Source organism: Actinoplanes sp. NPDC019969 (assembly GCF_055562375.1).
On sequence record NZ_JBVHFK010000003.1, the window covers coordinates 393,341 to 618,518 of the forward strand.

Annotated in this window: 204 protein-coding genes, 2 tRNA genes and 8 pseudogenes (2 of these 214 cut by a window edge); 96 read left to right on the forward strand and 118 right to left on the reverse strand. The window is 72.0% G+C overall.

From position 1 onward, the window contains the following. Together ACZ3II_RS11975 and ACZ3II_RS11980 are read right to left on the reverse strand one after the other, a co-directional pair. Positions 1 to 619: the 5' portion of an FUSC family protein gene (locus tag ACZ3II_RS11975; RefSeq protein ID WP_465517618.1), read on the reverse strand. Its footprint begins 485 nt before the window's first position; the window shows 619 of its 1,104 coding nt (coding positions 1–619); its start codon is at positions 617 to 619; its stop codon lies beyond the left edge, outside the window. 83 nt (positions 620 to 702) lie between these two features. After that, positions 703 to 1,779, reverse strand: coding sequence for a xanthine dehydrogenase family protein molybdopterin-binding subunit (locus ACZ3II_RS11980; RefSeq protein ID WP_465517619.1), 1,077 nt, complete (start codon positions 1,777 to 1,779; stop codon positions 703 to 705). 36 nt (positions 1,780 to 1,815) lie between these two features. Here ACZ3II_RS11980 and ACZ3II_RS11985 point away from each other — a divergent pair, with 36 nt between their 5' ends. Then, positions 1,816 to 2,301 (forward strand): MFS transporter, encoded by a 486-nt coding sequence (locus ACZ3II_RS11985; RefSeq protein WP_465517910.1) that lies wholly within the window; start codon positions 1,816 to 1,818, stop codon positions 2,299 to 2,301. Here the strand turns inward: ACZ3II_RS11985 and ACZ3II_RS11990 are convergent. From ACZ3II_RS11990 to ACZ3II_RS12025, 8 genes are all read right to left on the reverse strand, one after another. Next, positions 2,298 to 3,029, reverse strand: a complete 732-nt coding sequence (locus ACZ3II_RS11990; protein WP_465517620.1) for a hypothetical protein — start codon at positions 3,027 to 3,029, stop codon at positions 2,298 to 2,300. The two genes, ACZ3II_RS11985 and ACZ3II_RS11990, sit on opposite strands and share 4 nt — an antisense overlap. 83 nt (positions 3,030 to 3,112) lie before the next feature. Next, entirely contained in the window at positions 3,113 to 3,235 is a 123-nt protein-coding gene (locus ACZ3II_RS11995) for a hypothetical protein (protein WP_465517621.1), read from the reverse strand. Positions 3,236 to 3,609: 374 nt separating this feature from the next. After that, positions 3,610 to 4,467, reverse strand: coding sequence for a sulfotransferase domain-containing protein (locus tag ACZ3II_RS12000; protein ID WP_465517911.1), 858 nt, complete (start codon positions 4,465 to 4,467; stop codon positions 3,610 to 3,612). 274 nt (positions 4,468 to 4,741) lie between these two features. After that, the gene (locus tag ACZ3II_RS12005; RefSeq protein WP_465517622.1) at positions 4,742 to 6,013 is read right to left on the reverse strand and encodes an outer membrane protein assembly factor BamB family protein; all 1,272 of its coding nucleotides are present in this window, start codon (positions 6,011 to 6,013) and stop codon (positions 4,742 to 4,744) included. A gap of 75 nt (positions 6,014 to 6,088) precedes the next feature. Continuing rightward, positions 6,089 to 6,244, reverse strand: a complete 156-nt coding sequence (locus tag ACZ3II_RS12010; protein ID WP_465517623.1) for an LPXTG cell wall anchor domain-containing protein — start codon at positions 6,242 to 6,244, stop codon at positions 6,089 to 6,091. Between the two features lie 17 nt (positions 6,245 to 6,261). Beyond that, the gene (locus ACZ3II_RS12015; protein WP_465517624.1) at positions 6,262 to 6,723 is read right to left on the reverse strand and encodes a MarR family winged helix-turn-helix transcriptional regulator; all 462 of its coding nucleotides are present in this window, start codon (positions 6,721 to 6,723) and stop codon (positions 6,262 to 6,264) included. A gap of 4 nt (positions 6,724 to 6,727) precedes the next feature. Then, positions 6,728 to 8,773 (reverse strand): xanthine dehydrogenase family protein molybdopterin-binding subunit, encoded by a 2,046-nt coding sequence (locus ACZ3II_RS12020; RefSeq protein ID WP_465517625.1) that lies wholly within the window; start codon positions 8,771 to 8,773, stop codon positions 6,728 to 6,730. Next, a complete protein-coding gene (locus ACZ3II_RS12025) occupies positions 8,770 to 9,240 on the reverse strand; it encodes a (2Fe-2S)-binding protein (protein WP_465517626.1) in 471 nt (156 codons plus the stop codon). Before ACZ3II_RS12025 ends, ACZ3II_RS12020 begins: the two co-directional genes overlap by 4 nt. A 65-nt stretch (positions 9,241 to 9,305) precedes the next feature. Between ACZ3II_RS12025 and ACZ3II_RS12030 the strand changes: the two genes are divergently transcribed. After that, entirely contained in the window at positions 9,306 to 10,346 is a 1,041-nt protein-coding gene (locus ACZ3II_RS12030; RefSeq protein WP_465517627.1) for a hypothetical protein, read from the forward strand. Between the two features lie 38 nt (positions 10,347 to 10,384). Further along, positions 10,385 to 13,393, forward strand: coding sequence for a caspase, EACC1-associated type (locus tag ACZ3II_RS12035; protein WP_465517628.1), 3,009 nt, complete (start codon positions 10,385 to 10,387; stop codon positions 13,391 to 13,393). A gap of 36 nt (positions 13,394 to 13,429) precedes the next feature. Here the strand turns inward: ACZ3II_RS12035 and ACZ3II_RS12040 are convergent. Then, a pseudogene (locus tag ACZ3II_RS12040) lies at positions 13,430 to 13,648 on the reverse strand (FAD-dependent oxidoreductase); the annotation flags it as partial. Between the two features lie 148 nt (positions 13,649 to 13,796). Here ACZ3II_RS12040 and ACZ3II_RS12045 point away from each other — a divergent pair. Next, positions 13,797 to 14,417 carry a phosphatase PAP2 family protein gene (locus ACZ3II_RS12045; protein ID WP_465517629.1) on the forward strand — a complete coding sequence of 207 codons (621 nt, stop codon included), beginning with the start codon at positions 13,797 to 13,799 and terminating at the stop codon, positions 14,415 to 14,417. Here ACZ3II_RS12045 and ACZ3II_RS12050 read toward each other — a convergent pair. Next, on the reverse strand, positions 14,396 to 15,043 hold the full coding sequence (locus tag ACZ3II_RS12050; protein WP_465517630.1) for a response regulator: 648 nt from the start codon (positions 15,041 to 15,043) through the stop codon (positions 14,396 to 14,398). The two genes, ACZ3II_RS12045 and ACZ3II_RS12050, sit on opposite strands and share 22 nt — an antisense overlap. A 15-nt stretch (positions 15,044 to 15,058) precedes the next feature. Further along, complete coding sequence (locus ACZ3II_RS12055) at positions 15,059 to 16,666, reverse strand: sensor histidine kinase (protein WP_465517631.1); 1,608 nt, start codon at positions 16,664 to 16,666, stop codon at positions 15,059 to 15,061. Positions 16,667 to 16,710: 44 nt separating this feature from the next. Between ACZ3II_RS12055 and ACZ3II_RS12060 the strand changes: the two genes are divergently transcribed. After that, positions 16,711 to 17,154 carry a hypothetical protein gene (locus ACZ3II_RS12060; protein WP_465517632.1) on the forward strand — a complete coding sequence of 148 codons (444 nt, stop codon included), beginning with the start codon at positions 16,711 to 16,713 and terminating at the stop codon, positions 17,152 to 17,154. Here the strand turns inward: ACZ3II_RS12060 and ACZ3II_RS12065 are convergent. Then, on the reverse strand, positions 17,141 to 17,968 hold the full coding sequence (locus ACZ3II_RS12065) for a lysostaphin resistance A-like protein (RefSeq protein WP_465517912.1): 828 nt from the start codon (positions 17,966 to 17,968) through the stop codon (positions 17,141 to 17,143). The two genes, ACZ3II_RS12060 and ACZ3II_RS12065, sit on opposite strands and share 14 nt — an antisense overlap. A 153-nt stretch (positions 17,969 to 18,121) precedes the next feature. On the opposite strand from ACZ3II_RS12065, the gene ileS reads away from it, so the two are divergent. After that, positions 18,122 to 21,259, forward strand: coding sequence for an isoleucine--tRNA ligase (gene ileS / locus ACZ3II_RS12070; protein ID WP_465517633.1), 3,138 nt, complete (start codon positions 18,122 to 18,124; stop codon positions 21,257 to 21,259). 43 nt (positions 21,260 to 21,302) lie between these two features. Here the strand turns inward: ileS and ACZ3II_RS12075 are convergent, their stop codons facing one another. Beyond that, a complete protein-coding gene (locus ACZ3II_RS12075) occupies positions 21,303 to 21,491 on the reverse strand; it encodes a hypothetical protein (protein WP_465517634.1) in 189 nt (62 codons plus the stop codon). 268 nt (positions 21,492 to 21,759) lie between these two features. On the opposite strand from ACZ3II_RS12075, the gene fxsT (ACZ3II_RS12080) reads away from it, so the two are divergent. From fxsT (ACZ3II_RS12080) to ACZ3II_RS12095, 4 genes are all read left to right on the forward strand, one after another. Next, positions 21,760 to 24,612, forward strand: a complete 2,853-nt coding sequence (fxsT, locus tag ACZ3II_RS12080; RefSeq protein ID WP_465517635.1) for an FxSxx-COOH system tetratricopeptide repeat protein — start codon at positions 21,760 to 21,762, stop codon at positions 24,610 to 24,612. A gap of 173 nt (positions 24,613 to 24,785) precedes the next feature. Further along, the gene (locus ACZ3II_RS12085) at positions 24,786 to 24,980 is read left to right on the forward strand and encodes a hypothetical protein (protein WP_465517636.1); all 195 of its coding nucleotides are present in this window, start codon (positions 24,786 to 24,788) and stop codon (positions 24,978 to 24,980) included. A 7-nt stretch (positions 24,981 to 24,987) separates the two neighbouring features. Further along, positions 24,988 to 26,223 carry an FxsB family cyclophane-forming radical SAM/SPASM peptide maturase gene (locus tag ACZ3II_RS12090; RefSeq protein WP_465517637.1) on the forward strand — a complete coding sequence of 412 codons (1,236 nt, stop codon included), beginning with the start codon at positions 24,988 to 24,990 and terminating at the stop codon, positions 26,221 to 26,223. After that, positions 26,220 to 27,479, forward strand: coding sequence for an aKG-HExxH-type peptide beta-hydroxylase (locus ACZ3II_RS12095; RefSeq protein ID WP_465517638.1), 1,260 nt, complete (start codon positions 26,220 to 26,222; stop codon positions 27,477 to 27,479). Before ACZ3II_RS12090 ends, ACZ3II_RS12095 begins: the two co-directional genes overlap by 4 nt. On the opposite strand, the gene fxsT (ACZ3II_RS12100) is transcribed toward ACZ3II_RS12095, so the two are convergent. From fxsT (ACZ3II_RS12100) to ACZ3II_RS12150, 11 genes are all read right to left on the reverse strand, one after another. After that, complete coding sequence (fxsT, locus tag ACZ3II_RS12100) at positions 27,476 to 30,385, reverse strand: FxSxx-COOH system tetratricopeptide repeat protein (protein ID WP_465517639.1); 2,910 nt, start codon at positions 30,383 to 30,385, stop codon at positions 27,476 to 27,478. The two genes, ACZ3II_RS12095 and fxsT (ACZ3II_RS12100), sit on opposite strands and share 4 nt — an antisense overlap. An 892-nt stretch (positions 30,386 to 31,277) precedes the next feature. After that, positions 31,278 to 32,489, reverse strand: coding sequence for an O-antigen ligase family protein (locus tag ACZ3II_RS12105; RefSeq protein WP_465517640.1), 1,212 nt, complete (start codon positions 32,487 to 32,489; stop codon positions 31,278 to 31,280). Beyond that, complete coding sequence (locus ACZ3II_RS12110) at positions 32,486 to 33,751, reverse strand: lipopolysaccharide biosynthesis protein (protein WP_465517641.1); 1,266 nt, start codon at positions 33,749 to 33,751, stop codon at positions 32,486 to 32,488. The genes ACZ3II_RS12105 and ACZ3II_RS12110 overlap by 4 nt, the downstream gene beginning before the upstream one ends. Further along, positions 33,738 to 35,045 (reverse strand): GNAT family N-acetyltransferase, encoded by a 1,308-nt coding sequence (locus ACZ3II_RS12115; RefSeq protein ID WP_465517642.1) that lies wholly within the window; start codon positions 35,043 to 35,045, stop codon positions 33,738 to 33,740. Before ACZ3II_RS12115 ends, ACZ3II_RS12110 begins: the two co-directional genes overlap by 14 nt. Continuing rightward, positions 35,038 to 36,084 (reverse strand): DegT/DnrJ/EryC1/StrS family aminotransferase, encoded by a 1,047-nt coding sequence (locus tag ACZ3II_RS12120; protein ID WP_465517643.1) that lies wholly within the window; start codon positions 36,082 to 36,084, stop codon positions 35,038 to 35,040. The genes ACZ3II_RS12115 and ACZ3II_RS12120 overlap by 8 nt, the downstream gene beginning before the upstream one ends. After that, positions 36,081 to 37,088: a glycosyltransferase family 2 protein gene (locus ACZ3II_RS12125; RefSeq protein WP_465517644.1), complete on the reverse strand. Its 1,008-nt coding sequence runs from the start codon at positions 37,086 to 37,088 to the stop codon at positions 36,081 to 36,083. Before ACZ3II_RS12125 ends, ACZ3II_RS12120 begins: the two co-directional genes overlap by 4 nt. A 9-nt stretch (positions 37,089 to 37,097) precedes the next feature. Further along, a complete protein-coding gene (locus ACZ3II_RS12130) occupies positions 37,098 to 38,210 on the reverse strand; it encodes a DegT/DnrJ/EryC1/StrS family aminotransferase (RefSeq protein WP_465517645.1) in 1,113 nt (370 codons plus the stop codon). Beyond that, a complete protein-coding gene (locus ACZ3II_RS12135) occupies positions 38,185 to 39,132 on the reverse strand; it encodes a transketolase family protein (RefSeq protein ID WP_465517646.1) in 948 nt (315 codons plus the stop codon). Before ACZ3II_RS12135 ends, ACZ3II_RS12130 begins: the two co-directional genes overlap by 26 nt. Next, positions 39,129 to 39,941 carry a transketolase gene (locus tag ACZ3II_RS12140; protein ID WP_465517647.1) on the reverse strand — a complete coding sequence of 271 codons (813 nt, stop codon included), beginning with the start codon at positions 39,939 to 39,941 and terminating at the stop codon, positions 39,129 to 39,131. Before ACZ3II_RS12140 ends, ACZ3II_RS12135 begins: the two co-directional genes overlap by 4 nt. Before the next feature lies 1 nt (position 39,942). Continuing rightward, the gene (locus ACZ3II_RS12145) at positions 39,943 to 40,683 is read right to left on the reverse strand and encodes a TylF/MycF/NovP-related O-methyltransferase (protein WP_465517648.1); all 741 of its coding nucleotides are present in this window, start codon (positions 40,681 to 40,683) and stop codon (positions 39,943 to 39,945) included. After that, positions 40,680 to 42,074 (reverse strand): tyrosine-protein kinase domain-containing protein, encoded by a 1,395-nt coding sequence (locus ACZ3II_RS12150; protein ID WP_465517649.1) that lies wholly within the window; start codon positions 42,072 to 42,074, stop codon positions 40,680 to 40,682. The genes ACZ3II_RS12145 and ACZ3II_RS12150 overlap by 4 nt, the downstream gene beginning before the upstream one ends. 133 nt (positions 42,075 to 42,207) lie before the next feature. Here ACZ3II_RS12150 and ACZ3II_RS12155 point away from each other — a divergent pair, with 133 nt between their 5' ends. Beyond that, positions 42,208 to 44,034, forward strand: coding sequence for a polysaccharide biosynthesis protein (locus ACZ3II_RS12155; protein WP_465517650.1), 1,827 nt, complete (start codon positions 42,208 to 42,210; stop codon positions 44,032 to 44,034). A gap of 172 nt (positions 44,035 to 44,206) precedes the next feature. On the opposite strand, the gene ACZ3II_RS12160 is transcribed toward ACZ3II_RS12155, so the two are convergent. Together ACZ3II_RS12160 and ACZ3II_RS12165 are read right to left on the reverse strand one after the other, a co-directional pair. Beyond that, a complete protein-coding gene (locus ACZ3II_RS12160) occupies positions 44,207 to 49,015 on the reverse strand; it encodes a DUF4011 domain-containing protein (RefSeq protein ID WP_465517651.1) in 4,809 nt (1,602 codons plus the stop codon). A 173-nt stretch (positions 49,016 to 49,188) separates the two neighbouring features. Then, a complete protein-coding gene (locus tag ACZ3II_RS12165) occupies positions 49,189 to 49,812 on the reverse strand; it encodes a LysE family translocator (protein WP_465517652.1) in 624 nt (207 codons plus the stop codon). Between the two features lie 70 nt (positions 49,813 to 49,882). Here ACZ3II_RS12165 and ACZ3II_RS12170 point away from each other — a divergent pair, with 70 nt between their 5' ends. After that, entirely contained in the window at positions 49,883 to 50,776 is an 894-nt protein-coding gene (locus ACZ3II_RS12170; RefSeq protein WP_465517653.1) for a LysR substrate-binding domain-containing protein, read from the forward strand. A gap of 247 nt (positions 50,777 to 51,023) precedes the next feature. Here the strand turns inward: ACZ3II_RS12170 and ACZ3II_RS12175 are convergent, their stop codons facing one another. Further along, a complete protein-coding gene (locus ACZ3II_RS12175) occupies positions 51,024 to 51,434 on the reverse strand; it encodes an STAS domain-containing protein (RefSeq protein WP_465517654.1) in 411 nt (136 codons plus the stop codon). A gap of 318 nt (positions 51,435 to 51,752) precedes the next feature. On the opposite strand from ACZ3II_RS12175, the gene mptB reads away from it, so the two are divergent. Further along, on the forward strand, positions 51,753 to 53,165 hold the full coding sequence (mptB, locus tag ACZ3II_RS12180) for a polyprenol phosphomannose-dependent alpha 1,6 mannosyltransferase MptB (protein ID WP_465517655.1): 1,413 nt from the start codon (positions 51,753 to 51,755) through the stop codon (positions 53,163 to 53,165). Positions 53,166 to 53,239: 74 nt separating this feature from the next. Here mptB and ACZ3II_RS12185 read toward each other — a convergent pair whose 3' ends face one another. Both ACZ3II_RS12185 and ACZ3II_RS12190 read right to left on the reverse strand, forming a co-directional pair. Continuing rightward, complete coding sequence (locus tag ACZ3II_RS12185) at positions 53,240 to 53,647, reverse strand: hypothetical protein (RefSeq protein ID WP_465517656.1); 408 nt, start codon at positions 53,645 to 53,647, stop codon at positions 53,240 to 53,242. Positions 53,648 to 53,679: 32 nt separating this feature from the next. Next, entirely contained in the window at positions 53,680 to 54,156 is a 477-nt protein-coding gene (locus ACZ3II_RS12190; RefSeq protein WP_465517657.1) for a hypothetical protein, read from the reverse strand. 325 nt (positions 54,157 to 54,481) lie between these two features. Here ACZ3II_RS12190 and ACZ3II_RS12195 point away from each other — a divergent pair. After that, positions 54,482 to 55,339 (forward strand): annotated as a pseudogene (locus tag ACZ3II_RS12195) (NAD(P)-dependent oxidoreductase); the annotation flags it as partial. 412 nt (positions 55,340 to 55,751) lie between these two features. Here ACZ3II_RS12195 and ACZ3II_RS12200 read toward each other — a convergent pair. Next, complete coding sequence (locus tag ACZ3II_RS12200; protein ID WP_465517658.1) at positions 55,752 to 56,780, reverse strand: DMT family transporter; 1,029 nt, start codon at positions 56,778 to 56,780, stop codon at positions 55,752 to 55,754. A 73-nt stretch (positions 56,781 to 56,853) separates the two neighbouring features. Here ACZ3II_RS12200 and ACZ3II_RS12205 point away from each other — a divergent pair, with 73 nt between their 5' ends. Next, on the forward strand, positions 56,854 to 57,753 hold the full coding sequence (locus tag ACZ3II_RS12205) for a LysR family transcriptional regulator (RefSeq protein WP_465517659.1): 900 nt from the start codon (positions 56,854 to 56,856) through the stop codon (positions 57,751 to 57,753). Here the strand turns inward: ACZ3II_RS12205 and ACZ3II_RS12210 are convergent. After that, entirely contained in the window at positions 57,733 to 58,203 is a 471-nt protein-coding gene (locus ACZ3II_RS12210; RefSeq protein WP_465517660.1) for a tail fiber domain-containing protein, read from the reverse strand. The two genes, ACZ3II_RS12205 and ACZ3II_RS12210, sit on opposite strands and share 21 nt — an antisense overlap. Positions 58,204 to 58,398: 195 nt before the next feature. Here ACZ3II_RS12210 and ACZ3II_RS12215 point away from each other — a divergent pair, with 195 nt between their 5' ends. Further along, a complete protein-coding gene (locus tag ACZ3II_RS12215; RefSeq protein ID WP_465517661.1) occupies positions 58,399 to 61,245 on the forward strand; it encodes a BTAD domain-containing putative transcriptional regulator in 2,847 nt (948 codons plus the stop codon). A 9-nt stretch (positions 61,246 to 61,254) separates the two neighbouring features. Here the strand turns inward: ACZ3II_RS12215 and ACZ3II_RS12220 are convergent, their stop codons facing one another. After that, the gene (locus tag ACZ3II_RS12220; protein ID WP_465517662.1) at positions 61,255 to 61,749 is read right to left on the reverse strand and encodes a MarR family winged helix-turn-helix transcriptional regulator; all 495 of its coding nucleotides are present in this window, start codon (positions 61,747 to 61,749) and stop codon (positions 61,255 to 61,257) included. Positions 61,750 to 61,862: 113 nt separating this feature from the next. Between ACZ3II_RS12220 and ACZ3II_RS12225 the strand changes: the two genes are divergently transcribed. Beyond that, positions 61,863 to 62,486 carry an FMN-dependent NADH-azoreductase gene (locus ACZ3II_RS12225; protein ID WP_465517663.1) on the forward strand — a complete coding sequence of 208 codons (624 nt, stop codon included), beginning with the start codon at positions 61,863 to 61,865 and terminating at the stop codon, positions 62,484 to 62,486. A 174-nt stretch (positions 62,487 to 62,660) separates the two neighbouring features. Here ACZ3II_RS12225 and ACZ3II_RS12230 read toward each other — a convergent pair whose 3' ends face one another. Next, positions 62,661 to 63,524 carry a LysR family transcriptional regulator gene (locus tag ACZ3II_RS12230; protein ID WP_465517664.1) on the reverse strand — a complete coding sequence of 288 codons (864 nt, stop codon included), beginning with the start codon at positions 63,522 to 63,524 and terminating at the stop codon, positions 62,661 to 62,663. 71 nt (positions 63,525 to 63,595) lie between these two features. Here ACZ3II_RS12230 and ACZ3II_RS12235 point away from each other — a divergent pair, with 71 nt between their 5' ends. Next, on the forward strand, positions 63,596 to 64,504 hold the full coding sequence (locus ACZ3II_RS12235) for a dihydrodipicolinate synthase family protein (protein WP_465517665.1): 909 nt from the start codon (positions 63,596 to 63,598) through the stop codon (positions 64,502 to 64,504). Positions 64,505 to 65,637: 1,133 nt separating this feature from the next. Here the strand turns inward: ACZ3II_RS12235 and ACZ3II_RS12240 are convergent. Next, the gene (locus ACZ3II_RS12240) at positions 65,638 to 66,555 is read right to left on the reverse strand and encodes a hypothetical protein (RefSeq protein ID WP_465517666.1); all 918 of its coding nucleotides are present in this window, start codon (positions 66,553 to 66,555) and stop codon (positions 65,638 to 65,640) included. A gap of 56 nt (positions 66,556 to 66,611) precedes the next feature. Then, the gene (locus ACZ3II_RS12245) at positions 66,612 to 67,640 is read right to left on the reverse strand and encodes a LysR family transcriptional regulator (protein ID WP_465517667.1); all 1,029 of its coding nucleotides are present in this window, start codon (positions 67,638 to 67,640) and stop codon (positions 66,612 to 66,614) included. A 72-nt stretch (positions 67,641 to 67,712) separates the two neighbouring features. Here ACZ3II_RS12245 and ACZ3II_RS12250 point away from each other — a divergent pair, with 72 nt between their 5' ends. After that, a complete protein-coding gene (locus ACZ3II_RS12250; RefSeq protein ID WP_465517668.1) occupies positions 67,713 to 68,669 on the forward strand; it encodes an EamA family transporter in 957 nt (318 codons plus the stop codon). 212 nt (positions 68,670 to 68,881) lie between these two features. Continuing rightward, the gene (locus tag ACZ3II_RS12255) at positions 68,882 to 69,097 is read left to right on the forward strand and encodes a hypothetical protein (protein WP_465517669.1); all 216 of its coding nucleotides are present in this window, start codon (positions 68,882 to 68,884) and stop codon (positions 69,095 to 69,097) included. Position 69,098: 1 nt separating this feature from the next. Here the strand turns inward: ACZ3II_RS12255 and ACZ3II_RS12260 are convergent, their stop codons facing one another. Together ACZ3II_RS12260 and ACZ3II_RS12265 are read right to left on the reverse strand one after the other, a co-directional pair. Then, positions 69,099 to 69,893: a phosphotransferase gene (locus tag ACZ3II_RS12260; RefSeq protein ID WP_465517670.1), complete on the reverse strand. Its 795-nt coding sequence runs from the start codon at positions 69,891 to 69,893 to the stop codon at positions 69,099 to 69,101. A gap of 6 nt (positions 69,894 to 69,899) precedes the next feature. Next, positions 69,900 to 70,742 carry a TetR/AcrR family transcriptional regulator gene (locus ACZ3II_RS12265; RefSeq protein ID WP_465517671.1) on the reverse strand — a complete coding sequence of 281 codons (843 nt, stop codon included), beginning with the start codon at positions 70,740 to 70,742 and terminating at the stop codon, positions 69,900 to 69,902. A 52-nt stretch (positions 70,743 to 70,794) separates the two neighbouring features. Here ACZ3II_RS12265 and ACZ3II_RS12270 point away from each other — a divergent pair, with 52 nt between their 5' ends. Next, a complete protein-coding gene (locus ACZ3II_RS12270; protein WP_465517672.1) occupies positions 70,795 to 71,022 on the forward strand; it encodes a hypothetical protein in 228 nt (75 codons plus the stop codon). A gap of 30 nt (positions 71,023 to 71,052) precedes the next feature. On the opposite strand, the gene ACZ3II_RS12275 is transcribed toward ACZ3II_RS12270, so the two are convergent. Both ACZ3II_RS12275 and ACZ3II_RS12280 read right to left on the reverse strand, forming a co-directional pair. Next, complete coding sequence (locus ACZ3II_RS12275) at positions 71,053 to 71,724, reverse strand: response regulator transcription factor (protein ID WP_465517673.1); 672 nt, start codon at positions 71,722 to 71,724, stop codon at positions 71,053 to 71,055. After that, positions 71,721 to 72,926, reverse strand: a complete 1,206-nt coding sequence (locus ACZ3II_RS12280) for a sensor histidine kinase (RefSeq protein ID WP_465517674.1) — start codon at positions 72,924 to 72,926, stop codon at positions 71,721 to 71,723. The genes ACZ3II_RS12275 and ACZ3II_RS12280 overlap by 4 nt, the downstream gene beginning before the upstream one ends. Before the next feature lie 124 nt (positions 72,927 to 73,050). Here ACZ3II_RS12280 and ACZ3II_RS12285 point away from each other — a divergent pair, with 124 nt between their 5' ends. The 5 genes from ACZ3II_RS12285 to ACZ3II_RS12305 all read left to right on the forward strand — a co-directional run bounded on the left by ACZ3II_RS12285 (position 73,051) and on the right by ACZ3II_RS12305 (position 78,031). Then, on the forward strand, positions 73,051 to 73,776 hold the full coding sequence (locus tag ACZ3II_RS12285) for an ABC transporter ATP-binding protein (RefSeq protein ID WP_465517675.1): 726 nt from the start codon (positions 73,051 to 73,053) through the stop codon (positions 73,774 to 73,776). Positions 73,777 to 73,856: 80 nt separating this feature from the next. Beyond that, positions 73,857 to 74,546, forward strand: a complete 690-nt coding sequence (locus ACZ3II_RS12290; RefSeq protein ID WP_465517676.1) for a hypothetical protein — start codon at positions 73,857 to 73,859, stop codon at positions 74,544 to 74,546. A 229-nt stretch (positions 74,547 to 74,775) separates the two neighbouring features. Further along, positions 74,776 to 75,690: a nitrilase-related carbon-nitrogen hydrolase gene (locus ACZ3II_RS12295; RefSeq protein WP_465517677.1), complete on the forward strand. Its 915-nt coding sequence runs from the start codon at positions 74,776 to 74,778 to the stop codon at positions 75,688 to 75,690. 8 nt (positions 75,691 to 75,698) lie between these two features. After that, entirely contained in the window at positions 75,699 to 76,679 is a 981-nt protein-coding gene (locus ACZ3II_RS12300) for an agmatine deiminase family protein (protein WP_465517678.1), read from the forward strand. Beyond that, positions 76,676 to 78,031, forward strand: a complete 1,356-nt coding sequence (locus ACZ3II_RS12305) for a flavin monoamine oxidase family protein (RefSeq protein ID WP_465517679.1) — start codon at positions 76,676 to 76,678, stop codon at positions 78,029 to 78,031. Before ACZ3II_RS12300 ends, ACZ3II_RS12305 begins: the two co-directional genes overlap by 4 nt. Positions 78,032 to 78,094: 63 nt before the next feature. On the opposite strand, the gene ACZ3II_RS12310 is transcribed toward ACZ3II_RS12305, so the two are convergent. Both ACZ3II_RS12310 and ACZ3II_RS12315 read right to left on the reverse strand, forming a co-directional pair. Next, positions 78,095 to 80,083 (reverse strand): hypothetical protein, encoded by a 1,989-nt coding sequence (locus ACZ3II_RS12310; RefSeq protein ID WP_465517680.1) that lies wholly within the window; start codon positions 80,081 to 80,083, stop codon positions 78,095 to 78,097. Continuing rightward, positions 80,080 to 80,967: a 5'-methylthioadenosine/S-adenosylhomocysteine nucleosidase family protein gene (locus tag ACZ3II_RS12315; protein ID WP_465517681.1), complete on the reverse strand. Its 888-nt coding sequence runs from the start codon at positions 80,965 to 80,967 to the stop codon at positions 80,080 to 80,082. Before ACZ3II_RS12315 ends, ACZ3II_RS12310 begins: the two co-directional genes overlap by 4 nt. A gap of 121 nt (positions 80,968 to 81,088) precedes the next feature. On the opposite strand from ACZ3II_RS12315, the gene ACZ3II_RS12320 reads away from it, so the two are divergent. Continuing rightward, entirely contained in the window at positions 81,089 to 81,787 is a 699-nt protein-coding gene (locus ACZ3II_RS12320; RefSeq protein WP_465517682.1) for an NUDIX hydrolase, read from the forward strand. Positions 81,788 to 81,794: 7 nt separating this feature from the next. Here ACZ3II_RS12320 and ACZ3II_RS12325 read toward each other — a convergent pair whose 3' ends face one another. The 3 genes from ACZ3II_RS12325 to ACZ3II_RS12335 are packed head-to-tail and all read right to left on the reverse strand — an operon-like array spanning position 81,795 to position 85,123. Further along, positions 81,795 to 83,237, reverse strand: a complete 1,443-nt coding sequence (locus ACZ3II_RS12325; RefSeq protein WP_465517683.1) for a multicopper oxidase family protein — start codon at positions 83,235 to 83,237, stop codon at positions 81,795 to 81,797. A 30-nt stretch (positions 83,238 to 83,267) separates the two neighbouring features. Continuing rightward, positions 83,268 to 84,002: a response regulator gene (locus ACZ3II_RS12330; protein ID WP_465517684.1), complete on the reverse strand. Its 735-nt coding sequence runs from the start codon at positions 84,000 to 84,002 to the stop codon at positions 83,268 to 83,270. Continuing rightward, positions 83,999 to 85,123 (reverse strand): sensor histidine kinase, encoded by a 1,125-nt coding sequence (locus ACZ3II_RS12335; protein WP_465517685.1) that lies wholly within the window; start codon positions 85,121 to 85,123, stop codon positions 83,999 to 84,001. The genes ACZ3II_RS12330 and ACZ3II_RS12335 overlap by 4 nt, the downstream gene beginning before the upstream one ends. A gap of 122 nt (positions 85,124 to 85,245) precedes the next feature. On the opposite strand from ACZ3II_RS12335, the pseudogene ACZ3II_RS12340 reads away from it, so the two are divergent. From ACZ3II_RS12340 to ACZ3II_RS12350, 3 genes and pseudogenes are all read left to right on the forward strand, one after another. Continuing rightward, positions 85,246 to 85,473: pseudogene (locus ACZ3II_RS12340) on the forward strand (hypothetical protein); the annotation flags it as partial. 174 nt (positions 85,474 to 85,647) lie between these two features. Further along, the gene (locus ACZ3II_RS12345; protein ID WP_465517686.1) at positions 85,648 to 86,298 is read left to right on the forward strand and encodes a TetR/AcrR family transcriptional regulator; all 651 of its coding nucleotides are present in this window, start codon (positions 85,648 to 85,650) and stop codon (positions 86,296 to 86,298) included. 54 nt (positions 86,299 to 86,352) lie between these two features. Then, the gene (locus tag ACZ3II_RS12350; protein ID WP_465517687.1) at positions 86,353 to 86,637 is read left to right on the forward strand and encodes a hypothetical protein; all 285 of its coding nucleotides are present in this window, start codon (positions 86,353 to 86,355) and stop codon (positions 86,635 to 86,637) included. Here the strand turns inward: ACZ3II_RS12350 and ACZ3II_RS12355 are convergent. Both ACZ3II_RS12355 and ACZ3II_RS12360 read right to left on the reverse strand, forming a co-directional pair. Continuing rightward, positions 86,620 to 87,699: a hemolysin family protein gene (locus ACZ3II_RS12355; RefSeq protein ID WP_465517688.1), complete on the reverse strand. Its 1,080-nt coding sequence runs from the start codon at positions 87,697 to 87,699 to the stop codon at positions 86,620 to 86,622. The genes ACZ3II_RS12350 and ACZ3II_RS12355 overlap by 18 nt on opposite strands. Continuing rightward, on the reverse strand, positions 87,696 to 89,051 hold the full coding sequence (locus ACZ3II_RS12360; RefSeq protein WP_465517689.1) for a hemolysin family protein: 1,356 nt from the start codon (positions 89,049 to 89,051) through the stop codon (positions 87,696 to 87,698). Before ACZ3II_RS12360 ends, ACZ3II_RS12355 begins: the two co-directional genes overlap by 4 nt. A gap of 223 nt (positions 89,052 to 89,274) precedes the next feature. Between ACZ3II_RS12360 and ACZ3II_RS12365 the strand changes: the two genes are divergently transcribed. Continuing rightward, the gene (locus tag ACZ3II_RS12365) at positions 89,275 to 89,775 is read left to right on the forward strand and encodes a hypothetical protein (RefSeq protein WP_465517690.1); all 501 of its coding nucleotides are present in this window, start codon (positions 89,275 to 89,277) and stop codon (positions 89,773 to 89,775) included. 35 nt (positions 89,776 to 89,810) lie between these two features. Continuing rightward, positions 89,811 to 92,705, forward strand: coding sequence for an AfsR/SARP family transcriptional regulator (locus ACZ3II_RS12370; RefSeq protein ID WP_465517691.1), 2,895 nt, complete (start codon positions 89,811 to 89,813; stop codon positions 92,703 to 92,705). Between the two features lie 178 nt (positions 92,706 to 92,883). Here the strand turns inward: ACZ3II_RS12370 and ACZ3II_RS12375 are convergent, their stop codons facing one another. From ACZ3II_RS12375 to ACZ3II_RS12385, 3 genes are all read right to left on the reverse strand, one after another. Continuing rightward, positions 92,884 to 93,426, reverse strand: coding sequence for a hypothetical protein (locus ACZ3II_RS12375; protein ID WP_465517692.1), 543 nt, complete (start codon positions 93,424 to 93,426; stop codon positions 92,884 to 92,886). Further along, positions 93,426 to 94,859, reverse strand: a complete 1,434-nt coding sequence (locus ACZ3II_RS12380; RefSeq protein ID WP_465517693.1) for a DUF1349 domain-containing protein — start codon at positions 94,857 to 94,859, stop codon at positions 93,426 to 93,428. The genes ACZ3II_RS12375 and ACZ3II_RS12380 overlap by 1 nt, the downstream gene beginning before the upstream one ends. A gap of 175 nt (positions 94,860 to 95,034) precedes the next feature. Beyond that, positions 95,035 to 95,952, reverse strand: a complete 918-nt coding sequence (locus ACZ3II_RS12385; RefSeq protein WP_465517694.1) for an ABC transporter ATP-binding protein — start codon at positions 95,950 to 95,952, stop codon at positions 95,035 to 95,037. A 92-nt stretch (positions 95,953 to 96,044) separates the two neighbouring features. Between ACZ3II_RS12385 and ACZ3II_RS12390 the strand changes: the two genes are divergently transcribed. Together ACZ3II_RS12390 and ACZ3II_RS12395 are read left to right on the forward strand one after the other, a co-directional pair. Next, positions 96,045 to 97,112: a sensor histidine kinase gene (locus tag ACZ3II_RS12390; RefSeq protein ID WP_465517695.1), complete on the forward strand. Its 1,068-nt coding sequence runs from the start codon at positions 96,045 to 96,047 to the stop codon at positions 97,110 to 97,112. Next, on the forward strand, positions 97,109 to 97,780 hold the full coding sequence (locus ACZ3II_RS12395) for a response regulator (RefSeq protein WP_465517696.1): 672 nt from the start codon (positions 97,109 to 97,111) through the stop codon (positions 97,778 to 97,780). Before ACZ3II_RS12390 ends, ACZ3II_RS12395 begins: the two co-directional genes overlap by 4 nt. A gap of 194 nt (positions 97,781 to 97,974) precedes the next feature. On the opposite strand, the gene ACZ3II_RS12400 is transcribed toward ACZ3II_RS12395, so the two are convergent. The 3 genes from ACZ3II_RS12400 to ACZ3II_RS12410 form a co-directional block, all read right to left on the reverse strand. After that, positions 97,975 to 98,433, reverse strand: a complete 459-nt coding sequence (locus tag ACZ3II_RS12400; protein ID WP_465517697.1) for a helix-turn-helix transcriptional regulator — start codon at positions 98,431 to 98,433, stop codon at positions 97,975 to 97,977. Positions 98,434 to 98,512: 79 nt separating this feature from the next. Further along, on the reverse strand, positions 98,513 to 99,067 hold the full coding sequence (locus ACZ3II_RS12405) for a hypothetical protein (RefSeq protein ID WP_465517698.1): 555 nt from the start codon (positions 99,065 to 99,067) through the stop codon (positions 98,513 to 98,515). 251 nt (positions 99,068 to 99,318) lie between these two features. After that, entirely contained in the window at positions 99,319 to 99,921 is a 603-nt protein-coding gene (locus ACZ3II_RS12410; RefSeq protein ID WP_465517699.1) for a dihydrofolate reductase family protein, read from the reverse strand. 190 nt (positions 99,922 to 100,111) lie between these two features. Between ACZ3II_RS12410 and ACZ3II_RS12415 the strand changes: the two genes are divergently transcribed. The 6 genes and pseudogenes from ACZ3II_RS12415 (at position 100,112) to ACZ3II_RS12440 (ending at position 103,884) form a co-directional block, all read left to right on the forward strand. Beyond that, complete coding sequence (locus tag ACZ3II_RS12415) at positions 100,112 to 100,297, forward strand: hypothetical protein (RefSeq protein ID WP_465517700.1); 186 nt, start codon at positions 100,112 to 100,114, stop codon at positions 100,295 to 100,297. A gap of 28 nt (positions 100,298 to 100,325) precedes the next feature. Beyond that, the gene (locus ACZ3II_RS12420; RefSeq protein WP_465517701.1) at positions 100,326 to 101,189 is read left to right on the forward strand and encodes a Vgb family protein; all 864 of its coding nucleotides are present in this window, start codon (positions 100,326 to 100,328) and stop codon (positions 101,187 to 101,189) included. A 44-nt stretch (positions 101,190 to 101,233) separates the two neighbouring features. Continuing rightward, positions 101,234 to 101,554, forward strand: a pseudogene (locus ACZ3II_RS12425) (serine hydrolase domain-containing protein); the annotation flags it as partial. A gap of 90 nt (positions 101,555 to 101,644) precedes the next feature. Then, positions 101,645 to 101,825 (forward strand): annotated as a pseudogene (locus ACZ3II_RS12430) (MerR family DNA-binding transcriptional regulator); the annotation flags it as partial. Between the two features lie 307 nt (positions 101,826 to 102,132). Further along, entirely contained in the window at positions 102,133 to 103,266 is a 1,134-nt protein-coding gene (locus tag ACZ3II_RS12435) for an SMI1/KNR4 family protein (protein WP_465517702.1), read from the forward strand. Positions 103,267 to 103,374: 108 nt separating this feature from the next. Next, complete coding sequence (locus ACZ3II_RS12440; RefSeq protein ID WP_465517703.1) at positions 103,375 to 103,884, forward strand: DUF309 domain-containing protein; 510 nt, start codon at positions 103,375 to 103,377, stop codon at positions 103,882 to 103,884. Here the strand turns inward: ACZ3II_RS12440 and ACZ3II_RS12445 are convergent. The 4 genes from ACZ3II_RS12445 to ACZ3II_RS12460 form a co-directional block, all read right to left on the reverse strand. After that, on the reverse strand, positions 103,869 to 104,828 hold the full coding sequence (locus ACZ3II_RS12445; protein ID WP_465517704.1) for an NAD-dependent epimerase/dehydratase family protein: 960 nt from the start codon (positions 104,826 to 104,828) through the stop codon (positions 103,869 to 103,871). The two genes, ACZ3II_RS12440 and ACZ3II_RS12445, sit on opposite strands and share 16 nt — an antisense overlap. A gap of 167 nt (positions 104,829 to 104,995) precedes the next feature. Then, the gene (locus ACZ3II_RS12450; protein ID WP_465517705.1) at positions 104,996 to 106,498 is read right to left on the reverse strand and encodes a cellulase family glycosylhydrolase; all 1,503 of its coding nucleotides are present in this window, start codon (positions 106,496 to 106,498) and stop codon (positions 104,996 to 104,998) included. Positions 106,499 to 106,627: 129 nt separating this feature from the next. Further along, positions 106,628 to 107,455 carry a patatin-like phospholipase family protein gene (locus ACZ3II_RS12455; RefSeq protein WP_465517706.1) on the reverse strand — a complete coding sequence of 276 codons (828 nt, stop codon included), beginning with the start codon at positions 107,453 to 107,455 and terminating at the stop codon, positions 106,628 to 106,630. Positions 107,456 to 107,497: 42 nt separating this feature from the next. Beyond that, the gene (locus ACZ3II_RS12460) at positions 107,498 to 107,803 is read right to left on the reverse strand and encodes a hypothetical protein (protein ID WP_465517707.1); all 306 of its coding nucleotides are present in this window, start codon (positions 107,801 to 107,803) and stop codon (positions 107,498 to 107,500) included. Positions 107,804 to 107,974: 171 nt separating this feature from the next. On the opposite strand from ACZ3II_RS12460, the gene ACZ3II_RS12465 reads away from it, so the two are divergent. Together ACZ3II_RS12465 and ACZ3II_RS12470 are read left to right on the forward strand one after the other, a co-directional pair. Then, positions 107,975 to 108,049 (forward strand) — tRNA-Glu (locus ACZ3II_RS12465). Positions 108,050 to 108,097: 48 nt separating this feature from the next. Then, positions 108,098 to 109,603, forward strand: a complete 1,506-nt coding sequence (locus tag ACZ3II_RS12470) for a hypothetical protein (RefSeq protein ID WP_465517708.1) — start codon at positions 108,098 to 108,100, stop codon at positions 109,601 to 109,603. A 52-nt stretch (positions 109,604 to 109,655) separates the two neighbouring features. Here ACZ3II_RS12470 and ACZ3II_RS12475 read toward each other — a convergent pair whose 3' ends face one another. The 8 genes from ACZ3II_RS12475 to ACZ3II_RS12510 all read right to left on the reverse strand — a co-directional run bounded on the left by ACZ3II_RS12475 (position 109,656) and on the right by ACZ3II_RS12510 (position 118,957). Then, positions 109,656 to 110,135 (reverse strand): SRPBCC family protein, encoded by a 480-nt coding sequence (locus tag ACZ3II_RS12475; RefSeq protein ID WP_465517709.1) that lies wholly within the window; start codon positions 110,133 to 110,135, stop codon positions 109,656 to 109,658. Further along, positions 110,132 to 110,479, reverse strand: coding sequence for a metalloregulator ArsR/SmtB family transcription factor (locus tag ACZ3II_RS12480; protein ID WP_465517710.1), 348 nt, complete (start codon positions 110,477 to 110,479; stop codon positions 110,132 to 110,134). The genes ACZ3II_RS12475 and ACZ3II_RS12480 overlap by 4 nt, the downstream gene beginning before the upstream one ends. A gap of 15 nt (positions 110,480 to 110,494) precedes the next feature. Then, complete coding sequence (locus ACZ3II_RS12485; protein WP_465517711.1) at positions 110,495 to 111,781, reverse strand: alpha/beta fold hydrolase; 1,287 nt, start codon at positions 111,779 to 111,781, stop codon at positions 110,495 to 110,497. A gap of 271 nt (positions 111,782 to 112,052) precedes the next feature. Next, entirely contained in the window at positions 112,053 to 112,286 is a 234-nt protein-coding gene (locus tag ACZ3II_RS12490; RefSeq protein WP_465517712.1) for a hypothetical protein, read from the reverse strand. 22 nt (positions 112,287 to 112,308) lie between these two features. Further along, positions 112,309 to 113,232, reverse strand: coding sequence for an AEC family transporter (locus ACZ3II_RS12495; protein WP_465517713.1), 924 nt, complete (start codon positions 113,230 to 113,232; stop codon positions 112,309 to 112,311). An 18-nt stretch (positions 113,233 to 113,250) separates the two neighbouring features. Further along, entirely contained in the window at positions 113,251 to 114,561 is a 1,311-nt protein-coding gene (locus ACZ3II_RS12500; protein ID WP_465517714.1) for an FUSC family protein, read from the reverse strand. Positions 114,562 to 115,464: 903 nt separating this feature from the next. Beyond that, a complete protein-coding gene (locus ACZ3II_RS12505) occupies positions 115,465 to 116,760 on the reverse strand; it encodes a hypothetical protein (RefSeq protein WP_465517715.1) in 1,296 nt (431 codons plus the stop codon). A 157-nt stretch (positions 116,761 to 116,917) separates the two neighbouring features. Further along, positions 116,918 to 118,957 carry a sensor histidine kinase gene (locus ACZ3II_RS12510; protein ID WP_465517716.1) on the reverse strand — a complete coding sequence of 680 codons (2,040 nt, stop codon included), beginning with the start codon at positions 118,955 to 118,957 and terminating at the stop codon, positions 116,918 to 116,920. A 220-nt stretch (positions 118,958 to 119,177) separates the two neighbouring features. Between ACZ3II_RS12510 and ACZ3II_RS12515 the strand changes: the two genes are divergently transcribed. Continuing rightward, the gene (locus ACZ3II_RS12515; protein ID WP_465517717.1) at positions 119,178 to 121,214 is read left to right on the forward strand and encodes an ATP-binding protein; all 2,037 of its coding nucleotides are present in this window, start codon (positions 119,178 to 119,180) and stop codon (positions 121,212 to 121,214) included. Between the two features lie 68 nt (positions 121,215 to 121,282). Here ACZ3II_RS12515 and ACZ3II_RS12520 read toward each other — a convergent pair whose 3' ends face one another. Continuing rightward, positions 121,283 to 122,068 (reverse strand): SDR family NAD(P)-dependent oxidoreductase, encoded by a 786-nt coding sequence (locus ACZ3II_RS12520; RefSeq protein WP_465517718.1) that lies wholly within the window; start codon positions 122,066 to 122,068, stop codon positions 121,283 to 121,285. Between the two features lie 89 nt (positions 122,069 to 122,157). Here ACZ3II_RS12520 and ACZ3II_RS12525 point away from each other — a divergent pair, with 89 nt between their 5' ends. Both ACZ3II_RS12525 and ACZ3II_RS12530 read left to right on the forward strand, forming a co-directional pair. Then, positions 122,158 to 122,829 carry a TetR/AcrR family transcriptional regulator gene (locus ACZ3II_RS12525; RefSeq protein ID WP_465517719.1) on the forward strand — a complete coding sequence of 224 codons (672 nt, stop codon included), beginning with the start codon at positions 122,158 to 122,160 and terminating at the stop codon, positions 122,827 to 122,829. A 28-nt stretch (positions 122,830 to 122,857) separates the two neighbouring features. Next, positions 122,858 to 123,868 (forward strand): iron-containing redox enzyme family protein, encoded by a 1,011-nt coding sequence (locus ACZ3II_RS12530; protein WP_465517720.1) that lies wholly within the window; start codon positions 122,858 to 122,860, stop codon positions 123,866 to 123,868. Here the strand turns inward: ACZ3II_RS12530 and ACZ3II_RS12535 are convergent. From ACZ3II_RS12535 to ACZ3II_RS12545, 3 genes are all read right to left on the reverse strand, one after another. Beyond that, positions 123,851 to 124,102, reverse strand: a complete 252-nt coding sequence (locus ACZ3II_RS12535) for a CDGSH iron-sulfur domain-containing protein (RefSeq protein WP_465517721.1) — start codon at positions 124,100 to 124,102, stop codon at positions 123,851 to 123,853. The two genes, ACZ3II_RS12530 and ACZ3II_RS12535, sit on opposite strands and share 18 nt — an antisense overlap. A gap of 130 nt (positions 124,103 to 124,232) precedes the next feature. Then, a complete protein-coding gene (locus ACZ3II_RS12540) occupies positions 124,233 to 125,474 on the reverse strand; it encodes a carboxylate-amine ligase (protein WP_465517722.1) in 1,242 nt (413 codons plus the stop codon). Then, a complete protein-coding gene (locus ACZ3II_RS12545) occupies positions 125,471 to 126,421 on the reverse strand; it encodes a methyltransferase (RefSeq protein WP_465517723.1) in 951 nt (316 codons plus the stop codon). Before ACZ3II_RS12545 ends, ACZ3II_RS12540 begins: the two co-directional genes overlap by 4 nt. 121 nt (positions 126,422 to 126,542) lie before the next feature. Here ACZ3II_RS12545 and ACZ3II_RS12550 point away from each other — a divergent pair, with 121 nt between their 5' ends. Both ACZ3II_RS12550 and ACZ3II_RS12555 read left to right on the forward strand, forming a co-directional pair. After that, entirely contained in the window at positions 126,543 to 128,345 is a 1,803-nt protein-coding gene (locus ACZ3II_RS12550; protein WP_465517724.1) for a SpoIIE family protein phosphatase, read from the forward strand. A 104-nt stretch (positions 128,346 to 128,449) separates the two neighbouring features. Continuing rightward, entirely contained in the window at positions 128,450 to 132,928 is a 4,479-nt protein-coding gene (locus tag ACZ3II_RS12555) for a HAMP domain-containing protein (RefSeq protein WP_465517913.1), read from the forward strand. Positions 132,929 to 133,639: 711 nt separating this feature from the next. On the opposite strand, the gene ACZ3II_RS12560 is transcribed toward ACZ3II_RS12555, so the two are convergent. Next, on the reverse strand, positions 133,640 to 134,278 hold the full coding sequence (locus tag ACZ3II_RS12560) for a DUF2382 domain-containing protein (protein WP_465517725.1): 639 nt from the start codon (positions 134,276 to 134,278) through the stop codon (positions 133,640 to 133,642). Positions 134,279 to 134,437: 159 nt separating this feature from the next. On the opposite strand from ACZ3II_RS12560, the gene ACZ3II_RS12565 reads away from it, so the two are divergent. Further along, on the forward strand, positions 134,438 to 135,226 hold the full coding sequence (locus tag ACZ3II_RS12565; protein WP_465517726.1) for a DUF2382 domain-containing protein: 789 nt from the start codon (positions 134,438 to 134,440) through the stop codon (positions 135,224 to 135,226). Positions 135,227 to 135,280: 54 nt separating this feature from the next. Here the strand turns inward: ACZ3II_RS12565 and ACZ3II_RS12570 are convergent, their stop codons facing one another. Further along, positions 135,281 to 135,610, reverse strand: a complete 330-nt coding sequence (locus tag ACZ3II_RS12570) for a DUF6401 family natural product biosynthesis protein (RefSeq protein WP_465517727.1) — start codon at positions 135,608 to 135,610, stop codon at positions 135,281 to 135,283. Positions 135,611 to 135,743: 133 nt separating this feature from the next. On the opposite strand from ACZ3II_RS12570, the gene ACZ3II_RS12575 reads away from it, so the two are divergent. Then, positions 135,744 to 136,499 carry an endonuclease/exonuclease/phosphatase family protein gene (locus tag ACZ3II_RS12575; RefSeq protein ID WP_465517728.1) on the forward strand — a complete coding sequence of 252 codons (756 nt, stop codon included), beginning with the start codon at positions 135,744 to 135,746 and terminating at the stop codon, positions 136,497 to 136,499. Between the two features lie 35 nt (positions 136,500 to 136,534). On the opposite strand, the gene ACZ3II_RS12580 is transcribed toward ACZ3II_RS12575, so the two are convergent. The 7 genes from ACZ3II_RS12580 to ACZ3II_RS12610 form a co-directional block, all read right to left on the reverse strand. Further along, a complete protein-coding gene (locus ACZ3II_RS12580; RefSeq protein WP_465517729.1) occupies positions 136,535 to 136,684 on the reverse strand; it encodes a hypothetical protein in 150 nt (49 codons plus the stop codon). Next, positions 136,681 to 137,193 (reverse strand): Chromate resistance protein ChrB, encoded by a 513-nt coding sequence (locus tag ACZ3II_RS12585; RefSeq protein ID WP_465517730.1) that lies wholly within the window; start codon positions 137,191 to 137,193, stop codon positions 136,681 to 136,683. Before ACZ3II_RS12585 ends, ACZ3II_RS12580 begins: the two co-directional genes overlap by 4 nt. Positions 137,194 to 137,220: 27 nt before the next feature. Further along, positions 137,221 to 137,784: a hemerythrin domain-containing protein gene (locus tag ACZ3II_RS12590; protein WP_465517731.1), complete on the reverse strand. Its 564-nt coding sequence runs from the start codon at positions 137,782 to 137,784 to the stop codon at positions 137,221 to 137,223. A 51-nt stretch (positions 137,785 to 137,835) separates the two neighbouring features. Next, positions 137,836 to 138,207 (reverse strand): hypothetical protein, encoded by a 372-nt coding sequence (locus ACZ3II_RS12595; RefSeq protein WP_465517732.1) that lies wholly within the window; start codon positions 138,205 to 138,207, stop codon positions 137,836 to 137,838. A gap of 1 nt (position 138,208) precedes the next feature. Then, on the reverse strand, positions 138,209 to 138,685 hold the full coding sequence (locus ACZ3II_RS12600; protein WP_465517733.1) for a hypothetical protein: 477 nt from the start codon (positions 138,683 to 138,685) through the stop codon (positions 138,209 to 138,211). 400 nt (positions 138,686 to 139,085) lie between these two features. Next, positions 139,086 to 140,756, reverse strand: a complete 1,671-nt coding sequence (locus ACZ3II_RS12605; protein ID WP_465517734.1) for a DEAD/DEAH box helicase — start codon at positions 140,754 to 140,756, stop codon at positions 139,086 to 139,088. A 36-nt stretch (positions 140,757 to 140,792) separates the two neighbouring features. After that, positions 140,793 to 141,290, reverse strand: coding sequence for a GNAT family N-acetyltransferase (locus tag ACZ3II_RS12610; RefSeq protein ID WP_465517735.1), 498 nt, complete (start codon positions 141,288 to 141,290; stop codon positions 140,793 to 140,795). A gap of 67 nt (positions 141,291 to 141,357) precedes the next feature. On the opposite strand from ACZ3II_RS12610, the gene ACZ3II_RS12615 reads away from it, so the two are divergent. Beyond that, the gene (locus tag ACZ3II_RS12615; RefSeq protein WP_465517736.1) at positions 141,358 to 142,674 is read left to right on the forward strand and encodes a hypothetical protein; all 1,317 of its coding nucleotides are present in this window, start codon (positions 141,358 to 141,360) and stop codon (positions 142,672 to 142,674) included. Position 142,675: 1 nt separating this feature from the next. Here the strand turns inward: ACZ3II_RS12615 and ACZ3II_RS12620 are convergent, their stop codons facing one another. Continuing rightward, on the reverse strand, positions 142,676 to 143,869 hold the full coding sequence (locus tag ACZ3II_RS12620) for a right-handed parallel beta-helix repeat-containing protein (protein ID WP_465517737.1): 1,194 nt from the start codon (positions 143,867 to 143,869) through the stop codon (positions 142,676 to 142,678). A gap of 208 nt (positions 143,870 to 144,077) precedes the next feature. Here ACZ3II_RS12620 and ACZ3II_RS12625 point away from each other — a divergent pair, with 208 nt between their 5' ends. The 5 genes and pseudogenes from ACZ3II_RS12625 to ACZ3II_RS12645 all read left to right on the forward strand — a co-directional run. Next, the gene (locus ACZ3II_RS12625) at positions 144,078 to 145,640 is read left to right on the forward strand and encodes a pectate lyase family protein (RefSeq protein WP_465517738.1); all 1,563 of its coding nucleotides are present in this window, start codon (positions 144,078 to 144,080) and stop codon (positions 145,638 to 145,640) included. A 1-nt stretch (position 145,641) separates the two neighbouring features. Continuing rightward, positions 145,642 to 146,640, forward strand: coding sequence for a pectate lyase family protein (locus tag ACZ3II_RS12630; RefSeq protein WP_465517739.1), 999 nt, complete (start codon positions 145,642 to 145,644; stop codon positions 146,638 to 146,640). Positions 146,641 to 146,645: 5 nt separating this feature from the next. After that, positions 146,646 to 147,593 (forward strand): pectate lyase family protein, encoded by a 948-nt coding sequence (locus tag ACZ3II_RS12635; protein WP_465517740.1) that lies wholly within the window; start codon positions 146,646 to 146,648, stop codon positions 147,591 to 147,593. Beyond that, complete coding sequence (locus tag ACZ3II_RS12640; RefSeq protein WP_465517741.1) at positions 147,590 to 148,537, forward strand: pectate lyase family protein; 948 nt, start codon at positions 147,590 to 147,592, stop codon at positions 148,535 to 148,537. Before ACZ3II_RS12635 ends, ACZ3II_RS12640 begins: the two co-directional genes overlap by 4 nt. A 223-nt stretch (positions 148,538 to 148,760) precedes the next feature. Next, a pseudogene (locus ACZ3II_RS12645) lies at positions 148,761 to 149,089 on the forward strand (helix-turn-helix domain-containing protein); the annotation flags it as partial. On the opposite strand, the pseudogene ACZ3II_RS12650 reads toward ACZ3II_RS12645, so the two are convergent. From ACZ3II_RS12650 to ACZ3II_RS12660, 3 genes and pseudogenes are all read right to left on the reverse strand, one after another. Next, a pseudogene (locus ACZ3II_RS12650) lies at positions 149,071 to 149,256 on the reverse strand (dihydrofolate reductase family protein); the annotation flags it as partial. The pseudogenes ACZ3II_RS12645 and ACZ3II_RS12650 overlap by 19 nt on opposite strands. 133 nt (positions 149,257 to 149,389) lie before the next feature. Continuing rightward, entirely contained in the window at positions 149,390 to 149,779 is a 390-nt protein-coding gene (locus ACZ3II_RS12655; protein ID WP_465517742.1) for a TY-Chap domain-containing protein, read from the reverse strand. Further along, on the reverse strand, positions 149,776 to 150,267 hold the full coding sequence (locus tag ACZ3II_RS12660; protein ID WP_465517743.1) for a DUF6301 family protein: 492 nt from the start codon (positions 150,265 to 150,267) through the stop codon (positions 149,776 to 149,778). The genes ACZ3II_RS12655 and ACZ3II_RS12660 overlap by 4 nt, the downstream gene beginning before the upstream one ends. A gap of 60 nt (positions 150,268 to 150,327) precedes the next feature. Here ACZ3II_RS12660 and ACZ3II_RS12665 point away from each other — a divergent pair, with 60 nt between their 5' ends. Continuing rightward, entirely contained in the window at positions 150,328 to 150,465 is a 138-nt protein-coding gene (locus tag ACZ3II_RS12665; protein WP_465517744.1) for a hypothetical protein, read from the forward strand. On the opposite strand, the gene ACZ3II_RS12670 is transcribed toward ACZ3II_RS12665, so the two are convergent. Further along, the gene (locus ACZ3II_RS12670; protein ID WP_465517914.1) at positions 150,438 to 150,755 is read right to left on the reverse strand and encodes a winged helix-turn-helix transcriptional regulator; all 318 of its coding nucleotides are present in this window, start codon (positions 150,753 to 150,755) and stop codon (positions 150,438 to 150,440) included. The two genes, ACZ3II_RS12665 and ACZ3II_RS12670, sit on opposite strands and share 28 nt — an antisense overlap. A 114-nt stretch (positions 150,756 to 150,869) precedes the next feature. On the opposite strand from ACZ3II_RS12670, the gene ACZ3II_RS12675 reads away from it, so the two are divergent. Together ACZ3II_RS12675 and ACZ3II_RS12680 are read left to right on the forward strand one after the other, a co-directional pair. After that, positions 150,870 to 151,262 carry a YybH family protein gene (locus ACZ3II_RS12675; protein ID WP_465517745.1) on the forward strand — a complete coding sequence of 131 codons (393 nt, stop codon included), beginning with the start codon at positions 150,870 to 150,872 and terminating at the stop codon, positions 151,260 to 151,262. Between the two features lie 99 nt (positions 151,263 to 151,361). Next, positions 151,362 to 151,580 (forward strand): hypothetical protein, encoded by a 219-nt coding sequence (locus ACZ3II_RS12680; protein ID WP_465517746.1) that lies wholly within the window; start codon positions 151,362 to 151,364, stop codon positions 151,578 to 151,580. A gap of 128 nt (positions 151,581 to 151,708) precedes the next feature. Here ACZ3II_RS12680 and ACZ3II_RS12685 read toward each other — a convergent pair whose 3' ends face one another. Beyond that, positions 151,709 to 152,374, reverse strand: a complete 666-nt coding sequence (locus tag ACZ3II_RS12685; protein ID WP_465517747.1) for an HD domain-containing protein — start codon at positions 152,372 to 152,374, stop codon at positions 151,709 to 151,711. A 61-nt stretch (positions 152,375 to 152,435) separates the two neighbouring features. Here ACZ3II_RS12685 and ACZ3II_RS12690 point away from each other — a divergent pair, with 61 nt between their 5' ends. From ACZ3II_RS12690 to ACZ3II_RS12710, 5 genes are all read left to right on the forward strand, one after another. Then, positions 152,436 to 153,419, forward strand: coding sequence for a GNAT family N-acetyltransferase (locus ACZ3II_RS12690; protein WP_465517748.1), 984 nt, complete (start codon positions 152,436 to 152,438; stop codon positions 153,417 to 153,419). A gap of 292 nt (positions 153,420 to 153,711) precedes the next feature. Then, positions 153,712 to 156,585, forward strand: coding sequence for a helix-turn-helix transcriptional regulator (locus tag ACZ3II_RS12695; RefSeq protein WP_465517749.1), 2,874 nt, complete (start codon positions 153,712 to 153,714; stop codon positions 156,583 to 156,585). A gap of 362 nt (positions 156,586 to 156,947) precedes the next feature. Continuing rightward, positions 156,948 to 158,210, forward strand: coding sequence for an IniB N-terminal domain-containing protein (locus ACZ3II_RS12700; RefSeq protein WP_465517750.1), 1,263 nt, complete (start codon positions 156,948 to 156,950; stop codon positions 158,208 to 158,210). 77 nt (positions 158,211 to 158,287) lie between these two features. After that, on the forward strand, positions 158,288 to 160,063 hold the full coding sequence (locus ACZ3II_RS12705) for a dynamin family protein (RefSeq protein WP_465517751.1): 1,776 nt from the start codon (positions 158,288 to 158,290) through the stop codon (positions 160,061 to 160,063). Continuing rightward, complete coding sequence (locus tag ACZ3II_RS12710) at positions 160,060 to 161,526, forward strand: dynamin family protein (RefSeq protein ID WP_465517752.1); 1,467 nt, start codon at positions 160,060 to 160,062, stop codon at positions 161,524 to 161,526. Before ACZ3II_RS12705 ends, ACZ3II_RS12710 begins: the two co-directional genes overlap by 4 nt. 5 nt (positions 161,527 to 161,531) lie before the next feature. Here ACZ3II_RS12710 and ACZ3II_RS12715 read toward each other — a convergent pair whose 3' ends face one another. After that, positions 161,532 to 162,011, reverse strand: a complete 480-nt coding sequence (locus ACZ3II_RS12715; RefSeq protein ID WP_465517753.1) for a hypothetical protein — start codon at positions 162,009 to 162,011, stop codon at positions 161,532 to 161,534. 120 nt (positions 162,012 to 162,131) lie between these two features. On the opposite strand from ACZ3II_RS12715, the gene ACZ3II_RS12720 reads away from it, so the two are divergent. From ACZ3II_RS12720 to ACZ3II_RS12735, 4 genes are all read left to right on the forward strand, one after another. Continuing rightward, on the forward strand, positions 162,132 to 164,291 hold the full coding sequence (locus ACZ3II_RS12720) for an Hsp70 family protein (protein ID WP_465517915.1): 2,160 nt from the start codon (positions 162,132 to 162,134) through the stop codon (positions 164,289 to 164,291). A 330-nt stretch (positions 164,292 to 164,621) separates the two neighbouring features. Beyond that, positions 164,622 to 166,712, forward strand: coding sequence for a serine/threonine-protein kinase (locus ACZ3II_RS12725; RefSeq protein ID WP_465517754.1), 2,091 nt, complete (start codon positions 164,622 to 164,624; stop codon positions 166,710 to 166,712). A 45-nt stretch (positions 166,713 to 166,757) separates the two neighbouring features. Then, positions 166,758 to 167,498: a class I SAM-dependent methyltransferase gene (locus tag ACZ3II_RS12730; RefSeq protein ID WP_465517755.1), complete on the forward strand. Its 741-nt coding sequence runs from the start codon at positions 166,758 to 166,760 to the stop codon at positions 167,496 to 167,498. An 82-nt stretch (positions 167,499 to 167,580) separates the two neighbouring features. After that, a complete protein-coding gene (locus tag ACZ3II_RS12735) occupies positions 167,581 to 167,715 on the forward strand; it encodes a hypothetical protein (RefSeq protein WP_465517756.1) in 135 nt (44 codons plus the stop codon). 121 nt (positions 167,716 to 167,836) lie between these two features. Here ACZ3II_RS12735 and ACZ3II_RS12740 read toward each other — a convergent pair whose 3' ends face one another. Continuing rightward, entirely contained in the window at positions 167,837 to 169,921 is a 2,085-nt protein-coding gene (locus ACZ3II_RS12740) for a HelD family protein (RefSeq protein ID WP_465517757.1), read from the reverse strand. Between the two features lie 340 nt (positions 169,922 to 170,261). On the opposite strand from ACZ3II_RS12740, the gene ACZ3II_RS12745 reads away from it, so the two are divergent. Beyond that, positions 170,262 to 170,936: a hypothetical protein gene (locus ACZ3II_RS12745; RefSeq protein ID WP_465517758.1), complete on the forward strand. Its 675-nt coding sequence runs from the start codon at positions 170,262 to 170,264 to the stop codon at positions 170,934 to 170,936. Here ACZ3II_RS12745 and ACZ3II_RS12750 read toward each other — a convergent pair. Genes ACZ3II_RS12750 through ACZ3II_RS12760 form a run of 3 tightly spaced genes read right to left on the reverse strand, consistent with a single transcriptional unit; the run spans position 170,933 to position 173,035 of the window. Beyond that, a complete protein-coding gene (locus tag ACZ3II_RS12750; protein ID WP_465517759.1) occupies positions 170,933 to 171,727 on the reverse strand; it encodes a DUF7674 family protein in 795 nt (264 codons plus the stop codon). The two genes, ACZ3II_RS12745 and ACZ3II_RS12750, sit on opposite strands and share 4 nt — an antisense overlap. Beyond that, a complete protein-coding gene (locus ACZ3II_RS12755) occupies positions 171,724 to 172,659 on the reverse strand; it encodes an NAD(P)/FAD-dependent oxidoreductase (RefSeq protein ID WP_465517760.1) in 936 nt (311 codons plus the stop codon). Before ACZ3II_RS12755 ends, ACZ3II_RS12750 begins: the two co-directional genes overlap by 4 nt. A 4-nt stretch (positions 172,660 to 172,663) precedes the next feature. Further along, positions 172,664 to 173,035: a hypothetical protein gene (locus ACZ3II_RS12760; protein ID WP_465517761.1), complete on the reverse strand. Its 372-nt coding sequence runs from the start codon at positions 173,033 to 173,035 to the stop codon at positions 172,664 to 172,666. On the opposite strand from ACZ3II_RS12760, the gene ACZ3II_RS12765 reads away from it, so the two are divergent. Together ACZ3II_RS12765 and ACZ3II_RS12770 are read left to right on the forward strand one after the other, a co-directional pair. Continuing rightward, positions 173,034 to 174,002 (forward strand): inositol-3-phosphate synthase, encoded by a 969-nt coding sequence (locus ACZ3II_RS12765; RefSeq protein ID WP_465517762.1) that lies wholly within the window; start codon positions 173,034 to 173,036, stop codon positions 174,000 to 174,002. The two genes, ACZ3II_RS12760 and ACZ3II_RS12765, sit on opposite strands and share 2 nt — an antisense overlap. A gap of 31 nt (positions 174,003 to 174,033) precedes the next feature. After that, positions 174,034 to 174,471 carry a hypothetical protein gene (locus ACZ3II_RS12770; RefSeq protein ID WP_465517763.1) on the forward strand — a complete coding sequence of 146 codons (438 nt, stop codon included), beginning with the start codon at positions 174,034 to 174,036 and terminating at the stop codon, positions 174,469 to 174,471. On the opposite strand, the gene ACZ3II_RS12775 is transcribed toward ACZ3II_RS12770, so the two are convergent. From ACZ3II_RS12775 to ACZ3II_RS12795, 5 genes are all read right to left on the reverse strand, one after another. Then, a complete protein-coding gene (locus ACZ3II_RS12775; RefSeq protein WP_465517764.1) occupies positions 174,458 to 174,775 on the reverse strand; it encodes a hypothetical protein in 318 nt (105 codons plus the stop codon). The genes ACZ3II_RS12770 and ACZ3II_RS12775 overlap by 14 nt on opposite strands. Beyond that, on the reverse strand, positions 174,775 to 176,334 hold the full coding sequence (locus tag ACZ3II_RS12780; protein WP_465517765.1) for a hypothetical protein: 1,560 nt from the start codon (positions 176,332 to 176,334) through the stop codon (positions 174,775 to 174,777). Before ACZ3II_RS12780 ends, ACZ3II_RS12775 begins: the two co-directional genes overlap by 1 nt. Beyond that, complete coding sequence (locus tag ACZ3II_RS12785; RefSeq protein ID WP_465517766.1) at positions 176,331 to 176,651, reverse strand: hypothetical protein; 321 nt, start codon at positions 176,649 to 176,651, stop codon at positions 176,331 to 176,333. The genes ACZ3II_RS12780 and ACZ3II_RS12785 overlap by 4 nt, the downstream gene beginning before the upstream one ends. Before the next feature lie 187 nt (positions 176,652 to 176,838). Further along, positions 176,839 to 178,440 (reverse strand): xylulokinase, encoded by a 1,602-nt coding sequence (locus ACZ3II_RS12790; protein ID WP_465517767.1) that lies wholly within the window; start codon positions 178,438 to 178,440, stop codon positions 176,839 to 176,841. A gap of 369 nt (positions 178,441 to 178,809) precedes the next feature. Next, a complete protein-coding gene (locus ACZ3II_RS12795; RefSeq protein ID WP_465517768.1) occupies positions 178,810 to 179,829 on the reverse strand; it encodes an NADPH:quinone reductase in 1,020 nt (339 codons plus the stop codon). A gap of 70 nt (positions 179,830 to 179,899) precedes the next feature. On the opposite strand from ACZ3II_RS12795, the gene ACZ3II_RS12800 reads away from it, so the two are divergent. The 4 genes from ACZ3II_RS12800 (at position 179,900) to ACZ3II_RS12815 (ending at position 181,708) form a co-directional block, all read left to right on the forward strand. After that, positions 179,900 to 180,046, forward strand: a complete 147-nt coding sequence (locus tag ACZ3II_RS12800; protein ID WP_465517769.1) for a DUF6882 domain-containing protein — start codon at positions 179,900 to 179,902, stop codon at positions 180,044 to 180,046. Positions 180,047 to 180,165: 119 nt separating this feature from the next. Further along, positions 180,166 to 180,870 (forward strand): HEAT repeat domain-containing protein, encoded by a 705-nt coding sequence (locus ACZ3II_RS12805; RefSeq protein ID WP_465517770.1) that lies wholly within the window; start codon positions 180,166 to 180,168, stop codon positions 180,868 to 180,870. Positions 180,871 to 180,942: 72 nt separating this feature from the next. After that, on the forward strand, positions 180,943 to 181,089 hold the full coding sequence (locus ACZ3II_RS12810) for a hypothetical protein (RefSeq protein ID WP_465517771.1): 147 nt from the start codon (positions 180,943 to 180,945) through the stop codon (positions 181,087 to 181,089). A gap of 19 nt (positions 181,090 to 181,108) precedes the next feature. Next, positions 181,109 to 181,708 (forward strand): AAA family ATPase, encoded by a 600-nt coding sequence (locus ACZ3II_RS12815; protein ID WP_465517772.1) that lies wholly within the window; start codon positions 181,109 to 181,111, stop codon positions 181,706 to 181,708. On the opposite strand, the gene ACZ3II_RS12820 is transcribed toward ACZ3II_RS12815, so the two are convergent. Together ACZ3II_RS12820 and ACZ3II_RS12825 are read right to left on the reverse strand one after the other, a co-directional pair. Beyond that, positions 181,692 to 182,141 (reverse strand): hypothetical protein, encoded by a 450-nt coding sequence (locus ACZ3II_RS12820; protein WP_465517773.1) that lies wholly within the window; start codon positions 182,139 to 182,141, stop codon positions 181,692 to 181,694. The genes ACZ3II_RS12815 and ACZ3II_RS12820 overlap by 17 nt on opposite strands. Before the next feature lie 29 nt (positions 182,142 to 182,170). Then, the gene (locus ACZ3II_RS12825) at positions 182,171 to 183,067 is read right to left on the reverse strand and encodes an aminoglycoside phosphotransferase family protein (RefSeq protein WP_465517774.1); all 897 of its coding nucleotides are present in this window, start codon (positions 183,065 to 183,067) and stop codon (positions 182,171 to 182,173) included. Positions 183,068 to 184,007: 940 nt separating this feature from the next. Between ACZ3II_RS12825 and ACZ3II_RS12830 the strand changes: the two genes are divergently transcribed. The 5 genes from ACZ3II_RS12830 to nadE all read left to right on the forward strand — a co-directional run bounded on the left by ACZ3II_RS12830 (position 184,008) and on the right by nadE (position 190,895). After that, complete coding sequence (locus ACZ3II_RS12830; protein WP_465517775.1) at positions 184,008 to 186,023, forward strand: HEAT repeat domain-containing protein; 2,016 nt, start codon at positions 184,008 to 184,010, stop codon at positions 186,021 to 186,023. A gap of 8 nt (positions 186,024 to 186,031) precedes the next feature. Beyond that, positions 186,032 to 186,161: transfer RNA gene (locus tag ACZ3II_RS12835), tRNA-OTHER, on the forward strand. Positions 186,162 to 186,192: 31 nt separating this feature from the next. Beyond that, a complete protein-coding gene (locus ACZ3II_RS12840) occupies positions 186,193 to 188,325 on the forward strand; it encodes a TerD family protein (RefSeq protein ID WP_465517776.1) in 2,133 nt (710 codons plus the stop codon). A 102-nt stretch (positions 188,326 to 188,427) separates the two neighbouring features. Further along, positions 188,428 to 190,041 (forward strand): methyl-accepting chemotaxis protein, encoded by a 1,614-nt coding sequence (locus ACZ3II_RS12845; protein WP_465517777.1) that lies wholly within the window; start codon positions 188,428 to 188,430, stop codon positions 190,039 to 190,041. Positions 190,042 to 190,070: 29 nt separating this feature from the next. Then, positions 190,071 to 190,895, forward strand: coding sequence for an ammonia-dependent NAD(+) synthetase (gene nadE, locus ACZ3II_RS12850; RefSeq protein WP_465517778.1), 825 nt, complete (start codon positions 190,071 to 190,073; stop codon positions 190,893 to 190,895). Here the strand turns inward: nadE and ACZ3II_RS12855 are convergent, their stop codons facing one another. Then, positions 190,896 to 191,603: a hypothetical protein gene (locus tag ACZ3II_RS12855; RefSeq protein ID WP_465517779.1), complete on the reverse strand. Its 708-nt coding sequence runs from the start codon at positions 191,601 to 191,603 to the stop codon at positions 190,896 to 190,898. It lies immediately after the preceding gene. Between the two features lie 143 nt (positions 191,604 to 191,746). Here ACZ3II_RS12855 and ACZ3II_RS12860 point away from each other — a divergent pair, with 143 nt between their 5' ends. Then, positions 191,747 to 192,517 carry an RNA polymerase sigma factor SigF gene (locus ACZ3II_RS12860; RefSeq protein WP_465517780.1) on the forward strand — a complete coding sequence of 257 codons (771 nt, stop codon included), beginning with the start codon at positions 191,747 to 191,749 and terminating at the stop codon, positions 192,515 to 192,517. Here ACZ3II_RS12860 and ACZ3II_RS12865 read toward each other — a convergent pair. Continuing rightward, positions 192,514 to 193,044 (reverse strand): SMI1/KNR4 family protein, encoded by a 531-nt coding sequence (locus ACZ3II_RS12865; protein WP_465517781.1) that lies wholly within the window; start codon positions 193,042 to 193,044, stop codon positions 192,514 to 192,516. The genes ACZ3II_RS12860 and ACZ3II_RS12865 overlap by 4 nt on opposite strands. A gap of 70 nt (positions 193,045 to 193,114) precedes the next feature. Between ACZ3II_RS12865 and ACZ3II_RS12870 the strand changes: the two genes are divergently transcribed. The 3 genes and pseudogenes from ACZ3II_RS12870 (at position 193,115) to ACZ3II_RS12880 (ending at position 195,931) form a co-directional block, all read left to right on the forward strand. Continuing rightward, positions 193,115 to 193,504, forward strand: a complete 390-nt coding sequence (locus ACZ3II_RS12870; protein ID WP_465517782.1) for a GntR family transcriptional regulator — start codon at positions 193,115 to 193,117, stop codon at positions 193,502 to 193,504. Beyond that, positions 193,501 to 194,163 (forward strand): annotated as a pseudogene (locus ACZ3II_RS12875) (ABC transporter ATP-binding protein); the annotation flags it as partial. The gene ACZ3II_RS12870 and the pseudogene ACZ3II_RS12875, both read left to right, overlap by 4 nt. 952 nt (positions 194,164 to 195,115) lie before the next feature. After that, positions 195,116 to 195,931, forward strand: a complete 816-nt coding sequence (locus ACZ3II_RS12880) for an SAM-dependent methyltransferase (protein WP_465517783.1) — start codon at positions 195,116 to 195,118, stop codon at positions 195,929 to 195,931. A gap of 60 nt (positions 195,932 to 195,991) precedes the next feature. Here ACZ3II_RS12880 and ACZ3II_RS12885 read toward each other — a convergent pair whose 3' ends face one another. Together ACZ3II_RS12885 and ACZ3II_RS12890 are read right to left on the reverse strand one after the other, a co-directional pair. Further along, a complete protein-coding gene (locus tag ACZ3II_RS12885; RefSeq protein WP_465517784.1) occupies positions 195,992 to 197,308 on the reverse strand; it encodes an extracellular solute-binding protein in 1,317 nt (438 codons plus the stop codon). After that, positions 197,305 to 199,191, reverse strand: coding sequence for a vWA domain-containing protein (locus ACZ3II_RS12890; protein WP_465517785.1), 1,887 nt, complete (start codon positions 199,189 to 199,191; stop codon positions 197,305 to 197,307). The genes ACZ3II_RS12885 and ACZ3II_RS12890 overlap by 4 nt, the downstream gene beginning before the upstream one ends. 142 nt (positions 199,192 to 199,333) lie before the next feature. On the opposite strand from ACZ3II_RS12890, the gene ACZ3II_RS12895 reads away from it, so the two are divergent. The 3 genes from ACZ3II_RS12895 to ACZ3II_RS12905 are packed head-to-tail and all read left to right on the forward strand — an operon-like array spanning position 199,334 to position 203,082. Then, on the forward strand, positions 199,334 to 201,550 hold the full coding sequence (locus tag ACZ3II_RS12895) for a DUF6055 domain-containing protein (protein ID WP_465517786.1): 2,217 nt from the start codon (positions 199,334 to 199,336) through the stop codon (positions 201,548 to 201,550). Between the two features lie 52 nt (positions 201,551 to 201,602). Continuing rightward, the gene (locus tag ACZ3II_RS12900; protein WP_465517787.1) at positions 201,603 to 202,436 is read left to right on the forward strand and encodes a patatin-like phospholipase family protein; all 834 of its coding nucleotides are present in this window, start codon (positions 201,603 to 201,605) and stop codon (positions 202,434 to 202,436) included. Between the two features lie 37 nt (positions 202,437 to 202,473). Beyond that, the gene (locus tag ACZ3II_RS12905) at positions 202,474 to 203,082 is read left to right on the forward strand and encodes a flavodoxin family protein (RefSeq protein ID WP_465517788.1); all 609 of its coding nucleotides are present in this window, start codon (positions 202,474 to 202,476) and stop codon (positions 203,080 to 203,082) included. Between the two features lie 433 nt (positions 203,083 to 203,515). Here ACZ3II_RS12905 and ACZ3II_RS12910 read toward each other — a convergent pair whose 3' ends face one another. Then, positions 203,516 to 204,715: an MFS transporter gene (locus ACZ3II_RS12910; RefSeq protein ID WP_465517789.1), complete on the reverse strand. Its 1,200-nt coding sequence runs from the start codon at positions 204,713 to 204,715 to the stop codon at positions 203,516 to 203,518. Between the two features lie 52 nt (positions 204,716 to 204,767). Between ACZ3II_RS12910 and ACZ3II_RS12915 the strand changes: the two genes are divergently transcribed. Further along, on the forward strand, positions 204,768 to 205,844 hold the full coding sequence (locus ACZ3II_RS12915) for an ROK family transcriptional regulator (protein ID WP_465517790.1): 1,077 nt from the start codon (positions 204,768 to 204,770) through the stop codon (positions 205,842 to 205,844). Between the two features lie 139 nt (positions 205,845 to 205,983). Here ACZ3II_RS12915 and ACZ3II_RS12920 read toward each other — a convergent pair whose 3' ends face one another. Both ACZ3II_RS12920 and ACZ3II_RS12925 read right to left on the reverse strand, forming a co-directional pair. Next, the gene (locus ACZ3II_RS12920; protein ID WP_465517791.1) at positions 205,984 to 206,502 is read right to left on the reverse strand and encodes a hypothetical protein; all 519 of its coding nucleotides are present in this window, start codon (positions 206,500 to 206,502) and stop codon (positions 205,984 to 205,986) included. 484 nt (positions 206,503 to 206,986) lie between these two features. Beyond that, complete coding sequence (locus tag ACZ3II_RS12925) at positions 206,987 to 207,577, reverse strand: TetR/AcrR family transcriptional regulator (protein WP_465517792.1); 591 nt, start codon at positions 207,575 to 207,577, stop codon at positions 206,987 to 206,989. Positions 207,578 to 207,664: 87 nt separating this feature from the next. On the opposite strand from ACZ3II_RS12925, the gene ACZ3II_RS12930 reads away from it, so the two are divergent. Both ACZ3II_RS12930 and ACZ3II_RS12935 read left to right on the forward strand, forming a co-directional pair. Beyond that, positions 207,665 to 209,089, forward strand: coding sequence for an MFS transporter (locus ACZ3II_RS12930; protein WP_465517793.1), 1,425 nt, complete (start codon positions 207,665 to 207,667; stop codon positions 209,087 to 209,089). Between the two features lie 29 nt (positions 209,090 to 209,118). Continuing rightward, on the forward strand, positions 209,119 to 209,820 hold the full coding sequence (locus tag ACZ3II_RS12935; protein ID WP_465517794.1) for an HAD family hydrolase: 702 nt from the start codon (positions 209,119 to 209,121) through the stop codon (positions 209,818 to 209,820). Positions 209,821 to 210,015: 195 nt separating this feature from the next. On the opposite strand, the gene ACZ3II_RS12940 is transcribed toward ACZ3II_RS12935, so the two are convergent. Further along, on the reverse strand, positions 210,016 to 210,612 hold the full coding sequence (locus ACZ3II_RS12940; RefSeq protein ID WP_465517795.1) for a TetR/AcrR family transcriptional regulator: 597 nt from the start codon (positions 210,610 to 210,612) through the stop codon (positions 210,016 to 210,018). 89 nt (positions 210,613 to 210,701) lie between these two features. Between ACZ3II_RS12940 and ACZ3II_RS12945 the strand changes: the two genes are divergently transcribed. Then, positions 210,702 to 211,769 carry an alkene reductase gene (locus ACZ3II_RS12945; protein WP_465517796.1) on the forward strand — a complete coding sequence of 356 codons (1,068 nt, stop codon included), beginning with the start codon at positions 210,702 to 210,704 and terminating at the stop codon, positions 211,767 to 211,769. Positions 211,770 to 211,967: 198 nt separating this feature from the next. Here the strand turns inward: ACZ3II_RS12945 and ACZ3II_RS12950 are convergent, their stop codons facing one another. Then, positions 211,968 to 212,378, reverse strand: a complete 411-nt coding sequence (locus ACZ3II_RS12950; RefSeq protein WP_465517797.1) for a MarR family winged helix-turn-helix transcriptional regulator — start codon at positions 212,376 to 212,378, stop codon at positions 211,968 to 211,970. A 63-nt stretch (positions 212,379 to 212,441) separates the two neighbouring features. Here ACZ3II_RS12950 and ACZ3II_RS12955 point away from each other — a divergent pair, with 63 nt between their 5' ends. Next, positions 212,442 to 213,029, forward strand: a complete 588-nt coding sequence (locus ACZ3II_RS12955; protein WP_465517798.1) for a TIGR03086 family metal-binding protein — start codon at positions 212,442 to 212,444, stop codon at positions 213,027 to 213,029. Between the two features lie 63 nt (positions 213,030 to 213,092). Here ACZ3II_RS12955 and ACZ3II_RS12960 read toward each other — a convergent pair whose 3' ends face one another. Beyond that, entirely contained in the window at positions 213,093 to 213,956 is an 864-nt protein-coding gene (locus ACZ3II_RS12960) for an EamA family transporter (protein ID WP_465517799.1), read from the reverse strand. Between the two features lie 70 nt (positions 213,957 to 214,026). Here ACZ3II_RS12960 and ACZ3II_RS12965 point away from each other — a divergent pair, with 70 nt between their 5' ends. After that, positions 214,027 to 214,926 (forward strand): LysR family transcriptional regulator, encoded by a 900-nt coding sequence (locus ACZ3II_RS12965; RefSeq protein ID WP_465517800.1) that lies wholly within the window; start codon positions 214,027 to 214,029, stop codon positions 214,924 to 214,926. Positions 214,927 to 215,226: 300 nt separating this feature from the next. Here the strand turns inward: ACZ3II_RS12965 and ACZ3II_RS12970 are convergent, their stop codons facing one another. From ACZ3II_RS12970 to ACZ3II_RS12995, 6 genes are all read right to left on the reverse strand, one after another. Continuing rightward, positions 215,227 to 215,730, reverse strand: a complete 504-nt coding sequence (locus ACZ3II_RS12970) for a CAP family protein (RefSeq protein ID WP_465517801.1) — start codon at positions 215,728 to 215,730, stop codon at positions 215,227 to 215,229. Between the two features lie 137 nt (positions 215,731 to 215,867). After that, complete coding sequence (locus ACZ3II_RS12975) at positions 215,868 to 216,263, reverse strand: hypothetical protein (protein ID WP_465517802.1); 396 nt, start codon at positions 216,261 to 216,263, stop codon at positions 215,868 to 215,870. Between the two features lie 11 nt (positions 216,264 to 216,274). After that, entirely contained in the window at positions 216,275 to 216,793 is a 519-nt protein-coding gene (locus tag ACZ3II_RS12980) for a hypothetical protein (protein WP_465517803.1), read from the reverse strand. 33 nt (positions 216,794 to 216,826) lie between these two features. Further along, positions 216,827 to 217,348, reverse strand: coding sequence for a glyoxalase superfamily protein (locus ACZ3II_RS12985; protein ID WP_465517804.1), 522 nt, complete (start codon positions 217,346 to 217,348; stop codon positions 216,827 to 216,829). A 162-nt stretch (positions 217,349 to 217,510) separates the two neighbouring features. Next, entirely contained in the window at positions 217,511 to 218,389 is an 879-nt protein-coding gene (locus tag ACZ3II_RS12990) for a hypothetical protein (RefSeq protein ID WP_465517805.1), read from the reverse strand. Further along, positions 218,386 to 219,390: a zinc ribbon domain-containing protein gene (locus ACZ3II_RS12995; protein ID WP_465517806.1), complete on the reverse strand. Its 1,005-nt coding sequence runs from the start codon at positions 219,388 to 219,390 to the stop codon at positions 218,386 to 218,388. Before ACZ3II_RS12995 ends, ACZ3II_RS12990 begins: the two co-directional genes overlap by 4 nt. 15 nt (positions 219,391 to 219,405) lie before the next feature. On the opposite strand from ACZ3II_RS12995, the gene tnpA reads away from it, so the two are divergent. The 3 genes from tnpA to ACZ3II_RS13010 all read left to right on the forward strand — a co-directional run bounded on the left by tnpA (position 219,406) and on the right by ACZ3II_RS13010 (position 221,050). Beyond that, positions 219,406 to 219,750 carry an IS200/IS605 family transposase gene (tnpA, locus tag ACZ3II_RS13000; RefSeq protein ID WP_465517807.1) on the forward strand — a complete coding sequence of 115 codons (345 nt, stop codon included), beginning with the start codon at positions 219,406 to 219,408 and terminating at the stop codon, positions 219,748 to 219,750. Between the two features lie 126 nt (positions 219,751 to 219,876). After that, positions 219,877 to 220,836, forward strand: a complete 960-nt coding sequence (locus ACZ3II_RS13005) for an ABC transporter substrate-binding protein (protein ID WP_465517808.1) — start codon at positions 219,877 to 219,879, stop codon at positions 220,834 to 220,836. 10 nt (positions 220,837 to 220,846) lie between these two features. Further along, positions 220,847 to 221,050 (forward strand): hypothetical protein, encoded by a 204-nt coding sequence (locus tag ACZ3II_RS13010; protein ID WP_465517809.1) that lies wholly within the window; start codon positions 220,847 to 220,849, stop codon positions 221,048 to 221,050. On the opposite strand, the gene ACZ3II_RS13015 is transcribed toward ACZ3II_RS13010, so the two are convergent. Beyond that, positions 221,034 to 222,257, reverse strand: coding sequence for a flavin monoamine oxidase family protein (locus ACZ3II_RS13015; RefSeq protein ID WP_465517810.1), 1,224 nt, complete (start codon positions 222,255 to 222,257; stop codon positions 221,034 to 221,036). The two genes, ACZ3II_RS13010 and ACZ3II_RS13015, sit on opposite strands and share 17 nt — an antisense overlap. 41 nt (positions 222,258 to 222,298) lie before the next feature. Continuing rightward, positions 222,299 to 222,889, reverse strand: a complete 591-nt coding sequence (locus ACZ3II_RS13020) for a dihydrofolate reductase family protein (protein WP_465517811.1) — start codon at positions 222,887 to 222,889, stop codon at positions 222,299 to 222,301. A gap of 84 nt (positions 222,890 to 222,973) precedes the next feature. Here ACZ3II_RS13020 and ACZ3II_RS13025 point away from each other — a divergent pair, with 84 nt between their 5' ends. Beyond that, entirely contained in the window at positions 222,974 to 223,555 is a 582-nt protein-coding gene (locus ACZ3II_RS13025; RefSeq protein WP_465517812.1) for a TetR/AcrR family transcriptional regulator, read from the forward strand. Between the two features lie 11 nt (positions 223,556 to 223,566). On the opposite strand, the gene ACZ3II_RS13030 is transcribed toward ACZ3II_RS13025, so the two are convergent. The 3 genes in view from ACZ3II_RS13030 to ACZ3II_RS13040 are tightly spaced (at most 2 nt apart) and all read right to left on the reverse strand, a layout consistent with a single transcriptional unit that may run on beyond the window. Then, positions 223,567 to 224,301, reverse strand: a complete 735-nt coding sequence (locus ACZ3II_RS13030; protein WP_465517813.1) for a hypothetical protein — start codon at positions 224,299 to 224,301, stop codon at positions 223,567 to 223,569. Positions 224,302 to 224,303: 2 nt separating this feature from the next. Next, entirely contained in the window at positions 224,304 to 224,765 is a 462-nt protein-coding gene (locus ACZ3II_RS13035) for a hypothetical protein (RefSeq protein ID WP_465517814.1), read from the reverse strand. Then, a protein-coding gene (locus ACZ3II_RS13040) for an anthrone oxygenase family protein (RefSeq protein WP_465517815.1) crosses the window boundary here: on the reverse strand, positions 224,762 to 225,178 show its 3' portion. Its footprint extends 141 nt past the window's final position; 417 of the gene's 558 nt are visible here — the last part of the coding sequence; the start codon falls outside the window, past its right edge — the gene reads right to left on this strand; it ends in the stop codon at positions 224,762 to 224,764. Before ACZ3II_RS13040 ends, ACZ3II_RS13035 begins: the two co-directional genes overlap by 4 nt.

Below are 225,178 nucleotides of genomic sequence, written 5' to 3' on the forward strand. Positions count from 1 at the left end.
CGAGGCGGTGCGCGCGGTCCAGCACCGCGTGAGCGGCGCTCTCGTCGCAGTCGCGCAGCGCGACGTGGAGGTCGTCGAGGAGGTCGGCGAGGTCGGCGTACGTCTGCCGGGCCTCGGCGACCAGCGGGGCCAGGGGTTTGCGGGCGGCGGCGAGCTGGCTGGCCACGATCGCGACGGCGCCGCCGATGAGGGCGTCGGCGAACCGGTACGGGATCAGGTTGCCCTGCGGCGCCGCGACCACGACCAGGTACAGCGCGGACACCGCGGCCTGGGTGATCAGGGTGCTGCTGGCCCCGGCCGCCAGCATCGGCGCGATCGTCAGCAGCAGCACGGTGAACAGGCTGATCGCGCCGGTGCCGAGGGCCTGCACCACGAGTTCGGCGACGAGCACCCCGGCGGCCACCCCGAACACCAGTTCGGTGGTCTGCCGCAGCCGCCGTCCCCGGGACTCGCCGAGCACGATCAGCGCCGCCGACGGGGCGAACACCGGGTCCGGGTGGCCGATGAGGTCCGCCGCGATCAGCCACGCCCCGGTGGCCGCCGTCGCCGCTCCGAGCGCCGGCAGCGCCGCCCGCCGCAGCCGGTGTCCCGCTTCCCGAAAGTGCTTGATCGTCAGCATCGGGCGTGGCCCTACCCGCGGCCGCGGGTAGGGCAAACCGCGGCGTCACGGACGTCACCGTCCGGTGTGGTGGAACGTCCGCGTCAGCGGGGCAGGTGCGGGAGGAGCTTGTCGAGGCGGGCGGGCAGGTCGCGGACCCGGACGCCGGTGGCGTGCCAGACGGCGTTGAGGATGGCGGCGGGGGAGCCGACGATGCCGATCTCGCCGATGCCCTTGCTGCCCATCGGGTTGAGCTGGTCGTCGTGTTCGTCGAGCCAGGCCGCGTCGATCGACTCCACGTCGGCGTGCGCGGGGATGTGGTACTCGGCCAGGTCGTGGTTGATCCAGTCGCCCATGGCCGGGTCGAGGACACCCTCCTCGTGCAGGGCCATGCCCATGCCCATGATCATGCCGCCGAGGAACTGGCTGCGGGCGGTGCGGGCGTTCAGGATGCGGCCGGCGGCGTACATCCCGAACAGCCGTGACACCCGGATCTCGCCGGTGACGGCGTCCACCCGTACCTCCGCGAAGTGGGCGCCGAAGGCGTGCCGCCCCTCCTTCTCCTGCTTCTCGATGAGTTCGGTGGTGTCGAAGACGGCCTCGGCGCCGCCGGTGCGCCGCAGCTCCCGGCAGGCCTCGGTGACCGCCCAGCCCCAGGAGGCGCTGCCCGACGAGCCGCCGGCCACCGACGCCTGCGGCAGGGTGCTGTCGCCGATCCGGATCCGGATCCGTTCGGGCGGCACGCCGAGGGCGTCGGCGGCGATCTGGACGAGGATCGTACGGGCGCCGGTGCCCAGGTCGGTGGCGCCGATCGCCACCTCGAACCCGTCGCCGCCGAGGTCCCGGACCCGGGCGGTGGACGGCTGCGCCATCGCCGGATAGGTGGCCCCGGCCATCCCGGTGCCGACCCACCAGTCGCCGTCGCGGCGCACGCCCGGCCGGGGATCGCGGTCCCACCAGCCGAACCGGTCCGCGCCCTCGCGCAGGCACTCCACGTAGTGGCGGCTGGTGAACGGTGTCCCGGTCTCCGGTTCGGCCCGCGGCTCGTTGCGGATGCGCAGCTCGACCGGGTCCACCCCGGCCTTCTCGGCGAGTTCGTCGAGGGCGCATTCCAGGGCGGCCATGCCGGGCGCCTCCCCGGGCGCGCGCATCCACCGCGGGGTCGGCCCCTCGCCGTCCACCAGGTCGTCTTCGCCGGCAGTCAGGCGGTCGGCGCGCTGTTCTGGGGCCAGATCGCCGCGGCCTTCGGCCTGGCCACCGCGTTCCTGGCCGCGGCGTCGCTGATGGTCGCCGGCCTGGCGACGGTACGGGTGTGGCCCGTGCGCCCCCGCGAGGACCGCGACAACGACCCGGCCGTGTTCTGGCCCGAACCGGACCTGACGCTGCGGCCCGGACTCGACCAGGGGCCGGTGCTGGTGCAGGCGACCTACCGGGTGCCGGCCGCCAACACCGAGGCGTTCACCGCGGCGATGTACGAGCTGCGCGACTCCCGGCTGCGGACCGGCGCCAGCCGCTGGGGCCTGTTCCGCGACGCCGCCGACCCGGACGTGTTCGTCGAGACCTACCTCGTGCCGACCTGGGAGGAACACCTGCGCCAGCACGAGGGCCGGCTCACCGGCGACGACGAGGCCACCGAACAGCGCGCGCACGCCCTGGCCGCCGGCCCGCCCGCCGTCACCCACCTGGTCGGCGCCGGAACCTAGACCGTTGGAGGGCGGCGGCTGTCGATCCAGGTGGAGATCGACGGCATGGCCAGCACGTGCAGGGCGATCAGCTGGACGAGCATCGCGGCGCCGTACAGCGTGAAGGTCACCGCGTACAGCTCCTCGACCGCGTCCTGCACCAGCTCGAAGTCGAGATCGTCGAACAGGTTGGCGAGCACGGCGAGGGCCACGAACAGCAGGAGCAACGTCAGGTACGCGCTGCCGAACGCGACCGCCCGCGCGCCCCGGCGGCCGGCCACCCGGGTCAGCACCGTGAGCCCGAGCACGACGATCTGCAGCACCGTGCTGATTCCGGCGACCACCGTCCCGGACGTCAGGGCGGTGTTGACGTTGGCCAGCTCACCGAAGGAATCCAGCCGACGGGGGAAACCGGCCAGATGGACGGCGACGGCCAGGGTCAGCGCCGCCGGCACGGCCAGCAGCACCACGGCCACGGCCAGCGTCCGGCGGCCCCGGGCGGCGCCGGTGGCCGCCCGCGACGCCCCGGCGGCGGCCGGCAGCGTCAGGAGCAGACCGATCGTCAACATGATCAGGAACGGCGGGAAGTCCTCGCCGCTGTCCTGGTCGACGATCGTGAGCATCGCCATGGCGCCGGTCAGGAACAGCCACTGCGCCGGCGCCGCGACCAGCGAGACCCGGGCGGCCCGGCGCGCGAACCGCACCTCACCGGGCACGGCAGGCGGAGGATGGTCGGGGGGCATGGACATGCCACCGTCCTACCGGATCGCCGTCAGACGGTGGAGGGCGGCCCGAAACCGGGCGACGGGGAACACCCGGCGCCCGGCGCGCGCTACTTCTTCTTCTTTTTGTCCTTTTTCTTCTTCTTGGCCTTCTTCTCGGCCTTGGCCTTGTCGCCCTTCTTGACCTTGTCGCTCTTCTTCGAACCCTTGTCCTTCTTGGACTTCTTGCCCACGCTCGGCTCCTCCCGGATCGCCGTCTCCGGACCTCGATCCTAGGGCGGTGACCAGGCCGAAGGGCCGCCTTGGCCACTTGGCGTGACGGATGGGCTCACTGTGCGTGCGTGGCAGTCACGGTTACTGTCGGTGGCCCGTACCGGAGAGAGGAGCGTGACCGATGCGCCCGACCGCACGCTGGCGGCGGCAGTGCCGGCCGGGGCGAGCCGTGGCCGCTGTCCGACATCGATCTGCTCCCGGTGTACGCCGGCTCGACCGCCGCCGCGCCGAACTCGTCGACTGGTGGGCGGCGTCGGGAAGGGCGCAGACACGTCAGTGCCGGACCCGCGGCTCACCCGCCGTCCGGGCCGAACTGCGGGCGATCGCCGACGCGCTACAACGAGGCGCGGTAGCCGAGCCGGTCGAGCAGGTCGCCGGTGGCCCGGGTGAACGCCTCGGCGATGTCGTCGTCGAAATGGTTCTGCCAGTCGCCGGACTTGCCCTTGCGGTAGTGCGACACCGTGCCGGCGCGTTTGCGATCGTTCATCCTCGCGAAGCTGTACCGGTCGAGCAGGGTGCTCAGCTCGTCCGGCGACAGGGCGATGCCGCAGTGCCGCAGCAGCGCGTCCATCTCGCGCACCTGGTTCTCGCCGAACAGGTCCTCGTAACGCACCAGGCGCACCTGCTCCGACGGCGGCGCCTGCACCCAGGACCGGACCGCGGTGAACATGCCCTTGCGGTTCAGGTCGTCGATGAGGAACAGCATCCCCTCCTTCGGCGACTTGTCGCGCAGCACCGCGCGGACCTCCAGGACGTCGCCCATCGGGGTGTGCGAGTCACGGGTCGAGAAATAGCTGGAGACCAGCAGGTCACGCGGATCGCGGTAGATGAAGAAGGTGCGGTGAGCCGCGGGCTTGGGCATCTTCAGATAGCGGGCGTACGGGAAATACAGCGACAGCCCGATCCGGTTCTCCGGCACCACCCGCGGATCGCGCCAGCCGTAGTAGCGCGGGTCGTAGGTGACCAGCCCGGTGTGCCGGTAGACGATCGGGTCGCTGAACACCGACTTGATCCACTGGCTGGCCGTCTTGCGGACCGCGCAGTGGTAGATGTTGGTGAACTCGCTGCGCTCGGCGACCGTGACGGTCGCCCGCAGCCGCGCGTTGTGTGTCTCGAGCAGGGCACGGCGGGCGACCACGCGCACGGAATCGGGGGAGTGCTGCTTGGCGTACATCATCGCGCGATTGAACATCGTCAAAGCCCCAATTCCTTACCTGGCGTGACGGCGCGCAGGTCGGCGCACACGCCGTCGTGCGTTGACGCACTTTACAAGACCATTGACACCGTTACGACTATGTCGCGTCTTGTGGAGTGGTTCCAGGCTGTGAAAAGGCTTGGATTCGGCCCTCTCCCCGGAACCCGTACAACGGTCCTACCAGCGAGAACGATTATGGGGCCGATGCGTGACGGGCGTGCGGAAGCTGAAAGAATTCACAGCTTCCCCGCCCGTCACAGGTGTTGCGGCATCATCGCAGGACTGTCAACGACGGCAATTCGTCGTCGCCCTCCCACTGGCGCGGAGTGACGATGAGAGAGCCTCGGTACTCCAGAAAGCGGCACTGGCCGGGTTCCTTCCAACCGGCGGTCAGCGCGCCGCTGCGGCGCACCTCGGCACGGCCGGACTTCGCGTCCACGAGAACCAGATGCCCGGCCCCGTCGCTGTTCTCGATCGCCCATACGCCGCCCGCGTCGGCGCGGAGGATCACCGCGCCGCCCTCGCCGCCGGTCTCCTTCCACCGCAGCTGCCCGGTGGCGAGGTCGATCGCCACCAGCCGACGCCGGCGCTCGGACTTGTCCACGGCGTAGAGCACGCCGTCGTGCACCGTCATCCCGGCGCCGCCGATCCCCGCCGTCCACTCCGCGGCGGAGATCCCGTGCAGGTCCAGGTGCCAGGCCGCGGTCCGCCACGGGATCTCGCTGCGCAGGCGGCGCTTCTCGTCCCAGGTGAGGACGTAGGGGTCGCCCGGGCCGTAGACCACGGCGGTCAGCGGTTCCGCCGACGGCAGGCTCTGCACGTCGGCGTGCGGGTGCAACGCCACCTCGAACAGTCTCCTGCCGGACGCCGGCTGCAAGGCCACCAGCGACTGCGTGTTGCCGTAATCGCAGCGGCGGTGCAGCACGACCCGGGTCCCGGTCATCGCGAACACCTTGTCGGCACAGTCGTCGTCGGCCAGCCGCCACCGCACCCGCCCGTCGGCGGCGCCGACCGCCGTCACGTAGCCCTCGTGTGTGATCACCGCCACCCCGCCGGCCGCGACGAGGCGGGTGCTGCGCGAGACCCCGTCGTGGTGGCGCGGCAGCGTCAGCTTCACCGTGCGCACCAGCGTGCCGGACCGCAGATCGACGACACCGAGCCGGTCACACAGTCTCGTCCCGAACGCGACCACCCCGAACTCGCCCGCCGCCGCCGACGCCGCCGTGCACACCGCCGTGCCGGACGGCACCGGGGCGGCCCACACCCGCGACCCGTCGCCGAGCCGGTAGGCCGCGACCCCGCCGGTGGTGGCCCGGACGATCAGATCACCGTACGGCCAGGTCGCGTGCGCGAGCGCCGGCCCGAAACTGACGTCCGGCAGCAGCTCCTGCCCGGTCGACTTGCTCCAGCCGACCGTCAGGCCGTCGTCGGTCCTGGCCCGGACCAGCCAGAACCCGGTCCCCGCCCCGGCCAGCACCACGACGGTCACCACCGCCGCGACCACCCAGCCGATCCTGCTCGCCGCGCCCGGCCGCCCCTGCATCGAATCCCCCGAACATCCTCACGGAGGACCGATTCTCACGCCTCACCCTTCGACAGCCGCACCGAGGGTCGCCGGTCAGCGGCGGTTGCGGCGGCGGATGGTGATGACGCCTGCGACGACCAGGAGCACCGGAAGGATGAGACCCCACAGCAGCCAGCCGTTCATGACCTCTCCCGTCACGAGACAATCGATGCGGTCATGCTCGCGGCACGGCCCCACGATGCGGCTCATCCCGGCCGGATGAGCGGTCAGCCGCCGGCGTGCGTGATCAGGGTGATCAACTGGTGGCGGAAATGGTGGTAGTCGTCGACCGCGCCGAGCAGGTGCTCCGAGCGCTGCTCCTCGGCACGGGCGGCGGCCAGCGCGGCGGCGCCCGCGGCGGTGGCGGTGACCACCACGCGGCGGCGGTCGTGCGGATCCTCGGTGCGCCCGGCGTGACCGGTGCGGGTGAGACGGTCGAGGGTACGGCTCATCGTCTGATCGGTGACCCGGCACAACCGGGCCAGTTCCCGCTGCGACAACGGGCCGGCGGCCAGGTGGTGCAGCGCGATCAGGCCGGCGTGGGTGAGCCCGAGACCGGCCAGGAACCCCTCGAACCGGCCCTCCACCACCCGGGCGGCCATCGCCAGCAGCCGGCCGGTCGGCCAGGAGTCCACGTCGGCGCGGACCCGGTCCGGTTCCGCCGTGATCGCCCGTTCGTCACCGCGCACCCGATCACCCTACCGGCACCCCGTACGGCATCCCGGTGACCGGATCGGACACCGCCAGCGCCGAGGCGATCGCGGCGGCCGCGGGCGGGTACGCGAGTTCGCCGAGCCCGCCGATCGGCGCCTGTGAATCCACGATGATCACCTCGATGTCGGGGCAGTCGCCGATCCGCGCCCACGCGTAGTCCCGGAACGACGACTGCACCACCGCGCCGTCCCGCACGGTGATCTGCGCGCCGAGCACTGTCGACACCGCGTCCAGGATCGCCCCTTCCACCTGCGCGATCACCCCGGACGGGTGGACCGGGACGCCGACGTCCACGGCGGCGGTCACCCGCCGTACCCGCCGGGTCGCCGGGTCCGCGTCGGCGATCACCGCGATCGCCGAGCCGTAGTCCAGGTGGCACGCCACGCCGGCCGGCGCCGGACCGGCCTTCGCCGCGGCCGCGTCCAGGACGGTCCGCAGCCGGGAGTCCGCCGGCAGCAGCCGCCGCCGGAACTCCACCTGGCCGTGGCCGCCGCGCCGGGCGATCTCGCTGAGGAAGCATTCCTCGGCGTACCCGAACTGCCCGGCGTACACGGCCCGCCAGAACCCGGTCCGCAGCGGCGCCGGGCGCAGCGTCACCGACACGCTGCCGGGCACGCTGTACGGGAAGTGATCGCCGCTCGCGCGGACCACGGCCGGATTGCCGAACGGCGGCAGGACGGTCAACGGCCAGGTCACCACCTCGTGGGTACGGGACACCGGCAGCCCCGACGCGTCCAGGGCGGCGGTGAGCCGGTGCACCGACATCGGCCGGTACGAGTCGTGCCGGGTGTCGTCGTCGCGGGTCCACCGGACACTCACCGGCTTCCCGGTCGCCCGCGAGCAGGCGACCGCCTCGAGGACGGCGTCCGGCTCGATGCGCCGCCCGAACCCGCCGCCGGCCAGCGTCGCCGTCACCGCGACCTGCGCCTCCGGCAGCGCCAGGCTCCGCGCCAGCTGGGTGCGCAGCCCACCCGGGTCCTGCACCGGCGCCCACACCTTCACCCCGGCGGCGGTGACGTGCGCTGTCGCGTTCATCGGTTCCATCGGCGCGTGCGCCAGCAGCGGCAGGCGGTAGACCCGCTGCACGCCGGGCGTCCCGTCGACCGGGGGAAGCGCCGCTTCCAGTTCGGCGAGCCAGACCCGGCTGTCCGCGGCCGGGGTGCCGCCGGTCCAGGTGACCGTCAGCGCCTCCCGCCCGCGCAGCGCCGCCGCCGTCGACGAGGCGACCACCGCCACCCCGCCCTGCCCGGCGCCCGGAGCGGCCAGCCGCACCACCGCGACCACCCCGTCCACGGCGAGAGCGGTGCTCTCGTCCACGGTCGCCGGCTGCGCGCCGATCCACGGCGGCCGGGCGACCACGGCGATCAGGCTGCCCGGGGGCGCGGACTCCGCGCCGTACCGGGCCCGCCCGGTCACGATGTCGCGTGCGTCGGAGCGGCCCGCCCGGGTCCGCCCGATCAGCCGCCACCGCTCCGGCGGGGTGAGCGTCACCGGCACGGTGGCCGGATCGAGCGCGGCGGCGTCGGCGACCAGGTCACGGTAGGCCAGCGGCCGGCGCCGCGGGTGCACGACCCGGCCGCTGCGGGCCGCGCATTCGGCGGCCGGCACGTTCCAGCGGGCGGCGGCCGCGGCGATCAGCAGGCAGCGGGCGGTGGCGGCGGCCGTGCGCAGGGGAGTGGCCAGTTGCCGGCTGGACGTCGAGTTCGCCACCGCCTGCGACCCGTAGGCGGCAGTGTCACCGGGCGCCTGCTCGAGGGCGACGTCCTCGACCTCGACGGCGAGTTCCTCGGCGACCAGGACGGCGGCCATCGTGCGTACCCCCTGGCCGGTGTCCGGACGCGGCACCGTCGCCACCACGCGCCCCCGCCGGTCGACCCGGACGAAGACGTTCGGGGCCAGGTCCGCGCCGCCGCCACCGCTCGGCGTGGCGGCGGTGGTCCTGCCCGGGTCCACGACGGCCCGCACCGGAACGGCCACGACCAGCGCCGCCCCCAGCAGCGCCCGGCGCGAGAGGTGCGTGGTCACCGGTCACCCCGTACCAGAGAAGCCGCCCTGCGCACCGCCGACCGGATGCGCGGGTATGTCCCGCAGCGGCAGACGTTGTCGCGCAGGGCCTCGTCGATCTGGGCGTCGCTGGGATCCGGCACCCGCGCGAGCAGCGCCACCACCGTCATGATCTGGCCCGGCTGGCAGTACCCGCACTGCGCCACATCGAGGTCCAGCCACGCCCGCTGCACCGGATGGTCACCGCGTTCGGACAGCCCCTCGATCGTGGTGACCCGTGCCCCGTCGGTGTCGGCGACCGTCCGCACACAGGGCCGCCCGGCCGCCCCGTCGATCAGGGACACGCACGCCCCGCAGGCGCCGACGCCGCACCCGTACCGCGGCCCGGTCAGCCCCAGCTCCTCCCGCAGCACCCACAGCAGCGGGGTGTCACCGGGCACGTCGACGACCTGCCGCCGTCCGTTGACCCGCAAACGGTACCGGCCCACGCTGACCTCCAGCCATCGACGTACACCCATTGTTCAGTCTGCTGAATATCCGCCATACTGCCCCCGTGGTCAATGACACGAAGGGCAGTAGCGAGCGGATCCTGCTCTGGTCGGTGCCGGCCGTCGCGCTGCTCACCGGCCTGGTGTGGCTGGCCGGGCAGTCGCTGAGCGACGTCGATCTGCTGCCCGACCAGGGCGCCGCCTGGTACGAGTGGAAGCTCCCGGAACCCACCGCCTGGACCCGGCTGTCGGCGTGGTTCGGCTACGCCGCCCACCAGATCGTGTCCTGGGGCCTGATCTACTACGCGCAGACCCGGGCGCACCGCTGGAGCCGCGGCCTGAAACGCGGCAACGTGGTCGCCATCGCCGCCAACCTCGGCTTCGTCGCCCTGCACGCGCTCCAGTCGCAGCTGTTCTACGACGGTCTCGCCCAGGACGTGTCGATCTTCAGTTCGCAGGGCTCCGTCGTGCTGCTGCTGGTCGTCGTCCTCATCATGGAGAACCGCAGGCGGGGTCTGGTCGCCGGCAGGCCCGCCCCGATCCCGTCGGTCGTGATCGACTTCGCCCGGCGTTACCACGGCTACCTGTTCTCCTGGGCGATCATCTACACCTTCTGGTACCACCCGATGGTCACCACCAGCGGCCATCTGATCGGCTTCTTCTACATGTTCCTGCTGCTCCTGCAGAGCTGCCTGATCTTCACCACCGCGCACACCAACCGCTGGTGGACCGTCGGCCTGGAACTCATGGTCGCCGTCCACGGCACCCTCGTCGCCGTGATGAACTCCGGCCCCGACGGCGCCTGGCCACGGTTCCTGTTCGGCTTCCTCGCCGTCTTCGTGATCACCCAGATGCACGGGCTGGGCCTGTCCACCCGGACCCGCTGGCTGATGTTCGCCGCCTGGCTGGCCGGCGCCGCCGCCGTCTACACCAGCCGCGGCCTGGCCAACCTGCACGAGATCCTGCGCGTCCCGATGGCCGAATACCTGGTCCTGGCCGTCCTCACCCTGCTGCTCTGGCCCGTCGCCCTGCTGGCCCGCCATCTCCAGGCCAGGAAGACCACGCTTGCGGCGGTACGGGAGGACGCGCTGGATCACCGACAGTGAGCTGACTCGTGAACCCGCGAGGCGTATAGGTCTTCGGTATGGGCACCCACCGGCGGCTGGCTCTCATCGTGGCGAGCTACGACTACGAGGATCCGGCGCTGAGCCGGCTCCAGGCGCCGGCCCACGACGCGGAGGACCTCGCCGACGTGCTCAGCGACCCGGCGATCGCCGGTTTCACCGTCCAGTCGCTGATCAACGAGCCGCACTACCGGGTCGGTGCGGCGATCGGCGAGTTCTACCGCGACCGGCGGCGCGACGACCTGACCCTGCTGTACTTCACCGGCCACGGGCTCAAGGACGACGGCGGCCGCCTGTACCTGGCGATGAGCGACACCCGCCGGGACCAGCCGCTGTTCACCGCCGTGCCCGCGGAACACATCGACCAGGCGATGGAGGCGTGCCCGTCCCGGCGCAAGATCCTCATCCTGGACTGCTGCTACAGCGGGGCGTACCCGGCCGGGCGGATCGCGAAGGGCGACACCGAGGTGCACACGCTGGAACGTTTCCAGGGCCGGGGGCGTACGGTGCTCACCGCGTCGGACGCCACCCAGTACTCGTTCGAGGGCGCCACCGTCACCGGCCAGGGCGTCCGGTCGGTCTTCACCCGGCACCTGGTCGCCGGGCTGCGTGACGGCAGCGCCGACCTGGACGGCGACGGGGACATCACGATCGACGAGCTCTACTCGTACGCCCACGACCGGGTGGTGGCGGAGGTGCCGCAGCAGCGGCCCAAACGGCAGGACGACGTCGAGGGGCGTACGGTCATCGCCCGCAACATCAACTGGGCGCTGCCCGGATACCTGGCCAACGCCGTCCTCAGCCCGATCGCCGCCGACCGGCTCGCCGCCCTGGACGGCCTGGCCCACCTGCACCGGGTCGGCAACGATCACGTCCGGGACACCGTCCTCGGCCAGGTGGAACGCCTCATCGACGACGACAGCCGGACCGTCTCCGCCGCTGCCGCCCGCCTGCTCGCCACCCTCCACCCGGCCGTCCCGTCAAGCCCGCCGCCGGCCGCCGAACCCCGGCTCCCACCCGCCGCCGAGCCCGCGCCGGTGCCGGCCGCCGAAGTCCGGCCGCCGGTCGTGGAACCGCCACCCGCCGCCGAGCCCGCCCCGCCGCCCGGAACCACCGTCCGGCTGCCCGCGCCGCCCGCCGCCCCGCGGCGCCCGGAACCCGCGACATACCGTTCGGGCCGGGCCCGGAACATCAGGGCCGCCGGCCTCACCGCGATCGCCGGGGCCGTCCTGATCGGCGCCGGAGCGGTGGCCCGCGCGACCCTCGCCGCACCGGTGCCCACGTCGGGGCCGGCCACCGCTCATTCGTGGTACGCGGCCGGCATCGCCACCGCCGCCCTGATCTTCGGCATCGTGACCCTGACCTCACGCACCCGCGCGCTGCTCGGGCCGGGCCTGCTGCTGGGCCTGGTCGCCGCGTCCCTGTTCGGACTGGTGTTCCTCACCCGGGAGCTGTTCTCGTCGCCGTCGCCGTTCCCCTCCGAGCTGCCCGGCCACGTCGTGCTCCTGGCGGCGGGCGCGTGCGCGTGGCGGGCGGCGTACCAGGAGGGCGCCCGGTTCGGCTGGCCGTGGCCCCTCGACCGCTCCCGGTGGGCGCTGGCGGCAGCCGCCGGCGCGGCCATCGTCGCCGGCGGCTATGCGCTCGGCGGGGAGGTGACCTCGCTCGGCACGGCGCGACTGCACTTCGCGGGCTGGAAGGACTGGTACGACGTACAGGCCCCCGGCTATCTCCTGCTCCACCCCCTGGCCGTCGTCGTGCCGTACCTGGCGGCGCAGACCCGCCCGCCCGGCCTGCGCCTCGCCGTTCTCGGCGGATGGGCGGCCGGTGGCGTCGCCGTCTGCCTGGGCACCCGAAGCTGGGTGCCCGGCGCCCGGGAGGCCGACCCGGTCGGGATACCGCTCTTCGCCGCGTCGCTCGTGGTGCTGGCCGGGGTGGCCGGCCTCGCGATGTTGCGCCGCGGCACGCCGGGCCCGGCACAGCCGATCGGCTGGGCGGCGCTGCTGGTCTGGACGACGGTGATGGCGCTGGTGGCGAGCGGTTCGGCGGGCTTCGTCTACTGGCGCGCCACGACCGGACCCGACGACTACGTGCCGCGCTGGGTCAGTGGCCTCGCGCTGACCCCGAACGGCGACCGGCTGTACATGTCGATGATGCTGTACCGGGCGGTCGGGTCGGTGCGGGTGCCCGACGGCGCCGACGCCGGCAGGCTGTACGGGACCGGCGAATGGTCGGCCGCGGTGGCGGTCAGCCGGGACGGGCGGCAGTTGTACGTCGCCGACTCCGGAACCGGCGCGGTGACGGCGTTCGACACCGCGACCGGGGCGGTGGCCGGCGGACCGGTCAAGGTGGGCGGCCATCCGGCGTACCTGCACCCGTGTCCCGGCGACCGGCTCGTCACCGTCAACGTCGGGGACGGCACGGTCTCCGTGATCGACACCGCCGCTCACAAGGTCACCCGGACCATCGACGCCGACGTGTCGATCACGGGCAGCGCGATGAACGACGACTGCGGGCGGCTGCATCTGGCCTACCGCAGCGGCAACGACGTGTCGTCCGGCCTGATCGAGTACGACACCAGGACCGGTGAGCACGTCGGCCGGATCACCGGGGTCGACGGCCGGGTCACCGCGCTCGCCGTGACCCCGGACAACCGGCGTCTCTTCGCCGCGACCGCGGCGACCACCGTCGGCTGCGACTGCGTGCACGCCGTCGACACCGCCCAGGACCGGGAGACGACCGCGCCGCTGACCCTGCCCGGCGACCCGGTCGGGCTGGCGGCGAGCCCGGACGGCAAGCGGGCGTACGTGAGCGTCGGCGCCACCGAGCCCAGCCGCCTGTGGGTGATCGACGCGGCGCGCAACACCGCGGACGGCGACCCGATCGACATCGGAACGACAGTGACGCAGCTGGTGGCCGGCCGGGACGGACGGCACGTCTACGCCGCCGACGAGCACAACGACGGCACCGCCTCGGTGATCGACCTGGCCGACCGCGGCCACGTCTTCACCGTCCGCGCCGTCACCGATTGAACGTCACCACCGGCGGTGTCGTCGCGGTGGGCGATCTCAGGTCAGGCCCGCCGACCGGACCTCGGCCGCCGCCCGCTCGCCGGAGCGGACGGCTCCGTCCCTGTAGCCGTACCAGCGGGTCGCCGTCTCGCTGCCGGCCCGGTGGATCCGGCCGATCGGGGTGCGCAGCGCGTGCCCGTACCCCGTCCAGGCGCCCGGCGGGAACAGGGCCGCGTACGCGCCGCGAATGTGCTCCTCGGCGTTCCAGCCCCGTTGGTGGTAGTGGACAGTTGCCGTTCAGCCTAACCCTTACTTTGGTGGGGGCCGGGTCCTGACGAAGGCCCGATGTCTCCCCGCGGTGGTGCGCCTACGGTTTCCGCATACGTCCTGAACAGGGCGGACACTGCGGAACAGGGGTGCTGAGATGGAGATCGTGAACGTGCCGGACGTCGCCGGTGAGTGGTACCGGGCAGTCGTCGGCTGGGCGGCCACCACCCCGGCGGTGGTGCAAACCTTCATGGGGCACTTCACCGAACTGTCGCTGATCCTGCTGTCGGGGATGTGGGCGTGGCTGCTGTGGCGCGCGCGCCGTGGACCCGCCCGGCGGATCGCGACACTGCTGGCCGGGGCCGCGGGGGTGGTCGTCGCGTACGGGCTCAGCGAATGGGCGAAGACCTACCTGGACGCGGAGCGGCCCTGCCGTACCTTCCCCGATCTGCGGATCATCGCCGGTGAGTGCCCGCCGGCCGGCGACTGGTCGTTCCCCAGCAACCACAGCACTATCGCCGCCGGCCTGTTCGTGGCGATCCTGCCGGCGTCCCGGCGGTGGGGGCTGGTGGCGCTGCCGATCGCGGTGCTGGCCGCGTTCTCCCGGGTGTTCGTCGGCGTCCACTACCCGCACGACGTGGCGGCCGGCTTCTCGATCGGCCTGACGGCCACGGCGCTCGGGACCGCCCTGCTGATCCGGCCGGCGACGACGATGACCGCCCGGCTGCTGTCCCGCCGCGTCGAAGAAGAGCCGGTTCAGCCGCTGAGCCCCGCCTGATGGGCCAGCAGGGCCGCCTGCACCCGGTTGCGCAGGCCGAGCCGGGCCAGGATCGCGCTGACGTGGGCCTTCACGGTGCCCTCGACCAGGTGCAGCTCCTTGGCGATCTCCGCGTTGGACAGCCCCGACCCGACCAGCCGCAGCACGTCCCGCTCCCGGCCGGTGAGCGCGGCCAGCTGTTCCCGGGCGGTGTGCCGGCCCGCCGCCGTACCGCTGAACTGACTGATGACCCGCCGCGCCACCTGCGGTGACAGGTAGGCCCCGCCGTCGGCCACCGCCTGCACCCCGGCGATCAGCTCCCGCGGATCGCCGGTCTTCAGCACGAACCCGCTGGCGCCCCCGTCGAGGGCCCGCGCGATGTACTCGTCCTCGGAGAACGTCGTCAACATGATCACCGCGACCGACGGCACGGCCCGCCGGATCTCCGCGACCGCCTGCAGACCGTCCATGACCGGCATCCGGATGTCCAGCAGCGCCACGTCCGGCCGGTGCAGCCGCGCCTGCTCGACCGCGGCCCGCCCGTCCGCCGCCTCCGCCACCACCTCGATCGACGGATCGCCGGCGAGGATCGCGGCCACCCCGGCCCGGATCATCGTCTCGTCGTCGGCCAGCATCACCCTGATCATGATCGAATCTCCTCCTCAGCCGGCCGGCGGCAGCGCGTCCTTGGCGACCAGCACACCGTCCCGGAAACACAGCCGGTACACGTCGAACGGCCTCGGCACGAACCCCGCCGCCGACCGGTAGTACTCACAGTCACTCCCCGGCGGCCGTACCGGACCGGCCTCGTCCCGGCGTTCCGGCACCTGACGCCGCGGCAACGACCCGGCCACCTCCGCCCGGCTCGCCCCGACCCGCAGCCCGGCGTACCGCTCCGGCGACAGCCGCGACGTGTGACTGTCCCGCGCGTACACCGCCATCAACGTCCCCACCAGCGCCACCACCAGCACCGGCGGCACGATCATCGCCGTCGCCAGCCCACGCCGGACCCGCCCGCGAGCCCGCCGGAACCCGGTGGCCGCGCCCGGCGCGTCCCCCGACAACCCCTGCGGCGGTACGGCGTAACGGCCCACCCCACCCAGCCGGCCGGATCGGACCGTGACCGGATCGGGCCGGTCGCCGGCGGCCGAACGTCCGGGGCCGGCGGACGGTGGGCGGGGCGGGGTGACGGGGTGGGTGGGCAGGTGAGCCGTGACCTCGAAACCGCCGTCCGGCAGCGGGCCGGCCGACAGCACCCCACCGGCCGGTCCGGCCCGTTCCCGCAATCCGGTGAGGCCCCGGCCGCCGCTCACCGACACGGCACGGACCGCCGGGGGCTCGTTGCGGACGGTCACGGTCAGCTCGTCGGTGGTGCGGTGCAGGCGGACCCGTACCGCAGCGCCCGCGGCATGTTTCGTCGCGTTCGTCAGGGCCTCCTGGACCACGCGGTAGGCGGTGCGGTACTGCATGACCGCCACCTCCGCCACCGCACCCGAAACGTCCAGCGTCACCGGCACGCCGGAAGCCGCCGCCCGCGCCACCAGGTCCTCGATGTGCTCGCCGGCCGGTCGCAGGGGCGCCTCGTCGGCGTCGTCGCGCAAGACGCCGACGATCTCGCTGAGCCGATCGGCCGCCGTCGTCACCCCGGCCCGCAGTTCCGACGCGGCGGCCTGATGGCGGGGCGCCAGATCGGAGCTGAGTTCCAGGGCGCCGGCCCGCAACGCGATCAGGCTCAGTTCGTGCCCCAGCGAGTCGTGCATGTCCCGGGCGATCCGGGCACGTTCGCGCAGCCGGGCCTGGTCGGCGACGATCCGCTGTTCGCGTTCCAGGTGGGCGGCCTGGTCCCAGCCGGCGCGCACGAGTTCGGCCTGCAACCGGCGGAACGCTCCGACCAGTGCCGGGAACAGCCCGAACGCGATGGCGCCGCCGGCCCAGACGAGGGACGCGTACACCTCGGAGGTCTGCAGAACACCCACCGCGAGCACGCCGGAGAACCCGCACCACGTCGCCGTGCCGAGCGGCCGCCGCCGCCCGGCCAGGTAGGACAGCGTCAGCACGGCCACGAACAGCCGCCAGTCGACGGCGCTGAACGCCAGCGCCCCGAGCGCCGTGGCCACCGGCCACGCCCGGTTCAGCCACGCCGCCACCACGACCACCACCAGGCTCAACCCGGTGATCCACTCCGGCCGGCTCCCGTCGGCGGGCGCGAGGGCCAGCGGTGTCGCCATCATCGCCGGCAGCAGCACCGCCCGGATCACGGTGGAGATCATCCGCCGGCTCGCCCCCTGCCCACGCTCTACACTGGCCGACGATTATGAATGATCCGCTGCTGCACGCGTCCGGCTGCCCATACGGACGTCCCGAGGACCGGCGCCGGCTCGACGTCGCGCCGGACTACGGCGCGTTCCCGGTCTGGGGCTGGTTCACGCTGCCGGCCCGCGCCGGCCGGCCGGCGCGCGAGGTGCACGGCAATCTGCCGGCGGCATCGCTCGGCCTGAGCCCGGACCTCGGCAACGCGTTGCAGGACTGGGCCGACTGGCACGATCGGCATCAGCGCGGCCCCGACTACGCCTCGTTGCACGACGACCGTCCCGACCCGGCCGAGGCCGAGCGGTGGGCGTGGTTCGAACAGGGCCGCATTCTGGCGGACCGGCTGGCCGCCGCGTCCGGGATGCCGGTCGTCTACCTGTGGCCGTCGGCGGGCCGTGACCCGTCCTGCCCGGTCTGCGGGGACCGCCGCCCGGTCACGCCGGCCTGACGCCCCACGCGCGGCGGGTCATCACGACGATCGCCAGGAGCGCCACGGTCATCGTCACCAGGTAGCCGATCCGGAACGCGGCCGGGCTGCCCGCATGCTGCGCGGTGACCAGCGGGGTCCACAAGCCGACCGGGTTGTCGTCGCCGGGCAGGGTGAAGAAGTGCCACTGCGTCCAGTTCCAGCCCAGGTGCAGCCCCAGCGGCAGGGCGATGCTCCCGGTGCGCAGCGCGGCGACCCCGAAGACGATCGCGCCGATCAGCGGCCCGGCCGCCGTCCACACCAGCTCCGCGCCACCGTCCTTGACGGCCGGACTCGCACCGAGGCTGAGAAGGTGATATCCGCCGAAGACGGCGGCGAGGACGAGCACCGCCGCGGTCCCGCCGATGCCCTCGGCGAGACGGCGGAGAGCGTACCCCCGGAAGACCAGCTCCTCGACCAGCACCGCGCCCACGAAGTAGGCCGTGCCGGACAGCATCAGCGCGGCCGTGAAGGACGTGCTGGGCTCCCAGCGCAGGACGCCGGCCAGCATCAGCAGCCATGCCAGGCCGCCGACGAGCGCGACTCCACCGGCGAAGCCCGCGCCGAGCTGACGCAGCCGCCGCAGGTCCGGCTGCAGGCCCTCGCCGGCCCAGCGGCGGCCCTCCAGCCGCAGGAACACCGCCTGGACACCGAGGATCAGCAGCGCGGCGAGCGCCACCACCGGCCACGGCTGCCCGTCCGGCACGACGGCGAACATCCCGGTGAGCACCGCCGCGACCGTCACCGCCGCCGCGGACATCGCCAGGAACGCCGCGGCCTTGCACCCGGATCGCATCACCGGTCCAGGCAAGCACCCCCCGTCAACTCTTCGATGCGGGCCGCGACCCAGCGCTGGGGAGACGGGGGATCGGGGCGTGGCTGCTGGCGTACCGGCGGGATCGGGGAACCCGCCCGTCCTGACCGCGGTGGCTTCGCCGACAATGGGCCGATGCACGCCACACCGTCCCGGTCGTACCGAACCGTGCCCGCGCAGGTCGACCTGCCGGCCCTCGATCATGAGGTGCTGCGTTTCTGGCAGGACGAGAACGTCTTCGCCCGCAGCCTCGAACGGACCGCCGGCCGGCCCGACTGGATCTTCTACGAGGGCCCGCCGACCGCCAACGGCATGCCCGGCACCCACCACATCGAGGCCCGGGTCTTCAAGGACGTCTTCCCGCGCTACCGGACGATGAAGGGCTACCACGTCCCCCGCAAGGCCGGCTGGGACTGCCACGGCCTGCCGGTGGAGCTGGCCGTGGAGAAGGAGCTCGGCTTCGCCGGCAAGCAGGACATCGAGGCGTACGGCATCGCCGCGTTCAACGAGCGCTGCCGCGCCTCGGTGACCCGGCACACCGACGCGTTCGCGCAGCTCACCGAGCGGATGGGCTACTGGGTCGACATGGCCGGCGCCTACCGCACGATGGACGCCGAGTACGTCGAGTCGGTGTGGTGGTCACTGAAGCAGATCTTCGACAAGGGCCTGCTGGTCGAGGACTTCCGGGTCGCGCCGTGGTGCCCGCGGGACCAGACCGCGCTGTCCGATCACGAGCTCGCGCAGGGGTACGAGGACGTCGCCGACCCGTCGGTGTACGTGCGCCTGCCGCTGACCTCGGGCCCGCTCGCCGGCCAGGCGTCGCTGCTGGTGTGGACGACCACCCCGTGGACGCTGGTGTCGAACACGGCGGTGGCGGTGCATCCCGAGGTCACCTATGTGGTGGCCACCGACGGTTCCGAGCAGCTGGTGGTCGCGGAGGCGCTGGTGGAGCAGGCGCTCGGGGAGGGCTGGGCGCCCACCGGGGTGAGCTTCACCGGCAAGGAACTGGAGCGGTGGGCGTACCGCAGGCCTTTTGATCTGGTCGAGGTCCCGGATGCGCACATCGTCATCCTGGCGACCTATGTCACCACCGACAGCGGCACCGGTCTGGTGCACCAGGCGCCCGCGTTCGGCGCCGACGACCTGGCCAGCTGCCGGGCGTACGGGCTGCCGATGGTCAACCCGGTCCGCCCGGACGGCACGTTCGCGCCCGAGGTGGGCCTGGTCGGCGGGACGTTCTTCAAGGACGCCGACGCCGCCCTCGTCGAGGACCTGCGGGAACGCGGCCTGCTGTTCAAGGCCCGGCAGTACGAGCACAGCTACCCGCACTGCTGGCGCTGCCACACCCCGCTGATCTACTACGCGCAGCCGTCCTGGTACGTGCGGACCACCGAGATCCGCGACGAGCTGCTGCGCGAGAACGAGAACACCAACTGGCAGCCCGCCACGATCAAACACGGCCGGTACGGCGACTGGCTGACCAACAACGTCGACTGGGCGCTGTCGCGGTCGCGGTACTGGGGCACCCCGCTGCCGATCTGGCGCTGCCCGGAGGGTCACCTGACCTGCGTCGGGTCCCTGGCGGAGCTGGGGGAGCTGGCCGGGCGGGACCTGTCCGCGCTGGACCCGCACCGCCCGTTCGTCGACGACGTCACCATCACGTGTGAGTGCGGGGCGACGGCGAACCGGGTGCCGGAGGTGATCGACGCCTGGTACGACTCCGGGGCGATGCCGTTCGCCCAGTTCGGGTACCCGCACCGCAACAGGGAGCTGTTCGAGCGCAGCTACCCCGCCCAGTTCATCTGCGAGGCGATCGACCAGACCCGCGGCTGGTTCTACACCCTGATGACCGTCGGCACGCTGGTGTTCGGGAGGTCGGCGTACGAGAACGTGGTCTGCCTGGGGCACATCCTGGCCGAGGACGGCCGCAAGATGTCCAAGCACCTCGGCAACATCCTGGAGCCGATCCCGCTGCTGGAGCAGCACGGCGCCGACGCGGTCCGCTGGTACATGGCGGCGGCCGGGTCGCCCTGGTCGGCGCGTCGGGTCGGGCATGCCACCCTGCAGGAGGTCGTCCGCAAGACCCTGCTGACGTACTGGAACACCGTGGCGTTCCAGGCGCTGTACGGGCGTACCGCCGGATGGGCGCCGTCGGAGGCCGACCCGCAGCCGGCGGACCGCCCGATCCTGGACCGCTGGGTGCTGTCCGAGGCCAACATCCTGATCGGCCGGGTCGACGCGGCGATGGCGGCGTTCGACACCCAGGAGGCCGGCAAGCTCCTCGCCGCGTTCGTCGACGACCTCTCCAACTGGTACGTGCGCCGTAGCCGCCGCCGGTTCTGGCGCGGCGACCCGGCCGCCCTGGCCACCCTGCACGAGGCGTTGCGCACGGTGACCCTGCTGCTCGCCCCGATCGTCCCGTTCATCACCGAGAAGGTGTGGCAGGACCTGGTCGTCGCCGTGGACCCGCAGGCCGCCCCGTCGGTGCACCTCACCGACTACCCGGTCCCGGACGAGAACCTGATCGACGCCCGCCTCGGCGGACAGGTCGAGCTGACCCGCCGGCTGGTGGAGCTGGGCCGGACCGCCCGCGCCGAGTCCGGTGTCAAGATCCGTCAGCCGTTGTCGCGGTCGCTGGCGTCGGCGCCCGGTTTCGCGTCGCTGGACCCGGAGCTGATCGCCGAGATCGCCGCCGAGCTGAACGTGGCGGCGGTGCTGCCGGTCAGCGCGTCGGAGGAGTCGCTGGTCGACACCACGGCGAAGGCGAATTTCCGTACGCTCGGCAAGCGCTTCGGCAAGCAGGTGCAGGCCGTGGCGAAGGCGATCGCCGCCGCGGACGCCGCCGCCCTGAAACGGGACCTGGCCGCCGGCACGGCCATGGTGACCGTCGACGGCGAGCCGGTGAGCCTGACCGACGACGAGGTGATCATCACGGAGACGCCGCGGGAGGGCTGGGCGGTCGCCTCCGAGGCGGGCGCGAGCCTGGCGCTGGACCTGCACCTGACGCCGGAGCTGGTCCGGGCCGGCCTGGCCCGGGAGGCGATCCGGCTGATCCAGGAGGCCCGCAAGTCCAGCGGGCTGGAGGTCTCGGACCGGATCGAGTTGCGCTACCGGGCGTCCGGCGATCTCGCCGCCGCCCTGGCCGACCACGGTGACCTGGTCGCCGACGAGGTCCTGGCGACCGCGTTCGGGCCAGGCGAGCCGGAGTGGGCCGCCGAGGCGCACCACGACGCCGGCCTGGACCTGACGTTCTGGCTGCGCCGGGCGGCATAGCTGACGGCACCGGGGCGGTGTGCCGCCGCCCCGGTGCCGGTAGTCAACCGTTGGGCCCGTCCTGATCCTGGCCGGGCTGAATGAGCCGCATGATCCGCTCCGCGGTCTTCTTTCGCTCCTCCCGGCGTGACCACAGGGTCATCACCGCGGCGGCGAGGAAGACGATTGATTTGGTGGCGGTCCACAGCAGGAATGCGACGGCGAACAGGGCGGGGTGGAATTGCTCGATCATCTTTCTCCTCGGTTTCATGGTCCCCGTCCGGGACTGATCCCAGAGTCCCCGGGAGAAGCGGCCCGTCGCATCTGATCTGACCGCCCGCCGGTACGCGCTGACGACAGTTTCCAGCGCGCAACACCGGCTGACAGAATCTGCCGTGCGGGGCGCGTTCAGTTGTTCGGTTTCTGACGGCGTGCCATCCTTGGTGACCTGACATCTCCATCGACGTGCGACGCGGCTCGGAGCGTGCGAAGTGCCCATCGCGATGCCAGGGTCCCAGCGGGTGCCGGAGGGCAGTCACCGCGAGCTTCTCGTCCGGGTGCACGCGCTCTACGACGCGGCGGGGCATCCCTCGACCAGGACGATCAGCCGCCTGGTCGACAGGCGGTCGCCGCCGGGCGGGGAGACGGTCTCGCACGAGACCGTGAGCGCCCTGCTGCGCGGCCGGCCGCTGCCGGCCTGGTCGAAGGTCCGGTTGATCATCATCGTGCTCTGCGAGCTGTCCGATCACGACGTCAACCTCCACGACGAACTGCGGATCTGTGTCGACCTGTGCAGCGCCTCGCAGCGGGCCGCCGGCAGGCCCGCCGTGGCGCCCGCCCCGGCGCCGCCGGCGCTCCCTGCCGTGCCGCCCCCGCCGGCCCCGGCCGCGGTGCTGCCGGAGCCGGTCCCGGCCGCCGGGCAGGTGCTCGCACCGGCGGTCCTGCACGGTCCGTTGCCCGATCGTGATCGGTATTTCAGCGGCCGTGAAACGCTTCTCGACGAGCTCGGGAAACGGCTCGCCCGGGACCCGCACGCCCCCCTGGTGGTGTACGGGCCGATCGGCGCCGGCAAATCCCAGTTGGTCCGGGAATACGCCGCCGCGCACGCCGCGGAATACGCGATCATCTGGTGGGTCGACGCCCGCGACACCGAACGCGCCACCGCGTCCCTGCTGACCCTGGCGAAACGATTGTTGATCGATTCCTTTCCGGACCGGCGGCAGACCCTCGACCGGCTGTTCAGCGTTCTCGGCGGATCCCGCCGATTCCTGCTCGTCTTCGACGGGGTCCGGGACGGCGACATCCGGGCCCTGATCCGGACCGTCGGCGGCAGCGTGATCGTGACGACCCGCAACGCCGGGTGGGCCCGCGACAGCACCCACACCGACATCGAGGTCCCCGACCTCGACCTCAGCGAGGCGACGCAGTACCTGCGCAAACGCGACCCGCACCTGACCCCGCTGCAGACCCGGCGGCTGATCGAGGTGGTCGGCCGGTCGCCGCTGGCGCTGGCCGAGGCCTGCGACGTCTACCGGCAACGGCCGGTCTCCTGGGACGACCTGCCCACCCGGCTGTCCGATCCGGCGGCCGCGACCCTGACCGGCGGGAACCGCCCGAGCCGCGCCGCGACCGAGGTGGCCGCCGCGGTCCGGCAGGTGAGCGCGGACCCGGCGGCCGGGCAGTTGCTGACGCTGCTCGCCGGGTTCGGGCCGAACCCGGTCTGGGTGCCGATGCTCGCCGAGGGCGCCGGCGGTGAGGTCTCGGCCGGCCCGCGGGCCCTGCTCGGCGACCAGGTGAGCCTGCGCCTGCGGATCCCGGTGCTGGTCCGGGCGGGCCTGGCCCGGCTCGTCCCGGACGACAGCATCGAGGTGCCGCCCCTGCTGCGGCTGGTGCTGCGCGAGCTGGTGCCGGCGGTGACCGCGGAGACCAACCGCGACGACGTACGGGAGATCCTGGTCGCCGCCGACCCCGGGCATCCCGACGACCCGCGGACCTGGCGGATGCACCGGGCCATCGCGCCGCACGTGCACGCCGCGGACCTGCTGCGCCGGGACCGGCCGGCCGGCTACCGCACGGTGCACCACCAGCTCCGCTTCCTGTTCCGCAGCGGCGACCTGGCCGGCGCGCACCGCCTGGGTGAGCAGGCCGAGGCGGAGCTGGACGGGCATCCGGTGCTGTCCCGGACCGACGCCCTGGTCCTGCAGATCCGGCGGGACCACGCCAACGTGCTGCGGGCCGCCGGCCACTACCGGGAGGCGGAGGCGCTGACCGCGGAGGCGATGCGCCGGCTGGACGGTGACCCGTCGTACCCCGCCGATCATCCGCTGGCGCTCGACATCGCCCGCAGCCGCGCCCACGACCTGCGGCTCGCCGGCGACTACCAGGGCGCCTTCGAGCTGGACGACGACACGTTCCGCCGGCATCGCCGGGTCTTCCCGGAGGACGACTACCGGCGGGCCGCGAGCCGCTATCACCGGTCGGTGAGCCTGCGCCTGCTCGGCCGCTACCCGGAGGCGTTCGCCGACGACGAGGCCGAGCACACCCGGCTCAGCAACGCGTTCGGCGACGACAGCCGCGCCCTGCACCGGCTGCTCAACGCGATCGCCGAGGATCTCGACGGTCTCGGCCGTTATCACGAGATCGTCGAGCGGCTGCAGCCCGTGCTGCACCACGGCAGCGGCCGTGACCTGCTCCGGGCCCGGCGGATGGCCGGGGTCGCGCTGCGCCGGCGGGGGGAGCCCGGCGCGGCCGCCGAGCATCTGGGCGCCTGCCACCAGGCCTGCGTCGCGCAGGTCGGCGCGGCCCGGGAACTCACCCTCGCGACCGCCCTGAGCTTCGGCAACGCCTTGCGGGACAGCGGGCAGCTGCCGGCCGCGCTGTGGGCCGGCGAACAGGCGGTGCTGCACTACCAGCAGGCGCTGGGGCAGGCGAACCCGCTGTTCCACGCGGCCCGGGTGAACCTGGCCGCGACCCTGGTCGCGATGCGGCGGGGCCCCCGGGCCGAGGAGGTGGCGCGGGCGGGGTACGACGGGCTCCGGGACCGGCTCGGGGCCGCGCACCCGTTCAGCGTCGCCGCCGCCGCGACCTACGCGTCCGCGCTGGCGCTGACCGATCCGGGGTCCGCGCGGGGCGTCTCCGAGCAGGCCCACCGGGCGGCCTGTGAGCGGTACGGCCCGGAGCACCCGGAGACCCTGCTGGTCGCGGCCGACTTCGCCGCCGACCGGGACTGGCGGCGCGAGCCGGACGGCGGCCACCCGTCGCGGGACGCCGTCCTGGCCGGGTTGCGGTGGGCGCTGGGCGCCCGGCACCCCGCCGTCCTGCGGATCGCCGAGGGAGCCCGGGCGCCGGTCTGCATTGAACCTCCGAGCGCCTGATCCCGCATGGCAGCGGCTGTCAAGTGTTGTCAGAGGCCGTCCGAGAGCAGTGCTCTGACGAACCTGGCACGTAGCCTGAATTCCTCTGAGCTCGTTTCCGGGACAGAACACCAAATTTCGTAAAATAGCAACAGCGCTTTGTGTAAAACGTACAAAGTGCTCAAGGAGGCATCATGACGGCGGTATCGGTGGAGGCACCCAGCGAGGATCATTGGATCCCGATGCCCGACATGTCGGACCTCCCGATCACGGCGCTCTCCGACACGGCGCCCGGCGTCCTCGGCCGGTCGCTGCGCCAGGTGCTCGGCGCCCTCGCCGACCGCGACGGCGTGATCAGCGCGTTCGGCTCCTTCGTCTCCGAGGACTGAGCAGGACATGACCTCGACGGTCACGCTCGGCGTGCCGGCGCTGCGGCATCCCGCGCCGTGGCCGTACACCGAACTCGATGTTCCCGCGCTGCGGGCGGCCGGCCACCGGCCCGTTCCGTTCCGCGAGCTGATCCTCAAGATCCATCAGCGATGCAATCTGGCCTGCGACTACTGCTACATGTACGAGATGGCCGACCAGAGCTGGCGCGAGCGGCCCCGCACCATGTCCGACGAGGTGCGGGACGCCGCGCTGGCCGGGTTCGCCGATCACGCCCGGCGGCACGGCCTCGACCGGGTCCGGATCGTCCTGCACGGCGGCGAGCCGTTGCTCTACGGCAGGGACCGGATCGCCGAGCTGGCCACCACGGCCCGTGAGCGGTTCCCGTCCGGATGCCGGGTCGACATCGGCATGCAGACCAACGGGGTGCTGCTCGACGAACGTACCGCCGCCGTGCTCGTCGAACACCGGGTCCAGGTCGGCGTCAGCGTCGACGGGGTGGCCGCCGACCACGACCGGCACCGCCGCACCCCGGGCGGGAAAGGCAGCTTCGCCGCCGTCGAACGGGCCCTGGAGCTGCTGCGCCGCCCGGAGAACCGGACCGCGTACGCCGGGCTGCTCTGCACCGTCGCCGCCGGCACCGATCCGATCGCCTGCTACGAGCAGCTGCGCGCGTTCGAACCGCCGGCCATCGACCTGCTGCTGCCGCACGCCAACTGGGAGACCCGCCCGCCGGTGCGGGACGGCGCGACGCCGTACGCGGACTGGCTGATCGCCGTCTTCGACCGCTGGTACGCCGAACCCGACCCACCCCACGTGCGGATCTTCGAGGACGCGCTGAACCTGGTCCTCGGCGGGGCGAGCCGCGGCGAACAGCTCGGCCTCAGCCCGTCCGGCATGCTGGTGGTCGAGTCCGACGGCTCGATCGAGCAGGTGGACGCGCTGAAGAGCGCCTACCCGGGCGCCTGCGCCACCGGCCTGGACGTGTTCCGCAACGACTTCGACCAGGCCCTCGACCATCCCGGCATCGTGGCCCGGCAGATCGGCCGCGCCGCCCTGTCCGCCGAGTGCCAGGCCTGCCCGGCCGTCGCCTACTGCGGCGGCGGCCACTACGCGCACCGCTACCGCCGCGACGTCGGCTTCCGCGCCCCCTCGGTGTACTGCGCCGACCTGCGGGCCCTCATCCGTCACATCTACGACCGCGTCGCCGCCGACCTGCGGCCGTACACCGGGAGGCCGGCATGACCGTCGTCCACGAACTCTCCGCCGACCTGTTCGGCCGGCTCGGCACCGGGCTCGGCGGCGCCGCCGCGATCGACGGGCTGCGCCGCGCCCAGCAGAGCAAGCACCTGCTGCTCCTCGGCTACCTGCTGGAACAGGCCGGCCCGTCCGGCACGGCCGCCGGTGAGCTGCTGGAACAGGCCCGGGCCGCGGACCCGGACGGGTTCCGGGAGGTGATCGGGGCGCCGCTGGTCGGCGGCTGGACCGCGATCGCCGGCCGGGCCGCGCAGCAGGGCGAGGTGGCCCCGGCCGACCTGGCGCACCTGTCGGCGCTGGCACTGGTCGCCGCGGCCCGGGCCGGCATCGACGGCGCGGCGGCGGTGCCGGTGCACCACGGGCTGGCGGTGCTGCCCGGCATCGGCGCGTTCGAGGCCGGCCCGGACCCCACGACGCGGGTGCACACCACCGGCGGGCGGCTGTACGCGCTCGCCGCCGACGGTGTCCTCGAAGCCGGGGCCGGCCGCGGCTGGCACCCGGTGTGGCGGCTCACCGGCGACGCCGCCGGCCAGCGGATCGACGTGGGGCTCGACGACCTGCACCCGTACCGGCACGGGCACCACGTGCCGCCGGCCAACCGGCTGACGGCGGCCGAGGCGGACCGGTGGCGCGAGCCGTTCGCGCAGGCGTGGACCATGCTGGCCGGCTGCCTGCCGGAACGCGCCGAGGAACTGCGGGCCGGGCTGGAGACCCTGGTGCCGCTGGTGCAGACCGACCCGCGGTCGGCGCGCAGCGCCACCATCCGGCACGCGTTCGGTGTCTTCGGCCTGACCCTGCCGCCCGGCCCCGCCGACTTCGCGGTCACCCTGGTGCACGAGTTCCAGCACTCCAAGCTCAGCGCGGTGCTGGACCTGGCCCGGCTCACCGAACCCGCCGGCGACCGGCGCTTCTTCGCGCCGTGGCGCACCGACCCGCGGCCGCTGCCGGGGCTGCTGCAGGGCGTCTACGCGTTCGCCGGCGTCGCCGACACGTGGCGGGCGCTGCGCGACACGGTGCCGGTGGCCACCGCCCGGTTCGCCGAGACCCGCCTGCAGGTCGACCGCGGCCTCACCGCGATCGAGGAGTCCGGGGCGCTGACCGCCGACGGCACGGCGTTCGTCGCGGCGCTGCGGCGCACCGCCGACCGGCTCCTGGCCGAACCGGTGCCGGCGGCCGCCGCCCGCGCCGCGGAGGACACCCTGGCCCGCATCCACGCCGCCTGGCGGGAACGCAACAGCGCCTAGGTCGGCGGCGGCTCGATGTCGCCGTCCAGGCGGTGTCCGGCGGCGGCCGCCACCACCTCGGGATGTTCGGGGCCGAGCACCTTCGTCAGGCGCTCCACCGACTTGTCCAGCAGGGACCGGCCCCGCTCCGCCTGGCCCGCGGCGATCAGGTCGTGCGCCAGGTTGACGCCCCGCATCAGGTGGTACGGGTGCTCGCGGCCGCCGCGCGCCTCGGCGCCGGTCACGTCCACCGAGCGGCTCAGCTCGTACATCCGCAAGGAGAGCTGCAGCGCCTGCTGGGTGCGGCCGGCCAGGGCGTGATCGGTGGCGAGCGACACCCCGGCACAGATGGTGTACGGGTGCTCGTCGCCGAGTTTCTCCCGCAGCCGCCCGAACGCGTGCTCGCCGAGCACGAACGCCCGGTCCAGCTCGCCGGTGGCGCGCAGCAGGATGGCCCGGTTCACCTCGGCGGCCAGGGTCAGCGGGTGGTCGTCGTTGTCGTTGAAGTTCTCCCGGTAACGGGACAGGGCGTCGTCGGCCATCGCGGACGCCTCCTCCAGCGCGCCGGCCTGGCGCAGCACGTTGGCCAGGCTGACGGTCGCCGCGACCGAGTACTCGTGGCTGCGGTTGAACTGCTGGTTGAACCGGGCCTCGGTGCGTTCGTGGTTGACCCGCATCACCTCGAGGGACTCGGTGACCCGGCCGAGTTTGCGCAGCGTGATGGCGTGGGTCCGCTCGGACAGCAGCACGAACCCGTGCCGGGCGCCGAGCCGGCGCTCCTGCTCGGGCAGCCAGGTGCGCAGCCGTTCCAGCGCGGCGTGGTAGTTGCCGACGCCGTAGTAGTCGCGGGCGATGTTGATCCAGCAGCGGATCACGTTGGAGTCGACGGTGCCCTGATCGTCGTAGTAGGAGACGATCTCCTCGTCCAGCCGCAGCGCCTGGGCGAAGTCACCGATCAGCCGGTAGTCGACGGCGAGATTGCTCTTCACCCGCAGCGTGTAGGTGTCGTCGTCGCCGAAGACCTCCCGGTGCAGGCGCAGGCTCTCCTCGTCGAAGCGCAGCGCCTCCCGGTACTGGCCCTGGATGCGCATGTCGTGGCCCCGCTGATTGCCGGTGATCAGCGTGTACTCGTTGGACGGGCCCAGATGCGGGCTCTCCCGGAAACGCCGGTACGTGTCCTCCAGCAGCTCGGCCGCGCCGTTGCTGTCACCCAGCGCCCGCATCGCGTTGGCGACCTGCCCCCAGGCCAGCAGGGTGGACTGCCCGTCCGGCCCGAGCAGCACCGGATCGGACTCGTCCTTGGCCCACTCGGTGGCGGCCTGGTCGGCGAGGATCCGGCTGTTCTCGTAGTCGCCGACGATGTAGAGGTAGCGGGCGTGGTCGAGCACCGTCTGCCGGCCGTCGGCGGTGCCCGAGTGCACCATGTCGGCGGGCTTGAGGTGCGGGCCCATCTCGCTCTGCAGCTCCAGCTCGCCCTCGTCGTCCGGGTCGCCGGGTTTCGCCACCGCGAGCAGCCGCTGCACGTTGCGCCGGGTCTCGTCGCGCTGCGCCGGCTCCAGGGTGTCGCGCAGCACCCGCTGGACCAGACGGTGCACCTGCAGCCGCGGGGTCCGGTCGCCGGTGCCGCCGCCGGGCGCGGACGACGAGGGCCGCCCGACGGTCTTGGCCAGGCCGTACCGCCGGAGCTCGCGGACGATCCGGCCGGTGCGGATCTGGTCGCCGAGCGCCTCCCGCAGCGGGTTGGTGATGTCCGCGTTGGCGCCCTTGCGCAGCAGCGACTGCCGGATCGGCTCGCCACCGAGGAACGCGAAGAGCGCGAAGAACTGGGCGGTCGCCTGATCGACGGCGCGCAGCTTCTCCACCGCGACCGCCACGAACGCGGCCACGGTGAGCGGGTAGTCGGCGGGTTTGCCCTCGTTGAGCAGCTCGATCCGCTCGTCGAGCAGGTCGACGTACTCCCGGACGGGCATGCCGGTCGCCAGGTACCACGCGGCGGCCTGCTCCAGGGCCAGCGGCAGGTCACCGAGCTTGTCGGCCAGCTCGTCCGCCTCGTCCACGGCGATCGGCGACACGGTGACCGCGTCACTGGTGCGGTTGGTGAGCATCTGCACGCTCTCGTCGCGGCGGAACACGTCCACCTCGATCGGCACGCCGATGGTGCTCCAGTCCTCGATCCGGGTGGTGACGATGACGTGCCCGCCGGTGGACGGCAGCAGCGGCCGCAGCGCGTCCGGTTCGTCGGCGTTGTCGTAGACCAGCAGCCAGTCCCGGTCGTCGCCACCGGAACGCAGCCAGCGCAGCACGGTCCGGGCGGTCTCCTGCTGGTCGTCGGCGATCGGCAGGTCCACCCGCTGCGCCAGCTGCGTCAGCGCGGCCAGCACGGTGGTGGTCTGCTCCGCCGGGATCCACCAGATCAGGTCGTACCTGTCCAGGTTGCGGTGCACGTACTCGATGACGAGCTGCGTCTTGCCGACCCCGCCGAGACCCTTCAGCGTCGGCGGCAGCACCGACGTGCTGGTCTCCTTCGACAGGGTCGCGCCCAGCCGTTCCAGCAGCTCGACCCGGCCGGTGAAGTTGCGGTTACGGATCGGGATGTCACCGACGATCCGCTCCTCCGGCCGGTACGTCCTCGGCCGGTGCGGCCGCGTGCCGGCGGCCAGCGCCGCGAACCGCGTCGACGCCTCGCCGGGATGCCACCGGATGACGGTCTCGGCGAACAGCCGCAGCCCACCCGGAACGGCGGTGACCGCGTCCAGAATGGCGGCGAGATCCTCGACGGTGTCGTCGGACCGGGTGACAGGGACCGGGGTCGGGAGGGTGCCGTTGACCTCCTCGAGCCGCGCGTCCCGCGCTGGTCGCTCGGTGAGGCCCTGCACCAGCAGCAACGCCTCCAGGAGTCTCTCCCGGGAAAAGGCCAAGTCCGACACGGCTACTCATCTCCGAGCGCAGGAGGAACTCTGACCTCGAAGGATATCGGAAACGCTCAGCGGGTGGGTATCAGCGCAAAACCTCACATTCAAACCATGCTTGGGTACGGGCCACGCGAAGTCCCGTGACTCGCGGCGGCCAGGGTAGGCGTCTCCTTCCGGCCGTCCCGCGGGTGCGGGTCATGCGTGCCCGGCGCGGTTTCGAGCCTGCCGGTTGACGGCTGGACCGAGCGATTCCATGTGCTGCGGTGCCATGGGCTGGCAAGGCGGTGTTGAGGTTCGTGGCATCTGATGCGGCCGTTGGGGTGCTGTGGGCTGGCCAGGCGGTGTGGGCGGCGATTGAGGTTGGTGGCGCCTGATGCGGTGGGGCGGGGGTGCTGTGGGCTGTCCGGGCGGTGTGGGCGGCACTCCAGGTCCGTAGCGCCTGAGGCGGGCCGGTGGCGCTTCTGTCGCGCCGTGATCGAGTGTCCGTGGCCAGTCCGGCTGCTCAAGACCTGGTCGAGCGGCCCCGAATGCCCAAGATCTGCGGTCACCTTCGTCCGGATCGCCGGTGCGCGCCGCACAAGATCGGATTCCCCGGGTGATCTTGAGCAGAAGGCCGCCGAGGTCGGCCGCCGCCCGCGATCCTGTGCGGTGTGCGCCGGCCTTTCCGACCCAAGATCGGCAAGTGCGGCGATCTTGGTTTCGGAGCACCGGGTTTCCGGATCCGGGCGCACGAAAACGGGCGCGATGCCGATCTTGTGCGCCTCGAGCCGATGCCGCATCCATAAGATCGCGAGCGGGCTCCGCTCCGAACTGCATGGCCGGCGCATTTCGCCCCATGGCGCGGACGAGGCTGATCCGCGCTGGCCGGTAGCGGCATTGCGGCCTGTCGCCGGATGGGGGCGCGGTGCTAACCGGGCGGGAGAGGGCCGGCCCGCTGTCGGGGTGTGGAGCGGATCGCGGCCAGCACCAGGAGGATCCACATGAGGCGGGCGTCGAAGTAGTCGCCGGAGAACAGGCACGTCGCGCCGATGAAGATGCCGCAGTAGGCGGCGGTGCGGGCCTCCGGCCGGGGCTTCCGGCGGTGTGCCCGCAGGTAGGCGTGCCACAGGGTGAACCAGGCCAGCCCGAGGAAGAACAGGCCGACGAAGCCGCCCTCGGCGGCGACCGACAGCGGCAGGTTGTGGACGTAACGTTCTCCCTCGCCCAGGTCGGCGATGGCGTGGAAGCCGTTGATGCCGGTGCCGAGCAGGGGGTGCTGCCAGAATAGCCGCAGCGCCCAGGCGAACAATACGTCCCGGTCGGAGGTGTAGCCCTGGCCGACGGTGGCCTCGACGAACCGGGACTGCACGAACCCGGCGATGGTCCGGCCGGCGGTCACGATCACCATCAGTGACAGCAGGATCAGGAGGCCGGCGGGTTTGGCGAGCCGGTCCCAGCGGGGGCGTGGCCGGATGGCGATCAGGGCGATGGCGCCGGTGATGGCCAGCGCCGCCATGCCGCCGCGGGAGCCGGACGCGATCGCGCCGAACATGAACGCCGGGATGCCGACCAGCCAGCGCAGTTGGTCGCCGCTGCGCACGTACAGGTACAGCGAGGTGATGACGCCGAGGATCATGACGCGGACGAAGACGTTGGGGCCGCCGCCGAGGGCCGCCCACCGGCCGCCGGGGGCGTGGCCGCGGCCGGTCGAGGCGGCCAGGAAGTACACCCAGGCGGCGATGTAGCAGCACTGCAGGGTCACCCGGGTGACGTGTTCGCTGTCCCAGCGGGCCAGCACGTAGAAGACGAAGACGAGGAACGCGACGGCGAGGATGTCGGCGGACATCGGGCCGGTCACCGCGTGTGACGGGGCCCAGACCGCGGACAGCAGCTGGTATCCGAACAGGCCCATGATCGGCAGCAGGCAGTAGCCGCCGGACGCGGCGCCGGGACCGAGCCGGTGTGACTCCAGCAGGATGCACAGCACCAGGCCGAGGTAGAGCGGGACGCGGACGTCGTTGAGGATCGGCACCTGCAGGCCCACCCGGGTCAGCACGAACCGGCCCGCCAGCGCGGCGACGAACGCCAGGTAGATGACGACGCCCGGGCGGCGGGCCGCGTCCAGGGCCGGCACTGTCATGCGGGGCCCAGGGAGCGCTTGACCAGGCGTGTCGTGGCCAGGCCCAGCACTGTCGCGGCGGCGGTCAGCGCGGCGAGCGAGGCCTGCGCGGCCGGCATGATCGTTGTCGCGGCGGTGCCGAGCACCACCTCCAGGGCGAGGCAGCCCAGCAGCAGCCGGTTGATGCGCGGGGGCCGGGGGAGCGCGTCCAGGGTGGGCCGGGCGGCGTAGAACATGGCCAGGGGGACGGCGGCGAAGATGCCCGAGGCCAGCACGGCGGCGGCCTCGTGGAACTGCGGGCCCAGGTAGACGCGGACCAGGAGCGGGCCGAGCGCGGTGATCAGGCCGGCGGCGAGGGCCGCCACGGCGCCGGCGGCGACCGGCAGCCAGGTGAGCACCCGGCGGGCCGTCCCCGGCTCGGTCTGCCAGTGGAACATGCGGCTCAGGCGGGGGAGCAGGACCGGTGACAGGGTGCCGAACAGCGAACACACCATGATCACCGCGGAGGTGACGAAACCGACGTAGCCGGCCTCCGGGGCGCCGGGCAGCGCGGCCGCCACGAGCAGGGTGGGGTAGGTGAACAGCAGCGGCAGGGCCAGGTCGGTGGGGAGCCTGCTCAACCCGTACCGCAGAAGGCTCCTGATCGGTGGCTCCTCGCGCCCCCGTGGCGCGGGGGCCGCGGAGCGGCGACGGCGGACCGTGAGCAGGCCGCAAGCCGCGACCACCGCCGCGCCCGCGCCCTGCAGCACCAGGAAGCCGCCGGTGTCGCCGGAGAGGGCGAAGGCGGCCAGCGGGACCAGGCCGAGCGCGGTCCCGGACACCACGTTGGCGTGGACGACCTGGTGGGCGCCGCGCAGTGCGGCCACCGCGACCGTGCACAGGCACACCCCGGCCAGCATGATCAGCGTCGCGGTCACGCCCTCGACCCCGGGCAGGCCCAGCACCCGGCCGGTCCACGGGGCCGAGACGATCCCGGCGGTCACCACGAACGCCGCCAGCAGCACCTGAACGGCGAACGCGCGGCGGGCCAGGCTCACCGTCGTCTCCCAGGTGCGTGGCAGGTACCGGTGCAGCGCCTGGGCGAGCCCGGCGGTCACCACCGGCTGCAGGGTGCTGACCACCCCACGGGCGATCTGGTAGTAGGCGAACGCGGCCGGTCCGCCCCGGGCGGCGACCAGGTGGAACAGGTACAGGCCGGCGGCCAGGACGAACCACTGCACCGCGACGGTGGCCAGATAGTCCCGGACCAGCGACCGGAACAGGCTCCGGTCACCGCCGGACATGCGCCAGATCGAGCGGCACCGACTTCTGCAGCAGCGCGCCGGTACGCCGGTAGCCGGCCACGGTCAGCGCGGTGATCAGCAGGATCCGCAGATCGACGCCGAACCCGCGGTGGTCGACGTAGGCCAGCCCGAGCGCGATCTTGCCGGGCCGGATCAGCTCGTCGTACGCCGCGTCCACGTCCTCGTGCCCGGCCAGGATCCGCCCCTCGTCGTGGAACACGATCGACGCCCAGTCGGTCACCCCCGGCCGCACGTCCAGCAGCCGCATCTCCGGCTCGGTGTAGCGCCGCACGTCCGAGGCGACCTGCGGGCGCGGCCCGACCAGGCTCATGTCGCCGGTCAGCACGTTCACCAGCTGCGGCAGCTCGTCGAGTTTCCACCGGCGCAGGAACGCCCCGGTCCGGGTCAGCCGCGGGTCGTCGTCGGCGGTGGACGGGCCGCCGAGCCGGGCCGCGTCCACCACCATGCTGCGGAACTTCAGCATGCCGAACGGGCGCCCGTACCGGCCGATCCGGGTGCCGCGGTACAGCACCGGGCCACCGTCCTCCCGTTTCACCGCGTAGGCGGCGGCCGCCGCGATCGGGGCGGTGGCCAGCAGCGCGGCGGCGGCGACCCCGATGTCGAGGGCCCGTTTCGCCGCCTCGTAGCCGGGCCGGCTCACCCGGACCACGTTCTCGCCCTCATGGATCCGGTGGACGTACACCCGCGAGGTGGCGCCCCGGTGCACCTCGGTGGTGCCCTGCAGGACGGCGCCGGCCTTCTCGTAGAAGCCGTGCGCGCGGCCCTGGTTCTCCCCGGTCACCACCTTCACGCAGGCCTGGCCCTGCTGCTCGAACCAGGCGGTCAGATGCTCGAACAGCCGGGTGGCGACACCCTGCCCGCGCCGCGACGGCACCACCACGAAGTTGATCACCTCGGCGCGGGGGAGCGCGATCTCCGCCGCCCCGGCGTAGGCGAACGTCTCCAGCAGCCGGCGCACCCGCTGCGGGCGCAGCAGCCGGGACGCGACCAGGGGCACCGCGACCGGCCAGCGGCGCAGCACGAAGTCCTGGAACAGCGCCGAGGTGTCCAGGGCGCCGCAGATGTAGCCGAGCGGCTCCCCGGTGGCCACCGACTCGGCCAGGAACAGCGCGGCGTGCGGGCTGGACGCCAGATGCCGGTAGAGCAGCCGCAGCACCGGTTCGCCCAGCGACGACAGGAAGCCGCCGGGCACCTCGGTGACGTGCAGCCGGGCGACCGCGGCGAGCTGCGCCGGGGTGAACGGGCCACCGGTGATCCGGAACTGTTCAGGCATGGGAGACCGCCGGTTCGAGACGGGCCAGGACGGCGGCGGCGCGGGCCACCGCCTCCGGGCGGGTGGAGGCACGGACGGGCAGCGTGACCACGTGCGCGGCCGCCCACTCGGCCCGCGGGCAGGAGCCGGCGCGGTAGCCGGCGGCGGCCAGATCGGCGCCGGACAGCGGGTGGACCGGGGTGGCGAACCAGTCGCCCAGCTCCAGCCCGGCCACCGCGGCGTCGTGCAGGGCGCGGGGCTTGTCGGCGACGGCGACGGGGAAGCGGTGCGGGACGCCGGGAAGATCAAGATCGAGAGCTTGCCGGTACGCGTCCGCGACCCGCCGCCGCTGCCCCAGCGCGTTCCGCCCACCGGCGATCACCGACGGCAGCCGCAGCCGGGTGCCACGGCTCATCCGCCAGCCGTACTCGGGGCTGCCCCACGGGTCCGGCGCGTAGCTGCCGACGACCACGCCCATCCCGGCCAGCCGCCGGTACAGCGACCGCAGCCGCCACAGCACCCCGGCGCCGGACGCCACCCGGAACGCCGCGTACTCGGCCTCGGCCATCAGCTCCCGCCGCGCCGGGGGAGCGGTGTAGCCGCCGTAGCCGTCGCTCATCGCCGCGGCCAGCCCCGGATCGTGCACCACCGCGGTCCCGCCGAGCCCGGCCACCACCGGCTTGCCCCACTCGAACGAGTAGAACGCGGCGGCGCTGCCGGAACTGTCGATCATGCCGGGGACGGTGTGCGCGCAGTCCTCGATCACCGGCACGTCCACGCCGAGCGCGGCGGCCGGCGCCGGGATGCCGAAGGTGTGCTGCACGATGACGGCCCGGGTGCGCGGGCCGATCGCGGCCCGGACGGCGGCCGGGTCCGGGCCGAACGTGGCCGGGTCGATGTCGGCGTACACCGGCCGCAGTCCCCTCCGCAGCAGCGGCTCGACCACCGCCGCGCAGGTGTACGCCTGGACCACGACCTCGTCACCCGGCCGGGCGTGCAGCCCGTCCAGGATCGCGTGCAGCGCGACCCGGCCCCGGTAGTAGTGCAGGACGGTGCTCATCGGCGTCCTCCGCCGGGTTCCAGGACGGCCTTGATCGACGCCGTGCCGTAGATGACATGGGTGGCCAGGAAGACCGCGGGCAGGGCGGCGGCCAGCCCCGGGTCCCGGTGCTCGCGGGCCAGCCGGGCAGCGAACCCGCACGCCGCGGCGGCGTACACGCCGAGAACCGTGCCGGTGACCCGGCGGGCGGAACGGCTGACCGGCGACAGCGCGGCCCCGGTGGCCACGGTCAGCACGAACCCCATCGGCACCAGGTTGCGCCACGACCCGATCCACCGGCCGACCAGGCGGCTCGCCTTGACCGGCCAGTACCCGGCCTCGAACGTCCACGAGCAGAACTCCCGCAGGTCGCTGCGCGCGTAGTAGACGCAGGTGATGTCCGGCAGCAGCAGGATCGACCCGCCGGCGGCCCGCAGCCGCTGGTTGAACTCGCGGTCCTGGGCGCGGGTGAGCTTCTCGTCGAACAGCCCGATCCGGTCGAACACACTGCGCCGGTAGCAGCCGCCGAACACGGTGTCGACCCACTGCGGCCGGTCGGCGCCGGTCCGGTACTTCGAGTTCCCGGCCCCGAACACGCTGGTCGTGGACGCGGCGATGGCCCGCCCCAGCAGGGTGTCGTCGCGGGCCCGGGAGATCCGGATCCCGCCGACGTTGTCGGCCTCCGGATGGTCGAGGAGCCCGCGCACGCAGCGTTCCAGATAGTCCGGCGGATAGTCGGCGTGCACGTCCAGGCGCAGCACGATCTCGCCGCGGGCCTGCCGCACGGCCCGGTTCAGCCCGGCCGGTTTGCTGCGGCCCGGGTTGTCGATCAGCTGCACCCGCGGGTCGCGCCGGGCGTACCGGCGCAGCACGTCCCGGGTCCCGTCGTCGCTCATCCCGTCGGCGACCAGCACTTCCATCCGGTCCCGCGGGTAGGTCCCGGCCAGCACCGCGTCCAGGAACCCGGCGATGAACCGGGCCTCGTTCCAGCACGGCACCACCACACTGAGGAAGGGCAGCTGCATCGTCGTCTCCTAGCCGGCGCCGAAGAACCGGCGGACGCTGTCCGCCACGTGGTCGATCTGCCGGTCCTCCAGCTCCGGGTGCAGCGGCAGCGACAGCACCCGCCGGCACAGCTCCTCGGTGTGCGGCAGGCTCCAGTGCTCCAGGCCGAGCCCTTTCTGCTGATGCATCGGGATGGGCCAGGAGATCAGCGTCTCCACGCCGTCGGCGCGCAGGTGCTCGGCCAGGCGGTCCCGGGCGTCGGTGGTGACCGGATAGTTCTGGAACACGTCGCGGCGGCGGCTGTCGGCGTCCGGCCCGACCGGGATGCCGAGGTCCGGCAGGTCCCGCAGCCGCTCGTCGTAGAGCCGGGCCAGTTCCCGGCGGCGCTCGATCCAGCCGGGCAGCTTCGCCAGCCGGTAGTCCAGGATCGCCGCCTGCAGGTTGTCCAGGCGGCAGTTGTAGCCCCAGCCGTCGATCTCCGCCTTCGCCACCCGCCCGTGGTCGCGCAGCCGCAGCAGGTGCCCGGCCAGCTCCTCGTCGTCGGTGAGCACCGCGCCGCCGTCGCCGAGCGCGCCGAGCAGCTTCGCCGGATAGAAGGAGTACGTGCTGGCCAGCCCGAACGTCCCGGCGGTCCGCCCGTCCAGGGTGGCGCCGAGCGCCTGCGCCGCGTCCTCCAGGACCGTCGCGCCCACCGTCGCGGCGATCCGCATGACCTCGGCCATGTCGGCGGTCCTGCCGTTCAGGTGCACTCCGATGATCACCTTGGTCCGGTCGGTGACCTTGCGGGCCAGGTCGGCGGTGTCCATCAGATGGTCCGGGCCGATGTCCACGAACACCGGGGTGGCGCCGCGCAGCACGAACGGCGAGATCGTCGCGATGAAGGTGTGCGCCACCGTCACCACCTCGTCGCCCGGCCCGACGTCCAGGGCGTGCGCGAGCAGCCGCAGTCCATCGGTGCAGTTGCTCACCCCGACCGCCCGGCGCGAGGAGTTGAACGCGGCCAGATGGTCCTCGAAGTCGTGCAACTGCTGCCGCAGCATGAGGTCACCGGCGGCGATGGTGCCCTCGATGATCGGCAGCAGCTCGTCGCGCTGCCGCCGCCACTGCTCGGGGTAGTCAACGAACCTGACTCGCCAGTCCACGGTGCGCCTCCAGATGGTCACGGACCCGCCGCCGGATCGACTCCGGGTCCAGCTCGTACGCGGTACGCAGGTACTCCTGGTCGCCGACGACCGACAGCGACCGGGCCGGCAGCGCGATCCGGATCAGCGGCGCCGGGCTCGCCGACTCGGCCAGCACCTCGGCGACCGCGCTGCCCAGCCCGCCGACGACGGAGTGCTCCTCGACCGTGACGACGGCCGCGTAGGAACGGGCCGCCTCCTTGATCGCGGCGGTGTCGAACGGGGCCAGCCACGGGAACGAGGTCACGTCCGCGCGGATCCCGTCGCCGTCCAGCAGCTCGGCGGCCCGGCAGGTCACCTCGAGGATCGCGCCGGTGCTGCACAACAGCACCTCACCGCCGCGGGACAACGCGATCGACGCGCCACGCGGGGCCTCGATCGGGCGGGTGTGGACCGTACCCTCGCCGGTCTTGCCCAAGCGCAGGTAAGCCGGTCCGCCGCCGGCCAGCAGGTCGGTCAGCACCGCCCCGACCTCGGCCTCGTCGCCGGGCGCGGCCACCGCCATCCCCGGCAGCGCCCGCATGATCGCCAGGTCCTCGGTGGCGTGGTGGGACATGCCGAGGGCGCCGTACGCCATCCCACCGCCCACCGCCACCACGGTGACGTCGGCGTGGTGGTAGCAGATGTCGTTGCGGATCTGCTCCAGGCACCGCAGCGTCGGGAAGTTCGCGATCGAGTACGTGAACACCCGCCCGCCGCCCAGCGCGATCCCGGCCGCCAGCCCGGCCATGTTCTGCTCGGCCACCCCGGCGTTGATGAACTGGCCGGGCCGGGCCGCGGCGAACTCGTCCACCGCCCCGTAGCCGAGGTCGGCGGTGATCAGCACCAGGTCGGGATCGATCAGCGCGGCGGCGAGCAGCCCGGCGAAGAAGTTGTTCCTCATCCGGCCCCCACCTCGGCGAGCGCCAGCTCCAGCTCCTCCGGCGACGGCGGCCGGTAGTGCCAGAGCACCTGGTTCTCCATGAACGACACGCCCTTGCCCTTCACGGTGTGCGCGAGCACGCACCGCGGCCGGGCCGGCGCCGGGTCCCGCGGCACCCGCATCGCCTGCGCCAGTCCGGAGTGGTCGTGGCCGTCGGCCTCGACCACCTCCCAGCCGAACGACTCCCACTTGGCGGCGAACGGCTCCAGCCGCAGCGTCTCCTCGGTGGTGCCCAGCGACTGCAGGCCGTTGTAGTCCACCACCGCGACCAGGGTCCCCAGCTCGTGGTGGCCGGCGAACATGGCCGCCTCCCAGACGCTGCCCTCGTCGCATTCGCCGTCGCCGAGCAGCACGTACGTGCGCCACGGCCGGCCCGTCTGCCGGGCCCGCCAGGCCAGCCCGGCGCCGACCGGCAGGCCGTGCCCGAGCGAGCCGGTGGAGAGCTCGACACCCGGGATGCCGACGTGGCTGACGTGCCCGGACAGGTAGGAGCCGTTCTGGTAGTGCCGGTGCAGCACCGCCTCGTCGAAGAAGCCGGTTTCCGCGAGGACCGCGTAGAGCGCCGCCCCGGCGTGGCCCTTGCTCATGATGAAACGGTCCCGGTCCGGCCATTCCGGGTGCGCCGGGTCCACCCGCAGCACGTCGGTGTAGAGCACGGCCAGCAGGTCCGCGCAGGACAGCGCGGACCCGACGTGCGAGCTGCGGCCGGTGCTGGTCATCCGCAGCACGTGCGCGCGCACGGCCCGGGCCACCTCGGGGGAGCCGGTCATCTCAGAGGACCGCATAGCCGATGTACGGGTCGAACTCGAACCGCCGCAGCTCGAGCGTGTTGATCCCGACCTCGTCCAGCACCGCCGCCGTCTCCCCGGGCCACAGCGGGTTGTCCAGCTCGTCGAAGGCCAGCACGGCCCCCTTCGGCATCCTCGGCAGCAGGTGCCGCAGCGCGACGGCGGTCGGCTCGTACAGGTCCATGTCCAGGAAGAGCAGGCTGATCACCAGGTGCGGGTGCTCGGCCACGAACGCCGGGACCGTCTCGGTGACATCGCCGCGGATCAGCCGCGCCTTCGGCAGGTGGCCGAGGAACCGGTCGGTGTCGTAGATCTCCAGCAGCCGGTTCAGCTCGTCGAAGCTGTCCGCGGCCAGGTCACCGGCGCGGACCCCGGTGCTCTCCGGCCGGTCCTGCCCGGACACCGCCGGGAACCCGCCGAACGAGTCGAACCCGTACAGCCGCCGGGTCAGATTGGTCGGCTCCAGGGCCGCGCTGAGCTGCGCGAACGTCATGAAGCTGGAACCGCGGAAGACACCGCACTCGACGATCGAGCCCTTCACCGGCAGGACCAGCTTGAACAGCTCGTACAGGGCCGCGAACCGGGTGACCTGGGCCCGCCGGGCGTACCGGGCCATGTTCGCCAGCCGGGTCGGCAGGTCGTCGCCGCTGTTGCTGAACACCTCGGCGATCGCGCCCGGCACCTGCTGCTCGGCCGGGGTCTGCAGGCCACCGGGCCGGGTCATGAGGCCACCTCCAGCGACATCCGTCCCCACCAGCGCCGTCGTTCCTGGCGCGGTGCGGTGTACTCGTCGAAACTCGGCGACGCGTCCGGGTCGCGGCGCGGCACCATGTTCAGCACGCAGCCGAGCAGTGTGGCGTTCACCGCGTGCAGCGCCCGCACCGCGCCCTCCACCTGGGCGTTCGTGGTCCGCCGGGAGCGCACCACCAGCAGCGTGCCGTCGGCGCGGGCCGCCACCACCTCACCGTCGGTGACCGGCAGCAGCGGCGGGCAGTCGAAGATCACCACGTCGAAGCGGCGGCGCACCTCGTCCACCACCTCGGTCATCCGCGGCGAGCTGAGCAGCTCGCTCGGGTTGTGCGGCGGGTGCCCGCCGGCCAGCAGCCACAGCCCGACACCCCACGGCTGCACCGCCTGATCCAGGGCGGCCGAACCGCCGAGCACGGCGCTCAGCCCGGCCTCGCCGTCCAGGCCGAGGAACCGGGCCAGCCGGGGCCTGCGCAGCTCCGCCTCGACGACCAGCACCCGCTGGCCGGTCTCGGCGAACAGCAGGGCCAGGCTGCACACCGTCGCCGACCGGCCCTCCCGCGGCACCGCGCTGGTCACCGCCAGGGTCTTCAGCGAGGTCCCGGCCGCGACGGTCTGCAGCAGGGTGCGGACCTGGCGCAGCGCCTCGGTCCGCGCCGACGCGCTGGCCGACACGAACGGACCGGCCGACGTCGGCGCGGTGTCGTCCTCCGGCACCCGTGCCAGCACCTGGGTGGCGGTCAGCGTCCGCAGCGACTCCGCGGACCGGACCGTGGTGTCGGAGACCTCGCGGAGCACCGCCGAGCCGCCGCCGACGATCAGCCCGGCCATCACGGCGAGGGCGTAGTTGTCCAGCTGGCGCGGGGCGACCGGATCCACCTCCAGGCGCGGCCCGTCGACGATCTCCACCCGGACCGCGGAGCCCTTGCCGGGTTCCGCCTCCAGCTGCTCGACGGTGGTCTTGAACAGCACGGCGAGACGCTGCGCGAGCAGCAGCGCCCGGGGCCGGTCGGTGTCCTCCACGGTGACCTCCATCAGTACCGTGTCGGCGATGGTCTCGGCGGTGAGCCGTTCGCCGATCTCCTCGGGGGTCAGGGCGATCCCGGCGCCCGCCGCGAGCGGCGCCGCGATCTCGTCGCTGGCCAGCAGTTCGGCGTACGTGGCGAGCCGTCCCGAGGAGAACATGCTGGCCGGGTAGAGCTCGGCGGCCTCGGCCATCGGCGCGGTGAAGAAGAACGTGACCCGGGCGGCGTACACCGGAGTGGTCCGGACGTTCACCACCAGGGCGACGCCCAGCGCGATCAGGATCGAACCCACCAGCAGCCACCAATGTCTCTTGGCAACACGGAGGTAATCGCGTAGGCCCATGCAGACCTCCCCGTTCCGTGGCTACCAGCCAGATTAGGGGCATACACGACGTCTCTGGGCAGTATCGAGCAATACCTCTTTAAGGTGGAAAAGGCTGATAATCTTGCGGCGAACCGAACCCGCGGGAGGACAGTTGCGCTCGCGAGACGACCTGTTCGCACCACTCCTCGACGGCGCGGCCTGGGCGATCGGCCTGGCGGCGGCGGTGCTCATCCGGCCCGGCGCCGATCCGGGACGGCTGGCCGGCACGGCGGTCGCCGTCCTGCTCGCCGTCGCGTTGCAGGGCGCGATCGGGCACGCCGTGCATCTGTATCGCGGGCGGTACCCGTACGCCAGCCTGGAAGAGGTCCGCGCGCTCGCCGTGACCGTCGCGCTGACCGCGACCGCCGTCCTGGCCGCCGGAACGACCCTGTCCCGGCATCCGGTGCCGTTCAGCGCCCCGCTCGAGGGAGGCGCGTTCGCGCTGATGCTGATGCTGAGCCTCCGGTACGCGCACACCCTGCGTCACCAGCGCCGGCGGCGGCCGGACGAGCGGGTCGCCGCCCCGGTCGTGCTGTTCGGCGCCGGACGCACCACCGACCTGCTGCTCAGGTCGATGCTCGACGACCCGGACGGGCGCTACCTGCCGGTCGGGCTGCTCGACGACGATCCACGCAAGCGCCGGCTGCGGCTGTCCGGGGTGCCGGTGCTGGGCAACCGGAGCGACATCGCGCCCGTGCTCGCCCGGACCGGCGCCACCATGGTCGTCTTCGCCGTCGCGAACGCCGAGGCGGACCTGCTGCGCGACGTGCGGGACCGGACCGTGGCGGCCGGGGCGACGTTCCAGGTGGTGCCGTCGGTGACCGAGCTGATGGACCATCCGGTCGAGGTCGGCGACATCCGCGACGTCTCGGTCGCCGACCTGCTCGGCCGGCACCAGATCGAGACCGACCTGGACGCCATCGCCGGTTACCTGGCCGGCAAGCGGGTGCTGGTCACCGGCGCGGGCGGCTCGATCGGCTCCGAGCTGTGCCGGCAGATCCACCGCTTCCACCCGGCCGAGCTGATGATGCTCGACCGCGACGAGTCGGCGCTGCAGGCCACCCAGTTGTCCATCGACGCCCGGGCCGGCATCGACGACCCGTCGGTGATCCTCGCCGACCTGCGCGACGCCGCGCACCTGCGGCAGATCTTCCGGACCCGGCGGCCGGACGTGGTGTTCCACGCCGCCGCCCTCAAGCATCTGGCGCTGCTGCAGCGGTTTCCCGGGGAGGCTGTCAAGACCAACGTCCTGGGTACGCTCAACGTGCTGGACGCCGCCGCCGGGGTGGAACGGTTCGTCAACATCTCCACCGACAAGGCCGCCGACCCGAGCAGCGTCCTCGGCTACAGCAAGCGGGTCACCGAACGGCTCACCGCCTGGACCGCCTCGGTCAATCCCGGGACCTTCCTCAGCGTCCGGTTCGGCAACGTGCTCGGCAGCCGCGGCTCGGTGTTCACCACGTTCACCGCGCAGATCGCCGACGGCGGCCCGGTCACCGTCACCCACCCTGACGTCACCCGCTATTTCATGACCGTCCAGGAGGCGGTGCACCTGGTGATCCAGGCCGCCGCGATCGGCCGGGACGGTGAGGCCCTCGTGCTGGAGATGGGCGAGCCGGTGCGGATCGCCGAGGTGGCCCGGCAGATGGTGGCATTGCGGCCGTCCCCGGTGGAGATCCGGTACACCGGGTTGCGCCCGGGGGAGAAGCTGGCCGAGGCGCTGTTCGGCGCCGGTGAGGTGGACCGGCGCCCGTTCCATCCGCTGATCTCGCACGTCGCGGTGCCCCCGCTGAGCGCCGCCGACCTGGCGGGACTCGATCCCGACGCCGCTCCGGACGACGTGATCGCCGCTCTGTCCTACCTCTGCACCCCACCCCTGGAGTGTGTTGAGTTCGGCCGTCCCGCGCGCCCCAACTCAACACCCAGAACGGTGTGTTGAGTTCGGCCGTCATGCGCGCCCCAACTCAACACGCGGAACGGTGTGTTGAGTTCGGCCGTCATGTGCGCCCCAACTCAACACGCGGAACGGTGTGTTGAGTTCGGCCGTCATGTGCGCCCCAACTCAACACGCGGAACGGTGTGTTGAGTTGGGGCGTCATGGGCGGCCGAAATCAACACGCGGGGTTGGCGGCGGGTTCCAGGGCGCGGACCGGGCGGTCGGACAGCGTCAGGCGGGGTGATCCGATCGCCGATTCGAGGGCCGCCCGCAGCCGGGCCTCCTCGAGATCCCGGTCGCGGTACCAGGCGACCGCCCAGATCCGGTGCAGCTTCCAGCCCAGGTTCGTCAGCACCTGCTCGCTGAGCCGGTCCCGGTCGCGGGCCGCGGAGCAGCCGGCGTACGCGGTCCCGTCACAGCGGATGCCGAGCGCGTACCCGCCGTCGGCCCGTCCCGGCACCTGCACGCCGATGTCCACCCGCCCGCCCGACGACCCCAGCGACGCGACTGCCGGATAGCCCCAGGACCGTACGGTGGCCAGCACCGACTCCGGGAAGACACTGCCGTTCGCGGTGTCCCGTTCGGTGATCTCCAGGGCGGCCGGCCCGCGTTCGGCGTAGTCGAGGTAAGCGGCGAGCAGCCGTACCCCCTCGTTGTCGGTGTCCGGCACGTCGCGGGCGCTGATCGAGGTGACGATCTCCACCCGGTAGCGGGCGCGGGTGATCGCCACGTTGAGCCGGCGCCAGCCGTTGGGCCGGTTCAGCGCCCCGAAGTTCGCGCTGATCTTGCCGGACTCGTCGTACCCGTACCCGATCGAGAAGATCATCACGTCGCGTTCGTCGCCCTGCACGGTCTCCAGGCTCTTGATGAAGAACCCGTGCAGCCGGTCGTCGTCGAGGATCCGCTCCAGGCCGGGCCGGCCGGCCGCGAGCGCGCCGACCGCCCGTTCGATCGCCTCGGCCTGCGCCACCGAGAACGTCACCACCCCCAGCGACAGCCCGGGCCGGGTGGTGAAGTGGTGCAGGATCCGCTCGGCCACCCGCTCGGCCTCCCGGGGGTTGTCCCGGCCGGTGCTGCGCCGGTACACGCCGCCCGCCGCGATCAGCGCCACCCCGGTGTCCGGGCCGGCCGCCGCCGCGCTCGGGAAGACACTGAGCCGGTTCTGGTAGAACTCGTGGTTGGAGAAGGCGATCAGCGCCTCGTGCCGGCTGCGGTAATGCCAGTTCAGGCCCAGGCTGGGGAACGCGCCGCAGCCCTTCGCCAGCTCCAGCACCGACTCGAAGTCGAGCACCGGCAGCTCCGCCTCGGACTCCTCGGCCGACCCCAGCGACCGCTCGAAGAACGACGTCGGCGGCAACTGCCGGTCGTCTCCGGCGGTGATCAGCGCGGCGCCCCGGTAGATGCAGTTGATCGCGTCGGCCGGGGTGACCTGCGACGCCTCGTCGAAGATCACCACGTCGAACCGGATGTCCGCGGGCAGCGAGTGACTGACGGTCAGCGGCGACATCAGGAAGCACGGCCGCAGCCCGAGGATCAGTTCGCGGGCCTGCCCGATCAGGTCACGGACCGGCAGGTGCCGGCTGGCCTTCATCGCCTCCCGGCGGATCAGGTCGGCGGACGGGCCCTCGGTGGTGGGGCGGCGGGTCGCCACCGCCTCGGCGATGTCCCGGGCGGCGGTGGTGCCGAGCCGGGCGTCCAGGGCCTGGAAGTCGGCGACCAGGCGGTCCCGGTCGGCGGCTCGCCACGGCCGCAGCCGCTGGTCGGCCCGGATCACCGCGTCCGCCCAGGACCGGAACACCGCCCGTTCCACGGCGGGGCGCACCTCGTCGGTGGCAGCCCGCCGGTCGGCGCAGAACTCGATCACGCCGTCCAGGCCGTACCCGCTGAGCACCGCCCGGGCGTCCTGCGCGGCGAACCACTCCTCCTGCCCGCCGGCGTCGGCCCGGATCTCCTGCAGGAACCGCTGGGCCCGCTCGTGGTCGGCGAGCCGGGCGGTCAGGTCGGGGTGCCGGGCCGGCGCGAACGCCTCCAGCATCTCCTGCCGGGCCTCGGCCCACTGCTCGGCGAGCCGGGACAGCCCGGCCACCGGCCGCAGGTTGCGCAGCGCGTCGGCCTGCGCGGCCGACATCGGCTGCTCCTGCCCGGTGAGCAGGGTACGGGCGGTCGCCGTCCACTCGATCGCCGCGGACAGGGCGGCGTCGTCGGTGTCGGCGCCCCGGTAGGAGTCGCCGAGCACCGCCGCGTAGTCACCGGCCCGTTCGGCGAGCGCGGCCTCGGCGGCGGCCACCTCCTGCCGCAGCCGTCCCAGGTGCGACACCTCGGCGAAGTTGAGGGTGCGGCCGGTCGCCACGTCGTACGCGTGCACCACCGCCGCCGCCGCGGCCAGCGCCACCCCGTGCGCCCGCAGCCAGCCGAGCGCCGCGTCGATCGGGCCGGCCACCAGCTCCGGCCGGTCCGCGGTGAACGGGCCGGGCTTCTGCCCGAGGATCGCCTCCCGGGCGGCGGTCGCCTGGCGGATCAGCTCCGGGTCCGGCTTGGCGGTGCAGATGTACGCGGCCACGGTCCCCATTGCCGTCGACGGCGCCGACCGTACCGCCGCCTCGACCACCTCCAGGGCCTCCTCGACCGCGGCGAAGTCCGTGCCCGCGCCCTGCCAGTAGTGGCCCAGCACCGGCCCGTACGCCTGCTCGGCCGCCGCCAGGTCCTGCCGGGCCCGCTGCCAGGCGACGGCGGTGTCCAGCCGGGGCAGCGCGTCCCGGACCGCGACGCCGGGCAGCACGAACGCCGCCACGATCTGCCGGTCCTTGCGGTACGGCCCGAACATCCGCCGCCAGCCCCGGTGCACCCGCGCGAACCGGTCGGCCAGCTCGTCGAGCGGCTGGGTGAGGATGCCCTCGGCGAAGAACGGCCGGGCCCGTACCTCGGCGGCGACCAGATTCTCCATCGCCCGGCGCAGCACCTGGGCGCCGCTCTTGACGGTCGCCGCGGTGCCCGGGCCGAACCAGAACGGCTCCGGCCGGTGCGGTTTCGCGCCGAGTTCGGCGATGTCGGCGACCCGGCCGATGTCGGCGACCCGGACCGCGTTCGGCAGCCCCAGCTTCGCGGTGATCCGGTCGACGGCGGCGCGGTGCCGTTCCAGGGTGTCGGCGGCCTCGGTGCACGCCTGCGCCTGCCGGTCCGCCTCGGCCGCGGTCAGCGGGTCCAGGTCGACCGGTTCCGGGGTGAGCCCGGCGAGGCTCGGCACCGGCGGCAGCTCGGCCGGCAGCGGCAGCGCCGACCAGGTGGTCCCGGCGCGCTGGGTGGCGGCGTCCCGGGCGGCCCGGACCGTGGTCAGGTCCCGGCTCAGCGCTTCGGCGGCGGCGCGGATCGGCCCGAGGTCGGGAGTGCTCACCCACGCGTCGGGCACGTGCGGCGGCCGTTTCCCGGCGTGCCCGGCCAGCCGGGCCAGCACGCCCGCGTCGTCCGGGCCGTCCAGCCCGAACGGGGACGTGTCGCCGTGCCGGGACCGGGCCAGCCCGGCCAGCGCCCGTTCGGCACGCGACAGCAGCTCGTCGAGGGGTTCCCGGCGCAGCACGTCCCGCCACGGCAGGGTGTCCCGGTCGACGACGGTGCGCCAGGCGGCGGCCAGCCGGTCGGCGGCGTCGCGGATCCGGCGCAGCGAGTCGGAGGTGACCGTCTCGATCGGGATCACCGGCACCGGGGCGGCCGGGGCGTCGACCAGCCCGGCGCAGATCCCGAGCACGTCGTGCAGGCTGCGGCCGAGCGGTTTGCGGACCTCGTTCATGGCGTACGCGTACGCGCTGAGCTGTTCCCGCAACTCCCGCGGCGCGCGCCGGTCGAGCGCGGCGGCCCGCCCGGCCGGCGCCGGGTCCTCGTCGAGCGCGGCGGCCAGCGCGGTCGCCACCTCCTTGCGCCCGGCCTTGTTGCCGTGCAGTTCCAGGACGTGCCGGTTGAGCCCGGCCTCGACCAGCCGGTGATGGACGACGTCGAGCGCGGCCGCCTTCTCCGAGACGAACAGCACCCGCTTCCCGGCGTGCAGCAGGCAGCCGATCATGTTGGCGATGGTCTGCGACTTGCCGGTGCCGGGCGGGCCGTCCATCACGAAGCTGTGCCCGGCCACCGCGGCGGCGACGCAGGCCCGCTGCGAGGCGTCGGCGTCCAGGACCAGCGGGATGTGCTCGGGCGGGGCGAGCCGGTCGATGTCACCGGCGTGGATCGGCGCGAACCGGAACTCCGACTTCTGCCCGTCGGTGCCGGCCAGCGCCCGTACCACCGGGTGGGCGACGATCCGGTCCTCGTTGACCAGCAGGTCCCGGTAGATCGCCTCCTTGTGGAAGGTCAGGTTGCACAGCAGCATGGTGCGCTCGACGTACCAGCCGCGGCGGCGCGCGACCAGCCCCTGCAGCGCCGACCAGACGGCGGCCACGTCCAGGCCGCTGTCCGCGTGCACGGCGGGCGGTTCGATGCCCAGGCGGCGCAGCCGGATCGCGAGCGCCGGGTTGAACACCGGGTCGTCGTCGCGCAGCCGCAGCCGCGGCGGGTCACCGGGGCCGGGCGTCACCAGCTCCACCGGCAGCAGCAGCACCGGCGCGGTGAACGGCTCGTCCTCCTCGTCGCGCCAGTGCAGCATGCCGAGCACCAGGTGCAGCACCGAGACGCCCCGGTCCAGGTACTCCTGGCGGGCCTTCTTCGCCAGCCGCCGCAGCACCGCGTCCAGGGCGGTGTCCGGCATCTCGCTGCGGAACACCTCACCGCAGGCCGACCCGGTGGTGGCGAGCCGTTCCGGGTCGGCGCCGGTCCCGGCCATGCCGCAGTCGTCGTCCCGTTGCAGCGCGGCCACCACCGCCTCCGGCTCCGGCCCGACGATCTCCACCAGGTCCGGGTGGTCGACCGGAAAGTTGATCAGCCGGTTGGTGTCACCCAGGTCGACGAGGCTGTCTCGCCAGGCGTGCAGCGCCGCCCGCACTTCCGCACGGTCTCTCATGCCCCAATTGCAACAAAAATTCAGATTCCCCGTACGCGTTCCGCTCATTTCCGGCCACCGCGGGGCGTGTGGAGTTCGGGCGCGCATACCGGCCGAACTCCACACGCGCGGCGGTCGCTGTCCGGTGTGTTGACTTCGGGCGCGTATGGCGGCCGAACTCCACACGCCTGGGGTCAGTGGTCGACGGCGAGGCGCAGTCCCAGCACGATCAGAACCCCGCCGGTGACGGTGTCGAGGCGGCGGCTCAGCGTGCGGCGCGGGCGCAGCCAGGCGCCGATCCGGCCGGCGAACACCCCGACCGCCCCGTCGATCAGGAACTCCAGAACGATCAGGATCACCCCGAGCACCGCGAACTGCGCCCACACCGCCCCCGCCGCGGGATCGACGAACTGCGGCAGGAACGCCACCGAGAAGGCGATCATCTTCGGGTTCGACAGGTTGGTGAGGAACCCGGTGAGGTACGCCCGGCGCCCGGACATCACCGGCCCGGACGGCTCCAGCGACGAGCCGCGCTGCCGGATCATCTGCACGCCCAGGCAGCCCAGGTAGACGGCGCCGGCCACCCGCAACGCCGTGAACGTCTCCGGCACCGCCGTGAACAGCGCGGTCAGCCCGGCCGCCGCGACGGCCACGTGCACCGCCTCGCTGGTGGCCAGCCCGGCCGTGGCGAGCAGACCGGCCCGCGGGCCGCTGCGCATCCCGCAGCCGAGCACGAACAGCATGTCCGGCCCCGGCGCGATCATGGCGACCACGGTGGCGGCGGTGAACGCGGCGAGCAGATGCGGATCCCACGGCATGCGGTCAGCCTGCCGCCGGACGAGCATAAGATCCATACCGTACGCCGCCACCTGAGCATAAGATCCGCTGATGCTCGATCCCCGGAGGCTCGCCCTGCTGCGCGACGTCGCGGAGGCCGGCACCATCGCGGCCGCCGCCGAGCGGGCCGGATGCACCGCCGCGGCCGCGTCCCAGCAGTTGTCCGCCCTGGAACGCGACGTCGGCGCCGCCCTGCTGGAACGCTCGGCCCGCAGTGTGCGGCTCACCGAGGCCGGCCGGGTCCTCGCCGAGCACGCGGGACGGCTCCTCACCGCGCTCGACGAGGCGGAACGCGCCGCCCGCGACGTGGCCGGGCTGCGTGGCGGCACGATCCGGGTCGCGGCGTTCGCCACCGCCGGGACCAGCTTCGTGATCCCGGCGCTGACCGTGTTCCGGCGGCGGCATCCGGAGATCGAGCTGCGATTCAGCGAACTGGAATCGGATCAGGCGCTCCCCGGGGTCCGCTCCGGGGCGATCGATCTGGCGGTCACCCACGAGTACGCTCCGCTGTCCCGCCCCGACCTGCACGGCCTCGACCAGCGCCCGTTGTACCGCGAGCCGATGCTCCTCGCCGTGCCGGACACCTCCGCGACCCGGCCGGTGAACCTCGCCGCCTTCGCCGCCACCCCCTGGGTCGCCGCCCTGACCAGCACCGGTTTCCAGGCCGCCACCGAGATGGCGTGCCGGGCCGCCGGTTTCGTACCCCGCGTCGACATCCGGGTCCACAGCTACCCGATGGTGCTCGCGATGGTCGCCGCCGGTTTCGGCGTGTCCCTGGTGCCACAGCTCGCCGCCGTCCCCGAGCCCGGCGTCACCTACCTGCCGATCGCCCGCCCCGCCGGCCTGGCCCGTCAGATCTACGCCACCAGCCGCAACACCGACCGTTCTCCCGCGGTCCTCGCCCTCTCCAGCTACCTGCACGACGCCCTCACCGCCCCCGCGTGAGGCTTCCGGCGCACGGTCCGCGGGCCTTCTCCCACCCCTTGCTCTGGTACGGGCCACCTCAGTCCCGTGTCTCGCGGCGGCCACGGTAGGCGTGCCCTCCCGGCCGTCCGGCGGGTGCGGGTCATGCATGCACGTCCCGGTCACCCCCCGGCTGGTTGTCAGGGCTGCCTCAGCGCAGCTGAGGCAGCCCTGACAACCAGCCGGGCAAAAGCCGATCCACGGCATGGCCCGGCACGGGCGCCGCCGGTCAGCCCCGCGCCTCCTCGTGCACCGGCTCGACCGGCCGGCGGATCCGGTAGGCCGCGGGCTCGTCGTTGCGGGCGCGGAGGTCGGAGCCGGTGTCGAGCGACAGGAAGCCGGCCACCCCGGCGGCCCGCAGCACGTCACCGACCAGCCACTGGGCCTTGGCGACGCGGTACCCGCAGTGGCGCCGCAGCGCCTCCTGCCGCCCGGTCATCAGGCTGCGGATGCCGGCTGCCGCGAGGCTGGGAACCCGGCCGAGGTCCACCACGAGCATCCGGACCCCGGGCTGTTCGACGGCGTTGAGCAGGATGTGCGTCAGCGCCTCGCTGACGTCCTGGTCGATGTCACCGGTCACCACGATCCGGACGACGCCGTCGCCCTCGTCATGCTTGCTCACCGCGAACGGGCCGGTCATCAGAGTCCTTCCCTTCGGCGGCCGGGCGCTACCGATTCTGGACCATCAGGCGGTGCCCGCGGGCCGGGATCACCCCTGCGCCGGTGGAGTTCCCCAGGTCGGGCACCACCGTTCGGCCGGGTTCCATGGCCCTGACGGGTCAGCTCACGGTCGTCACCCGCGGTGTTCACGGCGTCGCCGCACGGGCCGCCTGGCCGTGCGGTTCGTCACAAACCGCCACTATCGACCGCCTTCGCCGGTCGTCCCGGGTTGCTACCTTGGGTTATCGTTCGCCGGTCAGAAGTTGGTGGAGACCGGATGGACCAAATATTGTTGCCCGTGTCATTGACGTTCATCCGATGGTTCGGCCTGTCCGGCTCGGTCATGCTCGCCGTGGCCGGCTGGCTCGGCGGCGCGCATCCCGACGCCGACCTCAGGTCCACCCCGGTCAGCATCGCGCAGGGTCCTTACGGTCCGGCCATCCTCGGTCTGTGGCTGTTCGGCACGGCGATCCAGGCCTATGCGTGGTGGTCCGCCCGGGACCGGGTGCCCTCGGTCCGCTGGGGCCTGATCACGGCGCTGCTCTGGTCGCTGCCGTTCCTGCTGACCCCGCCGGTCGGCAGCCGCGACTTCTACTCGTACTGGTGCCAGGGTGAGATGTTCCTCAACGGCATCGACCCGTACAAGTTCGGTGTCGACGCCCTGCCCTGCACCTACCTGGAGACCGTGTCGCCGATCTGGCGGGAGAGCGTCACGCCGTACGGGCCGATGTTCATCCTGGTCGCCGCGTTCGCGGTGTGGCTGGGCAGCAACCTGACCACCGCGCTCGTGCTGTTCCGCCTGGTCACCCTGGCCGGCATGGCCGCGATCGCGGCCGGTCTGCCGGCGCTGGCCCGCCGCTGCGGCGTCGACCCGCAGCGTGCCGTCTGGGTCGCGCTGGCGGGGCCCCTGATCGGGGCGCATCTGCTGGGCGCGCCGCACAACGATGCGGTCATGCTCGGGTTCGCGGTGCTCGGCTTCTTCGTGATCGTACGAGCCCCGTCGCACCCGGTCGCCCTGCTCGCCGGGGGCGCGCTGCTCGGCCTGGCGTTCTCGGTGAAGGCGACCACCGTCGTGCTGATCCCGTTCGCCGTGCTGGTCGCCGCCCGCTCGTTCGTCGCCTCCACGGCGCTGGTCGGCGGCGGCGCGCTCGCCTCGTTCGGCGTCGTGACGGTCACCAGCGGCCTCGGTTTCGGCTGGGTGCCGGCCATGCAGGGCAGCGTCTCGCTGATCCAGTTCTCGTCGCCGCCGACCGCCGTCGGCATGACGATCACCTACCTGGGCCGGCCGTTCAGCGCCGACTTCAACGCCGTTCCGTTCGTCCGCAACGTGGCGCTGGTGCTGCTCGCCGTCACGCTGGTGTGGCTGTGGGTGCGCGCCCTCCGTACCCCGCAGCAGTATCGCCCTCGGGCCGCCCTGAAGGGCGCGGCTCTCGCGCTGACCGCGTTCGTGGTGCTGTCGCCGGTCTTCCACCCGTGGTACGCGCTGTGGCCGCTGACGTTCCTCGCCGCCACCACCGTGCGCAACCAGGCCATGATGGTGGTCGCCATCGTGTCGGCGTTCATCGTGCTGCCCGACGGCAGCGGCCTGACCCGTTTCGTGAAGTTCCCCGGCGCCCCGATCATGACCGTCATCCTGATCGTCCTGGCGGTCCGCTACTTCCGCCGGCGCCAGGCCGCCTCCCGCACCCCGTACCCGGTCACCACCGCCTGACGGCCCACCCCCCGGCTGGTGCTCCTGGCTGTCTCCCGCGACCCGAGGCAGCCATGAGAGCCGGCCGGGGGTGTTCAGTCGATGATCCAGTTCACGACGGATTCGCCTGGGCCCGAGAAGCCCAGCAGCACCGTCACGCCGACCAGCAGCGTCCCGGCCAGCAGCCACCGCCAGGCCCGCCGGTCCGCGCGCACCACCGGACTTGTCAGCCGCGCGATGCCGGCGACGAGCAGGCATACCGCGATCAGGCGCCCGAAGATCGCCGTGTACAAAACCGCCAGCCCGACCCATCCCAGCGCGCCGGGCCAGATCTCGACCGAGCCCGGGGACTCGTCGCGGAACGACGGGATGTACGGCTCACCGTGCAGGTAGGCGGCCCGCCCCAGCGCCGCCGCCGCGACAACCGTGAACCACCCGGCGTACACGAACAGCCATCGGGTGAGTCGCGGCGGGGGCGCGGGCCTGGTCAACGTGTCCGTCATGGGCGCATGTTATCGATGAATGCCAACCGGGGCTACGGGGTGCGGAACAGCGCCATTCCGCCCGGCACCCGGATGTTGTAGGCCTTCACCCCGGTGCGGCTCAGTTGGAAGGTCACGTGGAACGTGTACGAGCGGTAGCAGGGCCAGCCGACCCGGGCCAGGCAGGAACTCGCGCTGATCACGCCCTGCATGTAACGATACGAACCGTTGCTGCTCGTGGTTCGTATCGTGGTCCCGTCCAGGAAGAATCCCAGATTCTTGCCGGTCGAATTGGTGCGGTTCTTCGAGACCGAGGCGCCCCAGGACATCGGTGCGGTATTGCTGCACACGTCGAAGGAGAAATTGACCTCGGCGTATCGCAATTTACTGGTCGGCGAGCCCGGGAAGAACTTGAAGGTGGGGTGCTTGCAGGTGGCGGCCTGGGCCGGGCTGGGCGCGACGAAGGCCAGGGCGAAGACGGCCAGGAGGGCGGCGATGCAGGTGGTGACCAACTTACGCGTCGATGACATGGTTCTCCTTCCGTTTATCGGGCTATTGATGAAAGGCTATTGTTCGGCGGCTCCGGAGTCGTCCGCCGAGGGTTTGTCCCGCCGTAAACTTCGGCGGTACGGAATTCCTCGGTCCACGGTTTACCGGCGACGCGCGGGTCGACCACGTGCGTTTCCGGAGCGGGCGGGTTCTTCCGGCGTTCCAGGAACTCGTCACGAACACCGCCGGGCCGCAGCAGCATCCTGGTCCCGCGAGGCCGGGAAGATCAACGGCTGCTTCGCTCGAGGACGAGGCCAGCGGCCCCGAATTGGCTCCTGAAAGCCGGGCCCCAGCCGCCGTAACGTCGCAGGAATGACAGTCGGATTCGTCGGGCTCGGTGTGATGGGGCAGCCGATGGCTCTCAACCTGGCGCGAGCCGGGACCGAACTGATCGTCTGGAACCGCACGCCGGAGCGTGCCGAGCCGTTACGGGCCGCCGGCGCGCGGGTGGCGGCCGGCCCGGCGGACGTGTTCGCCGAGGCGGAGACGGTGATCCTGATGCTGGCGAACGACCGGGTGATCGACGAGGTGCTGGGGCGGGGGACCGGCCGGTTCGCCGGCCTGGTCGGTGGCCGGACCGTCGTCCACATGGGGACGACGGCGCCCGCGTACTCGGCCGGTCTCGGCGCTGACGTGCGGGCCGCCGGTGGTGCGTACGCCGAAGCTCCGGTCTCGGGATCGCGCGGACCGGCGGAGGCCGGGGACCTGGTGGTGATGATCGCCGGAGGCGATGCCGGGGTCGAGGACGTGCTGCGGCCGATGTGCCGGGAGATCGTGCGGTGCGGGGACGTGCCGGGCGCGCTGCTGATGAAACTGGCCGTCAACACGTTCCTGATCAGCATGGTGACCGGGCTGGCCGAGGCGTTCCACTTCGCCGGGCGGCACGGGCTCGACCAGCGGACCCTGCTCGCCGCCCTGGACGCCGGGCCGATGGCCAGCGCGGTCTCCCGGGTCAAGGGCCGCAAGTTGGCCGACGAGGATTTCACCGTGCAGGCCGCGCTCCGTGACGTGCTCTACAACAACGAGCTGATCGTGGACGCCGCCCGGCAGGCAGGTTTCCCGGCGCCGCTGCTGGAGGCGTGCCGGGACCTGTACGCGCGGGCCGACGCGGACGGCCACGGAGGCGCCGACATGGCGGCCGTGATCAGGGCCTTCACGGATTGATCGCGATGGCTACCCTGTGCCGATGCCGCCACGCGCCAGGACCCGGACCGCGCTGATTCTCCTGGTGCCCGCGGTGTTCCTGCTGGCGCTGTTCTGGTTCGGCTCGATCCCGCAGACCGGCTATCTCGTGCTCGCCTTCACCGAGGGCAAGGTCTTCCCGATCGTGGCGCCGATCCTCGCCGGCATCGCGCTGATCGCCGCCGTCTGGATCGGCCTCCGGGCGATCGCCGCCCGGGTGATCCTGACCGTCCTGGTCCTGGTGGTGGCCGGGATCAGTGGCGTGGCGGGCTTCCTCTACTCCGGTTTCGCGCCGAGGGTGCTGGCCAGTGAGGTCGTCGCGGTGTCGGTGGACGGTGGGCACGACGTCGTCCGAGTCACCACCGAGGACTGGATACATACGGTTCGGAGCGAGTTACGGGTGCGGACCCGGGCCGGCCTGCTCAGCCGGCAGTCCCGATGGGTGCTGGTGGAGACGGTCTGCGGCGATCGGCCGGATACCCGCGTGGAGTTCACCGGCCCTCGCGAGGTGCGCATCGAGGGTGTCGCCGAGCCGGTCCGGTTCGACCGCACCGGGCGCCCGGACCGGTATGTCGACTTCTGCCCGTGACCGGTGGGCGCGTTCGATCCGCTGGCCCCACCAGGTGCCGGCCAGGACCAGCAGGATGCCGATGCCGGCCGGGACGGTCAGGTGCTCGCCGCCGAGACCGACCCCGATCAGGACGGCCCACACCGGCTCGGTGCCGAGGAGCAGGCTGGCCCGGGCGGCAGAGGTGCGGCGTACGGCCCACAACTGCACCACGAACGCGAAGACACTGCAGCCCAGCGCCAGATAGAGCACCCCCAGCCACTCGCCGGTCCCGAACGCGGTGGCGGCCGGCAGCAGCGCCGGCCCGGCCGCGACGGTGAACACCAGCGCCCCGACCACGGTCTGCAAGGTGGTGAGGGTGATCGTGTCGTACGCGGGCCGGCTGAGCCGGGCGGACAGGTTCACGTGCACGGCCCGGATCACGGCGGCCGCCAGCATCAGCGCGTCACCGGCCGACGGCGTACGCAGGCCGGGTCCGGCGACCAGGAGCACCACCCCACCGGTGGCGGCTGCGGCGGCCAGGAAGAACCGTGGCGGCAGCCCGCCCTGCATCAGCGGGGTGAGCAGGATCGTCAGGCTGATCAGCACGCCGGCGTTGGTGGCGCTGGTCAGCGACACCCCGTACGTCTCCAGCACCAGCACCGACGCCTGTGTGCACCCGAGCAGCAACCCCACGCGCAGCTCGCCGCGCCCGGGCCGCCGCCTGATCATCAAGGGCAGCATCGCCGCCATCGACACCAGGTAGCGCAGCGCCAGCACCACCAGTACGCCCCCGGCCACCACCAGGGTCTTCGCCGCCAGATAGCTGCTGCCCCAGATCACGGCCACGGTCAGCAGCAGAAGGTCTCCCGTCACAGGGTGAAGCCTGCGGCCCGCCGATACGGTAGACAAGACGGCAACCTGTGAAACGACGATGTAGTGAGCGCTAATGGATCCGCACCACCTGAGACTGCTGCGTGAACTCGGCGAGCGGGGCAGCGTCGCCGCCGTCGCGCGGGCCCTGCACATCACCCCGTCCGCGGTGTCCCAGCAGCTCGGCGTGCTGCAGCGGTCGGCGCGGGTGCCGCTGACCGAGCGCAGCGGGCGGCGGCTGGTGCTGACCGAGGCGGGCCGGGCCCTGGCGGCGGCCGCGGTCGAGGTGATGACCGCGCTGGACCGGGCGTCCCGGGCGGTCGGCGACTACCTGGACGAGCCGGGCACGCCGGTGAGCGTGGCCGCGTTCCACAGTGCCGGGGTGACCTGGTTCGGGCCGCTGACCCGGCGGCTGGCGGAGATCGGCGGGCCGCCGGTGCGCTGCGCGGACCGGGACGTGGCGCACGCCGAGTTCCCCGCCCTGGTCGGTGACTACGACCTGGTGGTGGCGCACCGGCTGGCGTACAGCCCGGCCTGGCCCGCCGACCGGCTCGCGGTGATCCCGCTGATCCGGGAGCCGCTGAACGTGGCGATGTCGGCGGACCATCCGCTCGCCGCCCAGGACCGGCTGACCGCTGCCGACGTGGGCGCCTGGCCGTGGATCAGCGTGCACGAGGGCTTCCCGCTGACCGGGGTGCTCACGGCGATCGCGGCGGCCGCCGGACGCCCGCTGGAGATCCGGCACCGGATCAACGAGTTCACCGTCGCGGCCTCGGTGGTGGCAGCCGGTGAGGTGCTCGCCCTGCTCCCGGGCCTGACCACCGGGCCGGACCGGCGGCTGGCGCTGCGACCGCTCGACGACCTGCCGGCGGTGCGGCACATCGACGTGCTGGCCCGGCCCGAGACGCTGCATCGCGCCTCGGCCCGGACCGTGCTGGAGACGTTGCGCTCGGTCTCAGGAGCGCTGACCCCGTAGTTCCGCGACCTGGGCCGCCAGCTCCTTCACGGCTCCGACGAGGACCGGCACCAGGCCCACGTAGTCCAGGTACTTGCTCTCCTCGGACTCGACGACGAGCTGCGGCAGGACCGGCTCGACGTCCTGGGCGATCAGGCCCAGCGACTTGGGCGGCTGGTCCGACACGTCCTGGCTGGTGTAGTAGTACTCGACCGGCTCCAGCGCGAGAACCTTGTCCAGCAGCCCGGAGACGGCCTCGATATCCCGCTTCAGCCGCCGGTCACTGGCCTTGGTCCAGTTGCCGCCGCTGTCCAGCCGGGCCTCCGTCCCACCGTCGATCCTGTTGGTGATCATGAAGAACCCGTCGTCGGTGATTCTCATCCCCGTCTGGTGGGTCTGGTTGAACAGGTTCCGCAACCGGATGTGCCGGACGAAGCCGTTCGGCGTGTCCAGGAAGATCGGCGCTGCCACTTGTCTTTCCCCTTCGGTGATGTCCCGGCACGGCGCCGGGGCGATGACATCAGGCTGCGCCGGGGGTGCGGGGTGCCACGCGGGGTGGCGCGGGGTGCGGTGCGGGGTGGGGCAGGTAGTCGACACACGCCTTGACCGGCGCGGCGCGCGGTTCGACGCTGAAGCTTTCCCGTCCCCGGCACCGGAGCGTCCACCATGCTCGCCGTCCCGACGGCGCACACAGCAGTTCCCGCATCGCTGAGCGGGCTCGTCGGCCGCGACGCCGACATCACCGAGCTGCTCCGGGCGATCGGTCACACCCGCCTGATCAGCCTGGTCGGCCCGGGAGGCAGCGGAAAGACCCGGTTGGCGTACGCCGTCCGCGACCGTCTCGCCGCCCGCGGCGAACAGACGTGGTGGGTGTCGCTCGCCCCGCTCGACCGGCCGTCGCTGGTGGACACCGCCGTGGCCGAGGCGCTGGGCGTGGCCGAGGCGCCCGGCCGGTCCGCGCGGGAGGCGGTGACCGCGCGGCTCGGCGGGACCGCGGGCCTGCTGGTGCTGGACAACTGCGAGCACCTGGTGGACGGCTGCGCCGGTCTCGTCGCCGACCTGCTGCGCGCCTGCCCCGGACTGCGGGTGATCACCACGACCCGGGAGCCGCTCGGGCTCGGCGGGGAGACCACCTGGTGGGTGGGCGGCCTGTCGCTGCCCGCCGACCTGCCCGCGCCGTCCGCCGCCGACCTGGCGGACAGCCCGGCGGTACGGCTGTTCACCGACCGGGCGCGGCAGGCCCTCGCCGGGTTCGCCGTCACCGACGCCAACGCCGCCGACGTGGCCCGGCTCTGCCGCCGCCTCGACGGCCTGCCGCTCGCCCTGGAGCTGGCCGCGGCCCGGCTGCGGGTGCTGCCGCTGCCGCGGATCGTCGAATGGCTCGACGACGCGGTGTCCCTGCTGGCGACGACGAACCGGGACGTCCCGGCCCGGCAGGCCACACTGCGCGCCACCCTGGACTGGAGCCACGACCTGCTGTCCGGGCCGGAACGGGCGATGTTCGCGCGGCTGTCGGTGTTCCGGGGCGGGTTCACCCTGGCCGCCGCCTCCGCGGTGGCCGGCGACGGGGACGCCGACCTGGACACGCTGCGGCTGCTCGCCCGCCTGGTCGACAAGTCGCTGGTCCAGGCCCGTACCGACGGCGCCGAGGAACGCTACCGGCTGCTCGAGGTGGTCCGGCAGTACGCCGCGGGACGCCTCGGTGACGGGAGCGGCCCCACCGCGGCCCGGCACGCGGCGTACATGCTGGCGCTGGCCGGGCGCGCCGAACGGGGTCTCGACGGCGGCGAGCAGCCCCGCTGGCTGGCCCGGCTGCACAGCGACCGGAGCAACCTGCGCGCGGCCCTGGGCTGGTCCCGGCGCCACGATCCGCTGCTGTTCGTCCGGCTCGCCGGGATGCTCGGCCGCTACTGGCGGCTCAGCGGCCAGTACGCCGAAGGCCGGCAGTGGCTGGAAGGCGCCGTGGCAGCGGGTCATGACGGCATCGCGCCGGAGGTCCGCGCCAAGGCCCTCACCGCGCTCGGCATGCTGGAGTTCCTGCAGTGCGAGTACACCGCGGCCGCCGGCCGGCTGGCCCGGGCCCGCGACCTGTACGCGGACGCCGGCGACGAGCGGGGCCGGGCCGTCCCGCTGCAGATCCTCGGCAGCATCGACCGCGAGCAGGGCCGCTATCCGGAGGCCCGGCGTCATCACGCCGAGGTGCTGGAGATCTGGCGGCGGGCCGGCGACCCGGCCGGGGTGGCGCGGGCGGTGCGGTCGCTGGGGCTGACCGCCTGGCTGGAGGACGATCAGGCCCGCGCCGAGGAGCTGTCCGGGGAGGCCCTGCGGCGTTTCCGCGAACTCGGCGACGACGAGGGGATCGCCACGTCGATGGTCTACCTGGCCTGCGCCCGCCACGCCCGGGGCGATCCGGGTACGGCCCGGTCACTGCTGCGCGACAGCCTGGACCTGGCCCAGCGGCTCGGGCTGCGGGAGGTGACCGCGTGGGCCGAGGAACGCCTCGGGATGATCGCCGCGGACGCCGGCGACCGGGCGGAAGCCGTGACACTGCTGCGCCGGAGCCTGGCCGTCCATCACGAACTCGGCGACCGGTGGCGTACCGCCGCGGTCCTCGCCGCCCTCGGTGACCTCGGTGCCGACGACGGTCTGCTGGCCGCGGCCGCCCGGCTGCGGGAGACGCTCGGCACCCCGGTGCCGCCGGTCGACCGGGCCGCCCACGAGCGGCGGGCCCGGCCGGACGCCGAGCCGCTCCCGGTGGACGACGCGGTACGGGAGGCGCTCACCGACGTCGCGCCGTCAGCCCCCGAGGTGGTCGTCCGCGGGTTCGGCCGCGGCGCCGTCGTCCTGTCCGGGCGGCTGCTCGGCCCGGAGGACTGGACCTACGCCAAACCGCGGGAGCTGCTGTACCTCCTGCTGACCCGGCCGGGCGCGACGAAGGCGGAGATCGGGCTGGCGCTGTGGCCGGACGCCTCCCGTACCGAGCTGCGCAACAGTTTCCACACCTGCCTGAAGTTCCTGCGCCGGGCCGTCGATGGCGCGCTGACCGTGCGGTACTCCGGCGGCGCCTACCACGTGACGGCCGCGCTGCCGCTGCGCTACGACGTCGCGGAGTTCCGGGACGCGGCCGCGGCCGCCCGGGACATTCCCGCCTTGCGCGCGGCGGCCGACCGCTACACCGGCGACTTCCTGGCCGACCCACCGGTGGGGGAGTGGGCGGAGGAACATCGCGAGGACTTGCGCCGGGAGTACGAGCGGGTGCTGCGGACCCTCGGCGGCCTGCTCGCCCGGGAGCGCCGTTTCACCGAGGCCGCCGCCGTCTTCACCCGCCTGATCGCGCACGACCCGCTGATCGAGGCCGGTCACCGCGGCCTGATGCGCTGCTACGCCGCCCTCGGCGAACGTGGCCGCGCCCTGCACCAGTACGAGGAACTGACCCGCCTGCTCGACGACCGTCTCGGCGCCACCCCCGCCCCGGAGACGGCCCAGTTGCACGCCCGCCTCCGCGCCGGCTGACGGCCGGGGTCAGGGCTCGCCGAGGCAGGAGGTCAGGTGCGGGGCGGCGGCGGTCAGCAGCAACCGGCCGATCTGCGCCAGCTGGGCCACCTGCTCCGGGGTGAGCGCGTCGAAGACCAGGCGGCGGGCCTCCCGCACATGATCCGGCGCGGCGGCCACCACCACCGCCAGGCCCGCCTCGGTGAGGACCGCCTCGACGCAGCGGGACTCGGCGGAGTCCGTGGAGCGGCGGGTCACCCAGCCGTGCTTCTCCAGGCGGGACACGGCATGCGACAGCCGGGACGGGGAGCCGGCGGCGAGGTGGGCGAGATTTCCCATGCGTACGGCGTGACCGGGCGCCTGCGACAGCGAGGACAGGATCGTGTACTCGAAGAAGTTGAGCCCGGCGTCCCGTTTGAGCTGGGCGTCGATCGCCGGGGGCAGGGCGGTCAGCACCGCGGTGAGGGCCATCCAGGCGCGCGTCTCGTCGTCGGAGAGCCAGGGGACGGCTGTGGGATCGCTCACGACTGGAAGAATACGCGACCTCCCACTTGAATGTTCAATACTTGCGGTGTCATGCTTCTCCTTGAACATTCAAGTCGCCCTCAAACGTGATATTTCCTGATGGGGAGAACCTCATGACGATCCTGCGTATCGACGCCAGCATCCTCGGCCCGAACTCCGCGAGCAGCGAGCTCGCCGACCTGGTCGAGAAGGAGCTGTCCGGCGCCTCGATCGTCCGCCGTCACCTCGGCCAGAACCCGCTGCCCGCCGACGCCTGGGCCACCGCCGTCTCCGCCGGTTACGTGCCCGCCGACCAGCGCAGCGACGCCCAGAACAGCGCGGTCGCCCTGGCCGGCGAGCTGGCCGCCGAGCTGCGCGCCGCCGACGCGGTGATCCTGGCGCTGCCGTTCTACAACTACGGCGTCTCGCAGCACGTCAAGACCTGGTTCGACCTGGCCATCGCCGGTGGCGAGCAGGGCGAGAAGCTGCTCGACGGCAAGCCCGCCGTCGTCCTCACCACCCGTGGCGGGGCGTACGGCGCCGGCACCCCGCGTGAGGGCTGGGACTACAACACCGCGTACATCAGCCGCGTCGTCGGCGAGATCTGGGGCGCCGACCTGACCCTGATCGAGCGGGAGTTCACCCTGGTCGGCGTCAACCCGGCGCTGGACGCGTTCAAGGACACCGCCGAGGCGATGCGGCAGGCAGCGTACGTCGCCGCCGCCGAGGCCGGCCGCACCCTGGCCGCCCACATCTGACCGGCCCCACCCGGTCCAGTTCCGCAGCGTGTTGAGTTCGGGCGTCCCGCACGGCTGAACTCAACACGCTTGGGAACCGCTCAGCGTGCTGAGTTGGGGCGTCCCGCACGGCCGAACTCAACACGCTCGGGAACCGCTCAGTGTGCTGAGTTGAGGCGTCATACGCGGCTGAACTCAACACGCTTGGGGGAGGGCGGACAGGAAGGCGGCGACGGCCGGATGCGCCGCGGCGCCGTGCCGGAAGGCGACCCGGGTGCGCCGCCGGGTGGGCAGCGGGAGCAGCCGGACCCCCGCCGGCAGCCGGCCGGTGGCCAGGTGCGGGACCACGGCGACGCCCTGGCCCGCGGAGACCAGGGCCAGTACGGTCCCGAAGTCGTCGATCCGGTGCCGGGCCCGCGGGGTGAACCCGGCGGCCCGGCAGATCTGCATCGTCGCGGTGTGACAGAGCGTGCCGGGGGTGGCGAGGATCCAGCCGGCTTCGGCGAAGTCCCCGAGTCCGTCGCCGGGAGTGGCCACCGCGAGGTGCACGGCCTCGTCGAGCAGCGGGACGCTGTCCAGGCCGGTGTCGACCTGCTGCGGGATCACGTCGTAGTCCTGGATCAGGCCCACGTCCAGCCGCCGGTCCAGCAGGGCGGCCGGAACCTCGGCCGGATCGACCTCGGACATCATCAACTCCAGCGCGGCATGCCGTTCACTGAGGGTGACCAGCGCGGGGGTGAGCAGGGTGCGGATCGCGGTGGGGAAGGCGCCGATCCGCAGCTCCCCGGTCAATCCGGAGGAGGCGGCGGCGAGGGCGGACTCGGCACGTTCGAGCGCGGCCAGGACGGTCGCGGCGTGCCGGACCAGGATCCGGCCGGCGGGCGTGAGGGCGACGCGGCGGCCGGTGCGTTCCAGCAGGGGAGTGCCGGCCTCACGTTCCAGGGCGGACAGTTGCTGCGAGACGGCGGACGGAGTGTAGGCCCGCACGTCGGCGACGGCGGCGATCGTGCCGAGCCGGGCCAGGTCGCAGAGCAGGCGGAGGCGGCGCACGTCGAGCATCAGTTCAGCTTACGGATCACCGTACGAATGTGAACTGGACCTGATGCTCGTCACGGCCGAGGCTGGTCGGCATGACTCTGCACGGGATCTTCGTACCCCTCGTCACGCCCTTCGAGGTGTCCGGTGACGTGGCCCTGGACGCTCTGGAACGGCTCGCGCACGACGCCCTCGACGCCGGAGCGGCGGGCCTGGTGGCACTCGGGACCACCGCGGAACCGGCGTCGCTGACCGCCGCCGAGCAGGACGCCGTCGTCGGAGTCATCTTCCGCGTGGCCGTGTCGAGGCAGGCGAAACTGCTGGTCGGCACCCGGATGGACCTGGCGGCCCGGCCGGGGGTGACAGCCGCGCTCGCGGTGGTGCCGCCGTTCGTGCGGCCGGGCGAGGCCGGGGTGATCGCCCACGTCGCGGCGCTGGCCGCGACCATGCCGGTGGTCGTCTACCACGTGCCGTACCGGACCGGCCAGGACCTCTCCGCCGCGGCGATCCTGCGGCTGGCGGCGATCCCCGGCGTGATCGGCATGAAGTACGCAACCGGGCTCATCGACGCCACCGCCGTCGAGGTCGCCGCCGCGCTGCCGGACGGGTTCGCGCTGCTCGGCGGCGACGACGCGCTGATCTCCCCGCTGCTCGCGATCGGCGCCCATGGCGGCATCCTGACCTCGGCGAACGTCGACACGCGAGCCTTCGTGGACCTGGTCACGGCCTGGCACAGCGGTGACCGGGCGACGGCACGGCGGCTCGGCGACCGGCTCGCCGGGCTGTCCCGGGCGCTGTTCGCCGAACCCAACCCCGCGGTGGTCAAGGGGGTGCTGCACGCGCAGGGCCGGATCCCTTCGGCGGCGGTACGGCTACCGCTGCTCCCCGCTACCCAGGTCGCTGTAGACAGTGCGCAGCTTGCCGCCGGGCGTACGCTGCGGCGGCAGCGGGTCGAGGTCGACACGGACACCGGTCAGCCCGTGCCCGTCGAGCAGGCCGCGTAGCTCCCGGTGCACCCGCGGCCAGGCGTCGTCGCCGGCGACCAGGCGGACCGCGAGACGATCGGCATCGGTCTGCACGATCTGGAACATCCGGACGCCGGGCGTGCGGTCGACCAGGGTGCCGAGCGCGAGCGGCGGCAGGCTCACGGCGCGTCCCTCCGGGCCGGGGAGGGACAACACCTCGGAGGTACGGCCACCCGCGCGGATCGCGGGACGCCTGCTGCCGCACGGGCACGGGTCCGGACGTACCGTGATGCTGTCGCCCAGGTCGTAGCGGATGATCGGCTGCACCCGGTTGGCGAGGTTCGTCAGCAGCACGCTGTGTGACGGGTGTCCCGGCGGGACCGGCGCCAGGTTCTCGTCGACCGGCTCCAGGATCGCCCAGTCGTCGTTGACGTGCAGCCAGTCCTGGTCGCAGCCGTGCGCCAGGCCCATGAACTCCGAGCAGGCGTACTGGTCACGCACCGTGGTCCGGAACACCCTCCGGATCCGGGCGCGTTCGCCCGGCGGCAGGCCCTCGGCCGACGTGATCACCAGCAGCGGGCGGATGCGCAGGCGGCCGGCCTGCTGCTCCCTGGCCAGCAACGCGATGACACTGGCGTACCCGTTGAGGATCGTGGGATCGAAGGCGTTGAGCTGGTCGACGAGATCGTCCAGGGGCTCGTGCACGGAGAGCAGCCGGATGCTGCGCTGCCGGATCGGGCGGGCCAGGATCAGCCGGCGGGCGGTCGCATAGCCGGCGAAGTGGCCGCCGGTCGCCCAGATCGCGGCCACCCGGTTGCCGCGCCGCAGCATCCGCAGATAGTCACCGGCGGTGAGCCACGAGCCGCTCGCCCGCGTGACGGTGATCCTCGAGAGCACCCGGTTCATGCGCTTGTCCTGGACGAAGACACCCCGCAGACCACTGGTGCCCGACGTCGTGACGATCTGGTACTTCCCCTGGTAGAGCGTGCCGGCCCGGTCCTGGTCGGCGATGAACTCGGACACGCCCGCCCAGGTCACCGCACGATCGGTGACCCAGTCGTCGAACCGGTCCATCAGCTCCGCCTTGGTGATCACCGACAGTGGCGGGCGGTCGCGGTAGAACGGGGAGCGGGCCCGCGCGTACGCCACCAGATCGTCCAGCCGGTCGCGCCTCATCGACGTGTCGCCATGACGTACCCGGCGGTCGTCACACCCACGGCCAGGCCCCAGGCGGCGAAGACCGGCAGGGTGGCGATCGTCGCCCAGTCGTCCCCGGCATCAGCCCAGCCCTCCTCCTTGAGGAAAACGCCGAAACTCAGCACACCGTAGGCGAACAGGGTGAGCGCCACCGTCCCCGCCGGAACGACCGCCAGCATCCGCGGAACCGGGCGGCCGCCGAGCAGCGGAACCCAGCGCGGGAACTGCTGGCCCCAGCGCTGCACCAGACCCAGCACCAGCAAGCCGGCGAGCGGCGGCACCACGGTGATCGCCACCCCGCCGAGAGTCGCCAGGTCGTCGCCCGCCTCGGCCAGGAATTCCGCGGACACGCCGAACGGGACACCGAGCACCCACAGGGCGTGCGGCACCGCCCAGCCGAAAACCGAGAGAGCGACCGCGGCGTACGCCCACCGCCGCGCCCACCCCGGCACCGGCTGATAGGCGTGCGCCGCCGGGCCGCGCTGTGGGGTGCGGGCGTTCGCGAGACCGGCGAAGGCGATCCCACCCGCCGTCAGCGCCAGCCGGGCGCCGATGTCCCGCCAGTCCGTCGGGCGGCCGGTGAGGGCTGCCGGGATCTCGAACAGCAGGTGCAGTGGGAACGCGGCGACCAGCAGGAACGCGGCGGATATCCAGGCGGCGATCGGGGTGCCGCGGGCGATGACGAGGCCCAGGATCACGGCGGCGAGGAGGGCGCCCCACCCGGTCCAGAACGGCAGATCGGCGACCTGCGCACCGCCGCACCCACTGATCGGATCGGTGGGGTCGGCCCTGTCGCAGGCGGTGTAGCCCCATCTGCCACCGGCGATCCAGTACAGGCGAAGAACCACCTCGCCGACGACGAACACCCCACATGCCCAGGTCCATCGAGTCATGCCCGAATTCTGTTCATCGGTGGCTGTGGATGCCCTGAGGGGCGCTCAGCGCTTCATCAGTTCGCTCGGCTTTCGCTCGCTGCGCCCCTTGGCAGCCGTTCCCCGTTCCCGGTCGCCCGCCTCTTCGTCGGCTGGTTCTCTTGGTGGCCGTTCGCTTTTTCGTCAGCCGGCCCCTTTTGTGGCCGCTGGCTGTCGGCTTGGCCGGTCACGGCGGCCAGATACGCCGTCAGGGCCGGAGATGACGGGCCGTCGCGGGTGACCGTGAACAGGCGGCGGCCCAGCCTTGCCTCGGCGACGTCGCGGTAGGCGAGAGCGGGCTCCGGCGACGGCAACGTCAGCGGCGGCAGCAGCGCGACGGCGCCCGCGACCCGGACCAGCTCCAGCTGCACATCCACGTCGTTGGAGTGATGCCGCAGGTCGGGCTCGTAACCACCGAGCGCCCGGCACGTCCCGACGATCATCGCGTGATGGCCGGTGCCCTCGTGCGACGACACCCACACCGCGTCCCGCAGCCGGGCCAGCTCGACCGGGCCACCCGGCACGGCCAGCGGATGCCCCGCCGGCAGCACCAGCCGCAGCGGCTCGGCCAGCAGCGGCGCGAACCGCAGCCCGGCGGGCCGGGGCCGGGGATGTCCGTCGTACTCGTCACCGATGATCACGTCGACCGCCCCGAGCCGCAGGCCCGGCAGCGCCTGCTCCAGCTCCAGCTCGGAGATCTCCACCCGGACCAGCGGGTGCTGGGCCATCAGCCGCCCGACCGCCGGCACCAGCAGCCTGCGGGCGGCCGATTGCAGACCACCGGCCCGGACCGTGCCCCGGACCTCGCCGCTCAGCGCCGCCAGATCCGCCTGCGCGGCTTCGGCGGCGGCCAGCAGAACCCGGGCGTGCTGGGCCAGCAGGCGCCCCGCGTCGGTGAGCCGCACACCCCGGCCGGCCTTCTCCAGCAGGATCGCGCCGGCCTCTTTCTCCAGAACGGTCAGCTGCTGCGACACCGCCGACGGACTGTAACCGAGTGCCGCCGCGACCGCCCCGAGCGTGCCCCGCTCCTCGAACTCCCGCAGGAATCGCAACCGCCGCAGGTCCATGCACAAATCCTAACGATTCATCTCCAGGAATCATCACTGGACCTTCATCGTCCGGCCGCCGATGCTCGATTCATGGGTCCGCTGCTCTGTCTCCTCTCCGCCACCTGCTTCGGCGCGATGGCGATCTTCGGCAAGTTCGCGTACGAGGCCGGCGTCACCCCCTCCACCCTCCTCCTGATCCGATTCGGTCTGTCCGCCGTCGTTCTCGCCGCTTTCCTCCACCGCCCCCGCTTGTCATGGCCCGTCCTCGTGGCCTTCCTTCAGCGGCGCCGGTTCTCCAGGCCCGCGCTGGTGGCCTTGGGGCTCGGCGCTCTCGGCTATGCCACGCAGGCCACCCTCTACTTCGAGGCGCTCCGGGTGATGGACGCGTCGCTGCTCGCGCTGATCTTCTACACGTACCCGCTGATGGTCACCGTCGCCGCCGTCCTCCTCGGCCGTGACCGCCTCACCCCGGCCCGGGCAGCGGCCCTGGCCACCGCCTCCACCGGCACCCTGCTGATCTTGCTCGGCAGCGGCGGCGCCCCGTTCAACCTGCTCGGCGCGCTCCTGGCCGCCGGTTCGGCGCTCACTTACACCGCCTACATCCTGGTGTCCGACCGTGTCGTACACCGCCTCCCACCACTCCGGCTGTCCACTCTGGTGATGACCGGCGCCGCCGTCGCCCTCGCCGGCCGGTCCCTGGCCACCGGCGGCCCCGACCTGGACTTCGCTGCGTCCGGCTGGCTGTGGCTGACCTGCATCGTCGCCGTCTCGACGATCCTGGCGATCCTCACGTTCTTCGCCGGCCTGCGCCGCACCGGTCCATCCACCGCCGCGATCCTGTCCACCTTCGAGCCCGTCGTCACCACGGCCCTCGCCACCCTGCTGCTCGGCGAATCCCTGACGGCGCCCCAGCTCACCGGCGCTGCACTGATCCTCACGGCCGTCGCCGTCAGCCGCCCGTCCGGCGCCACCCTTCCGCGCGCCGGCAAGAACAAAGCGGAACCCTCCGGTGGAGTCGCTGCCTCTGCCGATCACCACCGCCCGTGAGGTCGCTGCCTGCCGGGCCTCCCACTCTTGATCGCCACCTCCCGCTCCCTGATGGTCCCCTCTCGCGAGGGGCTACCGTTCCCTGATCGCTTCCGTTCCCTGATCGCCATCGTTCGCCGGGCCGAGGCCTGCCTAGCCACCTTCTTCTTGGCCGCCCCGCTCGTGCCGGTTCGCGGCCTGGTGAGCAGCCGCTCGAATGGCAGGATGGCCGGATGGTGGAAGTCTGGGGCCTGACTCTGACGGTCGAGATGGCGCGCCAGATCAGACACTGGCGGGTCGACGAGGAGTCGTCATGGCGGGTTGTCGCCACGTCTGCCGACGAGCTGTGGGGTACGGGAACCGGCGGCAACCAGCTCTTCGGCGAGGACCTGTGCCGGGAGAGCGCGCTGCTGCTCGGCGAGGACCCGCGCGCCGAGGCGTGGAACTGACTCAGCCGAACAGCCGGGCGATGCTGCGCTGTGCCGTTTCGGCGTACGACCTCAGCCCGTACGCCTGCCCGTAAGCAAGATCCTCGAGCGCCGCACACCGGGCGAAGAACAGCATCCGCTCGCCGAATCCGTTGTCCGGCGGCCCGCCGTACGCTTCCAGCGCCCGGTCCACGAATCCCGCGCCGAAGTCCCGGAGCAGCCGCGCGAAGTCGAGCGCCGGATCGGTGACCGCCGCATCGGTCCAGTCGATGATCCCGGTGATCGTGCCGCCGTCCGTCAGAATGTGCTCGGCCCCGAGGTCCGCGTGTGCGAGCACCCGCCGGGTCCCGGCGTCCGGCACTGCCGCGCGCAGTAGGCGCAGCGCTCCGGCCGGTCCACGAAGATCTTCCAGCCAGTCGGCGGGATCTGCCGGATCGTACGGCGCCAGGCCCGCCACCTCGGCAACGCCGATGCCGTGCAGTTCCCGCAGAAACCGTCCGATCGGCTCCGCCAGCCCGTGGTCCGCCTCCCGCCCGAGCAACGGCTCGCCGGGCAGCCGGCGGTACCCCATCACCCCCGACTCGCCATCCACGAACCGAACCGCCGGCACCGGCAGCGACACCCGCCCCGCCACCACAGCGAGCAGGCGCGTCTCCCGCTCGACGTCGTGCCCGTCAGCGACCCGCAGCACCAGATCCCCGACCACGAAGGCGGTGTTGTCGAGCCCTCTGCCGAGCGGCTCGATCGGAGACCCGGCAAGTCCCGGTTCATGCCTGAACAGGGCCGCCGCAGCACGCTCACTCGCGGTTCCACCCATCCGTCGCTACTCCCTCTCCCCGCGTCCGGAAGCTTCGCGCCCGGATGCCTCACGTCCGGAACTCTCACGCTCGGAATCCCCGGAGCCGGAGTCCCCGCGTCCGAAGCTCTCCTGCTCAAGATCGTCAGGCTCGGAATCGCCGCGATCGGAACTGCCGCGCTCGAAGTGCGGGTCCCGCAACAGAACTCCGGCGATCGAGGTCAGCAGCGCGTCGAGCCCTCGCTCGAACAGGATGTCGTCGGGCCAGCGAGCGTCGTCGAGATGGCCCGATCCGGCAAGCGTCGGATACGCCTCCGTTGCGGCGGTGATGTGCCGCCGCGCCGTAGCCCGGTCCGGCGAGTCGCCACTACGTCGCCACGCGGCCTCGGTGACCGCCGCGCCGATCACATAGTTCGCCAGCAGCCGGGTCGCAACCGCCAGACTCTCGTCGCCGAGCCCACCTCGAACCAGCGCCGCCTGCAGGAACTCGGTGCGCGCAAGCACCTGAGGTCCCAGCATCGGCCGGCCGATCAAACCCGCCGCCCACGGATGAGCCAGCATCGCCGCTCGCCACCCCATGATCAGTTCACGTACGTCAGCCGCCCAGTCCGGCCCCGGCTCGGGTACCTGCACCTCCCCGAAGACCTCGTCCACGGCAAGATCAAGAACATCTTCCTTGGTGCGTACGTGCCAATACAGCGCCGTCGACGTAACCCCGAGTGCCTGCGCGATCCGCCGCATGGTGAGCGCCTCGGACCCTTCGTCGTCGAGCACCGTCACGGCCGCCCCGACGATGAGCTGCCGGGTGAGCTGAGGCGTACGCCGCGCCCGATTCTCCTCTTCACGAAGCCATATCGAATCCACCTCCACATCCTAAGGTTAACGTCGGTAAGTTGACTTACCGACGTTCAAGGAGGCCGCGATGCCCCTCATGCGCATCCAACTGGAGAGTGATCGCAAGACCGCCCGCCGAGTCACCGAACTTCACCTGTCCGGCCATCCCCACCGCGAGTCGGTGGACGCCGCCCGCGAGGCCGTCTGGCGCCGAGGCCGCACCCCCGCCGGCGAGCCCGTCTTCATAGGCGTCACCAATGGCGACCCGGTCCGCCTGCTCTACGACGTGGCCATCTACCTCGACACCACCTCCTGAACACTCAGATCCGCCCGCAGCATGGGGCTGTTACTTCTCATGGGTGAGAACCGGTGGAAGGACCAGGCCGGTGCGGTAGGCGACGATCACCAGCTGGACGCGGTCGCGCGCGGCCAGTTTGGTCATCAGCCGGCCGATGTAGCTCTTCACCGTCGGCATGGTGATGTGCATCCGGTCGGAGATCTCGGTGTTGGTCGCGCCGAGCCCGACCATGGTCAGCACCTCCCGCTCCCGCTCGGTGAGGCCGTCCAGGTCGGGGGAGGGGCCGGACGGCTCCGGCCGGTTCACGACCATCCGGATCAGTCGGGCGGTGACGCTGGGTGCGATGAGCGCGTCCCCGGCGGCGACGACCCGGATCCCGGCCACGATGTCGTCCAGGGACATGTCCTTGACGAGGAACCCGGAAGCACCGGCCTGCAGAGCGCCGTAGACATACTCGTCCTCGGGGAACGTCGTCAGCACGATGATCCGGGGCGCTCCGCTCCGGGCGGTGATGAGCCGGGTCGCCTCGATGCCGTCCATCTCGGGCATCCGGATGTCCATCAGGACGACATCCGGCTGGAGTTCCCGGGTGAGTCGCACGGCCTCCGAACCGGTCGTGGCCTCGCCCGCCACCACGATGTCGTCGGTCACGGTGAGCACGGTCTGCAGGGCGGTGCGGACCAGCGCATGATCGTCGGCGAGCAGGACACGGATCGTCATCCGCTCGCCTCGCCGGGCTCGACGGGCAGCCGGGCGAACACCCGGAAGCCTCCTTCGTCGCGGCTGCCGGCCTGCATCGTCCCTTGCAGGAGCGAGACGCGCTCGTGGAGACCGAGCAGACCGTATCCGCTGCCGCCCGCATCGGCGTGGTGTGGCCAGCGGCCGCCGTGGCCGTCGTCGACGATCTCGATCCGCATGCTGTCCGGAAGGTAGGAGAAGGTGATGTCACAGGTGCGCGCGCCGGCATGACGAACCACGTTGGTGAGGGACTCCTGAACGATGCGGAAGGCGGACAACTCGACATCGGCGGGAAGGGGGCGGCGATCGCCCTCCCACCGGACGTCGATCTGGAGACCGGAGTCCTCGGCTGTCGTGACCAGATCGCCGATGTCGGCGAGCGTGGGGGATGGCCGCAGGGGCGCGGTCGCCTCCTGTGGCAGGCGGAGACCGTCGAGCATCCGCCGCAAGCCGGTGAGCGTCTCGCGGCTGGTGGCCTCGATGACCTGTAACGCCTCATGGGCCTTGTCCGGGCGGACGCCGATGACCCGGGACGCCGCCCCGGCCTGCAAGGCGATGACCCCCATGCTGTGCGCGACCTGGTCGTGCAGCTCGCGGGAGATCCGCAGCCGCTCGGCCACGACGGCCTGCGCGGCGGTCTGCTCGCTGAGCCGCCGGGCGTAGTCGCGGGCCTGGCGGATCGAATAGCCCAGAAGGACCGCCACCACGATCGGCAGCAGGACGTAGGCGATCCAGAGGAGCCAGCGCATCGGCAGGCCGGCGGGCAGCGCGATCGCCGGGATCACGGCGACGATCGGGACGAGGGCGACCGCCCACGTCCACGGTGGCCGCGTGACGACCAGATAGCCGAGCACGACGGCGGCCGCCACGAGGAACTGGGCGAGCAACTCGTCCTCCTCGTTGACCAGGCCCTCCCTGCCGACGGCCAGAAGGAGAACGGCCGGAGCGACGGCCAGCAGATGGACCGCGAGGAGCGGACGGGACCGGACCAGCCGGCAGGCCACGGCGGCGCCGGCGAGCGCCAGCGCGACCAGCGCCCAGCGCCACATCGGACGCTCCGGGAGACCGCCCGGCATGAAGGGCAGGCCGGTGTAGCCCCGGAGGGCGGTGAAGGCGGCGATGCCCCACAGCAGCGCCACCCAGCCGGGGAGCGGCAGCAGTCGGAGGCGGGGCTTGGCAGGCATACGGCCGATCGTATCGACGTGGGCCGACGGCGGCATCGGACCACGGTATGACTACCAGGGTCTATGACGCAGGGGTACCGCGGTCCGATGACGCCGCCGGGCCGCCCGGGCCAGGCTTGTCGGCATGATTCACGTCGACGATCTGGTCAAACGATACGGCTCCACCACCGCGGTGGCGGGGCTGTCCTTCAGCGCCCGGCCGGGCCGGGTCACCGGTTTCCTCGGGCCCAACGGCGCCGGAAAGACGACCACCCTCCGTGTGCTGCTCGGGCTGGATGCGCCGACCAGCGGCAGCGCCACCATCAGCGGTGCCCGGTTCGGCGCTCACCGGCGCGGCCTGCGGCATGCCGGCGCCTTGCTCGACTCCCAGCAGGCGCATCCGGGGCGCAGCGCGGCGGTGCACCTCACCGCGCTGGCGCTCAGCAACGGCCTGCCCCGGCGACGGGTCGACGAGGTCCTCGGCGAGACCGGGCTGTCCGGGGTGGCCGGGCGTCGCGTCGGCACGTTCTCGCTGGGCATGCGGCAGCGGCTCGGGGTGGCGACCGCCCTGCTCGGCGACCCACCGGTGCTGATCTTCGACGAGCCGGTCAACGGGATGGACCCCGAGGGGGTCCGGTGGGCGCGCGGGCTGTTCCGTCGCTTGGCCGCCGAGGGCCGCACCGTGTTCCTCTCCAGCCACCTCATCAGTGAGATGGCGGCGACGGCGGACGAGATCGTCGTCATCGGGCAGGGCCGTCTGCTCGCCGCCGGCCCGGTCGCCGATCTGGCCGGCCCCGGCGGCTCGCTGGAGGAGGCCTTCTTCGCGCTGACCGCGGGCAGCGTCGACTACCGCGCGGGAGGTTCCCGGTGAGCGACCTGACCGACCCCACCCACCCGACCACAGCGCCGAGGGCGCCCGGTGAACGACCACTGCCGCAACGGAGGTGGCTGATGACAGGGGTGATCGCTGCGGAATGGCTCAAGGTGCGCTCGCTGCGGTCGTCGTGGTGGGCGCTGGGCCTCACCGCCGCGGCCGTGATCGCCGCGTCGGCCATCGACGGTGACGAGGCATTCCCGCTCGCCGGATACCTGGTGTTGATCGTGGCGGCGGCCGCGTTCGGGGCCTCGACGATGGTCGGGGAGTACACCAGCGGCCTCATCCGGGCGACAGCCGTCGCCGTCCCGGCACGCACCGAGGTGGTGCTGGCCAAGGCCGTCGTGGCCGCCGGCCTGTGGACGGTGGCGGGCGCGGCGATCGCGGCCGGGGCCTATGCCGTCGCGACCCCCGCCCGCCCGGTGGGCGCCGCCGAGACGCTCGGGGCCGTCCTGGTCGGGCCGGTGTGCGCCCTCGTCGGTCTCGGCCTCGCGGTGCTGCTGCGTCATCCGGGCGTGGCCTACGTGACCGGCATTCTGCTCCTGGTGGCGGCCCCACAGTTGCTCACCGGCGACCACCCGGTGACCAGGGCCGTCCACCACGCCATGATCGTCCCGGGCTGGCAGCGGCTCACCCTGGCCTACGGCTCGCCGGAGGCGGTCGGCGACATCTACACCACACCGGTCGCGGCGTGGCTCTCTTATCTGCTCTGGCCGCTGACCGTGCTCGGCGGCGCGATCCTGGTCCATCGGCGCCGCGATGTGTGACCCGCTGGTGAGTCCCCTGATCTGCATCCGCGTGGAGAAGCAGGCGAAGCGAGGGGCGGGCCGACGCAAGGGCACCATCCGCCCCGGCGATGTGATCCACGGAAAGCCTAGGTTTTGATGGCTACGGCAACGGAATCCCTTGCGTTTGGTGAGTAAGACCACCATTCTGAACCGAATGCCGTTCGTTAGGGTTCGGTGTAGGGCGCGCAGCAGAAGAGCGAGGACGGCCATGGAACTGATCCGGGGTACGGCGTACGACTCGCCGGCTCGTGTCGAGGAGCCGACCCGTCCACCGCTGCGTGTTGGCCTGGTTCAGCACCGGTGGCGTGCGGATGCGGCCGAGCTCCGCGACGTCCTGTCCACCGGGATCGCCCGGGCCGCGGAGGCGGGCGCGGAGGTCGTCTTCCTGCCGGAGCTGACCCTGTCGAGGTACCCCGCGTTCGAGGCGCCCGCCGGCAAGCCGGTGGAGACGGCGGAGGATCTGGAGAACGGGCCGACGGTGGCCTTCGCGGCGGAGGCGGCCAAACGGCACGGGATCGTCGTGCAGGCGTCGCTCTACGAGAAGACCGACCTCGGCGACGGCCTCGGCTACAACACCGCGGTTCTCGTCGACAGGTCGGGAGAGGTCGTCGCCCGGACCCGCAAGACTCATATCCCGGTCACCGAGGGCTACGTCGAGGACAAGTACTTCCGGCCCGGTCCGGCCGACGACGCCTACCGCGTGCACGAGGTGGTGGGCCACAAGTTCGGCCTGCCGACCTGCTGGGACGAGTGGTTCCCCGAGGTCGCCCGGTCGTACGCGCTGGCCGGCGCCGACATCCTGGCCTACCCGACCGCGATCGGGTCCGAGCCCGATCACCCCGACTTCGACACCCGGCCGCTGTGGCAGCAGGTGATCGTCGGTCACGCCATCGCCAACGGCCTGTTCATCGTGGTGCCGAACCGGACCGGGAACGAAGGCCTGATCACCTTCTACGGTTCGTCGTTCATCGTCGACCCGTACGGCCGGATCCTCGCCCAGGCGCCCCGCGACGCCGAGGCCGTCCTGGTCGCCGACCTCGACCTGGACCAGCGGCGGGACTGGCTGACGCTGTTCCCGTTCCTGCGCACGCGGCGGCCCGACACGTACGGCGGCCTGCTATGACCTGGCGCATGCCGGCCGAGACCGAGCCGCACTCCTGCACCTGGATGGCCTGGCCGTCGTCGGGTTACGCCGACGGCGAGGACGCCTATCGGGCGTGGGCCGCCGTCGCCCTGGCCGTCGCCGAGTTCGAGCCGGTCCGGATGGTCGTCGACCCGGCCGGGCGCAAGACCGCCCGCGACTGGCTGGGCAGCGCCGTCGAGTATTTCGAGGCGCCCCTGGACGACGCGTGGATGCGCGACATCGGCCCCACCTTCGTCGTCGGCCCGGACGGTCTGGGCGCTGTCGACTGGGTGTTCAACGGCTGGGGTGGCCAGAGCTGGGCGACGTGGGAACACGACGCGAGGATCGCCCGGCGGGTCGCCGAGTGGGCCGGGGCCACGGTCGTCAGCTCGGAGATGGTCAACGAGGGCGGCGGCATCCACGTCGACGGGCACGGGACGGTGCTGGTCACCGAGACCGTGCAGCTGGATCCAGGCCGTAACCCTGGGTGGTCGCGCGAGCGGGTCGAGGGTGAGCTGCGCCGCACCCTCGGCGTCGACGAGGTGGTGTGGTTGCCGCGCGGGCTGACCCGGGACTACGACGAGTTCGGCACCCGCGGGCACGTCGACATCGTGGCCGCCCTGACCGCCCCGGGCGCCGTGTTGCTGCACGTCCAGCCGGATCCGCGGCATCCTGACCACGAGCTGGCGCCGCGCTGGAGGGCGGCGCTGCCGGCCGGCTGGACGGTCGTCGACCTGCCCGCTCCGGAGGGGCTCGAGGACGAGCGCGGGCCAGTTGATCATTCTTACGTCAATCACTTAGTGTGCAACTCCGGTGTCGTCGCCTGCACGTTCGACGATCCCCGCGACGCCGCCGCGTTGGACATCCTGGCCGCCGCCTACCCCGGCCGCCGGGTCGTCGGTGTGGACGCCCGGGCGATCTTCGCGCGGGGTGGCGGCGTCCACTGCATCACCCAGCAACAACCCGCTATACCTGGAGGAAAGCCGTGACCGACTTCGACGTCGTGGTGGTCGGGGCCGGTGTCACCGGGCTGACCATCGCCAACCGCGTGCACGCCGCCGGGCGCAGCGTGCTCGTCGTGGAGGCACGGGACCGTGTCGGCGGCCGGCTGCTGACCGAGGACGTGGAGGGAGTCCGCCTCGAGGTCGGCGGCCAGTGGGTCTCCCCGGACCAGACCGCCCTGCTGGCGCTGATCGACGAGCTGGGCCTGGAGATGTACTCGCGCTACCGGGCCGGCCGGTCGATCTACATCGGCGCCGACGGCGTACGCCGCACCTTCGAGGGCGAGCAGTTCCCGGTCTCCGACACCACCGCCGCTGAGATGGAGCGCCTGACCAAGGAGCTCGACCGTCTCGCCGCCCAGATGGACCCGCTGGTCCCGTGGGAGCACCCGGACGCCGAGCAGCTCGACCGGATCTCCTTCGCCGCCTGGCTGGCCGAGCAGACCGGCGACGCGGAGGCCCGCGACAACATCGGCCTCTACATCGGCCCGGCCATGCTCACCAAGCCGGCGCATTCGTTCTCGGCGCTGTCCGCGGTGCTGATGGCGGCCAGCGCGGGCGGTTTCAGCCACCTGGTCGACGCCGACTTCATCCTGGACCGGCGGGTTGTCGGCGGCCTGCAGCGGGTGCCGCTCTCGCTTGCCGGACGACTGCCCGCCGGGGCCGTGCACCTGGGTGAGGCGGTCACGAAGGTGGAGTGGTCGGAGGAGGGCGCGACCGTCTTCACCGGCCGGGGCAGCTACCGCGGCCGTGACGTGGTGATGGCCGTCCCGCCCACGCTGGTGAACCGGGTGCAATATATTCCGGCGCTCCCGCCGGTGCAGGCCCAGATGCGCCAGCACATCTCGTTCGGCCTGGTGGTGAAGCTGCACATCTCCTACGAGACCCCGTTCTGGCGGGACATGGGCCTGTCCGGCACCGCGTTCAGCCCGTACGCGCTGGTGCACGAGGCCTACGACAACACCAACGAGGACATCGACGGCGAGACCCGTGGCACGCTCGTCGGTTTCTGCTCCGACGTGAAAGCCGACAGCATCCTGGGCCTGGACGCCGAGACGCGGAAGCAGAGGGTGCTGGAGTGCCTCGCCGGCTATTACGGTGAGCAGGCGCTGCACCCGGTCCATTACTACGAGAGCCCGTGGATGGCCGACGAGTGGACCGTCGGCGCGTTCGGCACGAGTTTCGACATCGGTTCGCTCACCCGGTACGGCCCGCACCTGCGTGCCGCGGTCGGCCCGCTGCAGTTCGCCAGCAGCGACATCGCGGGCCTCGGTTTCCAGCACGTCGACGGCGCGATCCGGATGGGCGAGGCGGTCGCCGCCCGCCTGCTGGAGGCCTGACGCGGTAGCCGCCGGGCCGCCCGCAAAGGAACGCCGGGCCTTCGGAGGCCCGGCGGCCGGGCGTCACTCCTCCGGAGCGGGGCGTTTCGTCCGCCGGTACGCGCCACCGTCCCACCAGCGGCGGCCCTCGGCGGCGACGCCCTCCAGGACGAACATCGTGTGCCGCAGGCCGGTGGCGTCCTGGGCCGCGTCCTCCAGGATCTGCGGGTCCTCACCCTGTCGCGCCTTGCCGCTCGTGGTCACCGCGACGGTGATGTCCGTACCGTTCACCAGGGACAACTTGAAGGTCCGCGCCTTGTCGTCGTGCAGGATCACCCACATGGCGGCCACCGCCTCGTAGCAGTAGTTGATGCGTTCCCACTGGTAGAAGCGCGCTTTGCGGAAGTTCAGCCCGACGCTGAGCTGCCGGACCCCGTCCGAGGTGAGCAGGAAGACCAGCACCTCGTAGTGGGTGTAACGCCACGGACCGTTCAGGACCCGCGCCTGGCGTCCCCGTTCGCCGCTGGCCTCCAGCGAGGCGTACGCCTTGATGTCGCTCCACTTCAACTGATACTCCCGGAGGGTCTCGTCGAGAGCGATCCGCCGGTCGCAGTCGAGCCACCTGGCCATCTCCATGTCCGTCGGCTGGTCCCTCAGCCGTTCCTTCCACCGTGCATGCTCGGCCTGGTAGGCCTTCAGTCGCCGCTGCCGGTCGAGGGTGTCGGTGACGATCCGTTTGTGCTCCGCGAGGATGTGGGCGCCGATCCGTCCCGCCGCCGCTCCGGCGACCAGGGCCAGGAAGAACGCGCCCAGCCCTCGGGCCGGATCCTGCCGCAGGGCGGATTGGGCGGCCCACCCCAGCCCGGCCACCGTGGTCAGGGCCGCGGCCAGGGTGAGCAGCCTCGTCGAGGTCAGGATCTCGGGCCGGGCCCGGAGCGATGCGCCGCTGCGCCACCGGCGGTGCAGTTCCCCCACCTGGAACCGGATGAGCCACCGGATCTCCTCGGCTTTGGCCTCCGGTTCCCGGTACGCCTCGGCCAGGTCGTTGCGGAGCCGCCGCATCGGGCCAAGGCACTCGTCGTACCACTTCGCGCGGTCCTTGGCGTCCTTCGGCGCGACGCGCCGGGCGTACTCCAGGTACATCAGGCTCACCTCGGCGGCGAAGCCTTCGGACCGTGTGCCCGGCGGGTTGGCCCGCAGTGACAGATCCTCCCTGGTGGCCGAGGATTGCCGCCCGGCCCGGAACAGCCACTCCGCACCCAGGTAAAGCGCGACACCGCCGACGGCCAGCGCGAACACCAGCACCCCGAGCGCGACGGTGTCGTGGCGTTGCGCGCAGAGCCGGCCCAGGACGGCAGCCGAGCCGGTCAGGGCCACGACGCCCGCTCCGGCCACGGTGTACTGCACCGGGCCGGCGTCCGACCCCGGAACCTCGGTGATTCGTGGCGCCCGGGGCTCGGCCTGGAAGAATTTCCACGCGCGCTGCCTGCGGCCGTTGGCTTCGCGCGCCGCCTTCGCCCGTTCGACGTCGCGTTGCCACAGTTCGTCCTTGAGGTTGCCCTCCAGCATGCGTTCCAGGAAGTGCGAGATCATGTTGCGGATGATCGGTGTCAGCCGGTCGAGATCGGCCCGGATGCTGGTGGTCGTGGACTGTTCCTCGGTGTCGGAGTGGTGGGACTGGAAGAGGCGCCAGATGACGTCGACGCCGCCGGTGAACCGGCTCGCCGGCAGGTCGCCGATGCGTTTGAGTTCGGCCGCCGCCCGGTCCCGCTCCTCATGGGTCAGCTCCGCATAGGTGCGCCGGCTGAAGAACGCCAGCAGCCAGTGGAAGCAGAACTCCGGATTGTCGGGATCCGCGGCGACGACATCATCGAGCAGCCGGCGGGCGGTAGTGGCGTTGTTGGAAAAGAGGAACCGGCGAGCGGTCTTGAACTTCTCCTCGGGCGTAGCGTCCGGCGCGACCTGGTAGTAGTTGTTGTGAACGCCGTCATGGATGGTGTGGGCGACCGCGCCGTGGCTGCCGCCCTCGGTGTGGACCGCCGGTTTCTCGGGCGTCTTGCCCTTCTCGCTCATGACGGTCGCCAGGTGTTGTGCACTCCACCCTGGATGGTGTGGGCGACCGCGCCGTGGCTGCCTCCATAGGTGGTGACGCTGCCCGCCGGCCCGGTCGCCCGGCCGGCGTCCCCGGGTGACTGCCGGTCGAGGGCGATCTCGGTGGCCAGCCCGGTCGCGAAGACCGCGGCGTTCCGGATGGCCCGGTCCTGCCAGGCGTCCCGGTCGGTCACGGTCTTGGTGCCGTCGGCGCGGTCGCTGATGGCGCGGACGACGGCGACCGGGGCGTTGTTGAGCTGGCCCGCCTTGGCGAGCCCGGCGGCCTCCATCTCGATCGCGAGCGCGTCCTCGTAGTGCTCGCGGATCCATCGCAGCGTCGCGGACTCCTGCGCGTCGTGCAGCACCTCGCCGGAGGCGATCGGCCCGAAGCGGATCTTCGGGATCTGCCCGGACGGGTTGGCGCGGCGTTCTTTCTCGTACCGCCGTCCGATCTCGTGGGCGGCCTGGTCGATGCCGTGGTCGATGTCCCAGACCCGGGGCCGGGAACGGGGGCCGCCGGTGCGTTCCGCGGCGCCGTGGTAGGCGTACACGTGCGAGGCGACGATGACGTCGCCCAGCGCGACCTCGGGGCGGAGGGCCCCGGCGACGCCGACGAACAGGACCGCAGCGGGCTCGAACTCGCGGATGGCGCGTTCGGCGATGACGGCCGAGGCGGCGTTCCCCTTGCCGGTGATGACGATGACGGCGTCCCCGGTCCCGCCGGGCAGGGTGCCGATCTTGAAGCGGGTGCCGGCGACCGACGGGGAGCGGCGCAGGTCGGTGAGGGTGTCGATGACGGCCTCGTACTCGAGGTCGAGCGCGGTGAGGAAGAGGACGGGCGACGGCTTGCAGAGGCGTTCGGTCATGCGGGCAAGCTAACTTAACGTCAGATGCACATGAAGTATGTGGACGAGCCTTCCTGCCCTGCGGGGATTCCGACACTTGGCAGAGTTTGTGTCATTCAGACGCTAAAAGTAGGCTGGTGAGATGACCTCCCGGGAGCATGCCGTGCTGAGACTCGCCCTGGACCTGGCCATCCTGACCGTGCGGGACAACGCCCTGCAGGTCTTGATCATCACGAGGGGGAACACGCCGTTCCAGGGGCGGTCGGCTCTGCCGGGCGGCTTCCTGCGCGACGGGGAGGATCTGTTCACCGCCGCGGTGCGCGAGCTGCGGGAGGAGACGTCCCTCGACGGTGAGCCGATGCATCTGGAACAGCTTTCGGCGTACGGGGCCCCGGAGCGCGACCCCCGCGGCCGGGTCGTCAGCGTCGCCTATCTCGCGATCGTCCCGGACCCGCCCGACCCGCGGCCCGGCTCGGATGCCGCGTCGGCCGCCTGGATGCCGGTCGCGAAGGTGCGCGGGCGGCTGGCGTTCGACCACGACGAGATCCTCGACGACGCCGTCGAGCGGGTGCGCAGCCGGCTCGAGTTCACCACCCTGGCCACGGCCTTCTGCGGGCCGGAGTTCACGATCGGCGACATCCGTAACGTGTACGAGGTGGTCTGGGGCCGGCCGCTGGATCCCCGCAACTTCAACCGCAAGGTGATCAACACGGCCGGATTCGTGGAGCCGACCGGGCAGAAACGGATCCCGCATCTGGGCCGGCCCGCCGTGCTCTACCGGCACGGCGGCCAGAAGAATTTGAACCCGCCGATCCTGCGCAGCCACACGGCGGCCGCCTGAGCGGGGTTCAGCCGTGGTGCTGGTGGTGGCCGGTGACGACGGTGCCGGGTTCGACGATCACGAACTGGCCCATCATGCCCTTGTCCTCGTGACGCAGCAGATGACAGTGGTACATGTACGGGGTCGACGGGTCGGTGTGCCGCCCGAAGCTGACGAGCAGTCGGGCGCCGGCGTTCTTCGGCAGGAACACGGTGTCCTTCGGCCCGGCCTGGTAGGGCGGTGGTGGGTTGCCGTTGACGTCGAGGATCCGGAAGGACACCTCGTGGATGTGGAAGTTGTGGGCGTACGTCGTGTTGTCGATCTCCCAGATCTCCACCGCACCCGCCGGGACCACCTCGTCGATCCGCGACATGTCCATGTCCCTGCCGTTGATCTCGGAGCCGGACAGGGCGAACCGGCGGATCCGCGCTCCCGGCGGCGGCGTCGCGGCACCCGGCCCGCCGAGCACGGCGGGTAACGCGGGCGACGGCGTGAGCGTCGCCGCGGCGACGATACCGAGCAGGTCGAAGTCGTCCTCCTCGATGTCGTTGGCGGTGTCGCTGGGCTCGCCGCGGCTGTCCAGCAGGACGGTCTCACCGGGGGAGAAGCGGACCACGATCTCCACCCGCTCGCCGGGGCTGATCTTGACGCGGTCCACGGCGGCGGGGCGGTCCAGCAGGCCCGCGTCGCCGGCGACGACGTCGAAGCGGCGGTTGTCGGCGAAACCGATCCGGTAGACGCGGGCGTTGGAGGCGTTGAGCAGGCGGAACCGGACCAGGGTGGTGCGCACCGCAAGGACCGGGCCGGACGTGCCGTTGATCAGGATGGTCGAGCCGAGCATCCCGAAGGTGCCCCGGTCCACTCCGCGGATCTCCAGGGCCCCGTCGCTGTCGATCTCCTTGTCCTGGACGATCAGGGGGATGTCGTCGACCCCGTACGCCGCAGGCAGTTGCGGTCCGTCCGGGTCGTCGATCAGGAAGAGGCCGGCCAGGCCACGGTAGACGTGCTGCGCGGTCCTCTCGTGCAGGTGTGGGTGGAACCAGGACGTCGCCGCGGGCTGGTCGACGGTCCACTCCGGGGTCCAGGTGGCGCCCGGTTCGATCATCTGGTGCGGGCCGCCGTCCATCCGCGCGGGCAGGCGCATGCCGTGCCAGTGCAGCGTGGTGGTCTCGGGCAGCCGGTTCTCGACGACCATCCGGACGCGGTCGCCCCGGGCGGCGCGCACGACCGGGCCGAGGTAGGCGCCGTTGATGCCCCACGTGCCGCCGGTCACCTGGCCGGGCCGGAACTCGGTGCTGCCGCTCTGCAGCGTGAGGGTGAACCTCTTCGCCCCGTCGGGGTCGGTCACCGGCTGCGCGAGCGGCGGAATGCGCAATCGGTTGGTGAAGGTGGGGGCCGGTTCGGAACAGCCGCCGAGAACGGCGCCCGCACCGGTCAGAAATGCCAGGGAGAACAGCGATCTGCGTTTCACGAAAAGAATCGTGGCATTTGCCGTGGTGGTTCAGGAATCGGTTGTCCCCCGGACCGGAAATTGATTCCCGGGAGGTATTCGCGGGATGGCGGGTACATCCCGGGAGGTATGCCAGCCGGGCCGGGCGCGGCCGGTCTCGTACGCCCAGACGACCAGCTGGGCGCGGTCCCGCAGCGCCAGCTTGGTGAGGATCCGGCTCACGTGCGTCTTGGCCGTCGCGTAGCTGATCATCAGCCGGGCGGCGATCTCCTCGTTGGACAGCCCGGCCGCGACCAGGTCGAGGATCTCCAGCTCCCGGGCGGTCAGCGTGCCGGGTTCGGGCACGGGCGGCGGTTTCAGGCGGCCGGCCATCTCGCCGATCAGCCGGCGGGTCACCGACGGGGCGAGCAGGGCGTCGCCGCGGGCCACCACCCGGACCGCGTGGATCAGTTCCGCCGGTTCGATGTCCTTGAGCAGGAAACCGCTGGCCCCGGCACGGATCGCGCCGTACACGTACTCGTCGGACTCGAACGTGGTCAGCATGACCACCCGTACGCCGCAAAGGTCCTCGTCGGCGCAGATCTCCCGGGCCGCGGCGAGCCCGTCGGTCCCCGGCATCCGGATGTCCATCAGGATCACGTCCGGTCGCAGCCGCCGGGCCAGGTCGATGGCCTGCGCGCCGTCGGTGGCCTCCCCGGCGACGGTCATGTCCGGCTCACCGGACAGGATGGTGCGGAAGCCCGCCCGTACCAGAGTCTGATCGTCGGCGAGCGCCAGCGAGATCATTCCGCTCCGTTCCTGTCGAGTGGCAGCCGCGCCGCCACCTGGAAGCCGCCGCCGCTGATGGGCCCGGCCTGAAATGTTCCACCGAGCGAATCGGCCCGTTCCGCCATTCCGCGTAATCCATTGCCCAACATCTCGCGTGTTGAGTTCGGCCGTCCATCGCGCCCGAAATCAACACGCGGTTTGCCTGGATCGGTGACGGTCAGCGACAGGGCGGCGCCGGAGCGGCGGATCTCCACCTCGGCGCGGGAGGCGGTCGAGTGACGGACCGCGTTGGTCAGGGCTTCCTGCACTATTCGGTACGCCGTGAGCTGCACCTCGTCAGGCGGCGACAACCCCGGTTCGATCGTGGCGTGCACGGTCACCCCGGCCGTTTCGGTGCGCGCGAACAGCTCCGGCAGGGCGCCGAGTCCCGGCTGCTCCGGCTCCCGCAACATGCCCAGCACCGACCGCATCTCCCGCAGCGCGTCCCGGCTCGCCTCCCGGACCGCCCGCAGCGCCGCGAACGCCGCGTCCGGCTCGCCGGTGTGCAGGGCCGCGCCGGACTGCACGCTGATCAGCGACAACTGGTGACCGAGGGCGTCGTGCAGCTCACGGGCGATCCGCAGCCGCTCCTCGGTGGCCCGGCGCTGCGCCTCGGCCTCCTGGACGGCCTCGGCCAGCGCCGCCCGCTCCCGGGCCTGCGCGGTCTGCCGGGCCTGCCCGCGCGCGATCTCGCCGAGCACCACCGGCAGCAGCAGCAACGGCACGATCCCGGCCAGCGCGGCCAGTTCGTCACCGCCGTTGAGCAGCGCGAACGCCAGCACGAGCACGGCAGCCGCGCCGATCGCCGGACGTGGCCCGCGGTCCCGGGCCACCGTGTACAGCGCGATCACCAGGGTCAGCGCGACGGGCGCGTCCGGAAAACCCAGCGGGTAGTAGACGAGGGCGGTGCTTGCGGTCAGGGCCAGGACGGCGTACGGCTGCGGGCGCCGGAACCACAGCGCCACGGCCGACGTCACGATCAGCGCCAGGCCGAACGGCAGCAGCGGCCGGGCGGCGTCGTCCGCCGTGGTCAGCGCGGTGCCCACGGTGACCGCGAGCACCCCGGCGATCAGGGCCGCGTCCCCGCGCAAGCGCCACATGCCCCCACTCTAGGACCCGCCGACTTGAGCGACCGCTCAAACCGCGCTATGTTCTCCCGGAATCAGGGATTGAGCGATCGCTCAAAACGGGGGAGGCCGAAGGTGGAACGGATCCGGACGGGATCGGCGAACAAGTGCTGGCCGGGGTGATCGCCCTGTTCGGGGTGGTGTTCTTCGTGCTCACCGTCCGGTCCGGGCGGGCGGACAGCGCCCTGCTGTTCGTCGTGCTGCCGACCGTCGTGGCGGCCGCGCTGGCGCTGCGACCGAGCGGCTCGGCGCACGGCGCGGTGTTCCGGATCACCACCATCGGCCTGTTGCTGGCGGCCGTGGCGTTGCACGAGGGCGCGATCTGACGGTCACGTGGCCGACGGCGTGGGTGCGGTCGCGCGGGGGATGGAGCACACGGGACTGCTGGGGGCGTACCTCAGCTGGCTCCTGCTCCTGCCGGGGTTGAAAGCCCTGGCGCAGCTGGTGACGGACGCGTTGATCGCGGCGCCGCACCCGGTGGGGCAGAATGGGCGGCCATGAGCGACACCAAGCAGCGACTGCTGGACGGCGCCCTCCTCGCGTTGCGGGAGCACGGTGTCACCGGGGTGTCGGCGCGGACCATCGCCGCCGCGGCCGGGGTGAATCAGGCGCTGGTCTTCTACCACTACGGGTCGGTCGACGAGTTGCTCGGCGCGGCGTGTGTGGCCACGACGAAAGAGCGGGTTGCGGCGTACGCGGACCGGTTCGCTGCCGTCGGTTCGCTGCGAGAGTTGCTGCAGGTGGGCCGGGACCTGCACACCGCTGAGCTGGCCGAGGGCAACGTGTCGGTGCTGGCCCAGCTGCTCGCGGCGGCGCAGAGCGGGGAGCGGCTGGCCGGGCCGACCGCGACGGCGCTGACACTGTGGGCCGACGAGATCGAGGCGGTGCTGAACCGGCTGCTGGCGGGCTCGCCGGTGGCCGAGGTGGCGGACATCCCCGGGCTGGCGCGGGCGGTGTCGGCGGCGTTCGTCGGGATCGAGCTGTACGAGGGGGTGGACCGGGACGGCGCGCAGCGGGCGCTCGGGGCCCTGGATCAGCTCGCGGTGCTGATCGAGGTGGTCGACGACCTCGGTCCGCTGGCCCGGCGGGCGCTGCGGGCCCGGGTGCGCAGTCACCTGAAAGAGCGGGAACCGATCGCCGGCTCGTGACGACCAACCACCGTGACAATTCCGGATTTAACGGCATACGTTCCGCATCGCTCGGTGGCGGACGCGGACTTCGAGGGCACCGTCGTGCCCGGCCTGCGGGCTGATTTCTACCGCCGGGCCGACGGGGACCGGGTCGCCTCCGTCGGCCGCTACTCCTACCGCGGCCGGCCGGTGCTGCTGGCCTGGGGCTACGTCGACGAGACGCACTGCAGCCGGCACGCGGTCAACGACCCGGTGCGCGGCTGGCAGGCGCCCGTCGACGGCTGTCCCGGCGTCCGCTTCGACGACGGGTTCGAGGTGCGGCTGCCGGAGGGCGACTGGTTACGCGTGGGAGCGTGACTTCCGGCCGGCCCGCCGGGCCGCGTCGATGACCGGGTCGGTCTCGTCGTCGAACTGGCCGATCACCTGTTCGAGGAGGTCCTCCAGGGCGACCAGGCCGATCACCGTGTCGTCCTCGACGACCAGGGCGACCTGGTTGCGGCCGTGCCGCATCGAGGCGACCGCGTCCAGGACGGTGGTGGCCGCGGGCAGCCGCAGCGCCTCGGCCATCAGCGTCCCGGCGGTGGCGCCGCTGCCGCTGCCCACCGCCTTGGCGGCCTCCCGCACGTGCACGATCCCGGCGATGCCGCCGCCGGCGTCGGTCACCGCCAGCCGGGACCGGCCGGCCTCGGTGCTGCGCAGCTCGACGGTACGGGCGTCGTCGCTCGCCGCCACCGTGACGATGGACGCGGTCGGGACCATCACCTCGCGTACCGTCCGCGACTCCACCCCGAGCATCGCCGTCAGCAGCTCGTGCTCCGCCGCCGGGATGGTGCCGTGCTCCTTGGAGGTCTCCAGCAGCATCCGCAGCTGCTCGGCGCTGTGCACCTGGGCCAGCTCGTCCTGCGGCTCCACCCGGGCCAGCCGCAGCACCCCGTTGGCCAGCCCGTTCAGCGCGGTCAGCACCGGCTTCAGCACGGTGGTGAACCCGACGAACGGAATCGCGAGCAGCGTCGCCGACGTCTCCGGGTGACTGATCGCCCACGACTTCGGGGCCATCTCGCCGACCACCACGTGCAGGAAGCTGACCAGGATCACCGAGAGCAGGAACGCCACCACGTACGCCACGTTCTCCGGCAGCCCGGTGGCGGTGAAGACCGGTTCGAGCAGGTGCGCGACCGCCGGCTTGGCCAGCGCGCCCAGCCCCAGCGTGCACAGCGTGATGCCGAGCTGCGCGCCGGCCAGCATCAGCGACAGCCGCCGGGTGCCGGCCATCGCGGCACGGGCGCCCCGGGAGCCCTCGGCGGCAGCCGTCTCCAGCCGGTGCCGTTTCGCCGCGACCAGCGCGAACTCGGCGGCCACGAAGAAGGCGTTGAACACCAGCAGGAACAGTGAGATCACCAGGGACCAGGTCGCGTTCACTCGTCCACCTCGCCGGTCGTCACTTCACTGATCGCCACGCGCGCGGGCACGTGCCGGTGGACCTCCAGGATCGTCAGCCGGACCGTGCCCTGCGGCACCGGTTCGCCGTCGTCGTCGATCAGCGGCGGCAGTTCCACGTCGACGCTCTCCTTCACGGCGGGCAGCCGGCCGAGCCGTGCCGAGATCAGGCCGGAGACCGTGTCGTACAGCTCGTCCTCGGGCAGGCTGATGCCGGTGCCCTCGGCGACCTCGTCGATCCGGGCGCGGCCGGGAACCGTCCAGGTGCCGTCGTGCTCCTGCTCGATGCCCGGCTCCGGCAGGTCGTCCTCGTCGCGGATCTCACCGACCAGCTCCTCGGCGACGTCCTCGAGGGTGACGATGCCGGCGAAACCGCCGAACTCGTCGACGACCACGGCCATCTGCCGGTGGGTGCTCTTCAGCCGGTCCAGCACCTGCGGGAGCGTGCACGACTCGGGCAGCACCACCGGGGGAGTGGTGAGCGTGCTGACCGGGGTGGTGGAGCGGGCCGACGGCTCCAGGGTGACCACGTCGGCGATCGAGACGATGCCGATCACGTCGTCCAGGCCGTCGCCGATCACCGGGAACCGGGAGTGGCCGGTGTCCAGCAGGTCCACCACCCGGGACGCCGGCTCGGCCGCGCCGACCGCGGTCACGTCCACCCGGGGCCGCATCACCTCGGCGGCGGTACGGGTCCGGAAGTCCAGCCCGTGATCCAGCAGCCGGGCCGCCCGGGCGTCCAGGACCCCGTGCGCGCTGGACGCCTCGATGATCCGGTCCAGGTCCTCGGAGGTGGCGCCCTGCGGCAGCTCCTCGATCGGCTCGATGCCGACGGCCCGCAGCAGCCGGTTGGCGGTGGCGTCGAACAGCCGGATCAGCGGGCCCGCCACGGCCAGGTAGATCATCGTGGAGCGGGACAGCGCCCGGGCCACCGCCTCCGGTTTCGCGATCGCCAGGTTCTTCGGCGCCAGCTCGCCCAGGACCATCTGCACCACTGTCGCGAACAGCAGCGCGATCACCATCGAGATGGTGGCGCTGACCGCCTCCGGCACACCGGCCAGGCCGAGCAGCTCGGCGGTGCCCTCACCGAGGAACGGCTCGGCGACGTAACCGGCGAGCAGGGCCGTCACGGTGATGCCGACCTGGGAGCCGGAGAGCACGAACGAGAGTTTCTGGGTGACCTTCAGCGCCCGGCCGGCGGCGGCGTCACCGGAGTCGGCGAGCACGCGCAGCCGCTCCCGGTCCACCGCCACGTAGGCGAACTCCTGTGCCACGAAGTAACCGGTGGCGGCCGTGAGCAGCACGATCGCCAGGATGCCGATCGCGATCAGCACGTGACGTCCCCCCGAAGAATCCCGATCCCCTGGTTGTTACCCGGGCCGTTGACCACTACACCATCCTTCGTCCGCCACACAGTTGATCAACTGTACCGTCGTGTCTTCCCGTCAAGTCACGATCACATATCACCCTGGGCGGCCGCGGAAACCCGGCAGTCCGGGAGATCGGCACTCTGCTAGCTTTCGATCTCCAACGGGGACGAACATGTAAGGAACGACAGTGCGCATCAGAAGTCTCGGGCTCCTGCTCTCCTCCGTCGTCGTGGTCGCGGCGCTGACCGGATGCGACTCGGCCAAGGACGAGCCCGCTCCGGCCGCCACCACCGCCGCTGCGTCCGGGAACGCCGAGGCGGGAGCCGAGGCGCCGGCGCCGCCGTCGGCAGGGGCGGGCATTCCCGGCGCCGACCCCCTGGCCGACGTCAAGATCTGTGGCGAACTGGCGGCCTCCCTCAAGGCCAACCAGAAGATCATCGACGAAGCCGAGAAGATCGGTCCGCCCGCCGGCCACTCCGCCGCCGGCGCCGCGTACAACGCCGCCGCGTCGGAGATCAGCGCTAAGGCCGTCGGTGCCGGCCCCGACGTCCAGGCCGCGGCCGACAAGGTCCACGACGAGATGCTGGCGCTCGACGAGGCCTGGCAGAAGACGCCGGACAAGGTGCCCGGCAGGACCGCCTTCGACGCGGCGGTCGCCGACCTGAAGAAGGCCTGCTCGACGAAGTAACCGGGAGTCGCGGCCCGGCGAAGGGGGCGAGCACTGTGCGCTACCGGATACTCGGGCCCCTGACCGTCGTCGGCGACGGGCGGCAGGTGGCGGTGACGGCCGGGCGCGACCGCGTCGTGCTCGCGATGATGCTGCTCCACCCCAACCGGATCGTCGGTTTCAGCGAGCTGGTCGAGGCCGTGTGGGGCGAGACGCCACCGGCCACCGCCCGGGGACAGCTGCACACGTGCGTGTCCCGGCTACGGCGGCTGCTCCCCGCCGACGTCATCCTGACGGACCGGGCGGGGTACGGCATCCGCGTCGGCCCCGACGACCTGGACACCCTGGTCTTCGCCCGGCTCGTCGAGACCGCCCGCGCCACCCAGGACGCCGGCACATACCGCCGCGCCCTGGACCTGTGGCACGGCGCGGCCTGCGCCGAGATCGACGCGCCCGGGGTGCGCCAGGCCGCCGCCGCCCTGGAGGAGCAGCACCTGCTGGCGGTCGAGGACTGGGCCGACCTGGAACTCGCCGCCGGCCGGTCCCGGCAGCTGCTCGCCGACCTGACCCCGATGGCCGAGCGGTTCCCGCTGCGGGAGCGGCTGCGCGGGCAGCTGATGCTGGCGCTGCACCGGGCCGGGCGGCAGGCCGACGCGCTCGCCGAATACCGGCGCGCCCGCGACACCCTGCGCGACGAACTCGGCATCGACCCCGGCGCGGCCTTGCAGGCGGTGCACCGGGAGATCCTCAGCGGCGTCCCGGCCGGCGACCCGGGCCTGGTCCGCTGCCTGCCCCGGACGGTCCGCGACTTCACCGGCCGCGACGACCTGGTCCGCCGGCTGCTCAAACGGATCACCGAGGCCGACCCGGCCGAACCGGCGGTCCTCGTCGTCGACGGCATGGCCGGCGCCGGCAAGACCACCCTGGCCCTGCACGTGGCCGCCCTGGCCGGCGACCGCTACCCCGACGCGCACCTCTTCGTCGACCTGCACGGCCACAGCGAACAGGATCCGGTCGACCCGGCGGCGGCCCTGTTCGTGCTGCTGCGCCAGCTCGGCCTGGCCGCCGAGGCGATCCCCGGCGACCTGGTCGGCCGGGTCGGCCTGTGGCGCACCGAAGTGGCCCGCCGCCGGCTGCTGGTCGTCCTCGACAACGCCGCGTCCAGCGCCCAGGTCGCCGACCTGCTGCCCGCCTCCGGCAACAGCCTCGCCCTGGTCACCGGCCGGCGCCGGCTGTCCGGACTGGACGGGGTACGCCCCGAGTCGATGCCGCTGCTCGACGCCGAAGAAGCGGTCACCTTGCTGGAGCGCATCGCCGGCGACCGGGTGCGGGCCGAACCGGAAGCCGCCGCCGAAGTGGTCCGGCGCTGCGGCGGCCTGCCGCTGGCCGTGCGCCTGGCCGGGGCGCGGCTCGCCCAGCGGCCGCACTGGCGGGTCGCCGACCTGGTCCGCCGGCTCGGCGCCGACGCCCTTCCCGAACTGGCTGTCGAGAACCGTACCGTCGTCAGTGCTTTCGCCCTTTCCTACAGCCATCTCAGCGTCCCGGCGCAACGGCTGTTCCGGCTCCTCGGCGTCCACCCCGGCGCCACCCCGGACGCCCCGGCCGCGGCCGCCCTCACCGGACTGCCGCTCGACGACGTCGTCGGCCTGCTCGACGAACTCGTCGACGCGCGCCTGATCGAGGAACCCGAGTTCGGCGTCTACCGGCTGCACGACCTGCTCCGCGAGTACGCGACCGCGCTCCCGACCCCCGAGGTGGACCGGTCCACCGCCGTGCTCGGCGTGCTCAACCTGGAGACCCACGCCCTGGTCGCCAGCGTGTCCTCCGCGCTGCGGTCGATGGTGGAACGCGACCTGAAAGGCCTGCCGCTGCTGCGGCCCGACCTGGTCGCGGCGATCACCGAGCCCAGCGCCCGCCTGGAACGGCACCGCCGGGACCTGCTCGCGTTCCTCGACGCGGCGGTCCGCGCCGGATACCCGCAGTACGCCTGGTGGATCCCACGGGCCGCCTGGTACCAGCTGTACTACCGCGGCTACAACGACGACGTGGCCGCACTCAACGAACGCGGCCTCGCCGTCGCGGAGGAACACGGCGACGACGAGGGCGTGGCGCAGATGGCCAACTATGTGGCGTCGGCGCACTACCGGACCGGCGCCTACGAGAAGGCGTTCCACTACCTGCAGGTCAGCCTGCGGATCCGGGAACGGCAGAAGGACCTCAAGTCGATCGCCCGCACCAAAGGCAACCTGGCCAGCATCCACATCTCGATGGGCCGGTTCGCCGACGCCGTCGAGGTGGCCCGGGACAGCATCGCCCTCGGCAACCTGACCGGGCTGCGGGCGGTGCAGCCGGTCACCATGCAGATGTCACTGGCCTACCAGCGGCTCGGCCGGTGGCGGGAGGCGCTGCGGGCCGACCGGCTGGCGCTGCTCGGCACGCTCGGGCAGGACGACGAGCACTTCGAGGCCGGCACCCTGCTCTACATCCAGCGCAGCAAACGGCGGCTCGGGCTGCTGACCGCGCCGGACGCCCAGAGGTACGTGGAGATCGCCCTGCGGATCGCGGTGCGCCTCGGCCTCACCCCGTTCGAGCAGGAGGTCCGCACCGAACTCGGCGTGGTCCTGGCCGAACAGGGCCGGTTCGAGGAGGCGCTCGCCCAGCACCGGACCGCCGTCGAGGTGGCCGCCCGGACCCGGGGCATGCGCTTCGAGGCGGACTTCCTCAACGACTACGCGGCCACGCTGCGCCTGTCCGGCGATCTTCCGGCGGCGCGTGAGGTGTACGAGCGGGCTCTCGCCGTCGGCCACGACTGGCGCAGCCCGTACGCCATCGCCTGCGCGACCGCCGGCCTGGCCGACTGCACGGACGACCCCGCCGAGGCCGTGCGGCTGCACCAGGCCGCCGCCACCATGTTCACCGAGATGGGCGTAACCAGAAGTCCCCCCACGTGACGCGCCGCAACGCGATCTCGAACCACACGGTCCGTGCGTCCCCGTGAACGCCGTGCCGCGCCGTTCCATGCCGTGTCGCCGCACCACGCCACGCCGCACCACGCCGCACCGCACCGCGACGTGCCTTGAACGGTGCAACCGGGCGGCCCGGCGAGGGCGCGGCGTTTTGGTGATGCGCTCAGGCGTCGCGGCGGAGGAACAGCAAGCCGCCGGCCAGCAGGCTCGCGGCGGTGTACCCGGCCAGGACGGCTGGGCCGCCGGTCATCGGGGCGACGTCCCGGATACCGGTCGCGGCCCGAGCGGACATCGGCACCAGCAGGGTGACCAGGTAGGGCCCGTAGAGGGCGGCGACCACGACACCGAGCGCCGCACCGGCGTGCCGGACCGTCGCGGCCACCCCGAGACTCAACAGCCCGACCAGCACGACATGCCGGACCGCCCCGGGCGCCGCCGCCACCACGAGCCCGGCGGCCGGGACCGCGGCGACCACGGCGGCTTTCGCGGCGAGCACCAGGTGCCGCCGTGGCTCCATCGCGAAGGTCACCCGGATCAGGCCCGGCTGGTACTCGCCGCAGACCACCAGCACGGCCAGCACCACCGTGGCCACCTGGGTGATCTCCAGCCGAACCCCGGCCGCCAGCCCGGCGATCAGAGCCGCCATCACACACAGCCCGGCCGGCAGCGTCCGCACCTTGGTCCACTCCGCCCACACCGCCCGCATCACACGTCTCTCCGGCGCAGGAGCCAGAACGCTGCGGCCAGCGTCGCGGCCGTCCAGGCGGCGAGCACCGCGAAGCCGGTCCACGCGCCGGTCACCGCGGCTGTCGACACCGGGCTCAGCTCGATGGTCTGCAGGATCGACAGGCCGGCGAGTGGGGTGGCGCGGCCGATGAACGCGTACGCCTCCGGTGACGTGGCGCCCGCGATCGTCGGCACGATCACCAGGACCGCAAGCAGCACGATCACCGTGCCGGCGGTGTGCCGAACGATCGTCCCGACGGCCAGGCTGAACAGGGCGATCAAGGCCAGGAACGACGCCGCCCCGACGATCGCCCGGATCACCGCCGGATCAGTGATCGACGACTCCGGGTAGACCGGTGGCCCGAAACCGCGGGCCCGTTGCATCGGCCGCGTGATCAGGTAGGCCGGGGCCGCAGCCGCCAGCCCGGTCACGAACACCACCCCGAACAGCACGATCGCCTTGGCAGCCAGCACCGCGCTCCGGCCGGGATGGGCGACGAAGGTGGTACGGATCGTCCGCGTCCGGAACTCGGCGGTGATGAACAGGGCCCCCAGCGCGAGGGCGCCGACCAGCCCGAACTGCACGCCGATCAGACCACCGCGGACCGGATCCATGTCGGTGACGTTGATGCCGCCCATCCCGGCCGCCCCGATGTCGCCGCTGCCGGTCACCGTCACCGAGCCGTCCGCCCCCCATCGACTGCCCCCGGCGAGCGCCGGCCCAGCGGCCACACCCTCGCCGATGGCACTCCCGTCATCGGGCTGCGCCACATCGGTGTCCCGCCAGTTCCCGGCCCGGGCGACATCGGCATCCTGCCCGTATCCGCTCGAGGCGATGTCAGTGAAGGTGGCCTCCCCGAGAACCGCCTCGTAGCTGCGTCCGCCCGCATGCGGCACCGGCGGTGAGCCGACGAACAGCCCGGCTTGGCTGCCGTTCGGAAGGTTCACGGTGCCGACGGTGGTCCACGCGACGCCGTCGGCGGATTCGTAGCCGGTCACCCGCTGACCGGCCCGGGTCAGCCGCAGCCACCGTGGCCCGGTCGCGTCCGGGCTGGCGAGCTCGGTCTGCGCGCTGCCCTGCAACAGCACACCGTGGCCCGGCGTCACCATGATCGCGGCATATGGGGAGCCGCTTCCAGTACCCGACTTGATCATCAAGCCGGCCTTCGCCCACGGGCTGGTGTCCTTCTGCACCGCCACCCGGGCGGTCAGTGTCCCGTCGCCCGGCATCGGTTGATGCGTGAAGTGGAACTGGTCCACCCACAGCCGCTGCCCGTTGACCTCCGACCGGCCCAGCGTGGCAGCGGTCAGGCTCAGCAGCATCGTCAGCCCGAACAGGGCCAGCAGCGCGAGCCCGGTGCTCGGCACCGACCGCAGCTTGACCCACTCGGCCGGCAACGCCCGCCGGATCATGCCGTGTCCGCCCGGTGTATCCGGCGGGTCCTCGTGTGAGGGGCGTGCGGGCGGCTCTCGGAATGGTTGATCATGCGGCACCTGTCCGGTGTCCTCGTTCGGCCGGTATGTGGTGGCTCGGCGAGGTTGGTCAGGTACGGCGCCGGCCGGTGCCGGGGGTGATCGGTGAGGGCGGTCATGAGGTGGCCGTGAAGGTGGCGTGGTCGCGGGTCATCTGCATGTACACGTCTTCCAGGGACGAGCGGTGCTGCGCCAGGCCGGTGACCGGGACGCCTGCGGCGGCCAGCAGTGATGCGACGTGCTCGGTCTCCAGGCCGGTGACGGTCAGGGTGTCCGGGCCGGTTATCGCGGCGGTGCCGCCGGCGTCGGCGAGGGCCCGCGCCGCCTCCGCCCGGCGGGTGGTGCGGACCTCGACACCGCCGCCGGCGGCACGGTCCAGCAGCTCGCGCACGCCCACGTCGGCCAGCAGCCGGCCCCGGCCCAGAATGAGCAGATGGTCGGCGGTGTCCTCCAGCTCGCCCATCAGATGACTGGACACCAGGACGGTCCGCCCCTCGGCGGCCAGGGAACGCAGCAGGCCGCGGATCCACCGGATGCCCTCGGGGTCCAGGCCGTTCACCGGCTCGTCCAGGATCAGCACCGGCGGGTCGCCGAGCAGCGCCCCGGCGATTCCCAGCCGCTGCCGCATGCCCAGCGAGAACCCGCCGGCCCGTTTCCGGGCGACCGGGGCCAGGCCGACCTGATCGAGGACAGCGGTGACCCGGGAGCGGGGGATGCCGTTGTAGCGGGCCATCCACAGCAGATGGTCGGCAGCGCGCCGGCCCGGATGAACGGCCTCCGGATCGAGGAGCGCCCCCACCACCCGGGCCGGGTCGCGCAACGCCCGATAGGGCCGCCCGCCGATCAGGGCGGCGCCGCCGTCCGGCCGGTCCAGGCCCAGGATCATCCGCATCGTGGTCGACTTGCCGGCTCCGTTCGGGCCCACGAAACCGGTGACCGAGCCTGGTCGCACGGTGAAGCTGAGCCGGTCCACCACGGGCGCCGGCCCGTACCTCTTGGTCAGCTCGCGGGCCTCGATCGTCAGAGAGGGCATGCCGCCGAACCTATGTCCCCACCACACTCCGGGTCGTCCCCTCCGCGGGCGATCTTCCCGTCCCCCTCCAGGGGGACGTCCATAATGGCCGCGTGAACCTGTCGGGAAGGGTCGCGGCGGCCACGGCGCTGGGGATCCTGGCGGTGGCCGAGACGGTGGACTCCGCAGCCGGGCTGCCGGCGGACGTGGTGCTGGCGCTCTGCGCGACCGTGCCGGTCGCCTTCGCGGGGGTACGGTTTATCCCCGTCACCGCAGTGGTCAGCGGCAGCGTGCTGGTGACCCTGCTGATCGGGGAGCGGCCCGCCGTCACGGCGCTGGCGGTGCTGGGCTCGCTGTTGTTCCTGCTCGGGCAGCGCACGACGGACCGGGTGGCGGTGCTGTTCGCGGCGCCGTTCGTGGCGTACGCGACGGCCGGCCGGCAGCACGGAGTGCTCCTCCTCGGTGCGGTCGTCGTGCTGTTGGTGGCCGGGGGAGTGCGGAGGTCGTACACCGCAAGGGTTGTGAAAGCCGCCGCGACCGGCGCCCAGCAGGATCTCGCGCACGCCCACGCGGCCCGGGAGGAACGCGCCCGGATCGCCCGTGAGCTGCACGACGTCGTCGCGCACCACATCTCGCTGATCTCCGTGCAGGCGGAGACGGCGCGGCTGACCGTGCCCGGCATGCCGGCGGACGGCGCGGACCGGCTGCTCGCCATCGGCGACACCGCGCGGCAGGCCCTCACCGAGATGCGGCGGGTCCTCGGTGTGCTGCGCGAGGACATCGCCGTCGAACATCGTCCGCAACCGGGTCTCGCCGAGCTGATCACCCTCACCGACCGGGCGCGGACGGCGGGGGGACCGGGGGTACGCCTGATCGTGCACGGCGCCGCGCGGCAGCTCGATCCGGGACTGGAGCTGACCGCGTACCGGATCGTGCAGGAAGCCCTCACCAACGCCCGGCGGCACGCGCCCGGAGGCACTGTGGACATCGAGGTAGGTTTCCAGCCGGACGCGTTACGGCTGCACATCTGGAACACCGGGGGAGACGGCGGCGACGGCCCGCCGCGGGAAGGGTTCGGCTTGCTGGGCATGCGGGAACGGGCGGCGCTCGCCGGAGGCACCCTGCGGACCGGGCACAGTGTGCTCGGCGGGTTCGTGGTCGAGGCGGTCCTGCCGCTGTGAGCCCGCCGGTGCGGATCGTCATCGCGGACGATCAGGATGTGGTGCGGGCCGGGTTCGCGGCGCTGCTGGACACCCAGCCCGACTTCACCGTGGTCGGGTCGGCGGCGGACGGGCGCGGCGCCGTGCGGATGCAGCGCGAGCAGCAGCCGGATCTGATCATCATGGACGTCCGGATGCCCGAGATGAGCGGCATCGAAGCCACCCGGGAGATCCTCGCGGGAGCGGAGTCCGGACGGCCCCGGATCATCATGCTGACAACCTTCGATCTTGATGAGTACGTGTACGCGGCCCTCGACGCCGGAGCCAGCGGGTTCCTGCTCAAGGACATGCCGGCGGAACGGCTCTTCGAGGCGGTCCGGGTCGTCGCCGCCGGGGAGGCGCTGCTCGCGCCCACGGTGACCCGCCGGCTCATCGCCGAGGTGACCCGGCAGCGGCCCCGGGGTGGCCGCCCGCCGGCCGGGCTGAACCTGCTCACCGGCCGGGAGACGGAGATCCTGTTGCTGGTCGCGGAAGGGCTCTCCAACGCCGAGATCGCGGCCCGGCTGACGGTGGGCGCCGAGACGATCAAGACGCATGTCAGCCGGGTGCTGGCCAAACTCGGCGTCCGCGACCGGGTGCAGGCGGTCATCCTCGCCTACGAATCCGGCCTGGTCATCCCACGCCGCTGATCGGAGCCATGGAGGACGGCGACGACGATGCCGGGCCTGGTGCGGATCGGCCGGCGACCCGCCCGGAGCGGGGCAGCACCAGCAGCGGCTCCTGCGGGGCACGATGCCCCCGTTGCGCTGGTGCTGCCGCGGCTCCACCGGCCGGGCGGGAGCCGCCGTGCCCGTCACGGAGACCGGTGACCCACCGGATGCCGTCAGGACCCGGCGTCCGTCCCGGCCCTCTCACCGAGGTCAGGCCCGTCCTGCCCGTCGCTGCGTGACGAGGACCGCGATTCTTCTCCTGGTCGAGCCGGTCCGCTGATGCTGGATCCGGCCTGCGTGCCGATCATCGTCCCGGGATGTCCGCCGGCGTCCGGTGCCGTCTGCGGGCCGGTGCCGATGAGGGTGCCGGTGGGAGACGGTGGGACGGGGGATGGTGCGGGTGGCCGGTCGGCGCCGGTGTCCGGAGGGGATGGCCGGTCGGCGCGTTTGCCGCGGCGGGTGGCGATCCAGGTCTCCACCTGCTCGCCTAACCAGACCTTGCCCTGAGCGAGTTTGGCGACCGGGCGGGGGAAGTCGGCGCGCCGGGTGATCTGGTAAACCCGCTGCCGGCTGATGCGCCCGAGCATTTCGCTGATCTCATAGTTGCCCACCAGATATATCCTCGAAGCCATGCAGGCGACTATAGGCCACCGACTAGCTGATCGAGGACTAGGGCTGATGTGAGTTGTAGCTCCGTGACCTCCACGGTCCTCATCGGACATCGGTCGCATATCGGGTCGCGCAATCCGGGCACACCGAGACGTGTGGCCGGCTATCGATCAGGGCCCACAGGTCATCGGACGGCAGGATCATCGCGGCGTCGCGGGACAGGCACGGTGGGGCTTCGCCGCCTGTCCGGACCGCATGCGCGACCATCCGATTGCCCTCCGGTACGACGATCCGGAGGTTGCTGTAGCCGTCCTCCACCGGCCCGCCGTCCACGGTCTCGACGCGGGCGGGATGGACCACCTCGTACCAGGTCACCAGATCCGGCTGGACGATCGCCCGCGCCGCCGCCTCGACTTCCACTATGGAGACGTTGAGCCAGAGCTGGACGTCGCCGCGGGCGCCCAGGTCGTCCCCCGGCTCATACAGTTGAACCACGAACCAGGTCACCCCCGGCGCCGCCTCCCGGACGGCCACCGCCTCCGTCACACTCGTGCAACACCGCACCGGCAGGCGCCGTGGATCGATCCGCCGCAGCGCCTCGGCGACCGCCTCGCTGTGGTGCCCGTAAAGGACGATGCCCTGCTGTTCGTTGCGCACTCCCGCAGTCTCGGACATGCCCGGCACGGATCCAACCGGACGACCCGAGCCCGCCGAGATCTTGTGCGGCTGGCTGTCAGTGCCGGCTCGACCGCCCCGAGGCGGCACTCACGACCAGCCGGACAGCCTTCCCGGCCGGCAGCTGATTGAGGGCGCGGCGGTGCGGCGAGGGGCCGCGTCCGGTTGTGGGTGCGGCGGCAGGCGGCTACGTCTCGTTGAGGGTGCGGGAGTGCGGCAGCCGGCGGCAAGAGCTACATCTGGCCGGTGCCGGGGACGCCGGGCTCCAAGCCGTACCGCAGCAGCACCGCGCCCGCCGGGGTGGTGAGTGGCGGTTCGACGAGGGACAGATTGCTGGGTACGGCCCCGCCGTCGAAGACCTTCTTCCCGGTGCCGAGCAGGATCGGGTACACCCAGAGGTCGAGCCGGTCGAACAGGTGCTCGCGCAGCAGGGTCTGGACCAGGTCGAGACTGCCGATGACGTGGGTCTCGGCGTGCCGGTCGCGGACGGCGCGGATCTCGTCGGCCAGGTCCGTGCCGATGAGGGTGGTGCCGGCCCAGTCGATGCCGGGTTTGCCGCGGGAGGCGACGTACTTGGGGATCGCGTTGAAGCGGTCCGCGATGTCACCGCTCTGGTGCGGCCAGTACCCGGCGAAGATGTCGTAGGTGCGGCGCCCCAGGAGCAGGGCGTCGATGTTCGGCATGTTGCCGGTGATCTGGCCGCCGACGATCTCGTCGGACAGCGGGGCCTGCCATCCCCCGTACCGGAAACCGCCGTCAGGGTCCTCCTCGGGGCCGCCGGGTGCCTGCGCGACCAGGTCGAGCGTGGTGAACAGATCGATGTGGATCTTGCCCATGATGTCCTCCTCGGGACGGGTCCGATACGGGGTGGACCGCTCCCGCCAGTGGAACTCATCGGTCCGGCGCCGTGAATCCGGCCGTTCGGCTGACCTCGATCGACTCACTGCCGCTGGCAGGAAACCGTCGCAACGTGACACTATTTGCGACGAACCGGACTAAAAGCCGGAAAAGTACCGAGGAGGATCCTTGCGCAAGGCACGAGCAGTAGCCCGTCTGGTGATGCTGGCCGCCCTGGCCGGGGGCGCGCTGCTGCTTCCGCACGCGCCCGCCGACGCCGGAGACGGTGGGCGGCCCGCCGTGAGTCAGGCAGAGCCCGCAACGGCGAAGGCGGTGGCGGTGAACGGCGAGCGCGGCAGCACCGGCTCGTGGTAGGCGGGCGGAAGTGGCGTTGAGAGGCCGGGTGCGGAGTTTCACCGTTCCGGCGGGCGCCTACGCGGTCGTCACCGGACCCGATGACGCGCTGTGGTTCACGGTCGCCGGCGTCGGGCAGGTCGGGCGGCTCGTGCCCGGCGGCGAGCCGGAGCTGTTCGACGTGGGCCCGGGCTCGACCCCGACGGTTCTGACCATCGGACCCGACAAGGCGCTCTGGTGCAGCCTCAACCGGGCGGACGCGATCTGCCGGATCGCCACGTCCGGCGAGATCGCCGCCTTTCCGCTGCCCACGCCGGGAGCCGCGCCGTTCGGGATCGCGGCCGGGCCGGACGGGGCGCTGTGGTTCACCGAGGGCGGCGCCGGCCGGATCGGGCGGATCACCACCGGCGGCGAGATCACCGGCTTCCCGGTGCCCGGCGGGGGATACCCGGCGGCGATCACGTCAGGTGGCGACGGGGCGATGTGGTTCGCGCTGAACCAGGCGAACGCCATCGGCCGGATCACCATGTCCGGCGAGATCACCGTGTTCCCGGTGCCGACACCGGCCGCCGCCCCGGTGGGGGTGACGTCCGGGCCGGACGGCGCGGTGTGGTTCGTCGAGATCGGCGCCGGTCAGGCCGGGCGGGTCGGCGCGGACGGCACGGTCACCGAGTTCCCACTGCCGGACCGGGCCGGGCGGCCGCACGCGATCACGACCGGGCCGGACGGGCGGCTGTGGATCACCGAGTGGGCCGGCAACCGGATCAGCGCGTTGACCACGGACGGCACGGTCGAGGGGTACGCGTTGCCGTACCCCGGCGGCGAGCCGCACGGCATCACCACCGGGCCGGACGGGGCGATCTGGGCGGCCCTCGAACGCGGCGAGCTGATCCGGATCGACATCGGCGCTTGACCCTGCCCCTGGGGCAAGGTTCGACGATTCTCGTCATGAACGAGATGACACGGATCGCTGATCTCTGCCGGGACAGCGCAGTGCCCGGATACCTCGCCGGCGTCAGCCGGGCCGGCGAGCAGACGGTCGTCGCGCACGGGACCGCCGACCTGACCACCGGCGCCCCGATGCGCGACGACACCGGATTCCTGTCCGGATCCGTCACCAAGGTGATGACGGCGACCCTGGTGATGCGGCAGGTCGAGCGGGGCGTGCTGAGCCTGGACGACCGGGTGGTCGACCGGTTGCCCGGGTTCCGGCTGGCCACGCCCGGGGCGGCCGGGCGGATCCGGGTCCGTCACCTGCTCGACCACACCAACGGGATCGACGCCGACCTGTTCTTCCCGCGCACGTCCTACCTGGAGCGTCTCGGCCGGGAGTGCGGCAGCCTCTTCCCGGCCGGTGAAGACAGGCATCTGTTGACGATCGGGCGGCTGGCCGCCTACGCCGGTGTGACGATCAAGGCGGTCCGGGTCTTACCACCAGCGGGGACTGCTGCCCGAGCCGCCACGCGACGCCTCCGGCTATCGGCGGTACGGGGCCGGCCACGCCATCCAGCTCGTCAAGATCCGGACGCTGGTCGAGGCCGCCGACCCGGAGTTCTGTGCGCTCTACCGGGACTACGACGAGGCGTACGACTGGGCGCCCGGCGATCCACGGCTGGCCGGGCTGGCCGAGCGGACCCGCGATTGGTTCGCCCGGCAGGGGCCCGGCGCGGAGACACCGCCGCCCGGGGACGCCGCCGGGCTGCTCGAGCTGGCCTCCGCCGATGCGGCGTCCCCGGCCTGGAACCGGATCGCCGAACTGGTCCGCGCGCAGGTGACCCACGAGACAGCACCGATCGGCGACCGGGCATGACACGATGCGGGTGATCTTGCGAGCCTGAGTGGGCGGGTGGTCAGTGGTGGCAGAGCGATCCGTGCGGGAGTGGCGGCGTTACCTCGCCGAGTACAGCGACGAGGTGCTGCGCGCCGCGCCGGACAACGCCCTCGACGACGTCACCGAGGGCCAGCGGTCGGCGGGCTGGCTCGGCTTCGACGGCGCGACCCCGGAGCAGATCGCCGCGCTGGAACGGCGCCTCGGCATGACGTTGCCGCCCAGCTTCCGGGCGTTCCTGGAGGTGTCCGACGGCTGGGTCAACCTGGGCCCGTTCCTGTGGACCATGCGCACCACCGCGACCATCGGCTGGCTCCGCGACGCCGACCCGGATCTCTGCGCGGCCCTGGAGGACGAGATCCCGGGGCTCGGTGACCGGGCGCTGCTGATCTCCGGGGACGGGGACATGCAGTACTGGGTCCTCGACCCGCGGGACGCCGGCGCCGACGGGGAGTGGGCGGCCTACATCTGGGCCGACTGGTACCCCGGACTCGGCGACCGGCACCCGTCGTTCGCCGCGCTCGTCGACGCCGAGCGGGCCTCGTTCGCCGAGCTCAACGGCCGGGACGGCCGGCCGGTCGACCCCGCGGGCGCGAGCGAGCTGGTGGCCGCCGGGCGGGCGGCGGCGCTGCGCGGTGACGTCACCGCGGCCGCCGGGGCGTTCGCGGAGGCGACGGCGAAGGGGTCCGGCGCGGGCGCGTACCTCGCGGTGATCCTCGGCGCGTTCCTGCAGCCGGCGATGGTGCACCACGCGATCCGCAACGACGTGCTCGCCAAGGCGCACGTGCTGGACGCGATCGGTGTGGAGCAGGTCCGGGCCGAAGCCGTCCCGCTGTTCCTGCAGCGGTCGTCGATCCGGCCGTACCAGGACCTGTTCGTCGGCATCCTCACCCCCGGCGAGCTGGACCGCATCGACACGTTCATCCCGCCGCTGCTCACCGAGCCGCCCGCCTTCCTGGAGGCGCTCGAGGAGGCCCGCCGGCTGATCCGCGCCGACCGGCCGGACGCGGCGTGGGACGTGCTGCTCGCCGCGATCCCCGGCTGGCACTCCGGTTCCCCGCACCGCATCGCCCCGGTCGTCCTGCTCACCGACCGTGAGCTGCGCCGCCTGATCACCCCGGACCGCGCCCGCCAGATCGTCACCACACCGCGCGGTGTGTAGTTCGGCCGCTATGCGCGCCCCGACTGCACACCTCCCGGCTGGCGTGTGTAGTTCGGCCGCTATGCGCGCCCGAACTACACACGCTGGGTTCGCGGCTACGGTGGGATCGTGGAGGACGATCGAGGAACGTCAGGTGTGGTCCGTGACCGGGACGCCGTCGGCCGGGCCAAGAACGCGCGCCCGCGTGACGGCCTGGGCCGGCCGCTGCCCCGCGGCATGACCGGGATCCCGACCACCCCGGAGGACCTGGTGCTGCCGCCGGCCGAGGCGCTGCGGGAGGCGGGCCGGCTGCTCGGAGAGGGGCGGCCGTTCCACGCCCACGAGGTCCTCGAGGGCGCCTGGAAGGCGTCCGGCGACGACGAGCGGGAGCTGTGGCGCGGTCTCGCGCAGCTGGCGGTCGGCATCACGCACGCCCGGCGCGGCAACGCCACCGGCGCGGTCCGGCTGCTCACCCGGGCCGCCGACCGGATCGAGCCGTTCGGCCCGGACGCCCCGCACGGGATCGCCGTGCCGGAGCTGGTGGCCTGGGCCCGCCGCACGGTCGCGCAGCTCGAAGCGGGCGCCCCGGTCCCCGACGCCGCGATGGCGCCTCCGCTGGTGGTTCAGACCAGGCCCTGATCGCGCAGCCAGCGGCCGGTGCGGGCCATGCCCTCGACCAGATCGACCCGGGGTTCGTAACCGAGCACGCGGCGGGCCTTGGCGATCGAGTACGTGCCGGTGCGCGTGAAGTACCGCATCGAGATCGCGTTGAACTCGGTCGGGCCGCCGGTCAGCCGGATCGCCCGGCCCGCCGCCTCGGCCACCGCCACCGCAGCCGCCGTCGGGGCCACCAGCGGCCCGCGTTTGCCCAGCATCCGGTAGTAGTGACCGAAGAACTCCCGGCACGGCACGCCCACCCCGCCGGTCAGCGTGAAGACCTGCCCGGCGCCCGCCGGCGACACGGCCTGCTCCAGACCGGCGACGAGATCGTCGACGTAGACCGGGCTGAACACGCCGCGGCCCATGGCCGGCAGCAGGAACTGATTCTTCTTGATCAACTGCACCGGGAGTACGGTCCACGGCCGCGACCCCGGCCCGTAGACGTCACCGGGCCGCACCACGGTCACCGCGATCTCACCGGCCGCGTGCGCCTGCAGCACCACCTGCTCGCCGGCGATCTTCGTGTCGACGTACGGGTTGCCGTCCGGCCGGACCGGGTGCTCCTCGGTCACCCCGTCCGGGAAACCCAGGTCGGAGAAGGCGCGGATCGACGACAGGTGCAGGAACCGGGTGGCGCCCGCCCGTACCGCCGCGTCCAGCACCGAGCGGGTCCCGGCGACGTTGACCCGCCACTGCCCGGCCCGGCCGACCGCGTTCGACACCACGGCCGCGGTGTGCACGACCAGGTCGGCGCCGGCCATCGCCTGCTGCCACAGCCCGTCCGCGGTGATGTCCCCGGCGACGATCCCGTCCGGGGAGTCCGGGCGCAGATCCACCCCGCCGACGGTGTGCCCCGCCGCGCGCAGCCGGGCGGTCAGCGCCCGCGCGATGAACCCGCCCGCTCCGGTGATGAAGACCTTCACATCCAAGAACATAATTGGGTACGGCCAAGCCCGCTGCCCAGCGTGTGTCGTTGGGGCGCGATAGCCGGCCGAACTCCACACGCTGGCCCGGGTGCGGCGGGGCGCACTGCCCGGCGTGTGTAGTTGGGGCGCGATAGCGGGCCCAACTCCGCACGCTGGGGTTGGGGTTACGAGATGGCCACGTCGTCGAACCAGACGGTGCCCTTGTTGTCGCCGGACTTCAGGTGCAACTGGACACCCGCGGCGCCGGCCGGGGCGGTGGCGGTCACCACCAGCTTCGTCCAGCCCGTGGTGCCGGCCGGCAGCCGGTTCGAGCTGTGCTGCCCGATCCACTTTCCGTCGGCGCCGAACCAGCTCAGCGTGATCTCCGTGGTCCCGGTCGCCGACGTGCCGCGGGCGAACGCCTCGGCCCGCCACTGGTGACCGGCCTGCACCGGCGTGACCGGGGCGGTGATCAGCGACGGCAGCCCGGCGGCGGTCCGGCCGGTCGCGCTGAACCGGGCCGCGTACTTCCCGGTCCGGGCCGTCCCGGTGACGATCGTGGCCGCGCCGGCCTGGGTCAGGTTGGCCCGCCACGGCGAGTTCCCGGCGCCCGTCTCGAAGCTCAGGTCGAGCACGCTGTTCGGGGTGGCGCCGCTGGTCCACGCGTCCCGGACCACGCCGGCCGCCGCCTTCGGAGTGCCGTCGGCGCGGTGCAGCCCGAACCTGTACTGGGCGGGCTTCTGCGACACCGACGAGTTCTTCGGGATCGCGCCGTTCGCGAAATCGGTGAGCGTCCACGGCGACACCGAGCCGACCTGGGCCTCGCGGGCCGCCCGGAACACCCGGGCCAGGAACGCGGCCTGCTCGCCTTCGCTGTCCTCGGCGGTGCTCAGACCGGTCTCGCCGATCACGATCGGGGTCGGCGCGACAGCGGCCTGCGCCTTGCGGATCTCGGTGAGGGCCCGTTCCGACGCGCCGTAGAAGTGGAAGTCGTAGTAGTCCAGCGGCGTCCCGGCGAGCGCCTTCTTGATCTTCGCCATGCCGGGGGCGCCGGTCGCGCCGTCCACCGACAGGGTCAGCGGCATCGCCGGGGCGGCCGCCCGGACGGCCGGGATCAGCTTGCGGACCCACGCGACGGCGGCGGTGTCGTCGGGCTGGAACTCGTTCTTCAGCTCGACGGCGATCACCCGCTTGTCGGTGGCGTACGGGGCGATGACCGATTTCGCCCAGGAGATGCTGCGGTCGGTCTCGGCGTAGCCGTCCCACCAGTCGAACAGCGTCAGCTTGACGGTCAGGCCGTGCTTGGCGGCGAGTTCGACGAACTTCTGCAGGCGGTCCGCGTACGCCCGCTGGGGTTGGGGGTAACCGAGAGCCTGCGGGAAGAGGATGACCCGCACGTTGTCCGCACCCAGCGCGGCCGCCTTCTTCAGGTCGGCATCGACGCGGGTGGCGTCGAACCCGGTCCACATCGCCGACCAGGCGGCGTTCGACGGGTAGTAGTTGATGCTCTTCGCGGCGCGCACCGCCGCCAGCCGGCCTGCGAGCGTCGGGGCGGTGCTCGCCGAGGCCTTCGCGGCCGCCGGCGCCTTCGTGGCCGTGCCGGCGGCGTGCGCGGGCGACCACGGGAAAGCCGTGGCCAGCAGGAGCGCGGAGACCAGAACGGACGCTCGGGAGCGGGCGCTGCGCATCGCGGGGGAGGCCTTTCTCGCCGGGTTGCATTTCGGGAACGCCTCTCTTTCGGCGTCCTGCCCGGCTGACGGCAGCGCTTCGCTGAGTGCGACCGGGTTGCGGTTCGTTTCCCGGCCGGTGCGCGGATCCTAGAGCCACACCGCCCGTACCGCATCGGCGAGCGTCTCGGCCTGCCGCAGGCCCGCGCGGACCGACTCGGGCCGGCGCGCGGGGTCCATGAAGTTCCCGCCGAACGCCTCGACCGCCGCCCGGTCCGGCTCGATCAGCAGCGACTTCGGCGCCCCGGTCTCGGCCATCTCCGCGACGATCCGGTCCCGGCTCAGGATCGCCAGTGGCGCGATCACCACCAGCCGGTCCGCGCCGGCCGCCAGGTCCGCGCCCGCGCCGAACCGCACGCCGCCGTCCATGTAGCGGCGGTCCCCGATGGACACCGGCGGCATCAGCCCCGGCACCGCGCAACTGGCCGCGACCGCCTGCAGCAGCGGCACCCCGGAGTCCGCGCCGAGCAGCACGTCCCGGCCGTCCGCGGTGTCCACGACCAGCACCCGCAGCGCCTCCGACGGCCAGTCCTGAACCGGCAGCAGCGACCGCATCCGCGCCAGATAGCGGCTCTCGTCCGCAGTGGACGCGGCCAGTGCCATCGCCCCGACCTGGGCGCGCGCCTGCTGCGCCGGCACCGACGGATCAGCCAGCACCGCCATCGCCGACAGCCAGTCGCCGTTGCGGGAGCGGGGCGCGGACGGCTCGGGGGCCACCTCGTGCTCCTGCAGCGCCACCGCCTGCTCCAGGTCCACCCCGGCGGTGACCAGGGTGCCGACCACCGAACCGGCCGAGGTGCCGATCACCACGTCGGCGTCACCGAGCGGAACGCCGGCCCGCTGCAGCCCGCAGAGCAACCCGAGATGCCAGGCGATGCCGGTCACGCCACCGCCGCCGAGAACCAGAGCCTTCTTCACGATCCGGAACGGTAGCCATCGCGTACCACTTCGCGGAAGACCCTAGGAGGTGGCCATCCGGATCAGGGCGTTGCCGCCGAGCAGCAGCACGTCCGCGCCGGCGACCAGGGCCATGCTGCGGTTGAGCAGGCGGGCGGCCAGCTCCGGGTCCGAGCCGGTGGCCAGGCCGCGGATGGCGTAGAAGATCGCCGCCAGGACCAGCGGGATGCCGCCGATCAGCAGGAGACCGACCTGGCCCGGGGTCTTCCCGCCGATCACCAGCAGCGTCACCATCACCGTCGGCACGATGCCGAAGAACACCACGGCGAGTACGGCGTACCAGCGCAGCGGCCCGATCGAGTCAGCCATTGTCCACCTTTCAACCCGCCTTCAACCTGCTGGATCTTAGCCGTGCCCACCGGGTTAATCGTTTGCCGGTCGCCGGTGGCGCTCCTAGGTTCTGTCTCGTGGATCACGCGGATCCGCCTTGCCGGGCTGTGACAGCATCGAGGCAGGTCCATCAGGCGATACGCCCCACCAGGCGCGGTGGACGAATTGGTAGAGTCGCCCGGCTTTCACCCGGGACATGTGCGGGTTCGAGTCCCGTCCGCGCTGCCCGCCCGACCGATGGACTTCCCTGTGCAGTCCCTGAATACTCCGGAGATGCATGTGAATACGGGGGACAGCTCCGCTGACCGGCCCGCGGAAGTCGTCGTCGAGCTGACCGCGGCCGAGGCCGCGAGCGGTGCGCCGAAGACGATCGCGGCCCCACCCGACGGCACGCCCGTCACGATCTACTTCCCGCCGGGCGCCCGTGACGGCCTGGTGGTGAACGTCGACGTGCCAGTGGTCGACCGGGCCACCGGCACCACCTCCACCCGGCCCGTCGCCGTGGCCATCCGGGTGCTTCCCGGCGGTCCCGTTCCGGGCGCTCCGGTCTCCGGCCTCCCCGTCTCCGGCCTCCCGGTCTCGGGCGGCCCGGTTCCCGGCGCCCATCCGCAGTTCGGGCCGCCCGCGCCGCCCGGGTTCCAGCAGCCCCCCGGATACCCCCAGCAGCCGGGATATCCGCCGCCCGGCTACGGCCAGCAGCCCGGATACCCCCAGCAGCCCGGCAACCTCCCGCCCGGCTTCCCGCCGCCGCCCGGGTTCGGGGCACCGGCCCAGCGCCGCCCCGGCAACAACCGCGGCAAGATCCTCGCGGGCGTCCTGGGCGTCGTCGTCCTCGGTGGTCTCTGCTTCGTGCCCAGCCTGCTCAAGGACAGCAAGGCCGAGACCACCGGCGGCTCCAGCACGACCACCAGCACCACGGACTCCGGCACGACCACCACGCCGCCGACCGAGCAGGCCGCCGCGCCCACCTCGGCGCCGCTCGACCCGGCCGCCTTCCAGGCCGCGCTGACCGCCTCCGACGGCAAACTGTCCGCCGCGGTGAAGACGCTGTACCAGGCCACCTCGCCCAAGACCGTGGCCGGCGCCGCCGACGCCCTGGCCGGCACGGTCCGCAGCGAGGCCTCCACCCTGTCCGGCCTGACCGCGCCGGAGTCGGCGAGTTCCGCGCACCGGGCCCTGGTCGGCGCCCTGGAGAACCTGGACCGGGAGCTGTCCGCGGTGACCAGCGCCGCCGAGAGCCGTGAGGTCTGCACCGGTGGCGCCGCGACCGCGTCGCTGAGCCGGGCCGGCGCGGCCGCGGACCTGCGCAGCGCCATCACGTCGCTGGCCGCCGCCGACCCGTCCGCGAAGTACAAGTTCGGTGGCTGGCTGCAGTCGGTGACCAAGGACCAGAACCGCCGCAAGCCGAACGCGACCTACCTGTCCCGCAGCACCGGCGGCAGCGGTCAGCTCAAGGTGGACAACGGCAACTCGACCGACACCGTGGTCAACCTGGTCAAGCCGGGCACCAGGAAGCCGACGGTCTCCGTCTACATCCACGGCCGGCAGAAGGTCACGACCAGCCGGATCAAGGACGGGACGTACCAGATCTTCATCGCCTCCGGCGCCGACTGGGACGGCAAGCGATTCACCCGGAACTGCGGGTTCAGCAAGTTCGACGACAGTTTCAAGTTCACCACCACCTCCCGGCAGTACACGATCTGGGAGATCAGCCTGAAGGAGACGCTGGGCGGCAACGCCTCCTCGTCCGACGTGGACCCGGACGCGTTCCCGAGCTGACGTCACCGCGGGGACGGGAACGCGCCGGTCGCGATCCCGTCCCCGGCCACGGTCAGCGCTGCGAGTCGAAGTGCTCCCGCATGGCCGGGAAGTAGTCGGCGAAGTCGGGAGCGGGCCGGCCCTCCCGGGCGGCGACCAGCGCGTCCAGGTAGAACTCCCAGCCGGGGCCGACCTCGCCCACGTTCTCCGTGCCGGTCAGGTGCTGGGTGAAACGGAGCTCGGTGACGCCGCCGGTCTCGGTCAGGGTCAGGTCGAGATGCCAGGCGCCGTAATCATCGACGGCGGACAGGGCCAGCCGGCGCGGCGCCTCACAGGCGTCGATCGTCATGTCCATCCAGGGCTGCCCCTCCTCCAGGGACATCTGCACCTTGATCTTCTGCCCGGCGCCAGGCTCGCCCTGCCAGGGGCCGAACCAGCGAGCGGTGCGGTCCGGCTCGGTCAGGCTCGCCCAGACGTCGTCGATGGGTGCGGGGAACGTCCGGGTCAGGACGAGGTCGTCGCCGACCAGGCGGCCGGTGGGTGTGGGACTCATGCCGTTTCCTCCATGTCTGCGGTGCGGCGCTCACGGCGGGTGCGGTGGACCTCGGTCGCCAGGGCGTCGAAACGGTGCTCCCAGCCGGACGGCCGGGTCAGCCGGCCGAGCCAGCCGGTCAGCTCCCGCAGCGGGCCGGTGTCCAGCGTGTAGACGCGCCGGCGGCCGTCGGCGGTGTTGTGGACCAGGCCCGCGTCGCGCAGCACCCGCAGGTGCCGGCTGACGGCGGGGCGGCTGATCGCGAACCGGCCGGCGATCTGGCCGGCGGTCAGCGGCTCGTCGCGCAGCATCAGCAGGATCTCCCGCCGCACCGGATCGGCGATCGCGCCGGCCACCTCGTCCACACCCGGAAGCGTAACCTATCGGTTACGGGTTCGGGGCTCGCCGAGGCCGCCGGTCAACCGTGCGGGCGCGTACCGCAGAAAGCGTCCTTGATCGCCGAGCGCAGCGGAGGCGGTGTTGAGCGCCTCCGGGGACACCCCGTCCCACCGTCCGGTGTCGATCCGGCGCTCCAGCGCGTGCAGGGCGGCGATCGACTCACCCGGCCGGAACGCGCAGTGCCCGGCGGCGTCCACGTAGGCCTGCCGCAGCAGCCCGCCGCTGCCCGCCCGGTGGACCAGCTTGCCGTACCAGTTCTCCTGCTCGACCGGCACGAGCTGGTCGACGGTGGTGTGGATGTTCAGCTCCGGGACGCCCAGACGCCCGGTCGGCATCGACGTGCGGGCCAGCGTGACGACCGCGCCGGGATCGGCGGTGATGTCCGCGTCCCGGGTCAGTTTTCGCAGGTCGGCGTCGAGGTCCAGGCCGGCGGCGCGGTAGAGCGCGCGGACCTCCGCGGCACGCGGGCTGCTGCGCAACAGGACGCCGAAGTCGACACCCCGGGTGGCGGAGCTGTTGCCGCCGGCGGCCAGTTCGACCTGGTAGCGCGCCGGCATGACGAACGGCAGCGGGGGAGCGGTCCCGGGGTCGTTGAGCAGGGCCGAGCCGAGCGCGACCCGGGCCCGCCCGGCGGGTGTCGCCCCGGCCGCGGCGACCACGGCGGACAGCGCCGACGCGGCGGTCGACGCCTCAGCCGCGCCGGCGTACCGGACCAGCTTGATGTCCTGATCCGGGGCGAGCAGGTGGGCCAGCGCGTACTCACCGAAGAGCTGGTAGTCGTTGAGGTTCAGCGCGCCCGCGACCAGGCCGCAGGTGGTCAGCGCGCCGTCGATCAGGCCGCGCGGGCGCTGCGCCTCGAGGGCGCTGACCAGGCCGCCCATCGAGGTTCCCCAGGCGATCGTGCGGCGCGGCTCCCCGGTGATCCGCTCGACGGTGCGCAGTGTCGCGAACTGGTCGTCGACGGCGGTGGCCAGCGCCCACCAGGACGGCCCGGAGTACGAGGAGCCGGCCAGCGCGTAACCCTGGCCGAGCAGCGCGGCCTTGGTCTCCGGGTCCGGCGCGTTCTGCGCGACGAGCGGCCCGAACCCGTGGCTGTAGAGGATCAGCGTGCCGTTCCAGGGTTCGGGGACGTCGGCGATCCAGGTGGCGCCACTGCCGAGAGTGCCCGAGTAGCTGCCGGCGACGGCGTGAGCGGCGGTGGCGGGTGCGGTCAGCGCCACGGCGGCGCATGTCACCAGGGCGGCTACGAACGTTGAGATCCTGCGCATGGACGCCACCGTGACATGCATGGACGTCGATGTACAGGTTTCCTGTCTTTCTTGTCGTCAACTGCGGCGGGCGCCCGGTCGGCTGCCGGCACCGGTGGGCGCGGCTGCCCGGTCCGCGCGGTCTGCTGGGGCCGGGCTGTGGGCGGGGTGCTCCGGGCGACGGCGGGCGCGGACGGGGGCGCGGCCCGGTCCGACGGGACGGCGATCAGCGCCGCCGCCGCGACCCCGGCCAGGGCGGCGAGAAGCGGGATGATCCGTTTCGGTCTGACGCTCAGCCGTTCCAGGGCGGCCCGCACCTCGGCCGGGCCCGCCGGGCGGTCCGCGGGATACTTCGCTCCGCGCATCGACCGCGCTGCCGACGACCTGCTCCGGCGCCATGTACGAGCCGGTCCGCCAGGCTGCGGCCCGCGATCAGCTCCATCACCAGGTACGACCCGTCCCGGCCGGCGCCCACGTCGTAGATCGCCACGATGTTCGGATGGGGCAGGGCGGCCACCGCGCGCACCGGCGGACCCGCTGATGGGTGACTACGTCAGAAGGAGCGCCGCGCCGATCATGGCGAGCGCGGACAGCGGCGTGGACAGCGCCACCACGTCCCGGGCCAGACCCTCCGAGGCGCGGTGACGCAGCGCGAACACGAACACGTTCTGCGCCGCCGGCAGGGCCGCCGTCACCACCGCCACGAAGACCTGATCCGGGGCGAGAGCGAGAACGAAACGCCCGATCAGGTACGCCACCACGGGCTGGACGACGACCTTGAAGGTGACCGCGAGATACCGGTCGGGCGCGTCCGGCCCGGTCCGCAGCGGCCGCGCGCCGGGCAGCGACATCCCGAAAGCGAGCAGCGCGGCCGGCACCGCGGCCGCGCCGGCCAGCTGAAACGGCTCCAGCAGCAGCGCCGGCGGGCTCCACCCGGACGCGGCGACCGCGATCCCGGCCACCGAACCGATCATGATGGGGTTGCGGGCCGGCAGCAGCGCCAGCCGGCCCGCGGAAGGACGGCCCTCACCGCCGGCCAGATCCAGCACGGCCAGCGCGAACGGGGCCGCGAGCAGGACCTGGAAGAGCAGCACCGGTACGACCAGCGACACGTCCCCGAGAACGTACGCCGCGATCGCCAGCCCCATGTTGCCCGCGTTGACGTAGGACGCCCCCAGCGCGCCGATCGTCACCGTCCGAACGTCCCGCTTCCACACCAGCCGGGCCACCAGCGCGTACAGCAGCGCCACCACGATCGTCGACGCCACGAACGCCGCCGACGCGCCGGTGACGATCCGGTCCAGGCTGGTCCGGCTCAGCGTGGTGAACAGCAGCGCCGGCGTGGCCACGAAGAACACCAGGTTCGCCAGCACCTGCGGGGCGTGCTCGCCGAGGATCCGGAACCGGGCCAGCACATAGCCGAGGGCCGCGAGCGCCCAGATCGTGGTGAATCCGCTGAGCACGCCCGCCATGCGGTCGATCTTGCCGGACTACTTCGGGTTACGGGTGAACGCCCGGCGCCGCAATGTCCCGTGCGAGTTGACCACCTTCCGTTCCCACATCATCCGCACCGCGGGCAGCACCTCCGACACCGCCGGGATACCGGGCGCCGGCTCCCGCAGGCCGACGTCGAGGGCCGGCGCCGACCGCTCCAGCGACCCCGCCATCCGGTCGATGTCGGTGATGATCGAACCGGTCAGCACCAGCACCCCGGTGTCGTCCACCTCGGTACGGACCTTCCGCAGCGTCCGCTGCCGCTCCTCCCGCAGGTTGTCCAGCAACTCGTGCAGGTGCCCGATGTCCTGCAGCAGATCGGTGCGCGGGTCCGCCACCAACTGCGCGTGCACGGCGAACGCCTCCGCGGCGGCGGTGAGCAACTGCCCGATCTGCGCCGGCACATCCGGCGACCCCGGCGTGGCGACCGCGTCGAACATCGACCGGGCCACCGAATTGACCTGGTGCACGCCGTGCTCCAGCGCCCGGGCGGTCTGCTCCAGCCCCACCACCTCCGACGCCGACGTGGTCAGCGACCAGCGGGCGTGCTTGGTCAGCTCGTCCACCGCCTCGGCCGTCTCGGTCAGATCCTCGTCCAGCTCCCGGGACCGGGCCAGCCACCCGGCGGCCTGCTCACGCGTGTACCCCTCGCAGACCCCGTCACCCAGCCGCCGCAGCAACTGGGCGATCTCCGACGACAACTCGGCCAGCTTCCACCGGGCCCGCTCCAACGGCGTCATGCCACTGACCAGCGGCGACAGGATCATCCCGACGACGATCCCGAGAACGGTCGCGACCACCCGCTGCGACACGAACGCCTCGGTGACCGCCGTACCCCCGACCAGAATGCCCAGCGACGTCAACGGCACCGACGCCGAACTGTCCCCCAGCCGGATCAGCCGTCCCGCCGCGAGCCCACCCGCGGCGATCAGCCCGATCGTCCACGGCGTCGTACCGAACGCCCCCCACAGCAGCACCGCGAACCCGATCCCGGCCAGCATCCCCACCAGCCGCTGCACGCCCTCCCGCACCGAGGCGTGCGAACTCATCTGAATCGACAGCGTCGCCGAGATCGCCGCCGTGACCGGCCCGACCAGCTGCAACGTCTCCGCCGCCGCCCACGCGATCCCGGCCGCCACCCCGGTCACCAGGACCGCCCGGGCGGTGTCCGGCTCGACCCGCTGATGGAACGCCCTCGCCACCCGCCGCAACCTCGCCGGCAGGTGCGGCCGTACCCGGTGGAGCGCCGCCCGGCAGGCCAGCTCCACGGTCGGTTTCACCTTGCGGCGCAGCACGGCGGCAATCACCGCGCACAGCGCGAGTCCAAGAGCAACAGCAACAAGCGGCTGGGACAACGGAGCAGGCTTCCTCTTCGCATCGGATCCCTATGCCGCAAAAGCTATTGCCCCCAACCACCCGATAAGCCGAAATACCGGAAATGTGACGCCCATCGCCCCTCTTCCCCGGCTGGTTGTCAGGGCTGTCTCGAGCACCCGAAGACAGCCCTGACAACCAGCCGGGGTTTCCGGATGACCCGCGAGCCGTCGCTCAGGCACGCTTCCGGCTGCCGTTGGCCGGTGCGTGCGACGGCTGATCCCGTGGGCCGTCGTCGGGACGCGTTTCCGGCTTGGGGTAGCCGGTGTGGGTGACGGCTGATCGTGGGGGCTGGGTCGTGGGCCGTCGTTCAGGCCGGCTATCGGCTTGGGGTAGCCGGTATGGGCGACGGCTCATCACCGTCCTGGACCGCTGGCCGTCGTCCAGGCACGTCTGCGGCTCGGCGTAGCGGGTCTGAGTGCGGCTGATCGTGTGGGCCGTCGGGGGCGTTGCGGGCTGGGGGTAGCCGGTGTGGCTGACGGCTGGCCGCCGGGGTGGATCGTGGGCCGTCGTCCAAACGCGTTTTCTGGTTGCGGTAGCCGGTCTTGGCGGCGGCTGATCATCGGGCTGGGCCGAGAGCCGTCGTGGGGACGGGCTTTGGCTTGCGGTGGCGGGTCGGGGGACGGTCGATCGGCAGGGTGGATTCGGGGGCCGTCGTTGGGGCACGCTAACGGCGTGCGGTGGCCGGGCTGGGCGACGGCTGGCCGTGGGGCGGGAACGTGAGCCGTCGTTGGGGCAGGCTAACGGCGTGCGGTGGCCGGGGTGGGCGACGGCTGACTGGTCGGGATAGGGCTGCGCCCGCGCTGATGGACGGCGCGGGCGCAGGTGGCAGCGGGTCAGGTGGTGGTGCGGCGGCGGGCGCGGGTGAGCCACATCAGGAGGGTGCCGGTCAGGATTGCGCCCAGGCCGCTCGCGGCCACGATCAGCAAGGGGAAGCTGTCGGCTGGGCCGGTGGTCGGCAGGTGGGAGTCCGTGTCGGCGGCGGTGGCGGTTCCGGAGTCGGCGGTTCCGGAGGCGGTGGTGCCGTTGGTCTGCCTGGTGCCGAGGTTCTTGGCTTTTCCGATGGCGCCGATGGTCTTGGCGGATCCCTTTGTGCCGGTGTTCTTAGTGGTAGCGGTGGGAGCCTTCGTGCCGGTGCCGGAAGTGGGGGTGTTGGCGGTGGTGCTGTCTGCGGGTTCCTCGATCACCTCGACGGTGGTTTCGGCCTTGGTGCCGGAGATGTGGCCGGTTGCCTGGAGGGTTGCGGTTCCCGCGTGGGTCAGCGGCACCTGGACGCTGAATCCGCCGTCGCTGTCCGCCTTCGCCGTGATCGTGGCGGCGGGCTGGGGTGCGGCGGTCGAGTAACGGACATCAACCGAGATCGCCTCGCCGGGTTGCATGCCACGGCCGGAGAAGGTGATGGTTCCGCCGGGTTCGACGGTTCCGTCCGAGACGTCCGCTGACGGCTTCTCGTTGGACTGGGTAGCTGCCGTCGGCGCCTCGTTCGAGGGAGCATCGAGCTGACCCGCTCCTGACGTCGTCGCTCCGGGCTGCGTCGCCTGCCCTGACGGCGTTTCGCCGGATGTCGTCGGACTTGACGGAGTTTCCTCGGAGGGCGTCGAGTCAGACGAGGCTGTCTCAGACGAGGCTGTCTCAGACGAGGCTGTCTCATCGGATGCGGCGTCGTCGGATTGTGGCTCGTCGGAAGCAGGATTGTCGGACTGCGGCTCGTCGGAAGCAGCGTCGTCAAACTGCGTCTCGTCCGAAGCGGCGTCGTCGGAAGAGCCGGCGTCGTCGAGGGAGTCGGTGTCGTCGGAAGAGCCGGCGTTGTCGAGGGAGTCGGTGTCGTCGGAAGAGCCGGCGTCGTCGAGGGAGTCGGTGTCCTCGGAAGCGGCGGCGTCGTCCGACGAGCCGGTGTCATCCGATGAGGAGGTGTCCTCCGAGGACGCGTCGTCGGACGAGAGGGAGTCGGAGGAGGAGGCCTCGTCCGCGGAGGCGTCGTCGGACGAGAGGGAGCCGGAGGAAGAGGGGTCGGAGGAGGAGGGTGTGGGTGGCTCCGGCGACGGGGCCCCGCCCCGCGGAGACGCCGAGGACGGTGACAGCGCGGGATAGGCGAACGCCGCCGCGGGCGCCAGCCCGATCGTGGCCGACATGATCAGCGCGCTCAGGATCCGATGACGAGGCAAGGGGGTCTCCCCGGATGTTGGTGAGGAGAACATGTGACTGACACAGGCCTCCCGAACTGTGAATAAAACCCACGATATCGGCGAAAGCCCTTCAAACCGCTGAAACCAACTTTTCGTACGAGGCCTACATGTGCCGCGGCAGGCGCACCACGATCCGGGTGCCCGGGTGATGGTCCGGGTCGAGGGCGATCGTCCCGCCGTGGGCCGCCACCAGGCCGCGCGCCAGTGGCAGCCCCAGACCGTGGCCGGGGATCGCGGTGTGGCGGGCGTTGCCGCCGCGGTGGAAGCGGGCGAACAGCCGTTCCCGGTCGTCGTCGGGGATGCCGATGCCGGTGTCGGTGACGACGAGTTCGGCCACGTCCGGGTCGCTGTCGTCGGCGGTGATCCGGATGTCGCCGCCGCCGGGACTGTATTTGACGGCGTTGGACAGCAACTGGTCGACGATCTGGCGGAGCCGTTCCGGGTCGGCGGTCAGTGGCAGCGCGGCCGGCAACCGGGTGTGCAGGCGCAGGCCGGCCGGGGGTGCGGCGGCGGCGACGGCGGCGGTGACGACGGCGGTGAGGTCGGTACGGCACTGCCGGAGCCGGAAGTGCCCGGTCTCCAGCGCCGACAGTTCCAGCAGGTCGTCGATGATGCGCTGGAGGTGCCCGACGTTGCGGTGGATCGCGCCGATCATCTGTTGCCGGTCCGGGTCGTCGATCTCCTCGGCGAGCAGCGTGGTGTAACTGATGATCGAGGTGAGCGGGGTCCGCAGCTCGTGGCCGACGAGGGTGAGGAAGTCGTCGCGGGTACGGTCGAGCTGCATCGTCAGTTCGCGGCTGTGCTGCCGGGTCAGGAACTGTCCGAGCTGCCCGGCGAATCCGTCGACCAGGCCGGTGAGCAGGAACTCGTCGTACTCGCTGGTGGCGCTGAGCAGGGCGAGCACCCCGAGGACCCGGTCGCCGTCGCAGACCGGCACGGTCAGGCAGGCGCGCAGGCCTCGTTCGGCGGCGGCGTGCGCGAACGCGTACGCCGCGGGGGTTTCGGTGAATCGTGGCGCGGTGAGGTCGGGGATCCACAGCGGTTGCGCGGTCGCCCACACCAGGCCGGGTCCGGCGTCGCCGGGCGGGATGCGTTCCGGCACGAGATCGTCGACCTCGACGCCGGGGGCGCTCCAGTAGGCGGCGGTGCGCAGCACGTCGGCGACCTCGTCGACCAGGAACAGCGCCACGTGCGGCCAGTCGAGGGCCTGCCCGAGCGCGGCCAGCAGCTCGGGCGCGGCCTCCTCCAGGCTGTCGGTCTCGGCGAGCAGCCGGGCGACCCGCAGTTCGCACTCGTGGAACCGTTCGCGGCGGTGCCGTTCGGTGACGTCGCTGACGGTGGCGACCGCGCCGAGCAGTTCGCCGTCGAGACCGCGGATCGGTTCGCCGTTGGTGAGCGTGTAGCGGTCGGGGACGCCGGGCACGCACAGCACCGCCTCGGCGTCGCGGATGGTGTCGCCGCCCAGCGCCCGCACCACCGCCATCTCCTCGACGTCGACGGGCCGGCCGTCCGGGTGATGCAGCAACCGGTGGGCCGCTGCCATCGCCCGGGCCGGGGTCATGTCGTCGCCGAGGCCGCAGAACCGGCGCAGGGTCCGGTTGAACAATATCGGCCGCCGCTCGGCGTCGACGGCGACGACACCGACCTGGAGGCTGTCCAGCAGCGCGGCGATGAAACCGCGCTGGGCGTCGGCGCGCACGTCGGTCGCGGGTTCCGGCGGGCCGGCGGCGAGGGCCGGGCCGAACGCGGCGGCGATCTCGGCGAGCCGGGTCAGGTCGGGTTCCGGCCAGGCGCGCGGGGTGGTGTCGAGGACGGTGATCGCGCCGAGCGGCTGCCGGCGTTCGTCGCGCAGCGGCACCCCGGCGAGGGAGCAGAGCCCGAACTCGGTGACGGGATGGCCGGTCAGGTCGGGGATGACGAGGGCGTCGCCGATCACGCCGGGGCCGGTCCAGCGGGCGCCGGGCTTCGGGTGCGGTAGTCCGAACGTACCCAGGAATCGTCCGTCGCCCGCACTGACCACCGCGACCGGCGCGCCCAGCAGATGTGCCGCCATCCTGGCGATGGCGTCCCAGGAGACCGAGACCATTCTTGCGGGGTACGGGGCGGGCCGCGTCACCACATGTGCCACCTCGGAGGCCGTCACGCCCATCACCCCGCCTGTTCCTCGGTTTCGGCAGCTGGAGGGGCGTGCCGAACGGGAATCACGGGCCACCGGCCCGGTCGCCTACCGCATCGGCAACCGTTCCGCACCGATGAGCGATTCGGGGTCGTCGTCCTCGGCGTTCCTTCACCGTGCCGAACGGCTCAATGATCAGCTCTCCCGGCCGATGGGGAGACGTCAGTCTGTCCACTGGGAGGCCGCGGTGGGACTCTCGCTGTCGCGGACCGTGGGTTTCGCTGTCGCGTACGGCATCGCGGTCCTGATCGGCCGCCGGTTCGCCCTCGACCAGGCCGGTGTGGCGCTGGTGTGGCCGGCGGCGGGTGTCGGCGCGCTCTGGATGTGCGCGCAGCGGCACGCCCCGGCCCGGTGGGTGGACCTGGCCGTCCTGCCGCTGGTCCTGGCGTCGGTCACCGCGCTCACCGACGCCCCGCCGGTCACGGCGGTGGGGTACGGGTTCGCCGGGCTCACCCAGGCGCTGATCTTCCGATGGCTGCTGACCCGGTTGCGGCCGGCGTTGTGGGGCGCCGCGGGGACGGAGCCGATGCGATCGCCGCGCGACCTGTGGGGCCTGCTGGTCGCCGCGTTCGGGGCGAGCGCCTGCGGCTGCGCGGTGGCCTCGATCGGCGAGTGGGTCAGCGCCGGCCGCTATCCCGCCGCCGACACCGCGATGAACGTGGCCCGCAACACCACCAGCATCCTTATCATCGGGTCGGCGGGGGTGTTCGCCGGCGCGGCCCTCGCCGGGTTCCGTGATCGGCACGGTTCGGTGACCGGCTGGTGGCGCCGGGCCCGCGCCCGGCTGGCCGCGACGTCCCGCTGGCGGAACGCCGAGTACGCGGCGATCGTCGCGTGCACCACCGTCGCCTATCTGGCCGGGTTCGCCTACGAGGACCGCCTGCCGCTGTCGTTCGCCCTGCTCGGCTGGACGGTCCTGGTCGCGACCCGGCTGTCGTCCCCGTTCGTGCTGCTGCACAACTCGCTGGTCGGCGCGATCGCGGTGCAGTTCACCCTGGACGGGTCGGGCCCGTTCGCTGACATCGCCGACGCGACCGTCCGGGCCGTCCTGGTTCAGCTGTTCGTGGCCCTGGTCGCCCTGGTCGGACTGGCCCTCGCCCTGGGCCGGGAGGAACGCGCCCAGCTGCACGCCGCGCTCGCCCACGAGAAGGAGCTGCTCGGCGCGATCATCGACGCGATGGGTGACGGCCTCGCGGTGATCGAACCGGACGGCAGGGTCTCGCTGTGCAACCCGGCGGTCGGTCGGCTGCTCGGCGCCCGGCGGCGGCCGGGGGACTGGTCCGGCCTGCGCCAGGTCGACGGCACCCCGTTCGACGACGGTGAGCTGGCGCATCTGCGGGCGCTCGCCGGTGAGGACGTCCGCGGCGTGGAGATGCTGGTCCGCGACCCGGACGTGCCGGAGGGCCGGATCGTGAAGGTCTCCGCCACCGCCCTGACCCGGGCCGGCGGCTCGCCCGGCGCGGTCGTGCTGTTCCACGACGTGACCGCCGAGCACCGGCACCGCGACGAGCTCACCAACTTCGCCGGGGTCGTCGCCCACGACCTGCTCAACCCGCTCGCCGGGGTGGAGGGCTGGACCGAGGCGGTGGGCGAGGCGGTGGCCGGGGCCCCGCCGCACCCGCGCCTCGACCAGGCGCTCGCCGACCTGGACCGGCTCAGCCGCACCTCGGCCCGGATGCGCGGGCTGATCGACGGGCTGCTCGCCTACACCACCGCCCGGCAGGGGACGGTCGCTGCCGTGCCGGTGGACACCGGGGAGCTGGTCGCCGACGTGACCGGGGCCCGGGCCGACGCGGCGGCCGCCGCCGGACGGCCCGCGCCGGTGTTCGCCGTCGGGGAACTGCCGCCGGTGGCCGCCGATCCGGTGCTGCTGCGGCAGCTGCTGGACAATCTGATCGGGAACGCGATCAAGTACACCGCGGCGGGGGTGACGCCCCGGTTGCGGATCACCGCGTACCGGGCCGGGGACATGGTCGCGATCACGATCGCCGACAACGGGATCGGCATCCCGGCCGGTCAGCACGACGCGATCTTCGGGGACTTCCATCGGGCGCATGCCGGCGGTGAGTTCCTCGGCACCGGGCTCGGCCTGGCGATCTGCCGCCGCATCGTGGAACGGCACGGTGGCGCCATCACCGCCGCCGACAACCCGGGCGGCGGTTCCTGTTTCACGTTCACCCTGCCGGCCGCCGCCGTGCACCCCTCGGCCCTGACCGCCGCCTAGCAAACCCCGGCTGGTGCTCAGGGCTGTCTCCGGGGGCGCGAGACAGCCCTGAGCACCAGCCGGAGGGGTCAGCCGAGGCGCTTGGGGCCCAGGTAGGTGCCGCCGGTCGCGTCGATGACGTTGGCGGTGAGCCAGGCGCTGTCGTCGCCGGCCAGAAAGGCCACCACGTTCGCGATGTCGGCGGGCGTGCCGACCCGCTCGATCGCCTGGTTGGCCGCGATCACCGGCAGCGCCTCGGGCCGGCCCAGGAACGGCGCGGTCCGGTCGGTGAGGGTCGGGCCGGGAGCGACCGTGTTGACGGTGATGCCACGGCCGCCGATCTGGTTGGCGACGTTGCGGGTCAGGGTCTCCAGGGCGGCCTTGGTCATCGCGTACGCCAGCTCGCCCGGCATCGAGATCCGGGTGACGCCGGAGCCGATGTTGACGATCCGGCCGCCCGCGCCCATCAGCGGCAGCGCCTTCTGGATGAGGAAGAACGGCGCCCGCACGTTGACCGCGAACAGCCTGTCGAACGCCTGCTCGGTCTCGGTGTCGATGCCGCCGCCGGAGTCACCGGTGGCGGCGTTGTTGACCAGGATGTCCAGCCGGGCCTGCCCGGTCCGCTCGCGCAGGGCGGCGGCCAGGGTGTCGATCACGCCGGCGGCGTCGCCGGCGACGCCCAGCTCGGCCCGGATCGCGAAGGCCCGGCCGCCGGCCGCCTCGATCGCGGCCACCGTCTCCTTCGCGGCGGCGTCGTCCCTGCCGTAGTGCACGGCGACCAGGGCCCCGTCGGCGGCGAGGCGCTCGCTGATGCCCCGGCCGATGCCCCGGGAGCCGGCGGTGACCAGCGCGGTACGTCCATTCAGTGCGGTCATGTCCTGTTCCTCAAACTGTTTATCAGGTAAGCGATTCGGTTTATGTTATACACAGTTTCGAGTGAGGGCGCTAGTGATGAGGAGCATCGATGAAGGCACTGGATCTGCTGTGGGGTCGCGGCGAACGGCGTACCCGCGGACCCAAACCGGCCCTGACCGTGGCGCAGATCGCCACCGAGGGCGTCCGGATCGCCGACGCCGAAGGACTGGCCGCGGTGACGATGCAGCGGGTCGCCGACGGGTTCGGGTTCACCGCCATGTCGCTGTACCGGCACGTCCCCGGCCGCGCCGAACTCGTCGCCCTGATGATCGACACGGCGCTGGGCCGGGCCCCGGCCGCCGACCCCGCCGCCGCCTGGCGGCCCGCCCTGCACGACTGGGCCACCGCCCTGCACCGGGTGTTCCGGTGGCACCCCTGGCTGGCGCACGCGACAGTGCAGGCCCGCCCTCTCGGGCCGAACGAGCTGAGCTGGATGGAGAGCGCCCTCACCACGCTCGCCGGCACCGCGCTGACCGGCGCCGAGCGGGTCGACGCGGTGGTCCTGCTCACCGGGCACGTCCGCAACGTGGTCCTCGCCGAGACCGGCATCGCCGCCGGTGACGGCGACGACCTGGCCGCCGGGCTCACCGCGACCCTGGCCGAGCACGCCGCCGACTACCCCGCGCTCACCGCGGCCGCCGCCGACGGCGCCTTCACCTCCGGCGACGGGTTCGGCTTCGGGCTCGATTGCGTCCTCGACGGCCTGGCCGCGCGCGTTTGATCGATGTCCGCCGGGGCATCCAGCCGCCATGAAACTGCCCACCGCCCGCGGCCCCGTCTCGGAAGCACTGATCACCGCCCTCGCCCGTACCCCGCACGATCTCGACACCGCCATCGCCGACGGCTTCGGGCCGGCCGCCGGGGCGCTCGCCGACGAGGACCTGCAGCTGTCGCTGTTCGTGATGTACGAGCTGGCGTACCGCGGCTGGGACGGCGTCGACGACGCCTGGGAATGGGAGCCGAACCTGATCCGGGTACGCACCGCGGCGGAGGAGCGGTTCGAGACGGCGTTGCGGACGCTGACCGGGTCGTACGCCGATGTGCTCCCGCAGGATCCGGACCCCGCGGAGATCGCCCGCACCCTGGTCGCGATCACCGAGGCCGACGACGGGCCGTCGCTGTCGAAGTACGTGCGCGGTCAGGCCACCCTGGAGCAGTTCCGGGAGTTCGCCACGCACCGCTCGATCTACCAGCTGCGCGAGGCCGATCCGCACACCTTCACGATCCCGCGGCTCAGCGGCGCCGCCAAGGCGGCCCTGATCGAGATCCAGATCGACGAGTACGGGTCCGGCCGCGTCCACCGCATGCACCAGGAACTGTTCAAGCCGACGATGACGTGGCTCGGCCTCGACACCACCTATGGGGCGTACGTCGACGTGGTCCCCGCCCTGACCCTGGCCACCAACAACATGATGTCGCTGTTCTCCCTGCACCGGCGGCGGCGCGGGGCGCTCCTCGGCCACCTGGCCGCCTACGAGATGACCTCGACCGGACCCAACCGGGCGTACGGGAACGGCCTGCGCCGCCTCGGCGGGGACGCCGACGCGACCCGGTTCTACGACGAGCACGTCGAGGCCGACGCGGTGCACGAGCAGGTCGCCGCGTACGACATGTGCGGCGCGTTCTGTGCCGCCGAACCCGAACGCGCCGCCGACGTGCTGTTCGGCGCCCGGTGCGCGCTGGCCGTCGACTCGCTGTGGGCCGGCGCGGTCCTGGACGCGTGGGGAAGGGGCGAGAGTTCCCTACGCGGCTTCCTCTGAGCGGGGCGCGGGCGTCTGCCGCCCGGCCGCCGCCCGGAATCCGACCGCCTTGTGGGTGCCGTCGCAGAACGGCTTGATCGCCGACTTGCCGCACCGGCACAGCGCGACGGTGTCCCGCCCCGGGTCGATCTCCGTGCCGTCCGGCGTACGCAGCGTGAAGTCCCCGCGCACCAGCAACGGCCCGTTCTCGTAGACGACGACGCTGGCACCCTGCTCGTGATCACTCGCGGTCATGCGCCCCGGATTCCCGCCCTCGCCCGCCGCAAACTCCCTTCCGGGTACGGGCGCCGCCCACTGTGGAAATCCGGCTGGCTCTCACGGCTGTCTGGCGGGCGTTGAGACAGCCGTGAGAACCAGCCGGATTTCACCGGTCGATGAGGGAGCTGTGGGGGACGGCGGTGAGGGAGAGGGCGGTGCGAAGGTCGCCGGAGCTGGTCAGGGCGTGGCGCTGGCGGGACGCGCCGGGGCCCTCGGCGCGCAGGCGGCCCAGTTCGGCGGTGATCAGGGGGAGGTCGCCGCTGCGGGACAGGGCCGGGGTGACCGTGTGCAGCAGGTCGCCGATCAGGTCCCAGGCCGGGCGGGCCCGGCCCTGCCGCAGGTCCAGCAGGGTGCCGTCGAGACCGGTGTGGGCGGCGTTCCAGTGGGCGGCGCGGACCAGGCCGTCCGGGAGCGGCGGGGCGGCGCGGCCGGCGGCGATCCGGTCGACGGCGGTGGCGACCAGGGCGCGGGCCAGGCCGGCCAGCAGCACGGCGTCGCCGGTGGTGAGGCAGGTGTCGGCGACGCGGATCTCGACGGTGGGATAGGTGGCCGACGGGCGGGCGTGCCACAGGATCAGGCTTTCGTCGAGCATCGCGCCGGAGGCGACGAGCAGGGCGACGGTACGGTCGAAGTCGTCGGCGGAGGCGAACCAGGGGGTCGGCCCGAGAGTGGGCCACCGGTCCAGTTGCATCGCCCGCCAGCTGGCGTGCCCGGTGTCCCGGCCGTCGTGGAACGGCGAGTTCACGGTCAGCGCCTGCAGCACCGGCAGCCACGGGCGCAGGTGGTTGCACACCTGGACGGCGAGTTCCCGATCGGGTACGCCGACGTGCACGTGGCAGCCGCACACCGCCGGGTCGTCCACGATCGGGCCGTAATGGTCGGCGATGGCCCGGAACCGCGGGTCGTCGGTGACGCCCCGGCCCGCCTGACCTCCTGTCGCGGAGAGGCCCGGCGCGGAGAGACCGGGCGGGGCGAGGTCCGGCGTGGTGCGGCCGGTCGCGGCGGGATCCGGCGTGACCGGGCCCGCCTCGCTGATCGGGGTCGCGCCGACCGCCGCCAGGCACGCGCCGGCCGAGTGGGCGGCGTCGGCGGCTGACGTGCGCAGGCGCCGCAGATGCCCGGCCAGCTCGTCGAGGCCGGTGCAGACCGGCGTGACCATCTCGAGCATGCTGTGCCGGAACTCGCGGCGGCTCAGGTGCCGCACCTCGGCCGGCAGCGCCGCCAGCACCGCGGGCGCGACCGGCCGGTTCGCCATGGTCGCCGGGTCGAGCAGCAGGAACTCCTCCTCGACGCCGACGGTGAGCCGGGCCGTGTCCACCGACCGGGCGGCGACGAGCGCGGTCCTCACCGCCGGCGGGTCGCGGTCAGGACCACCAGGGCGATCCGTTCGGCGTGCGCGTAGGCGGGGCCGTCGAGTTCCTCGCCGTACGCGTCCGGGTCGACCTCCCGGTACGTCCACTCCAGGCCGGTGCCGGTCAGGTGGGACCGGGCGGCCTCCCGGAACGGATCGTTGCCGTCGACGATGCCGGTGCCGGCGAAGAGCACCAGGGTTCCGCCGGCGGCCAGCCGCTCGGCCGCCGCGTCGAGGATGCGCAGGGACAGTTCGTGCCCGTTCGGGCCGCCGTCCCGGTACGCCCGCCCGGCCGGATCGATCATGAACGGTGGATTGGAGATGATCAGGTCGAAGGTTCCGGTGACGCCGTCGAGGAGGTCGCTGTGGCAGGGCTGTACGTTCGGCGTACCCGCGAGCTGGACGTTGAGACGGGCGAACCGCAAGGCCGCCGCGTTGATGTCCACCGCCAGCACCTCGGTGCCGCGCAGCCGTTTCGCGATCGTGATCGCGCCCGCCCCGGTGCCGCAGCCGACGTCCACCGCCCGCCGGACCTGGTCCTGCCGGGCGGCGACGACGGCGAGGGCGGCGTCGGCCATCCGGTGCGTGTCCGGGCCGAAGAACACCGCGTCCGGCTCGGTCGTCGGGAACGGCGAGTGCACGAAGATCTCGCCGTCGTAGGTGGAGTACCGGACCAGACTGCGCCACGTGCCGCCGTCCCGCTTGAGCACACCGGCGACGTCCATCAGCTCGACCATGCGGCCGGGCAGCACGCCCGGGCCGAACGGACGGTTCCACCCGAAGACACCACGCAGATCGCCCGCCCGCTCGTTGCCCGGCCGCCGGTTCACCCTCTCGTGGGTGGCCGGGGTGACGGTCGTGAACTGGTAGCCGGTGGCACGGAGGAGTTCGCCGAGCTCCACCAGCGCGGTGATCTCGGCCGTCTCCGGTGCGGTGATCGTCATGGCGCCCGCATTCCCGCGAAACGTCATTTCAATCACCGGATACGAACGGGAGCGGTGATGCTTGCTGACACCGGGGGGCCGGGTATGACAGGGTGCCCTACGGCTATCCGGGAAGGCGGAGATGACAGACCGTGACGTCGACGGGCAACGTCTCGTCGCGCTGCTGCGCACCGGCCTCGACGCCGTCCCCGACCCGACGTTCGACCGGTTCGCCGCCCTGGTGCGCAGCGTCCTGGACGTGCCGGTGGCCCTGGTCTCCCTGGTCGACTACGACAGGCAGTTCTTCCCCGGAGCGGCCGGGCTGGACGATCCGTGGCAGCGCAGCCGGGAGACGCCGCTGAGCCATTCGTTCTGCCGCCACGTCGTGGACAGCGAGCGGCCGCTGATCGTCACGGACGCCCGCACCGATCCGCGGGTCGCCGGCAACCTGGCGATCGAGGACCTGGGCGTGGTCGGTTACGCCGGGATGCCGCTGCACGACGCCGACGGCCGGGTCCTCGGCTCGCTGTGCGCGATCGACAACGAGCCCCGCAAATGGACCGAGCGGGAGACGGCGCTGCTGGCCGACCTGGCGGCGGCCTGCTCCGACAGCCTCCAGGCGCGGATCGCCTCGCACCGGTCCGAGCACCGCAGGAAGGCGGCGTCCGACGGCGAGGGCCAGGCGCAGGCCGTCGCCGAACGGGGTCGGCTGCTGCTGCGCGCCAGTGTCGCCCTCGGCGCGGCCACCACCTCCGAGGAGGTCGTCGACACGGTCCGCAGCCTGGTCATCGGCACTCTGGACCCGGCGTACGTCGGGTTGTCGTGGCTGGAGGCGGGTGGATCCATCCAGCTGGTGTCGGGCCGCCTGCTGCCGTCGCACCTGGCGCAACGGTGGGATCACTACGGCCCGGAGGTGCGCACCCCGTCCGGGCTGGCGGCGGCCAGCGGGCGCCCGGTGGTGCTGCCGGACCTGGCGGCGGTGGCCGAACAGACGCCGGACGCCCTGGACACGTTCGCGGAGATGCGCTGGCAGGCGGCGGTCAGCGTGCCGCTGCCCGGCGCGGGCGGGCCGATCGGGGCGCTGACGTTCTGCTGGCGGGAGCCGTACTCGCCGAGCGAGGCCGAGCACGCCGTGCTGACCGCGCTGGCCGGGTACGTGGCCCAGGCGCTGATCCGGGCCAGCGCCTACGACGACCGCCGCAACGCCGCCGAGATGATGCAGAAGGCGCTGCTCAGCCCGCTGCCGGCGCCCGGTCACGTGCGGATGGCGGCCCGCTACCTGCCGGCCAGCCGCAGCGACCTGGTCGGTGGCGACTGGTACGACGCGGTCTGTCTCGACGACACCCGGATGGCGGTGATCATCGGGGACGTGGCCGGGCACGGTGTGTCGGTGGCCGCGACCATGGGCCACTACCGGAGCATGCTGCGCACCCTGCTGGTCGACCGCTACGACTACCCGTCCGCGCTGCTGCAGCGGTTCGAGCGGGCGGTCCGGGTGCTGAGCCTGGGCGGCATGGCCACCGTGCTGGTCGCGTACCTCACCGCGGAGGACGGCGGCGGGCACACCCTGACCTGGTCCAGCGCCGGTCACGTGCCGCCCACCGTGGTCCTGCCGGACGGCACGGTCAGCCAGCTCCCGACCGGCGGGCCGCTGCTCGGCGGGCTGCGCGGGATCACCCGGCGCACCCACACCCGTCACCTGCCGCCGGGCAGCCGCCTGGTGCTGCACACCGACGGGCTGATCGAGACCCGGACCTGCCCTCTCGACGACGGCATCGACTGTCTGCACCGGGTGCTGCGGCAGAACCCGGACGCGAGCCTGGACGAGCTCGCCGACCTGATGATGGAGATCATCCCGGCGCCGCAGCGCGAGGACGACGCGTCGCTGCTCCTGATCGACACAGAGCCGAGACAACCGGTATACCCCACCGCCGGTTCCTCCTAACCAGATGATCGGGTGATTCACACCTCACAGCGAAGCTGTTGCAGTTGTGCAAGCATCTGGAGTCTTTGGGCACAGGCTGCGACAGATGAGGGTGACTGGGGATGATGCAGAGCGGCGCCGCGGTGGCAGACGGTGACCTGCGGCAACTGCTGGCAGGGTTGACCGCGGTCCGGGACGGGGATTTCCGGACCAGGCTCCCGGAGGACGGCGACGGGCTGCTCGGTGAGATCGCCACCGTCTTCAACGGCATGGTCGACCAGCTGTCGCTGTTCACCTCCGAGGTGACCCGGGTCGCCCGGGAGGTGGGCACCGAGGGCCAGCTGGGCGGTCAGGCCGACGTGCCGAACGTCTCCGGCACCTGGAAGGACCTCACCGACTCGGTGAACGCGATGGCCGGCAACCTCACCGACCAGGTGCGTGACATCGCGCAGGTGGCGACCGCGGTGGCCCGGGGCGACCTGTCCCAGAAGATCACCGTGGACGTGCGCGGCGAGATCCTGGAGCTGAAGAACACCATCAACACGATGGTGGATCAGCTCTCCAGCTTCGCCGACGAGGTGACCCGGGTGGCCCGGGAGGTGGGCAGCGAGGGCCGGCTCGGCGGGCAGGCCGAGGTGCCCGGGGTCGCCGGCACCTGGCGCGACCTCACCGCCTCGGTGAACTTCATGGCCGGCAACCTGACCAACCAGGTCCGCAACATCGCCCAGGTGACCACGGCGGTGGCCCGGGGCGACCTGTCCCAGAAGATCACCGTCGACGCGCGCGGCGAGATCCTCGAACTCAAGTCGACCATCAACACGATGGTGGATCAGCTGTCCAGCTTCGCCGACGAGGTGACCCGGGTCGCCCGGGAGGTCGGCACCGACGGCAGGCTGGGCGGGCAGGCACAGGTCACCGGCGTCGCCGGCACCTGGCGCGACCTGACCGACTCGGTGAACTCGATGGCCGGCAACCTGACCGGCCAGGTCCGCAGCATCGCCCAGGTGGCGACCGCGGTGGCCCGGGGCGACCTGTCCCAGAAGATCACCGTGGCGGCGCGCGGCGAGATCCTGGAGCTGAAGAACACCATCAACACGATGGTGGACCAGCTCTCCAGCTTCGCCGACGAGGTGACGCGCGTGGCCCGGGAGGTCGGCACCGAGGGCCGGCTCGGCGGCCAGGCCGACGTGAAGGGCGTCTCCGGCACCTGGAAGGACCTCACCGAATCGGTGAACGTCATGGGTGACAACCTCACCGCCCAGGTGCGCAGCATCGCCGAGGTCACCACCGCCGTGGCCCGCGGCGACCTGTCGCAGAAGATCCGGGTCGACGCCCGCGGCGAGATCCTGGAGCTCAAGGAGACCATCAACACGATGGTCGACCAGCTGTCCGCGTTCGCCGACGAGGTGACCCGGGTGGCCCGCGAGGTGGGCACCGAGGGCCGGCTCGGTGGCCAGGCCCGCGTCTCGAACGTGGCCGGCACCTGGAAGGACCTCACCGACAACGTCAACGTGATGGCGTCCAACCTGACCAGCCAGGTGCGCTCGATCGCCCTGGTGGCCACGGCGGTGGCGCAGGGCGACCTGAGCAAGAAGATCACCGTCGAGGCCAAGGGCGAGGTCGCGGTCCTGGCCCAGACGATCAACACGATGGTGGACACGCTCGGCGCGTTCGCCGACGAGGTGACCCGGGTGGCCCGCGAGGTGGGCACCGAGGGCCAGCTCGGTGGCCAGGCCCGGGTGCCGAACGTGGCCGGCACCTGGAAGGACCTCACCGACAACGTCAACTCGATGGCCAACAACCTGACCGGCCAGGTGCGCAACATCGCCCAGGTGACCACCGCCGTGGCGCAGGGTGACCTGACCAAGAAGATCGACGTCGACGCGCGCGGCGAGATCCTGGAGCTGAAGACGACCATCAACACGATGGTCGACCAGCTCAGCAGCTTCGCCGCTGAGGTCACCCGGGTGGCACGGGAGGTCGGCAGCGAGGGGCGGCTGGGTGGCCAGGCCGAGGTCGAAGGCGTTTCCGGTACGTGGAAACGCCTCACCGAGAACGTCAACGAGCTCGCCGGGAACCTGACCCGGCAGGTGCGCGCCATCGCCGAGGTGACCAGCGCCGTCGCCACCGGCGACCTGACCCGCTCGATCACCGTCGACGCGTCCGGGGAGGTGGCCGAGCTCAAGGACAACATCAACTTCATGGTGGAGTCGCTGCGCGAGACCACCCGGGCCAACCAGGAGCAGGACTGGCTCAAGACGAACCTGGCCCGGATCTCGTCGCTCATGCAGGGCCACCGCGACCTCGAAGTGGTCGCCTCGCTGGTGATGAACGAGCTGGCCCCGCTGGTCAACGCGCAGCTCGGCACGTTCCTGCTGGTCGACGAGACGTCCGCGGAGGCCGGGCTGCGGGAGGTCGGCGGTTACGGCCACAAGGGCGCCGGGCGCCGGTACGCCCTCGGCGAGTCACTGGTCGGCCAGGCCGCCGTGGCGAAGCGGCGGATCGTCGTCGACGACGTGCCCGCCGAGTACTTCACCGTCTCCTCCAGCCTCGGCTCCGCCGTACCGCTGCAGCTCGTCGTCCTTCCGATCGTCGTCGAGGACCAGGTGCTCGGCGTCATCGAGCTGGCCGGCATGACCCCGTTCACCGGGATCCACCAGGACTTCCTGGACCAGCTGATGGAGACCATCGGCGTCAACGTGAACACGATGGTCGCCAACGCCCGCACCGACGTGCTGCTGACGGAGTCCCAGCGCCTGGCCGCCGAACTGCAGGCCCGCTCCGAGGAGTTGCAGGCCCGGTCCGAGGAGCTGCAGCGCTCCAACGCGGAGCTGGAGGACAAGGCGTCGCTGCTGGCCCGGCAGAACCGTGACATCGAGACCAAGAACTCCGAGATCGAGCAGGCCCGTCAGGAGCTGGAGGCCCGCGCCCAGCAGCTCGCGCTCGCCTCGAAGTACAAGTCGGAGTTCCTCGCCAACATGAGCCACGAGCTGCGGACACCCCTCAACTCGCTGTTGATCCTGGCGCAGCTGCTGGCCCAGAACCCGACCCGCAACCTGAGCCCCAAGCAGGTCGAGTACGCCAACGTCATCCACTCCGCCGGCACCGACCTGCTGCAGCTCATCAACGACATCCTTGACCTGTCCAAGGTCGAGGCCGGCAAGATGGACATCGCGCCGGAGGCGTTCGAGCTGCGCAACCTGCTCGACTACGTGGAGGCGACGTTCCGCCCGCTGACCACCTCACGCGGCCTGACCTTCGAGGTGTCGACCGCGCCGGACGTGCCGACCGGGCTGTTCACCGACGAACAGCGACTGCGCCAGGTGCTGCGCAACCTGCTCTCCAACGCGGTCAAGTTCACCGAGTCCGGCTCGGTGCGGCTGAGCATCGAACGGGCCCGCCCGGAGGAGCTGACCGAGGCCCTCGCCGGGCAGGACACGGTCGTCGCGTTCCGGGTGGTCGACACCGGCATCGGCATCGCCGAGCAGCAGCTCACCGCCATCTTCGACGCGTTCCAGCAGGCCGACGGCACGACCAGCCGGCGGTACGGCGGCACCGGCCTGGGCCTGTCGATCAGCCGGGAGATCGCATACCTGCTCGGCGGCGAGATCCAGGCGCAGAGCGAGCTGGGGCAGGGCAGCACGTTCACCCTCTACATGCCGATCGAGACGGTGCCGGTGCACGCCGACGGCCCGGTCCACGCGGAGCCGGCCGCCCAGCCCGTGCTGCCGCAGATCAACGTCGCCGAGATCATCGACCGGCCGGCCACCCGGCGGCTGCTGGTGGTGGAGAGCACGGCCGACGGGCTGCTCACGCTGATCGCCCGGGGCGCCGCCACCGCCGTCGCCGACACCCACGGGACGGTGCAGGTGGCGACGGCGGTGGACCCGTACGCCGCGATCGCCGACCTGATGTCCCAGCCGTTCCACGCGGTGGTGCTGGACCTGTCGATGCCGGCCGACCACGGCTCGGTCTTCCTCAAGGCGCTGCACGACCAGACCGGGCTGCGGCATCTGCCGGTGCTCGCGTACCGTACCCATCCGCTCGGCCCGAACCAGGACACCCTGCTGCAGGCGCTCGCGCAGACCCGGCCGCTGGAGGTGCTGTCCAGCCTGGACGAGCTGCGGGAGCGGGTCACCCTGCACCTGTCGACCGACGCCGGGGTGCCGGTGATGCCGCCGGCCATCGACACCGGGACCATCACCGACCTGGCCGAACTGCCGGGCAAGCTCACCGGCCGCAAGGTCCTGGTGGTCGACGACGACGCCCGCAACGTCTTCGCCCTCACCAACATCCTCGAACTGCACGGCATGGAGGTCGTCTACGCCGAGAACGGGCGCAAGGGCATCGACGTGCTGGCCCAGCACGACGACGTCGACCTGATCCTGATGGACGTGATGATGCCGGAGATGGACGGGTACGAGGCGACGGCCGCGATCCGGTCCATGCCGAAGTACGCGAACCTGCCGATCATCGCGGTCACCGCCAAGGCCATGCACGGCGACCGGGACAAGAGCATCGCGTCCGGCGCCAGCGACTACGTCACCAAGCCGGTCGACGCGGAGGACCTGCTCCACTGCATCGAACGCTGGCTGGAGAGCTAGTTGTGATGTCCAGGGACGTTCACCGGCTTCCGCTGTTGCTCCATGCCTATTGTCTTGTATAAAGTAGGCTTATGCCTAGGGAGCGGGTGAAGGGTGCCGGTCCGGTGGTGCATCGCACCGCCCGGATCGGCCTGCGCCTGACCCGTGGCCAGCGGCAGCGGTGTTACGGTCTGCTGCGTTCCGCCGGTGATGTCTGGGCGTGTGTCCTGGAGATCAATGCGTGGCGGTGGCCGGCCGGTGGCCGGCTATCAGGAGTTGTGCCGGCTGTTGGCGGAGTCGGGGCCGGGCACGTTCGGGGAGCTGGACAGCGCGGGCGCCCGGCCGGTGTTACGCCGTTACAGTGACGCCTGGTTCTCCGCCGCCGCCCGCCGCAACCGCGTGGCAGGACCATGACCTGCCGGCGTTGCACATTCTCCGGACACCGTGATCTCACCGCGGCGTTCACCATCGCCACCCGCACCCCGGGCGGCGCCACCACCACCCCACCGCCCACAACCGGTGGGGTGGTCACGCACCGTCGAGCCGGACGACATCTTCCCGGTGTCCGAAACGCACGGCGTGACCCCCGCCGCCACTCCACGGCGGCAGGAGGGTCGGTTGGCCTGCGGAGGCCCGCCTCGCCACCCCGGTGGGGAGTCGCTCGCACACACCGGTGCGCGAGGATCCACAACATCACCGGACCCCATCCGGTGAACGTTCGTGGACACCGCACTAGTCCTCCAGTTCGATCCGCTCCTTGCGGACGGAGCCGGTCACGGTCTCTTCGTCGCGGACGGTCTCCTTGGTGAGGCGTACGCGCTCGACCGGCACCGTCTCGGTGGTGACCACGGGCCGTTCGGCCTGCAGGACGACCGGCCCGCCGGCCGGCTCCTCCGGCGCGCTGAGCGGCACCTCCTCCAGGCGCACCTCTTCCCGGGTCACCGGGATCGTCACCTGCCGCTCCTCGGTGACCAGGTACTTACGCAGCCGTACCCGCCGCTCCGGCTCCCGGGTGGTGGAGGTGACGAGCCGTTCCTCGGAGCGGGTCATCGCGTCACCCGGCGCCGTCCCGTAGTGGGCGTGCAGCCGTTCGGCCTGCTCGTACTCCAGGGGGCCGCCGGTGTCCAGCAGTGGGGCCCGCCGGACCTGATCGGCGTCGGCGGCGACGGTCAGCCGCCCGGCTTCGAGGCGGGCGCCCAGCAGTGGCACGAACGATTCCTGGAAGCTCAGCCCACCGGTGCTGACGGTGACCCAGAGTGGATCGTTCGTTTCGGCGTCCAGGTAGATCTGGTGGACCGTGCCCAGTTCGTGACCGCTCCGGTCGTACACCGCAAGCCCTTGAAGATTGTCGATATCGCGCTGTGTGAACACCGAAGGGTGGTACCCGGGCCGGCCCGGAATCCACCTGAATCATGTCCGCGGGTGAATGAGAGACCGTTCACGGTGACTCACCGGATTTGTGCGCATGGCCGGGAAAGTGCCGGGTAGCAAGGGGGCGTACCGAACGAACGCCGAGAGGAGAACCCCCCGATGATCACTGTGGAGCAGGTTCAGACGCTGTACGGCCTCGACGTCTACGACCGCGACGGCGACAAGATCGGCCACGTGGGCCAGGTGTGGGACGACGGCACGAGTGGCCGCCCGACCTGGGCGAGCGTCAAGACCGGGCTGTTCGGTCTCAACGAGTCGCTGGTGCCGCTGCAGGACGCCGACGTGCGCGACGACCGCCTCGTCGTGCCGTTCCAGAAGGGCACCGTGAAGGACGCGCCCAACGTGGACGCCGACCACGACGAGCCACTGAGCAGCGAGGACGTGGAGCGGCTGTACGAGTACTACGGCATCGACTGGCGTGAGCACCACCGGTCGTACCAGGCCGGCGCGACCGCTGCCGGCGAGAACTACCGCGAGCGGGAGCGGGAGAGCTACGGCGACGCCGAGGCCATGACCCGGTCGGAGGAGCGCCTCCAGGCCGGCACCGAGCGCGAGGAGGTCGGCCGGGCCCGCCTGCGCAAGTACGTGGTGACCGAGCGTCAGCAGGTCGACGTGCCGGTGGAGCGCGAGGAGGTACGCCTGGAGCGCGAGCCGATCACCGGCCACAACCGGCAGGCCGCGTACTCCGGCGCCGACCTCACCGAATCCGAGCACGAGGTCACCCTGCACGCGGAGCGTCCCGTCGTGGACAAGGAGACCGTCCCGGTCGAGCGGGTCCGCCTCGGCAAGGAGACCGTCCGCGAGGAGGAGACCGTCGGCGGCGAGGTGCGCAAGGAGCGCATCGAGGCCGACCTGCCGGGTGAACACGGTCGTCGCAGCATCGACTGACCGTCCCCTGATCCCGGGTGGGGGTTCCCGCGGAGGGTGCCCTCACCCGGCCGTCTATCCGGCCGTTTCGGCCAGTAGGCAGACGGCCAGCAGGTGCAGGGACGGCCACGACGCCCGCTCCCAGCCGGACCCCACCTCGGCCGGGGACCAGCCACGGGCGGTGACCGTGTCGGCGACGCCGTCCGCGTACGCCGCAAGGGTCTCCGCCCTGACCTCGCCGAGAGTCTCCCGGATCTGCGCGACGTGCTGGTCGACGGCGGCCGCCAGGCCGGGGGAGAGCCGCATCGCCTCGATCCCGGACACGCCGAGCCGTCGCGACCACTGCGCGAGGGCGAAGTCCGCCGCCTCGGCAACCGTCAGACCGTCCTGCTGATCCAGTTCCATGACCAGCGACCGTACGGAACGATCCGATCTCCCGGCAAGCGGCGGAACCGGCACATTCGACGGTCCACGCGGGCGAACCCGGTCCGGTGATGGGTAACGCTCAAGCATGCGAGATTCAGCCCACCTTCGCGTCATGACCGTCAACCTGCTGTCGCCCGGCAACGGCGACTGGGATCACCGTCGTGCCGTGCTGCGCGACGGGATCGCCCACTGGCGGCCGGACCTGATCGCCCTGCAGGAGGTCGCCGACGTGACCGACGTGCTCGGCGACGGCTACCACCTGGTCCACCACTCCCGGCGGTCACCCGACGGTGTCGGCGCCGCGTTCGCGAGCCGGTGGCCGGTCACCGGGGTGCGCGAGATCGATCTGCGGGTCACCGATCGGGTGACGTTGCCGTGGAGCGCCGCGGTGCTCGGCGAGACCGGGAACTTGCTGTTCGTTCATGTCAAACCCACGTGGGAGTACGGCTACGCGCTGGAGCGTGAGCGCCAAGCGGTGGCGTGCGCCGGCTTCATCGACGAGGCGCTCGCGGGCCGGGACATGCCGGTCGTGGTCGCCGGCGACTTCGACGACGGCCCCGCGTCGGCGAGCATCCGGTTCTGGACCGGCGTCCAGTCGCTGCACGGGACCAGCGTCGCCTACCAGGACGCGTGGGCGGCGATCCATCCGGACGACCCCGGGCATACGTTCACCCCGCGCAACCCGCTGGTCCGCTCCGGCGAGATGCCCCTGGAAACCGGCCGCCGCATCGACTACGTGCTGATCCGTTGCGGACACCACGGGCCGTCGCTACGGGTCGCCGACTGCCGGCTCGCCTTCACCGAACCGGTCGGTGGCGTCTGGGCCACCGACCACTTCGGCGTCGTCGCCGACCTGGAGCGTGTGTAGTTCGGGTGCGCATAGCGGCCGAACTACACACGCTGTCAGATGCCGGGCAGGCCGGCGGCCAGGCCGAGAGCGGCACAGACACCCGGCACCCGCAGCACCGGCCACTTACGCCAGAAGATCAGCAGAGCGGCGATCACGGCGATGACCAGCGGTAGGGTGACGTTCGTGCCGTGCTTCCTGTTCATCCTGCTCGGCGTGCCCTACATGCCCGCTCCTCGACGACGGTCGCTGCCCGGTCGGCGAGGTCCTGCACGGCCTGCCGGGCGATCTCCCGCTCCGGCGGCGGGAAGTAGTCCCGGTCGGCGATGCGGCGCAGCTCGCCCCGCAGCCGCCGGACGGCCCGGGCGCGTTCGGTCTCGTCGCCGGCCGGGCCGTGCGCCTCGGCGGTCACCGCGCGGTACTCCGCGGCGCGGGCCTCCCGCATCGCCGCGACCACCGCACGCTCCTGCTCGGCACTGCCCGGCTCGGCGATCCACAGGGTCGCGGTGCCGCCGTTGTCGACGACCTCCTCGGCGACCCAGTCGAGCTGCTCCCGGGTCCGGTCGTCGGCGGGCAGCGCGACCAGCCCGTCACCGAGCCGGGCCACGCCGAGCCGCTCCAGCTTGCGCCACACCGCGATCCGTGGCTGCGACGGCTCACGGGGGATGCGGTAGGACAGCAGCACCCAGCGTGCCGTCGTCTCCACAGGATTCACCCCGTGAGTGTAACCATGGTTACGGCGTCACTTGGTGGCCCGGTTCGTCAGGTGGTCCCGCAGCCGGTCGACCAGGCCCACACCGGGCCCGACCAGCTTGTGGAACAGCTCGCTGTTCGGGGCGGCCGGGTGCGGGCGGGTCGGCGCCAGCTTCTTCGCCGTCTCCACCTTGCCGGCCAGCGCCACCAGCTCCTCGGCCGGGATGTGCCGCCGCAGCTCGGGGAAGTGCTCGGTCTCCTCGTCCTGGATGTGGTCGGCCAGGATGGTCTCCAGCTTGCTCAGCGCGGCGTCGAACTCGGCGCTGGACACGTCGGCGCCCTCGAGCTGCTTCATGGTCACCTCCAGCTCCTTGTGTTCCTCCACGTCGTGCTCGACCGCCTTGTCACCGCCGGGCATGTGCTTGCGCATCGCCGGGTAGACGTACATCTCCTCGGCGACCGCGTGCCGGACCAGCTCGCTGATCGCGGTGTCGGTCAGGTCCCGGCGGATCATCGGGTCGGCGACCACCTTGATCTCGCCGATCAGCGCGGTCACGTCACGGTGGTCACTGGTCAGGATGTCGATCACATCGGTACGGGGGCTGTCGGTCACGGTTCCTCCTCGATGTCGTGGACATCCGGCGGATACCCGGCGGCAGGCGGTTCAGTCCCGCTTTCCGGGGAGATCCGGCAGCACGACGTCCACCCGGTCCGGCGGGGCGCCGTCCGCGTGCACCCGCACCCGGAGATCACCGGCCGGAACCTCGATCCAGAGCACCGACTCGTCGACCGCGTCACCGGCCCGCAGCCGTCCACTGGCCACCGTGATCGTCCCCTCGGCGATCACCGCCCCGGCCGGGTCAGCGACGTCCCCGGCCACGATCCGTACGGTGGTGGGGCCCTCGGCGCCGTTCTCCACGCTGACGACGAGACCCGTGGGCCCGATGTCCACCAGGTCGTCGTACCCGGCCACGCTGTCACCCACGAAGAGCACGCCGCCGCGGACGTGCGCCTTGAACTTGCCGAGCACCGCCACGTCAGACCGGCTCCTGCCGGTCCGCGGGAGTGTCGTAGTAGCCGGGCGCCGCCACCAGCACCGACTCGAAATACCTGCCGTCCTCGTCCTCAGGATCGTCGGGAACCCCGGACCGCCAGAACGCCAGCACAAGATCCGGCGCGGTGAGGCAGCCGTCGTCCGTACCCTCGACCCGGGTGATCGCCGTCAACGCTTCCGCCACCTCGTCCGCCGTCAGGTCGAACACGGCGATGTCCCGGAACAGGACCGTCACACCTTTGCGCGGCCGCCAGATCTCCACCGCGTTCACCCGCCCGGCCTGCTGCCCGACCGAGATCGACAGCCCCGAGTCGTAGTTGGCCAGGGTCCCGGTGACCTGCGCCCCCGGTGCGGGTGGCCGATATCCGTCGATCCGCCGCAGGACCTCCAGCGCCTCGTTCAGGGGCATGCCCAGTTCGATCGGCCCCGCGGCCCGCGGAGGATCCAGCTCATATCGCATCGCCATCTTCTACCAGATCGATGCCCGGCCGGGGCTCGGCGGGACGGGGCGATGGTCACCGTCGAGCGAGCCGTCGTCCAGCCCGGTCACCACGCCCGCGAGACCGGCCTGAACGACGGCTGACCGGGTGAGCCGTCGCCCAAGCCGGTCAAGGCGCCCGCAAGACCGGCCTGAACGACGGCTGACCGGGTGAGCCGTCGCCCAAGCCGGTCAAGGCGCCCGCAAGACCGGCCTGAACGACGGCTGGCCGGGCGAGCCGTCGTTCAGGCTGGTCAAGGTGCTCGGGATACCGGTCTGGGCGACGGCTGAGCGGGTCAGCCGTCGCGCACACCGGTCAACAGGCCCGCGAAGGCGGTCTGGGCGACGGCCGGCGAAGCTGACCGGGCGTACCGCGGCCCGGTCAGTTGAAACGTTCCCGGCGTACCGTGGCCCGGCGGCCCCGGATCAGGGCCTGCTGCAGCGAGCGGATCACCATGTCGGCAGCCGGTTCCGGCACTTCCACCAGGGAGAACCGGTCGGTGATCTGGATCGCGCCGATGTCCCGCACGTTCAGCCCGGACTCGCCGGCGATCGCGCCGACCAGATCCTGCGGGCGCACCCCGGCCCGCCGGCCGACACCGAAGAACAGCCGGGTCACCCCCGCGGTCGACGGCCGGCCCCGGCCACCCTGGCGCGGTTCGCGGTCGCGGCCCTGCTGCTTGCGCTCGGACGGCGGCGCCGGCGTCGGGATCTCGTCCTCGTCGCCGTCGCCGCCTGCCGCCTCGTGCAGCAGCTTGATCGCGGCGAGGGCGATGTCCTCGACGTCGAACTCGCCGGTCAGCGAGTCCAGCACGACCCGGAACTTCTCCAGGTCGTCGGTCTCGATGCTGGCCTGCAGCGACGCCCGGGTCAGCTCGAGCCGCCGGGCCCGCAGGTCGGTGACGGTCGGCAGTTTCTCCAGGGTGATCCGCTGCCCGGTGAGCCGTTCGATGGCCTTGAGCATCCGCTGCTCACGCGGCTCGGCGAGGGTGATCGCGGAGCCTTCCCGGCCGGCCCGGCCGACGCGGCCGATGCGGTGCACGTACGACTCGGGCGCCGCCGGCACGTTGAAGTTGATCACGTGGGTGAGCTGTTCGACGTCGAGCCCGCGGGCGGCGACGTCGGTGGCGACGAGCAGTTCGGTGGTGCCGGCGCGGAGCCGGTTCATCACCCGGTCGCGCTGGTCCTGGCTCATGCCGCCGTGCAGCGCCTCGGCCCGGTACCCGCGGCCGTTGAGGGTCTCGGTGACCTGGTCGACCTCTTCGCGGGTGCGGCAGAAGACGATCGCCGAGGTGGGCGCCTCGACGTCCAGGATGCGGCCGAGCGCGGCGGCCCGGTGCGGCCGGGCGACCAGGTACGCGCTCTGCCGGACCAGCGGCATCTCGCCCGGTTCGACGGCTTTGCGGCCCATCGTGATCCGGACCGGCTCGCGCAGGTGACGGCGGGCGATGCTGTCGATGCGCGGCGGCATGGTGGCGGAGAACAGCACGGTCTGCCGGGTGTCCGGGGTCTCGGCGAGGATCGCCTCGATGTCCTCGGCGAACCCCATGTCGAGCATCTCGTCGGCCTCGTCGAGCACGACGGTACGGATGTCGCCGAGGTTCAGGGTGGTCCGCTCGATGTGGTCGAGGACCCGGCCGGGGGTGCCGACGACGACGTCGACGCCGCGGGACAGCGCCTGCAGCTGCCGGCCGATGGGCTGGCCGCCGTACACCGGGAGGACCCGGACGCCGAGGTCGCGGCCGTACCGGTGGACGGCCTGGGACACCTGCTCGGCGAGCTCACGGGTCGGCACCAGCACGAGCGCGACCGGGCCGGTGTCGCGGCGGCCGGGCGTCAGGGTCTGCAGCAGCGGCAGCGCGAACGCGGCGGTCTTGCCGGTGCCGGTCGCGGCCTGGCCGACCAGATCGTTGCCGGCGACCAGCGGCGGGATCGCCTCCTGCTGGATCGGGGTGGGCTCTTCGTAACCGAGGGACGTCAACGCACGGAGCAGCTCCGCCCGCAACCCCAGTCCGGCGAAACCTGTCTCGGACTCGAGCGGATCATGTTGCATGGTTGTCAACTCTAGGAGATTCGCCCGGGCCGGGTGTCAGCGGGCGGGTCCCAGCTCCCGGTACATCAGGTGCAGGCCGACCCGCCCGAGCCTCGGATGCTCGAACGCGCCCGGCACGGTGCCGAGGATCTCCCAGCCGAGCCGCCGGTACAGCGTGACGGCGCTCTCGTTGGAGGCGACGACCGCGTTGAACTGGATTCCGGCGTACCCGGCGGCCCCGGCCCAGTCGATGACGTCCCGGCACAGGGCGGTCCCGACGCCCTGCCCGCGCGCTTCGGCGGCGACCATGAAGCTGGCGGTGGCGATGTGCGATCCCGGGCCGGGACGGTTCGGGCCCATCTTGGCGGTGCCGAGGACCCGGTCGTCGTCGACGGCGACGACCGTACGCCCGGGCGGTGTCTCCACCCACATCGGCCGCGCCTGCTCCTCGGTCATCGCCGGGTCGTACGGGAACGTCTCGCCGTCCCGCACGACCTCCCGGATGATCGCCCACACCTGTGGCCAGTCACTCTCGTCGATCTGCCGGATGCGCATCGGCCGGATGGTAGCGGATCTTGCCGGGGCCGTCCGCTACCCCACGGTAGCGGGCATACTGATCGCCGTGGATGCGGAGTGGCACCTCGAGGAGATCCCGGGCGAGTCGATCACACACGAGCTGAGTTTCGTCGAGGAGGTCACCAGCGAGCGGGAGGACCTGGTCGCGGGGCTGATCGCGTTCGCCGCCACGGTTCCCGGCGTGGCCCGGATCGACCGGGTGGACCGGGAGGCCGCCCTGATCACCGCGCCCGGCCTGCCCACCCACCGGCTGCGGGCGGCGATGCGCCGCTGGTGGATCAAGAGCAGGAAGCAGCGGCCCCCCTGGCGGGCGGCGATGGACCGGGTGGTCGGGACCATCGAGAATCTGCTTGCGGGGTACGGCTACCAGCGCATCGATCAGACCCTGACCCGCGAGGCCGCCCCCGGTCTGAGCCACGTGATCAGCATCGACCACTGGTTCGACCGGGCGCCGGACGAGCACCGGGTCAGCATCGTCGCCCGGGTCCGCCTGGAGCTGTCCGACGTCCCGCCGTTCCACGTCCTGGACCACCACGGTGACCTCGGCGACGAGGCCGCGCTGGTGGCCGTGGTCACCGACCGGGTGCTGCCCCTGCTCGACGGCTTGACCTCGGTGGACGCGATGCTGGCGCACTGGGGTGCGGGACGCTCCATCGCCGAGGACCGCCGCCTGCCGTACACGCTTCCGGAACGCAAGATGCACGCCCGCGTCCTGGTCGCGCTGGACCGGCTGGACGAGGCCCGCGAGCAGTACCAGATCGTGTTCGAGCAGAGCATGCCCCGCTACCGGGAGTACCTGCTGAAGACCGTCGACGGGCTGGGGGTCCCGCCGCTGGTCACGGCCGCCGACCGGAGCCTGACGGTGGCCGAGGCGGCGACGCTGGCCGCGTGGCCGGGCGCACGGACCGGCCGGCTGCGTGAGCTGTCCGGGCTGGCCCTGGACGGCTCGCCCGGGTCGCTGGACGGGTTGTGGGCCTGGTTGCGGGGCGCGCCGGTGGTGGCCGGGGAGCCGGCGCTCGGCAGGTCGTACTACGGGGCGCTCATCTCGTCGCAGATCAGTTTCGGGCATGTCCCGTCCGACCCGTCGTACCGGGTGATCGTGGAGCTGGTCACGGCGTACGTCGGCGAGGTCGTCATCGGGATCGCCCCCGGCACCGTCTGGTGCATCGACGGCGAGGGCAACCTGGGCCTGGCCCGCCACAGCGCCACCGGGCTGCTGTGGCGGGTCCTCGCGATCACGCACGAGGCGTTCGGCGCGGCCGAGGAGGAGTTCGATCCCCGTCGGCTGCGCCGCCTCGCCGACGACATGGCCCGCTGGGTGAACGACCCCGCCGACCGGGTGTGGAACATCCGCGCGGTGTAGGTCAGATCTTGGCGCCGACCGCCGCGCCGTTCGCCGGGACCAGGAAATTCGACGAGCGGATCGAGCCGTCGGTGTTCCGCGCGCCGGTGATGACGGAGGCGTCGGTGCTGGCCAGGGTCCAGGTGCCGCCGATGTTCCAGGAGTTGCCGGCGGCGGTGGACCGGCCGAGCGCGACGGCGGTGGCGTTGCCGGCTGCCAGGTTCGCGGTCAGTTTCGTGGTGGAGCCGCCGTCGACGTCGAACCCGGTCTTCGCGTTCTTCCAGGCGGTGCTGCGGCTGATGGTGATCGCGCCGGTGTTGCCGTTGTCGGTGAAGCCGTGCGCGGCGTTGCTCCAGGAGAACGTGTTGCTGATCGCGTGCGCGGCGGCCGGGCCGGTGCCGCTGCTGCCACCGAGCTTGAACCCGTTGCCGTCGCCGGAGAAGTTCGGGATGCTCCAGCGGTTGTAGCCGTTCCCGTACGCCAGACTGTTCTGGATCGTGATCGGCGAGGTGAACATCCAGGCGTCGAAGCCGTCGTCGACGTTGTTCCACAGCCGCGCGCCCCGCACGATGTTGCCGCTGCCGGAGCCCTCCTTGATGCCGAGGCCGTCGGCGCTCTCCCCGTTCTTGCGCGGGTCCCGGTTGCCGTAACTGTCCAGGTTGACAATGAGATTGCCGGCCGAGGAGCCCTGCAGCTGGAAGCCGGTCTCGTAGTTGTCCCGGGTGGTCAGCCGCTCGAAGGTGTTGTTGTTGCAGCCCGCGCAGTACACCCCGTACGGCCCGTGCACGATCTCCAGCCCGGCCAGCCTCCAGTACGACGCCTCCATGTGGATCGCGCCGCGCTGTCCGCTCGGGATCGTCGACCCGACCGCGCCCGGCGTGTACCCGAGCGCCTCCCCGTCGATGATCACCTTCTCCGAGCCGTACGCGGTGAGCGTGATCGGGGCGCCCGCCGTGCCGCTCTTGGTGATCTGGATGTTCGTGGTCAGCGCGTAGGTGCCGCCGCGGACCGCGATCGTGCCGCCCGCCGACGTCAGGCCGATCGCTTTCTGAATTGTCGCGAGTGGCGCGGCGAGGGTGCCGGCGTTGCCGTCGTTGCCGTTCACCGCGACGTACAGCGTGGTGGTGGCCGCGGACGCCGAGGGGATTCCGGCGAGAATTCCGGCGGTTACCGCGGCCGCGCCGATCACCGTGGCCAGCACTTTTCGGGACGTCATGAGGATCTCCTTTAGCGGAAAGCGCCGACGAGGGGGAATGCGCTTTCCCGGCGGGAACTTACAGCAGGGTTCGAGGCGGGTCAATCCGTCAGGCTTCGCAGTGGGCGCTAATGCAACAAACCTGCAAACGGAAGCCATTGACGTGCGCCGATAGGCGATTTTACGGTCGGCGCATTCCCCGTTTCCCCGACATCATCCGAGGTCATCCATGCCGAAGATCAGATGGCTCGTCACGGGCGTCGCGGCGGCCACCGCCGCCCTGCTCGCCAGTGCCGTCCTCAGCAGCCCCGCCCACGCCGAGACCCTCTTCACCGACACCTTCGCCGACGGCAACGCCGACGGCTGGACCCGCAACGGCGGGACGTGGGCGATCGTCACCGACGGCAGTCCCGCGTACCAGCAGTCCAGCACCAGCACCAACGCCCGCGCGCTGGCCGGCAGCTCGTCCTGGACGGATTACACCGTGCAGGCCCGGGTCAAGCCGGTCACCTTCGGCAACGCCACCCGCACCGCCGGGGTCGCCGCCCGTGCCCAGTCGACCAGCCAGTACTACACGTTCGTCCTGACCGGCGGCGGGGCCGCCCAACTGCAGAGAGTCTCCGGGGGTACGGCCACCGCGCTCGCCACCGTACCGGTCACCGGCGGCACCGGGGCCTGGCGGACGCTCGCGCTGACCGTGCGCGGCACCAGTCTCACCGGTTACCTCGACGGGACCGCTGTCGCCCAGGCCACGGACGGCGCCTACACCGGGGGCAGGATCGGGCTCGTCACGGCGTACACCAACGCCATCTTTGATGATGTCCAGGTCGGCACCACGGCGCCCGGCCCCGGGCCGTCGGTCACACCGACCACCCCGCCACCGCCCGGCGGATGCGCGGTCACCGGGACCGCGACCGGCTTCGCGGCCGGCACCACCGGCGGCGCCGGCGGGCCCACCGTGCAGGTCGACACCGCCGCCGAGCTGCTGCAGTCGATCGCCACGCCCGGCCCGCTGACCATCTGCGTCGTCGGGACCATCACCGTCCCGGCCGGCATGCACGACGTGACCAGCGACAAGTCCATCGTCGGCGTCGGATCGACCGCGGGCGTCACCGGCGGTGGCTTCAACATCGGCCTGCCGGTGTCCGAGGTGACGACGCCGCCCGCGAACGCCGTGCACAACGTGATCATCCAGAACCTGACGTTCCGCGGCGCCACCGACGACTCGATCAACGTGCAGATGTTCTCCCACCATGTGTGGATCGACCACAACGACCTGTCCCGCGGCTACGACGGGCTGATCGACATCAAACGCGGATCGTCGCTGGTCACGGTGTCGTGGAACCACACCCACCACCACACCAAGAACATGCTGCTCGGCCACGACGACGACAACGGCGCGCAGGACACCGGGCGGCTCAAGGTCACCTACCACCACAACTGGTTCGACGCGACGCCGCAGCGCAACCCGCGGGTCCGGTTCGGCGAGCCGGTGCACGTCTACAACAACTACTACTTCTACAACACCGACACCGGGGTGGCCTGCCAGAACAACGCCGGATGCCTGGTCGAGGGCAACTACTTCGAGAACGTGGAGGAACCGGTGACCAACACGTACGCCGGGCCGTCCGGTCGCTGCGTCGCCCGCAACAACGTCTTCGCCGGTGAGTCGGGGGCGCCGGACTGCAGCGGGACCGTGCAGGAGCCGTCCACCTACTACAGCTACACCCTCGACGACCCCGCCCAGGTGAAGTCGATCGTCACCGCCGGCGCGGGCGTGGGGAGGCTCTGACATGCGGCGCAGAACCCTCCTCGCCGCAACCGCCGGCGCCGTCGCCGCACCCGTCCTCGCGGGCCGGGCGTCGGCGGCCCCGGCCGGGCCGGACGGCTTCGCCACGGTCGCGGGGTACGGCAGGGCCACCACCACCGGAGGCGCCGGCGGGCCGGTCGTCACGGTCTCGACACCCGCCGCCTTCCTCGACCACATCGCCCGCCCCGGACCGTACGTCGTCCAGGTGTCCGGCACGATCACCCTGCCCCGCGGCACCACCGACGGCATGCACCCGGTCGCCTCGAACAAGACCATCGTCGGCCTCGGCTCGACCGCGGCCCTGACCGGCGGCGGCCTCACCATCGGCCTGCCGGTCTCGTCCGCGACCACCCCGCCGGCCGGCGCCGTCAACAACGTGATCATCCGCAACATCCGGTTCTCCGGCGCGTCCGACGACCTGATCAACGTGCAGATGTTCAGCCATCACATCTGGATCGACCACAACGACTTCTCCGACGGCGACGACGGGGCGGTCGACATCAAACGCGGCTCCGACCTGGTCACCGTCTCCTGGAACAGGTTCCACGATCACGACAAGACGCTGCTGCTCGGTCACGACGACGACAACGGCGCCCAGGACGCCGGCCGGCTGCGGGTCACGTACCACCACAACTGGTTCGACGGCTCCGACCAGCGGCATCCGCGGGTGCGGTTCGCGCCGATCGTGCACGTCTACAACAACTACTTCCGCGACAACAGCTACGGCATCGCCTCCACCAACGACGCGGGCCTGTTCGTGGAGGGCAACTACTTCTTCAGCGTCAACAACCCGGGCCGGGTCGACTTCAGCGGGCCGCTCGGCCGGATGGTCCAGCGCGACAACATCCTCGTCGACTGCAACCACGCCATCGAGGTACGCGGTGCGGTGGCCGACCCCCGGAGCTTCTATGCGTACGCGGCCGACAGCGCCGCGTCCGTGCCGACGATCGTGCCGGCCGGTGCCGGCGTGGGAAAGGTGTGATCAGCATGCGCAAGCTCCTGGCCACGGGCGCCGCCGCGATCACCGTCGTGGCGCTGGCCGGTGTGCCGCAGCCCGCGACGGCCGCGGCCGCCGCCGTCGCCGACGGGTTCGCCACCGGGACGACCGGCGGGGCCGCCGGGCCGACCGTCACCGTCACCACCTCCGCCGACCTGGCCCGGTACGCCGGAGCGAACACCCCGTACACCATCCTGATCAGCGGCCGGATCTCCGCCGGCGGCATGATCACCGTCGTCGCCAACAAGACGATCCAGGGCATCGGGTCCACCGCCGAGATCACCGGCGGCGGCCTGCAACTGGGCACCACCACCCGGCCCGGCAACAACGTGATCATCCGGAACATCCGGTTCAGCAACGCGTCCGACGACTCGATCAGCGTCACCAACAAGGCCCACCACGTGTGGATCGACCACAACGAGTTCCTGCCGGGGTACGACGGCTCGCTCGACATCAAACGCCAGTCCACCAACGTCACCGTCTCGTGGAACCGGTTCACCGGCACCGACAAGACGATGCTTCTCGGGCACTCCGACAACTACCCGGCGGACGTCGGATATCTCCGGGTCACGTACCACCACAACTACTTCGAGGGCTCCAACCAGCGGCATCCGCGGGTGCGGTTCGGCGAGCCGGTGCACGTCTACAACAACTACTACAAGAACATCGGGCTGTACGGGATCGCGTCCACCGAGAACGCCGGGGTGGTGGCCGAGGGCAACTACTTCGAGAACGTGCCCTTCCCGTGCCACTCCACCGGCGGGTACGCGGAGAGCAACCCGGGCCGGCTCGTCCAGCGGGCCAACGCGTTCGTGAACTCCGGCCCGTGCGAGGCCGGCGGGACCGTCACCGAACCGGGCACCTTCTACTCGTACACCCTCGACCCGGCGGCGAACGTGCCGGCGCTGGTCACCGCGGGAGCGGGAGTCGGCCGATGAGAATCGTCCTCGCGGCCGTGCTGGCCGCCGCATCGGTCCTGGTGGCAGCCGCGCCCGCGCAGGCGGCGCCCACCGTCGACGGGTTCGCGTCGGTCGCCGCGCTCGGCCTGACCACCACCACCGGCGGGATCGCCGGCCCGACCGTCACCGTCGACACCACCGACGAGCTGCTCGACGCCATCGACACCGTCGGTCACCTGACCATCCAGGTGTCCGGCACCATCGACATCACCAGCAAGCAGGGCGTACGCCCGAACAAGACGATCGTCGGCATCGGCGCGAACCCGACGATCCGGGGCGGCGGTTTCGACTTCTACCGCTCGTCCAACGTGATCGTGCGCAACCTGACGTTCGTCGACGCCGAGGACGACGCGATCAATGTCGGTCAGCAGTCCCACCACATCTGGATCCACCACAACACCTTCCGCACACCGGCGGACGGGTCGATCGACATCGTGCGCGGCGCCGACTACGTGACCGTGTCGTGGAACCACTTCGCCGGCACCGACAAGAGCATGCTGATCGGCCACTCCGACGGGGCGTCCTCCACCGACGTCGGCCACCTGAAGGTCAGCATCCACCACAACTGGTTCGACGGCTCCCGGCAGCGGCATCCCCGGGTCCGCTTCGGCGAGCCGGTGCACGTCTACAACAACTACTTCCAGAACAACGCGCTGTACGGGGTGGCGTCCACGATGAACGCGGGCGTGCTCGTCGAGGGCAACAACTTCGCCGGGGTGCCGTACCCCTGCTTCTCCACCAGCGGTTACGCCGACAGCGGCCCCGGCCGCCTGATCCAGCGCTCGAACGTCTTCACCGGCTCCGGCCCGTGCGAATCCGGCGGTACGGTCACCGAGCCGCGCACCTTCTACCCGTACACCCTCGACCCGGCCTCCTCCGTCCCGTCCCTGGTCCGGGCAGGCGCCGGCGCCGGCCGTCTCTGATCGTGGTCTCATGGTGGCGGTGCTCCGCATCGCCACCATGATCTACTTCAGCGGTGGATGCCCGGCGGACCGTTCCAGAACTGGCTGATCGGAAGCCTTCCGCATCTGCCGCCCGGCAGGCCGACGCCGCGCACCTGGACCGCAGCCGCATACCGGAGGTGCTGGACGCGGTCCTCGCCATCGAACCCGAATGGGCGCGCGGCGAAGGACCTGCGCCAGCGAACGGGCCGGGATCCTGATCCGTGACCCGCTCGTCGCCGGCGTGCTGCGCGGTCACCGGCCCGCCGTCTCCGGCCGCACCGTCGAGCGCCGGTTCCGGGCCGCGACCGGACTCACCGGGGGTGCGGTCCGGCGGATCGAGCGGGCCCGTACCGCCGCGGATCTGCTGGCAGCCGGTGACCCGGCCGCCGACGTCGTCGCGAAACTCGGCTACTTCGACGAGCCGCACCTGGCCCGGGCGCTGCGCAGCTACATCGGGCGCACCGCCGGGCAGCTGCGTGCGGGCGCCGCGGTGCGATCGGGCTCGACCTGGATCAGCGCGTCACGTCGTAGATCAGCTTCAGGATCCCGTTGGCGTAGCTCTCCGACTCGCGCAGCGTCAGCATCCGCTTGTCCCGGTCGGCCCGTCCGAACAGGCTCTTTCCCGCGCCCAGCAGCGTCGGGAAGACGAGCAGGTGGTAGCGGTCGATCAGGTCCGCGTCGGACAGCCGCCGGGGGAGTCGACGACGCCGTCGAGCGAAATGAAACCGGTCCAGACCAGGTCCCGCATGGTGCTGTCTCCTCAGTTCGGGTGAGCTGTCCCGACCAGGCTAGGTCCCGGTCGGCCCGCCCGTCGTGGACAGGACCGACGGCTCACGCGATGAAGGACCGCAACTCCACGGACGACGCGTCGGCGACACCGTAGGCCTCCCGCAAGGTCGACACCATCAACTCAGCGATCCGGGCGGCGTCGCGGCTGTGCAGGGGCCACTTGCGGACCTCAAACTGCCAGAGCGGCTGTACGGGGTGGTCTGGCGGCCGCCAGCCCTTCGCTGCCAGCACCTGCTCCTGCTCGGCGCTGAGCTGCCCGTCCGGCGGAAGGAACGCGTTGGAGACCGCGTCCAGCCGGAGTTCGTCCTGGTTCTGGATGACCTCGGTCCACCGGTTGCCGGGCGCCTCGATGATGACGACCTGGTTGAGCTGCAACAGGTGCAGGCGGGCGGCGAGGTGCTCGGTGAGCTCCTCCCACGAGGACGGGTTCATGCCGACGCCTCCACGATCGGGTCCCACCGGTCCTGCCAGCTGTTGTGCGCCCATTTCACGCACACGGAGCTTTCCAGGTTCTTGACACCGACCGTGAAGTCGGCCAGGCGCCAGCGCACGTCCACCGGCTCGCTGTGCCGCCGGGCCGCCGGCTCGCCGAAGGCGGCGATGCCTTCATCGACCGCGTCGGCGAAGGCGTCCATGACGAGCCGGTCCCGGCCGGGTGTGCCGTCCTCGAGGCGCTGTGTGACGAAGATCGTGAAGTCGCGAACCCGGCCGTCGAGGAACGCGAAGCAGACCTCGTGCTGTTCCTGGGTCAATCCGCCATCGGCGAACCCGCCCACGCCGTCGAAGACGGAATCCAAGGTCCAGCCCATTCGGCGGCACAGCTCCTCGACTTCTTCCGGCCGCCAGGACCAGGGAGTGTCTCTGATCCGCGTCATCAGGGACCGGAGCGCTTCGGGACTCGCCCGGCGCCAGCTCGTCATGCGTACTCCTCGATCGCTCACGGCTGAGGGAATCCTCCCATGATCCGTAAGGTGTCCGGCATGGCGTTCATCACCGGGCAGTCCGGGTATCTCGCGGCGATCGTCGCCTTCCTGGGGATCGGCCTACTGATCTCCGAAGAGGACCACAGCGACTCCCTCTTCGCCATCGATCAGATCGCCACGCCCTTCCCGGATTGACCGGCCGCCTCCGCCAGTAGCAGCCCGGTCCGGTACAGCTCGATGAGCAACGGCCGCAGCTGCCGCCCGGCCGGGCTGAGCTCGTAGGTGACCCGGCTCGGGAACCCGCGGACGGCCCGCCGCTCCACCAGCCCGCGCGAGCGCAGGCCACGCAGTCGTTCATCGAGCACCTTGTCGCTGAGCTGCGGAAGAGCGGCACGCAACGTGCTGAACGACAGCGGCCCGTGCATGAGTTCGCGCAGCACCAGGGTGGTCCACCGGCCGCTGACCGCGAGGAGCGCCCGCTCCACGGGACAGCCGGGCTCGGGCCGATCGGTGCGGCCGGCATCGTCCGGGACGAGTTCCGGATCCCATCGGTGACTCACCGTTTGGTGAGCCACGGCGGCGTCCGCTTGGCTGAGGTCATGTCCGATCACGAACACATCATGGCGCGGACCGCCGAGGCGGCGCTGCACCCGGCGGCCTTCGCGGCCGCGTTCAACAGCGGCGATCCGGTTGCGGTGGAGGCGATGTACGAGGACGGGGCCGTCTTCGTCCCCGCCCCCGGCAACCCGGTGACCGGCCCCGACCGGGCGGCCGCGACCGAGAGCTTCCTGACGCTGGGACTGCCGATCACCGTACGGCCGAGGCACGTCTACACCGCCGATGACATCGCCCTGCTGATCGTCGACTGGACGATCGAGGGCCCCGGCGTGCACCTCTCCGGCACGGCCACCGACGTCGCCCGCCGCGGCGCCGACGGCACCTGGCGTTACATCATCGACAACCCGTTCGGGGTGGCCGTGCCCGGTCAGTGAGCGGCATGGCGGCCCCTGCCCGGCGGCCGCCGCGACGACCGTCACGGTGGCGGGCTTCACAGAGGTACGGCGGGTGAACGGCTGATGTGTCTACGGTGGATGACACTCGTCATCGCATCCCTGGGGAGCCTCTTGCACGCCGAGATCGTCACCGCCCTCGACCGCCACCTCTCCGAAGTCCAGGCGCTGCGCAGCCTGCTCACCGACGCGCGCGCGATCGAGCCGGGCGAACGCCTCGACGTGGTGCTGCGCATCGCCGCCAGCGCCGAGCGCCTCACCCACACTGTGCACGATCAGGCGATCACCACTGCCCGCTGACCGCGGCGTCAGTCCTCGCGCCGCGCCCTGAGCAGGGCCGTCAGCCGTTCGGCGGCGCGAGGATCACGCCCGAACAACGCGGCGGCCAGCAGTGCCAGCGCGCCGGCGCCTCCGGACACCAGCGCCCACTAGGGAACCGCACCGCCACCGAGCAGGGCGGCACCGCCGCCGAACGCCGCTGCCGCCTCGGCAAGCGACCGGGGGTCGGCGCGGCGGATCGACCGGATCAATCGGCGCCGGCGCTCCCGGATGTCCGGGCCGTCCAGCGTGTCCAGTGTGCTGCACGCCAGGTCGGTCAGTTCGCGCGCCATCTCCGGCGCCTGTAGGTGGTGTGCCAGCGGAACATGGAACACGAGGGTGTCGAGCGACGCCCGCCGTCGGCTCGGTACCGGCATCGGGTCGATCGTCCGCAGGTTGTGCAGCCGGTCCGCGACGGTGATCAGGCTCAGGTCCGGGTCGGCCGGTCCGCGATCCCGGATCACCCGGTAGGTCAGGTCCTCGACCAGGCCGGCGATGCCGGACCCGAACTCGGCATGCAGCCGGCCGGAGGTGACGCTGGTGTCCTCGATGACGTCGTGGAGCAGGGCGGCGCAGATGGCGGCCGTGCTGCCACCGCCGGCCGTGACGATCCCGGCGACTGCGACGGGATGGGTGATGTACGGGTGGCCGCTCGCCCGGCGCTGCCGGCCGTGTGCGCGTTTCGCGACCTCGTAGGCGTTCCAGACCTGGGGGATGTCGCTGGATCGACCAGAGTCACTGAGGGTGCCGACGATGTCACCGATGGTGTGCCCCATGGGCTGAGTGTAGAGAAGGCGGTCACTGGCATCTTCCGGCCGACTCTGATCACGTGATCCGATGCAGGTGCGCGCGCTCGATCCACACGGTCCGGAGGCGCAGCCCTGGGCGGCGGCGTTCCGGGCCGGCCTTGCCGCCGGCCGTGAGCATCCGACGGTGGCCGGCGCCGATGCGATGCTGACCTCGCTGCGGACCACCGCCGGCAATCCGGTCAACGACCGCCGGGCGTACGGGGCCTGGGACGGCGACCTCTGTCTCGGCGGCGTGATCGTGAACCTGCCGCGGTCCGCCAACACCCACACCGCCGGCCTGGAACTCGCCGTGATCCCCGGGCATCGGCGGCGCGGCGCGGGCACGGCGCTGTACGAGGCCGCCGCCGGCCTGGCCGTGTCGCGGGCCCGCCGGGTCCTCTCGACCGAGGTCAACGTGCCGCCCACCGGCGACGACGGCGTGCGGTTCGCGGCGGCCCGGGGCTTCCGGATCACCCTCACCGAGCGCCGCTACCTGCTGGATCTGCCGTCCCGAACACCGGTGCGCGCCGGCGTTCCGGACGGCTATCGCCTGCACACCTGGACCGGTCCCGTCGCCGCCGGAACCGCCCCCGCGCTCGCCGCGATGCGCACTCTGATGGAACGGGACGTCCCCACCGGCGACCGGGACCGCGAACCGGACACGATCACCGCCGCCGAGGCCCTGCGCAACGACGAACGGCTCACCGCCGCCGGGTGGGGCATCGTCACCACGTTGCTGGGCGCCCCGGACGGCACGCCCGCCGGATACACCCGCCTGTACGTCAACTCCGACCGGCTGCACGCCCAGCAGGACGACACGTTCGTCCTCCGCGCGCACCGCGGCCACCGGCTCGGCGCCCACATCAAAGCCGCCAACCTGACCCGCCTGACGACGGACTTCCCCAGCGTCCGCCACCTGCACTCCTGGACCGCCGACAGCAACACCGCAGGGATCGCCACGAACCGCCGCTTCGGTTTCCGCCCCGTCGAGACCATGCACATCATGGAGGCGTCCCTCCCGGGAAACCGCTGACCCTCGAACTCGGGTGCTGGACGCGGCGCGAGCCGGTACCCGACGCCGGACAGCCAACCGCGAGCCGCCACCAGGCTCGAGCCGGCTGCGACCGCCGGCCGGATCACGCCGCACCCGCGAGCCGGCTGCGACCGCCGGCCGGATCACGCCGCGCCCGCGAGCCGGCCACGGCCGATTCGTGCGGAGACAGGCGTACGCGGGATGTCAGGTCGGCGTCTCTCCGGGACGGTGTGCCGGGGCAGGGCGCGTAGAGTTCGGTCGGCTGGCCGCACGCGGATGGTGGTGGGCGGATGTGACGGTCGTGGTCGGGGTGGACGGGTCGGGGCGCACCCACCGGCTCCGTCAGATCGCCGCGACCGTGCCCGGCGCGGTGTGGTGGACCGCCGGACAGTCCACGGACGGATGGCGGGCCGGGCGACCCGTCCCGGCACGTGCGGACGGCGAGGTCGCCGAAGCGGTCCGGGACGGCGCGACCCTGATCATCGTGGACGATGCGCACCGGCTCGACGCCGCGACGCTGGCCGGGCTGGCGGCTGCCTGCCGGAGCGGCGTACCGATGCTGATCTCCCGGCGGCCCACCATCGACCGGCCGGAACTGGCCGAACTCGACGAACTGGTGTCAGCCGACGGAGTGGAACTGCTCGGCGCGCTGGACCGGGACGGCGTGACCCGCCTGATCGCGGCGGTCACCGGGCGGCCGGTGTCACCCGACGTGGCCGAGACCGTCTTCACCGCGTCGGCGGGCCTGGCGACGGTCGCCGCCGCGGTCGCCGTCGCGCCGCCGGGAGTGACACCGCCGGTGCTGGTGGCGCGGGTGCAACGACGATTCGCGATGCTGGACGACACGACGGTGACGGCGGCGCGGATCCTGGCGTTGCGGCTCGACCTGCCCGATCATGTGATCGCCGGCGCCTGCGGTGTCGATCCGGCGGGGTTGGCCGCGCTGCTGCGGACACTACGTGACGAGGGTCTGCTCGCCCCCGGCGGCGAACGGATGATCCCGGCGATGGCCGAGGCGGTGCTTGCCGAACTCGGCGGGCCGGAACGCCGGCGTGTCCACGACGCGGTTTCCGGCGCCCTGATCGCCGCCGGAACCGATCCGGTCGCGGCGGCCGGTCACCTGCGCGCCGCCCGGGCCACCACGACTGTCGCCTCGGTCGTCTACCGCGAGGCCGGCGAACGGCTGCGGTTCGTGGATCCGGCGGCCGCGCTGGGCTGGCTCGATGACGCAGCCGACGCGGGTGGCGACCCGTCGGAGCTGGCGCCGGCCCGGGCCGAGGCGAGCGCGCTGCTGGGCCTGCCGGTCGACGTGGACCAGTTCACCTTCAGCACTTCCGCGCCTGACGGCGACGAGCCGGACGAGGCCGTCCCTGGCAGCGGCAGCCTTCCCGCCGACAGACATCCGCGTGCGGGCGAAAACCCCGGCTTCGGTACGGGCGTCGGCCCACCCGGGCCCGACAGCGACAGCGGAGTACACAACCTTGCGGACGGCGCCGGATCTCAGGCCGACAGCGAAGGGCACAACCTTGCGGACGGCGGAGCATCCGGGGCCGGTGGTCGAGGGCACAAACTTGCGGACGGCGGAGCGTCCGGGGCCGGTGGTCGAGGGCACGGCCCTGCGGGTGGCGGCGGACCTCGGGCCTACAGCGCAGGGCATGACCCCGCGGGCGGCGGAGCTTGGGCAAGTGGCCGGGAGACGGCCGGCGGGGCGGGATACGACGGGCGGCTGAGGCTCGTGGCCGGGGCGATCGCAGCGCACCAGGGGCGGGCCTCGCGGGCAGCGGAGCTACTGCTCGGCTCGCCGTTGCCGGGCCCGGCGATGGCCGTGCCGTCACTGATCGCTATCGGTCATGTCGCTGAAGCGCGGGCCGCGGCAGCGACCGTGGCCCCGGCGCCGCTCGCGAGGTTCGCTGAAGGTGCGCTCGCCGCGGCAGCGCCGGCGGTTGCGTTGCCGATGCTCATCGAGGCGGCGGAGGCCCTCGAACGGGGTACGCCGCCGGTGGTTCTGCCGGACACCCCGCACGCGGTGGCGGCCGTCGTCGCCGTGGCCGCCGGGGATGTGGGAACCGCGGAACACCTGCTCCAGCGCGCCCGGACGGCCCGCGTCGGCGGCCCGGTCGCCGACGAACGGCATCGGTTGTTGCTGGCGTGGGCACGGATGCGGGCCGGACGGTACGACACGGCACTGCATGAACTGCGCTTCCCACCCGGGGGAGAGTTGCCCGGCCGGGAACGGCTGCTCCGGGCGGCCCTCACGGCGGGGATCGCCCGGCGGCGCGGGGACATCGCGGGGCTGCGGGACGCCTGGACCGGAGTCGAGCCGCTACTGGCCCGCCGGGCCGTCGACCTGTGGCAACTCGAGGCGGTGGAGGAGCTCGCGGTGGCCGCGGCCCGGCTGCGCCGTCTCCACCGGGTGACCCCGGTGATCACCCTGCTCGACGGCATCGTGGCCGGGCTGAACCGCCCTGCCACCTGGTCGGTCTCGCTGGACTGGCTGCGCCTGCAGACCGCCATCGCGACCGACGATACCCAGGCTGCGGTGGCTGTCGCCGCGCGGCTAGAGCTGATCCAGAACGGACAGCCAGCCGAACATTCCGGAAACTGGGAAAGCCGGGGAACCGATGGGAACCGGGAAACCGCGAGAAGTAGGGAACACCGGGAAAGTAGGGAACGCCCGGAACAGGGGGAACGCGAGGAACACCGGGGGAGCGGGCTGGAGGATCGGGCGCGGGCGCAGTGTCGGGCGGCGCAGCGGTGGGCGGAAGTGCTGGACGGGCGGGTGGAGCCGGATGCCGTCATGGCGGCCACCGAGGACCTGGTCGCGGCGGAGCTGCCGTGGGAGGCGTCGCGGCTGGCGGGGCAGGCGGCGATCCGTACCACTGACGCCACAGCGGCGCGGCGCCTGCTGGAACGCGCCCGTGAACTGTCCGAGCCGGACGCTGAAAGCGGCGCGGCAACCCCGGCAACCGGGTCCGGGAACCTCTCCGATCGCGAGGTCACCGTGGCCCGGCTGGTGCTGGCCGGCAGCACGCACCGGGAGATCGGCGCGCAGCTCTACATCGCGCCGAAGACGGTCGAGCACCATGTGGCCCGCATCCGCGGCAAACTCGGCGCGAGCACCCGCGCCGAGTTGCTGGCGATGCTGCGGGAGATGCTCGGCGCCTGACAACGCGAGGGCATGCCTGAACCGCGAGGGGCATGCCTGAACCGCGAGGGGCATGCATGAGCGGCAGTGGGGGACGGTCGTGAGGGAACGCCTGCCGCAGCCGCCGGGGGTCACGGGACCGTGGCGGCCCCGTACCGGAGCGAAAGGGGTGAGAGAAGGCCGGCGAACCGGGAGCCGGGCGTCTGACCTGCGGAGATCGTTATCGATCCGCTGAGTTGGATATGCGACGGAAGGCTAGGGAACCCCCTAGGGGAGGCCCTATACCACGGGGGACACCCCGATGCCCGCACCGGGTTATGGGTCGCACGCTGGTGCCGTGTCCGGGTGAAGAAACGCCGGCGCTCACCGAGCGAGGAGAGATCATGACCGTCAACGCCACCGAGGCCCTCAAGGACTTCGTCCTCAACCTGCTGACCGACCGTGAGTTCGCCGCCCGTTACGCGGAGGACCCGCAAGGCACCCTGGCCGCCGAGGGTGTCACCGAGACCGACCTGTCGACCGTGGACGTTCCCGAGGTCGTCAGTGTCGCCGCCGCCCAGCCCGAGGTCTCGTCGGAGGCCCGGTCCGCGCTGCAGGGATACACGTCCGGCGGTGGGGGAGGCGGTGGTGGCGGCGGGTACGCGCCTCCGCACGCCGCGACCGGCACCCAGTCGGTGGACCACGTGGTGCAGCACCTGAACTACGTCACCTACGCCACGTACGAGGGTGACGAGTACGTGACGCAGACTCTGGACCTGACCGTCACCACCGTCAACGACAACAGCTTCGACCTGGACGTGGACGGCAACGTCTTCGGCGACATCGACGCCTCCAACGTCAGCGCGGTCGGTGACGGCGCGGTGGCCGGAGGCCGGGACGTCACCGGTGTCGCGACCGGCGACGGAGCGGTGGCCGGCGGCGGGAACGTGGCCGGGGCGACCGGGGACGGCGCGGTGGCCGGCACCGGCCCGGTGAACGCCGCGACCGGCGCGGGCGCGGTCGCCACGGCAGGTGACGGGGACGTCAACGCGGTGACCGGGGACGGCTCGACCATCGTGGACGGGGACATCAACTCGGCCTCCGGCGACGGCAGCCAGATCATCGACGGCGACAACTTCGGTCAGGCGAACACCGGTGACGGCGCGGTGCAGGTCGGCGACGACCTGTCGGGCGCGGTGAACACCGGCGTGAACACCGGGATCGTGGCCGACGACCTGGACGACGCGGTGGTCGGCGACGGCAACCAGACCGTCCAGTCCGACGGCGACATCGACGAGTCGGTGATCAACTTCGGGGACGGCGACGTGGCGAACCTGCCGGACGCCGACATCGACGACAGCGCGGTGTCGTTCGGCGACGGGGACGCGGCCAACGTCAGCGACGTGCGGGCCGACGACGGGTCGGCGGTGTCCGCGGGCGGCAACGCGTCCGGCAACAACGAGGACAACGACACCACGATCAACGACAACGACACGAACATCCAGGACAACGACACCACGGTCACGACCGTCGAGGACAACGACACCACCGTCGAGGACAACGACACGAGGATCGAGGACAACGACACCCGCATCGAGGACAACGACACCAAGATCGAGGACAACGACCGGATCGAGGACGTGGACGACAGCAACGTCGTCGCCTGACCGGAGCAGACCAGCGTGTGGATTTCGGGCGCCATAGGCGGCCGAAATCCACACACGTGAAGGACCGGGGAGGAACCGTGGCCGAGGTCGCGAAGGCGGTAGCCGTGGTCGATCTGGCGCTGAAGGCGTGTACGGCGTACGACCGCCCCGACGCCGCCACCCGCCTGACCACCGCCAAGCAGGCCCTGGCCGACCCGGTCCTGCACGTGGTGGTCGCCGGCGAGTTCAAACAGGGCAAGAGTTCCCTGGTCAACGCTCTGGTCGGCGCGAACATCTGCACCGTCGACGACGACGTGGCCACCGCCGTGCCGACGTATGTGCGGCACGGTGACAAACCCGAGGCGGCCCTGCTGTACGAGCCGGGCCGCCGCGAGTCCATCCCGGTCGCGGACGTCCGCCGGCACGTCCTGGAGAACAACGAGGGCTCGAAGGACCGCCCGTCCGGTGTCGAGGTCCGGATCCCCCGCAAGATCCTCGCGGGCGGCATGGTCCTGGTCGACACCCCGGGCGTCGGCGGCCTCGGCTCCCCGCACGCGGTGGCGAGCCTGTCCGCGATCTCGATGGCCGACGCGGTCATCTTCGTGACCGGCGCCGCCCAGGAGCTGACCCGCAGCGAGGTCGACTTCCTGCAGCGGGCCCGCTCGCTGTGCCCGGTCGTGGTCTGCGTGATCACCAAGACCGACTTCTACCCGGCGTGGCGGCGCATCCGCGACCTGAACGAGCAGCACCTGGCCCGGCACTGCCCGGTCCCGCTGATGCCGGTGTCGTCGGCGCTGCGTTCCCGCGCGGTCAAGGCCAACGACACCGCCCTGAACATCGAGTCCGGATTCACCGACCTGGTCAAGTTCCTCACCGACCGGATCGGCCGGTCCGCCGCGGACCGGCTCGTCGCCGAGGCGATGGCGGAGACCGCCGAACTCTGCGACCAGCTCGACAACCGGTTCCGGTCGGAGAAGGCGGCCCTGGCCGATCCGGAGGCCGCCGCCCGGGTGGTCCGCGAGCTGACCGAGGTCAAGGAGCGGGTGGAAGCCCTGAAGAGCGCCGCCGCCAAGTGGAACCTGACCCTCGGCGACGGCGTCACCGACCTGACCTCCGACATCGACCACGACCTGCGGGCCCGGGTCCGGGTGGTGATCGCCGAGGCGGACGCCGCGATCGAGGAGGCCGACCCGGCCGACACCTGGCCGGAGATGGAGGCCTGGCTGCAGGCCCGGATGGCGGACGAGCTGCTGGCCAACTACGAGCTGCTGCGGCAGCGGGCCGGCGAGCTGAGCCGGCGGGTCGGCGACCACTTCCACGAGGCGTCGACGATGCTGATGCGCCGGCCGCCGGTGGCCGACCCGACACCCCTGGCCGCGGTCGCCGACTTCGAGCACAAGATCGACCTGCAGCGGATGCGGCTGCCGAAACAGGCGATGGTGGCGCTGAAGAGCGCGTACGGCGGCGCCCTGATGTTCATCCTGCTCGGCAGCCTGGTCGGCGTGCAGCTCGGCCCGATCGGCCTTGGCATCGGCCTGGTGATGGGCCACCGTGGGCTGCGCGACGAGAAGAAACGCCAGGTGCAGAAACGCCGGACGGAGGCCCGCAACGCGATCCGCCGCTACTGCGACGAGGTCAGTTTCGTGGCCAACAAGGACTCCCGGGACACCCTGCGCCGGGTGCAGCGGCAGTTGCGCGACCACTACAGCGGCCTGGCCGAGGAGCTGAACCGCTCCAACGCGCAGGCCCTGGCCAGCGCCGCCGACGCCGCGAAACGCACCCAGGCCGACCGGGACCGGCGCCTCAAGGACGTCGACGCGGAACTCGAACGGGTCCGCCAGCTGCGCAAACGGATATTGGCGGTGACGGGATGACCCTGCCGGACCGGACCCGGGCCGTACTCGATCAGGCGATCGCCGTGTACCGCGGCACCCCCGACGCGGCACGGCTCGCCGCGATCCGGGAGCGGCTCGGCGCGCCGCTGCGGGTGGCCGTCGCCGGGCGGGTCAAGGCCGGCAAGTCCACCCTGCTCAACGCCCTGGTCGGGGAACGGCTGGCGCCGACCGACGCGGGGGAGTGCACCCGGATCGTCACCTGGTACCGCGACGGCCACGGCTACCAGGTGCACGCCTACCCGAAACGAGGCGAGCCACGGCAGCTGCGGTTCACCCGCGACGACGGGGCCATCGACGTCGACCTGGGCGGGCTGACCGCCGGGGACGTCGCCCAGCTGGTGGTGACCTGGCCGGCCGGGGCGCTGCGCACGGTCACCCTGATCGACACGCCGGGCATCGGGTCGCTGTCCGAACAGGCCGCCCAGCACACCTGGGACCTGCTGGTCCCGGACGACGAGGAGACCCCCGCCGACGCCGTGGTCTACCTGCTGCGGCACCTGCATCCCGGCGACGTCGAGTTCCTGCGCGCCTTCCACGACACCGAGGTGTCCCGGCCCAGCCCGGTCAACGCGATCGGGGTGCTGTCGCGGGCCGACGAGATCGGCGCGGGCCGGCTCGACTCGATGGCCTCGGCCCGCCGGATCGCGGCCCGGCTCGGCACCGACGCCAACGTGCGGCGGCTCGTGCAATCGGTCGTACCGGTGGCGGGTCTTCTCGCCGAGACCGCCGTGACCCTCACCGAGACCGAGGTCGCGCACCTGCGCAAGATCGCCGGCCTGCCGGTCAAACAGGCCGAGGAACTGCTGCTGTCCGCCGACCGGTTCGTCAACACCATGCCCGAGGCAGGTTTGACCTCATTGGAGCGCGCGGGGCTTCTGGCCCGTTTCGGGCTTTTCGGGGTACGGCTGACGAGCACCCTGATCCGCCGGGACACCGCCACCACCGCGGCCGCCCTGGCCAAGGAACTCGCCGAACGCAGCGGCCTCACCCAGCTCCGCGAGATCATCGGCTCGCTGTTCCTGGAGCGCCGCGACGTGCTGAAGAGCCGGTCCGCGCTGCTCGCCGTCGCCGAACTCACCCGGGTCCGGCCCCGGCCCGGCGCGGAACCGGTGACCGCCGCCGTCGAGGAGATCATGGCGTCCGCGCACCCCTTCAACGAGCTGCGCGTGCTGTCCAGCCTGCGGGCCGGCTGGATCACCGGGAAACCGGAGGCGGTCGCCGAGCTGGAACGACTGATCGGCGGGTCCGGGGCGGCGGTCAGCGAGCGCCTGCACCTGCCGCCGGACGCGCCGGCCGCCGAACAGTCCGCCACCGCCCAGGCGGCACTGGTGCGCTGGCAGCGCCGGGCGGAGAACCCGCTGACCCCGTACGAGCTGGCGGTCGCGGCCCGGGTGGCGGTGCGCTCCTGCGAGGGCATCCTCTCCGGCCTGGACCGGCGCTGATGGCCTCACTCCAGCAGGTCGTCGGCCCCGTCGTCGTCCACGTTCCAATCGACCTCCGCAGCGTCGGCGGGGACCGTCCCATCGGCCGGTTCGTCCAGCTCGATCGGGTCGTCGGGGAAGTCCAGCGGTGCAACGTCGAGCGTGACGTCGCTATGGTCGAGGGTGGGTTCGGCGTCCGTACCGAACACACCCGTACCGAAGTCAAGATCGGCTTCCTCGAGGCCGCCGGTCTCCGCCGTGGGATCGGAATCCGCGCCGCCAGGCGCCGTGATCATAAGGTCCAGCCAGTCCGGCTCCGCGCCGTCCACAGTGCCGGCTCCGACCACGCTGTGGGCGCTCACGAACGGCGCCAGATGCTCGGCCACCTCGGCGGGCGCGGTGTCGGCATAACTGATCACGGCCTCGGCCACCAGATCCGCCGGCAGATCGTGCAGCAGGCCGGCCGGATCGCCGGCGGCACCGGCGCCGGTCAGCCCGGCGAACACGTCGCGGAGGGGGAGGTCGGGATCCATGCACCAACCATATGAGCGCCGCGAGCCGGACGTCTGGGGGAAAGCCCCCGCCGAACCCCCCATCCGCGACCACACGATACGGAGCGTCAGGTGATGTACGCACTCGGCATCGATCTCGGCACCACCTACACGGCCGCCGCGACGTGGCGGGACGGGCACGCCGAGATCGTCCCGCTCGGCGGGCGGGGCGCGGCCATCCCGTCGGTGGTGTTGCTGCGCGCCGACGAGACGTACCTGACCGGGGAACCGGCCGGTCGGCGCGGGCTGACCGAGCCGCACCGGGTGGCCCGCGAGTTCAAACGGCGCATCGGCGACACCACCCCGATCCTGCTCGGCGGGGTGCCGCAGTCGGCGGAGGCCCTGACGGCCCGGATGCTGCGCGCCGTCGTCGAGCAGGTCGCGGCGCGTGAGGGTGGGCTGCCGTCGGCCACCTGTGTGTCGTACCCCGCGAACTGGGGCCCTTTCAAGATCGACCTGCTGAAGCAGGCCGTGCGGATGGCCGACCTGCGCGGCGACGTCACCTACACCTCCGAGCCGGAGGCGGCCGCGGTCAGCTACGCCCAGCAGCAGCGCCTGGCGACCGGCGCGGTGATCGCCGTGTACGACCTGGGCGGCGGCACCTTCGACGCGGCGGTCCTGCGCAACACCGGCCTGGGCTTCGACATCCTGGGCCGTCCCGAGGGCATCGAACGGCTCGGCGGCATCGACTTCGACGCGGCGGTGTTCCACCACGTCCGGGCCGCGCTCAACGGCAAACTGGAGGAACTGGACGACGAGGACACCACGGCGATCACCGCCGTCGCCCGGCTGCGGGAGGAGTGCGTCAACGCCAAGGAGGCACTGTCCTCGGACACCGACACGACGATCCCGGTGCTGCTGCCCAACATCGCCACCGAGGTACGCCTGACCCGCACCGAATTCGAGGCGATGATCCGGCCCGCCCTGTACGGCTCGGTCGACGCCCTGAAACGCGCCGTCCGTTCCGCCGGCTGCGAACCGGACACCCTCGACGCGATCCTGCTGGTCGGCGGCTCGTCCCGGATGCCGGTCGTGGCCCAGACGGTGACCAGCGAGTTCGGCCGGCCGGTCGCCGTCGACGCGCACCCGAAGCACGCGGTGGCCCTGGGCGCGGCGTGGCTGGCCGGCGGTGCCCGGGCCGCGGTGTCGGGTCCGGCCGCGGGTCGTGCGACCCCGCGGTCCGTCCCGTCCCAGCCGGTCTCGTCCCGGCCGGTCTCCTCCTCGGCGCGGGCCGGTTCGGTTCCGCCCGTTTCCACCTCGCCTCTGCCCATGCCGTCGCCGGGGGACTCCCCGGCGGTCACGGTGCCGGTCGCGGTCAACGACGTCGCCCAGGCCGAGGCGGTCCGCATTCCCGCGGCCCCGGCGCCACCGGTGAACGCGCAGTCCACGGCGATCCTGCCGTCGGCCGACAACCCGGAGATCCCGCCCGCGCCGGTGGTCGGCCGGGTGGCGTCCCGGGTGTCCGGCCGGGCTGCTCCCGGTGCCACGCCCGCGTCTTCCGGGTCCACACCGCCGTCCCAGCCCTCCGGTCGGAGCGCCGGATCCGTTCCCGTTTCCGGTCGGAGCGCCGGATCGGTTCCCGCGTCCGGCCGGGCCGCCGCCTCGCCCGCCCCCACGTCGCCCGCCCCGGCGCGGCGGCCCGCACCGACCGGCAAGGAGCTGGCGAAACGCCGCCGCAGCAGACGGCGCCTGATCTTCGGGATCGCCGCGGTCCTGCTGGCCGCGATGCTGGTCGCGGCCGGGGTCGCCTACGCGCAGTACCGCGACGAACCCGGCACAGGCCAGGGCGCGAACCCGTCGGCGAGCGCGAAACCCAGCGTGAAACCCGCCGCTCTCGCCGCCGACGAGCAGTGCACCGACGAGATCAAGAGCAACAAGCGCTGGGTCTGCCTCACCTCCGCGGTGATCGCCGACGGCAAGCTGACCGTCGACTACGAGGCCGACTGGGGCGGCTCCGAACCGGACGCCACCGGCGGCTACCACCTGCACGTCTGGGGCGGCAGCGGCGGCGCCGATCACGACATGGGCGCGCACGTGCCGAGGAGCGAACGCGGCGAATGGTACGTCGTCGACCGCGATCCGTCCGTTCTGGACGTCACCGACGACCGCTTCATCAACGCTATCGGCGACGCGCAGAAGGTGTGCGCCCGGATTGCGCTCTCCGGGCACGGTTTGGTCAAGGACGGTAAATCCGGCTACAAGACCGGCAACTGCGTCAAGATCACCCGCCGCTGACGTCCCGTGACGGGCTCGCTTGATCGAGCCCGTCCGGTGGGCCGTCTGCCGAGTCCCTCCAGTGGGCTCGCCTGAACGGTCAGGATCGCGCCGTCCCCGGTCCGCGCCGATCCGGCGAGAGCATCACACCGCGTCGATTCTGGATCGCCCGGTACCAGCGGCTTCCGCCCCTGCTCCCCGCCACCGCCGGCGAGCCGGTGGCCGGTCATCACCCATGATCAACTGTCCGGTTCGGATCAGCGACCGTCCGCGCCATGGCTGACCCGGTCAAATGTCGGTACTTTCGGTAGTCATCAAGATTCGCACGGTGACAGCAGAGGGGTCCGTCGCATGGCCGGAGACGAGCCGCTCGGTCGCGAATACCTTCTCCACGAGGAGATCGGCAGAGGTGCTTCGGCGGTGGTCCGGCGGGCCACGAGCCGGCACGGTGGCCCGCCGCTTGCGGCCAAGGTGCTGCATGCGGCGTACGCCGGCGACCGTCGCGTCCGCAACCTGATCCTCCGTGAGGAGGCCGCGCTGCGCGACCTGCACCACGAGTCCATCGTGGCCCTGCGTGACCTGGTCGTCGAGGGCGGCCGGATCACCCTGCTCACCGAGTACGTGGACGGCCCGAACCTGCGCCGTCACCTGACCGCACGCGGCGGCCGGCTGTCCACCGCCGAGGCCGGCGCGATCGGGGCACGGGTCGCCGCCGCGCTTGCCGCCGCCCATGCCCAGGGCGTCGTACACCTCGATCTCAAGCCGGAGAACGTCCTCATCACCCGGGACACCGTCAAGATCACTGACTTCGGGGTGGCCGCCCTGCTCTCCGACGCCCAGCCGCTGGCCACCGGCGGCACTCCCGGCTACATCGCCCCGGAACTCGTCTCCGGCGGAACCGCCACCGCCGCCGCCGACGTGTACGCCCTCGGCATCCTCCTCACCGAAATGGTCACCGGCACCGTCCCGGAGGGCCCACCCGGCCCCGACGCCCCACCCCTGATCCACCACTGCCTGGCCGTCGACCCCCGCGACCGCCCATCGGCCCGCGCGGTCGCCGCCCAGCTCCGCGCCGCCCTCGGCCTCCCACTCACCGCCACCCCTAACCCCACCACCCAGCCTCCCGCCGCGCCCGCACCCCACCCCGCCGCTCCCGTCGCCCACCCTGCCGAAAGCGGTATTCAGCCTGCCGCGTCCGTCTCCCATCCCGCCGTGAGCGCCCCGCACCCCGCTGCGAGTGGTATGCCGGAAAGCGCGGCCGTCCCCCAGCTCTCCGGGGGCGTCCCGGCTCCATCCGGCTGGTCGTCAGTGCTGTCTCACAGCTGCGGAGACAGCCCTGACGACCAGCCGGACAACCCCGGCTGGCTCTCACGGCTGTCTCGGCGGCCGGGAGGCAGCCATGAGAACCAGCCGAACAAGATCCACATCCGAGCTGACGGAACCGGGCCGAACGGGACCGAACCGGAGACCGCAAGACTGGACATACGGCCGGGACGGAACGAACCGGAAACCGCACGCCTGAATCTGCCCCCGGGCGCGCGAGCCGACGCGACCGCGCCCAGGCTGAACCCGACCAAGCTCAACCCACCCGGCCGGGTCCGGGCGAATGCGGCGGTGCCGGCGAACCCGGCGGGGCGGGGAAGGGCGAATGCGGCGGGGCGGGCGAACCCGGCGGAGCGAGGGCGGGCGAACCCGCCCGGTGAGACCCGCTTTCAGCCCGGCCGCGCCCGCGAGCGGCTCTCCGAAGTCCTTCCCGAGATCGTTCCCGAGCTGATCTCCCCGGTTCTGCGCTGGGGCGGCCTGACCCTGGCCATCTCCGCCACCTTCACCGTCGTCGTCTCGATCGTCGTCGGTATCACCGTCTACGTCGGTGGCAGCGACGCCGCCGACCGGGCCCTCCCTCCGCCGGTTCCGGTGACGATCGCCCCGACGGTCACGATCGCCACCGAGCCGGTGGCCGTCGACCGGACCCGGGCCACCTACGCCGCGCACCTCCCGGCCGGCGCCGGCACCCTCTACCTGGCGTTGCGTGACGGAACCGGTATCGCTTACCTGTGCGACGGCGACCGGGTCGAAGCGTGGTTCCGGGGCGCCGTCACCCGCGGCGAGTTCCACCTGACCGGGAGGCAGGGGCGTCTCGACGGCTCGTTCACCAGGGCGAACGCCACCGGGGAGGTGGTTGTCGAGGGTCGTACGACAGGTTTCGCGCTTCCCGCCGTACGCAAGCCTTCCGGTCTTTATCGGGCTTCCGCGCGGGTCCGTGACGCGGAGGTGAAGGGCGGCTGGATCGTCCTGCCGGACGGTAGGCAGGTCGGCGTGCTGACGGTCGCGGGCGATCCGCGGCCGGCGCCGGCGTTGAACACGGCGGGCCGGGTCGCGGATCTGGACGGCGCACCGGTGTCCGCGACCGAGATCGATGTGGAGAACGGCGCGGGGTTCTGAGTGGCACCTGCGAGAGTGGAGGGGACGCACGGAACGGAGGCCCGCGTGCACATCGAACTCGACAGCCCTTCAGCGGTCGACGGCAGGCATCTGCGGGCCGTCGCCTTCAACCAGGTCCGCCTGATGTACGCGGGCTTTCACCTGGAGCAGGCCGGCATCGGCCCGGGCAGCCGTGCCCTGGTCGTCGGCAGTGTCCGCGGTGATCTGGCCCGCGGCCTGGCCGGGCTGGGCCTGACCGTCACCGCCGTCGACCCGTCGCCGGCCGCCACGAAACTCGCGCAGGAACGTGACCCGTCCGGCCGGGTCCGCTACCGCACGCACGATCCGGACGCCCTCGACGGCGGCCCGTTCGACGTCGTCTACTGCGCCGACACGTTCGAGATCGTCGATGATGTCCGCGCGGTCGCCAAGGCGGTGAGCGGGGTGCTGCGCCCGGACGGGCTGCTGCTGTTCGACACGGTGGCCCGGACGGTGCCGAGCATGCTGATCTACCTGGTCGCGTTCCAGCGCCTGCCGATGACCCGGATCATGCCGCCGGGGCGCTACGCGGCGGCCCGCTTGCGGCCTCCCCGGGAGCTGGCCGACATCCTCGGGACGTACGGGCTCCGCGCCATCGACGTGCGCGGGTTCAAACCCCGTACCGTCTCGGGCCTGGTGAAAGCGGTCCGGCAGCGCCGCGCCGGCCGCATCACCGACGACGACGTCGCGGGCCTGACCGATTTCGTCCTGGAGAAGCCGGGCGGCGTCCCGGCCGTCACCTACCTGGGCGCGGCCCGTCACGGGTGATGCCGCAGCGAGCGCCGCCGTCCGCTGCACCGACCAGTCGTCGGCGTACCGTTCCCGGATCGTCGCCGGCAGCGCGTGCGCGATGCGGCTCAGCACGTCGTCGCGCACCTCGGCGGACGCCGGCTCGCCGAAGATCTCCGCCCACGGTCTGATCGCGTTCGCCATCGTGCCGGTGAGGGTGAGGTTCGCGTACGCCGGCTCGTTCCACCCGTCGTAGGCCTGTTTCAGCTGCTCGACCGGCACCTTCAGCCACGCCGAGCAGGGGAGTTCCGACCGGATGTCGAAATCGAGCGGGTCGAGCGGCGCCTGACAGCAGGAACAACCGGTGGGGTGATCTTTCACCCGGCGCACTCCAATCGACCCAACTCCTGGGTGCAGCGGGTCATGGCGACGTACAGACCGTTCCAGCCGCGCGGCTCGGCGGCGATCCCGGCCGGGTCGACGACCAGCGTGGCATCCCATTCCAGGCCTTTCGCCTGTGTCGCGGTCACCACGGGCACGTTCTGGATCTCCGCTGCCAGAGCGTCGACGCGGCTTGCGGGGGCGACGACGCCCACGGTTCCCCCGGCCCAGCGTTCGAGCATGCGCTGTACGGCGGCAGCCGCCTCCCCGGGAAGCCGGTCGGTGGGGACGGTCCGCTGCCAGGGGGTGACGCCGGACGACCGTACCGCCCGGGGTGGGGTGTTGGCGCTGCCCGCCGCAACCAGGATCGGCGCGGTGAGATCCATGACCTCCCGTGGCGTCCGATAGCAGATCGTCAGCTCCGCCGCCGTCCAGCGGTCCCCGAACACCGCCCCGACCGCCTGCGCCCAGCTGGTGTGCCGGTGCGGCGCCTCCGTCTGATCGATGTCGCCGACTGCCGTCACCGACCGGCCCGGGCAGCGCCGCAGCACCATCCGCCACTGCATCTCCGACAGTTCCTGCGCCTCGTCGACGACGACGTGCCCGTAGACCCAGCCCCGGTCGCGCCGCGCCCGCTCGGCGACGGACTCCCCGCCCGGCCGCTGGTCACCGTCGTCACCCAGCAGGTCCGCGAGCGCGTCGAGCAGCGCGACGTCCGCCGACGTCCAGCCCTCCGCGCCGCCGGCGACAGCGTCGATCTCCGCCGCCGTCAGCTCGGGCGCGAACTCCGCCAGCAGCGCCCGGTCCGCCAGCAGCGCCCGCAACAGCCGCTCCGGGTCGCGGGTGGGCCACCACGCCTCGAGGAACCGGGCGATCGCCGGATCCGCCGCGATGTTCTCCCGCAGTTCCTCGATCTCCTCCTCGGACAGCAGCCCGTCCACGTCGCTGCCGCTGCGCCCGTCCCCGGGCCGCTCATCCCGGGCGAACCGGGCGAGAATGTCCTCGTACCCTTCCTCCATCTGCGCCAGCATCGTCTCCCGCTGCTCGGCGACCGCCTCGGCGAGCAGCTGATGCAGCAGTTCCCCGAAGAGCTTGCGGGCGCGACGGTACGGGCGACCGCGCACCGCCGCCCCCATCGCCTGCCGCACCGCCCCCGCCCCGATCAGGTGGAACTCGCCCGCCCACCGCAGTTTCAGCTCACCGGCCCGGGGCAGCAGCGACGTCACGTACCGTTCGAGCGCCCCCTGCCACAGCGCCCGCCCCTTGATCTCCGCGACGTCCCGGCTCTCCACCCGGCTCACCCGTACTCCCGGCAGCAGCGTGTCGCAGGTCGCCGCCACCACAGCGGTCTCGCCGAGCGCCGGGAGGACCTGCTCGATGTACTCCAGGAACCGCGGCGACGGCCCCAGCACCAGCACCGCCCGGTCGGCCATGTGCTGGTGCGTGAACAGCAGGTACGCCACCCGGTGCAACGCCACCACGGTCTTCCCGGTGCCCGGCCCGCCCTGCACGATCAACGGCCCCGTCACCCCGGCCCGGATGATGTCGTCCTGCTCCCGCTGCAGGGTGGCGATCGCGGTGCCCATCCGCCCCGTCCGCCGCTCATCCAGAGCGGCCAGCAACGCACCCTCCCCGACGAGTTCCGCCCCCGCCGACCCGTCCAGCGGCTCGTCGTCGACCGCGACGACCATCCCTTTTCCGGTACGGATGTGCCGCCGCCGAACCAGCCCCTGCGGATCAACCGCCGTCGCCGTGTAGAACGCCCGGGCCACCGGCGCCCGCCAATCCACCACCAGCGGTTCCGCCTCCGTACCCGCTTCGTCGTCGTCGGCCCGGAGCCCGACCCGGCCCACCCGCCGCACCGTCCCGTCGGCCCCGTCCAGCCGCCCGAACACTAATCCGTCCTCGGCCCGCCGCAGCTCATCGAGCTGCCGCCGCACCATCCGCCGCCGCGCCGCCGCCAGCGCGTCCCCGGCTTGCTCCGCCAGGTCCGCGCTCAGTTCCTCGATCAGCCCGTCCCGCCGCGCCACCGCCCGCTCCAGGAACTCCTGCTCCTCCGCGTGCGCCGAATCCCGCCCCATCCGCTGTTCCCCCGCTTCCGGAAAGCCCTCTGATTCCGGCCGCCAGGCTAATTCCACGTTGCTATTAATGGCCCCTGTTCGAGACAGGTCTCTCATTGTCTTGCGATATTCACGCCTTTCCTATCTGGCAATTCCCATTCCATTCTTGACGCCCCGGCCCACCTGTGTTCTCCACCCGCCCTTCGCTGATCAGGAGTGCCCGCGAGCCGGTGTTGTCCGGCTGGCCGCCAGTGCTGCCTCGAGCCGGTTGACACAGCACTGACCCGTCCAGCCGCACAAGATCCCCGCGCTCACCCCGCCCGCGGTCCGCCGGCGGCCTGCTCGCCGTAAGATCACGAGGGTGGATGGGGATCGTCGTCACGGCTGGGACTTCGTCCGGGAGCTCACCGCGTCGTACGGTTGTCCGCTGACCGATGACGACGGTGTCGGCGCCGATCTGCTGCGTGCGGCCGAGAACCGGATCGGCGTCCCGCTGCCCGCCGCCCTCCGCGAGGCCTACCTGCTGTTCGGCGGCCGGCGGGATCTGACCGCCACCCAGGACCGGCTGATCATGCCGCAGAACCTCACGATCGATCCCGAGGGCATCCTGATGTTCCGGGTGGAGAACCAGAACTGCGCCCGGTGGGCTGTCCGGCCGGACGCCGACGATCCGCCGGTGTTGCTGGACGCCGGTGACGGCTGGGTGCCGTACTGCGACCGGCTGTCGGTGGCACTCGTCGAGATGGTGCTGTCCGAGGCCATGCTCTCCGGCGACGAGGAGCACGTCGACAACCGCGAGTTGGACGTCGAGTCCTTGGCGGTGCTGGAGGCCGGGTTCGAACCGTTGCCGCTACCGATCTTCCCGTTCTGGGCCGGTATGGACGGTCCGGGAGTCCGATGGTTCTCCGGCCCCGACGTGCTGTTGCGTGACGACGGCGGGATGTGGCTGTGGATCCACGGTCGCACCCCGGAGGCGGTGCAGGCCGTGCGGGACCGGCTGCCCGGTGACTGGCTGATGGTCCCCGACGACGACTAGCCCGGCGCCAGCGCGCGAAGGCGGGGCCCGGCGAAACGGCGGAGGAACGGGCTTCGGCCGAATTCGGCGACGATCTCTTCGGCGTACGACCGCAGCATCGCCCCCATGACCGGATCAGCGAGCATCAGTTCCAGCCCGTCCGTCGCGTACTCGACCATCTCCTGATCGGTGTACTCGTACGAATACAACTCCAGGTCGGGCAGCATGCCGCGCACGACACCGTCCCTGACGTACCGCTCCGGGGTCATCCCCGCCAGCGACAGCGTCGCCCGGACCTCGTCCCGTTCCACGGTCAGGATCGACGCGCGAGCCGCCGGCATCCGGTCCCACAGCCAGGTCCGCGCCGTCCACGTCACGCCGTCCGGCCGCCCGTCCGGCACCGGAACCGGCGGGAGCGGCGGCTCGCCGGGGGAGTGGTACACCGGGTCGCTCGTGAGCCCGGCCAGCATCTGACGCGTGACCGGCCCGGCGTACGTCCGGTACAGATCATTCACGGCGTCCGACCGCCACCGTTCGAGCATCCGGATGTAGGCGGCGTCGCCGAGGTGCTGGTCGCCATAAGACGCCAGGATCCGTTCCAGCAGGTCGATGCACCGGCGCGCGAGCGGGACATCGTCCCGTTCCGCCGCGTCCTCCAGGACCTGCTTGAGAGCGAACGACATCAAGGTGTACGCGCTCGGCACCTCCCACCGCCCGGGATGGCCGGCGTCGTGCAGCTCCTCGGTGAGGATGTGCTCGCGGGCCTCCGGCAGCGCGTCCCACAGGAAGTCCCGGAATCCGGCGTCGTTCACGGGACGAGAGCGGCGATCCGCGCGGCATCGCCCCAGGACAGCGTGAACCCGGCCCCACCGTGGCCGTAACACGCGAGGACCGGCCGCTCGAACCCGTCCACCGCGCCCACCCGCACACTGCTGCGCCCCGGCCGCAGGCCGACGGCCCGGGACAAAATCGGCTGCCCGGCCAGTTCGGGGACCAGGGCACGCACCCGGCGCAGAATCGCGGTCTCGGTGTCCGGGTCGATCCGCTCGTTCCCGTCACCGGTCTCGCCGGTCCCGCCGCAGACGACATCACGGCTGCGGGGTACGACGTACGTCAGCCCCTCCGCATTGTCGGAATCCGTGATCCACTCGGTGAGGCCGGGGTTGGCCAGCCGCACCACCTGCCCCCGGATCGGGAAGCACTCGTCGTCCCCGAGAAGCGCCGCCGACCGCAGCCCGGCCGCCACGACCAGCGCGTCCGGCTCGTCGCGCGCGATGACGGCGGCCAGCGAGTCCACTTCGGCGACGTCGATCCGTACGCCGAGAGCCAGCACCTCAGCCCGCAGCCACGCCAGATAGTCGCCCGTCTCGACCAGCGGCACCGTGCATCGGATCCCGCTCGCCCCGTCGGGCCGGACCGCCGCCGGCTCGGTGTGCGGCACCGCCGTGGTCCACGCCGTGTCCGGCTCCGATCGCCGCGACAGCACCGTGCCGGCCCGCATGTGCACGCCGGTCCGCGGGTCCGCAGCGAGTTCCTCCAGCCGCCGGTACGTGACCGCCGCCGAGTCGAGCACCGCCGCCGTCTGCTCCACATCGTGCGGGAACCAGATCGCCGCGGCCACCCCGGAGGTGCTCTCCACCGCCTCCCGCGCGGCGAGGATCCGCACGGCGTGCCCCGCCGCCGCCAGCTCATGGGCCACGCTCAACCCGATCACACCGGCCCCGACCACCGTCACATCGCCCACAAGATCAGAGCGTACCGAAGTCCCCGGCGACCTCGCGGATACCGGGATCGGCGCTGGCCGCGGCCCGCCCGACCAGCTCGTCCAGGGTCTCCCAGGCGTGCAGGTGATCAAGAAGTTCAGCCAGTCGCCGGTACTCGTCCTCGCCGGCGTCATCCAGCATCCCGAGCAACCTCCCCGGTAGATCGGGAAGCTCCCCGGCGCGCCAGGCGGGCGCGATGGCCTGCCGGGCCGCGAACGCCCGGCCGTGCGACAACGACAGGTCCAGCACGTCCGCCCGTGCGCTCGTCCGCTGGTAGAACTCGGCACCGACCCGTGCGCGCTCCTGCTGCGCCGCGACCAGCGCGGTCCACAGCCGACTGTCGGGCGATTGCTCCATGACAGCGCACGCTACCGTCGCGGCGGTGATCAACAAGGTGAGAGTCGCGGTCGTCGGGGTCGGGAACAACACGTCCGCGCTGGTGCAGGGCATCGAGTTCTATCGGCGGAGCGGAAGTACGGTCGGGGTCCGCAGCGAGCGGATCGGCGGCCTCGGCGTCGGGGACGTCGAGGTGGTGGCCGCTTTCGCGCTGTCGGACGGCAAGGTGGGGCGGGACCTGCACGAGGCGATCTTCGTGCCGCCCAACAACTTCCGCCTCGACGGTGAGCTGAAGCCGTCCGGGGTCACCGTCGCGCGCGGCATCAGCGACGCCACCGGCATCGACCGGATCGCCGGGGCGCTGAACGGCGCCGAGGTGATGCTCTACTCCGCGCCGAGCGGCCGCCCGGACACCGCCCGCGCCTACGCCGAGGTGGCTCTGCGTGCCGGCGCGGCGTTCGTCAACACCACCGCCGATCCGGTCGCCCGGGACAGCGCCCTGGTGGACCGGTTCGCGGCGGCCGGGCTGCCGCTCGTCGGCGACGACATCGCCAGCCAGTTCGGGTCGTCGGTCGTCCACCACGCTCTGCTGCGGTTGCTGGCGGAGCGGGGGCTCACGCTGGTCAGTTCCTATCAGGTCAACCTCGGGGGTACGGAGGACTTCCGCAACCTGGTCGAAAACCCGAACACGAAGAAGCAGTCGAAACTGAACGCGGTCGGCGGTGGAGAGCGGGTGCACATGGGACCGCTGGGCTATCTGCCGCACCTGGGTTCCCAGAAGGTCGCCCACCTCAACATCGAGGCACAGGGCTGGGGGCAGGCCGCGATCAGTGTGGACGTACAACTGAAGGTCCACGACCCGAGCGGCGCCGCGGGCGTCAACATCGACCTGGTCCGTCTCGCCGCCGTCGCCCGGCGTGCCGACCGGGGTGGCTACCTGCCGGAGGCGGCGGCGATGCTGAAGTCGCCGCCGGGAACGGTGGTGTGAGACTGGCGGGGAGCGGTTATCGTCCCAGGTCGTGAGTAGATCCGCGCGCGTCCTCGCCTGGCTGGCCGCCGGCGTCCTGCTCGTCGTGGGGCTGGGGTGGGGTGGGTTCGCCCTGTACCGGTACGAGACATACGGCACCGAGTTCACCGAAGCCGACCTGACCGTCGAGGTCGACGCGGGCGACCGCTTCTCCCTGGCCGTCCTCGACCGAGGGCCGTCCGTGGGTGACAGGTGGAGCGCCGAGGCCGGCCCCCTCCTGTCCGCCCAGGGTGATCGAACCCGGTATGACGACCTGTCGGCCTACTTCGGTGAACAGCCTGCCGGTTGCTGCCGCGGAACGAGATTCTTCATCTTCGATACCGATGCTGTTGGAAAGACCCAGGTCACGCTGACGAACCGGTATCGAGGCGGGCGCAACCCGCAAGATCCGGAGAACCGCAGCGTGACCTGGGAGATCACCGTCCGATGAGGCGGCGTGCCTCGATCAGAGCGGCGACGCCGTCCAGCCAGCGTGCGAGTCGCTCGTCGTCGATTATTAGCCATGGCCGAACAAGGGCCGTCTGCGTCGGTGTGGGCAGCGGTTCAGGCAGTCCGGCAGCGTAAGCAGTGCCGCCGCGGCGCACGATCTCGGCGAGGAACGTCAGCGAGCGCGGCTGGACGCCGAGACGGTCGGCCTGGAGCGCGGCGGGCACGAGCGCGTCCGCTGTCCGGCCAGCGGCGAGCAGGCCGGTCACGTCATCGTGCAGCGTCGCCGAATCGGGACGGCCGGGCATCAGTTGACTCCCTCGGGCAGTCGCACCGATATCGGCGTCTTCGGCAGGTGGGGGTCACCGTGACTGAGGTCGCCGTTGATGAACTCGTCCTTCTCGAGCCAGAACGTGTCGCCCCATGGGTTGTAGATCTGCAACTTGTCGCCCTGCTGACCGATGATCATCAGTTGGTGGCCACGGTCGCCCTCTCTCGAGATGACCGGGACAGGGTGGCCGTCGTCCACCGCGGCCTCAATTCGCGCCAAGGTGTCGAATCGGGCGTCGGCATCATCCATATCGACATTTCGGTACTTCGCGCCGGTGTGCGCGCCGATCTGCTCGTTGGCGATGGTGGTCGACTGCTCTGTCGACATGCCGTCCCCGCCGACCACCGGCAGGTCCTGCCACCAGGACCGGCCCTCGTCGTAGATGCGGTGCTGCTCGTCGTCCCACCGCTTGGCGAACGCCGCACCGTCGTCCTGCGCCGGATCGTCCGGGTGACCGCCGGTGGTCAGGTACAGGGCGTAGAGCGGGTCGACGGCACCCCGTGCCGCCACTGTCGACGCCGCCACACAGGTCGGGTCCTGCCCCTGTGTCCACTGCGCTCCATCGAAGAAGACGTCCTCGGACTGATTGCCGGGGATGTCCATGGTGAAGGGGCTCAGGTGCGAGGCCAGCCACTTCGGGTCGTTGCCGTGCGCCGCGATCAACCCGTTGAACTTCGACACCTCACCGACCGGATACCCCGCCGCCAGGGCTTTCAGCAGGTACGCCCGGTGCTCCGGCGACACCGCCCCGCTCAGCAGATCCATCATCGCCCGCCGGTCGGTGTCGTTGAGCCCGTTCAGCGCCGCCGCCGCCCGGTCGCCCTGTGCGGCGCTGAGGATGTTGGTGTTCTGCGTGAACCAGCCACTGCCCGCCTCAGCGAGGACGATCTCGTCGAGCGCCGTCATCGGCGACCCGCTGAGCCGGCGGCCGCGCGCGTCCCCGGCGGCGTGGTCGCGCAGGTGCGCCGAGAAGGTCCGGCCGGCGCCGCGAACCCCCTCGTGCGCGAACACCCGGGTGTCGATGGCGCCCATCGCCTGCTGGTGCAGCCCGGCCATCTGCGCCCGATCGTATTCGGTCAGATCGGGCAGGAACCCGAGCGCTGTCAGTTTCGCCGCCCGGCCGGCCACCTGGTGAAGGTCCTCGGTCGCGTCGGCGTCCTGGGGAAGGGCGTTCTCGAGCGCTACGGCGTACGCCCGGAAGTGGGTGTGAAGATCTTTGAGAGTGCTGGAGAGGCCGTGCAGATCGGTGAACACGGCCTGGGTCGCCTCGGTCGCCGCGAGGTGCGTGTCGCCGACCCAGGTGCCGTCCAGCTGCTTGCCGTTGACCTGCTGGATCGCGTCGAGTGCCTGTTCGGCGAGCTGCTGGACCTTGGCGATGTTGGCGCTGATGTCGTAGATGGTGGCCGGGTCGCCGCCGAAACCGGGCACCGCCGCGCCCGCCGCGCTGGCGGCGGCGAGTTCGTCGGTGCCCCACATCCCGTACGCGCCGCGGATGGTCTCCTGCTCGTGCCGCAACCGGCCGATGTCGTCGCTCACCTGCCGCCCGCCGTCCGGGTCGCCGACGCGCCGGTCCGGGTCGCCGAGCGCTGATCGGCCGCGTCGTAGTCGTCGGCGGTCCGGTCGAGGGCGTCCGCGAGTTCCCGGGCGGCCTGCTCGAGGAGGCGGAACTCCTGCTCGACGGCGGCGGTGAAGGTGCGGTAGGCGGCGGCGGTGGTGTACCGGTCGAAGGCCGCCTCGACGCCGTACCCCCGTTCCGGCACCTGCAGCTGGGTGACCGCCTTGCGCAGATTCTCCGCGGCGTCCCGCCGCAACCTGTCCGCGGCGACCCGTAACTCGACCGATCTGACCTGCATCGAAGCCCCTCGCTGTCGTCGATAGCGCCAGCGATCGTAACGCCGCCCGTCGATCCGCCGCGTCCCCGCACTCCCGACCGCGTGTGGATTTCGGCCGTCATGCGCGCCCCAACTCCACACGCCCACGCACCCCGAGAGTGTGTGGATTTCGGCCGTCATACGCGCCCGAAATCCACACGCTGTCGGTTCAGCTGTTGTCGACGGCGGCCTGCTGGACCGGGAGCGCGGCCACGTACCGCTGCAGGAAAGCGTCGAAACCGGCCACGTCCGCGGCGTCCGGCTCGGCGGTGTCCAGCTCCGCGCCGGCGAAGACCGACTCGGTCAGGAACGCGTCGAGGCTCTGCCCGGCCTGCTTGTTCGCCGTGAACGCGGCCAGCACCGCGATGCCCCACGCGCCGCCCTCGGACGCGACGTCACCGACCGACACCGGCGTGTTGATCGCGGCGGCCAGCAGCCGCTGCGCGACACCGGCGGTCTTGAACAGGCCACCGTGCGCGAACATCCGGTCCAGCTGCACGGATTCGGCCTTCTGCAGGACGTCCATGCCGAGCCGCAGCGTGGCCAGGGCGGCGTACATCTGGGTCCGCATGAAAGTCGCAAGATCAAGAGAGCTTCCCGGGGTACGGAAGAACAGCGGCCGCCCCTCGTGCAGCTTGGTGATCGGCTCCCCGGACAGGTTGTTGAACGCCATCAGGCCACCACCGTCGGGCGCGCCGTTCAGAGCCGCCCGGAACAGCGTCTCGAACACCGCGTTGCTGTCGGCCGTCGCGCCGAGAGCGGTGGCGAACTCGGCGAACAGCCCGGCCCACGCGTTCAGCTCGCTCGCCCCGTTGTTGCAGTGCACCATCGCGACCAGGTCGCCGGCCGGGGTGGTGACCAGGTCGATCTCCGGGTGCATCCGGCTCAGGTCGCCGTCCAGCACGATCATGGCGAAGATGCTGGTGCCGGCGCTGATGTTGCCGGTGCGGCGGGCGACCGAGTTGGTGGCGACCATGCCGGTGCCGGCGTCACCCTCCGGCGGGCAGAGCACGATGCCCGGCTGCAGGACGCCGCTCGGGTCGAGCAGCTTCGCGCCGGCCTCGGTGAGCGTGCCGGCGGCCTCACCGGCGGGCAGCACGGCGGGCAGCAGGTCGGCGAGCTTCGGCAGGCCACGGCCGGCGACCAGGTCGTCGTACTGCGCGAGCATCCGGGCGTCGTAGCCGCCGGTGCTGATGTCGATGGGGAACATGCCGCTGGCGTCGCCGACACCGAGCACCTGGCGGCCGGTGAGCTGCCAGTGCACGTACCCCGCGAGGGTCGTCAGATGAGCCAGCCGGCCGATGTGCTCCTCGTCGTCGCGCACGGCCTGGTGCAGGTGCGCGATGCTCCAGCGGTGCGGGATGTTGTAGCCGAACAGCGCGCTCAGTTCCTCCGACGCGTCGCCGGTGTTGGTGTTGCGCCAGGTCCGGAACGGGGTGAGCAGCCCGCCGTCGGCGTCGAACGCCAGGTAGCCGTGCATCATCGCGGAGACGCCGATCGCGCCGGTGGTCCGCAGATCGGCGCCGAACTTCGCCCGCACGTCCGCGGCGAGCGAGGCGAAGCAGCCCTGGAGGCCGGCCCAGACGGCCTCGAGAGAGTACGTCCAGACCCGGTCGACGAACTGGTTCTCCCAGTCGTGGCTCCCGACCGCGATCGCCGCGTGATCAGGACCGGTCAGCACGGCCTTGATCCGGGTGGAGCCCAGCTCGATGCCGAGCGTGGTGCGGCCCTGCTCGATCGCCGCGCGCAGGTCGGTGTCTGTCATGCTCATCTTCGTACCTTAGGGTCTGGGCAGCGTCTTCGCGGCTCTGTTATCGCTCACATCAGGGCCGGGACCGATTGAAACATCGGCGAAATACGGTGTCAATGCGCCATGGGCTCGATGCGTCCGTAGTGAGCGCTAACAAGCCGTGTATCGGAAATATCGGAGTCGCCCGTCATCAGCGCCTGCCGACAATCGTGCCGTAATAGGCCGGTTCCGGCTGCCGGATCAGGACGGCGACGGCGAGGGTGGCGAGCAGCCACAGCGGCCTGGATACATTCCTGACGCCGAAGGCGACGGGCGAAAGCCCACACCAGCCGGCCATGCGCCGACCTGTGCCATCTCTGATCCCTCCGGGCGATCCTGGAGGTCAGTGGCTCAGCCTTCGATGTCGACCAGCACCTTCCCGACCGCGCCGTTCTCCACCGCCTGATGCGCGTCGGCGGTCCGGTCGAGAGGGAACCGGATCAGCGGCAGCCCGTGCTCCGCCCCGACCGGCAGCGCCCCGTCGGCGACCGCGGCGGCCACGTCCTCGGCTCCGGCGGCGAGCGCTTCCGCGCCGACCGTGTACAGCACCAGGAACTGGAACCGGGTGTTCAGCATCATGTTCTGCCGTACGTCCAGCTCGACCGCCTTGCCCCCGTCGTTGGCGTATGTCGCGATCGTTCCCCTGGTGCGCAGCACCGCGAGGTCGAGGGCGAGGTTCGCCCCGAGCGCCACCTCCACGACGATGTCCACCCCGTCCGGCGCGATCGCCCGGATCTGCTCCGCAGCGTCCTCGTCCCGGTAGTTGACCGTGTGATGAGCGCCCGCCGCCGCGGCCAGACGCGCCTTCTCCGGCCCGCTGACCGTGCTGATCACCGTGGCGCCCGCCCACCGCGCCAGCTGGATCGCCGCGTGCCCGACCGCCCCGGCGCCACCCGCCACCAGCACCACCCTGCCGTCGAGCGCGCCCGGCCCGAGCCGCCGCGGCCCGTCCTCGGCGACCGTCAGCGCCCGGTGCGCGGTGATCGCCGGAACCCCGAGCGACGCTCCGAGCTCGAAACTCGCCTCCTCGGGCAGCGGCACCGCCAGCTCCGCCGGCACGACGGTGAACTCGGCCGCCGTCCCCGTCGCCCGCCCCGCCGACGCCATGAACACCCAGACCCGCTGCCCGACCCGTCCCGCGTCCACCCCGTCCCCGACCGCGTCGATCGTCCCCGCCCCGTCGAGATGCGGCGTGACCTCGGCGAACTGTTTCGGGTTGGTGGCACCGGACCGGGTCTTCCAGTCGGTCGGGTTCACTCCGGACACCGCGAGGCGTACCCGCACCTCACCCGGCGCCGGCTCCGGCGCCTCCCGTTCGACGAGTTCGAGAACGTCGGCGCCGCCGTTGTCGCGGTAGATGATGGCCTTCATCATTCGCACGTTAGCGCGGTGCGCGGGCTGTGGGAGCGTACGAAGGCGGCCGAGGATCCGGCGGACCGGGGTGATCACCTGGACCTTCCCGGACCGGACGGCGACCGCGCCGGCACAGATCCTCGGCAGCTACAGCCGGTCCGGCGGCACGTGGATGTGGGCCTGGGGGAACCGGGCGATCCTGCTGGGAGGCTCGTTCATCACCTTCCGCCGGTGACGATCACCGCCGCGGGCGGGAAGACGCCGAGCTTCACGATCAACGTCTCGGAGGAGCCGTGATGCCGGGGTGGACGCTTCGCCGAGCAAACCGTTCGACCTGCGGTGGATCATCAGGGCGTGACGAACTTCGACGAGCTCGGCTCCGCGGCGCTCAACGATCCGGCGGCTCTGGACGAGCTGTTGGCCCAGGCCGTGACCGGCTGCGAGGACCCGGATGCCGAGGTTCGCCGTACGGTTGCGAAGTCGCTGGGAACGCAGTCCGGCGAGGAGCTTTGTGTGCCGCTGCTGATGCGGCTGCTCGACGACACCGACGCGCAGGTCCGCCGGTACGCCGCCGGTGGCCTGCCGATCGTCCTGGACGACGAGCCGTCCCCGGAGCATCCGGCGGTCCAGGCCCTGATCGCCCGGCTCGCCGACCGGGAGGCGCTCGTCCGTGACGCCGCCGCGTTCGCGCTCGGCACCCAACTCGACGTCGACTGCCCGGAGCTGCGGGCCGGTCTGCGTGGCCTGCTGCACGAGACGGACACCGAAGAGGCGTACCCCGCAGCGGAGGCCGCCTTCGGGCTGGCCCGCCGCGCCGACCCGGACGTGCACACGGCGATCATCAGGCGCCTCGGTCAACCCGAGGTCGGCTCACTGTGGCTGAAGGCCGCCGCCGAACTCGGCGACCCGCGAATCCTGCCTGCCCTACGGGAACACCGGGCCCCGGACAATCAACCCGGCGATCCGTGGGTGCAGGACCTGGAGACCGCGATCCGCCGCTGCACCAGGGACTTCGCCTGCCGCACAATCACCCCGCCAGCACGTCGTCCGAGGTGCTAGCCCTGTCGGCCCCGAAGGACCAGCATGGACGGGACGTCTATCGGACGACACCGACCCGCGGGCGAGGCGCCGATGAACGAGAACGTCGAACCGGGCACCGTCCTACCCGAGCCGCACGCTGCGCACACGATCACTCTTGATCTTCGGCAGGTCGGCTTCATCGACGCCGCGACCGTCGGAACCCTGCTCCGGCGGGTCCGTTCGGCGCTCGGCCGCTGACCACGGAGTACTCTTCCGCATGCCAGAAGGTCAGGAAACCACCCTGGTCGTGATCCGGGGAAACAGCGGAAGCGGCAAGACCACCACGGCCCGGGAAGTGCGGCGACGGTACGGGCGGGGTTGCGCGCTCGTCGAACAGGACTACGTGCGCCGGGTCGTACTGCGCGAGCACGGCGGCAGCGAACCGGACGCGGTGGCGCCGGGGTTCATCGCCGCGATGGTGCGGTCCGCGCTCGGCTCCGGCTATCACGTGGTGCTGGAAGGCATACTGCACACCCTTCAGTACGGGGATACGCTGCGCGAACTGCTCGCCGGGCACGCCGGGACGACCGGCTGCTTCTACCTGGACGTGTCGTTCGGCGAGACGGTGCGCCGGCACGAGCGCCGCGCCGAGCCGATCCCGGTGACCGCGGAGACCATGCGGGGCTGGTATGCCGAACGGGACCTGCTCGGCGTACCCCAAGAGATCGTCCTGCCGGAAACCGTCACCTTCGACGACGCGGTGACCACCATCCTGCACACCAGCGGCCTCGGTCGTGCCGCCGCGCTCACCCCGTGCCCGTCCCGGTGCCCCCGCTGCGCCGAGAAGGCAGGCTCGGCGGTCAGGGGTTCTCGGTGACGTCCCGGTGGATGACCTCGTAGACCTGCTGCACGGTGAGGCGGTGCCGGTGAGCGATCGCCTCGACCTGGTGCCCCTCGCCGTACTCGGCCACGATCGCCTCCACATTGAGCAGACCCGGCGGCGCGGGATAACTCTGCGGCGGTGGCGGTGGGGTGGGCCAGTCCGGCGGCGGTGGCGCGGGGTGACCCTGCGGCGGTTGCGGCGGCGGGTACTGGTAGCCGGGCGGCGGCTGTGGCTGGTAGTACGCCGGGGGCGGCGCGTAGTAGTCCGGCGGCGGCTGGACCGGCGGGCCGATCTCGTTCTGCACCACCGCGTACACCTGGTCGACGGTGATCCCGTACCGCGCCGCGATCGCGCGCACGTCATAGCCCTTGCCATAGTCGGCGACGATCTGGTCTTCCCAGCGCGGCTGCGCCCCTTCGGTGGTCACCCCGCCAAGCTACCGGTCCCGCGCACGTCTCACCCGGCGGGAAGCAGGGCGTTCAGCACTCGTGCGCAGCGTGCCGGATCGTCGGTGAGCCCGCGTTCCCGGCCCCACAGCCAGTAGTCGACGCACCGGGTGACGACCCACCCGAACGCGATGTCGGCGTCCAGCCGCCCGGCCCGGACGATCACCCGGAGCAGGCGATGCGTGTCGGTTGCGGTCCGCAGGTGGTCGGCGCGGTTCCAGATCAGCTCCGGTACGGCGTACTCCGGCGCTCCCACCATCGGCCGCGGATCCACCGCCAGCCAGGGCCGCCGGGTCCCGGCCAGCACGTTGCCGTAGTGCAGGTCGGCATGGACCATCCGCTGCTCACCGGCATCGGCGAGTTCGTGGGCGTACCGTCGCGCCGCCGCGAACCAGACCGCCGGAACCGGATCGCCGAGCGCCCGCTGCCGGGGCCCGAGCCGCTCGCGGATACCATCAGCGACGTCCCGTAGCGTCGTCAGGCCGGGCGGCGGTTCGACGGCCAGGGTGCGGATCAGCGAACCGGCGATCTCGGCGGCCTCCCACAGCGGAAGCGTGTGCAGCGTGCGGGTGTGGTCGAGGCGTTCCAGCAGCAGGGCGCCCGCGTCCGGATCGGCGTCGGCGAGTGCGGCCACACCCCGCCCGGCCCAGGCCCGCAACGCCATCGCCTCCTGCGCGTTCGCCGCGTCCGGCCAGGCGATCCGCAGCACGAGCGGCTGATCGCCCCGGTGTACGAGAACGGCCAGGCTGAGCGCCCCATGCAACGGTTCGGCGTCGTCGATACTCAACCCCCAGCGTTCGGCGAGCCTTCCGACCAGCCCGGGAAGCGACCTGATCCAGTCCCGCCCGGCGTCCCCGTCGACCCGCCCCCGCCATTCCACAAACGCCTCCGGCACGACAATCACCACCGTTCCCTCCTCACGTCGCTTGAGGTCTCCCCGCGGCTCTCTGCTCAACCAAGTGCTACCACCGAACCTTCTCCAGCTGGTCCTCATGGCTGTCTCCCGGCGCTCGAGACAGCCATGAGAGCCGGCCGAGGGTCCCAGCTGGCCGCCAGTGCTGTGTCCGGGTGGCCGAGACAGCACTGGTGACCAGCCGAGGGTTCCAGCTGGTCGTCATGGCTGTCTCGAGACGGTTGAGGCAGCCATGAGGGCCGGCCGAGGTCCCGGCTGGTCGTCAGTGTCGTCTCGACCGCCCCGAGACCGCACTGACGACCAGCCGGACGGCACCGCGGCCGGGCCTGTCGGCCCCGCGAACGGACATCTCCATCGGCCGCTCGACCTCCAAGGGAGAACGTTCGATCCAGTTGTCTGCTATTCAAGATCGCGGCAGTTGAAAGGGGCTGGCGGCTTGACCGCAACTCGATGTGGAGCAGTGATCATGATGAACGAGCGCCGGCTGTGATCTTGTGCGATTCACGCCGTTGTTTGTCGGCCAAGAACAATAAGAGTCGCGATCTTGGTCAATAGTTGCCGGGATTCCGGATCTCGAAGCACAACTATCGAGGGATTTTCGATCTTGTGCGTTCGGTTCCGCGCTCACCTCCCCAAGATCGGAGCATGGGGCCGGATATGCGCGCCGAATTCCTGATTGTCGAAGTCTTGGTTGTGTCGTCCGAGTGAGGGATTGACAGTTAGTCATCTGTGGAGGCGAGGGTGCCTACGGCTGGGTGCGCGTCTGCCCGGGGTGGGGTAAGTGGGAGAAGGAAAGGGTGAGCATGCGGGTGGCTGAGTGGGAAAAGGCGATGTGATGGGTTCTGGTGTTGGGTGCGGGAAAGGGCGGGCGTCCATCAGGCTGGAGAAAGGGAGGGGGAGGGAGTGGACTGCTGTGGGCGTACACAATGGAGGGATGTGGGGTAAAGATCTTGATGGGGTGGATTGGCGGCGGCTGAAGCACCACTACGGGACGGCCGAGGATGTGCCGGGGTGGTTGCGGGAGAGTGCGGATGACGATTCGGAGCGGGCGGGGGAGGCGCTCGACGAGTTCGACATGGCGGTCTATCACCAGGGTGGCTGGATCTGTCCGGCCGCGGTTGCGGCGCTGCCGTTTCTCGTCGATCTCGCGGTTGGCGCGGTTCATCATCGGGCGGCGATCGTCGAGCTGGTCGGTAGGTTCGTTCATGAGACCGGGCGGATCGGGCCGGAGAACGTCGGCGAGGATTGGCTGGCGGCCCTGGAACGGGAGAAGCCCCGCCTGATGGCGTTGTTCGACGATCCGGATCCGGCGGTGCGCCGTGCGGCGATCGGGGCGGTCAGCGACGACGGGATGCCAGAGCGAGAGGTGCTCGCGGCGCTACGGCGGCGTTGGATGGCCGAAGATGATCGGGTCACTCGCTGGGATCTGATCGGTGCGCTGGGCAGGTTCCCGGAACGGGACGTACGGGCGCTGCTGCACGGGCTCCTCAACGACGCCGACCCGCAGACCGGGCTGGCGGCGGTGCACGCGCTGGCCCGTACCGAACCGGAGATTCCGACGGCCCGCCTGCCGCAACTGGTCACCGCCTGCCGCGATCCTGGCATCGCCGCCTGGTCCGGCTCCGGGTGGATCGGGAGGTCGATCGTTCATCGCACCGGCCAACTGTTGCGGCACGACCGGGTCGCGGCGGCCGAGTTCGCGGTCGCGCTGGGCGGTGGCGAAGGCATGCACCAGGCCGCGGCCCTGCTCGCTCGATGGCGGTCGGCGGGCCCGGCGCTGCACGGATTCCTCGTCGACCGGCTCGCCGACGACGACGCCGAGGTTCGGTTCCGGGCTGCGTACCTGCTGGCCTGCGTGCCAGCCGGGAATGCGGGGATCGCCGGGATCAGCCGGAAAGTCGGGATCGCCAGGGAAACCGGAAACAGCGGGAGCGGCGGAAACAGCGGGATCGCCGGAAACAGCGGGAGCGGTGGGAACGGCGGGAAGGCTGCGGAAGTCGCTGATGCGCTTGTGGCGTTGATCGGTGACAGCACCCCCGCGGGCGGCCGGCGTCATGGCACGGTCGGTGACGCCGCGGTGTGGGCGCTGACCCGGCTCGGTGACGTTCGCTGTCTGCCGGCGGTGCGGGAACGCCTCGCCGGACCACACCTGGGATTCGCTTTCGCCAGCGAGTACTTCACGACCCCACCCGGCTCCTGGCACAGCTTCTGGTTACCGGCTGTCGACGAGGCACTGTCGCCGCTGGCCGCCCACGCCGCCGCGCTGGTCCCCGCTGTCCGGGTCGGCAGCTCGCACGCCCTGTGCCGTCTGCTCGGCGCGTGGGGCCCCGCGTCCGCGCCCGCCGTGTCGCAACTGGTGGCGTTGCTCGGGCACCGCCACCTGGAGGTGACCGCGGCGACCGCGATCGGCGAGATCGGCCCCGCCGTCGCCGACGTCGCCGACGACCTGCGCAAACACGCGCCGATGCCGGCCGCCGCATGGGCGCACTGGCGGCTCACCGGTGACCCGTCGCTGGCGCTTCCCGCGCTGGTACGCGCCGCCAGCCCTCAGGACCTTCGGCTGCTCGGCGACCTCGGACCGCTTGCGGCAGGCCACGCGGACCGGCTGCGCCGGCTTTCCCGTTCGGCCGACGACCGGGTACGGGTGGAAGCCGCCCACACCCACTTCCTCGTCACCGCCGACCCCACCCTGGCCGTCGAGGTGCTGACCGAAGCCGCCGAGCCGCTGGCCGCCGGTGACTGTCTCCCCGTACGCATCACCGCTCTGGAACATCTGGCCGCCATCGGCGCCGAACCCGCCCGCCCCATCGCCCGCGCCGTTGTGGACAGCCCGCACCGGCTGTCCTACTTCGGCGGCTGGCACGTCTTCGCCGCCGACGAACGTCTCCGCGCCGCCGCCACCGCGCTGCTCGGAAACTCGTTGGCTCGCCCCGCCGCGCCCGTGGAATGATCTGCGCCGGGTCGCTAGCTCAACTGGCAGAGCATCCGGCAGGCAGCACGTCCGCTCACCGCCTCGCGCGGTCATGGGGGCGCTTCCTTCTCCTCTTTCGTAATCGGAAGGTTCGGGGTTCGAGTCCCCGGCGACCCGCTTCCCATGCTCCGCGGATCGGAGGGACCACGTGCTCGAGAAGCTGATCATCCAGAGGACTCTGCGCGTGCCCGCGAGCACCGGCGCCTCCGGTGACGGCACGGCGGTGGCCCGCCAGTTGGACGCCGTCCTGCTCGACGCCGGTTTCGCCGCGTCCCGGCCGCTGCTGGAGCACCTCGGCGCCCTGGCCCCCGAGCCGGCGATGGACCTGGCCGCCACCGTCGTCGCGGCGGTGCGTGAGCTGGTCGGCGATCACGTGCGCCACAACGCGTACTTCCTCGGTTTCCCGCACGACGTGCCGGACACCGTGGACTTCTGGGCGGAGCGGCTGCAGGCGGCCGTGCTGGCGGGTGGCCCGGTTCCGTCGGCGGGCCCGCTGAACCTGCTGGAGCTGCCGGGGTACGGGGCCTGCCAGCACTCGTACGCCGATCTGCTGGCCGCCCACGACGACCTGATCGCCGCCGCTGGTGACCGCCTGACCGTCCTGCGTCTCGGTGACACCGTGGACGCCGAGGCGGAGCGGCTCTATCTGTCGCTGGCCGGGAGCGCCGCCCCGCTCGGCCCGGCCGACCTGGCGATCCTCGGTGAACTCGTGGTCGCCCGGATGGACGGCCCCCAGCCCGCCGACATCCCGGTCCGGGAGAACCGTGCCGTCCTCAACGGCATCCGCCTGGTCCTCGGCCGCCCGCTGGTCGCCGTGGACACCGTCACCGACGTGCTGCGCCTGGCCTGCCACGTGTCCGGTGGTGACGTGTCGCTGGCCGCGCCCACTCGTTTCCGGCCGTTCCCGCGCCGGGAACGGCGGATCCTGCTGGCCGCCCTGGACACTGTCGTCGCCGCGAGCCCGGCGAAGCTCGGCGACGTCGCCCGCTATGCGGAACGCTGGAAGCGGCTCGGCGAACGGCTGCACCCGCACGAGTACGGCCAGTGGCCGTACGCCCAGCAGGTGTTCGCTGTCGCCCGGGGCGAGGAGCGGGCGCCGAGCCTGGCCGGCCGGGCCGAGACGGCGATCCGGGCGGGTGAGATCGCCCCGGCGGCCACGGTGCTGTCCGCCGCGCCGGGCCTGCTGCTGCGTTCCGCCGACCGGCTGTTGCGGCTGGCGTCCCCGGTGGACCGGGCCGCCGTCGTGGAGGTGGTGACCGGCGCGCTCGGTGCGGCGTCCGGCCGGGTGCTGTGCTCGCTGCGGGAGCACGTCGCGAACCGGCTGACGCCGGAGGCGGCCCGGATGTACGTGGGCCGCACCCAGCGTGCCTTCCTCGGCCCGGACCGCCGGCCCCCGCTGCCGGCCGGTCTCGTGGACGAGCTGTCGGCGCTGCTCGACGCCGAGATCAGCGCCCGCCTGCCGGAGCCGCCGCACCCGCTGCTGGTGGACCCGGCGGTGCTGGACGTGGCGCTGCCGCTGACCGGGAAGGCGTCCGAGGGCGGGTTCGCGGTGCTGCCCCGGGGGTCGCGGGCGCGGGTCTCGGGGGAGCTGCTGCGGTTCTTCACGTACTGGCGGCAGACCGCCCGGCGCACCGACTACGACCTGTCGGTGCTGATGCTCGACGACACGTTCCACCTGTCGGGTCAGGTGTCGTTCACCAACTACCACCACGACGGGGTGGTGCACTCCGGTGACCTCACCGACGCGGCCGACGGCGCCACCGAGTTCATCGACGTGCCGCTGACGGTCCGGGCGCCGTACGTGGTCCCGCAGGTCAACATCTTCGCCGGCGAGTCGTTCGACGAGGTCGCCGAGTCGATGTTCGGCTACCAGACGCGCGACCGGGACCAGCGCGGGGCGCCGTTCGAGGCCCGGACCGTACGGTCCCGGTCGCAGATGCGCGGTCACGGCCGGGTGGCGCTGCCGATGGTGTTCGCCCGTGACGCCGACGGCTGGCAGGCGGTGTGGCTGCACCTGTACCTGACCGGCCGGCCGGCGTTCAACCAGGTCGAAGGCAACGCGGTCGGCACGGCGGACCGGGTGCGGGCGCTGGTGGAACGACGGTATCTGACGATGGCGTACCTGCTGGACCGGTGGCGTGGCCGCGCCGACGTCACCACCTGGGACGGCGAGCTGCCGGACCACCCGGTCAGCTTCGTCGGCATCGAGGCCCCGGAGGGGCTGCCGGACGGATCGGAGATCTACACCCTGGACCGGCTCACCGAGCTGATCCCGGGGTGACGGCCTGAGCCGTTCTTCGGCTCAGATCACTCCGTCTCCCGCCGAACCTCAGGCCACCCCATATCCCCGCCGAACAGATAGGCGGAGAGATGGGGTGGCCTGATGAACGTGCAGGACGTGAGCGTCGGCAAACGGCTCGGCGCGTCGTACCTCGTGCTCACGGCGCTCATCGTGACCGCCGCCGGCGTCGGCTGGTGGGGCATCCGGCAGCAGGCGGACGCCGGCCGTGAGCTGGAGGCCCTGGAACGGCTGCGCGACCAGATCGAGGACGCCACCTACAACGCGGCGGACGTGACCGGCTGGCAGGGCCTGGTCATCGCGGACGCGGGAGCGTTCGGATACCGGTTCGCCACCGGCCCCGACGGCTACAACCGGCAGGGCGAGCTGAAGGCCAAGGAGAAGGTGTACGCGGGCCTGGCCGCCACTGACGTGTCGATCATGACGGCTGCCGAGCGGGAGCAGTTCGCCCAGCTCAAGCCGGCCTGGGACGAGTTCTTCACCTGGGACGACACGCTCATGGAGTGGCTCGCCGCGGACACCCAGGCGGCCCGGGCCAAGGTGATGACCAGTGTGAACGGCGGTGAGGCGTCGGCCGCGTACAGCAAGGTCCTGGATGTGACGGCGGCCCTGGACACCTCGGTCGAGGCACGCGCCCAGACGTTGCGGGCCGAGATCCAGGACGTGCGGGACACGGCGGTACGGGTCCTCGCCGCCGCCCTGGCGCTCGCCGTCGTCCTGGCCGTGTTGATGGGCGCCTGGACCACCCGCTCGGTCGTCCGGCCGCTCGCCGCCGTGGTCACCGGCCTGAACCGGCTGTCCGGCCGCGACCTGACGGTCCGGGTCGAGCTGAACCGCCGCGACGAGATGGGCCGCCTCGGCGACGCTCTCAACCAGACCGCCGCCTCGCTGCGGGACACCGTCGCCGCGATCGCCGGGCACGCCGGCACCGTGGACGCAGCCTCGCAGGACCTGTCCGGGGTGTCGGCCCGGATCGCGGCCGCCAGCGCCGACATGGAGGCGCAGTCGGCCACCGTCGCGTCGTCGGCCGCGCATGTCTCCAGCAATGTGCACACGCTGCAGGCCGGCAGCTCCGAGATGACCCAGGCGATCGACGAGATCGCCCGTAACGCCGGTGACGCCGCCCGGGTGGCGGGCGAGGCGGTGACCGCGGTCCGGCAGACCAATCAGACGGTCGGCAAACTCGGCGAGTCGTCGACCGAGATCGGCAACGTCGTCGCCATGATCACGTCGATCGCGGAGCAGACCAACCTGCTGGCACTGAACGCCACCATCGAGGCCGCCCGCGCCGGTGAGCTGGGCAAAGGGTTCGCCGTGGTGGCCGGCGAGGTCAAGGACCTGGCCCAGGAGACCGCCAAGGCCACCGAGGAGATCTCCCGCCTGATCAAGGCGATCCAGGTCGACTCGGCGGGCGCCGTGCAGGCGATCAACGAGATCGGCGACGTGGTGGACCGGATCAGCGACTTCCAGACGCTGATCGCCGCGGCCGTGGAGGAGCAGACCGCGACGACCGGCGAGATGAGCCGCAACGTCGCCGAGGTCGCCGACAGCAGCGCGGACATCGCCGCCAACATCTCCGGTGTGGCCACCGCCGTCGGCACCACCACGACGGTGGTCCGCGAGGCCCGGGAGAGCGCCGACAACCTGGCCCGGACCAGCACCGAGCTGCGCGAGCTGGTCGCGGGGTTCAAACTCTAGGAGTCTGAATCGGTCAGTAGAGTGCGAATATGGCGAACCTACGGCAGCAGATCCGTGCGGAACTCGGTGTCAAGCCGGTCATCGAGCCGAAGGAGGAGATCCGGCAGCGGATCGAGTTCCTGAAGGACTACCTCCGGTCCACTCCGGCCCAGGGGTTCGTGCTCGGTATCAGCGGTGGCCAGGACAGCACCCTCGCCGGCCGGCTGTGCCAGCTCGCCGCGGAGGAGCTGCGGGCCGAGGGGCGGGCGGCGACATTCGTCGCGGTGCGCCTGCCGTACGGGGTGCAGGCCGACGAGCACGACGCGCAGACCGCCCTGGCCTTCATCGGCCCGGACCGTTCGATCGCGGTGAACGTGAAGCCGGGCGCCGACGCGGTGTCCGCCGAGGTCGCGGCCGGCGCGGGGGAGCCGCTGCGGGACTTCGTCCGCGGCAACATCAAGGCCCGGGAACGCATGGTGATCCAGTACGCGATCGCCGGCCAGTCGAACCTGCTGGTCGCCGGCACCGATCACGCGGCCGAGGCGGTGACCGGCTTCTTCACCAAGTACGGCGACGGCGGCGTGGACGTGATCCCGCTGACCGGCCTGACCAAACGCCAGGGGGCGGCCCTGCTGCGGGAGCTGGGCGCGCCGGCCAGCACCTGGCAGAAGGTGCCGACGGCGGACCTGGAGGACGACCGGCCGGCGCTGCCCGACGAGGTCGCCCTCGGTGTCACGTACCAGGACATCGACGACTACCTGGAGGGCGCCGACGTCACGGCGGAGGTGGCGGCGCGGATCGAGTCCACGTTCCTCGCCACCCGGCACAAGCGGGCCCTGCCGGTCAGCCCGTACGACGACTGGTGGCGTTCCTGATCAGCCCCGGACCCACCGGTCGCCGCCGTCGAACAGGTAGCGGCGCCGTTCCGTGGCGCCGTCGGCCTTGCGGACGGTGGTGACGATCGCTCCGTTCTGGACGGCGTAGGAGAGGAACGTCATCCGGCCCTCCTCGGTGCGCGGATCGGCCGGGATGAACCCGTACTCGCCGGGATCCTTCTGGGCGAAGGCCAGCTGGACCGGGATGAGCGCCTGATCGACGCCGTCCCGGCCGCACTCGATGAGGATCAGCGCGTCCTCGGTCGCCGGGGCGATCGCGGATTCCTCGGTGAGGAACTCGGCGTACACCGGATTCGCGCCGCCCGGCAGCATCGCGCAGACGGCCGGGCCGGAGACCGCCCGGCCGTCGCGGAACTCCAGGTCGCCGACGTTCTGGAAGCCGACGCCGCCGAGCCGGGTGTTGAACCAGTCGGTGTTGCGGATCCGGCTCGGGTTCCTGGCGCGCGACGGTGAGACGGTGACGGCTGGCGTCCGGGACGGTGTGCCGGTGGACGTGGCCGGAGTTGACGGGGCCGGGGTGGTGGCCGAGGACGCGACGGTCGACGGTGGGGTGGTGGCCACCGGCGTCGTGGACGTGGGTGGGGAGGTGCCCACGGGGCGCGCCTCGCCGGCGATCCGCTCCGGTCCCGGTGTGCAGGCGGCCAGGGTGGACAGGCCGGCGGCCATGATCAGAGGCAGCGCGCGCATGGTGTTTCCTCACCTCACGGGAGCGGTTTCAGAAGGTGTGATGCACGCCGCGGCGACTTCGTTCGGAAAAATCTTAGAACCGGTTTGCCCGCCGGTGGATGTGGGGAACAACGGGCCGCACGCACATCCACGGAGGGATCTCGATGACCGTCGTCGTTGACAGCGCGGTACAGGCCGACGAACTCATTCAGGCGCTGGCCGCGATGCCGGCCGGGCACCCGTCGCGGCCGGCTCTGCGGGACCGGACGATCGAGGCGTGGCTGCCGCTGGCCCGGCATCTGGCCAACCGGTACGCCAACCGTGGCGAACCCCGCGACGACCTGCACCAGGTCGCCATGCTGGGCCTGATCAAGGCGGTCGACCGGTTCGAGGCCGACCGTGGCGTCGACTTCGCCGGCTTCGCGATCCCGACGATCGTGGGTGAGCTGAAGCGGCACTTCCGCGACCGTACCTGGTCGGTGCGCGTGCCCCGGCGCCTGCAGGAGCTGCGGCTGTCGATCACCGCCGCCAACAACACGCTGACCAACACCCTGGGCCGTTCGCCGACGGTCGCCGACATCGCCGTCCACCTGGGCATCAGCGAGGACGAGGTGATCGAGGGCCTGGAGGGCGCCCGGGCGTACCAGTCGACCAGCCTGTCCACTCCGGTCTCCGAGGGCGGGGCGGAGCTCGGCGACACGCTCGGCGGCGAGGACGCCGGGTTCGCCAACGCCGAGCTGCGGGTCGCGCTCGGCCCGGCGATGGCGAGCCTGGACGAGCGCGAGCAGAAGATCGTCAGTCTGCGCTTCTACGGCAACCAGACGCAGCAGCAGATCGCCGAGCAGATCGGCATCTCACAGATGCACGTGTCCCGGCTGCTGACCAAGGCCCTGGCCAAGCTCCGCAACCACCTGGACGCCGACGCGGTCGTCTAACGAACGGGTTCACCGAATTCGTCGAAGGGGCCGTTGACGGTCCCTTCGACGAATTCTTCCAGCTCCTCCAGCAGCGGCCGGGCATCCGCGAGGACCTCCGCGACGGTCCGCGGCGCGCCTTGCGCGAGCGCGACGATATCCGGAACGGCCACGGGCGTACGCTCCAGCTCGTCGACCGCCTCCACCGGGCCGACCCCGCCGGCCAGGAGCCACAGATAGTCGCCGAGGTTCTTGGCGAGCACCGCCAGCTCCCCCTCGGAGCCGAGGAACACCACCGGTTGCGTGTCGATGTCCGCCGCCGGATCCCGGACCCAGATCGCGGCCAGGCCGCCGGTGCCGTCCTGCCCGAAACACCGCAGCGGGGGCACTCCCGCGTCCTCGTTGCCGGTCCACGCCGTCCACCAGTCGCCGAGTTCCTCCGCGGAGTCGAACTCGTCGTACGGCTCGAAGTCGTGTCCCTCGTGGTCGGTGGCGAACGGTGCGGTCAACGCGGCGGCCAGCAGAGCCGGCATCTTCTGATCGAACACGCCCCGAGCCTAGCGGCTGGGATCGGTCCATGCCTATTCTACTAGGCAACTAGTGGAATGGGGTGACGAGGTGATCGAGTTCCATCTGGACCCGCGGTCCGGCGTCGCGCCGTACCTGCAGCTCATCCAGCAGGTTCGGCACGCGCTCCGGCTCGGGGTCCTGCACGAGAACGACAAGCTGCCCACCGTCAAGGAGGTGGTGGCCCGGCTCGCGATCAACCCGAACACGGTGTCGAAGGCCTACCGCGAGCTGGAGTACGAAGGGCTGGTCACGGCCCGGCCCGGGCTGGGCACGTTCGTCACCCGCACGCTGGGCGGCGAGTCGTTGAGCAGCCACGAGCCGCTGCGCCAGGACCTGCAGCGCTGGCTCGCCGAGGCCCGCGCGGCCGGGCTCGACGACGAGAGCATCGAAGCGCTGTTCCTCAGCACTTTTCGCACGTTTTCGGGAGCCCGATCGTGACTGGCGCCCTGATCGCCGAGAACCTGACCAAGCGGTACGGGCGCCGTCCCGCCCTGCACGACTGCAGCCTGGACATCCCGGCCGGGCACGTCGTCGGCCTGGTCGGCCCGAACGGCGCCGGCAAGTCCACACTGCTCCAGCTGGCCTGCGGGCTGCTCGATCCGACCGCGGGGCGGATCGAGGTGCTCGGCGACCGGCCGGTCAGCGGCTCACCCAGGGTCGGCTTCGTCGCCCAGGACACCCCGGTCTACGCGGGCCTGACCGTCGCCGACCACCTGCGGATGGGCCGGCACCTCAACCCGTCCTGGGACGCGGCGCTCGCCGAGCGGCGGATCGCCCAGGTCGGCCTGGACCCGGCGCAGAAGGCGGGCCGGCTCTCCGGCGGCCAGCGCGCCCAGCTGGCCCTGGCCGTCGCCGCCGCGAAACGGCCCGACCTGCTGCTGCTCGACGAGCCGGTGGCGGCCCTCGACCCGCTCGCCCGGCGCACCTTCCTGCAAGGGCTGATGGAGTTCACCGCCGAGCGGCGGATCAGCGTGATCATGTCCTCGCACCTGGTCGCCGACCTGGAACGGGTCTGCGACTACCTGATCGTGCTCGTCGCCTCCCGGGTCCGGGTCGCCGGCGAGGTGGACGACCTGCTGGCCGGCCATCACCGGCTGGCCGACCTGACCGGTCTCACCGGCTGTCGGGGCGCCGCCTGCGACAGCGCCGGCGAAGCGTTCCTCGAAGCCCTGCAACCACGCTGGGCCAACGACTTCCACCTCGCCGCCATCGCGGCCCTGTTCCTGCTGCCGGCTCTGGTGGGCATCTTCTGGGGCGCCCCGATGGTGGCCCGGGAGCTGGAGACCGGCACGTACCGGATGGTCTTCAGCCAGTCCGTCAGCCGGGGCCGCTGGCTGCTCGTCAAGCTGCTGGTCGCCGGTGGGGCCGCGGCGCTCGGCGCCGCCCTGCTCAGCCTGACGCTGAGCCGGTGGGCGCAACCCATCGACGCCGCCTCGGCGGACCGGATGAAGCCGCTGGTGTTCGCGGCCCGCGGGATCGTGCCGATCGGTTACGCGGTCCTCGCGTTCACCCTGGGCGTCACCGCCGGGCTGCTGCTGTGGCGGACCGTCGCCGCGATGGCGGTGACCCTGCTGCTGATCGTCGGCGCCCAGATCGCCGCGCCGTTCGTGGTGCGCCCCTGGCTGGCGCAGCCGGTCACCACGCTCAGCCCGCTGCGGATGGGGGAGCACTACGGCCTCTCGATGAGCCCCGACACCGGGGCGATGAGGATCCAGCTGGAGCCCGAACAGCGCGGGGACTGGGTGCTGTCGAGCACCGTGGTGACCGCGTCCGGCGCGGAGTTCCGCGGGCCGGCGGACCGGACCCAGTGCGGCCCGGACGCGCCGCGCGACCGCGAGACCTGCCCCCGGTGGCTGGAGCAGCAGAACCTCAGGCAGCAGATCGTCCATGTGCCTGGCTCGCGGTACTGGGCCCTGCAGTGGCGTGAGTTCGGCCTGCTGATCGCTCTGAGCGTGGTGCTGGCCGGGTTCTCCCTCTGGTGGATCCGGCGCCGGCTGGCCTGACCACCGCCACAGTGGACAAGATGAGGATCAGCGCTATCGTGCTCGTGTGGATCACACCAGTGCGGTAGCCCGCGGGATCGACCCGACCCAGGCGCACCCGGCCCGGCGGTACAACTACTGGCTCGGGGGCAAGGACAACTTCGCCGCGGACCGGGCGTCCGGGGACGAGCTGGAGCGCCTGTTCCCGAAGGTACGGCTCGGCGCGCTGGCCAACCGGGAACTGCTGCGCCGCGCCACCCGCTACCTGACGGTGGAGGCCGGGATCCGGCAGTTCCTGGACATCGGCACCGGGCTCCCGACCGCTGACAACACCCACGAGGTGGCGCAGCGGCACGCCCCGGACAGCCGGGTGGTCTACGTGGACAACGACCCGATGGTGATGACGCACGCGCAGGCGCTGCTCAACAGCCATGCCGAGGGGCGTACGGCGTACATCGAGGCTGACCTGAACGACCCGGAGGCGATCCTCGCCCACCCGGTGCTGCACGACACCCTGGATCTGAAGCAGCCGGTCGGGCTGATGCTGATCGCCGTCCTGCACTTCGTCCACGGGCACGGCGCGGCGAAACCGATCGTCAGCCGGCTGCTGGACGCGCTGCCGTCCGGCAGTTACCTGGTCGCCACGCACGCCACCTCGGACTTCGGCACCCCGGAGCAGCAGGCGCTGTACCAGCGGCTGGTGGAGCAGGGGAAGTCGGACGTGTGGACCCGGACCCGGGACGAGTTCGCCGGCCTGTTCGACGGCCTGGAGCTGGTCGAACCGGGGATCGTGCCGGCCAGCGAGTGGCACCCGGAGCCGGGCGCCGTCGTCCCGGCCCGTTCCGACATCAACGTCTGGACCGCCGTCGGCCGCAAACCGTAAACCCCGGCGTGTGGAGTTGCGGCGCGTATGACGGCCGAACTCCACACGCCGTCGGGGCCCTTAGCTCAGCCTGCCGTGCAGGGCGTCGGTCAGGCGGGACACGGCGTCGGCGGGCAGGTTGCCGTCGCTGTTGAGGGTCTGCGTGACGATCTCCTGGAAGGTGCTGCTGAACAGGGCGTAGTGGGTGCTCTCCGGCCGCGGCCGGGCGGTGCCGAGGGCGGTGAGCAGCGTCGGCGCGTACGGCCGGTTGCGCAGCACCTGCGGATCGGAGTACACGCCGGTACGGGTGGCCGCCAGCCCGCCGTCGCGGAACAGCCGGCGCTCGCTCTCCTCGCTGGTCAGGAACTCGATCAGCTCCTGCGCGGCCCGCGGGTTGTCGGTGCTGCTGGCGATGGCCAGGTTCTGCCCGCCGAGCACGCTCGGGCCGGGCAGGGCACGGACCCCGAAGTCCTTCAGCGGCTGGTCCCCGGCGCGCAGGAGCCCGTACGCCACCGGCCAGTTGCGCATCAGCGCGACCTTCCCGGCCCGGAACGCCTCCCGGCTGGTGTCCTCGCGGAACGTCGACCGCGGGTGCACCGCCGGTGGCACGTCGCCGTTGCGTTTCATCGCCTGGGCGAGTCTGCGCAGCCCGGCCTGTGCCGGCGCGCTGTCGATGACGACCAGGTCCTGGTCGGCGTCGTACACGTCGCCGCCCTCGGCCCAGATCGCCTCCAGGGCGCTGACGGTCAGGCCCTCGTAGCCGTCGAGCGGGGTGACGAACCCGGCCTCGATGTCGGGCATGATCCCGGTGAGCGCGCGCACGTCGTTGGGGTCCGGCGGCAGCGCTGACGGCAGGGCGTCCTCCGGCACTCCGGTGCGGTAGTACAGCAGCCCGGCGTCGGTGTTGAACGGCAGCGCCCACAGTTTCCCGTCGAACCGGCAGGTCGCCAGCGGCCCGTCGAGGAACCCGGTGGTGTCGGACTCGTTCAGCGGCAGGATGAACCCGGCCGACGCGAACGAGGCGGTCCAGGTGGTGTCCAGGTTGTAGATGTCGGCGTCCGGGGTGTCCGACTGGGCGGTCGCCCGCATCTCGCTGTGCTGGGCGTCCGCGCTCGGGGGAAGGCTGACGATGCGCGCCGGGGTGTCCCGGTGCCGGGCGTTCCACTCCTCGATCAGTTTCTGGCGCTGCCCGCCGGTGCTCTCGTCGGCGCCGGAGTAGATCACCAGCTCGGCACGGCCGCTCTGCGCCGGCGGCTGCGACGCCCCGCCGCCCCAGTCGAACACGGCCGAGGCGGTGAGCAGCACGGACACCGTCAGGGTGACGCCGACTATCAGACCGCCGATGGGGGTCTTCACCCACTGGAAGGGGCCGGTCAGCGTCGTCGGGAGAAATCTCACTGTCCGCTCCACAGGTTCTCGAAGAGCCGCGCCATGGTCTCCGGGACCGCCTCCGGCACGGCGGTCAGGCATTCGCCGCGGCCGGCGCGGGTCAGCTGGTCCAGCGGGCCGGTCCCGGAGAGGCTGTCGCACCGGGCCTCGCCGGTGGCGATCACGTACAGCCGGACGTCGGCGGTGGCCAGGCGCCGGACCCGGTCCACGGTGGCGCGCAGGCCGGGACCGCCGCCGCTGTCCTCGCCGTCGGTCAGCACCACCATCGCCCGGATCCGGTCACCACCGGGCCGGGTGGCCAGGGTGCCCAGGCCGTCCACGACGGTGTCGTACAGCGGGGTGGCGCCGGCCGGCCGGACCGTGCGCAGGGTGTCGGTGACCGCCCGGCGGTGCCGGTCCGAGCCGGCCGCGACGGCGACCAGCTCGTAGGACCCGCGGCCCCGGGCGGGCGGGAACGACCACAGCCCGACCTCGTCGCTCGGGCCGAGCCGGCCGAGCGCCTGGCCCACCCCCTGCACCGCGATCGTGAAACGGCCCGACTCGGCCATCGACCCGGACGCGTCGACGGCGAGCAGGACCCGGCCCGGGCGCTTGGCTTTCTCGTACAGCGCAAGGGTTTGACCGGGGTCGTGCGGAACACACGCGTTGAGGTCGAGGTCGTTGCAGGCCGGATGCGGCTCGCCGAGGCCGGCCTCGGACAGGTGCTGGTCGGCGTCCGCGCCGCGCAGCCAGTCCCGGAATCCCTCGACGGCCCGCCGCTGCCGCGCGCCGGACCAGGAGAACTGCACGAACGGGTGGTCCAGCGCGGGCGCCGACCGGAGCACCACCGGCTCCGGCAGGTCGGCGGGCGCCGGCAGCGGCACCTGGCAGGCGCCGCCGAGCGCCTTGCCGGCGGCGAACCGCTGCCACGTGCGCAGACTGGTCAGGACGGCAGGCGGGGTCCGGCCCTCACGCAGGTAGGCGCAGAGCACGCCGGTCTCGTCGGTGGCCGAGCTGGTGGAGTCGAAGACGACCCGGGCGCGCCGGTGGGCCACGTCCGGGCCGACCAGCTCACCGCCGGCGCCACGCAGGTAGACATCGGCGGCGAGCAGCCCGGCGGGGGAGGCGGCCGGGTCCGGCGCGGCCAGCGAAGGCGCCCGGTCGGTGCGGTTGAGCAGCGCCGACACCAGCTCGGGCAGGCTCTGGGTGTCGGAGTCCGGCACGTCCGGCACGTCGGTTCCGGCGAGGACGATCGGGGACGTGGCGATCGAGGTGACGCGTTCGAGCGGGGTCGGCAGGGCGCCTTTGATCACGATGTCGTGGACCCGGCGGACGTCCAGGATCGAGTCCGGCAGCCAGACGTCCGGGCGGGGGCCGATCTGCTCGAGCGGGCGTTCGGTCTCGGCGTCGGCCCACCGGCGGGCCAGGGCGCCGCTGACCACGGAGGTGCCGGCGGCATAGACGTACGGGTACACCGCGGGGCATCCGCCGTTGTCGTGGGCGGTGACCCTGGCGTACTCCCGGGTGAGCTCGCGGACCGCCGCGGCGCCCTCCGGCGAGGTGAGCACGCGCAGTTCGAGGGCCTGCGGGCAGGCGCCGTCGTCGCGGGTCAGCTCGAGGACGGTCACGACGGCGGCGGCGACCAGGATGAGCGCCGCCACCCCGGCCACGGCCTTGCGGGAGCGCATCCGGCCGGGCGGGACGATCTTGTCGATCATGCGGGTGTGGAACTCGACGAAGCCGACCGTCGACAGGCCGACTCCCGCCGCCACCATCGCGGCGGCCATCTTCACCCACCGGTTGTCGACCGCGTCCAGCGCGTACAGCGCGAGACCCAGGTTCGCGAAACCGATCGCCACGGCCACGAACTGGCGTGCCCGGCGATTGCGTGGTTCGTCCGTCTTCTCCGGCACGTGGCATGCGCCTCCACTGGCCCGCCTCACCGCGGGCTCCCAGTGTAGGCAGAGCCGCAACGTCGATCTATGTGTGGGGATTTCTTAAGGGGTGATTAAGCCGATTTGGGAGCGATCCCACATTGGTCTAGGGTTCCCGGGCATGCCGATCCCCCGAGCGCGATCACGCCGACAGTTCTGGCTGGTCATCGCGGCAGCCCTCGTCCTTCTGGCCGGCGCCGGCCTGGTCCCGCAGATCATGTCGCGGGCGTCCGCCGCCGCCAAGACCGTCTACATCCCCTCGCACTGGACCTCGACCGGTGAGGTCCCGTGGGTCGCCCCCCGTTCCCGCGAATCGAACAACTTCATCCTTCTGTGGGGTGAGAAGTCGGGCACCGACCCGGCGGCGGCGACCGCCCCCTACAAGTTCGACCCGGCCGACATCCTCGACCAGCTGGAGAACCTGTACGGCTTCTACGTGAACACGATGAAGTTCACGCCGGAGACCGGACTGCTCGCCCAGCACAAGATCATCGTGATCGTCACGAACACCTGGAACCGCACCGAACTCAACGCCTGGGCCACCGGCGGCTCGGTCGACGGCAAGGTCGGCGTCATCAACGTCGCCCCCGGCGCGGCCCTGCCCGGCTCCTGGGGCCTGGCCCACGAGCTGGCCCACGTCTTCCAGAACTACACGTTCCTCGGCCGCAGCGGGTACGGCTTCACCGACCCGTCGGCCGGCACCTTCTGGGAGACCAGCGCCGAGTTCATGGCCATGCAGACGCTGCCCACCACCGCGGCCGGCGACCTGACCCGGTGGCTGCCCTCGGAGAACCTGTACTACAGCTCCAGCCGTCACCACTACGGCAACTGGATGCTGCTGCAGTACATCAAGGACCGCGACGGCCTGCCGATGGTCAACCGGATCTGGAACGAGGCGCGCGCCAACGAGCACCCGCTCGAGGTGTACCGCAGGATCGCCGGGATCGACCAGGCCGAGCTGAACCGCAGGCTGGGGGAGTACGCGACCCGCACGGTCACCTACGACTTCGGCAACCGGTCGACGCTGATGCCGTTCATCACCAGTGTCTGGGGCGCGGGCTTCCTCAACGCCTACAACGGCGGCAACGTCGAGGCCGTCGACGCGAGCCAGAGCCACTACCGGATCAACGCGCGGGTCGCGCCGGCCGATTACGGCTTCAACAAGATCAAGCTGGTGCCGTCGGCTGACGGTGGCGTGGTCAGGCTGCGGCTCAAGGGGCACGCCGAGACCGGCGCCAGTGGGTGGACGTTCGGGCTGGTCGCGGTCAAGAACGGCACGCCGCGGTACTCCCCGCTCACGTCCGGGACCGATGGCCGGGTCGAGTTCCCGCTGGCGGCGGGGGAGAGCGAAGTGTGGCTGGTCGTCACGGCCACGCCGAGCGCGGTGCCGCACTACGGGTTCCTCGACGGATACACCACGGCACGGCGATTCCCGTACGAGTTCCGCGTCTCCGGCGCCACCCCGTCCGGGTTCGAACCCGGCCACGTCAAGCCGGCCCCGACCGGGGGAGGTCGCTGGCACACCAACGGCGGCGGGTGGGTCGCGGCGAACGCATCCGTGGCCTCGACCGCGTACGTCGGCCCGAAAGCCGCCGTGATGGCCGGCACGGTCACCGGCAACGCCCGGATCGAGGGCCTCGGCTGGGTCAACGGCGGCACCGTCGGCGGCAACGCGGTGGTCAAGGACAACGCCCTGATCCAGGCGGGCGCCAACCTGTCCGGCAGTGTGGTGGTGGGCGGCGACGCGGAGATCGCGTTCGCCTGCTCGTCCGGCACGTACCTGCTGTTCGACCCGGACCGCAAGTGTGACGGCGCGGCAGGCGAGACCGACGTCAACCCGTCGGTCACGGCCTTCCCCAGCGCGGATCTGGCCCTGACCGGGACGACCACACCGACCCCGGCGCCTACCACCGGCGCCAACCTTGCTTCGACGGCGACGGCTTCCGCCTCCTACACCTCATCGTGGGAGTCGATCGCTGCCATCAATGACGCCCGCGAACCGAAGGCCTCCAACGACACGGCGAACTCCCGCTGGGGTACGTGGCCGCAGAGCGGAACCCAGTGGGCCGAGCTGCGCTGGCCGTCCCCGGTCACCGTCGGGCGCGCCCAGGTCTACTTCTTCGACGACAACGGCGGCGTACGCCTGCCCGCCTCCTGGCGACTCCAGTCCTGGAACGGCAGCGCCTACGTGGACGTGCCCGCCGACTATCCGAAGGCCGCGAACGCCTACAACACGGTCACATTCCCGCCGGTCGGCACCACCAGGCTGCGGGTCGCGCTGACCTCCTCCGGAACCAGCTCGGTCGGCCTGCTCGAAGTGAAGGCCTTCGCCTCCTGAATCTGGGAACGGCCCTCCCCGGGGAGGGCCGTTCTCTGCTTGGATCGCAGACATGACGAAGGCTCTCGTTCTCGGCGGCGGTGGCGTGACCGGCGTCGCCTGGGAGATCGGCCTGCTGCACGGCCTCACCGAACACGGCCTCGATCTGACGGATGCCGGCCTGTTCGTCGGGACGTCGGCCGGATCCAGCGTGGCCGCTCAGGTGCTTTCCGGCGTACCCCTCAAGGATCTCTTCGCCCACCAGATCGCCGACGCCTCCGGGGAGATCGCCGCCAAGCTCGGCCCGAAAGTGCTCCTGTCGTTCCTGATCGCCGGTCTCTGGCCGGGTGGTCCGGCGCGCGGTCGCGCCTGGCTGGGCCGCCGAGCGCTGCGCGCCCGCACGGTGCCGGAAGCGGAACGGCGTGCGGTCATCGCCCGGCGGATCGGCGACACCGGCTGGCCCGCGGCGACCGGCTTGCGGATCGTCGCGGTCGAGGCACAGACGGGTGGCGTACGGGTATTCGACGCCTCCAGCGGCGTCCCCCTCGTCGACGCCGTTGCCGCCAGCTGCGCGGTCCCGCTGGTGTGGCCGCCGGTCACCATCGACGGGGTTCGCTACGTCGACGGCGGCGTCCGCACCGTCGCCAACGCCGACCTCGCCGAAGGCAGCAGCCAGGTCGTCGTGCTCGCCCCGACCGCCCAGTCGGTGCGCCGTTCCGGCCGTCCCGCCGCCCAGCTCGCAGCCCTCGGCCCGGACGTGCGCGGCGCCGTCGTCACCCCCGGCGCCGCCGCCCGCGCCGCCATCGGCCGCAACGTCCTCGACCCGGCCCGCCGCCGTGCCGCCGCCGAGGCCGGCCGCGCCCAGGCCGCCGGCGAAGCGACCCGGCTCCGCGCCGTCTGGTCCTGACAGGAGTCGATCCGGCCGGAACGGGTAACCGGGCCGTGTGACCTCCTCACTGCGTGCCGTGGTGCTGTGCTGCACCCTCAAACCGTCCCCCGCCCCGTCCAGTGCCGAGCTCCTCGGCCGGGAAGTCCTCGCCGCGCTCGCCGACCACGACGTCGACGGCGAGGTGATCCGGGTCGTGGACCACGACGTACGGTTCGGGGTGTCCACCGACGAGGGCGACGGCGACGCCTGGCCGGGCATCCGCGCCAAGATCCTGGACGCCCAGCTACTGATCATCGCCACCCCGATCTGGCTGGGGCAGCCGTCCAGCGTCTGCAAGATGGTCCTGGAACGCCTCGACGCGGAACTGTCCGAAACCGACGACCAGGGCCGTCTGCTCACCTTCGGCAAGGTGGCGGCGGTCGCGGTCGTCGGCAACGAGGACGGCGCGCATCACGTCACGGCTGAGGTGCTGCAGGCCCTCAACGACGTCGGGTTCACGATCGCGGGGTCCGCCTCGACGTACTGGGTCGGCGAAGCGATGGGCGGCATCGACTACCGCGACGCGGGCCCGAAGCCGGACACCACCGGCGCGGCGACGAAGACCCTGGCCACCAATGCCGCCCACCTGGCCCGTCTGCTTACGGAGAGCCCGTATCCCGCTTAACCCTTTCCGGGGTACGGGCCAGCCACGGTCCCGTGCCTCACGGCGGCCACGGCAGGCGTCCCGTCCGGCCGTCCCCGGGTGCGGGTCATGCATGCCCGTCGCGGTCACCCGCTCGGTCGGCGGCGCGGATGCCTGGCCCGGACAGGCTCGCGTCGTCATCTGGGTCCGGGCAGGTTGTGTGGTGAGTTCGGGTCTGCGGCGGCTGTGCGAATAGGCCGTCCCGGGCAGGTCGCCTCGTGGAACCGGATTCGCGGCGGAGATCTTGTCGATCTGTGTCCGGTGCCGAGCGCACATGATCCGACTGCGACCCGAACTTGTGCCCTCGACTCCGGAAACCCGGCATGCCGAGCCCAAGATCCGCCGAGCAGGAGCGGTGTGTTGAGTTCGGCCGCTATCCGCGCCCGAACTCAACACACCGAAACGGCCGCCGGTGTCAAACCCGGGCACGAACCCGATCACGGTCCAGGGCGAAACTCGACGCCGCCAGCGCCAGCCCACCCACGCTCAAAGCCAACCCGGTCCACGCCGGCGCCAGATACCCGAGACCGTTCGCGATCACCAAACCGCCGAGCGCCGCCCCGATACTGTTCGCCACGTTCATCGCCGACTGGTTGACCGCCGCACCCATCAACTGCGCACCTGGCGCCACCACGATCAGCCGCGCCTGCAACGCCGGCCCGAGGAACAGGCTGGTCGCCCCGACCAGGAACGCGCCCACGAACAGCCCCGCCGTGTTCGGTGCGGACAACGCGAAGAACAGGATCGCCGCGATCACGCCGGTGAACCCGTACAGCATCGCCCGCCGCAGATCCCGGTCCGCGAACCAGCCGCCGAGCGCGTTCCCGACCGTCATGCCCAGGCCGAACGCGACCAGCACCCACGGCACGGTCCCTGCGGACAGGCCGGTGACCTCGGTGGTGACCGGGGCGATGTAACTGTTGACCGCGAAGAACCCCGCGAAACCGACAGCCGCGGTGGCGGCGACGAGCCAGACCTGTGGGCGGGCCAGGGCGCGCAGTTCGGCACGCGCCGAACCGGCCTCTCCGGCGGGCGCCTCGGGCACCGTGACGGCAACCGCGAGCAGGGTCAGCAGGAAGACTCCGGCGATCACTCCGTAGGAGGCGCGCCACCCCGCCGCCTGTCCGAGAACGGTCATCGCCGGGACACCGACCAGGTTGGCGATGGTGAGACCGCTGAGTACGGCGGCGTACCCTCGCGCCTCTTTGCCCGGACCCATCAGGGACGCGGCCAGGAGGCCGGCGGCGCCGAAGTAGGCCCCGTGCGGCAGCGCCGCCACGAACCGGGCCACCAGCACGAGACCGAAGTACGGGGCCAGCGCGGACGCCGCGGTCCCGGCGGCGAACAGCACGAGGAGCGCGAGGACCAGGCGCTTGCGTCGCCAGCGGGCGGTCAGGGCGGCGATCAGCGGGGCGCCGGCGACGACTCCGAGCGCGTACGCCGTGATCGTCCACCCGGCATGCGCGACCTCGCCGGGGGAGTCCCCGCCGAGCAGGTCGCGGGCGATGTCGGGCAGCAGGCCCATAACGGCGAACTCGGTGAGCCCGATCGCGACGCCGCCGAGAGCGAGCGCGAGCAGGGCCGTCCAGCGCTGCCGGGTGGTGAGATGTTCCATGGCCGCGGACTTTAGCAACGCCGTTGCGAAACCCGCCAGCTATCGTGACGGCGTGCACCAGACATTCCTGCGCGGGTACAACGAAGCCCTCGTGATCGCCCTCGCCCGCGGCACCGCCACCTTCGAGCGCGGTGACGTCGCCGAGGCCACCGGGCTCACCCCGCAAGCCGTCTCCAAGGTCCTCGCCCGCCTGCTCGACGAGGGCGTCGTCGCGCCGGCCGGGGTGCGGCGGCCGGCCACCGGACGGGCCGCCGGGGTGTACGAGCTGGTGCCCGGCAGCCGCTACGCGATCGGCGCGCACGTGTCCCGGCGTACCCTCCGCCTCGCCCTCACCGACCTGGCCGGCGCCGTCCTCGCGTCCACCGTCACCCCGCTGCCCGGCGACTTCACCCCCGCGCAGCTCCTCACCGTCCTCACCGAACAGGCCCGGCTGCTGCGCGCCGCCCGCGACCTCGGCGACCGGCTGGTCGGCGTCGGCATCGGCATGATCGGGCCGCTCGACCACGCGGCCGGCACGGTCCGGGGCGCGCACCGGCTGCGGCACTGGCACGACGTGCCGCTCGCCGCGCTCGCGCAGGAGGCGCTCGGCCTGCCCGTACACGTCGACAAAGATGTCACCGCCGGCGTCACGGCCGAGGCGTGGCGGCGCGGCCCCGGCTTCCGCGACGCCGCCCTGATCATGGTCGAGACCGGCGTGGGCGCGGGCCTGTGGCTGAGCGGTGCCGCACATCGGGGCGCGCACACCAACGCCGGCGAGTTCGGTCACACCGTGCTCCAGCTCGACGGCCCGCGCTGCGCCTGCGGCCGCCACGGCTGCCTGGAATCCGTCCACGACCAGGCCTTCCGGTCCGGCGACATCGCCCTGGCAGCGCGGGTCCTCGCCGTCGGCGTCGTGAACCTGCTGCAGACCCTCGACCTCGGCCACGTGGTCCTCGCCGGCGCCGACCTGGTCCGCCACAGCGACATCTACCTCGACGCCGTCACCCACGCGGTTCGCACCCAGGTGCCCCGCGCCGACTGGCTCACCGTCGACGTGTCCCTGTCCGCCCTCGCCGAGAACACCATCGCGGCCGGCGCGGCGATGCAGGCCCTCGACGCGCGTTACGGCATTCCCGGCCTCACCGCCTGAAACCACGCTCCGGTACGGGCCACGAACAGTCCCGTGCCTCGCGGCGCCACGGCAGGCGTCCCCTCCCGACCGTCCCCGGGTGCGGCTCATGCATGCCCGTCCCGGTCACCCCCGCCTGGTCCGCCCCGCTGGCCGAGGGTCAGCCGCGCCAGTCCTCCAGTCGTTTCGCCGCCTTGCGGGTCAGCGACTCGGCATCCGACCGCTCGCCCGAGATCGACTCCCAGCCGGACAGCTCCAGCAGCGTCACCGAGTCGCCCACCCGGACCGCCGCGAGGTAGAGGTACGTGCTGCCCGAACCGGACAGCTCGCCGTCGTCACCGCGGGCCGGAGTGCTGCCCTCGATCAACACCGACTCGTCGCCCACCCCCGCGGATCCCAGCGACCGGTACTTGTACGTGGAGGGCCCGCGCTTGCCCTGCGGGCAGTCGCGTACGTTCGCCCGCAACTCACTGAGGAACCGCTCGGCACCGTCCTGCTTGTACACGGTGATCGACTGGTCGACCACGCCGACCGGGCCGTTCTCCGGCGCCGCCTGCGGATCCTTGTAGATGACGTGCATGCCACCCCGGACACCGGCCAGCGCATCGCTGGCATGACCGGCCCCGCACAGCTCCGGGATCACCGCCGGGATCCGGTTCGGCTTCTGAGCCTCCGTCACATCGGCCGCCCCGAGAAACGCCCGGTCCGGAATCGACGCCGGAACGCGCGGTGCCGTCGTCGTCCGCGACGTCGCCGGCGACGTCGGCGCTGACGCCGAAGCCGAAGCCGAAGCCGAAGCCGACGGCGCTGAGGCCGGGGCCGACGACGGTGACGCTTGAGAGGCTGCCGACGAGGCGACTCCCGCCGGCGTCGCCATCCCGTCCAATCGCTGCGGCGAACCCGCACACCCGGCCGCCAGTGTCACACCCAGCGCAGCCGCCCCGAAAACCGAAAGAGAACGCCGCATCTTCCTACCTCCCGCAAGGCCGTCATCGTTGCTTCACCAGATGCGATGCGGCCATTCGCGACGTGGTTCGGAGACTGGGTCACGAAACCATACCAACGCCCGGCGATGCCTCAGGCTGACCACGCTGGCCGGCGGACCTGCCTCACCGGGCGTGTTGAGGTCGGCCGTCATACGCGCCCTTACTCCACACGCTGTTTCAGCGGTAGACGAGGCGCTGGATGGCGGTGACCAGGGTGTCGACGATCTGCTCCAGGTCGGGGTCGGAGGCGTGGTCGAGCTTGGCGTACTGGGTGTCACGGATCGCGGAGATCATCTCGGCGAGCCGGGCGGCGGCGATCGCGGTCGTGGCCGTGCCGTCCGCCTGGTCGCGGCGGATCTTGGCGGCGGCGCGTTCGTCGTAACGGTTCTTGGAATGGGTGAGCAGGTCACGCAACGGTTCGGACGAGGCGGCGGCGGTGGCCGAGCAGCTCAGCAGGCCCGCATTGGCACGCCAGATCCGGGCTGACATCAGCAACTGCTCGCGCAGCAGATCGGGCGCGGGACCGGAGCTGTCGAACCACACGTGCGAGGCCGCGAAGTCGTCCGAGAGCCGGGACATGAGCGCGGTCAGGACCGCCGGCTTGGTCGGGAAGTAGAAGTAGAAGCTGGTCCGGGAGATGCCGGCCCCGGCGGCCAGATCGTCGATGGTGACCGCCTCGTAGGACCGCTCGGCGAACATCCGCCGGGCCACGTCCAGGATCGCGGCCTCACGGAGATCGCCCTTCGACGGTCCGGTCCTGCGTCTCATGCTCGACAGTGCCTTTCACCGTGACGTTCGACGCTGCGATCAAAAATTTCGACGCAGTGTCGAATAAGAGGGCTAGTGTAAGCGGCCGTGACCCCACCCGTACGCCCGAGGTTGCTCCTGATCGCCGCAGCGGCCGCGAGTTTCCTGCTCAGCCTGATCCAGTCGATCCCGGTGCCGGTGCTGCCGCAGATCGCCCAGCAGCTCGGCGCCGACGCCACCACCGTCGGGTGGGTGTCCACCGCGACGCTGCTCGCCGCGTCCGCCTGCACCCCGCTGCTCGGCCGGCTCGGACACGTCGTCGGCATCAAACCCGTCTTCGTCGGCACCCTGATCGTCACCCTCGCCGGCAGCGTCCTCGCCGCGACCGTGCACGACGTGGGCTGGCTGATCGCGGCCCGGGTGCTGCAAGGCACCAGCTTCGGGCTGTTCCCGCTGGGACTGAGCCTGCTCCGCCACGAGCTCCCGCCCGCCAGGCTGACCAGCGCGATGGCCCTGGTCTCCTCCACCCTCGGGATCGGCGGCGGCGCCGCGCTGGTCGCCGCCGGGCTGCTCATGCAGGGCGACGCCGGCTACCGGCGGATCTTCTGGCTCTGCGCCCTGATCAGCGCGATCGCCCTGGCGCTGGCGTGCACGCTGCCACGGCGGGCCGGCGCCGGCGGACGGGTCGACGTGCTCGGCGCGGTGGTCCTGTCGGCCGGGCTGATCAGCCTGCTCCTGCCGATCTCGCAGGGACACAGCTGGGGCTGGTCGTCGCCGCGGGTGCTGCTGCTGTTCACCGCGGCGGCCGTTATCCTCACCGGGTTCTACCTGCTGGAACGCCGGATGGACGCGCCGCTGGTCTCGATGACGATGCTGCGGCGCCGGCCGATCCTGGTCGCCAACCTGGCCGCGATGACCGTCGGGTTCGCCATGTTCGCGCTGCAACTCGCGATGAGCTACCTGGTGCAGAGCCCGCGGGAACTGACCGGGTTCGGGTTCACCGCGACGGCCCTGGAGACCAGCCTGGTCTTCCTGCTGCCCGGGGCCGCGGTCAGCGTGGTCGTCGGCCCGCTCGCCGGTCCGCTGCTCGGGAGGATCGGGGCCCGGAACGCGCTGGCGCTCGCCTGCTGGACGGCCGCGGCCGGGACGGCGTCCCTGGCGGTGCTGCACGACAACCGGGTGCAGACGATCACGGCGTTCGTGGTGGCGAGCTGCGCGATCGCGCTGGCGTACGCGGCGATGCCGGTGCTTCTGGTCAGCCACATCGAGCCGGCGGAGACCGGGATCGCGAACTCGGTCAACTCCATCATGCGTACGGTCGGCGGCACCATCGGCGGGGCTCTGGTGATCACGATCCTGGCGGCGCGGACCCGATCGTACGGGCCGGTGGCGCTGCCCGCCGAGGACGCGTTCCGGCTCAGCTATCTGCTCGGGGCCGGGGTGTTCGCCGTCGGTGGACTGCTGGTCCTGCTGTTCATCGACCGCCCGGCCCGGGTGGCGCCCGCCGCGGAGCCGGTTCCGGTCACGTCCTGATCGGACGGCTCCGCTCGGTACGCTGCGGCATGCCCATCGACATCACGCCCGAACCGATCCGCGCCGTCATCTTCGACTTCCACACCACCCTCGTCGGGGGCGGCGATGCGGGAAGCTGGGTCGACGCCGCGCTCCGCCGCCTCGACGAGGACGGGAGCCCGGCGCCGGACCTGAGCGCCGACCAGCTGGCGGGCCTGCGTGAATTCCTCGACCACATCTGGCAGCACGCGCACACCATCGATCCGGGCAGCGAACGCGATCTCAGCCATGAGCGGCACCGGGACGTCTTCACCAGGACGGTGGCGCTGTACCCCGGCGTCAAACCGGATCTGACCGCCGCGCTGTACGCGGTGATGGCGGATCAGTGGGTGCCGTTCGCCGACACGCTCCCGGTGCTCTGGGAGTTGAAGGCGCGGGGTGTACGGGTCGCGGTGCTGTCCAACATCGGCCTGGACATCCGTCCGCTCCTCGATCGGGTGGGCATCGGTGAGCTGGTCGACGGTGTCGTCCTCTCCTTCGAGGAGGGCGTCGTCAAGCCCGATCCGGCGATCTTCGCCCGCGCGCTGGAGATCCTCGGGGAGCCGGGGAGCCGGACGCTGATGGTCGGGGACAGCGCGCGGGACGACGTCGGTGGGGCGGCTCTGGGGATCCGCACGCTGATCCTGCCGCGCACGGAAGGCGCGGTGCACGGCCTGGGCACGGTTCTCCACATGGTTGGCGACGGGCGATGACGTAGGGCGTGGGTTGTCCGGCTGGTTCTCAGGGCTGTCTCAGCGCCGCTGAGACAGCCCTGAGAACCAGCCGAGGGGAAACCGGGACGGGCATGCATGGCGGTGAGCCGCGGGACGGTCGGGAGGGGGCGCCTGCCGTGGCCGCCGCGAGGCACGGGACCGTGCGTGGCCCGTACGAAAGCATGGTTCTGATCTTCAGCTGAACGGGATGCGCATGGCGCGGTCGAGGAGCTGGTCGCGGGACATCGTGGCGCCGCTGTCGGCCCAGGCCTGCATGGCGGCGTTCAGGCAGGCGACGGCGGAGGCGACCAGGGCGCGGGGCGCGGGATCCGGGCCGGCCGGGAGACCGCCGGGGAGGCGGGCGGCGACCAGCGGGACCAGCAGGGACTCCCAGCCCTCCTGCTTCTCGCGGTGGCGGGCGCGCATCGTCGGGTTGGCCTCGATCAGGCGCAGGAAGGCCAGGGAACGCTCGGGGGTGTCGGCGTTGATTGCGGTGAGGACGTCGAACGTGCGGCGCAGCGACGTCCACGGATGCTCGTCGGCGGGGCGCTCGGTGAAGGCGGCGGCCAGTGCCGGGCCCAGGTCCTCCAGCCAGGTCAGGACCACGTCCTCCTTGGTGCCGAAGTAGCGGAAGAACGTGGTGCGGGACAGGCCCGCCTCGGCGGCGATCTGCTCGACCGTCGTGTTGTCGCAGCCCTGCTCGGCGAAGAGGCGGGTCGCGACGGCGCTGACCTCGGCGCGCATCGCCTGCCGGGTCCGCTCGCGCAGTGAGGTTCGGGGTGTGTCCTTCACGACACGAGCGTACCCGGTGCTGAGGTGGTACTCAGTACCACTTCGAACTACCGTTCCACGTGATCCGTTACCTCTTGATGGGACACGTCATGAGCCTGTTCACTCCGCTGCGTCTCGGCGCCCTGGACCTGCGCAACCGCCTGGTGATGGCGCCGCTAACCCGGCTGCGTGCCGGCGCCGACGGGGTTCCCGGAGACCTGCTCGTCGAGTACTACCGCCAGCGGGCCTCGCTCGGCCTGATCATCACCGAGGGCACCTGGCCGGTGCGTGAGGGCCGCACCTGGATCGGCCAGCCCGGCATCGAGACCGCCGAGCAGGTCGCCGGCTGGCGGCGGGTCGCCGACGCCGTCCACCAGGACGGCGGCCTCATCGTCATGCAGATCATGCACGGCGGCCGCATCTCCCACCCGGAGATCAGCGGCACCGGCCGGATCGTCGCGCCCAGCGCCATCGCCGCTCCCGGCGAGACCCGGATCCCGTCCGGCAAGGCGGCGTACCCGGAGCCGCAGGCGCTCACCACCGACGAGATCCAGGGCATCGTCGACGGTTTCGTGGCAGCCGCCCGCAACGCCATCGCGGCCGGGCTGGACGGTGTGGAGATCCACAGCGCCAACGGTTACCTCATCCACCAGTTCCTGTCGCCGGCGGCGAACACCCGCACCGATGAGTACGGTGGATCGCCCGCCAACCGCGCCCGCCTGGCCATCGAGGTCGTCACCGCGGTCGCGGCGGCCATCGGCGCGGACCGGACCAGCCTGCGGATCTCCCCGGAGCACAACATCCAGGGCGCGCTGGAGACCGATCCGGCTGACGTCGTCGCCACCTACACCGTGCTGGCGGAGGCGCTCGCGCCGCTGGGGCTGGCGTTCGTCGACATCCTGCACGCCGAACCGGCGGGGGAACTGGTGCAGAAGCTGCGCCACGCGGCTGCGGTTCCGGTCATTCTGAACAGCGGCTTCGGTTCGCAGACAACCCGCGAGGCCGCCGCCGAGCTGGTCTCGGAAGGCTTCGCGGACGCGGTGGCGGTCGGGCGGGCGGCGCTGGCCAACCCGGATCTGGTGGCGCGGTGGTCGGCCGGGGCCGGGGAGAACGCGCCGGACCCGGGGACGTTCTACACGCCGGACGCTCGTGGGTACACCGACTATCCGGCGCTCTGAGCCATGGTGGAGTGACAGGCGTCGTCAGGGCCTTGTTAGGGGCCGGTCGGTAGAACTACCGCCATGAGAGAGCAGAGTTCCACCCCGCTGGTGTTGGCCCGGCCGCGGCCCGCGATCTTTCTCGAGGTCGGCTATGGGACCGGGCTCCACCAGCGGAGGCAGAGCGGGCGCGCGTGTGCTGACGCCTGGTGGGTGCGGTCAGCGGGCCGAGAGGGCGATGAGTGTCCGCACGAAAGCCTCGTGATCGGCGTCGGGGACGGTGGCCAGCAGGGTCGCCTCGGCGGCGCGGATCTCGGCGAGGATCGTCTGATGGATCCGGCGGCCCTCGGCGGTGAGGGCGAGCAGGCGGACGCGCCGGTCGGCGGGGTCGGGCTCGCGGTCGATCAGGCCGCGTCGCTGCAGGTCGTCGAGGACGCGGATGAGGCGGGTCTTGTCGGCGCCGATGCTCTCGGCCAGGGCGGCCTGGGTGCGCATCGGGCTCTCGTGCAGCGCGGTCAGGACGGCGTAAGCCCACATGGGCACGTCGTGGCGGGCGAGGATCGGCTGTTCCAGAGCGAGCAGCCGTCTGCCCAGCCGGAACACCATCGCGCCGAGATCTTCCCGTTCCACGGGTCTGTTCCTATCACCTACCGCGGCCTTGACTATTCGTAAGCTGGAGCGGATCGTAAGCACATGCATACGATTGAGCCGACGCGGGCGGTGCTGCACGACACCGTCACGCTGATCGACAAGGTGACCGAGGCCGATCTGCGGCTCCCCACGCCGTGTGCCGGCTGGGACCTGGCGGTGCTGATCGGGCACATGACCGCTCAGCATCACGGGTTCGCCGCGGCGGCGCGGGGGAGCGGTGACGATCTCGCGGTCTGGAGACAGGAGGCGGCGGGCGCCGACGCCTCGGTGAGATATCGGGAGGCGGTCGCGGAGGTGCTGGAGGCGTTCTCCGCCGGGGACGTCTTCGAGCGGCCGTTCCACCTGGCCGAGTTCAACGCGACCGTGCCGGGGCGCCTGGCGGTCGGGTTCCACCTCGTCGACTACGTGGTGCACGGGTGGGATGTGGCGCACACGCTCGGGGTCGAGTTCCGGCCGGCGGGGGAGGCGGTGACGGCGGCGCTGGAGATCGCGCGGTCGGTGCCGGACGGGACGGATCGGCTCGCTCCGGGCGCGCCGTTCGGTCCGGCTCTTCCGGTTCCGGCGGGCGCGGATCCGCTCACCGAGATCCTGGTGCTGCTGGGCCGCGACCCATCCCGGCGGTCGGCCTGAGGGAGCGGGCAGCGGTCGGGATTGGCCGGACGATCGATCCCGGCCGCCTCTTTCGGCGAGGAGTCACGGGGCGGTGCGTACCAGAGCGGGGGTTTGATCCTTGGGTTTCACGGGAGTGCGGACCGCGCCCACGCTGGCCGCGATGACCAGGGCGATCGCCGCGAGTTCGAGGAGGGAGAGGCGCTGGTGGAGGACCAGGAAGCCGGCGAGCGTCGCGATCGCCGGGCCGAGGCTCATCAGCACCGCGAACGTGGACGTCGGCAGGGTGCGGAGGGCCCGCAGCTCCAGGGAGTACGGCAGGACCGACGACAGGAGCGCGACGACCGCGCCGAGCCCGAGCGTGGCCGGGTTCAGCAGGGCGCTGCCCGCGTCGGCGATGCCGATCGGCAGGGAGATCACGGCGGCGGCGGTCAGGGCGAGCGCGAGCCCGTCGGTTCTCGGGAAGCGGCGGCCGGCGCGGGCGCTGAACACGATGTACGCCGCCCACATCGCCCCGGCGCCGAGCGCGAACCCGGCCCCGGCCAGATTGAGCCGCTCGAAACCCTGGTAGCCGAGCAGCGCCACGCCGCCGAACGCGAGTGCCGCCCACAGCCAGCTCGCCGCCCGCCGCGCCGTCACCACCGACAGGAGGAGCGGGCCGAGCACCTCGAGGGTGACCGCCGGGCCGAGTGGGATCCGGTCGATGGCCTGGTAGAACAGCCCGTTCATGCCGGCCAGCGCCACCCCGAAACCGGCCGCCACCAGCCAGTCGCCGCGACGGTACCCGCGGACCCGGGGCCGGCACACGGCCAGCAGCAGCACCGCCGCGATGCCGAGCCGCAGCGCCACCACGCCGGCCGCGCCCGCCTGCGGAAACAGCAGCGCCGCCACCGCCGAGCCGAACTGCACCGACAGTGCCGCGCCGAGCACGAGTCCTACCGAAGTCACGGCCCGACGCTATGCCCGCCGCAACGCGCCCCGGAAATGCCGGAACCCCTACTGGTTATGCTTCCCGGTTATGACCGCCGAGTTTCGGCACCTCAGAGCGTTCCTCGCGATCGCCGCCGAGGGCAACATCACCCGCGCCGCGGCCCGGCTGCACGTCACCCAGCCGGCGCTGTCGCGCACGCTGCGCCAGCTCGAGACCCACCTCGGGGCCGGCCTGGTGGACCGGTCGACCCATCATCTCGAACTCACCCCGGCGGGCCGTGCGTTCCGGGACCGGGCCGCCGCCGCGGTCGCCGCCGTCGACGACGTGCTCGATCCGGCCCGCGCCGGCACCTGGCCGCTGCGGCTCGGGCATGCCTGGTCCGCGCTCGGCGAGCACACCACCACCCTGCTGCGCGCCTGGCAGGACGCCCACCCCGGGATCCCGCTGCGGCTGCTGCGCATCGACGATCGCAGCGCCGGGCTGCTGCAGGGCCGCACCGATGCGGCGGTGCTGCGGGATCCGGGTGACATTCCCGGCGTACGCACCGAGCTGCTGACCACCGAGGACCGGGTCGCCGCCGTGCCCGCCGGGAGCCCGCTCGCCACCCGCGACCGGTTGTCGCTCGCCGACCTGACCGGCTGGCCGATCGCGATCAACACGGTCACCGGCACCACCAGCCTGGACCTGTGGCCACCCGGCGCCGCCCCGGCGACGACTGTCGAGGTCGCCAACACCGACGACTGGCTGGTCGCCATCGCCGCCGGCGACACCGTGGGCGTGACCAGCACCGCGACCGCCGTCATGTACCCGCATCCGGCGATCGCGTACCGCCCGCTGACCGACGCCGCGCCCATCGACCTGCACGTGGCCTGGCGTGAACCTCCGGCGCATCCCGCGGTCCCCGGCCTGGTCACGCTTCTCGAGGACCTTTTCCGGCGTACGCCTATGCGATCAGCGGAAGCACGTTCTCCCGATACTTCCCGTTGAAGTTCCCTGGCGGCAGGAAGTTCGCCACGATGTACGTCTCCCAGGCCCGCGCTCCCTCGCCGAACGCCCGGCCGAACCCGACAGCGGTGCTGGCCTTCCACACCACCTGCGTGAAGTGCCCGGCCTTCCCGGCCGTGGATCGAGCGTCAGATTCGGGACACCGTGCCTGGCGCGCAGATCGTTGATGACGGACAGCGCGTTCTGCAGGAATTCGTCATCGGTCCGGTCGGGCATTTGCGGGCGCATGTGCTCCCCTTTCGTCGAGGCGGGCACATCGTGCCCGCCTCGTGTCACCGTTCGCTAAGCTATCGGCCGCGGTACGTTGTCCTTGTACTGGCCCTCATAATTCCCGGACGGCGAGAAGTTCGCCACGATGTAGGTCTCCCACCATTTCGACCCCTTACCGAATGCGCGGCCGAAACCGACCTTGGTGCTGGACTTCCACACCAGCTGCGTGAAGTGCCCGGTCGCGCCCGGCCCGCTCGAGTCCGGATCATCGAACTTGTAATCCGAGATCTCGCTGTACCAGCCGTTGTTGGCCGTGTCGGCGCCGCCGACGACCTCCGCGCTGGAGGCGCTCCAGGAAGCGTTCTCGCCGTATCTGGCGTCCAGCCCGGCGTGCCCGTGACTGAGCCCTTCCTGGGTGGACATCAGGGCGGCGCGGGACTTCGCGTACTGCACGAGCGTGTCATCGAGCGTCAGCGGCGGAACACCGTGCTTGGCGCGCAGTTTGTTGATGCCGGCCAGGGCGCTCTGCAGGAATTGTTCATCGGTCCGGTCGGGGAATTGCTGGCGCATGCTCATTCCTTCCAGTCGGATTCGGCCTCCCATCCTGTTCCGTGAACGAGATCATAGGCAAGCGCCGGTACGCCGGATTTGCCGCGTAATATCTCGACTTCCCCAGGACATGCCACAATAGACGACCGTCGCGGAATCGCGATTCAAAGGCGCGCCGCAAACATCCGATCATCCGGTCCGGGGGTGAGAATCATGGTGGCCCGGCGCCACGGCTGTTCCCGCAGCAGGAACGGCAGCTCCTCGCGCAGCCAGGCCGTCACGTGCGCGCGCTGTTCGGGCGAGTCGCCGTCGCGGGCGGTCAGCCGGCGTTCCTGCTCGTCGAGGTCGCCCTGGATCCACACCGAGGCGTCCAGCCACGGGGCGAGCTCTTCCCGGATGACGCCGGTGCCCTCCACCCAGACGGCAGTGGCCCCGCCGCGCCCGTCGATCGCGACCACCACCGGACGTGCCGCCGTGATGCCCACCAGCCGCCGGGCGACCTCCGGCAGGGTGATCTCCCGCCGGTCGACCGCCTCGGGCTCGCCAGGATGCAGCCGCACGGGACCCGTACCTAACTCTCGTCGCCGAGATCCGCGCCCGCGCCGAGCGCCCGGGTCGACGCCCCGCCGCGCAGCGCCCGCAGTGGTGAGAGGTTCAGGTCGAGGCGGACCGCGTCGACGAAGTCGTCGTACGCCGCGAGCGCCGGCTCCCGGAACCGCGGCCACTGCTCGTCGCTCATGACCTCGGCCCGGGCCCGGGCGCCGAGCTTGCTCAACTGGTGATCGACCGCCAGGGCGCTCGCCGCGGCCCGCTCCGAGCCGTGCAGCCACAGCGCGGCGAGGCTGCGGTTCCAGTCGGTGCGCAACCGGCTCACCTCGGCGAGTCTCTCGTCGTGCTCCGGTCCGGCGGCCGGGGCGCGGCCGAGTTCACGGATCGCGTCCCGGTACCGGTAGAACTCGCCGGCGACCGCCTGATAGCTCTGCATCCGCTGGTCACGGCGCCAGCGCAGGGACTCCGAACGGGTGTCCCAGAACCGTCCGAGGATGATCCCGATCAGACCGGAGAGGGCTGCGAGCACTGCCACCTGCATGGCGCCCATCCTCCCCGGAGATCGACAGTCATCTCAATCGGTTTGCGCGAACCTCAGGACATTGCCGTACGGGTCGATGACCTCCATGGTCGGGCCGCCGGGCGCGTCCGGGTCGACGCCGGGCCGGATCGGGGCGTGCGGGCGGTCGTGCAGTTCCTTGTGCAGGGCGTACACGTCGGCGACCGGGATCCAGACGACGCCGTTCGGGCTGCCGTCGCCGTGGTGCTCGGACAGGTGCAGAACCGTCCGCGAGCGGGACACCTGCACGTACAACGGTGTGCCGGGCTCGAACCGGTGCTCCCAGTCGAGCCGGAACCCCAGACAGTCCAGGTAGAACGGCAGCGCCAGCGCGACGGACATCACCCGCAGCACCGGCACGCCGGGCCCGGCCTCGGGCCGCTTCAACGCGGCGGCGGCCACGTTCCAGTCCTTGGCGCCGAGCTGGTGGGCCACCATCTCCAGGGCGAGGCTGTGCGGGATCCGTACCCCGGCGGTGGCCAGGTCGTCACGTAGGCGCCGGGCCAGGTTCTTCGCATGGTCGGTCGGGGAGGTCACGGTGTCGGCCTTTCCCGCGGTTCGCCAGGCGGATGCTCGCATTGTCCGCTTCGACCGCGGCCGGAAAGGCGTTGATCGAACCATGCACTGCCGAGTGCGTTCACCGAACCCCGAAGGGCGCGAGCGGCCGGCCGCACCTGCCGCTCCCATGCTAACCGTTTCTCAGAAAGGCGGACCGTCCTGGTTCTCCGTCCTCGGTGGACCCCAGAGATCCTCGTCGGTGATGGCCCAGTCGGCGGAGCTCCAGGACTTGAGCGCGTCGCTTGCCAGGCGCCGGTGTCCCGCCTCCGCGCTGACCGCCAGCACCGACCTGACCGGATGGGCGAGTTCGTCGCGGCGGTGCGCGAGCGCCGGTGACTCCACGAGCCGGACCGCGGTGGCGAGGGCCGCCTCCCGCACCATCGGATCCGGGTCGTCGAGGCATGCGGCCACCCCGGCGAACACCGCGGGGAAGGTCTCCCGGATCTCGCGGAAACCGGCCGGGGGACCCCAGTCCGGTTCACCCGTCCAGATCCGGATTTTCCGCAGAGCAAAGTCGCTGACCTCGTACGCCATGTTGCCCAGCCAGGCCAGCAGAGCCGCCCGCAGTGGATACTTCGTTCCCCGTTCCCATTCGGGAACAAGCGTTTCCCGCCGGCGCGGATCGGCGAGGAGCGCGGCGATGTACCGGGCGGCCGGCCCGGTCGCCGAATACACCGATCCCTGGTGGATCAGCGTGCCGCCGAGATGGCCGAGAACGGCCCGGACGAGGTCACGATCACCCGACACCAGGCCGGACAGCAGAGCGGGGGTGTCAGGCGATGCCGGTCCGTACGCGTGGTCCCGGTTCTGCCAGTCGGTCTCGTGAAGGATCGACCCGAAGGCGCTCAGCGGATGCCGTACCGCTGATCCCCGGGCCGGAGCGAACACGTCCCTGTCGCATTCCAGGAACGCGGCGCTGCCGTACATGTCGATGAATTCCCGTTCCTGCGCATGGATCGGGTACAGGCCGACCATGCCGGGCGACGAAACGGCCGCCTCGCCGAGGAGAAGGCTGCTCATCCCGGTTTCCTCGACGAGCCGCATTGACGTACGCAAATGAGGGCCCTAGGTTGCGGTGAGGCTGATCGTTGACGATCCCCACGGATGAATCCGGGGGATTTCCCTCCGGGGCAAGGCCCTGGATTCCCAGCTCGGACTGCATCTGATCCACCGTCCCGGAAGGAGGCGATCTGATGCCTTACGTCTTCGGCGCTGGCACGGTGGCGTTCCGCTGTGGCAAGGATCGTCCTCGCAGCGTTGAGGTCACGGCCGGTGGTGTAACCGCAGGCCGTGCACTCGAAGGTCCGGACGCCCGGTCCGAGGCGGAGATTGGTTCTCTCGCCGCACACGGAGCAGGTCATGGTCGTGTAGGCGGGCGGCACCAGCACCACCGTCCGGCCCGCCCGCGTCCCACGCTCGATCGGTTCACGCTTGCATGCGCCGATCGCGTTGTCGGCGGCCTTGCGGGCCATGCTGGTCTTGGCCAGGAACGTCGGCTTGAAATCCTCCACGGCGATCAGCGCATGGTGCTCGACCACGGTCTTGGCCCGGACGCGGGCGTCGTGGGTGTTCTGCCGGGCCGCCTTCTTGGCGATCCGGGCGGCCTGCCGCTTGGCGGTCAGGTAGCCCCGGGACGGCGTGACGCCCTGGGACCAGACGGCCGGGACGGTCACCTGGCCGGGCAGGCACAGCCGCCCGCTCTTGATGGAGAGGCCCCGGGTGGTGTACCCCAGCGACGGCAGACTGTCCTTGAGCCGCTTCTTCTTCGGACGGCCCCGGCCTTTGACCGTGAACGAGTGGTCCAGGGCGGCACCGTAGGTGCGCAGCGTCTGCTGCTGAGCGACCTGCGAACCGGCGCGCAGCCAGGCGAACGTGCGCCGGGCCTCGGCCAGCAGTGCGGCCTCCGCGATGCGGCCGGGCCGCAGGCGGTAGGTGTAACGCGCCGCCTCTGTCACGCCGCCACTGTACAGCAGACAACTGGATACGGGAACAGAGGATCCCGTCGACCAACGTCGTCCCACCGCTGTACCTACCACGTGGTCTGGTGCCCCAAGTGCCGCCGCGCCGTCATCAGGGGCGACGTCGACACCCGGCTGAAAGAGATCATCCGCGAGGTGTGCGCCGAACCAGACGCGCCCATCGTGGAGCTTGCGACAATGCCCGACCACGTGCACCTACTGGTCACCTGCGACCCGCAGTACGGCATCCTCCGCCTTGTCAAGGGCATCAAGGGCAGGTCCTCCTGGCTACTACGTGCCGAGTTTCCGCACCTGAAAACCCGGATGCCAACCCTCTGGACCAACTCGTACTTCGTTGCCACCGTTGGCGGCGCAACCTTGGAGATCGTGAAGAGGTATGTGGAGAACCAACGCAACGTCTGACCAGACGCCCATCCGCCCTGACAGCGGATGGGCTACCCCTGACCTGCATCGCAGAAGAACCGATTCCTCCCCACGGCCAAAGCCGGGGGTTCCCACGGAGGTTTCTCGATGATTGAGGTGGGCGTCATGCGACGATCCCGGCTGCTCGCGGCGCTGGCCGCGACGTTCCTGCTCGTCACCGCGTGCGCCGACGACCCGGATGAGGGCGGTCAGGCCACCGGCGCCCTCGACAAGGTCAACACCGGGGTGATCGCGATCGTCGACGTCGCGCCGATCTACCTGGGCAAGGAGAAGGGCTTCTTCCGCGAGCAGAACATCGACCTGACCCTGACCGCCGCCCAGGGCGGCGCCGCGATCGTCCCCGCGGTGACCACCGGCGAGTTGCAGTTCGGGTTCAGCAACACCATCTCGCTGCTGCTCGGCGCCGGCCGGAAGGTCCCGGTCGAGGTCGTCGCCAACGGCACCAACTCGACGGGCGTCGACGGCAAGGACTTCGCCGGCCTGTTCGTCAAGGCCGACAGCCCGATCAAGAGCCCCAAGGACCTCGCCGGGCGTACCGTCGCCGCCAACACCCTGAAGAACATCGTGGAGACGAGCGTCCGGGCGTCGGTCCGCGAGGACGGCGGTGACGCGGCCGCTGTCACGTTCACCGAGCTGGCCTTCCCCGAGCAGGTTCCGGCGCTGACCGCGGGCCGGGTCGACGCGATCTTCGTGGTCGAGCCGTTCCAGCAGTCCGCGATCGCCGCCGGCGCCCGCAAGATCGCCTCCAGCTATGTGGACGCCGCCCCGGACCTCACCGTCGCCATGTACTTCACCTCGAATCAGCTGATCGCCGACAACCCCGATCTGGTCCGGCGTTTCACCGAGGCGATGAAGAGATCTCTGGCGTACGCCGACGCGCACCCCGACGAGGTCCGCGCGGTCCTCGGCGCCTACACCAAGATCGCGCCGGAGGTCCGGGAGGCCCTGGTCCTGCCGAAGTGGCCCGCCGAGATCAACCGCGCCTCCGTCGACGCTCTCGCCGAACTGGCCGTCACCGACGGTCTGCTGACCGAGAAACCGGACCTCGACGTCCTGCTGCCCTAGTCTCCTCCGGATGAACCCGGAGGAGACCGGCCGTCTGCTGGAACGTCTGATCGGGGCGCTGGCGGCGCAGTGCGCGGACGGCCTCACCCCGCAGGCTCGCGAACATCTCGAGAACCTGACCCGCGACCAGGCGCTCACCATCTTCGGGATGGCCGGCCACGACTTCCTGATCGAGACCGTCCCCGCCGGCAGCCTGGCTATCGCTTCGGCATGATCACGGCGGCGGCGCGGGCCGCGATCTCGGCGTCCGTGCCGGTCCACAGATCGTCCAGCCACGGCCCGGCGAACAGCCCGACCAGCGTCGGCGCCCCGTCGGCCACTGTCGCGTCCAGCCATTCGGCGACACAGTTCTCCCGCGGTCCGTGCGCCCGGTAGTACCCGCCCGGATGTTCCGGCCAGAACCGTTCGTCGAACCGGAGCACCACCTTCTCCACCCGGCCCATCCCCAGGCGGGAGAGCGCGTTCCGGTGGCGTTCCGGCAGTTCCGGCTCGAACGTGATCGCGCCCGCGGCCAGTACCCCGAGCGGCGCCGTCACGATCACCGCGTCCACCCGCTCGGAAACCCCGTTACCCATGATCGTCACCCCGTCGTCGTCGACCGCGATCCGGCGTACCGGCCGTCCCAGCCGCACGTCCAGCCCGGCCGCGAGATGCTCGACCAGCAGCCGGTACCCGCCGACGATCCACCGGTCGCCGTCGCCGACGCCGGGCTCGAACCCGTACCGTGCGCTCAGCCACGACAGCGGCGCCCCGGAGTCCATCACGATCTCCGCGTCGGCGAACCGGCGGATGTCGCGTTCCGTCCACCGTCCCGGATCCCGCAGCCATGCCTCGACGACGTCCCCGACGCCCACCCCGACCGGCGCGGCCGCGAGCCGTCTGCGCAGCTCGTCCTCGATACCGTCGGCGATCCCGGGGGCGTCGTCGCCGAGCAGCACCGGATCGTTGAAGTCGGTCGGCACCAGCCGCAGCCCGAGCCTCTCGGCGAGCCGGGCCAGAACGTTCTCCTCGTACTGCTGCAGCCAGTTGGCCCCCAGGTCGAACCCGCTGCCGCCCACCTCGACGCCGGCGGTGCGCCCGCCGATCCGCTCCCGCGCCTCCCAGACGACCACGTCGAACTCACGGTCGGCGAGGGTCCGGGCGGCCGCGAGACCGGCCATGCCGGCGCCGATCACCGCAATGCGATCATGCCTGCGGTTCGCGGCCCACGCCGCCGCGACGACCCCTTGCTCGTACGCGCCATGCGTCATCCCCGCCCGCGTGGGATGTGTCGCCTCCCCGGCGATCCGCAACCGGTTCCCGATCGGCGCCCCGAGGTTGACCCGGTCGGCGGGTGTGCCGTCCCGCCCGATCAGGCTCCACGACCCGCGCGCCCACGGATCGTCCGCCCAGTGCGATACGGCGAAATCCAAGATCGACACTGTGCGAGGTTACCAGCGCCGTGGCCGTCACCGGCGGCTCGTCAGGGCTGTCCCGGGGGCGTCGAGGCAGCCCGGTAGTGCAGCACGACCACACCGCTCGGCAGGGGAGTGGCCCGGGTCAGGTCGAACCGGTGCGGCCGGAACCCGGTCGCCGCGAGCGGAACCCCGGACCCGGCCACCGTCGGGTTGAGCTTGACGACCAGCTCGTCGACCGCCGGCAGCAGCTGTCCCGCCAGGTCGCCGCCACCGGCCAGCCAGATGTCCCGGCCCGGTTGTTGCTTCAGTTTCTCCACGAACGGCAGCGCCTCCTCGTCGACGAACCGCACCGCCGGATCGGTGGAGGCGGGCAGGGAGCGGGAGAAGACGATCTGGTTCAGATGCGCGTACGGGCTGGTGATGCCGGCCTGCAGCGCCGGATCGTAGGTGCCGCGGCCCATCAGCACGGTGTCGAAGACCTTGTTGGGTTCGTCGACGCCCATCGCCGCCCGGGCGGGGGTGGGAAGGGTCTCCGGATAGTGCGCACGCATGTACGCCGGAACGTCGTCCTCCAGCACCAGGAAGTCCCACGATCCGTCCGGCGCGGCGATGTGACCGTCGATGGTGCTGGCGACGAAATAGACGAGCTTTCGCACGGTGTGCTCCTCGGATCCGAACCACTATGACTGTCGTGGTCGCAAACTACAGCACCTGTAGTGGTTGCTGCTAGTCTTCTCGGCATGGTCAAGAACCCGGACCGCCGGCGTGCGCTCGCCGACGCCGGCCTGCGCGTGCTCGCCACCCAGGGCGCCCGCGGCCTGACGCACCGCGCCGTCGACACTGCGGCCGGTGTCCCCGCCGGCACCGCCTCGAACTACTTCCGCTCCCGCGACGCCCTGCTCGGCGCCCTCGGCGAACGCATCATGGAACGGTTCGCTCCCGACGAGCAGATCGTCGCCGCCCTGGGCGCCCGCGAGCCCAGCCGGGAGCTGTTCGCCGACTACCTGCGCTACATCGTCGAACGCACCACCCGCGAACCCGACCTGACCCGCGCCCTGATCGAGTTACGGCTGGAGGCGGCCCGCCGCCCCGGCCTGGCCGAGATCCTCGGCGACACCTTGCGCCGCGGCTACCGCGACGACGTCGCCTACCACGCGACCACCGGCCTGCCCGGCGGCGCTTTCGAGATCGCCCTGCTGCACTACGCCATCGACGGTCTGCTCCTGGACATGCTCACCACGTCCATCGCCGCCGACACCACCCCCGACGAGGCCGTCACCGCCTTCGCCACCCGCTTGATCCCTACGCCTGCCGTCCCCTGACGCCGGCCCCGTCATGCGGTCCGTCGTCGACCATCAATACCGGCGCTCAGCACGATCGGCACCGCCGCGACGCTCCGCCCGGTGGCCGACGGCGCCGTGGCGGCGAGCAGGGCGGGGCCGGGCGGGGCATCGTCCGGCGCCGTCAGCCGGTAGCCGTCCTTCGCCGCCGGGCCCGATCTCAGTTCCCTGACCTGTCCCAGCGAATCCACCAGCACGAAGCGGGGGAGCCCGGGTGTCTCGAGCCCGGTGACCCGGAGCGCGCCCGTGCCGTCGTCGGTCACCCGGAGGGCCGGGCCGGCCGGCTCCGGATCGACCCGATTCGCCTCCGGCCGATCCCGCCAGGTCTGCACCATGACGACGGCGAACAACTGTTGTGGGCCGGTGTACCGGGCGAGCGCCACCGCGCTCGGGATGTCAGCGGAATCCCGATCCGACACGAAGTGCCATCCGCCCACCGCCTGCCGGTCCGCGACGGCGAGCCGTTCCAGCACCGGCCGGAACCGGACGGGATCGCCATAGCGAGCCCGCGCGTCATCGGTCAGCAGAGCCCACGCCCCGGAGGAGTCACCGGCGCGGACCAGCTCCGCGAACCGGTCAGCGGTCCGCCCCGCTGACGTCAGGTCGGGAAAGTCGCTGCACCCGCATCCCGCCGTCGGCCGGCTCACCACGGACAGCACGCTCAGCGCGACAGCGATCACCGCGGCGACAGCCAGGACCGTGCGGCCGCGCCGATATCCGCCCGGCATGCTCACGCCTCCGCACGCCGCTCGACCGCGAGGATGAACCCGCTCTTCCACGCCCCGATCGTTGCCGAGTAGGTCATCAGGCCGGCCGCCATCCAGGCCACCGGCCGGTCCGGCCAGAGCCCCCAACCGAACCCGGCCACCAGGAACGGTGTGCCCACGGCGGCGCCGCATGCCATGGCGCAGCCGAGCCGGCCCAGCAGCCGGCGTTCCCGCAGCCAGGGCGCCGGCGCCAGGAGCAGGAGACCGGCCAGGAGCCCGGCCGCCAGGCCGATGATCGCGCCGAGGAGCGTCCCCAGCACGAGACCCGCCCCGCCGCCGGGGCCGGCGTGCCAGTCCGGGTCGGTCACGGCGCGGTACACCACGCCGGCGAAGACGAGCGCCATGACGGTGAACCCGAACACGGCCCCGGACGCCGTGCCGACCGCGATCGATCTGCCGACCACCGCGGCATCGAACTTCCTCACGCGGTCACCGTAGAAGACGTGGGCCAGGGCCGTCCGCCGGTGGCCTGCCGGGTGGTGCGAGCGTGCACGATCAGGGCGCGGACGAGGCAGGCCAGCGCGGCGGTCGCGGTGATCGTCCGGACGAGGTTCCACGTCACCCAGACGTCCTCGTACGCGGCCCGGACCGCGCCCGGGTCACCGATTTCCGCGGGAGTGCCCGCCGCGGCGAGCTCCTCGTTCAGCGGCACGCTCAGGTACATAGTGATCAGGAAGGCGGCCGCGTAGCCCACGAGGGCAGCGAGGATCCAGGGGAGCGCGGGCCGGCTGTCCCGGCGCAGGTGCAGGGCGGCGGCCAGGACGGTCAGCGGCAGCGCGCCGAAGAAGCCCGCCGCGAACCAGCCGTTGCGGACGGTCGCGTTGATCCACTGCATGGC

Excerpts from the sequence above, each read along its gene's own strand:
- ACZ3II_RS11990 (WP_465517620.1), bottom strand. The coding sequence starts at position 3,029 with ATGTCCATGCCCCCCGACCATCCTCCGCCTGCCGTGCCCGGTGAGGTG.
- ACZ3II_RS12000 (WP_465517911.1), bottom strand. The coding sequence starts at position 4,467 with ATGTTCAATCGCGCGATGATGTACGCCAAGCAGCACTCCCCCGATTCC.
- ACZ3II_RS12005 (WP_465517622.1), bottom strand. The coding sequence starts at position 6,013 with ATGCAGGGGCGGCCGGGCGCGGCGAGCAGGATCGGCTGGGTGGTCGCG.
- ACZ3II_RS12010 (WP_465517623.1), bottom strand. The coding sequence starts at position 6,244 with ATGAGCCGCATCGTGGGGCCGTGCCGCGAGCATGACCGCATCGATTGT.
- ACZ3II_RS12035 (WP_465517628.1), top strand. The coding sequence starts at position 10,385 with ATGGGCACCCACCGGCGGCTGGCTCTCATCGTGGCGAGCTACGACTAC.
- ACZ3II_RS12045 (WP_465517629.1), top strand. The coding sequence starts at position 13,797 with ATGGAGATCGTGAACGTGCCGGACGTCGCCGGTGAGTGGTACCGGGCA.
- ACZ3II_RS12050 (WP_465517630.1), bottom strand. The coding sequence starts at position 15,043 with ATGATCAGGGTGATGCTGGCCGACGACGAGACGATGATCCGGGCCGGG.
- ACZ3II_RS12055 (WP_465517631.1), bottom strand. The coding sequence starts at position 16,666 with ATGATCTCCACCGTGATCCGGGCGGTGCTGCTGCCGGCGATGATGGCG.
- ACZ3II_RS12060 (WP_465517632.1), top strand. The coding sequence starts at position 16,711 with ATGAATGATCCGCTGCTGCACGCGTCCGGCTGCCCATACGGACGTCCC.
- ACZ3II_RS12065 (WP_465517912.1), bottom strand. The coding sequence starts at position 17,968 with ATGCGATCCGGGTGCAAGGCCGCGGCGTTCCTGGCGATGTCCGCGGCG.
- ileS (WP_465517633.1), top strand. The coding sequence starts at position 18,122 with ATGCACGCCACACCGTCCCGGTCGTACCGAACCGTGCCCGCGCAGGTC.
- ACZ3II_RS12075 (WP_465517634.1), bottom strand. The coding sequence starts at position 21,491 with ATGATCGAGCAATTCCACCCCGCCCTGTTCGCCGTCGCATTCCTGCTG.
- ACZ3II_RS12085 (WP_465517636.1), top strand. The coding sequence starts at position 24,786 with ATGACGGCGGTATCGGTGGAGGCACCCAGCGAGGATCATTGGATCCCG.
- ACZ3II_RS12090 (WP_465517637.1), top strand. The coding sequence starts at position 24,988 with ATGACCTCGACGGTCACGCTCGGCGTGCCGGCGCTGCGGCATCCCGCG.
- ACZ3II_RS12095 (WP_465517638.1), top strand. The coding sequence starts at position 26,220 with ATGACCGTCGTCCACGAACTCTCCGCCGACCTGTTCGGCCGGCTCGGC.
- ACZ3II_RS12105 (WP_465517640.1), bottom strand. The coding sequence starts at position 32,489 with ATGACAGTGCCGGCCCTGGACGCGGCCCGCCGCCCGGGCGTCGTCATC.
- ACZ3II_RS12110 (WP_465517641.1), bottom strand. The coding sequence starts at position 33,751 with ATGTCCGGCGGTGACCGGAGCCTGTTCCGGTCGCTGGTCCGGGACTAT.
- ACZ3II_RS12115 (WP_465517642.1), bottom strand. The coding sequence starts at position 35,045 with ATGCCTGAACAGTTCCGGATCACCGGTGGCCCGTTCACCCCGGCGCAG.
- ACZ3II_RS12120 (WP_465517643.1), bottom strand. The coding sequence starts at position 36,084 with ATGAGCACCGTCCTGCACTACTACCGGGGCCGGGTCGCGCTGCACGCG.
- ACZ3II_RS12125 (WP_465517644.1), bottom strand. The coding sequence starts at position 37,088 with ATGCAGCTGCCCTTCCTCAGTGTGGTGGTGCCGTGCTGGAACGAGGCC.
- ACZ3II_RS12135 (WP_465517646.1), bottom strand. The coding sequence starts at position 39,132 with ATGAGGAACAACTTCTTCGCCGGGCTGCTCGCCGCCGCGCTGATCGAT.
- ACZ3II_RS12140 (WP_465517647.1), bottom strand. The coding sequence starts at position 39,941 with ATGACCGGCTCCCCCGAGGTGGCCCGGGCCGTGCGCGCGCACGTGCTG.
- ACZ3II_RS12145 (WP_465517648.1), bottom strand. The coding sequence starts at position 40,683 with ATGACCCGGCCCGGTGGCCTGCAGACCCCGGCCGAGCAGCAGGTGCCG.
- ACZ3II_RS12150 (WP_465517649.1), bottom strand. The coding sequence starts at position 42,074 with ATGGGCCTACGCGATTACCTCCGTGTTGCCAAGAGACATTGGTGGCTG.
- ACZ3II_RS12160 (WP_465517651.1), bottom strand. The coding sequence starts at position 49,015 with ATGAGAGACCGTGCGGAAGTGCGGGCGGCGCTGCACGCCTGGCGAGAC.
- ACZ3II_RS12165 (WP_465517652.1), bottom strand. The coding sequence starts at position 49,812 with ATGCCGTGGGATCCGCATCTGCTCGCCGCGTTCACCGCCGCCACCGTG.
- ACZ3II_RS12170 (WP_465517653.1), top strand. The coding sequence starts at position 49,883 with ATGCTCGATCCCCGGAGGCTCGCCCTGCTGCGCGACGTCGCGGAGGCC.
- ACZ3II_RS12175 (WP_465517654.1), bottom strand. The coding sequence starts at position 51,434 with ATGACCGGCCCGTTCGCGGTGAGCAAGCATGACGAGGGCGACGGCGTC.
- ACZ3II_RS12185 (WP_465517656.1), bottom strand. The coding sequence starts at position 53,647 with ATGACGGACACGTTGACCAGGCCCGCGCCCCCGCCGCGACTCACCCGA.
- ACZ3II_RS12190 (WP_465517657.1), bottom strand. The coding sequence starts at position 54,156 with ATGTCATCGACGCGTAAGTTGGTCACCACCTGCATCGCCGCCCTCCTG.
- ACZ3II_RS12205 (WP_465517659.1), top strand. The coding sequence starts at position 56,854 with ATGGATCCGCACCACCTGAGACTGCTGCGTGAACTCGGCGAGCGGGGC.
- ACZ3II_RS12215 (WP_465517661.1), top strand. The coding sequence starts at position 58,399 with ATGCTCGCCGTCCCGACGGCGCACACAGCAGTTCCCGCATCGCTGAGC.
- ACZ3II_RS12225 (WP_465517663.1), top strand. The coding sequence starts at position 61,863 with ATGACGATCCTGCGTATCGACGCCAGCATCCTCGGCCCGAACTCCGCG.
- ACZ3II_RS12230 (WP_465517664.1), bottom strand. The coding sequence starts at position 63,524 with ATGCTCGACGTGCGCCGCCTCCGCCTGCTCTGCGACCTGGCCCGGCTC.
- ACZ3II_RS12235 (WP_465517665.1), top strand. The coding sequence starts at position 63,596 with ATGACTCTGCACGGGATCTTCGTACCCCTCGTCACGCCCTTCGAGGTG.
- ACZ3II_RS12240 (WP_465517666.1), bottom strand. The coding sequence starts at position 66,555 with ATGACTCGATGGACCTGGGCATGTGGGGTGTTCGTCGTCGGCGAGGTG.
- ACZ3II_RS12245 (WP_465517667.1), bottom strand. The coding sequence starts at position 67,640 with ATGGACCTGCGGCGGTTGCGATTCCTGCGGGAGTTCGAGGAGCGGGGC.
- ACZ3II_RS12250 (WP_465517668.1), top strand. The coding sequence starts at position 67,713 with ATGGGTCCGCTGCTCTGTCTCCTCTCCGCCACCTGCTTCGGCGCGATG.
- ACZ3II_RS12255 (WP_465517669.1), top strand. The coding sequence starts at position 68,882 with ATGGTGGAAGTCTGGGGCCTGACTCTGACGGTCGAGATGGCGCGCCAG.
- ACZ3II_RS12260 (WP_465517670.1), bottom strand. The coding sequence starts at position 69,893 with ATGGGTGGAACCGCGAGTGAGCGTGCTGCGGCGGCCCTGTTCAGGCAT.
- ACZ3II_RS12270 (WP_465517672.1), top strand. The coding sequence starts at position 70,795 with ATGCCCCTCATGCGCATCCAACTGGAGAGTGATCGCAAGACCGCCCGC.
- ACZ3II_RS12275 (WP_465517673.1), bottom strand. The coding sequence starts at position 71,724 with ATGACGATCCGTGTCCTGCTCGCCGACGATCATGCGCTGGTCCGCACC.
- ACZ3II_RS12280 (WP_465517674.1), bottom strand. The coding sequence starts at position 72,926 with ATGCCTGCCAAGCCCCGCCTCCGACTGCTGCCGCTCCCCGGCTGGGTG.
- ACZ3II_RS12285 (WP_465517675.1), top strand. The coding sequence starts at position 73,051 with ATGATTCACGTCGACGATCTGGTCAAACGATACGGCTCCACCACCGCG.
- ACZ3II_RS12290 (WP_465517676.1), top strand. The coding sequence starts at position 73,857 with ATGACAGGGGTGATCGCTGCGGAATGGCTCAAGGTGCGCTCGCTGCGG.
- ACZ3II_RS12295 (WP_465517677.1), top strand. The coding sequence starts at position 74,776 with ATGGAACTGATCCGGGGTACGGCGTACGACTCGCCGGCTCGTGTCGAG.
- ACZ3II_RS12300 (WP_465517678.1), top strand. The coding sequence starts at position 75,699 with ATGCCGGCCGAGACCGAGCCGCACTCCTGCACCTGGATGGCCTGGCCG.
- ACZ3II_RS12310 (WP_465517680.1), bottom strand. The coding sequence starts at position 80,083 with ATGAGCGAGAAGGGCAAGACGCCCGAGAAACCGGCGGTCCACACCGAG.
- ACZ3II_RS12315 (WP_465517681.1), bottom strand. The coding sequence starts at position 80,967 with ATGACCGAACGCCTCTGCAAGCCGTCGCCCGTCCTCTTCCTCACCGCG.
- ACZ3II_RS12320 (WP_465517682.1), top strand. The coding sequence starts at position 81,089 with ATGACCTCCCGGGAGCATGCCGTGCTGAGACTCGCCCTGGACCTGGCC.
- ACZ3II_RS12330 (WP_465517684.1), bottom strand. The coding sequence starts at position 84,002 with ATGATCTCGCTGGCGCTCGCCGACGATCAGACTCTGGTACGGGCGGGC.
- ACZ3II_RS12335 (WP_465517685.1), bottom strand. The coding sequence starts at position 85,123 with ATGTGGCGCTTGCGCGGGGACGCGGCCCTGATCGCCGGGGTGCTCGCG.
- ACZ3II_RS12345 (WP_465517686.1), top strand. The coding sequence starts at position 85,648 with ATGAGCGACACCAAGCAGCGACTGCTGGACGGCGCCCTCCTCGCGTTG.
- ACZ3II_RS12375 (WP_465517692.1), bottom strand. The coding sequence starts at position 93,426 with ATGCGGGCGGTGTGGGCGGAGTGGACCAAGGTGCGGACGCTGCCGGCC.
- ACZ3II_RS12380 (WP_465517693.1), bottom strand. The coding sequence starts at position 94,859 with ATGATCCGGCGGGCGTTGCCGGCCGAGTGGGTCAAGCTGCGGTCGGTG.
- ACZ3II_RS12385 (WP_465517694.1), bottom strand. The coding sequence starts at position 95,952 with ATGCCCTCTCTGACGATCGAGGCCCGCGAGCTGACCAAGAGGTACGGG.
- ACZ3II_RS12400 (WP_465517697.1), bottom strand. The coding sequence starts at position 98,433 with ATGGCTTCGAGGATATATCTGGTGGGCAACTATGAGATCAGCGAAATG.
- ACZ3II_RS12410 (WP_465517699.1), bottom strand. The coding sequence starts at position 99,921 with ATGGGCAAGATCCACATCGATCTGTTCACCACGCTCGACCTGGTCGCG.
- ACZ3II_RS12450 (WP_465517705.1), bottom strand. The coding sequence starts at position 106,498 with ATGCGCAGCGCCCGCTCCCGAGCGTCCGTTCTGGTCTCCGCGCTCCTG.
- ACZ3II_RS12460 (WP_465517707.1), bottom strand. The coding sequence starts at position 107,803 with ATGGCTGACTCGATCGGGCCGCTGCGCTGGTACGCCGTACTCGCCGTG.
- ACZ3II_RS12470 (WP_465517708.1), top strand. The coding sequence starts at position 108,098 with ATGCATGTGAATACGGGGGACAGCTCCGCTGACCGGCCCGCGGAAGTC.
- ACZ3II_RS12475 (WP_465517709.1), bottom strand. The coding sequence starts at position 110,135 with ATGAGTCCCACACCCACCGGCCGCCTGGTCGGCGACGACCTCGTCCTG.
- ACZ3II_RS12485 (WP_465517711.1), bottom strand. The coding sequence starts at position 111,781 with ATGCGCAGGATCTCAACGTTCGTAGCCGCCCTGGTGACATGCGCCGCC.
- ACZ3II_RS12495 (WP_465517713.1), bottom strand. The coding sequence starts at position 113,232 with ATGGCGGGCGTGCTCAGCGGATTCACCACGATCTGGGCGCTCGCGGCC.
- ACZ3II_RS12505 (WP_465517715.1), bottom strand. The coding sequence starts at position 116,760 with ATGTCGGCCACGATCGGGCTGGCGCCCGCGGCGGCGTTCGCCTATCCC.
- ACZ3II_RS12520 (WP_465517718.1), bottom strand. The coding sequence starts at position 122,068 with ATGACCGCACTGAATGGACGTACCGCGCTGGTCACCGCCGGCTCCCGG.
- ACZ3II_RS12525 (WP_465517719.1), top strand. The coding sequence starts at position 122,158 with ATGAAGGCACTGGATCTGCTGTGGGGTCGCGGCGAACGGCGTACCCGC.
- ACZ3II_RS12530 (WP_465517720.1), top strand. The coding sequence starts at position 122,858 with ATGAAACTGCCCACCGCCCGCGGCCCCGTCTCGGAAGCACTGATCACC.
- ACZ3II_RS12535 (WP_465517721.1), bottom strand. The coding sequence starts at position 124,102 with ATGACCGCGAGTGATCACGAGCAGGGTGCCAGCGTCGTCGTCTACGAG.
- ACZ3II_RS12545 (WP_465517723.1), bottom strand. The coding sequence starts at position 126,421 with ATGACGATCACCGCACCGGAGACGGCCGAGATCACCGCGCTGGTGGAG.
- ACZ3II_RS12550 (WP_465517724.1), top strand. The coding sequence starts at position 126,543 with ATGACAGACCGTGACGTCGACGGGCAACGTCTCGTCGCGCTGCTGCGC.
- ACZ3II_RS12555 (WP_465517913.1), top strand. The coding sequence starts at position 128,450 with ATGCAGAGCGGCGCCGCGGTGGCAGACGGTGACCTGCGGCAACTGCTG.
- ACZ3II_RS12565 (WP_465517726.1), top strand. The coding sequence starts at position 134,438 with ATGATCACTGTGGAGCAGGTTCAGACGCTGTACGGCCTCGACGTCTAC.
- ACZ3II_RS12570 (WP_465517727.1), bottom strand. The coding sequence starts at position 135,610 with ATGGAACTGGATCAGCAGGACGGTCTGACGGTTGCCGAGGCGGCGGAC.
- ACZ3II_RS12575 (WP_465517728.1), top strand. The coding sequence starts at position 135,744 with ATGACCGTCAACCTGCTGTCGCCCGGCAACGGCGACTGGGATCACCGT.
- ACZ3II_RS12580 (WP_465517729.1), bottom strand. The coding sequence starts at position 136,684 with ATGAACAGGAAGCACGGCACGAACGTCACCCTACCGCTGGTCATCGCC.
- ACZ3II_RS12600 (WP_465517733.1), bottom strand. The coding sequence starts at position 138,685 with ATGCGATATGAGCTGGATCCTCCGCGGGCCGCGGGGCCGATCGAACTG.
- ACZ3II_RS12605 (WP_465517734.1), bottom strand. The coding sequence starts at position 140,756 with ATGCAACATGATCCGCTCGAGTCCGAGACAGGTTTCGCCGGACTGGGG.
- ACZ3II_RS12610 (WP_465517735.1), bottom strand. The coding sequence starts at position 141,290 with ATGCGCATCCGGCAGATCGACGAGAGTGACTGGCCACAGGTGTGGGCG.
- ACZ3II_RS12620 (WP_465517737.1), bottom strand. The coding sequence starts at position 143,869 with ATGACGTCCCGAAAAGTGCTGGCCACGGTGATCGGCGCGGCCGCGGTA.
- ACZ3II_RS12625 (WP_465517738.1), top strand. The coding sequence starts at position 144,078 with ATGCCGAAGATCAGATGGCTCGTCACGGGCGTCGCGGCGGCCACCGCC.
- ACZ3II_RS12630 (WP_465517739.1), top strand. The coding sequence starts at position 145,642 with ATGCGGCGCAGAACCCTCCTCGCCGCAACCGCCGGCGCCGTCGCCGCA.
- ACZ3II_RS12635 (WP_465517740.1), top strand. The coding sequence starts at position 146,646 with ATGCGCAAGCTCCTGGCCACGGGCGCCGCCGCGATCACCGTCGTGGCG.
- ACZ3II_RS12640 (WP_465517741.1), top strand. The coding sequence starts at position 147,590 with ATGAGAATCGTCCTCGCGGCCGTGCTGGCCGCCGCATCGGTCCTGGTG.
- ACZ3II_RS12655 (WP_465517742.1), bottom strand. The coding sequence starts at position 149,779 with ATGAACCCGTCCTCGTGGGAGGAGCTCACCGAGCACCTCGCCGCCCGC.
- ACZ3II_RS12660 (WP_465517743.1), bottom strand. The coding sequence starts at position 150,267 with ATGACGAGCTGGCGCCGGGCGAGTCCCGAAGCGCTCCGGTCCCTGATG.
- ACZ3II_RS12665 (WP_465517744.1), top strand. The coding sequence starts at position 150,328 with ATGGCGTTCATCACCGGGCAGTCCGGGTATCTCGCGGCGATCGTCGCC.
- ACZ3II_RS12675 (WP_465517745.1), top strand. The coding sequence starts at position 150,870 with ATGTCCGATCACGAACACATCATGGCGCGGACCGCCGAGGCGGCGCTG.
- ACZ3II_RS12680 (WP_465517746.1), top strand. The coding sequence starts at position 151,362 with ATGACACTCGTCATCGCATCCCTGGGGAGCCTCTTGCACGCCGAGATC.
- ACZ3II_RS12685 (WP_465517747.1), bottom strand. The coding sequence starts at position 152,374 with ATGGGGCACACCATCGGTGACATCGTCGGCACCCTCAGTGACTCTGGT.
- ACZ3II_RS12690 (WP_465517748.1), top strand. The coding sequence starts at position 152,436 with ATGCAGGTGCGCGCGCTCGATCCACACGGTCCGGAGGCGCAGCCCTGG.
- ACZ3II_RS12700 (WP_465517750.1), top strand. The coding sequence starts at position 156,948 with ATGACCGTCAACGCCACCGAGGCCCTCAAGGACTTCGTCCTCAACCTG.
- ACZ3II_RS12710 (WP_465517752.1), top strand. The coding sequence starts at position 160,060 with ATGACCCTGCCGGACCGGACCCGGGCCGTACTCGATCAGGCGATCGCC.
- ACZ3II_RS12720 (WP_465517915.1), top strand. The coding sequence starts at position 162,132 with ATGTACGCACTCGGCATCGATCTCGGCACCACCTACACGGCCGCCGCG.
- ACZ3II_RS12725 (WP_465517754.1), top strand. The coding sequence starts at position 164,622 with ATGGCCGGAGACGAGCCGCTCGGTCGCGAATACCTTCTCCACGAGGAG.
- ACZ3II_RS12735 (WP_465517756.1), top strand. The coding sequence starts at position 167,581 with ATGCGGCTCAGCACGTCGTCGCGCACCTCGGCGGACGCCGGCTCGCCG.
- ACZ3II_RS12740 (WP_465517757.1), bottom strand. The coding sequence starts at position 169,921 with ATGGGGCGGGATTCGGCGCACGCGGAGGAGCAGGAGTTCCTGGAGCGG.
- ACZ3II_RS12765 (WP_465517762.1), top strand. The coding sequence starts at position 173,034 with ATGACAGCGCACGCTACCGTCGCGGCGGTGATCAACAAGGTGAGAGTC.
- ACZ3II_RS12760 (WP_465517761.1), bottom strand. The coding sequence starts at position 173,035 with ATGGAGCAATCGCCCGACAGTCGGCTGTGGACCGCGCTGGTCGCGGCG.
- ACZ3II_RS12775 (WP_465517764.1), bottom strand. The coding sequence starts at position 174,775 with ATGCCCGGCCGTCCCGATTCGGCGACGCTGCACGATGACGTGACCGGC.
- ACZ3II_RS12785 (WP_465517766.1), bottom strand. The coding sequence starts at position 176,651 with ATGCAGGTCAGATCGGTCGAGTTACGGGTCGCCGCGGACAGGTTGCGG.
- ACZ3II_RS12790 (WP_465517767.1), bottom strand. The coding sequence starts at position 178,440 with ATGAGCATGACAGACACCGACCTGCGCGCGGCGATCGAGCAGGGCCGC.
- ACZ3II_RS12795 (WP_465517768.1), bottom strand. The coding sequence starts at position 179,829 with ATGAAGGCCATCATCTACCGCGACAACGGCGGCGCCGACGTTCTCGAA.
- ACZ3II_RS12810 (WP_465517771.1), top strand. The coding sequence starts at position 180,943 with ATGAACGAGAACGTCGAACCGGGCACCGTCCTACCCGAGCCGCACGCT.
- ACZ3II_RS12815 (WP_465517772.1), top strand. The coding sequence starts at position 181,109 with ATGCCAGAAGGTCAGGAAACCACCCTGGTCGTGATCCGGGGAAACAGC.
- ACZ3II_RS12830 (WP_465517775.1), top strand. The coding sequence starts at position 184,008 with ATGTGGGGTAAAGATCTTGATGGGGTGGATTGGCGGCGGCTGAAGCAC.
- ACZ3II_RS12845 (WP_465517777.1), top strand. The coding sequence starts at position 188,428 with ATGAACGTGCAGGACGTGAGCGTCGGCAAACGGCTCGGCGCGTCGTAC.
- nadE (WP_465517778.1), top strand. The coding sequence starts at position 190,071 with ATGGCGAACCTACGGCAGCAGATCCGTGCGGAACTCGGTGTCAAGCCG.
- ACZ3II_RS12855 (WP_465517779.1), bottom strand. The coding sequence starts at position 191,603 with ATGCGCGCGCTGCCTCTGATCATGGCCGCCGGCCTGTCCACCCTGGCC.
- ACZ3II_RS12860 (WP_465517780.1), top strand. The coding sequence starts at position 191,747 with ATGACCGTCGTCGTTGACAGCGCGGTACAGGCCGACGAACTCATTCAG.
- ACZ3II_RS12895 (WP_465517786.1), top strand. The coding sequence starts at position 199,334 with ATGCCGATCCCCCGAGCGCGATCACGCCGACAGTTCTGGCTGGTCATC.
- ACZ3II_RS12900 (WP_465517787.1), top strand. The coding sequence starts at position 201,603 with ATGACGAAGGCTCTCGTTCTCGGCGGCGGTGGCGTGACCGGCGTCGCC.
- ACZ3II_RS12910 (WP_465517789.1), bottom strand. The coding sequence starts at position 204,715 with ATGGAACATCTCACCACCCGGCAGCGCTGGACGGCCCTGCTCGCGCTC.
- ACZ3II_RS12925 (WP_465517792.1), bottom strand. The coding sequence starts at position 207,577 with ATGAGACGCAGGACCGGACCGTCGAAGGGCGATCTCCGTGAGGCCGCG.
- ACZ3II_RS12935 (WP_465517794.1), top strand. The coding sequence starts at position 209,119 with ATGCCCATCGACATCACGCCCGAACCGATCCGCGCCGTCATCTTCGAC.
- ACZ3II_RS12945 (WP_465517796.1), top strand. The coding sequence starts at position 210,702 with ATGAGCCTGTTCACTCCGCTGCGTCTCGGCGCCCTGGACCTGCGCAAC.
- ACZ3II_RS12955 (WP_465517798.1), top strand. The coding sequence starts at position 212,442 with ATGCATACGATTGAGCCGACGCGGGCGGTGCTGCACGACACCGTCACG.
- ACZ3II_RS12965 (WP_465517800.1), top strand. The coding sequence starts at position 214,027 with ATGACCGCCGAGTTTCGGCACCTCAGAGCGTTCCTCGCGATCGCCGCC.
- ACZ3II_RS12970 (WP_465517801.1), bottom strand. The coding sequence starts at position 215,730 with ATGAGCATGCGCCAGCAATTCCCCGACCGGACCGATGAACAATTCCTG.
- ACZ3II_RS12980 (WP_465517803.1), bottom strand. The coding sequence starts at position 216,793 with ATGCAGGTGGCAGTGCTCGCAGCCCTCTCCGGTCTGATCGGGATCATC.
- ACZ3II_RS12990 (WP_465517805.1), bottom strand. The coding sequence starts at position 218,389 with ATGAGCAGCCTTCTCCTCGGCGAGGCGGCCGTTTCGTCGCCCGGCATG.
- ACZ3II_RS13005 (WP_465517808.1), top strand. The coding sequence starts at position 219,877 with ATGCGACGATCCCGGCTGCTCGCGGCGCTGGCCGCGACGTTCCTGCTC.
- ACZ3II_RS13010 (WP_465517809.1), top strand. The coding sequence starts at position 220,847 with ATGAACCCGGAGGAGACCGGCCGTCTGCTGGAACGTCTGATCGGGGCG.
- ACZ3II_RS13025 (WP_465517812.1), top strand. The coding sequence starts at position 222,974 with ATGGTCAAGAACCCGGACCGCCGGCGTGCGCTCGCCGACGCCGGCCTG.
- ACZ3II_RS13030 (WP_465517813.1), bottom strand. The coding sequence starts at position 224,301 with ATGCCGGGCGGATATCGGCGCGGCCGCACGGTCCTGGCTGTCGCCGCG.